We start from the raw sequence: 218,060 nt of genomic DNA, 5'->3' as shown, positions 1-218,060 counted from the left end.
GCGGGCGGCCCCTCCCACACCCCCCGCCCCCCGGCCCCGCCCCCCCCCGACCCCACACCCGCGGGCCCCCCCCCCCCCGGCCCGCCCCCCCCCGACGCGGCGTGTTGCGACCCCCTATTGGTTCAGAGCGGTCCGGATGCGACGGATCACCTCGGGAATCGGATGGGTCTTATTGACCCGCACGACCCGCCAGCCCAGCGTTTGGAACGCCCACAGCCGATCGACGTCCGTGAAGTACTGGTCCGGGTCCGTTCGGTGGTGATCGCCGTCGTACTCCACGAGCACGTGGAAGCGGGGGAAGGCCAGATCGGCGAAACCGCGGAACGTGCCGGCGGAGTCGAGGATCGCCCAGTTGATGTCGGGCTCCGGGAGTCCGGCTCTGACTATCGCCAGCCGCAGGGCGGTCTCCATGGGCGAGTCCGTCCGAGCGCGGATGAATTTCAGGGCGCGACGCAGACGATCGACGCCGGGACGATTGACCGCTCCCGCGACGGCGGCGTCGAGTCGCGTCGATTCGGCGAGCGGCGACTTTCGCCGCAGTAGCGCGTCGCCTGCCACGATCAGGTCGTCGAGCGAGAACGTCGCCGCCAGTTCGCACCACACCTCGACCGGATCCGGCACAGGTAGCCCGTTCCGCTCCCGAAGGGTGCTCTGTTCCACCATCAGCTTGTGGCCCGCCACTCCGGCTCCGCGTGGTGCGCGTCGCGGTGTGGTGACTGAGACATGAAGAGTTTCCGTGATGGCGTGCGACGGGACGGGCAGGCCGTAGATGATCGCCGCCGTGACATGACTGAAGAACTGGCCGTCGTCCATCCCGGTTCGAAAGGCCTCGCAGCGTTCAATCGTCGTCAGCTCGGAGTTTCGCGCCGACGCGAGACGCACCCCATGGAAAGGCACCGTGAGGTCGCTGCGACGCAGCCGCGACCGTGAGACCCCGAGTTCTTGCGCCCTCTTCGTCGTGAAGGCGCTCTCTCGGATTTCTGACGGGAGTGGTGCAGCTCGCATCGCCACAGATTGCCAGGATCCGCGAGACCGCGCAGAAACTGTCCACAGGCACCGGAGACGAGGGGTCGCAACGCGCCGCCTGACACCCTCGCGAGACGGCGTGTTGCGACCCCTCGTCGTGGAACGGGAGAGCCAGACGGCGGGTTGCGACCCCCTACCGACGGTGGGCGGCGGGCGGGCGCCTACTCGGGGTCGGAGATGTCTGCGACCGTGGCGGAGAAGGCCGCGATGACGGCATCGGCTTCGGCGAAGAGGGAGTAGCCGTGCGCGCCGGCGCCCATCGCGATGGTGCGGCCCACGATGGTGACGTCGGCCACGACAGGCCACGCCGTCGTGCTGCCGAACGGGGTGATGGTGCCGCGTTCGTATCCGGTCGCTTCGAGAGCGACCTGCGCATCCGGGAGCTGGAGTTTGTTCACCGCGAGGACAGCGCGCAGTTTCGGCCACGAGATCTTGCGCCCGCCGGGAACGAGGGCGAAGACGAATGTGCCGTCGCTGCGTTTCACGACGAGCGTCTTGACGATGTCGGAGGGCTCGATGCCGAGGAGGGCGGCGGCCTCCTCGAGACTGCGCGCGGCCGGTCGTTCGGCGATCCGGATGCTCACCCCACGGGCCGCCGCGTCGGCTTCCGCACGCGCTCGGCCCTCCTCCACAGGTTCGCCGTTGCTCGGAGTCTCCACAGCATCCGGGGTCTCGGTCATGGTCTACCGCGCTTTCTGGGAGAATCGAGGGAGATGTCTACTACAGCAACGATAAGCCACGCACCCCAGCTGACCATCGGTCCGCTGGCACTCGACGTGCCCGTCGTGCTGGCTCCGATGGCCGGGATCACGAACACCGCGTTCCGGCGACTCTGCCGCGAGTTCGGGGCCGGCCTCTACGTCAGCGAGATGATCACCTCGCGGGCACTTGTCGAACGCACGCCGGAGTCGCTCCGGCTCATCACCCACCACGAGTCCGAGACGCCTCGATCGATCCAGCTCTACGGGGTGGATCCGAAGACCGTCGCCGAAGCGGTGACGATGCTCGTCGCAGAAGACCGTGCCGATCACATCGACCTCAACTTCGGCTGCCCCGTGCCCAAGGTCACGCGCAAGGGTGGGGGAGCGGCGCTGCCCTGGAAGCTCGGCCTGTTCCGCGAGATCGTCGAGGGCGCGGTGAAGGCTGCAGGGCCGATTCCGCTCACCGTCAAGATGCGCAAAGGCATCGACAGCGATCACCTCACCTACCTGGAAGCGGCGAAGGCGGCTGAAGGCGCCGGTGTCGCATCGATCGCACTGCACGCCCGAACGGCAGCCGAGTTCTACTCGGGGCAGGCCGACTGGTCCGCCATAGCGAAGCTCAAAGAGACCATCACCGGCACACCGGTGCTCGGCAACGGTGATATCTGGTCGGCCGCCGACGCGATCCGCATGGTCGATGAGACCGGATGCGACGGCGTCGTGGTCGGCCGGGGGTGCCTCGGTCGTCCCTGGTTGTTCGGAGACCTTGCCGCCGCTTTCCGGGCGAAGTCGGGCGAGATCAGCGCCGAAGATGCAGCGCTCGCGCAGGCACATCCGTCGCTGGGGCAGGTCGCAGCGACCTTCCGGCGTCACGCTGAACTGCTGGTCGAATTCTTCGACAGCGAGGAACGCGGCTGCCGCGACATCCGCAAACACGTCGCCTGGTACTTCAAGGGCTATCCGGTAGGCGGCGACCTTCGCGCCAGCCTCGCCACCGTGGACACGCTCGCCCACCTGGACGACCTGCTCGCGACGTTGGATTGGACTCAGGAATACCCCGGCGAGGCCGCCGAGGGCCAGCGGGGCCGCGCCGGATCGCCCAAACGCCCGGCACTGCCGGAGGGCTGGCTGGGCAGCCGCGACCTCGACGGCTACCAGCGCGCAGAGATCGCCGAGGCGGAGGTTCACAACAGTGGCGGATAGTGGGGCCGACGGCGGGTACAGCGAATACGACAGAGAGCGATGGCTACCCGAGCAGCACTCGAACCGCCGAAGCGATTTCGCGCGCGACCGTGCCCGACTGCTGCACTCGAGCGCGCTGCGACGGCTCGCCGCGAAGACCCAGGTGCTGAGCCCGACGGCAGGCCTCGACTTCGCCCGCAACAGGCTGACGCATTCCCTCGAGGTCGCGCAGGTCGGTCGTGAGCTCGCAACCAGCTTGGGCCTCGACCCCGACATCGTCGACACAGCGTGCCTGGCGCACGACATCGGGCACCCGCCGTTCGGGCACAACGGTGAACGGGCGCTCAACGCCTGGGCTCACGACATCGGCGGATTCGAGGGCAACGCACAGACGCTGCGTCTGCTGGCTCGACTCGAACCCAAGGTCTTCGGTCCGGATGGGCGTGCCTACGGGCTCAACCTGACCCGCGCGAGTCTCGACGCGAGCTGCAAGTACCCGTGGCCGTCCACATCGTCGGTCGCCGATCCGAGCGGTCGAGCGAAGTTCGGCTTCTACTCCGACGACACGCCCGTCTTCCAATGGATGCGAGCCGGGGCGCCCGAGCGCGTTCGCTGCATCGAGGCGCAAGTGATGGACCTCTCCGACGACATCGCCTACTCGGTCCACGACTTCGAAGACGCCGTCGTCAACGGCTACATCGACGTCGCTGCGCTCGGCAGCCGCGTCGACCACGACGACCTCGTGAGTTCGATGTACGAGTGGATCGGTGGCGAATTCAGCCACGACGAGCTCATCGCCGCCTTCGACAGGCTCGATAATCTCGACATCTGGCTCGACGGCTGGGATGGGAGCCGGCGCTCGCAAGCCAGACTCAAGAACCTCACAAGCCAGCTCATCGGGCGCTTCGCAGGTGCAGCCATCCGGGCGACGCGAGAAGCGGCGCCGGGGGAGCACCTCGCGCGGTTCGGAGCGGACGTCGTCGTTCCGGCGGCGATCCAGGCCGAGATCGCCGTGTTGAAGGGCATCGTCGCCACGTTCGTCATGTCGAAGAACACGCGGCAGCCGATCTACGTTCAGCAACGGCAGATCCTCACGACGCTCGCCGACGTCTTGCACGCCAATGGCCCGCACGAGCTCGATGCAGGCTTCGCCGAGGACTGGCAGACCGCCGAGTCCGAAACCGAACGCAAGCGGGTGATCGTCGACCAGGTTGCGAGCCTCACCGATCAGTCAGCTCTGAGCTGGTACGAACGACTGGTGCAGCACTGAGTTGACCCGGTGGGCTTGAATCCCCGGGCAGGAACCTGAATGCTGGAATCGCGGCGCTGGGAGTCGCAGCCATCGAGAGGAAACAATGAGCACCCCACAACCACCGGTGAACGGCGACGATCAGGCGCCGACCGAGGGCACGGCCCCCGCACCGGCGAAGCGCACGCCCAGCAGGTCCACTCCGAAGGCCGCGGGAGAGGCGGCACCCAAGGCGACCACTCCTCGCACCACCACCGGTGCCACGAAGGCCGGCGCCACCCGCACGGGCGGCGCATCTGCGGCCCGCAAGCCGGTCACCGGCGCGCGCAAACCGGCGGGGGCAACGGCGACCGAGGCGTCGCCGACGGAGAAGTCCACCAAGCCGACGACACGTCGCACCGCCGCGAGCAAAGCAGCGGCCACTCCCAAACCGGACGAGGAAGGGGACGTGCCCAGCATTCTCGAGACAGCCCTTGCCGGACACAATGCGTCCGTCCGGGCGAGCGTCGACGCGGTCGAGTCGGCCACCCCCAGCGAGCCGACAGTGACTGCAGCCCCGGATGCGTCTGAGGCAGAGGCCTCTGCCTCGGCGTCCGAAGAGACCGCATCTACGGAGCCGTACACCGAAGCCACCACACCCACCGAGCCCTTCACGGAAGCAGCACCGGAAGCAGCACCAGAAGCCACCCCAGAAGCGACCCCTGACACCGCCGTACCGCCAGCCGAAGCACACGACGCCACATCGGCACCCGACGGCACTGTGCCGCCCGGGGGATATCGAAGCGTCACCGACTTCGCCGAACGTCTTGACGACACGCGCTTCTTCTCCTCGCTCTTCGACTTCACATTCACCAACTACGTGACGCGAAAGCTCGCCGGTCCGGTCTACGTCGTCGGCCTCGTGCTCATCGCGCTCAGCATGCTGCTGTCGATCATCTACAGCCTGACGGTGGCCATCGGAACGCACTCGTTCCTCGGTGCGTTCGTATTCCTGTTCGGGGTGATCATCACGCTGGTCGGGGCGATCCTGTCCGTGCTGCTGCTGCGCGTCGGGATCGAAGTGTTCGTCGCGATCATCGAGATCGCGCAGAACACCCGAGGACGCAAACGGGAACGACGCTAGCAGTCGCACTCGACGCCCTCGCGTCGAACGTCCGTCAGGCTCACTAGAATCGAACCATGGCCGGCCGGATTCGACAGAACGACATCGAAGAGGTCAAGGCTCGCACCAACATCGCCGACATCGTCGGCGACTACGTCAGCTTGAAGTCGGCCGGCGTCGGAGCGCTCAAGGGCCTCTGCCCGTTCCACGACGAGAAGAGCCCGAGCTTCCAGGTGCGTCCGGGTGTCGGCCGCTACCACTGCTTCGGGTGCGGCGAAGGCGGAGACGTCTACGAGTTCCTCCAGAAGCTCGACCACGTCTCGTTCACCGAGGCCGTCGAACGACTGGCCGCGCGCCTGGGCTTCACCCTCCACTACGAGGACGGTGGCGGCGGTCCCTCCGAGCATGGCAACCGCGCCCGCCTCCTTGCCGCCAACGGTGCAGCCGAGGAGTTCTTCCGCTCGAAGCTCAGCGCGCCAGAAGCCGACATCGGCCGCCGCTTTCTCGGTGAGCGAGGGTTCGACGCGCACGCCGCGGCCCAATTCGGTGTCGGTTTCGCGCCGAAGAGCTGGGACGAACTCACCAACCACCTCCGCAGCAAAGGCTTCACCGTCGAGGAGCTCACGACCGCGGGTCTGGTCTCACAGGGGGATCGAGGCGTCTACGACCGCTTCCGCGGCCGCCTGATCTGGCCGATCCGCGACCTCACCGGTCAGACCATCGGCTTCGGCGCTCGCCGGCTGCTCGACGACGACAAGGGCCCCAAATACCTCAACACCCCCGAGACGCCGGTCTACAAGAAGGCGCAGGTGCTCTACGGGCTCGACCTCGCCAAGCGTGACGTCTCGCGGCTCGACCAGGTGGTGGTCGTCGAGGGGTACACCGATGTGATGGCCTGTCACCTCGCGGGCATCACCACCGCCGTCGCCACCTGCGGAACCGCGTTCGGAATCGATCACATCAAGGTGATCCGCCGCGTGATGGGGGACGACAACAGCACCGGCTCCGTCATCTTCACGTTCGATCCGGATGCGGCAGGCCAGAAAGCCGCAGCGCGCGCGTTCGGCGAGGAGCAGCGCTTTTCGGCCCAGACCTATGTCGCGGTCGGCCCGGAGGGCCTTGACCCCTGCGACCTGCGCCTGCAGAAGGGCGACGACGCGGTGAGGCGGATGATCGACGCCAAGAAGCCGATGTTCGAGTTCATGATCCGGCAGGTGATCGACCGCTACGACCTCGACACGGTCGAAGGACGCACGGCCGCGATGCGCGGGGGAGCTCCGATCGTCGCGACCATCCGCGATCCAGCTTCACAGAACGGCTACGCGAGGGAACTCGCACGGCTCTCGGGCGCCGACTTGCAAGACACGCTCCGAGCCGTGCACGCCTCACGGCGTGGGGAGCGCGCCGCAAACCAGAGTGGCCAGCCGTCCGGGCAGGGCCAGTCGCGGTCTCGGGCCGAGGAGCCCGAGATCCGCGCGGCGGCCGGCCTTGCAGAGATCCCGAACGATCCGGTGTCCCGAACCGAGCGCGAGACTCTGATGGTGCTGCTCCAGTTGCCCGCCGAGGTCGGCGCAGAACGGGCGGCCCGTGTCGTACAGGTCGCGTTCGCGAACCCGTCCCTCGGCGTCGTGAAGGATGCGATCGCCAGCCAGCTCACGACGCTCACCGAGCCGGGGTGGGTGGACAGGATCACGGCCGAGGTGCCGGCGCCGTTCGCGCCGCTCGTCAACGAACTGAGTGTCGCATCCGTGCCTCAGGCGGAATCGGGCAACCTGACCGGATACGCGCGGGCGGTGGCGGGAGCCCTGATCGAGCGCGACCTGCTACGGGAGAAGGCGGAGCTGCAACTGCGCTTGCGTCGCGCCGACGACCCCGAGACGGTCCGGACCCTCGGCCGGGCCATGATGCAGATCGAGACAGAACGACGCCTGCTGCGCGAAGGATAGTCGTTTTGCGCCGTCTGGACGACGGCAGACGGGCCTTCTGCGCCGATATATTGCGTCATTCGTTAAGATCTCGCTACGAAATCGATTCGGATTCATGCATCGCGTTCGTTTCGTGTTAGGACTATGGCTACACGATTCGGCAATGAGGCACCCGTGTGCTTGCCGCCTACGTGACCCCACACCAGGAAGAGGTATTCGGATATGAGATCCGCACACATCAGCGGCAAACGCCTGCTGGCCGTGTCGGCCGCGTTCGCGGCGACGGCCTTGGTGCTCGCCGGCTGCTCCGGCAGCGGAAGCGGCTCCGGCAGCAGCGGTGGAGCCCTGACCGTCGGCACGACCGACAAGATCACGTCGATCGACCCGGCAGGCTCGTACGACAACGGCTCGTTCGCCGTCATGAACCAGGTCTACCCGTTCTTGATGAACTCGCCGTACGGCACGGCCGACGTCAAGCCCGACATCGCGACCTCCGCCGAGTTCACCTCGCCGACGGAGTACACCGTCAAGCTCAAGCCAGACCTCAAGTTCGCCAACGGACACGACCTCACCTCGTCCGATGTGAAGTTCACCTTCGACCGTCAGGTGAAGATCAACGACCCCAAGGGCCCGGCCTACCTGCTGGCAAACCTGGACAGCATCTCGACTCCGGACAAGACCACCGTCGTCTTCAAGCTCAAGACCCCGAACGACCAGACGTTCGCGCAGGTCCTCTCGAGCCCGGCCGGTCCCATCGTCGACGAGCAGGTGTTCTCGCCCACCAAGGTCACCTCGGACGCCGACATCGTCAAGGGCAAGCCGTGGGCAGGCCAGTACTCGATCACGAGCTACGACTTCAACAACCTCGTCGCCTACCAGGCGAACCCCGACTACGAGGGCGTTCTGGGAAAGCCGGCCACCGACAAGGTGAACGTCAAGTACTACGCCGAGGCGTCGAACATGAAGCTCGACATCCAGAAGGGCTCGATCGACGTCGCGTTCCGGTCGCTGTCGCCGACGGATATCGCGAGCCTGCGCGGTGACAAGAACGTGAAGGTCGTCGACGGTCCCGGTGGAGAGATCCGCTACATCGTCTTCAACTTCAACACGATGCCGTACGGTGCCACCACGCCGGACGCCGACCCCGCCAAGTCGCTCGCCGTGCGCCAGGCCGCTGCCGACCTCGTCGACCGTTCCGCCATCGCCAAAGAGGTCTACAAGGACACCTACACGCCGCTCTACTCGTTCGTTCCGGACGGCCTGACCGGTGCGGTGACGCCATTCAAGACGCTGTACGGCGACGGCAACGGCGGCCCCAGCCTCGACAAGGCCAAGGCTGTTCTCGAGGCTGCCGGCGTGACCACCCCGGTCTCGCTCAACCTCCAGTACAACACCGACCACTACGGCCCCTCGTCCTCCGACGAGTACGCCCAGGTCAAGGAGCAGCTGGAGCAGGGCGGTCTCTTCAAGGTGACCCTGCAGTCCACGGAGTACGTGCAGTACAACAAGGACCGCGTCGCCGACGTGTATCCCGCTTACCAGCTCGGCTGGTTCCCGGACTACTCGGACGCCGACAACTACCTCACGCCGTTCTTCCAGAAGGACAACTTCCTGGTGAACCACTACGAGAACGCCAATGTTCAGGACCTGATCACGAAGCAGGTCGGCGAGACCGATCCGGCCGCGCGCACCAAGCTGATCGAGCAGATCCAGACCGATGTCGCTGCCGACGTGCCCACCCTGCCGCTGCTGCAGGGCGCGCAGGTCGCAGTCACCGGAAAGACGGTGACCGGCGCCGACAAGACGCTCGACGGCTCCTTCAAGTTCCGCTACGGAGCGCTCGCGAAGGGCTGAACACCACCGGCTAGTCCGCTAGCCACTGGGGGCGGTCCGCTTCGGCGGGCCGCCCCCGCACACGGTCCACACCACGATTGGCTCTCATGACAGCAACCGTCACCGGCCCGGAGACCCTTGCGGCTCCCGGCTCACGACGTCCGGAGACGAAGCGACGATCGGGTGGCGGCCTCGGCCGCTACATCCTGATCCGGACTCTCCTGATCATCCCGACCATCTTCATCCTCGTCACCCTCGTCTTCTTCCTGATGCGCTCCACGGGTGATCCGATCACCGCGGCACTCGGCGGCAAGCTCACCCCGGGTCAACTCGCCGAGCGCATCCATGAGGCCGGCTACGACCGCCCGCTTATCGTGCAGTACCTCGAATACCTGGGACAGGTCTTCACCGGTAACTTCGGGACGACGCTGAGCGACAACCAGCCGGTCGTCGAAGTGCTCCTGAAGTACGGCGCCGCCACTCTCGAGCTCGCGTTCTACGCTCTCATCGTCGCGTTCATCGTCGGCATCCCGCTCGGTATGGTCGCCGCCTATTTCCGCGACAAGGGGAGGGATGCATCGCTCCGCGTGTTCGCGATCCTCTGCTACGCGACACCCGTGTTCTTCGCCGGAATCCTGCTGAAGCTGGTGTTCTCGATCTGGCTGGACTGGCTGCCGGTCGCGGGACGCGCATCCACCAGCTCCGAGTTGCAGATGCAGTTGCTGCCCAACAAGACGGGCATCTATCTCATCGATGCATTCCAGACCGGGGACCCGGCGATCGTCGGGGATGTGCTGATCCACGCCGTCCTCCCGGCGATCGCTCTCGGCCTCCTCACCGCCGGCGTCTTCCTGCGACTGGTTCGCACCAACGTGATCGGGACGCTGTCGACCGACTACGTTGACGCCGCGCGCTCACGAGGTGTGAGCGAGTACCGTCTGGTGCGCAAGCACGCCTACCGCCCGGCGCTCATCCCGATCATCACGGTCATCGGCCTGCAGATCGCGCTCCTTCTCGGCGGAGCGGTGCTGACCGAGACGACCTTCGAGTGGAAGGGCCTCGGCTTCCAGTTGGTCCACTACCTCCAGGCGCGAGACTTCGTCGCCGTGCAGGGCATGGTCGCGCTGCTCGCCGTCATCGTCGCGCTCACCAACTTCATCGTCGACATCATCGCGGCGCTCATCGACCCGAGAGTGAGGTACTGAGATGGCGGCGAAACGCAGCCTCTGGGATCGCCTCCCCGTCATCCACCAGCTGCGGCAGAGCGTCGGGCTGCAACGGGGGATGCTCGTCGCCGGCCTCAGCATCACCGGCGTCTTCATCGTCCTGGCTCTCTTCGCTCCGCTGATCGCGCCGTACGGGTTCGCTCAGCTGAGGGATGCGAGCGGGCAGTTCGGCGCGCAGCAACCCCCGAGCCCTGCCCACATCTGGGGCACCACGGTCGGTGGCTATGACGTGTTCTCGCGCACGATCTGGGGAACGCAGACCGCGATCGCCGTGATCATCGTCGCGGTCGTCCTGTCGATCTTCGCCGGGATCTTCCTGGGGTTGGTCTCCGGATACCTCGGCGGCTGGCTCGATCGGGTCCTCGTGGTGATCTGCGACGCGATCTACGCGTTCCCGTCGCTCCTCCTCGCGATCCTCGCAGCCATCGTCATCAGCGGCGGTCAGTCGAGTCTGTGGGGCGGCATCCTGGCCGCCGCGATCTCGATCACGGTGGTGTTCATCCCGCAGTACTTCCGGGTGATCCGCGCCGAAGCCGTCCGGATCAAGTCGGAGGCGTACGTGGAGTCGGCCAAGGTCGTCGGCGCGAGCACCTCGCGGATCATGTTCCGTCATGTGCTGCGCAACTCGACCCGCACCCTGCCGCTGATCTTCACTCTCAACTCGTCCGAGGCCATCCTGACCCTCGCGGCGCTCGGCTTCCTCGGCTTCGGAATCCAGCCGACCGCCGCTGCGGAGTGGGGGTACGACCTCAACAAGTCGCTGGCGGATGTGACGAGCGGCATCTGGTGGACCGCGCTCTATCCCGGCCTCGCCATCGTGCTCATCGTTCTGGGCATCACATTGGTCGGCGAGAGCCTGAACGACCTGGCGGATCCGCGTCTGCGCGGCCGGCGGGCCGTGGCGCAGGCGTCCGGTACGGTCGCTGAGACCTCGGTCGTTCCCGGTGGAACCCTGACGGCCGGTCCCGGGGGCCTGGACGGCCTCGAGGGCGGGGAATCCTTCGACGAGCACGGAATCGAGGTCAGACCATGAGCGATGTCGTTCAGATCGACCGCTTGGCGGTCTCCTTCTCCACCGATGCCGGCGCCGTGAAAGCGGTCGACGACGTCAGCCTGCGGGTCGCACCCGGCGAGGTCCTGGCCATCGTCGGCGAGTCCGGCAGTGGCAAGACCGTCACCGCCAAGACGATCCTCGGTCTTCTTCCAGAGACCGCCACGACGTCGGGAGCGGTCATCCTGCGCAGCAAGGACGGCGAGAGCGAGGCGGATGTGGTCAGCCTGACGAAGCGGCAGCTTCGGGAGGTCCGTGGCCCCGATGTCGCGATGGTCTTCCAGGAGCCGTCGTCAGCGCTGAACCCCGTGTATCCCGTCGGCTGGCAGATCGCCGAAGGCCTGAGGGCGCACGAGAAGATGTCGAAGGCCGAGGCCCGCAGACGGGCGATCGAGATCCTCGAGCGGGTCGGCATCCCGGAGCCCGAGAGGCGCGTCAAGTACTACCCGCACCAGTTCTCCGGCGGCCAGAAGCAGCGCATCGTGATCGCCATGGCGCTGGTGCTGAACCCGGGGCTGATCGTGGCCGACGAGCCGACGACGGCGCTCGACGTGACCGTGCAGGCCGAGATCCTCGATCTGCTCCGCCGTTGTCGTGACGAGTTCGGCGCCGCGATCGTGCTGATCACCCACAACATGGGCGTCGTCGCCGATCTGGCCGACCGCGTCGCGGTGATGTACCAGGGCAAGGTCGTCGAAGAGGCGGATGTGAAGACCCTGTTCGCGTCGCCGCAGCACGAGTACACGAAACGGTTGCTCGCCGCAGTGCCGAAGATCGGTCAGGGCCTGTCGTCGACCCAAGACCGCGCGGAGGGCCGCGCGGCCGATTGGGCCGACGTGGTCCCGGTCGTCAAGGCCGAGGGCTTGCGCATCCAGTACCCGGGCCGTCTCGGTCAGCCGGGGTTCGTGGCGGTCGACGGTGTCGATTTCGAGATCCGGCCCGGTGAGGTGCTCGGCCTGGTCGGTGAGAGCGGTTCGGGCAAGACGACGATCGGACGGGCGATCGGAGGCCTCGGCAAGGTCACCGGAGGCTCGCTCAGGGTTCTCGGCGTCGAGATGAACGGCGTACGGGAACGCGAGTTCAAACGAGTGCGGCGCGACATCGGGTTCGTCTTCCAGGACCCGGGCTCGAGCTTCAACCCGCTGCTGACGATCGCCGATTGCGTCGCCGAGCCCCTGGTCGTCCACGGGCGGGCGTCGAGCCCCGCGGATGCGCGTCCCCGCGTCGACGACCTGCTCGAAGCCGTGCAGCTCCCGCGTAGTTACGGCGACCGCTTTCCGCACGAGCTCAGCGGCGGTCAGCGGCAGCGCGCGAGCCTGGCGCGCGCCCTCGCTCTCGAGCCGAGCCTGCTGATCGCCGACGAGCCGACCTCGGCTCTCGACGTGTCGGTGCAGGCGCGCGTGCTCGAGCTCTTCGCCGAGCTGCAGCGGGAGTTCGGCTTCGCTTCGCTGTTCATCAGTCACGACCTGGCGGTCGTCGACATCCTGGCCGACCGCATCGCGGTCCTCCATCGCGGGAAGCTGGTCGAGGAGGGCACCGGCGCCGAGGTTCTCGGCAACCCCCGTGAGCCCTACACGCAGCGCCTGCTCGCGTCTCTGCCGGTGCCGGATCCGATCGAACAAGCCGACCGGCGGGAGGCTTTGCGCGCATTGCGAGCGCAGAGCGCCTAGTGTCGAAGTGTGAGTTCCAAAGCCGCCATCGCTGTCAGTGACCTGTCTGTCGAGTACCCCGCTCGGGGTGCGAGCGCCTCGTGCGTCGCACTCCGCGGGGTCAGTTTCCAGGTCGAGGAGGGTGATGTCCTCGGCATCCTGGGCGAGACGGGATCGGGTAAATCGACGCTGGCGGCGATCCTCGCGGGCCGGGGCCTGCCGATCCGGGCGTCCGAGCCGGGGCCGCGGATTAGCGGCGGCGACGCCTCGGTTCTCGGCCACTCGATGCGCAAGGCGCGCAGACGCGACATCGCCGAGGTGACCTTCCATGTCGGCTACCTGGCGCAGGATGCGGGCAACACGCTGGAGCCGTCGCTGACGGTCTCCCAGAATGTCGCCCTGCCGATCTTCGAACGCGACGAGCACTACAGCCGTCGGGCGGCGGGGGAGAGGGCGGCCACCATGCTCGACACGGTTCACCTTCCGCTGAGCGTGCTCTCCAAGTACCCGTACGAACTGAGTGCCGGCCAGCGGCAGCGGGTCGCTCTCGCCCGCGCGCTCGTGCTCGGGCCGTCGGTGCTGATCGCCGACGAGCCGACGGCTGGCATCGACGCGACGGTCCGCGACGCCGTCATCGACCTGCTCGGCCAGCTGAAGGATCACGCGGGATTCTCCGCCGTCATCGTCAGCCACGACCTGTCCGTGCTGCGCCGGGCGACGACGAAATCGCTCGTCCTGCACGGTGGGCGGGTGGTGGGCTACGGGCCGATCGAGGATGTGCTCGCGCGGCCCGAGCATCCGTTCGTCGCCGGACTCGCCAAGGCACTCAACCCACCCGGTCGACGCACCGAGCGTCGACCGCAGCGCGCCAGCGCCGAGTAGCGAGCGCGGCAGCGTTCCCCTCCGTTCTGTTCCCATCCGTTCGCGTTCGACCTGGAGACGACTATGACCGAATCCCAGCCCACGACCCTCCGCACGACCAGCCAGCACCGAGCTGTGCTGTCGGCCGACGTCACACCCGTTCCTGCCGACCGTCGACCGGAGGCCGGCGCGATCGCCGTACTCCCTCGCCCGAGCGCCGTCTTCGTCGACGCGGTCGAGTCCGGCGGTGGCACGGTCAGCGACCTGTCTGAGGACACGCGCGGGCTCATCTGGCTGTCACCCCGCGGAGCGGACGACCTGGCGGCGGCGCTTGAAGCGCATCCGTCGATCGGCTGGGTCCAATTGCCGTTCGCCGGCGTCGACGCGTTCACTCGGGTCATCGCAGACGAGAAGCACTCCGGCATCCTCTGGACGAGTGCCAAGGGCGCATACGCTGAGCCCGTCGCGGAGCACGCGCTCGCCCTGACGCTGGCACTCCTGCGGGTACTCCCGAAACGCGTGGTGGCTCGCAGCTGGGCAACGGAGCCGGAGGGGCGCTCGCTCTATGGACTCAACGTCGTGATCATCGGCGCCGGAGGTATCGCGCTCGAGCTCATCCGCCTCCTGGCCCCCTTCGACGCGACCATCACCATCGTGCGCCGGTCCGAAACTCCGGTGCCCGGCGCCGACCGAACGGTGGCGACGGATGCGCTGGGCGAGGTGCTCCCCGATGCCGATGTCGTCATCGTGGCCGCGGCCCTGACCGGCGGAACCAGGCACCTCTTCGGCAGCGACGAGTTCACGGCGATGAAGAATACGGCCTACCTCGTCAACATCGCCCGTGGCGGACTGGTCGACACGGATGCGCTGGTCACGGCGCTGGCGTCTGGCACCATCGCCGGAGCAGGCATCGACGTCACCGACCCGGAACCCCTGCCCGACGGACACCCGCTCTGGGACGAGCCGCGGGCCCTGATCACGCCGCACCAGGCCGACACCCCGGAGATGACGGCGCCCCTGCTGGCCGAGCGGATCCGCCTGAATGTCGAGGCTTTCCACGGCGACGGGCGTTTCGTCGGTGTGGTTGATGCGGAAGCCGGCTACTGATCCCGGCACGACGCGCGCGAGAGATGCGCTCGATTTGGCCGTACGCGAATCCTTGATAAAGTAGCTACGCTGTTTCAAGCATTCCTCGATAGCTCAATTGGCAGAGCAGCCGGCTGTTAACCGGCAGGTTCTTGGTTCGAGTCCAAGTCGGGGAGCGATACGGGCCCGGAGGCGATTGTCTCCGGGCCTGTTCACTACCTCCAACCCCTCGGCGACTGGGAGCAGGATTGCTCTGCGCCGCCATCGAAGCCAGGAAGAGGATCGTGCGTAAGACCGAACTCGACTCACTTCGCGGCATAGCGGCATTCGCTGTGCTCCTGTACCACGCCACTGCAGCGTCACTCCACACGTTCTTCGTCGGCGCCAAACTGCAGAGTGTCGACGGTATCTGGCAGAACGCTCTGATGTATTCCCCGCTGCGGATCTTCAGTGCGGGCCCAGAAGCCGTCTGGCTCTTCTTCGCGCTGTCCGGGTTCGTCCTCGTTCGCTCTGCGTCTCGACCGGACTACCGATGGGATGCCTATTACCCGAGCCGGATCATCCGACTGTACGTTCCCGTCATCGGCGCGGTTCTGCTGACCGCGGTGATCTTCCTCGTGATTCCGCACCAGGTCACGCCGGCCAACAGTGTCTTCGTCGGCGGTCTGCCGAACACCTACACGGTCGGGAACATGATCCTCGACTCGACCCTCCTCACAGGCACCAGCGCCGCCAACGTGCCGTTGTGGTCACTCCAATGGGAGGTGCTGTTCTCGCTGTTGCTTCCGGTGGCCGTGCTGCTGGCGAGGAAGTATCCGATCGTCTCTGCGGCGATCGCCGTCGCAGCTTCCATTGCGAGCGTATGGACGGGGTCGCTGTTCCTTCTGTACATGCCGATGTTCGTGATCGGAGCAGTACTCGGATACAACTGGGAAGCGATTGACAAGCGCCTGGGCGTTCTCCGCCTGGGAGGGCTTCGTGGCGCGCTCATCGGAGGGGCCGGCCTGGTGCTTGCGATCTGCCTCATCACTTCGGCCTATTCGTTCCACTTCCTCGTTCGCCCGGATGATTTCTGGAACGTCAACGTGGCAAGTACGATTTTCACGGTCGCAAAGCTTGCAGGCATAGCCATGGTGTTCGCGCTCGCGATCGCATGGGCACCCCTGCGAACACTGCTGCGAGTGAAGCCACTTGTGGCCCTTGGCACGATCTCGTTCAGCCTCTATCTGACGCACGGTCCTATCGTCATCGGTTTGGCCTTCCTTCTCGGCCCCGGCATCGTGACGACGATTCTTCAGATCGTCACGAGCATGGTCGTTGCGATCATCTTCTACCTCCTGGTCGAAAGGCATGCGCACCGTCTCTCCCGGTTGGTCGCTCGACGGATCCGCGAAGAGAAGCCGGAGAAGTCCACTGCAGAGACCGTGTCCAGCCTGTCGTCTTAGAGGAACGCCGGAGTATGTCCCCCGGGGCATATACGGCTGCACCGAATGTTCACCCGTCGGCGCTGGGCACGGAGACCCGGAGCGCGTACGCTCGCGCCATGACGATGGACAACGGTGAAGGCCGCTGGAGCGACGACGAGTCCCGGCCGGGGATCGATCCGGATCAGATCGTGCACGACTTCGAGATCGACGACGCGGAGAATCTCGAGGCGCGGGAGGACGAGGCGACCGACATTGCCTTGGCCGCACCGGGCGGGATCGTGTTCGGCGAACGCTACGACGACGAAGGCTTCGACGCCGAGCACAATCCGTGATTCTGCTGCTACTCCTCCGGGAGTAGGCGGGGAGCACCTCCCGGCGGATGGGATGTTCAGCCGCGCTCGTTAGCATTGGCAGATGCCGTGGAACGCGAACGAGGAGGCCTGGTTCGCGCGCGCCGCGAACGGCTGGGGCCGGCGGCGTCCGCCTTCGGCTCGCTGGATCCCTGTCGTCGTCGCACTCCTGGTTCAGCTTCCCGGTCTCGTCATCGCAGCTTTTCACGCGCGCGAGGATGTGCTCACCCTCGTCTTCGTGGCGCTCGCGTTCGCCTCGTCCTTCGTTCTCGTCGCCGCACGCCAGCATCCGGGGCCCGTCGTCGCGATCGTCGGCGCCCTGTGCGTCCCGGCCATCGCTGCGACGACCGGTCCGCCCGTCTCGGCGATCCCGCTTGCTCTTGCCGTTGTCAGCGCGGTCGCGCGCGGCGCCCGGGTCTGGGCATGGGGGACGCTCGCGGGCTTCGCCGTGATCGGCCCGCTCGGCGCCTATCTGCTGGCGGGACACCCGACCGCGATCATCCGGCCGCTCATCGTCGCGCTCATCCTCTGCCTCCTGGTCGGGGTCGGCGAGGCGCTGCGCAACCGTCGTGAGCGTTATCACGAGGTCGCCCAGCGCATCGCCGCCCGCCGGGAGTCCGCTGCCGAAGCGGAGCGCCTGCGCATCGCCCGCGAACTGCACGACGTGCTCGCGCACTCGCTCTCGCAGATCAGCGTGCAGGCCGGTGTGGGACTGCACCTGTTCGACACCCGCCCCGACAAGGCCAAGGAGAGCCTCGCGGCGATCAAAGCGACCAGCAGCCAGGCACTCGAAGAGGTGCGCGGTGTGCTCGGCTTCCTCCGTTCCGAGGGCTACCCGACCTCGTACGCGCCCGAGCCCGATCTCGATCGCATCCCGGTGCTCGTCGAGACGTACACCCGCGCCGGGCTCGACGTGAGCTACGACGAAGATCTGCACAGCATCCCGGCGCCCGCGATACAGCTCGCCATCTACCGCATCGTGCAGGAGTCGCTGACCAACGTGGGCCGGCACGCTCAGGCCAAGACGGTGCATATCGCTCTGGGTGAGTCCGCCGGAGAGTACGTCGTCACGATCGCAGATGACGGACGCGGACTTCCCGACGGCGTGAGCGAGAGCGGCAGGGGCATGCTCGGGATGCGCGAACGGGCCGAACTCCTCGGCGGCCGTTTCGAGGTGGGTGCGGGAGACGAGGGCGGCGTCATTGTCACCGCGCACATCCCGGCGCGTGCGGCCGCCACCAACACAGGGTGGACCCGCGCGGAGACGACCACGTGATCCGTGTTCTGCTGGCCGATGACCAGCATCTCGTGCGTGCAGGCTTCCGTGCGCTCCTGGAGGCCGAAGACGGCATCGACGTGATCGGGGAGGCGTCCACGGGCCGCCAGGCTGTGGCGATCGCTCTCGAGACGCATCCCGACGTCGTGCTGATGGACATCCGGATGCCCGACGGCGACGGCTTGTGGGCCACCGAGCAGATCGTGGGCGAGCCCGCACTCGCGGGTACGCACATCGTCATCGTGACCACGTTCGAGCTCGACGAGTACGTCGCTCACGCCATCACCGCGGGTGCGAGCGGCTTCCTGGTGAAGGACACGGAGCCTGTCGACCTGATCCGTGCGGTCCGAGTGGCTGCGGCCGGAGACGCGCTGCTCTCTCCCGGCGTCACCAGGCGGCTGCTCGAACGTGTCGCCGGCGGATTGAAGCCGGCGCCCCCGACGAGCGAGCTCGACGCCCTCACGGAGCGCGAGCGCGAAGTCCTCGCCCTGGTGGGACTCGGCCTCACCAATGGCGAGATCGGCGAGCGCCTCTTCCTGAGCCCCCTGACCGCGAAGACGCACGTCTCACGCATCATGACGAAGCTGGATGCGCGCGACCGGGTGCACCTCGTCGTGGTCGCGTACGAGAGCGGTCTCGTCCAGCCCGGCTGGCAGTAGTCTCGCATCCCCGTCCGCATACCTGCTCCTGGGGGAGTACTGCAGGTCACTCCGTCCGGCGGATTCGGTCGGCGGCGCATCCGGCGAGGCTGAGGTGACGGTTCGCAGAGCGCGGGCCGCAACGCACCGATTGGATCCCACCATGCTCAGCACTCTCGCTGCAACGACCGCCGCCACCCACTGGGTCGGCCCGTGGGGAGGCGGCTTCGGCTGGTTCTTCCTTCTGATCCCGCTGTTCTGGATCGCCGTCTTCGTTCTGATCTTCACCTTCGCGGGGCGTCGCTGGCGCCGTGCCGCGGCGGCCGGTGGTGGCTACGGCTACGGTCGCGGCCCCAGCAGTCCCAGCCGATCGGCCGAGGCCACCCTCGCCGAGCGTTTCGCCAAGGGTGACATCGACGAGGTCGAGTATCGCGCCCGACTCGAAGTGCTGCGGGCCAATCGCGAGAACCAGGGCTGACACTCCGCAGAGCCCACCGCCGACCGCGCCGGGTAAACTCGTTCGGGCCGTTCGCGTGAACGGCCCGAAGGGACACCTATGAACGGCTTGTCGTCGACCGATGCCGGCAACCTGGCGCTCGTGTTCGCCATCGTCGGCGGTGTGCTCCTGCTGGTCGCAGTTGTGTTGCTCGTGCTCTGGCTGCGGTCGCGCGCCGCGCTTCGACGGCTCCGCAACGCCCGCGAGGAGTCGGAGTGGGACCGCATCGACCGCGAGCTGGAACTCGCGGAGCACGCCGGCCGGTTCCGCATCATCCGGGAGCTCCAGGATGTGGCGGTGCAGGCCGTCTCCAAGCTCGTGGCCGAGTCGCAGGGCATCCGTTACTCTGCGGCGACCGACCCCGAAGCGGCGGCCCGGTCGGCCGTCGTGCTGGAGTCGACCGCCCGGGATGCCCTGGCCGACCTCCGCCGCGTGCAGTCGATCGTGCGCGAGGGGGAGTCCGCGGCCCTTCCCCAGCCCAGCCTGCACTCCGTCCGCGATCTCTTCCGCGTGATGCGCGATGCCGGGCTGGACGTCACCTTCACCGAAAGCGGTGACCGCTTCGACCTCCGGCCCGGCGCAGAACTCGCCGTCTTCCGCATCGTGCAGGGGATGCTCGAGAACGCTCTCAAACACGGCGGTGCGGGTACCGCGGTCGCGGTCGCCTTCGCGTGGACCGGGGAAGGCCTGCAGGTGAGCGTCGACGACGACGGCATCCGCTCGGCCGCGCGTCGTGCAGGGCTCGCGCCCGACGAGGTCGACCGCGCCACCCGGTACACGATCGACGACGACCTGGCCGCTCTGACCGCGCAGTTCGAGGGTGCGGGGCTCACGGAGATGCGCGAACGGGCGGCGCTGTTCGGCGGCATGCTGAACGCCACCACGGTTCCGGGTGTCGGGTTCTCGATCTCAGCTGTCTTCCCGGCTCTCCGTTTCCACAACGGGGTGCACGGAGTGAACCTGGGGCGTTAGTCCTCCAGGTGGTCGCGGCCCGGCAGCCAGCTCAGACCGGGAACGCCCCAGCTGTTCTTGCGCGACGCCTTCGCGGCCGCCTTGCTGAACGGATGCGTCAGCCGATCGACGTAGATCACCCCGTCGAGGTGGTCGTATTCATGCTGGAAGATGCGCGCGAGCCAGCCGTCGGTGCGAACCTCGAACGGCTCCCCATCGAGGTCGACGGCACGCAGGAGCGCGCTCTCCGCACGGCGCAATGGAAAGCGTTCGCCGGGGAACGAGAGGCAGCCCTCCGACTCGAGGTCCTCGTCGAGTTCCTCGGTGGAGGTCGGTGAGATCCAGAGCTCGGGGTTGATCGCGACGCCGCGGTGGAGCACATCGTCGTCGTCCGTCCAGCCGTAGACGAAGAGGCGCAGCGGGACACCGACCTGCGGGCCGGCCAGCCCGACCCCCGGGGCGGCATCCATCGTCTCGAACATGTCGGCGACGAGCGTGCGCAGATCGTCGTCGAACTCCGTGACGGCGGCAGCGGGGGAGTGGAGGACGGGATCTCCGGAGATCCGGATGGGGAGGACGGCCATTCAGCAAGAATATCGGCTGGAAACTGGGTAGGGTCGTGGGGTGGGTACGGCGCTGATGGATCTGACGCAGGAGATCGCTCTCGAACCGAGCGCCTTCATCGGCATCCCCATCGCCCTGGTCGGAGCCTGCTTCCTTTCGATCGGCGCCCAGCTCCAGCACCACGGGGTCGCCAAGGTCGAGGCGAACACCCAGCAGGCCGACTCCGGTCTGAGTCTCAATCAGCTCCGGCTCCTGCTTGCGCGACCGTCGTGGGTGATCGGCACGGTGATGCTCGGTCTCGCGATCATCTTCCAGCTCGTGAGCCTCTCGCTCGCCCCCATCATCGTGGTGCAGCCGCTGGGTGCCATCGCCCTGGTGGTCACGGCCATCCTGAACGCCCGGGTCAGTCATGTGAAGCTGAACCGCACGTCGATCATCGCGATCTGTCTCTGCGTTGGCGGCGTGGGGGCTTTCGCGATCCTCGCGGCGTTCACCGCCCGGGATGTGCCCGTGTCGAGCCAAGCGCTCGTGCAGATCCTCGTCATCCTCGCAATCGTGCTCGTCGCCTTCGGGGTGGCCTTCTACTTTCTGCGGTCGCGCTTCAAGGCGGTCATCTACGTCGTCGGCGCCGGAGTGCTGTACGGCTTCGTCGCCACCCTCGCCAAGGTCGTGATCGACCGCATCAGCAACGCCGAGTGGGACTGGCTGCTCGTGCTGTGCATCATCGCCCTGCTCGCGGCGGCCGGTCTCGGCGCGTACTTCGTGCAGAACGCGTACTCCTCCGGGCCGCCCGACCTCGTCATCGCCGGGCTGACAGTGATCGATCCGCTCGTGGCTGTCACCATCGGCATCGTCATCCTCGACGAGGCCGCGCAGGCGCCGTTGTGGGCGATGATCGGCTACGTCGTGACCGGTGCAGTCGCGGTCTACGGCGTGTTCCTGCTCGCCCGGCACCACCCCCAGACCTTGGAGCTCGTGCCCCCCGCCGCGCCGACAGCGGTCCCGGTTTCCGACACTTCGACCGATTCCGGCTTAGACTAAGCGACTGAATCAGCCGGTCGGGCTCCGTCCGGCCGAGCGAAGACCATCGCCGGATTCACTTTCCCGGCCCACCAACGTAGGGATCCACCACGTGCCCGATTCGAGCGGACCGCATAGTTCCACGCCCGCCCAACCGGCGAGCGCCGCGAAGAAGCCCTTGACCGTCCTGATCGGCGCCGACACCTTCGCGCCCGACGTGAACGGCGCGGCGCGCTTCGCCGAGCGCCTCGCGGCGGGTCTCGTCGCCCGCGGCCACGACGTCCACATCATGGCGCCGGCTGCGAGCAGCAAGCACGGCACCTGGGTCGAGGAGCACGAGGGCCAGCAGATGACGGCCCACCGCCTCTACAGCTGGCGCTGGTACCCGCACGACTGGCTGAGGTTCGCCATCCCGTGGCGCATCAAGCAGAACAGCGCCCGCGTGATCGACGAGGTGCGGCCCGACGTCGTGCACTTCCAGTCGCACATCGTGGTCGGCCGTGGCCTGTCGATCGAAGCCCAGAAGCGCGGCATCCGGATCATCGGCACCAACCACTTCATGCCCGAGAACATGCTCGAGTTCACGATGATCCCCAAGGGCATCCAGGAGTGGGCGATCGGGCTCGCCTGGAAGGCGGCCAAGCGCACCTTCGGTCGCGCAGAGGCTGTGACGACCCCCACCCAGAAGGCGGCACAGTTCCTCGAGAAGTTCACCGGTCTCCGCGGTGTGCACGCCATCTCGTGCGGCATCGATGCGAGCAACTACACGCCGGACTTCTCCGCGCGAACCGAGAACCGCATCCTGTTCGTCGGCCGGGTCACCGGTGAGAAGCAGATCGACGTGCTCCTGAACGCCGTCAAGAAGCTCCCCGCGGCGCTGGATGCGAAGCTCGAGATCGTCGGCGGCGGCGACCAGCTGAAGAACCTCCAGCACCTGTCCGAGTCCCTCGGCATCTCCGATCGGGTCACATTCACCGGCTATGTGACGGATGAGGAGCTGCGGCAGGCGTACACGCGCGCCTCGGTCTTCGCCATGCCGTCCATCGCCGAGCTGCAGTCGATCGCGACCATGGAGGCGATGGCGTCGGCTCTCCCCGTCGTCGCCGCGGACGCGATGGCCCTTCCGCATCTGGTCCACGACGGCGAGAACGGCTACCTCTTCACGCCGGGCGACGCCGACGACCTCGCCGAGCGCCTCGAGCACGTGCTCACGCTGCCGAAGGACCAGCTCGACACGCTCAAGAACGCGTCCCTGCGCATCGTCGCGGCACACGACATCCAGCGCACCATCAGCACGTTCGAAAGCCTGTATCGTGGTGAGCCGGTGGCCGACCCGGTGACGGATGCGGCCAATCCAGTGGCCTCGTCCGAATAGACGAGCGCCACACGGGGCGGTAGCTCAGCTGGTTAGAGCATCGGACTCATAATCCGCCGGTCACGGGTTCAAGTCCCGTCCGCCCTACAATTCTGTCGGTCGCGCAACTCACGCCGTGCGGTGTATTCGGCGCCACTCCCGAGGAGAAGTGCCGTACCAACGGCGGAACGACCGCGAGAAGTGGGCTTGATCGGCATAGCCGGTCCGGTGAGCGATGTCGGCGATCGAGAGGTCGTGGGCCGAATCAGTGAGCAGTCCGGCCGCAGTGTGCGCGCGCTGTTCGCGGATCCAGTCGCCGAGTGACAGGCTCTCGCGGGCCAGGACCGTGTAGAGGTATCGGACCGAGATGCTGTGCGCGTGAGCGATGCGGGCGGCGGAGAGTCCGTGGTCGAACAGGTGCAGTCGCACGTACTCCATGATTCGGGGGAACAGGGTGTCGGCGAGCGGTTCTCTCGCTCGCGCCGCGTCACCCCCGGCTGACGAGATCACGCCGCGCACCATGTCGATGATCGGCGTGGAGAGCACGTCCATCGCTTGGTCGCCGCCTCTGATCGACTGGTGCACCACCCGCATCAGAAAGCCCGAGACCGTGGAAGCCAACGCCTCGTCGATCTGCAGACGAGAGGCCAGGAGCGGGTCGACAAGCCTGTCGGGCAGACCCAAGGTCCGGTACGGGATGACGATCGAATATCGATGGCTGGATCCCCATTGGCGAGCGTCGAGCTCGTACCGGGTGGAGGTGAGCACCATGTGTGTCGGCGGAAGCGAGACGTGGTGACCGTTCTGCTGCACAGCACTCGTACCCGTGTTTGTCATGCTGAAGACCAGCAGATCCGGGTCGCTTGCACCAGGCCTTGTTCGTCGATGAACTGAACTGTCGACACCGTCGACAAGGATCTCGGCGACACCGAGTTCCCCGATTCGCCCGGCACCGAAATGGCCGCTGAGCCCGCGGTCGTGGCCGACCCGAAACTCGGCGGGAGCATCTCCGTCTCGAAACCAGGACGTCACTGTCTCGGCGCGCTCATACTGCGGGACATCGACGAGGGAGTGCACAACCATGACTTCGACTACTGCTTTCCGTTGCTGCTACAGCCATCCGCGATGCTTGAGCCGGATGTACGCACAGATCTCGATGAGGAGGATGACGAGAGCGATGGCGACCCATCCGTAGACCAAGTTCGTGCCGGGAAGGTTCTTGAAGTTCATCCCGTAGAGGCCCGAGATGACCGCCGGAATCGCGAGCATCGCCACGATCGCGGAGATCTTTCGGGAGTCGCCGCCCTGGGCGCTTGCGATCGCGTTCTCGTGAGTGGCGATCACGCCATGGAGCGCGGCCTCCTGGTCGGCGCAGAGCTGACTCACTCCCGCCAGGTCGTCGATGAGATCCTGAATGAACGATTCACGGTCACGAGTCCCCGCGGTCAGTTCATCAAGCCGATCCTTGTTGCTGGAGAATGCGATCGCGAGAGTCGAGACGGCCCGTGTCACTTTGCCGATCCGTTTGCGCAGCCGATAGATCCGCTTCGGGTCATTGCGGACTGTCTCGTCGAACACCTGATCCTCGAGCTCTTCCAACTCGGATTCGTTCAGGCTCGCCCGAACGACGTAGCCGTCGATGATGCTCGAGACGATCGCGTGAACTCCGCTCATCACGCCGCCCGCAAGGCCCTTGGGCGCAGCGTCGAGAACGGCGGAGAGGTCGACGTGTTGCGTGTCAGATCCGCGCTGAATCGTGACGAGGAGACCCGGGCGAGCAAAGATGAACGTCTCGCTGATGACCAGCTCGTCCGAGCTCGACGCGCATCCGACTTCCCACATCGCGATGAAGAGGTGTTGCTCGAACCACCGCACCTTGGGATGCAGCCGGGTGGCCGTCGCATCCCCGACCGCGAGCGGATGCAGACCGAGCTCCTTCCCAAGCTCGGTCATCCCTGCGGGGTCGGGACTCGACACCTCCACCCAGACGAAGCCCCCGCCTGTGCTCGCGACGGCGATCCCCTCACCGGGCGGACCCTCAGCGCCGGTCGGCACACCGTTCGCGTCGAAGGCACGGATCACCCGTTGCATCCATCATCCCTTCGTTCGGTCGCACGAGGATCATCGGGCGAACGTCTGCCGTGGGGGAGCGAGACGACGGCCAGGTACAGCTCGGCGGTATCCCGCGGATCGGACAGGCTTCTCAGAGTGAGGGTTTCAAGCCGGTGCAGACGGTTGCGCACCGTGTTGGAGTGGACGAACATCGCCCGGGCCGTCGCAGCGACAGAACCGCCCGTGCCGAACCACGTGCGAACGGTGTCGAGGATCACCGCTTGTTCGGATTCGGGAAGTCGGAGAACCTGGGAGAGCACGATGGCTGACAGTTCCGACGCGACGTCGGGTGCGCCGGCGGCCATGGTATTGATCGCGAAGTCGGAGAAGAAGGTCACCTGACCTTCTTCGGAGGCTGCGAGGGATGTGCGGGCCAGCCGGACCGCCTGCGCGGCGTGCCCGAAGTCCTCGGTGACCGAGCTGATCCCTGCCCGCACCTGGTAGTGCTGCAGAGCCTTCCGCACGAGTCGGATCTGTTCGTAGAAGCAGGAGACGATTCCGAGCTCGACATCGGAACGTAGCAGCCACGCCGACTCCAGACCCCCGTCAAGCAGGCGCCGATCGATGTGGGGAGCAGGAACGTGGCCGTCCCCTTGCGCCTCGATCGCGACGACGACGTAGGGCCGGTTGCGAGGGAGGCCCAGCCTGTCGACAGCTTGCCAGAGCGTGGAGTTCGGCTGATCGCGTCCGCTCAGCACGGTGTCGATGAGTGCAAATCGTTCGCGCTCGCCGTTGATGAGTCGGAGCTCTTCTTCGTCGCGGTACCCGGCGCTCATCAGTCGGACGAACTCGTCGTTCATCGTCCACACCTGCCCGGTGACCGAAATGAGGTCAGCATCGGAGGCCGACCCGGATGCCCGGCCGTGGTCGACGATCTCACCCCAGATGAACTCCGAGCCGACCCGGATGGCGTCGAGCACGTCGGGGAGCGGGAAGTTCGCCCGTGCACGGGACGCCCCGATCATCCGAATGGTCTTATCGCGTTCGGGATCGGGCGTACCCAGCGTGGAGATGAAGCCGACATGCGCCGTGCACGAATCCAGCAGTTCCTGGTCGGTTACGGGCGACGGTTCGCGATAGCTCGGCACTCGCCGCCTGATGGATCCCGCCAGTCGAGAGGGAAGGTCGGTCGCGGTCGCCAACAGCGACGATGTCAGTGCCGGGAGGAGGTCGGGAGTATGCGGCTCGGTCATGGCTGTGTCCGGTCGATTCCACAGGGACACGCCGTGGAGTCGCCCGTTCGGGATGACTCGAGCGCGCTGTCAACCAGGTATGTCACGTCGATCCAATAGGTCACCGGGGCATCAACACCGGGCATGGATACAGAGATGGCCGGCTGGGGGTCATTCATCGGCTCTCCGATCACGGGTTGGAAAAGTGACAGAACCGATATTCGCGTGGCCCCCGCTCGGGGGCAATGGAATCGATGACACGGTTGGGCGCTCTGAAATGTGCGCCGGAACAATGTGCACGAATTGGAGTTTCATCGTTCACGCTCGTACAAGATTCCGGCCGCGTCCCTTCCTAGCTTGGTGAGGGCGTCGAGCAATCGATGCGTCTCGACACCGAACTGAGGAGAAAGAGAAATGGCTACGTACAACCCCAACGAACTGGTCCGACTGAGCGATACCGACGAGGTGACTCTCGACCCTGACGCGGACATCCGCGGCCGCAAGGTCGTAGACAGTGCCGGAGAGGATCTCGGGAAAGTCGACGATCTGCTGGTCGACCAGACCACCAACAGAGTTCGTGCCCTGGTCGTCAACCACGGCCACCTCTTCTCCAAGACGACGTCGGCGATCCCCGTCGATGCCGTTGCGCGGATCACGGCCGACGAAGTCGTGATCGACCGGAACAAGGACAAGATCGGTGGAGCGCCGGCGTACGACCCGACTCTCGTCTACGACGAGGCCTACTACGTCGACGTGTACGGCTACTACGGCTACGCGCCCTACTGGTACGACGAGTACGTCTACCCCACGTATCCCTACTACGTGTGACCCGATCGGCACGGCCAGGGATCCGCTGAGTTTCCTGGCCGCGCTGGCCTTCTGCTGCCGTCCCGGCCACGTGGTGTCTCGGCGACGCCACGCTCATACGAAGAACACCTCACGAAAGGACAACACATGGCACTATCAGACCTCATTCTCCAGCTCGGGACTCAGGCCAAGGATCTCGAAGAATCCGCATCAGCCCTGCACGCCGACAATGACGCGAAACTGAAGGCCCGCGCGAGCGAACTGCACGAGTCGCTGTCGAAGATCAAGGGCACGCTCGGCCAGAGGCTCGAGGCCGACTCGGACGCCACCGCCGACCGGTTGGCGGGGCTGCAGCGCACCGTTTCCGACGGCTTCGAAGCACTCCGCGCCGAAGCCGCCGCTCGTACCACCGATCCGGCCGAGCAGGCAGGGGCCACAGCGGGGCAGGCAGAGCTCGACGCGGCGAATGCGATCGATTTCGCCGTTCACGCCCTGCAAGAAGCGGAGTACTACCTGCTCGCCTCTGCGGCTGCTCGGGGAAACGACGGTCTCACGGACGCCGAGGTCACTGTCGACGGGGTCGTGGTCACGGATGGCGAGAACGCGACCGCCGACGAAGAACCGACGAAGTAGGCAGGAGGGCCGCGAGAATGAGCGACGTCGCAGGAGTGATGGTACGTCAACGACACCGGATATCGGAGATCGCGAGAGTGCTGCGCCGGTACGGCTTCGCGCGTCTCGCGGCCAACGCCGCTGCGGCGACGGGCGAGAGCGGAAGTGCCCGCGCATCCTTCGCCGAGCGGAACGCCGACCCCGCGCTCGTGCAGATGAGCGCGGGCGCCCGCCTCCGGTCTGCGCTCTCGGAGCTCGGCACGACCTGGATCAAATTCGGCCAGATGCTGAGCCTGCGTCCCGACATCGTCGGTGTCGACGTCGCCGATGAGCTTTCGAAGCTGCAGGCGGCCGTACCGGCGGATGCGCCGGGGCTGGCAGAGAAGCGTGTTGCCGGTGCTCTGGGTATGCCGGTCGCCGATGCCTTTGCGACCTTCGAGAGCGACCCGATGGCGTCAGGCTCCGTCGCGCAGGTGCATCGCGCAATCCTCGACGACGGCACCCCTGTCGCTGTCAAGGTGCTCCACGACGGAGCCGAGGAACGTGTCGTCAGCGACCTCGAACTGATGAGCGCCCTCGCCACGTTCGCCGAGGCCAACGACCCGGAGCTCGCACGGTTCTCACCGACGACGCTCGTGGCCGAGTTCGACACCATGATGCGAGCGGCCATCGACCTGACGCAGGAGTTGGACAGCCTGAAGACGTTCCGGGCGAACTTCGCCGAAGAACCGGACGTTCTCATCCCGAAGCCGTACCCGGAGCGGTCCGCCAAGCAGGTGCTCACGATGGAGCTGATGACCGGGCGGCCTTTCGCCGATCGCGCGGCGCTCGAGCGGGACGGCTGGGATGTCGACGCCTTGAGCCGTCGCGCCTCGGACATCTACCTCGAGATGGTGTTCCGCGACGGCATCTACCACGCCGATCCGCACCCCGGGAACTTCCTACTTCCAGACCCCGAGCACATCGCGATCCTTGATTTCGGCGACGTGGGGCGGCTCACCGGCGCCAGAAAGGAGCAGCTCGAGGACCTCCTGCTGGCCGTGTCGAAGAGGAGCGTCGATGGCGTCACGGATGCGGTCATCGAGATCACCGACGCCCCGGCCGACGTCGACGTCAATGCGCTTCGGGGCGACATCGACCTGTGGCTGAGCCGGTATCTCAAGGGAAGCGTCGCCGACCTGGACACTTCCGGGATGCTGCGATCCGGTTCCGCCCTGCTTCGCAAGCACAGACTCACTTTTCCGTCCGACCTCGCGCTTCTCTTCCGGGTGCTGCTGCGGCTCCAAGGCCTCGGCCAGCGGCTGGGCACATCTCAGTCGATCACCGATCTGCTCGAGCCCTACCTTCGCAGGATGACGCTGGAACGGCTCGATCCCCGGCGTCTTGCCCACCGTCTCGTGCGGGCGACGAAGTCCTGGGAGCGGTTGCTCACCTCCCTGCCCGACGACGTGCGCAAAGTGTTCGGGCAGCTGCGTGCAGGTACGGTCGCGGTCGACTTCAAGGTGCACGACACCGACGGTTCCGTGCCGCAGCTCGTCGACGGCATCCTCGCCAGCGCATCGATCCTCGCGGCATCTCAGCTGCTTTCGCGCAAGACGGGCCCGCTGATCGCGGGCGTATCCGTCCCGGGTGCCGTGAGCGTCGCCGTCGGGGTCGTCACGTGGCACCGGCTGCAGATGAAGCGGCCGGGATACCGCAAAACCGTGACCCGCATCCTGAACGCGGTGAAGCCTCGCTCATAGGGCCCGACGGAAGTCCTCCCCTCGCCACGCCCACAGGACCGGTGTCTAGTGGGGACATGACCCAGCACAACACCTTCGTGTACGTCGACATCGGATTGAGGGTGACCGAGCTTTCGCCCACTCAGTGGCGTGTGAGCGATACGCGACGCCCGGATGAGGGCGAGGGTTCGTCCCCCATCGGTTTCATCGAGCAGACGGAGGCCGGGTTCGAAGTCACCGACCCCGGTGAGCCGGGTCGCCGTATCCGGTTCCGCACCTTCACCGAAGCGATGACGATGCTGAGCCGACGCCGAGGGTCGGATACCAGCGACCCGGCTTGAAGCCGACTAGTTGATGTCAGCCGGGTTACCGCCGACGCGACGATTCTCGTCGAGCGCGTCGATGGAAGCCATCTCCGCTTCGTCGAGCTCGAACCCGAACACGTCGAAGTTCTGGGCCATGCGCTCACGCCGGTTGGACTTCGGGATGACGATGTTCCCGGACTGCAGATGCCAGCGCAGAACCACCTGGGCGGGCTGGACGCCGTGCGCCGCGGCAGCACTCTGGATGGCGGGCAGGCCGAACAGGTCGTACTTGCCCTGGCCGAGCGGACCCCATGCTTCGGTGTGGATATCGTGTTTCGCCTGGAATTCCTTCAACTCGCGCTGCTGGAAGATCGGATGCAGTTCCACCTGGTTGACGGCGGGAACGACATCGGTCTCGGCGAGCAACCGCTCGAGGTGCGGCACGAGAAAATTGCTGACCCCGATCGAACTCGCACGACCATCCGCCGCGAAGGTCTCGAACGTGCGCCACGTGTCGACGAAGAAGTCGTTGGCCGGCATCGGCCAGTGGATCAGGTACAGGTCGAGGTAGTCGAGTCCGAGCGCGCTGAGGCTGCGAGCGAAAGCGCCCTCCACGTCGCGCGCCTTGTGGTGGTCGTTGCGCAGCTTGGTGGTCACGAAGATCTCTTCACGCGGAATCCCCGAAGCCCGGAGGGCAGCACCGACCTCGGCCTCGTTGTTGTAACCGGTCGCCGTGTCGATGTGGCGGTAGCCGACCTCGAGGGCGTCTTCGACCACACGCTGGGTGTCGGCCGGGTCGACGAGGAAGACCCCGAATCCGAGCTGCGGAATCTTCTTACCTGAGTTGAGCGCGATTGTGGGCACCGAGTTCGTCATGCTTCAGAGCGTACGAGTCGCGCGTCGAACCGTCCAATAGGTGAAAGCGCAGGGATTCAGAAGCCAGTCTTCTCGGACTTCCGGTCACGGTCACGGTTTGGCGCCGTTGCCGAACGATCCATGGAGGGTGGTGCCCTTGAACACCGCACATGCGGTGTCTTCGCGAGCAGCGAGAGCCCCTGAGCCACGTCGATCGACGTCTGGATCGGGATCGTCTGGTCGAAGGTGCCGTCGTAGTGCACGGTGGTCGCGATGTGCCCGGACGCGGCCGGGACGGCCAGTATCAGGCGCACACCCGTCCAGGCGATGTGCTTGGCCATCGTCGTCGGGACGGCTGCGGCCTCGGCCGGGGTCGCATTCGGGGACATCATGACGGTCACCGCGGTCGAGAAGTGATTCGAGACGACCAGGCATTCCGGGCGGTCCGGGTCGGGTGAGGTCGTCTGTGCGTTCGACGTCTTCTCGAACACCATATCGACGGCGGCAAGGTCATCCACGGCGCGGACGGCGGTTCGGACTTCTTCGGCCACTCGCGAATCGAGGGTCGCCGTCGGCAACGGAGCGGGCGCGGCGTTTCGCGGGATGCACGGCTTGTCGGAAACAGCGTTCGTGTCGCGACCCACCGCGCCGGGGTGCGAGCCCTTCGATCGTCGAGCATCCCGCGAGAAGCACTCCAGCACACACGACGGCAAGGACGGTGACGACTCGGCAAAGCATGCTGCCGACGCTAACCCGAAGACTTCCGCGTCATCTGAGCGAGACGACGGCGAGGTACAGCTCGGCGGCATGGCGAGGGTCGGACAGACTTCGCTGGGTCAGAGTCTCGAGTCGGCGCAGGCGGTTCCGAACGGTATTGGGATGGACGAACATCGCCCGCGCGGTGTCGGCGACCGAGCCGCCGGTACCGAACCAGGCCCGAACGGTTTCCAGGATCAGCTCCTTTTCGGGATCGGCAAGTTCGAGGACCCGGGAGAGCACGATGGAGGAGAGTTCGGAAGCCACATCCGGTGCGCCGGCGGCCATGGTCGTGACCGGCGAGTCGGAGAAGAACGTCACCTCACCTTCATCGGAGGCTGCGAGGGATGTGCGGGCCAGCCGGACCGCCTGCGGGGCGTGCCCGAAGTCCTCGGTGACCGGGCTGATCCCTGCCCGCACGTGATAGCGCTGCAGCGACTTCCGCACCGAGTGGGTCTGCTCGTGGAGACAGGAGACGATGCCGAGCTCGACATCGGAGCGCAGCAACCAGGCCGACTCCATCTGGTCTTCCAGGAGGCGCCGATCGATACGAGGCGTGGGAACGTGGCCGTCTCCCTGCGCCTCGACGGCGACGACGACGTAGGGCCGGTTGCGAGGGAGGCCCAGCCTGTCGACGGCTTGCCAGAGAGTCGAGTTCGGCTGGTCGTGTCCGCTCAGCACGGTGTCGATGAGTGCGTAGCGTTCGCGCTCGCCGTTGATGAGTCGGAGCTCTTCTTCGTCGCGGTATCCCGCGCTCATGAGGCCGACGAACTCATCGCTCATCGACCACACCTGACCGGCGACGGTCACCAGCTCGGCATCGGATGCGGACCCGGAGGCTTGGGCGTGGTCGACGATCTCACCCCAGATGAACTCCGAGCCGACCCGGATGGCGTCGAGCACGTCGGGGAGCGGGAAGTTCGACCGGGCACGGGACGCTCCGATCGTCCGAACCGTCTTATCGCGTTCAGGATCAGGCGCGCCCAGGGATGAGATGAAGCCGACATGCGCCGTGCACGAATCCAGCAGTTCTTGGTCGGTTACGGGCGACGGCTGGCGGTAGCTGGGCACTCGCCGCCTGATGGATTCGGCCAGTCGAGCCGGGAGGTCGGCGGCGGTGGACAGCAAGGTCTCCGTCAGTTTCGGCAGGAGACTGGAGGGCTGGGTATCGGTCATTGCTTCGTCCGTCCGGAGCGGGGTAGGGGAATGGTGGGCGCACTTCGAAGCCTGCGCGCCCACCCTCTCTGTCGTCTACCCCTTCTGAAGCTGGTTGGCTTCGTCCCTCGCGTATGCGGCGTCCAGGATCGCGTACTCCGCCTCCTGGAGTGCGTAGATCGCGAAGTCGACGGCGTCCTCTGCGTCGAGCTCGGCGTCCGCAGCCGAACGTTCCGCCTTCTTCGCGGCACGCGCAGCGCGCTTCTTGGCGATGTCGTCCTGCAGGGAGTCGAAACTGTCGGAGACGGACTTCTGCACAGCCGCCCACGAGGCGGCGAAGTCGTCGGCGTCGGCGTTCATCTGATCGCCGATCCTGACCTTGGTCTCATCGAGTGACTTCTTGGCTTCGGCCCGCTTGGCGGTGACGTTCTCCGCCGTGTCCTCGTTGAACGAGTTCACGGAGTCTTCGACCGACTTGGCTTGCTTCGAGAGTTTCTCGAGGTGGTCTGAGAGTGCCATTTGTTCTTCCTTTCATTTGTTGCGGATAAGAGTCTGTCGACGTTCGGATCAGCTGTCGGTCTTCGCCACCTGGCGCACGCTGAAGGCGGCCCCGATCTCGGCGACGCCGCGGAAGATTGCGAGCACGCTGACGTACGTGACCAGGACGACGACGCCGGAGGAGAACGAGGAGGAGGCGAGAAAACCGAGGACGAGCTCAGCGATGCCGGAGAGCAACTGCAGCCACCAGATGGGACTCAGCGAGATGCTGAAGAGGCTCGCGATGATGTCGTAGGTGCCGACGAAGACGAAGTAGACGCCGACGACGATCGCGAGCGACTCGAACGTCGCGCCCGGGTTCACGAACGCGATGACCGCCCCGATGACGAGCAGGACGGTGAAGAGGATGTGCCAGACGCGCCAGCCTCCCAGAGTGATCGTCGCGCGGAAGATCTCATTGGCGGCCGAGAGGAGCAGGAGGATGCCGAACACCACCGAGATGACGTACACGGTGGAGGTGTCGAATCGGAGGACGACGAACCCGATCACGATCCAGGCGATCCCTACGATCAGCAGGATCCACCAGGCGCTGCCGAACTTCTTGGCAGCGGTCACGAGGGGACTCGGGGCGGTGAGAATAGTCATGACGAAGGGCTCCGATCACGGGTTTGAAAGAGTGACAGAACCGATATTCGCGTGGCCCCCGCCCGGGGGCAATGGAATCGGTGACACGATCGGGCACCTCAAAATGTACGCCGGAACAATCGGCCCAGCCAGGCCCACCGAGAACCTCAATCGGTAGCCTTGCGGACCAGTTGATCTGCCCGGGACTATGAGTCGATGTGTCGGGCTTGCCGTTCGGCGTGTTCGGTTCGGTGCAGTTCGGCGTTCTCATTCGGATCGGCGGGTTGCCGGATGTCGAACACCACCTTCTCGATGGTGCCGCTGAAGGCGAAGGGCGCTAGGTCCTCGTATTCCTTGTCGACGACTTCTCCGTTGTCGGCGCCGATGTCCAGGCCCTGGTAGGGCGCCATGATGATCGGCACGGTGCGGTCCATCCGCCCAGACCCGACGGCTTGGCCGTCGATCGACAACGTGACAGTCCCCCCGGTGCCGAGCGCCGGAGTATCCGCCGCGAACTCAAGCGCCACCTGCACTTTCCGGCCGGCGGGCAAGTCGACCGACGATTGCTGCCGGTAAATATCGATGCCGAGGAAACTGTACGTGTGCTTGAGCTTGCCGTCTTTGACGTAGAGGCTGTAGCCGCCCATCTGGTCATACGCGCCGACAATGACTCCTTCGGCGCCCTCCGCCGGCACGTCGAGATCAGCGGTGATCGTGTACGACCGGTTCTTGATCGGCGGCGCCACTCCCTCGGGTACGTTCTGCACGTCGGAACCCCAGTACGTGTGACTCTGGTTCGCCGGGATTGGCGGCACAATGCCGAAGAACGCTGACAGACCGGCCAGGAGCGGGAGAACGTCATACTTTCGCGCCTCTGACCACCAGAGCTCGTCGAGTTCCTTCACCTTGTCCGGGAACTGTTCCGCGACGTCGTGCGCCTGACTGAAGTCCTCATCGAGGTTGTACAGCTCCCATTTCAGCGTGTGCGGGTCGAAGACGCCGGGGGCGAACTGGGCGATCGTCGCGGGGCTCGCATCCCACGGAATTCGCGGCAGGATGCTCGCCGCCCACCAACCGTCCTTGTAGATTCCGCGGTTTCCGTAGATCTCGAAGTACTGCTGAGTGTTGTGTTCGGGCGCGTCCGCGGCGAACAGGGAGTCCTTGAAGCTGGACCCGTGCACCGGCATCTGTTCGATGCCGTTCACGGACGTCGGTTGGGGGATTCCGGCGATGTCGAGGATGGTGGGGCCGATGTCGATTACGTGGGTGAACTGGCTGCGCACTTCGCCTGAGGCGTGGATGCGGGCGGGCCAGTGGATCACCATCGGGTCGCGCGTGCCGCCGAGATGTGAGGCGACCTGCTTGCCCCACTGGAAGGGCGTGTTCCCTGCCCAGGCCCACGCCGCCGAGTAGTGCGGCAGAAGGTCCGGACCACCCCACGCCTCGACCCCGCCGTACTCGTTGAGGAGGGCGATCTGCTGGTCGTTGGTGAGGGGGATGCCGTTCTGCATCGTGAACTCGTTGAACGATCCGGTGGTGGTGCCTTCGAGGCTGGCGCCGTTGTCGCCCCAGATCCAGATGACGAGCGTGTCTTCGAGCTGCCCCATCCGCTCGAGCTCGTCGATCAGCCGGCCGACGTTGTAGTCGGCGTTCTCGGAGTAGCCGGCGTAGACCTCCATCTGACGTGCGTAGTACTTCTTCTCGGCATCCGAGAGGGAGTCCCAGGCGGGCATCGCATCTGGTCGCGGTGTCAGCTCAGCATCCGCGGGGATGACGCCGAGTTCCTTCTGCTTGGCGAATGTCTGGTTGCGGTACTCGTCCCAGCCCATGTCGAACTTGCCCTTGTACTTCGCACTCCAATCGGGTGGCACCTGGTGCGGCGCATGACTGCACCCGGTCGAGTAGTACATGAACCACGGCTTTTCCTGGCCGTGGGCCGTGATCCCGTGCAGCCAGCCGATCGCGTGGTCGGTCAGCGCATCGGGCAGGTAGAAATCGCGATCCGTCGGGCCGCCGAGGGGGGTGTGCGTGGTCTGGTTCTCGGTGATCATCGGGTCGTACTGACCAGACTCGCCGCCCAGAAAGCCCCAGAAGTGATCGAAGCCCCACGCGTTCGGCCAGCGGTCGAACGGGCCGTCCGGGCCGAGCGCGTTGTTCGGCGTCATGTGCCACTTGCCGAACGCAGCCGTCGAGTACCCGTTCAGCTGCAGCACCTGAGGGAACGGTGCAGCGGTATTGGGGCGCGCAGCCGTGTACCCAGGGAATGGGCCGGGGAGTTCACCGATAGATCCGAAGCCAACCGCGTGGTGGTTGCGACCGGTCAGCAAAGCGGCCCGGGTCGGCGAACAGAGCGCGGTCACATGCAGACGGTTGTAGAGCAGCCCTGCGTCGGCCATCCGTGTGTAGTTCGGGGTGTCGATCGGACCGCCGAACGTGCTCGGATTGCCGAAACCCGCATCATCGATCAGCACCAACAGGATATTCGGAGCACCCTCCGGCGGAATCAGCGGCGCCTGAATCGCCCAGTCAGGCGTCGAGGTGCCGAGAGTTTCGCCCATCACCCCGCCGAAGCCGGGATCTGCCATAGGCAGCTTCATGCGATCCCGACCCGACTCACCGGATGCAGCAGGGCTCATTGTTCAGCTCCTTCATTTCCAGGGGATCGACGTCGCCAACACACCGCGGCGCAGAGTCACCGTTCGGGCCTCGCTGCAAACTATCGCGACCGAAAAGCGTGGCACATCATCCGATCGGGGTGAGGTAAAGGCCGAGGAAGAGGCGGCGCGCTCAAAGGCCGAGGGATCACCCTACGTGGATGACGCCGACCGCGATGCCCTCGCAGAGACTGTTCAGATCGGGTTCGGTGAGGGAGTCGGTCCGAAGGAGGTCGGCCCAGGCAACGACCTGATGGCGCACACCCAGCAGCCCGCGACTCTGCATACGCAGGGACTTCTCACCGACGACGAATTCGCCACCGAAAAGGCCAAACTGCTCGCCTAGTCAGGAAAACAGATGAACCCGCAAGAAGTCCTGCCTTTCCCTCCCACACCATCTGCGAGCACCGCGGGTCGGACGATGCAGGAGTCGGAGTACCACCAGCGGGTGGAGCCGAAGCGGTTGCCGGATGATGCGCCCAACATCCTGATCATCCTGATCGACGACGCGGGGCCGGGTCTGCCCGACACATACGGCGGCGAAGTGCGCACAGACACGCTGTCGCGCATCCACGATCAAGGGATCGGCTACAACCGATTCCACACCACAGCGATGTGCTCGCCCACCCGGGCGTCTTTGCTGACCGGCCGCAACCACCACCGGATCGGCAACGGCCAGATCGCCGAGCTCGCCAACGACTGGGACGGGTATGCCGGCGAGATCCCGAAGAGCAGCGCTCTCGGCGCCGAGGTGCTGCGGGACTACGGATACGCGACAGCGGCGTTCGGGAAGTGGCACAACACGCCGGCGATCGAGACCAGCGCGGCCGGGCCGTTCGACAACTGGCCGAGCAGCATCGGGTTCGAGTACTTCTATGGGTTCCTGGCGGGTGAGGCGTCGCAGTACGAGCCGAACCTCGTGCGCAACACGACTTCCGTGCTTCCGCCGAAGACGCCGGAGGAGGGCTATCACCTCAGCGAGGACCTGGCCGATGACGCCATCCACTGGCTGCACAACCACAAGGCGCTCGAGCCGGACAAGCCGTTCTTCATGTACTGGGCGACCGGATGCCTGCACGGCCCGCATCACGTGATGAAGGAGTGGGCGGACAAGTACGCGGGCAAGTTCGACGACGGGTGGGACGCTTACCGGGAGCGCGTCTACAAGCGCGCGATCGAGAAGGGCTGGATCCCGAAGAACGCGAAACTGACGCCGCGGGATGCGCGGCTCTCAGCCTGGGACGACATCCCCGAAGAGGAGCGTCCCTTCCAGGCGCGCCTGATGGAGGTGGCGGCAGGGTTCGCCGAGCACGCAGATGTGCAGGCCGGCCGACTCGTCGACGAAGTGGAGGCGCTCGGCTACGGCGACAACACCCTCATCGTCTACATCTGGGGCGACAACGGATCGTCCGGCGAAGGCCAGAACGGCACCATCAGCGAGCTGCTCTCGCAAAACGGCATCCCCTCGACCGTCGCCCAACACATCGCGGCGATGAACGAGATCGGCGGCCTCGACGTACTCGGCACCCCGAAAGTCGACAACCAGTACAACGCCGCGTGGGCGTGGGCCGGAAGCACACCCTATAAGGGGATGAAGCTGCTCGCCTCGCACCTGGGGGGCACACGCAACCCGATGGCCGTGCGCTGGCCCGCGAGAATCGAAGCCGACCCCACACCACGCAGCCAGTTCGTGCACTGCACCGACATCGTCCCGACCATCTACGACGTGCTCGGCATCACGCCGCCGCTCGTCGTCAACGGGGTCACGCAGATCCCGATCGACGGGGTGAGCTTCGCGAACACGTTCGACGACGCTGCTGCCGAGGCGCGGCACAAGACCCAGTACTTCGAGATCATGGGCAGCCGCTCGATCTACCACGACGGCTGGATGGCATCCGCGTTCGGACCCCGCGCGCCCTGGGTGCAGGGGATGCCTCCAGGCATCCAGGACTGGACACCCGACTCCGACGTGTGGGAGCTGTACAACCTCGACGAGGACTGGACTCAGGCCGACGACCTTGCAGCTGCGATGCCGGAGAAGCTCGCGCAGCTGAAAGAGACGTTCTCGATCGAAGCCGCGAAGAACAGCGTCTACCCGATCGGCGGCGGACTCTGGGTACTCGTGTTCCATCCGGAGATGAGGATCTCCAGCCCGTACCGCGAATGGAACTTCACCGGCGACATTATCCGGATGCCCGAGTTCTGCGCTCCAGCGCTCGGCAACCGGGCGAACACGGTGACGATTGATCTCGACATCCCCGCCAACGCGAACGGTGTGCTCTACGCGCTGGGCGGTGCCGGCGGCGGCCTCACTTGCTACATCGACGACGGGGTGCTCTGCTACGAGTACAACCTGTTCATCATCCAACGCACCAAGATACGCGGAAGCGCACCACTGCCAGCCGGGGCCGCGACGATCACCGTCGAGACCAGCTACGTCGAGGCGAGACCCGGCGGCCCACTGAAGGTGGTCATAAGCGTGAATGGCGAGGAATATGCGAGCGGCGTTGTCCCAATCAGCGCCCCGCTGGCATTCAGCGCGAACGACTGCTTCGATGTCGGTCGCTGCCTCGGCGGCTCCGTATCGCTCGACTACTACGACAAGATGCCATTCCGCTTCAATGGGACCATCAGCAACGTCAACGTCCGCTACGCGACGTAGGCCTCCAGCTCAGAGGCGGGCCAATGTGTGCGATTACTGCCCTCCCGGCTGCAGAGCCATCGCCCACTGCACGGCGACGACGAGCCCGATCACGACCCCTGCGGCGACGATGGATGCGGCGAACACGAGCAAGCCGCGGAGAGTCCGGCGGCCGGCCGGCGTTCTGGGATCGAAGGCGTCCGCAGAGATCTTGTCGATGTTCGGCGCGATGATGGCCACGTACGGCTCCTGAGAGTCATCGGGCAGTCCGTACGGAAGCGGACAACGAAGCCGTCAGCTCTTCGTGAGCTCCTGGGCGAGCATCACGATGATGCCGCTGGGGCCGCGGAGATACGTGAGCTTGTAGACGTCTTCATAGGTCGCCACACCGCGAAGGGGGTGGCATCCGTGCCGGGCGGCTATCTTCAGGGCTTCGTCGATGTCGTCGACAGAGAACGCGACCCGATGCATCCCGATCTCGTTGGGGCGGGTGGGCTCCGTCTCGATCGCTTCCGGGTGGATGTACTCGAAGAGCTCGAGGCGCCCGTGACCGTCCGGGGTCTGAAGCATGGCGATCTTGGCGTGGTTGCCGTCGAGGTCGACCGCGGTATCTGCCCACTCGCCACTGATCGTGTCCCGGCCGACGACGGTGAGACCGAGGTCGGTGAAGAAGGAGATCGTTGCTTCGATGTCGCGGACGGCGATGCCGACGTTCTCGAGTTTGATGGTCATGCGTTGCATGCTACCCATCGCCCCGAACACCGAGTACGGGCGTCCGTGCGCTAGTCCCTCGCGTCCTGGACTTCGTTGTCGAGTTGCTCGTCGTCGACGGCGATCTCTTTTCTGGTCACCCGCGTGGCGTGCGTCAGCAGCTTCTCCACGTCGTCAGCGTCGGCCGGGTCGACGACGATGACGATCCCGGCACTCCCGGCGTCCAGCGCTTCGCTGATCGTCTTGAGGTCCTCCGCCGACGACTTGTTGGCGATGTGCCCGGCAAGGGCACCGATACCGCCTCCAGCGCCACCGGCGACCAGGAGGGCGCCACCCAGGGCGACCGCCGGGAAGAGCGCGACGACCAGTCCGCTCGCCAGCCCGATGGCCAGCCCCTTCCTGCCGCCGTGGTGCTTGGCCCCGTCATCCCGTTTCGGAATGGCGACGTTGCCCTCCTTGTCGCGCACGACGACGGCGGCATCGAACGCCGCGTGCTTTCCGGTGTCCTTGAAATGCGCATGCAGCTGGTCGAAATCGGCCACCGCCTCGTCTTCGCTTCCGTACTGCGCAGCAATCGCCACATACGGCTGATCGGCCATCTCAGTGCTCCCGTCGTCATCGGTCCGTCTCGGCGCCCGGCCGAGGTGCTCCGGCGGACGCGGAGCGAACCTATACGAAGCCTGGGACCGCGCATCGGGTCAGACATCACCCTGACCGGGTGATCCAGCGCCCGCGATCGGCAACTAGCTTGGGCCTCGGCACGAACCTCCATCCCCGCATCCTGATGAGAGACGACGTCGGTGACAGAGCGGCGATCGCGACCCGCCCCCGAAGGAGAAGCGCTATGACCGGCAGTTCGATGTCAGCGCCCGTCACTCCACGGAGCGCGACGACCGGGTGGTGGGCTCTGCTGCCGCTCGCGCTCGCGCAGTTCATCTGCTCGTTCGCGGGGTCGAACATGAACGTGATGCTCAATGACATGAGCCGCGATCTGGATACGAGCGTTCACGCCATCCAGATCTCGATCACCCTCTTCCTTCTCGTCATGGCCGCACTGATGATTCCGTTCGGCAAGCTGACAGACCAGCTCGGGCGAAAACTCTGCTTCGTTCTCGGGCTCTCCATCTACGGGGTCGGTGCTGTCGTGAGTGCCCTGTCGCCGGGTCTCGGGTTCCTCATCCTGGGCAACTCCATCCTGGAAGGCGCGGGCACAGCGCTGCTGATCCCGCCGGTCTACATCCTGGTGACGATGTACTGGACCGGAATCGCCGATCGGGCGCGCGCGTTCGGCCTCGTCAGTGCTGCCGGCGGTGTCGGCGCGGCGACCGGACCCCTGATCGGCGGGTGGATCTGCGCGACGATCAGCTGGCGGGCCGCGTTCGTATTCCAGGCGTTGATCATCGTGGTGATCCTGGTTCTGGCCCTTCGTCTGAAGGATCCGCGACCGGCGGAACCCGACCGGCCCTATGACCTGGTCGGGGCGATCCTCTCCGGATCCGGACTGATCGTCTTCGTGCTCGGGATCCTTGCGGTCGACAACAGTTTCGTGTTCGCGCTCGTGCTCCTGCTGGCCGGTGCCGGCATCATCGCACTGTTCTTCGTCTGGGTGCGACGGCGGGAGTCCGCGGGCCGCGAGCCGTTGCTGTCGACGACGCTGTTCCGAAGTCGGATCTCCAATCTGGGACTGGTCACGCAGAACCTCCAGTGGCTGTTGCTGATGGGCACGTCGATGCTCGTCGCGAGCCACCTGCAGGTGGTCCGGGGTTATGACGCGATCGAGACAGGGGTCATCTTCAGCGCCGCCACGGTCGGGATCCTGGGCTCCTCCCTGGCCGCGGGGGCCCTTGTGAAGCGATTCGCGCAGCGGACGCTGATCGTGACCGGGTTCCTGATAACCGGCGTCGGCCTGCTCCTGCTGCTCATCGTCGGCGCCGTCCCGGGCGCGTGGGCGTTCGCATGGGGCCTGCTTGCGATCGGCATCGGGCTCGGAGTCATGCTCACACCGAGTGTCAATCTGGTGCAGTCGGCCTTTCCGGAGGAGAAGCAAGGGGAGATCTCCGGCCTGTCGCGGAGCATCTCGAATCTCGGGTCGAGCTTCGGGACAGCGATAGTCGGAACTTTGCTCGTGCTCGACGTTCGTGGACCGAACGACAACTACGTGCTCGCGCTGTCCCCGCTGGTCGTGGTCGCGATCGCAGGCATGGTCGTGGCGAGTCTGCTGCCAGGTCGCTCTGTCACGACTGCGCGAACTTCTGGATGAACTCGGTCTGGGCGACGATCATGCGCTCGATCTCTCGAGGGTCGACCGATTCGTCCGACGCGTGGATGCGGGACTTCTCGGTGTCCTCGACGCCCCACAACACGATCGCTGCACTGGGCGCCACCTTCTGCAGCGACGCCACGAGGGGGATCGAGGCACCACTGCCGATGGATTCGACCGGCGCACCGTACGCATCCGTCAACGCATCCTTCGCCGCGACGATCGCCGGGTGCGACTCGTCCACTGCGAACGGGTGACCCGTCTTGATCTTCTCGACGACGACTTCGCAGTTCCAGGGCCGCTGTGCCCGCAGGTGGGCCATCAGAGCTTCGAGTTGTGCGTCCGCATCCGAGCCGGGGATGATCCGCATCGAGAGCTTCGCCGTCACCTCAGGCAGCAGCACGTTCGACGCCTCGGCTGTGTTGGGCAGGTCCATGCCCAGCACCGTGACCGAGGGCTTCATCCAGATGCGGTCCGACAGCGAGCCCGTGCCGAGGAACTCCACACCGGGCAAAATGGCCGAGCCGTCGCGGTACACACTCTCGTCCATCGCGGCGCCGTCCCAGTGGCCGCTGTCCACTCCGGGGATCGTCGTGTCGCCGTTGGCGTCGTGGAGCGTGTCGAGGATCCGGATCATGGCGGTCATCGCATCCGGGGCAGCGCCGCCGAACATGCCCGAGTGCACCGGGTTCGCGAGCGTGCGCACTGTGAGGGTGCACGCGACGTCACCGCGGAGGGCTGTGGTGAGGCCTGGTCTGCCGACCGCCTGTGGGCCGATGTCTGCGATCACGGCGACGTCGCATCCGAACAGGTCCGGGTTCGCTTCGACGAAGTCCTCCAGGTGAGAGATCGTCTCCTCTTCGCCTTCGACCAGGATCTTGACGTGGCAGGGACGATCCGGGCCGAGAAGCTTGAGCGTGCCGTAGTGGATGACCAGCCCGGATTTGTCGTCGGCGGCGCCGCGTCCGTAGATGCGGCCGTCGTCCTTCGTCACCGGCTCGAACGGTTCGCTCTGCCAGCCCTGGCTCGCCGGCGCCGGCTGGACGTCGTAGTGCGCGTACAGCATCACCGTCGGTGATCCCTCGGGGCCGGGCAGATCCGCGTAGACGCAGGGATAGCCGCCCGGGACGTCGAGGAGGCGCACACCGGCGGCGCCGGCCGCCTCGAAGAGCTCGACGACTGCTTCGCCCATGCGTCGGACGGGTTCGGGATCGAACCCAGGGAAGGCGACAGAGGGGATGCGCACGAGTGTCTCCAGCCGCTCGATGATCTCAGGCATGAGTGCCGAGGCTCCGGATTTCGTTGACTCTGACATTGCTCTTCCTCCCGCGCTTCGACGGCGATCAGTGAACGAACAGCTGGATGACCAGACCCGACACCACGACCGCGACCCACGAGACGAGCATCGGAACGGTGAACGAGTGCCAGATCGGCACCTGGGTGAGTTTCGTCGATCCTGTCCGGTCGGTTTCGACGGAGGCGATCTGACCGCCGTTGGCCGGGAACAGCCAGACACCGATCAGCGACGGCCACATCGCTGTGATGACTCCGGGCGCGAGACCGGCCGCGATGGCGATCGGGATGAGGGTGTTCGTCGTCGCGGACTGGCTCGTGGTGAGGCCGCAGACCAGGAAGAGCGCGACCGCGAGGAGCAACGGCTGCGCCTGGATGAGCTCCCCGAGTGGCTTGATGATCGTCTCCTCGTTCGCCGAGATGAAGGTGTCCGCCATCCACGCGATACCGAAAAGGGCTACCGCAGCGACGTACCCGGCCTTGAGCAGTGGCTGTTCGACCACCAGTGACGGCTTCACCCGCCGCACGAGGATGATGACCAGGGCGGCTGTGAACATCACCATCTCGATCACGATCGACATCGAAAGGGGGACGAGCTCGCCCTCGGCGTCGGGGAACGCCGGGCGGAGGTCCGGGAACAGTCCGAGGATGACGACCAGGAGCGTGCCCGCCATGAAGATCCAGGCGGCCGTCTTGCCGCCGGGTGGAACCGTGTGCTCGATCGGTGCGGGCGCGGCTGCCTTCCGGCCTCTCCGCCCGGGTTCCGTGACGGCGATCGCCGGACCGGATCCGGCAGAGCCGACGGCGGCGAACTGAGCAGTGAGAGCGGCCGGCACCTCGACAGCGCCTTCCTCGACGCGCTTCTGGAACGTCGGGTCGTCGACCAGCTCCTTGCCGATGCGCTGCTGAACGAACGACGTGGCGATGCACGCGATGATCGCGGACGGGATGGTGATGAGCAGCACCTGAGGCAGCGTGAAGCCCTTCGCCTCGATCAGCACGAGGTAGGCGGCCATCGCGGCAGAGACCGGGCTGGCGGTGATTCCGAGGCCAGATGTGACCGTCGCCGAGGCCAGCGCACGCTCCGGCCGCTGGCCATTGCGGTACGCCGTCTCGTAGATGACCGGGATGAGCGCGATGAAGATGTTGGACGTCCCGGAGAGCACGGTGAAGACGAACGCCACCAGCGGTGCCACATAGGTGAGTCTCTTCGGATTGCGCTGGATGATCTTCGACGCGATCGAGACCAGGTAGTCGATGCCGCCCGCCGCCTGCATCGCCGACGACGCAGTGATGACGGCGATGATGATGAAGAACGCGTCGATGGGCGGCGAACCCGGTGGGAGGCGGAACCCGAAGACGAGGATTCCCGTGCCGAGCACGCCCCAGAGGCCGAGCCCGATGCCACCGGTCCTGACCCCCAGCACGATGGCTCCGATGACGACGCACGCTTGGAGAATGATCACGACGGTATCCATGGCGACCCCCCTTTTCGCCATAAGAATGCACGAGCGCAACCCATTCCGGGATCGCCCGATCAGGGTGATTTCGCGCCCGGCGACGCCCGCCCTACCGTGTCGCCAACGGGCGGATGGCTCCGTTCACGACGTCACCGGGAGCACCCGCGCCGTAGCGGTAGAGGCGGAAAGTCACGTAGAGGCCTGTGGTGACGATGAGCCAGATGCCGAGAACGATGAATGGTTCGGCGTGCACGTGTCCGGGGAAATAGGCCAGGTCGCGGATGGCGCTGACGGCCGCGCCGGTCGGCATCCAGCGGCCGATGAACTCGTAGAACGGGGGAAGGAGAGCGGGCGCGACCGCCCCGCCCGAGGCCGGGTTGCTGATCAGCACGAAGACGACCCAGGTCGGCAGCAGTGCCCAGCGTGCTCCGATCAGCATGCGGAACACGTTGTACGTCATACCGGCGACGAGCATCGTGAGGGCGATCACTCCCCAGGAGGGGAAAAAGGGCAGGGGCATGAGCCGGAGGATCACCCCGATGGTCAGAACGATGGCGAACGCGGCGACGACGGAGCGGACCGCATCCCAGCCGAGTTCACCTCGTAACGTCAGCTTCGTCGCATGGGTGCGGGTCTGGACGGCCCCGAGGAACCCGATGATCACGGCGGCGAGCGGCACGTAGAAGAGCACCAGCCCGGAGGGATCATTCGGGCTCAGCGGATGCGTGTCCATAACGGTGACCGGATGCCCGAGTCTCGTCTCGATGACGGGCGCGTCCGCCTCGAGCAACCGCGCGACCGAGTCGCCGGACGCGCTGGAGATGTAGAGCGTCCCGGCCGTGCCGTCATCCACGAGCGCGCCGTAGATCCGCTGGTCCTCGATGGCGGCGAGTGCGTCCGGCGTGGACGGGAACGTCGAGACGAGAAACGTCGTCGTCGGAGGCTCGGCGAGTGCCGCCTTGAGCTCGGCCGGCGTCACCACGGTCGACACGAGGCCGATCGGCACATTGTGGGGCTTCGGGTTCGCCATGGCGAGGCTGTACGAGGCGGTGAACAGCGCGGCGAAGATCGCGATGATGAGGGTGACGACCAGAGCAGGCCGATGCGGCCCCGGCACCAGGCGGGCGATGCGCGACTGCACGCTCACCGCCCGCTCCGTTCGGCGCCCGTCCCTGCTTCGAGCGCATCCAGGATCGAGCGCTGCCCCTTCACGACCTTCGAGCGCGCTTCGCCGATCGGGAACCAGCGCGCATCGTCGACCTCGGGGAACTCCTGGATCCTCCCCGACCGTGGCGGCCATTCGAGGGGGAACGTGTTGCTCACGATCGTCTGCGGCGAGAAGTCCGCTTCGCCGGCGAAGGCGACGATCGTCTTGCCCGACGGCTGCGCGAACTCGCCGAGCAATTCGTACGGGACTGCCGGCGCCGCCGTCCCGATCTCCTCCTCGAACTCGCGCAGTGCGGCCGCCAGCTCCCCGTCGACATCAGAGAGCTCCACGATGCCCTTCGGAATCGACCAGGCGCCCTCGTCCTTGCGCGCCCAGAACGGGCCGCCCATGTGCGCGATCCACACCTGGAGGTCGGGAGCGCGGCGGTAGAGCAGGATGCCGGCGCTTCGCACGGCGGCCATCACCCCGTTCCCCACGACATGTACGTAACCCTATGCCGCATTCGGCCGGCACAGAGAAGACTCCCGGCCGACCGGCGCTAACGTGGGAGGGTGAACTCCGGCGATGCGTGGGTCGAGGGCCCGAACGGCGAACGATTCTGGGGCAGGTTCGGTGCGGCCGGCCTGCTCGTGCACGACGCCAGGCGCGGCATCTTGTTGCAGCACCGGGCCGACTGGAGTCACTTCGGCGGCACCTGGGGGTTGCCGGGCGGCGCCAGGCACGAGGGCGAGTCGGCGGTCGACGGCGCGTTGCGCGAGGCGAACGAAGAGGCTGCCGTGCCGCCGGATGCGGTCGACGTACTGTTCACGAGCACGCTCGATCTCGGTTTCTGGTCCTACACGACCGTCGCCGCCGAGGTGGTGAAGCCGTTCCAGGAACGGATGGCCGATGTGGAGAGCATCGAGCTGCGCTGGGTGCCGATCGCCGACGTCGCCGAGCTGCCCCTGCATCCGGGCTTCGCCAGTTCCTGGCCGGAGCTGCGGGCGCGCCTGTCTGCCCTCGCCGAGTAGGACGCTACGACGCCACGCTTCGTCCCCAGCCGGCGGGCCACAGCGCCGAGGCGGGCACGTCGAGAAAGCCGGTGGGCACGCTCAGGTACGATCCGGCGCCCGGATACGCGGGCTGGCCGGGGTGCGAGGGCGCACCCGGGTAGTCGGGCGTTCCACGGAACGCGGGTGATTCGCGGGCGAGCAGCCGGTTGCCGATGACCGTGCCGAGGTAGCGGCCGTCGCGGGTGCAGGCATCGTCGTCCCCCCAGGGGAACCAGCCGATCCATTCGCCGTCGGGGTTGAAGAGGTGCTTGCCGTTCTCGTCCGCGCGGAACGCAATCCAGGTGCCTTGGCTGTCGTACAAGAATGCGGTCATCGTCGATCGCCTTTCGGGTCGGCCCTTCGGGTGTAGTGAATTATCCTCACCTTTGCGGATGCTGACAATGGGTTGCGCGAGAATGTCTCCGGTGCCCAGGAGAATGGGGGCGTGCACATCGTTCTCGACCGGTCAGGGTCCGCCGTCGTCACGGCGATCCGGGTCGAAGACGACGGGGCGGTTCTCGGCGAAGAGACCATCGAAGCCGACGCCCTGCCGCGGTACGTCGCGCAGGCAGAGAGCCGAAGCCCGCGGTGGGTCTGGAGCGACACCCGCAGCTGGTATCCGCAGCTTTTGAGAGCGGGTGTGCGGGTCGAGCGCTGCGTCGATCTCCAGCTCAGTCACACGATCCTCCGCATGTCCGCGCTCTCGTCCGGATCAGCGCTGGCCAGGTCACCGCTGGGGGTGTGGGATGCGGCCCCCGTGCTCGAGGACGCGCCGCCGGCCGCCGCGGCGACGCTCTTCGACTTCGATGCGGCCGACGCGCATCCCGTGGCCGAGCGACCCAGCCCGCTCCAGGAGTTCGCGTCGCAGCAGGATGCGGTGGCGGGCAGCACGAGCCCGGGCCGCCTGCGCCTCCTCCTCGCCGCCGAGTCCGCGGGCGCGCTGATCGCGGCAGAGATGCGGTTCGCGGGTCTGCCATACAGCGCCGAACGGCACGACGCTCTGCTCACCGAGCTGCTGGGACAGCGTCCGCGCTCCGGGAGCCGTCCGCCTGTGCTCGAGGGTCTCGTGGGGGAGATCCGGGTATCGCTCGAGGCTCCGGGCCTCAATCCGGACAGCCCGCCCGATCTGATCCGTGCCTTGACCCGCGCCGGACTGATCGTGACTTCGACGCGGTCGTGGGAGCTCCGCAAGCTGGAGCACCCTGTGATCGACCCGCTCCTGCGGTTCAAGAAGCTCTCGCGGCTCCTGACGGCCAACGGATGGACGTGGCTCGACGCCTGGATCAGCGACGGCCGCTTCCGGCCCGACTACGTTCCCGGGGGAGTCGTCACCGGACGATGGGCGACGCGTGGTGGCGGCGCACTGCAGCTGCCGAAGCAGGTGCGCGGCGCCGTCGTCGCCGATGACGGGTGGAAGCTGGTGGTCGCGGATGCGGCCCAGCTGGAGCCGCGCATCCTGACCGGACTCTCCGCAGACACGGCGATGGCCGAGGCCGGCCGTGGCAAGGACCTGTACGAGGGCATCGTCGCGTCGGGCGCCGTCGATGAGCGTGCGCACGCGAAGGTCGCAATGCTCGGTGCGATGTACGGGGCCACGACGGGGGAGAGCGGGCGGTTGATGCCGCGGCTCACCCGTGCGTTCCCGCGAGCCGTGCGCCTCGTCGAAGAGGCTGCGAGGGCGGGCGAGCGGGGGGAGATCGTCACGTCGCGCCTCGGTCGCAGCTCGCCCAAGCCGGGCGCGTCGTGGATGGCCGCGCAATCGGCGGCCTCCGAGGCGGAGTCGACCGCTGCGGATGAGCGCCGCGCCCGCAGTCAGGCCCGCGACTGGGGCCGCTTCACCCGCAACTTCGTGGTGCAGGCGAGCGCCGCGGAATGGGCGCTCTGCTGGATGGCCGATCTGCGCAAGAGACTGAGTGCCTTGTCTCCCGGTCGCCTGCAGGACGGGCCGCACCTGGTGTACTTCCTGCACGACGAGGTGATCGTCCACACCCCCGCAGAGCTGGCCGAACAGACGGCCGAGGCGGTCGTCGAGGCGGCGAAGCAGTCGGGGAGGCTGCTCTTCGGTGCTTTCCCGGTCGACTTTCCGGTCGTGGCCGCGATCGTCGACAGCTATGCGGAGGCGAAATGATCAACCGGCGGCATAAAGCTGTGTCGAAGTTGGTTGATCATCCCGAGCTGAATGAGGATGGACACCATGACTGACACCGCCACCGCCCCCGTCGACCCCCGCGAGATCCTGGCGCGCTACCACGAGCGTCGGGAGATGGCCGTGACGTCGCCCAAGGGCAGCCTGGCACTGGTCAACACGCAGTGGATCAGCGGCGATCCGGCGGCACCTGCCCAGCCGATCTGGGGAGTCCCCGGGCTGTGGTCGCCGCTGCCGAAGGGGCAGTCCGGCCTGAAGGTCACGGCAACCGCCGCCGACAACATCGTCGTGGACGGACAGCTGGTCGACGGTGAGGCGATCGTGCGTGGCAAGGACGACCCCAACCCCGGCGAGATCGCCTTCAGCGACACGGTGACGGGCTTCGTCATCGCCAGCGATGAGGGCGAGTACGCCCTGCGGGTGTGGGATGCGAACTCCGAGGCGATCCAGGAGTTCGGCTCCATCGACGCGTTCGACTTCGACCCATCGTGGATCATCCGGGCGACGTTCACGGAGATCGAGGGCGGCAAGGCGGTGGGCTTCGAGCACCTGAAAGACGAGGGCAAGACCCGCGATCTGGTCGTGCCCGGCGAGATCACCTTCAGCAAAGACGGCGTCGACTACAACCTCGCGGCATTCAAAGCCGGACGCGCCCTCCAGCTGGTGTTCTCCGACACCACCAATGGCGATTCCACCTACTCGGTCGGTCGTTTCCTCTTCGTCGCTCCCAACCCTGACGGCACGGTGACGCTGGACTTCAACCTGGCCGTTCTGCCGCCCTGCGCCTTCAGCTACAACTTCAACTGCCCGCTGCCCCCGGCGCAGAACCGTTTCGCCGTGCCGATCGAGGCCGGCGAGAAGAATGTGCTCAACAAGGCCGGTGAACTGCTGCACTGAGGTGCGGCGTTAGCTCCCCGGCCGTCGGCCGCGACGCGGGCGGTCGGACGATCGTTCCTGGAGCAAGGCTTCCGGATGCGCGGCGAGCGTCGCCGCGACCTCGTCGATCCACTCGATCGCAGCCTTCGCGCCGAGCTCTGCAGCACGATTCGCGGCCAGGAGTGCGCGCGAATCGGCATCATGCGCGAGCTCGCGGATCTTCTCGGTGTACGAGAGGCGGTAGTCGGCCAGCACGTGTGGCGCGTCAGCATCGGGGAGGGATGCGGCGACGAGGGTCTGATCCTGCATCTCGTCCCAGTCGGGGCGGCTGTCGTGAGGACCGTGGGTGAGCCACTGCCGTGCCTGCTCGCTGCCCGCATCCGTCAGTTCGTAGAGCGGAAGACCGTCGTCGGTCGTGCCGGCCGGCGCGATCAGGCCCTGGTCGGTCATCCGCTCGAGAGTGGAGTAGACCTGCCCCGCGTTCAACTGCCGGCGATGCGCTGCGCGGGCGAGGAACTCGCTCTGCAGTTGCGACCCGTATGCCGGGCCGAGCGTGAGAAGAGCCAGGAAACCGTTCTGAACGGACATACTCAGTATGCTATTACCAGCTTCTCGGAAGCGACGGATGAACCGCCGAATCACAATCTTGTAACTTCGGTGGGTTGTACGGCATAATTCGAAGCGTCGGCCGTGAGGTCGATTCCAATTTCATAGCGTGCTGCATGGTTGCCGCGTCGATCGGTCGTTGGGGAAGACGTACCGAATCGAGACGGAGGAAACTCATGGCAGCACACGCAGCTCGGGGAGTGCTCTACGTGCACTCCTCACCTGGCGCGCTCTGCCCCCACATCGAGTGGGCGGCTGGTCGCGCTCTTGGTCGCGCCGTCAACTTCACGTGGGAGACGCAACCGGTGCTCAAGGGCGCCCAGCGCGCCGAGTTCTACTGGGAGGGGCCCCAGGGCACGGGCGCCGCCATCGCCTCGGCTCTGCGCGGTTGGGAGCATCTTCGCTTCGAGGTCACCGAGGACGCCGGATTCGGCACCGATGGGGGCCGCTGGATGCACACGCCCGATCTCGGTATCTTCTTCGCCCAGACGGACACAGCCGGCAACACGGTCATCCCCGAAGACCGGGTGCGCTACGCGATGGAGATCGCGGGTGCCAACCCGATGGAGCTGCACCGCGAACTGCGACTGGCGCTCGGTCAGGCGTGGGACGACGAGCTCGAGCCGTTCCGGCACGCCAGCGACGACACACGCGTGGTCTGGCTGCACAAGGTCGGCTGAGTTCTGCGGGACTCCCGCGGCGGGCCGGAACAGGCATTGCGCGCTGCCGCCCACCCGCGGTGAACGACGAGACCCCGACCGGATGATCCGGTCGGGGTCTCGTACTGTCGACAGCCCGCGGCTAGACCGAGCGGAATGCGACGACCGCGTTGTGGCCGCCGAAGCCGAACGAGTTGCTGATCGCCAGCAGGTCGCCGTTTCCGAGGGATCGCGGCTCCGTGACCACATCGAGCGGGATCTCCGGGTCCATCTCGGTGATGTTGATCGTCGGGGGAGCGGTGCGCTCGTGCAGTGCCATGACGGTGAAGACCGCCTCGATGGCACCGGCCCCGCCGAGGAGGTGACCAGTGGACGCCTTGGTCGCCGAGACCGGGATGCCCTCGAGCAGGTCGCCGAAGACGCGACGAAGCGCGTTGTACTCGGCGATGTCACCGACGGGCGTGCTGGTGGCGTGTGCGTTGATGTGGCTGACGTCGGAGAGCGAGGCACCCGAGTTCGAGATCGCCGCGATCATGGCGCGAGCCGCAGCCGAACCCTCGGGGTCGGGAGCAGTGATGTGGTACGCGTCACTGGTGACGGACCCGCCGACGAGCTCGGCGTAGATCTTGGCGCCACGGGCCTTCGCGTGCTCCTCGGTCTCCAGCACGAGCGCGGCCGCGCCTTCACCGAGAACGAATCCATCGCGCGAGATGTCGTACGGGCGGGATGCCGTGGCCGGGTCGTCGTTGCGCTTCGACAGCGCCTGCATGGCCGCGAACGACGCGATCGGCAGCGGGTGGATGGCCGCCTCCGAACCGCCGGCGATCACGACATCGGCGAGACCACGCTGAAGGTGGTCGTACGCGTTGGCGATCGACTCCGTGCTGGAGGCGCAGGCCGAAACCACGGTGCGGATGCCCGCACGCGCGTGCAGGTCCATCCCGATCGCGGCGCCGGGCCCGTTCGGCATGAGCATCGGAACGGTCATCGGCATGACACGACGCGGTCCACGCTCGCGCAGGGTATCCCACGCGTCGATGAGGGTCCAGACGCCGCCGATGCCGGTCGCCCAGTCGACGGCGAGGCGCTCGGGCTCGACCTCGGGGGATCCTGCATCGGCGTAGGCCTCACGGCCCGCGATGAGAGCGAACTGGCTCGACGGGTCGAGACGCTTCACCTCGTGGCGCTCGAGCACCGTGGTGGCGTCGACCTTGGCCTGCGCGGCGAAAGTGACCGGAAGGGAGAGCTCGGAGACCCAGTCCTTCTCGATGGTGGATGCGCCGGACTCCCTGGCGAGCAGGGCCTTCCAGCTGTCTGCGGCGGTGCCACCGAGCGGCGAGGCGGCGCCCACGCCGGTGACGACGATTTTCTTGGTCATAACGGCAACTCTCCGTTGGATGAGGAACGTGACAGCGCTGACGAGCGCTATCGATCGCGGGGCGGGCCGACCCGGGCAGGCAGGCCCGCCGCCGCGAAGGAAGATTCTTGCGAGGCTTAGGCCTGAGCCTTGACGATGAACTCGACGGCGTCGCCGACGGTCTTGAGGTTCTTGACCTCTTCGTCCGGGATCTTGACGTCGAACTTGTCCTCGGCGTTGACCACGATGGTCATCATCGAGATCGAGTCGATGTCGAGGTCGTCGGTGAACGACTTGTCCAGCTCAACCGTGTCGGTCGCGATGCCGGTCTCGTCGTTGATGAGCTCGGCCAGGCCGGCAAGAACTTCTTCGGTGGACAATGCCATTTGTTTTCTCCTTGGGGGGTGTCGTTTGACCGTTGATCAGTTTAGGGCAGCACGACGACCTGTGCGCCGAACACCAGTCCGGCGCCGAAGCCGATCTGGAGCGCGAGGCCGCCGCTGAGCTCGGGGTTCTCTTGCAGGAGACGATGTGTCGCCAGCGGGATCGAGGCTGCGGAGGTGTTCCCGGTCGTCTCGATGTCTCGGGCGATCGCGACGGTGTCGGGCAGTTTCAACTGCTTGGCGAACTCGTCCACGATGCGCATATTGGCCTGGTGGGGGATGAACGCGGAGAGCTGATCGCTCGTCACGCCGGCCGCATCCAGTGCCTGCTTCGCGACCTTGGCCATCTCCCAGACCGCCCAGCGGAAGACCGTCTGGCCTTCCTGGCGGAGGGTCGGCCACTCGGCAGAACCGTCGCGGAAGTCCACGAGGGTGCCGTTCATGCTCACGGCGTCGGCCTTCGAGCCGTCGGAGCCCCAGATGGTCTTCGAGATGCCCGGGTACTCGCTCGGGCCGATCACTACGGCCCCGGCCCCGTCACCGAGGAGGAAGGAGATGGAGCGGTCGGTCGGGTCGACGACATCCGAGAGCTTCTCGGCGCCGACCACGAGAGCGTAGTGTGCCATGCCGGTGCGGATGAGCGCATCCGCTTGGGCGATCGCGTACGTATAGCCTGCGCAGGCAGCGTTCATGTCGTACGCTGCGGCCGGGTTGGAGCCGACACGGTCCGCGAGAACTGCGGCGAGGGACGGGGTCTGCCGCGAGTTGCTGATCGTCGCGACGATCACCGCGTCGATGAGCTGCGGGTCGACACCGGACTTCGCGATCGCCTCACGCGATGCGTCGGTGGCCAGGTCGACGGCGAGGACGTCGTGGCTCGCCCGGGTGCGGGTGATGATCCCGGTGCGCTGGCGGATCCACTCGTCCGACGAGTTGATCGGGCCGACGAGGTCGTCGTTCGGCACGATGAGGTCGCCGCGGGCGGCACCGATCGAGAGGATGCGGGTGTACTGCGGGCCGTGGGCCTGCTGCAGTGTCGGGTGATTCATCCGGGTCCTCCTAGGCGGCCTGGTCGATGAGGTCGAATGCGGCGGGCAGGTCGTCCGGCGTCTTGATGGCGACGGCGGGAACACCCTTGAGGCCGCGTTTGGCGAGACCGACGAGGGCGCCGGCGGGAGCGACCTCGATGATGCCGGTCACGCCGGCATCGGCGAAGGACTCCATCGTGAGATCCCAGCGCACCGGGGACGAGACCTGGCCTACCAGGAGATCCAGGTACTCTGCGCCAGAGGTGACCCGCGAGCCGTCCTTGTTGGTCCAGATGGGAAGCGTCGGATCTGCGGCCGCGAGCGTGCTCGCGAACTCCTGCAGGTGCGCTACGGCCGGCTGCATGTACCGGGTATGGAAGGCGCCTGCGACCTGAAGTGGGATGACCCGGGCGCGAGCAGGCGGGTTCTCGGCGAGCTTCGCGAGAGCATCCAAAGCGCCGGCGACGACGATCTGGCCGCCGCCGTTGTAGTTGGCGGGGGAGAGGCCGAGTTCGGCCAGCACGGCGAGCAGCTCCGTCTCGTCGGCGCCGATGACGGCGCTCATGCCGGTCGGCGCCTCTGCGGCCGCCCGGGCCATCGCGGCGCCACGCTCACGTACGAAGGCCACCGCATCCGTCTCGCTCAGGATGCCCGCGCCGGCAGCGGCGGTCAGCTCGCCGACGGAGTGACCCGCGATCCCGCCGATCCTGTCGCGACGGCCGTCGGCCAGCAGTGCGGAGAGCGTCAGCAGCCCGGCGGAGACGATGAGCGGCTGGGCGACGGCGGTGTCACGGATGGTGTCCGCATCGCTGACGGTGCCGTGCGCCACGAGGTCGATGCCCACTGCGTCGGAGATGCCCGAGAGCTGGTCGCGGAACGACGGCTCCGTGAGCCAGGGTTCCAGGAAGCCGGGGGTCTGGGAGCCCTGCCCAGGGCACACGATCACAATCACGAGTTCTAGTCTGCCAATCCTCCGCCAAGCGGATGTGTCGATCGGATACGAAGTATTCCGAGATCCTTTGTGAATGTCTACTAAGGCGTGCGGCTAGCCGCGCCGCGGAGCATCCGGTTCGTTGATCGAGCCGACGATGAGGGCCGCCTGGAGGATGAGCGCCTCGCGCGCACCCGTCGCGTCCCAGCCGATGACCTCGGAGACGCGCTTCAGGCGGTATCGAACGGTATTGGGATGCACGAAGAGCTCGCGCGCCGTCGCCTCCAGGGAACGCCCGTTGTCCAGGTAGCACCACAGGGTCGTCAGCAGCTCGGTCGAGTGCGCCTGCAGCGGACGGTAGATGCGGTTGATGAGGGTGGCGCGCGCCAGGCCGTCGCCGGCGAGGGCGCGCTCCGGGAGCAGGTCGTCTGCGTGCACCGGTCGCGGGCAGTTGCGCCACGCCTTGGCGACCGCGAAGCCGGCGAGAGCGGCCTTGGCGCTCTTCGACGCATCCACGAGGCTTGCGACCTCGTGCCCGAGCACGAGATGGCCGGCACCGAACCCCGGTTCGAGCTGCGAAGCGATCTCGAGAAAGCTGACCATCGGCGCCGCGCCGATCGTCTCGTCGGGAGTCGCCGCGCTCGGGAAGGCGCGACCGATCACGAGGACGAGGCGGCTTCCCTGCACGCCGATCAGCACATCCGCCGACATGTGCCTGGCCGTACGTCGCAACTGATCGACGTCGAGCATCTTGGGGGCGGTGCCGACCAGCACGCTGACCTCGCCGTGCCCGTGCCAGCCGAGGGCGGCGATCCGGCTCGGCAGCTCGTCGTCGTACTCGCCCGTGAGGATGCTGTCGACGACGAGAGCCTCGAGGCGCGCATCCCACAGACCACGGGCCTCTGCGGCGCGCGCGTAGACGTCGGCCGCCCCGAACGCGATCTCGCGCGAGTACAGCAGGATCGCCTCGCGGAGCGGTTCGCCGCCGTTCTTCACGCGGTCCTCGACGACCTCCACCGTCACCTTGATGAGCTGGAGCGTCTGCTGCAGGCTCACGGAACGGAGCAGCTCGCGCGGCGCCGCCCCGAACACGTCGGCGGCGATCCACGGCGTCGACCGTGGGTCGTCGAACCAGGAGATGAACGAGGAGATGCCCGCCTGAGCGACCAACCCCACCGCGGACCGCCGCCCGGGGGGCATGTCGCGGTACCACGGCAGGGTGTCTTCGAGTCGCTTGAGCGTAGCGGTAGCCAGCTCACCCGAGATCTTGCGAAGCCAGGTGAGCGTCTCTTCCTTCGTCTTGGGCACCGGAGTGCGGCCCGTGGTCAGCTCTCGCCGCCGGCCGAGCCGGTGGTGCCAGCGTTCACGTCGTGCAGCAGGTACTTCTCGATCGCTCGGGCCGGCGCGTTCGGGTCGACCTGACCGCGGGCCGCGAGCAGCTCGAGGGTGCGGACGACGAGCGACGGTCCGTCGATCTTGAAGAACCGGCGGGCGGCAGCGCGGGTGTCGGAGAAACCGAAGCCGTCGGCGCCCAGCGTTGCGAACTCACCGGGAACGAACTGACGGATCTGGTCGGGAACAGCGTGCATGTAGTCGGTGACGGCGACGAACGGCCCCTGAGCATCCTGAAGCTTGCGGGTGACGTACGGCACCTGCGCCTCTTGCTGCGGGTAGAGGAAGTTGTGCTCCTCGGCGCGCAGGCCGTCGCGGCGCAGCTCAGACCAGGAGGTGACCGACCAGACTTCGGCGGACACACCCCAGTCCTGCGCCAGCAGGTGCTGCGCTTCGAGCGCCCACGGCACCGAGACGCCGGATGCGAGCAGCTGAGCCTTGGGACCGGCCACGTCGTTGGCGCGCAGCTTGTAGATTCCGCGCACGATGCCGTCGACGTCGACACCCTCCGGCTCGGCCGGCTGCACGATGGGCTCGTTGTAGACCGTCAGGTAGTACATGACGTTCGGGTCCGGATGGCTGTCGCCGTACATCCGCTCGAGACCGCTGCGCACGATGTGCCCGATCTCGTAGCCGTACGCGGGGTCGTACGAGACGACCGCCGGGTTGGTGGACGACAGCACGAGCGAGTGCCCGTCGGCGTGCTGGAGGCCCTCACCCGTGAGGGTGGTGCGTCCGGCGGTGGCGCCGATCATGAATCCACGGGCCATCTGGTCGCCCGCGGCCCAGATCGCGTCGCCGGTGCGCTGGAAGCCGAACATCGAGTAGAAGACGTAGACCGGGATGAGCGGCTCGCCCTGGGTGGCGTACGACGTTCCGATGTTGGTGAACGCCGCGAGCGCTCCCGCCTCGTTGATCCCGACGTGGATGATCTGGCCCTGCGGGCTCTCCTTGTACGCCAGGAGCAGCTCGCGGTCGACCGACGTGTAGTGCTGGCCGTTGGGGTTGTAGATCTTCGCGTTCGGGAAGAACGCATCCATGCCGAACGTGCGTGCCTCATCCGGGATGATCGGGACGATGCGGTGACCGAACTCCTTCGACCGAAGCAGGTCTTTCAGCAGTCGCACGAACGCCATCGTGGTGGCGATCTCCTGCGTGCCGGAGCCCTTCTTCGAGATCGCGTACGCGGAGTCGTCTGGCAGGTTGAGCTGCGTGTACTTGACGCGCCGCTCGGGCACATAGCCGCCGAGCGCGCGACGGCGGTCGTGCAGGTACTGGATCGCCTCGTCGTCGGGCCCGGGGTTGTAGTACGGGGGCAGGTACGGGTTCTCCTCGAGCACCGCATCCGTCACCGGGATGCGCATGGCGTCGCGGAACGTCTTCAGGTTGTCGAGCGTCATCTTCTTCATCTGGTGGGTCGCGTTGCGGCCCTCGAAGCTCGGACCGAGGCCGTAGCCCTTGATGGTCTTCGCGATGATGACGGTGGGCTGGCCCTTGTGCTCGACCGCCGCCTTGAAGGCTGCGTAGACCTTGCGGTAGTCGTGGCCACCGCGCTTGAGGCCCCAGACCTGCTCGTCCGTGTAGTCCTCGACGAGCTTGAGCGTGCGCGGGTCGCGGCCGAAGAAGTTCTCGCGAACGTAAGCGCCGCTCTCGGTCTTGTACGTCTGGTAGTCGCCATCCGGAGTCTGATTCATCAGGTTGACGAGAGCACCGTCGTCGTCACGGGAGAGCAATTCATCCCACTCGCGGCCCCAGATGACCTTGATGACGTTCCAGCCCGCGCCGCGGAAGTAGCTCTCGAGCTCCTGGATGATCTTGCCGTTGCCACGCACCGGGCCGTCGAGGCGCTGGAGGTTGGCGTTGATGACGAAGGTCAGGTTGTCGAGCTTCTCGTTGGCTGCGACCTGCAGCTGTCCGCGGCTCTCGACCTCGTCCATCTCGCCGTCGCCGAGGAACGCCCAGACGTGCTGGTCGCTCGCGTCCTTGATGCCGCGGTTGGTGAGGTACTTGTTGGCCTGCGCCTGGTAGATCGCGTTGATCGGGCCGAGACCCATCGAGACGGTCGGGAACTGCCAGAACTCTGGCATGAGGCGCGGGTGCGGGTACGACGAGAGGCCGCCTCCCGCGTGCGACTTCTCCTGACGGAAGCCGTCGAGCTGGTCGGCGCTCAGGCGGCCCTCGAGAAAGGCGCGGGCGTAGGTGCCGGGGGAGGCGTGGCCCTGGATGAAGATCTGGTCGCCGCCGCCCGGGTGGTCCTGACCGCGGAAGAAGTGGTTGAAGCCGACCTCGTAGAGCGCGGCGCTCGACGCGTAGGTCGAGATGTGGCCGCCGACGGCGATTCCTGGGCGCTGCGCACGGTGCACCAGGATGGCTGCATTCCAGCGGATCCACGCGCGGTAGCGGCGCTCGATCTCCTCGTCGCCCGGGAACTCAGGTTCGTTCTCGGGGGAGATGGTGTTGATGTAGTCGGTGGTCGGAACCATCGGTACACCGAGGTGCAGTTCTTTGGAGCGCTTGAGCAGGCTCAACATGATGTCACGAGCACGCTCGTGACCATGAGCCGCAACCAGTGCGTCGAGGGATTCCTGCCATTCGGCGGTCTCCTCCGGGTCCGAATCGATGTTATTCATCGAGTACGGGTCCTGGTCGTTTACAGTCACCCTCGACCTCTTTCTTGTGTCGGATAGATCGTGAGAGGCGCGTTTCGCTGTCGGGTTGCGACAGTGCGAAGGCACCATCTGCCAGCCTAGCCTCACTGCGCGCCCCATGTTGACCGTGCCCTTGGAAGTCCCTGCGAGCGGGTCTATGCTGTGTGCTCGTGCGTCGCGTGCGGATCCATCGCGCGGGCGCTGAAAGGAAACAGAACATGGCTCTGGAGAACGACACCCAGGCACCCGACTTCGAATTGCTGAACCAGTTCGGCGAGACCGTCCGGCTCAGCGACTTCCACGGCAAGCGCGCGGTCGCCCTCGTCTTCTTTCCTCTGGCGTTCTCCGGCACGTGCACCGGAGAGCTCTGCGCGCTTCGCGACAACCTCTCCCTGTTCAAGGACAACTCGGTCGAGCTCATCGGCATCTCCGTCGACTCCAAGTACACGCTTCGAGCGTGGGCCGAACAGGAGAACTACGACTTCACCCTCCTTGCAGACTTCTGGCCGCACGGCGACATCGCCAAGGAGTACGGGGTGTTCCTGCCCGGCAAGGGCTACGCGAACCGCGCGACCTTTGTGATCGACGAGTCCGGCGTGATCCGCGCATCGTTCATCACCGCCCCCGGCGAAGCGCGCTCGATCGAGGCCTACCGCGCCGCGCTCGAGTCGCTGCCCGCGCACGTCGCGTCCCGCTAAGCTTGAGGGAGCCGCACAGCGGCGAAGGGCCTTTAGCTCAGCTGGTAGAGCGCCACGTTTACACCGTGGATGTCATCGGTTCGATCCCGGTAGGGCCCACCATCACTCCTTCGCGAACCAGCCCGGCGCCCCGACGGGTGACGGTGGTCGCGTCTAACCTGGCGCGTGCGGCCGCACACTCGGCTGCGCGAAAGGAGCAGGGTGCCCGAGAGCGTCGAGCTGTGGTGGGCGCGACGCCAGTGGTCGAAAGGCGTCGACGTTCCGTATGCGGTCGGCACCTATCGCACCGACTGGTCGCGCTACCCGGTGCTCGTTCGGCAGTACCATCCCGATCTGAACCACGGAATCGTCCTGAGCCAGGTTCCGCCGGCCGCTGAGGTCTACCTCGTGTGGGAGTGCGATGCCGGGCACCGTTTCGTGGCCACACCCGAGGAGCAGCGGTCGAGGCCGGGAGGTTCACGGCGGCGGTCGACCTGGTGCCCCGAATGCTCGACACTGGCGACGGGGAGGCGCATCCCTCGTGCCGTGCCCGATCTCGGGATGCACGTCTGCGGGCACCTGCGCGACCCGCGCCGGATCGAGAGCGACCCCGACGACGACCGCTGCTTCCTCTGTCGCCGTCTCGACAGGTCGCACATCACTCGGGAGCAGCTCGTCAGCATGGCGGCGCCCCGGTCGCGTGTCGCTGTCTCGGCGGCCAACGGAATCGGTGGGCGATTCGCGTGGCAGTGCGAATACGGGCATCCGTCGTACGAGGCGACGATCGAGCGCATCCTGAGCGGCCGGCGATGCCCGGTGTGCCGCCATGCACGGGCCGGGGCGGATGCTGTGCCGGTCGGCGAGGCGTTCATCAGTCAGTGGGCGCCCAAGCCCGCATCGGCGGCGGAGCCCGAATTGCGGCGGCGACTGGCTGAGGAGCTCGACGTGGACCTCGGGCAGAACGCGGTGCGTGTGGCGCGCCCGTTCTTCTCGCACCTGGAGGTCTGGCCCGACATCATCATCCCCGAGCTGCGGATCGCCATCGAATACGACACCACCGGGCGCGACGGTCTCGAGCACGTCGGGCGCCGGGAGGAGACGGACCGCAAGAAGGACAGACTCCTCCGTGCAGCCGGGTGGGAGGTGGTGCGGGTGCGGTGCGGCAAGCTGCAGCCGATCGGACCGTACGACGTGACCGCATCCGGAGTCACCGCTGCGCTCGTCGAGCGCCTCGTCGAGCGGCTCGGCGAGGTGCGCGGACCACTGATCGTCGACGCGTACCGGCGCTGAACATTGCACTCGTGCATCGTCGGAGGCCGTCGCTACGCTGAGACCACATGGTCACTAGGAGGACATTCATGGCTTCGACACTCAACCCGTACCTGAACTTCCGCGACAAGACGAGGGAGGTCATGAACTTCTACCAGAGCGTCTTCGGAGGCGAGCTCACCGTCAGCACCTTCGCCGAATTCAACATGGCCGACGATCCCGCCGAGGCCGACAAGATCATGCATTCGCAGCTCACGACGCCCGCCGGCTTCACGCTGATGGCCGCTGACGTGCCGCAGCACATGCCGTTCACCGAGGGATCGTCGATCTCGGTGTCGCTGAGCGGCGATGATGAGTCCGAACTGACCGGCTACTGGGAGAAGCTCATCGAGGGCGGCAAGGTCGTCGAGCCGCTGTCGAAGGCGCCGTGGGGCGACAGCTTCGGAATGGCTGTCGACAAGTACGGTGTCAGCTGGCTGGTCAACATCTCGGGGACGCCCGCGCAGTAAGTGTCAGAGTCCCGAGAGGCGTCTTAGAAGACGTGGTTCCGTAGCCAGGGGAGTGGGTCGATCGCGGTGACGCCACCCGGCCGCACTTCGAAGTGGAGGTGGGCGCCGGTGGAGACACCGGTGTTGCCGACCGTTGCAATGGGCTGACCTGCCGCGACGGTCTGTCCGACGCCGACCGCGAGCGAACCAACGGCGAGGTGGCAGTAGCGCGTTGACACCAGTTCACCGGCCAGATTGTGGTCGAGGGTGATGGACACACCACAGCCGCCGTCGTCGAACCCGACCGCTTCGCGCACGGTTCCGGCGGCGGCAGCGTGCACCGGGGTGCCCAGTCCGGGTGTGAAGTCGACGCCCTGGTGGTCGCTCGATGCCCCGCGGGTCGGAGCCGAGCGTCCGCCGAACCCGCTGGAGACGTGAGCCTCGGCGCCCACCGGCCACACGACGACCGGGTGATAGGCGACCGCCACGCCCTCTCGAGCGACGGATGGGAGGGCGACCTTCGAGGGCACGTGCATCGACTGAGCCGGGACGGGAGCGCTCAGTCTGATCAGATCGTCTTGACCGATTCCGGCCTGGGCGGGCGCCGCAGCGAGGCCGAAAGCGAGTCCGCTGGCGACAAGGGCGGCCGCCGTGCGGGTGAAAAAGGGCATGAATGTGGGCACAGGTGTTCCAGGAAAGTGGGGAGGGGAATTTGCCGAACACGTCGGAGGTCGACCGATCGATAGTAAAATACTGAGTGCAAAGAAGCCTGAGTGGCGGGCGTACGTCGCCTGTGCGGCTGTGCAATGCGCGGTCGATGGCACATTCATTGCATGCGCGGGCCGGCGAGGTCGACAATGAGTCATGGTGGTGTCCCGAGCATCCGGACCGGTGGTCGTCGGGGTCTATCCCGGCCAGGCGACGGCCGTCGTCGTCGAGGCCGCACAGCTCGCGGCGGAGTTCGGCCGAGCACTGCTGTGCGGCTATGTCACCCTCGACAGCTACCTGACCGAGTGGGAGAAGGGCGATCGGCGGCAGGCCTCGCTGCACCCCGTGGAGGTGGGCCGCGCAGACGAGGCGGTGGCGCTGGAACTGGCCGGGGCGATCACACTCGCGCTCGAGGGGAAACCGACGCTCGAGCAGGGCTGGTCGTTGCGCATCCTGAACGGAGATCCAAGTCAGGCGCTGAGTCGGCTGTCCGATGAGGTGGATGCCCGGCTCGTCGTCGTGGGAACGCACGGCGCCGGTTTCAGCCACGCTCTCGAGTCCTGGCTGGCGGGCTCGGTCGCGACGCACCTGAGCCGTTCGGTTCGCTGTCCGGTCGTCGTCGTCCCCGTCGAGCACCGGCGGGGGAGTGGCGCGCCTACGCTCGGCTGAGGTCGCGGGCGGTGAAGAAGTCGACCAGTGCCGGCGCGACGGCTTCGGCTGCGACGTCGTGCGTCTGCCCTTCCAGCACGACGACCTCTGCACTTGGAAGGGCCGCCGCGACCTCTTCGGCGCCATAGCGCAGGAAGTCGGGGCTGGCGCCTCCGACGAGGGCGAGGGCCGGTACCCGGATGCGCTTGGCCCGCTCGACGGGCACCGCGCTGTCACCCATGGCCGCGTCGTCGTAGGCGAGTGTCGGCGCGATCGATTCCATGCCCGGCCAGGCCGGTGAGTGGCGCATCCCCTCGATCGCCTGTGGCGGAAGGCCGACGCGGGCGAGGAAGAGCTCGACCGCGGCCGCCCGGTCGCCGGCGGCCAGAGCGGCTTGCAGCTCCCGGGTGTAGACGGCGGCAGCGGGAAGGGCCGGGGGTGGCATGAACGGGGGCTCGAAGAGCGCGATCCCGGTGACCTTCTGGGCGCCCAAAGCCTCCGCCGCAGCCAGGACGAGTGCCGCACCCGACGAGATTCCGAACAGCCGCGCCGCGCCGCCGACCTGATCGATGAGCGCGCCAAGATCCTCGATCTCCCGTTGCACGGCGAACGGGAGCGTGTCTCCGCTAGCACCGCGGCCGCGGCGGTCGTAGAGCACGACCTCGAACGTGACCGACAGGGCATCGGCGATCGATCGCATCGGCCCCGCGTCGCGGTAGCACGAAGCGCCGTCGACCAGGATCAGTGCTGGACCGTCGCCGACCGTCTCGAAAGCGATCGTCGTGCCGTCGGGGGAGACGAGAGTGGACATGAGCGGATCCCTTCGGTGAGCATTCATCGGTTTACCTGCGCCGCACCTCGGCGCGCGTCGTCCAGCTCGTTGAGCAGGGTGTCGAGCAGATCGAGGGCGGCCGAGAATCCGTGCTCCACGCCGTAGCCGACAGCACGGGCGCCGTCCAGTGGGCTCTGGTAGCGCATCACGGCGGTGAGTTCTGTTCCCGTCGCACGTGACTCCAGGGTGATCGTCACGAATGAACCCGGTCGGACATTCGTGATGTTGCCCTGCGCATCCGACGGGCGCTCGAAATAGGAGACGCGTTCGGGCGGCACGATCTCGCGGTAGACGGATCGGGCCCAGATCTCGGTGCCATCGCGGCCGCGTAGGCAGTAGTGCCACACGCCACCCGGCCGGAAATCGATGGAGCACTCGACGACGGGGAAGTTCGGGGGACCCCACCACCGGCGCAGGTGTTCGGCGTCCGAAAGGGCCAGGAAGACCAGCTCTCGTTCCGCGGAGAACGTGCGGGTGAAGGTCAGAAGGCCGGGCTTGCGTACGACGGCGGTGGGGGAGTTCACGGTTGGTCCTTGTTCGCCTGCAACTCCTCGAGGTAGCCGTCGAGGCGGTCGAGACTTCCGGTCCAGAGGGTCGTGAAGTGCGACATCCACTCGTTGAGCTCTTCGAACGCCTGCGTTTCGAGCCTGCAGTGCCGCCACTGTGCATCCGGGTGCCGGGAGATGAGGCCGGCCTTTTCGAGCACGGTCAGATGCTTGGAGATCGCAGGAACGCCGACGGTGAATCCCGTGGCGAGTTCGCCAACGGTGGCGTCGCCGGCGCGGAGCTTTTCGACGAGCGTGCGGCGGGTGGGGTCGGCCAGCGCGGCGAAGACGGCACCGAGACGATCCTCGTACTTTCCGACCGCGGCAATTTCCATATATGGAAAATACGGCGACCGGTGAGGAATGTCAATGGTTGTCATGGAATGGGCCGTTCGTAGACGTCGCAGCCAACCTCGCTCGACGGCTTGAGTATCGATGGCAATGGCGAGCGACTCTGCGGACGCCGCAATTCTTCGGTGAACAGCTGTCGTGGGTCAGTCGTCTGCGACAGCAGCGACACCATTCAACCTCGTCAATTCGTAGCGCTGATAATGCACATTATGTCAGGTAGAACGAGCATTATTACAATAGATGCACGAACTACAGTTTCTGGGCCGCTCCTCCAACGAACGGCGGCCACAGGGAGCTCGGCTCGTGGAACTCCCGATCATCCTCGGTCGCCGTGACGACGCCAGCGACCACATATCCCGCGTACGCGGCACTCCGGCAGGCGCAACCCCTGGACATTCTGAAATCCACTCGATCCGAGTTGCAAAGTTCCTATTGCTGAGTTGAACACCCTTGTTGCTCCGCAGATCCTCACTCAGCTCGGAACCGGCGCCCTCTCCCCCACCCACAAAAGCATTCGACACCCTCCCTCCCGGACGCCACGTCGCGCGCTAAGACGTCGGTAAAACAAGGCCGCAGTAATTCGGTTCATCTTCTCGGCCTCAGCGTCGTTGTCCATGTGATCTCCCGCGATGCCGGCGATATCGGGCCGCCGCGGTTGTTGAAAGCGGCGTCAAGAGGATCACCAACAATCTGAGGTAAAACCGACAACCGGTGGATGTGTTGCCGTCTGCAATATCTCGCGCTTGCCCTTGGGATACGCCCGGCCCGAGACCGGACCGACGTCCGATTCTCCGTCGCCGAAGCAACCGCGCACCGTCCCCCTAATGTGCCGAACCTCAGGGACAACTAGCTGGTGAAGTACTGCCGAATATTTTCTAGAGCTCGGTGTCCGTGTCTCCGTGAGGTTTAGGGACAGTCGTACTGAGGATCGATGTCATGAGGCGGCACTCATCAAAAGCACCGTTATCGAGCTCTCAACCGAACCCCTCGTTCGTAGCCCTTCTCCCAGCGGCCCCGCGATTCATAATCCACCATCGGATTCACGGGACCCTCCGCGCCAGGCGTGGCAGCGAACCCTGCGTGCAGCCCTTGTGTGAACGCATATGACCAACGGTAGCCAGCCAACCCACCGATAGTCCTCACTTTCCTTGCGAAAATCGCCAGACCCCAAATTGCTAAGACGATCAGGATCAGGAGGATTAGGCCACCGATGCTGAACGGGAAAGGTCCCCAGTCAGCCATCGTCAATGGAAGGCTATGTACCATCAGGAGTCCGATCACCGGTGCGTTCATCACCTTGGAAAGAAGCGGCTGCGTTTCGTGGCCCGAAGTCTCTACTCAACCAACTCAGAGCCACACTGACCGCAAGTAGACCTGTCGCGACCATGCTCCATACGTCGGGATTAATGAACAGCATTAGGACCACGACTAGGGCGTATACCGAAAGCCAGATTCGCACCCACGATCGCTTTCGCGCGAGAGCGCTCAGGAAAACGACCGGAAGGGCAATCCACCACGCGATGTTGATCAGCTCGATCGCGATTGTGATTCCCAACGAGATGGGTGCTTCCGCTCGGCCTGTCCAATCAATCTGAGCGAGGCCAGCCAGAACCAGCGCCGAATCCACTATGACGGCGCCCACCAGCGAGACTGTCGCCAGTCTTAGCGGGACAGTAACACGCATGAATTTTAGCCAGATATCGATAGCCATTCACGCCCCTCGTGACAACACTTAATACACATACAGAGCCCCCGAGATGTCTCGGCCTGGTGCCAGAATCCTCGATGGCGCATCCTTCTTGCCGAACGCGCGCGCCGTGTCGTCTATTAGGGTCACGACATCGTACGCCAATCCGGCTAGAGACTCAGCATCGGCACCCTCCAGATCCTGCCCCTTGCTTGCGATTCCTCTAGCAATGCACCGCCGCGCCATCAGCGCCTCTTGAAGACGCGACGAGGAGAGGTACCAATCGGTCTAGCTCACCGCTTCGACAACGCTCTCGCAGGTGTCGCTGAGTCGCCGTGACCGATCTATGGACGCAATGAGCGTTGACGAGATCTGCGCGAGCTGTTCGACCTGCTCGGGCGAAAGTCTGACGAGAAGACGCTCCCGGACCTCCCCCAAATGCCCCTGTGGAGTTTGCGCTTGTCGCGTCGGCCCGGCCACACACGATCTGCCATGAGTTCCCGACCTGGTCTTTCACTGCAACGGTCCTCGACGACGGCCTCGCCGGAACCCTCAGCACCCTGCCTTCCCTGAGCTAAGCGGGAAAGGAATGCAACGCCCGGTCGGCAACACGTTCGAGCTCGGCGCGCGACGACCCACCCGTCGCCTGGACCGCCATACCGCTGGTCACCGTCGACAGATATTTCGCCAGCTCTTCCGGGCTCTCATCAGCGGAGAGATCTCCTGCGGCGATCGCCGAACGGAAACGGTCGGCGAACTTCGCCTCTCCGGCGGCGCGGCTGTTCGCAAGAAAGGCGACCACATCCTGATGCGCGGGATTTCCCGACAGGCCGCCCTGGATGGAAAGGCAGCCCGGGGGCCGCTCCGGATCGGTGATCGCGCGCACGTTGCTGCGCAGATAGTGCTCGGCGACCAGACGTGCGGTCGGTTCAGCGATGGCGTCATCGACGTAGGCCATGTCGACTGTCGCGTACCGCTCCACCGCTCGCTTGAACGTCTCCTCCTTGTTGCCGAAGGCGGCGTACAGACTCGGACGGTTGATGCCCATCGCCTCCGTGAGGTCGTCGAGGCTCGTGCCCTCATACCCTTGGCGCCAGAACACCGTGATCGCGTTGTCCAGGGCATCCTCCAGCTCGAACGTGCGGGGTCTCCCTCGTTCCGCCATCTCACCCTCCATCACATGCCGAAGCATTTCCGTACTCAGTTGAACATATTTGCCCGATCCGGGAATTCCCTGGTCGCCGCTCGGCTTTTATGTACCGATCGATACACAAATAGGAGATCATCATGAGTACATCAATCGAAACCAGCCTTGCCGGCAAGACGGCGATCGTCACCGGTGCCTCGCGGGGCATCGGCGCGGGAATCGCCACCGAGCTGGCACGTCAGGGCGCGAGAGTCGCTATCACTTACTGGTCGTCCGCCGACCGCGCGAACGACGTCGTGAAGCAGATCATCGAGGCGGGCGGCGACGCCGTTGCGATCCGTGCCAACAACGCCGACCCCGAGGGCGCCCGGCAGGGCGTGCGTGACGCGGTGGCAGCGCTCGGCTCAGTCGACATCCTCGTCAACAGCGCAGGCGGCGGCTGGTTCGAGCCCTTCACCGAGGCGTCCGACGAGCACATCGAGCAGACCATCGACCTCAACATCCGCGGAACGGTCTACAGCACCCACGAGGCGCTGAAGCACCTGCCGGATGGTGGTCGCATCATCACCATCGGCAGTGTCACCGCGGAAAGCATCCCGTTCCCAGGCGGCTCGGTCTACGGCATGAGCAAGGCAGCCCTGGTCGCGTTCACGAAGGGACTCGCACGCGACCTCGGTGCCCGCAAGATCACTGCGAACATCGTCCAGCCCGGCCCGATCGACACCGAAGGCAATCCCGCCACTGCCCCGTCGGGCGACTTCCTCGCCGGACTAACAGCGCTCGGCCACTTCGCGGCGCCCAAGGATGTCGGCGGTCTCGTCGCCTGGATCGCCTCCGATCGGGCGCACTTCATGACCGGCTCCACCGTCACCCTCGATGGCGGCTGGACCGCCTGAGACGAAGCCACTGACGCAGTGTCCCCGGGGCCTCGACCGGCGCAACCTATCGAGGTTTCGGGGAAGGCAAACCGCAGCTCTGTGCATCGAATGGCAGAGTTCGTCGGGACGTTTCCCTGCGTTGTGCATCCTCGACGGCGGGGTTCACACTGGATTGATGGAACAGAGTAACGAGAATATCGAGACGGCGAAGGCTCTTTACAACGCGTGGTCGAACTCGGACCGGGATGCCATCGAATCACTCTTAGCGCCGGACTTTCACTTCACCAGCCCGCTCGACAATCGACTCGACCGTAGTGGCTATTTCGAGTATTGCTGGCCGAACAGCGGCGGTGGCGGTGAGTTCGAGTTCGTCGGTTTCGGCACCGCCGACGATCGCGTCTGGGTCACGTACGAGGGTCACCAGGGAGCAGTTGGCGGGCGCAACACCGAGTTGATCACAGTGCGCGACGGCAAGGTCGTCGACGTAGAGGTCTACTTCGGATGGACGGTGCCCCACGATGTGCCGAAGGGCAGCCACCGCGACCCGGCCTGATTCAGCCAGGCTCAGTCGCCTTTGTCGTGCTTGACGGCGAGCAGGTCGATGGTGCTCAGCTCAGGGTCCTTCGCCAGCAGGTTCGGACCCACCTCGCCGAGAGCCTTGGGAATGGCGCCGTTCAGATGCGCTTGCCGCGCATCCTCGTCGGCGAAAGTGTCGAAGATGCCGAAATGCGTGTCGTCGATCTGGAAGGCATACCAGGTGCGGGTTCCCGGCTCGAGGTCGACTAGAGCTTTGCCGCCGATCAGGAACTCCTTCAGCTCCCCCGCTTGGTCGGGCTTCGCTTCGAGCAGCGCAAGTACACCGAGTTTCAGTTCCATGTGATTCTCCCTAGCGGGTTGCGACGCCCCGTCATCCGGATTCCGGATGCGTCAGGCTAGACGGTACCCCTCGACCGCCCGTAGAGCTGCGGTCCAATGTTCACAAACGGATAATCTGCATCACGGGACCGGGCCGCGCCGCTCATCGGCGGACCGTTGCGGCGCCGCCGGTGGCGACGGGCTCCTGCAGGCGCCGGTAGTGGCGGAGCACCAGCCACAGGGTCAACACGCCGATCGCGGATGCGAGCACCAGTCCGGTGACGTAGAACGTGGTCGTCAGCGCTTCGAGCGTACGGGCGGTGCTGGTGGTCAGAAAGCCGCTCTTCAGCTCCTCCAGGGCGCCGCCAGTGACCAAGACCGCGAGCACGGAGGCGATGCCGCTCATCGAGTCCCAGAGCGCGTGCAAGAGGGAGACGCCGACGAACGCGAGAGGAATCCACCACGACCAGCGGTAGCGCTCGCGTCCCTTGGCTGCACCGAAGATCACGGCGCCGAGGATGGCGGTCCAGAGCACGTGGCCGACCGGGGTCGCGATCGCGCGGATCACCTCGGTCTGCAGCAGCGAGATCAGGTCGATCCCCTGCGCGGTGAGCGCGGCATTGAAGGCGTAGCCGGCGGATTCGAAGGCAGCGAATCCGGCTCCGATCGTCGCGCCCAGCAGCGCCCCCTGTGTGGCCGTCTTCGGAACGACCCGCCAGCCAACGACGACGAGGATCACGCCCTTGACGAACTCCTCGATCAGTCCGACCGCAACGTAGAGCCAGGGGGCCGGCTCCAGGTTCGCCTCGAGCAGGGATGCGCCAAGCACGCCGAAGATGCCGCCGATGATGAACGCCACCAGCAGTTGCAGGACGCTGACGTTACCGGTCACACGCTCCACCACGAAGAGGACCACGCAGAACGGGACGAGGAAGCTGCCGAGGAGGATCAGCGTCGGAACGAGGTTCGTGTTGAGCGTCACGAAGGTGGTGACGATGGTGATTATCCAGAGGGCCAGCCCGATGAGAAGAGACTTCCACCACCAGCCGTGGTGGTGATGTCGGCCACCGAGCCGTTCGTTCACCAACTGAGCGTGGTCGGCAAGAGGATCGGACGATGCATTCATGGGTTGACCTCCCGAGGAAGAGCACCTTCCCACGGCCCGAACGTACGCTCGGGGCGCGATAGCGGCAAGGGCGCCGTTCGCCCCCGCTCGGCTCCCCCAGCGTTATCAAACTGGGGCGGACTTCCCCCGCACGCACGCGGATCGTCCTAAAGTTGGTGCGATCGGGCCTCCGACAAGAAATGACGCCAGCGGTCGTCTCAGTGCCGGTCAGGTGAACTCGGGTGCATCAAAGGAGAGCAGTGAGATGAGACCACTTCGGTACTCGATCAACGTGACACTCGACGGCTGCTGCCATCACGAGGCGGGGCTCCCCCCGGACGAGGAGTCGATGCGGTATTGGACGGCCGAGATGGAGCGAGCCGATGCCCTGCTCTTCGGCCGGGTGACCTTCGAGATGATGGAGTCGGCGTGGCGCAAGCCGGCCACGGGCGCGTGGCCGGAGTGGATGGATGAGTGGCAGCTCCCGTTCGCCGAGGCCATCGACCGGGCGAAGAAGTACGTCGTGTCGAGCACGCTGAGCCGGGTCGACTGGAATGCCGAGCCGGTGCGAGACGACGTGGGAGCAGCGGTTCAGCGGCTCAAGCAGGAGTCGGGCGAGGGCCTGTGGGTGGGTGGCGTGACACTCCCCCTGGCGTTGGCAGATCTGGGACTGATCGACGAGTACGAGTTCGTTGTGCAGCCGGTGCTTGCGGGACACGGGCCGACGTTGCTCGCCGGTCTGCGCGATCGCATCCAACTCGAGCTCGTGGACCGCCATGAGTTCCGGTCGGGGGCGGTCGCCGTGCGATACCGGCCCACGCGAGGTGCGACCTGATATGACGTCGGAGCCAGACAACCCCGCGGTCGAGCTGAGTCGCATCATCGCTGAGGGCCGCATCTCCGAAGAAGCGCTGCAGGCCATCACGGGCATCCCGCCGGAGAAGCTGCAGTCCCTCAACGGAGCAGGAGCAAAGGCAGGGATGATGGCATTCATCTCGGAGCCACCTTCCCTCTCGAACGACGAGATCAGGAGGCTGTCCATTCTCGCGGCGCAACTGACGGAGGGAATGCGGATCGGCGACGACGAACGGCTCACGGCGATCTTCGAGTCGCTGACGATCGAGTGTCGCCTCACCCTCGCGAACATCGCCCTGCTGACGGGACTCGACGTCGTCGACGTCGAGAGCGCCCTGCGCGACCCGCGGACCGTCCCGATCGATAAGAAGTACGAACTCGCGATCAAGGGCTCGTACCTCATCGGTGCCGTCAATCGAGCACGCGGTCAGTGAGCACCGCCGACAGCCTCAGTTCTTCTTGCCACCGACACCCGGTACGGATGTCACTTGCCTCATCCACGACGCGAGTTGGTCTTCGTCGATGTCGTCCACGGACTCGAGCTCGACACCGCGTGTCGACTTTCCCATCCCCACCGGAGTCACCGGCGGCACCGGCTCGAGCGCCACGCCATTGATGAACATGAGCTTGACATGCCCCGCAAAACCCCCGCAGGAGAAGCACCAGCCGTCGCCGACGCCGTAGTAGGACATGCCCCACTTCACCGAGCGCGTGAGGTCGGGCAGAGTCTTGGCGGCCAGTGCATCGACCGCTTCGGCGATGCCGCGCTGCGGCTGCGGCAGGCTGGCGATGTATGCGAAGACCGGCTTGTCGCCGACCGCAGCTTTCGCCGGACTCGCCCGGCCGGTCATCGCTTCCGGCAATGTCGTTGCGGACTGAACTTCTTCCGCCGGGCGCGCGGCGCGTTTCTGGACCTCGCGCTGGTCGTTTTCCCCGCTGGTCATGGCGCGATCATATTCCTCGCCCCCTGCTCCCCCGAAGCTCAGCGCGCGAACGTGACGTGGATGACGCCGCTCTCGGCGACCTCGGACGTGACCGTGTAATCGCGATCGAGCTCCCGCAGGTCATCCCAGAGCCGCTGACCGCGCCCGAGCACGATCGGGGCGATGGCGACGTGGAGGCGATCCACGAGACCGGCGGCCAGGAAGTCACGGGCGACACCCGCTCCCCCGCCGATTCGGATGTCTGCCCCGGCCGCCAGCTCCCGCGCCCGCTCGAGAGCCTCCCGGGCGCTCGTTGCGAGGAACTCGAAGCGGGTGCCATTGGCGAAGTCGATCGGCGGGCGCTCCCGGTGGGTCAGCACGAGCACCGGTCCGCCGAACGGGGGCTCCTCGCCCCACCACCCGCGCCAGTCCGGATCGTCCGGGAACGCGTGGAGTCCGAACATCCCGGCACCCATGATCTCCGCGCCGATGTTGTCGAAGTACGCCGCGGCGTAGCGATCGTCGACACCGGAGGTCCCCTCCCCCGTCGTCTCGTGCAGAACACGCTCGCGGAAGGTCCGCGTGGCGATGTAGTCCGCAACCAGCCTCCCCCAGTCCTCGCCCATCGGATTCTCGGCCGTCTGGCCGGCCGGCATCGCGATGCCGTCGAGTGAGAGATTGAGGTCGATGCGAACCGTCATGGGATCCTTCCGGGCGTGAAGCGTACGCCGTACAAGCTGGCAGACCCACGACGCCGCGTCAACCGCTCACCCCTGACGATGACACACGGCGGTTTCTCTTCTCGCTGCGACATGACTATGGTGAACAGCGTTCTAGTGAACACCGTTCAGGTGTCATACCGCGAAGGAAGCACCGATGATCAACTCCCCCACTTCGTGGAGCGATAGACCATGATCGCCCTCGTCGACGGCAGCGGCGCCGGGTTGCTGGACAGACTTCGCACGGCACGCGAGAGAGGCGACGTCCCGCTCGTCGACGATCATCGCTGGCCTCGCGCTCAGCGGGATGCGCTGCTCGCTGCCGCGACAGCAGCGCAACTGCCCGACGACGCAGGCTGGGCCACGCTCACGTCCGGCAGCAGCGGTTCGCCCCGGGTTGTTCTGCGCACGGCAGCCTCGTGGTCGGCGTCGTTCGATGCCGTCGCGCGCCTTCTCGACGCCGGCCCAGGCGAGTCGGTGCTGCTCCCGGCTCCTCCCTCCGCATCGATGACGCTGTTCTCGCTCGCGCACGCGCTCGAGGGCGGTCCGCATCCGCTGCTCGGCTCCTCGGCGCGCGGTGCCGACGCCTCCACTACCTGCCTGCACGGCACTCCGCAGGCGTTGCGTGCGCTCATCGACGCCGGTCCTCCCCCGACCATCCGCACGGCCCTCGTCGGCGGCTCGCACCTGGACCCTGGGTTGCGTGCGCGCGCCGAAGCTGCCGGAATCCGGGTCATTGCCTACTACGGAGCGGCCGAGCTCTCATTCGTCGCCGTCGACGAGGGGGCCGGTCTGCGGCCGTTCCCGGGAGTGGAGTGGAGCATCCGCGACAGCGAGCTTTGGGTGCGCTCTCCTTTCGTGGCGCTGGGATACGTCGGTTCCCCCGGACCGCTCCGGCGCGACGGCGAGTGGGCGACGGTCGGTGACCGCGCGGAGGTCGTCGATGGAGCCCTGCATCTGCTCGGACGCGCCGACGACGCCATCCTGAGCGCCTCCGCCACCATCGTGCCGGAGGAGGTGGAGGCCGCTCTGCGATCCGTTCCCGGCGTCCGCGATGCGATCGTGTTCGGGCTGCCACGTGCCCGGGTGGGTGCGCTGGTGGCAGCGTTCGTGGAGCTGGATGACGAGGGACCGGCAGACCTCCGAGGTGAGAGCGAGCTGCGCCTGGCTGTGGCACACCGTCCGCGGCGATGGTTCGTGGGCGAGCTGCCGCGCACCGTGTCGGGCAAGCCGGCGCGGGCCGAGGCCGTTCGCCGCGTCTTGGCCGGAGAGGTCGCGCGCCTTGTCGTCTGACCGCCATCCTGTGATCATCGCCGCCCGCCGGACCCCCATCGGCACACGAGGCCGCGCGCTCGCCCGACTCCGCGTCGAGGAGCTGAGCGCACCGGTCATCCGGGCAGCTCTGGCAGACGCCGAAGCCGCGACCGGCACTCCCGTGACGGTTGCCGACGTCCTGCTCGGCAACTGCATGGGCCCGGGCGGCAACCCTGCGCGTATCGCTGCCCTGGCCGCCGGCCTCGGTCCCGGGATTCCCGGGGGAACCGTCGACCGGCAGTGTGGCAGCGGACTCGCCGCCATCCTGGATGCGGTGGCGGCGATCCGCGCCGGAGACGAACGAGTGCGCGTGGCCGGCGGCGTGGAGAGCGCCTCGACCGCTCCGCAGCGCTCCCTGGAGGGAGTCCCCTACGACCGCGCTCCGTTCACCCCCGACGGCTTCGCCGACCCCGACATGACACGGGCAGCAGAGGACCTCGCGGCGCACGACGGCATCCCCCGCGCTCGCCAGGACGCGCATGCCGCTCGCAGTCACGCCCGTGCCCGGGCGGCCCTCGCTGCCGGGCGCTTCCGTTCCGAATTGGTGCCGATCGGCCGCCTCGACGTCGACGATGCGATCGGTGGCGCCGAACCGCTGCTTCCCCGACTGTCGCCGCTCTTTCCCGGAGGCACGCTGACAGCGGGTACTGCCACGCGCGTCAGCGACGGTGCGGCGGCGCTCGTCGTCGCCCCTGCTGGCACAGCGCCTGGACTCGCAGTGCGCGCCTCCGCCATCGTTGGCTGCGACCCGGCATTGCCCGGCATCGGGGCGGCGCCTGCCGTGCAGTCAGCCCTCCGAGCAGCAGGCGCCGACGTGCCGGATGTCGCCGCCTTCGAGATCGTGGAAGCCTTCGCGGCACAGAGCCTGGCCGTCCTCGACCGGCTGGGGATCGCCGGCGATGATCCACGGGTCTGTGCCGATGGCGGCGCACTCGCGCTCGGACACCCCTGGGGTGCGAGCGGAGCGGTGGCCGTCGTCCGGCTGTTCAGTCGGCTGATGCGGGAGGGCGCGCCGGCAGGGACGCTCGGAGTCGCGGCGGCATCGGTGGGAGGCGGCCTGGGCATCGCAGCGGTCGTGGAGGTCGTGCGCTGAGCATCCGATGAGCCTCACCGCATCATGGCCTCGGAGACCTTCCACAGCCGGTCGGCTGCGATCGGGTCGAGCGCGTACGCAGCCACGCCGGCCGCGTCGATGCCGCACGCATCCGGATGGTCGACCACGGCCTGCTGCGAATTCTCGAAGTACCGCCCGCCGATGCCCTCGAGCAGTGGCGAGGTGCCGACGAAGACGCTCGTCGCCGCCCCCTGCTGCAGGGTCTTGTAGGTGTAGCGTCCGGACGACCGCAGGTCATCGAGCACCGCAGGATCGTAGTAACGCGAGAGATTGGAGTCGGCGATCGCTCCCGGATGCACGGCGTTGACCAGGATGCCGTCGTCGGCCCAGCGGCTGGTCGCGCCGACCGCGAAGAGCACGTTCGCCGTCTTCGACTGGGCGTAGGCGAGGGCGGGGTCGTAGTCGCGCCGCTCGAAGTCGATGTCGTCGAACACCACCGGTGAGTTGAGGTGTGCGCGCGAGCTCAGCGCGACGACCCGCGCACCCTCTGCGGCGCGCAGCGCCGGAAGAAGCCCGACGGTCAGTCGGAAGTGGCCGAGGTGGTTGGTGGCGAACTGCATCTCGTGCCCTTCCGGACTCAGCCGACGTTCCGGCACGGCCATCACACCGGCGTTGTTGATGAGCAGATGCAATGGACCTTCGAACCCTTCTGTGAGACGGTCCACCGACGAGCGGTCCATCAGGTCGAGCTGCGTCACACTCACAGTGCTATTGCCGGTGGACGCCGCGATGTCATCCGCGACGCGCTGGGCGGCAGCGGTGTTCCGAGCAGCGATCACCACCTCGGCGCCTGCTGATGCCAGGGCGCGTGCCGTCTCCACCCCGATTCCGCCTGCGGCGCCGGTGACGAGCGCCCGCTTGCCGGTCAGGTCGATGCCTGCCACCACCTCCGCGGCAGTCGAGTTCCAGTCGAACGGAGAGACGATTCGTTCGGTCTGCGTGTTCATGCGTGTTCCTTTTCTGATCTGTTCGGGTTGATGCGCCGGATGACCTGCGCCAGTTCGTCGGCGATCGCGCTCGCGGCCTCGCTGTCGCCGCTCTCACGGGCCGTCCAGTACGCGACCTTCAGGTCGAGGTAGGCGAGGCGCGTGTTCATGGCGTCGATCTCGGCGCGGATGCGGTCGGAGTGCGCCTGGAAGAGGGCCCGCTGCTGACCCGCCGACGCGTCCCCGAGGCTGCTGCCGTCGAAGTAGGCGCGCATGTCCTCGATGGAGAGGCCGACCGCGCGGAGGTTCGCGAGGGTCTCCAGCCGAGCGACGTCCGCATCCGAGTACCGGCGGTGATGGCTGGAGGGCTCCCGCCGCACCGGCGACAGCAGGCCGATGCGCTCCCAATAGCGCAGCGTGCTCTCCGGGAGGCCGCATCGGGCGGCCGCTTCGGCGATGGTCAGGTGCTCGGACATGTCTCCAGTATCGGTAACCTGAAGCACTTCAAGTCAAGTGGGCTGCCGACGCGGCCCTGAGTAGCGTGGTGATCATGGCGATGCACGACGACCAACTGCACATCGATGAACGGATGGCCAGTCAGCTGATCCACGAACAATTCCCGCACTGGCGTCTCCAGGGCGTCCGCGAGCTTGCGACCGACGGAACTGTCAACGCCATCTTCCGGATCGGCGACGACCTCACCGCACGCTTCCCGCTCCGCGCCGCCGATCCCGAGGAGGTCGGGGCTGAACTCATCCGGGAAGGTGCGGCGATGCGCGAGCTGGCCGCGTGCTGCCCGTTCCCCACACCGGCACGTGTCGCCGTCGGCGCGCCGGGACACGGGTATCCGTTGCCGTGGGCGGTCCAGACCTGGCTGCCGGGCTCCGTCGCAACTCCGGCCGGCCTCGCTCGGTCCCGGGTGTTCGCCCGCGACCTGACAGCCCTCGTGCAATCGCTCCGTGCAGCCGACACCGCGGGACGGACGTTCGACGGGACCGGACGCGGAGGCGTGCTTCGCGACGCCGACCGTTGGATGGAGGTCTGTTTCCGTGAAAGCGCGACACTGCTGCCGGTCGAACGCCTCCGAGAACTCTGGCGCGGCTTCCGGGAGCTGCCGAATCCTTACGCCGACGTTATGACGCACGGCGACCTGATTCCCGGCAATCTCCTCGTCGATGGGGAACGTCTGGTCGGTGTTCTCGACGGAGGAGGGTTCGCTGCCGCGGACCGTGCTGTCGATCTCGTCGCGGTCTGGAACATGCTCGACTCCGACAACCGCGTGTTCGTCCGCTCCGAGTTGGGATGCAGTGAGCTGGAATGGCAGCGAGGGGCGGCCTGGGCGTTCGTCCAGGCGATGGGCTTGGTGTGGTACTACCGGGAATCGAATCCGGGGATGAGCGCGCTCGGGAGGAGCGCGCTCACGCGCATCCTCGACGACTCGTCGCTCTCCTGAGTGAAGCGAAACCGTTCGGCCCCCTACTGTCGCGCCATGGCGATCCGGAGGCGCTCATCCGGGTCGATGAAGTGATCGTTGTCATCGACCCCGGCATCGAGCTGCACCCAGTTGATCCTGCCGGTGAATCGGCTGGATTGAGGGCTGTAGTCAGACGCGACTGCCGTTCCGGACTCGTAGCCGACGTCGGTCGTCTCGTCGGCCGAGAAGACCATCGGCTGAGTGGCGCCGACGCGACCGGTACCGACCTTCTCGCCGTCGTAGTAGAGGGTGACATCGCCTCCCTTGGCGAGCCCACCTCCGTCGTACGCGAACTCGACGCGAACCTGGTGCGTACCCGTTGGAATGGGCCTCTCAGCCTCGGTCGGGAACTCCTGGATGCCGAGTACGTTGTACACGAACTTGGCGTTCCCGTCTTTGGCGTAGAGGCTCCAGCCTCCGAATCGGCCGCCCTGGGCGATGATCACGCCGTCGACGCCTCTCTCGGGGACCTCGACTTCGGCGGTCACCGAGAACGACTTGTTCTTGATGCTGATCACGCTGTTCTCGGAGAGCCGTCCCATGCCGGGGAACAGCAGCTGGCTGTTGCCGTGGATGAGCGTCGGTCTTCCAGCGAGGTCGGCGTTCAACCGCTCGCCCGTTCGATCGTCGATGGGCAGAACGTTGTACTTGGTCGCCTCGATCAGCCAAAGCCGTTGGAGTCGGTGCAGCGTGTCGGGTTGCTCGGCGGCCAGGTTGCGCGCCTGGCTGTAGTCGCTGCTGCCGTCGTACAGTTCCCAGACATCGTCGTCGAACGCCGGCACGACGCCACCCACCATCACCCACGGGGTGCGGTGTTTCGTGACCGCGCTCCAGCCCTTGTGGTAGACGCCCCTGTTGCCGAACATTTCGAAGTACTGCAGGTCGTGACGCTCGGGCTCGTCCGGCTTGTCGAAGGTGTAGAGCATGCTTGTGCCCTCGATCGGTGCCTGTTGCACCCCGTTCACCATCGTCGGTTCCGGAAGGCCCGCCGCCTCGAGGATGGTCGGAGCGACGTCGATCACGTGCGTGAACTGGGTCCTGTGACCGCCCTTCTCGGTGATTCCATCCGGCCAGTGCACGATGGTCCCGTTGCGGGTGCCGCCCCAGTGCGAGGCGACCTGCTTCGTCCACTGGAACGGAGTGTCCATCGCCCACGCCCACCCGACCGCATAGTGGTTGTACGACGTCGGGCTGCCGAACTCATCCATTTTCGAACGCATGAACTCCGGGGTCTCGAGGGCGGCCATCCCGTTGAAGTTCGCCATCTCGTTGAACGCGCCGTTCAGTGTGCCCTCTGCGGATGCGCCGTTGTCGCCGATGATGTAGTAGATGATCGTGTTGTCGATGATCCCGAGGTCCTCGATCGCATCGATCACGCGGCCGATGTAATGGTCCGTGTGCTCCATGAAGCCCGCATAGACCTCCATCTCCCGCTCCAGTACGGGTTTGAGGTCGGCGGGCATGTCGTTCCAGGCGGGAATCTCATCGTGGCGTGGGGTGAGCTCTGCGTCGGCGGGGATGATGCCGAGCTCCTTCTGGCGAGCGAACGTCTTCTCGCGCTGTGCGTCCCAGCCGTCGGAGAATGCTCCCGCGTACTTGTCGGCCCATTCCTTCGGAACGTGGTGCGGCGCGTGGGTCGCCCCTGGCGCGAAGTAGACGAAGAACGGCTTGTCGGGCATCAGTGCCTTCTGGGTGCGGATCCAGTTGACGGCGTGATCCGCGAGATCCTCGGTCAGGTGATAGCCCTCCTCCGGGGTCGCCGGCGGTTCGACGGGGGTCGTCCCGTCGTAGAGCGCGGGATCCCACTGGTTGTTCTCACCGCCGATGAAGCCGTAGAACGCCTCGAACCCGCCGCCGGCCGACGGCCACGCGTCGAATGGGCCCATCGGCGACGACTGCCACACCGGAACCTCGTGGCACTTGCCGAATTGCGCTGTCGAGTACCCGTTCAGTTTCAAGGTCATCGCCAGCGGTGCCTTCGTGTTCGGGCGAAGAGAGCTGTTGCCGGGCGCCGAGGTCGCCGTCTCGGTGATGCTCCCCATCCCGACCGAGTGATGGTTCCGCCCGCTGAGCAGGGCGGCGCGGGTCGGGGCGCAGAGCGCGGTGGTGTGAAAACGGTTGTATCGCAGGCCTCCGGCGGCGAGCCGTTCGGCGTTCGGCGTGGCACAGGGTCCTCCGAACGCGCTGGCCGACCCGAAGCCGGCGTCGTCGACCAGGATGATCAGCACATTCGGGGCGCCGGCCGGCGGCCGCAACGGCTCGATCGGCGGATACGACGTGTCCGGGTCCTTCGCGTCGTAGGTTGTCAGCCCCGGCCGGGGACGGTCCGGGATGGGCAGCGTTGTGCGCGCGTGGCGATCGGGATTCATGACGTTTCCAGACCGCTTAGAAGCGGCGCCGTCTCGGAGTGACGGCAGCGCCGACGACAGCGGCCTTCGCGATCGGCGCCGGCCCGGGCGTCGCGACGGCCCTCGTCACCACGGCCGCTTTGGCGACCGGAGCGCGAACGACCCCGACTCGTCCTACTCGTCCTGCTCTCAACATCTCAGACGTCCTCTCTCTGTGCAGCTTCTTGTTCGAATGCGGCTTCGGCTTCGAGTGCATCCGCGATGTCCTGGCTGTGGATGCGCCCGTCGGCGATGAGCCGGCCACCGGCCCGACGCGCTGCGGCCGCGAATGGAGCGGCCCACAGGTTCTCGTAGACGATGACGCCCGCCACGCTCCCGGGATCCATCGCCGCTGCGAGGTCGGCGACGTCGTCGGCCGCCAGGAACTCGGCCAGCTCCGCCGCGATCGCCTCGAGCGGGCCGAGGCCTTCCAGATCCGACAGTTCCGTCGCATCCACTCCCCCGTCGATGTCCTTGACCAGGACGATCGCGTCGACCAGCCGGATCGTGCCCGCATCCACCAGCCGCACGAGCTCGTCGATCACCTCGCCCGAGAAGTTCTGCTGTCCCTCGGGGAATTCGATGATGACGAAGTCGACCGGTGCGGCGTTCTCGGTTGTGTCATCTGTCATGTTGTCTCTCTTTCGCCGGCGGTGCCCTCTGGCAGTCGCTCTTCCCGTATCTGACCCCTTTTTCGAAAGTACGCTCGGGAGTTCGTCGGGTCATCACCCCGATCGGATGACACGCGATAACGGGTCAGGCGTCGGCGTCGGCTCCAGCCGCTCTCCGCTGCGATGACGATGTGCCGTCCGATGCGATCCGGTTGACCGAGACGAGTTCGATGGTCATATCACCGATCAATTCGAGCAGACCGTTGAGACGGGCTTGGTCGTCCACCCATCCGACGAGGCAGGTCTGACCGTTCCCGGTTCTCGTGACGGTGAAGCCTTCGAAGGCGGACACGAGCGCAGGGCTGAGCGTGGCTCCGACGACGATCTCGAAGGTCCCGGGACGCACGGTTCACCTCCCCCAGCGCATTCCTGAGCTGCGCTGACCCCCATCCTTGCTTCCCCCTTCGTGTCCGTCGTCACCCCGTCCGGGTGATGCGATCGACGGCTCCGCGGGAATAGCTTTCGGTCGACAAGGCACCGAGAGGCTTGAATATGAACCAGATGGACCCAGCAGCTCCCGAGCTGCCACCGACGCAACCGATCGACATCACCCTGCTGGTCGAGCAGCTGTCCCATGAAGGAACACCGACGCCGTCCGCGGCAGATCGGACGACGAAACCATGAGCACACCCGAATGGGCCCGGTGGGGCGGCTGGATGCGGTTCGCCGCGTTCATCGTTCTCATCAACGGAATCTTCGGGCTCCTCCAAGGCATCGTCGCGATCTTCGCACCGGACGGCTACTTCGTCCTCTCGAAGGGCGGGCTCTTCATCTTCGACCTGACCGGGTGGGGCTGGTGGAACCTCGTCTTCGGACTCCTGCTCGTGCTCACCGGCGGCGCACTCTTCTCCGGTGCCACCTGGGCGCGTGTGGTCGCCGTCATCCTCGCGATCCTGAACGCCATCGGTCAGCTGCTTCTGCTTCCTGCGCAACCGTGGTGGTCGACGATCATCATCGTGCTGGACATGCTCGTGATCTTCGCCGTGACGGTTCACGGGCGCGAGGCGCGATCTGCCGGCTGAGACCGCGACGCATCCGGATCGCCGGGCCGGCCGGTCAGCTGCTCCCGCTCACAGTCGCGCCATTCCGTGCCCGATGATCACCACTCCGATGATGATCAGAATCAGCACTCCGACGACGCGGCTGTTCCCGGTGAGCCAGGACCGCGCTCTGACCAGGTCCGCCCTCGTCTTCTCGGGTGACACGAGGCTGGAAACGATCGGAAACGCCACAGTGGATGCCGCGAGCAGCGTGTACACGACGATCACGATCGCACCTTCAGCCGTCGACAGCCCGCCCGCGCGGATCGACAGGCCCGCGGCCGCGCTCAGCAGAATCGCTTTGGGCCGGACGTTGAGCAGCAGCGCGAGTCCGAACGCTTCCCACGGGCGCAGCTTTCCCACATTCGAGAGCCACTTCGGGAGATCCGCGCTCGGTTTGCCTGCGCTGCGGCGCCAGACGACGATCGCAAGAACGACGAGGGCGAGACCGATGACGATCATCACCGTTCCGATCGCGACCTGCGAACGGCGTGGCGGTGCGCTGGGGATGAGGAAAGCGAGCAGCGTGAAAGCCAGGACCACCACCGCGAGACCGATCACGAAGCCGACCATGAACGCGATCGACGAACGCCGCCCGTTCGGAGACAGCAGAATCAGGATGGTGGCCATGATCGGCACGGAGCTGAAGGCGACACCGACAGCGATGGGCAGGATCTCGCCCAGCGTCGCCCACATGCGTACTCCCTCCGCTCGCTCCCGATCGTTCCCGCACTGACACGACCATATTCCGGTCGCCGCGGCAGGTCGTCATCCCGTCGGGGTGATGCGCCGTTGGTGAACGCCATCGCCCTTCCGCTCACCCGGTCTGCGCAGCGTCCCACCAGGCGACCACGCGTGTGCCGTAGAGAGTGAGCCACTTCGACGGCTCCCCCTGCGGCACGTCCACCTCGAACCAGACCCGGCCAGGGAGCCGACGTTCCTGCAGCCAGGTTCCGTCGGGGCGGCGCGCAGTGCGGATCGCCTCAATTGCTTCAGCGATCCGCGGGTCGGGTGCCGAGCCGTCGTGCAGGGATGCAGCCCGAAAGTAGTCCGCGGCGTTGAGAATGCTGTACGACCAGCGGAACGGATACGTCAACCGTGTCGCCCACGGGCCGACGACCTCGCCCGTGGACAGCGTGTAGAGCAATCGGCGCCGCAGCAGGTACTCCTCCCCCGCCCGACGGGCTGCTCGGAGCGCAGCGGTGCCGCCGGTCGCACGTTCGTAGTACAACAGCCCCTTGAGCGTATTGAGTGTGGAATGGAACGACGACCGCGTCGAGCCCTCGATCCATTCGCAGTTCCAGCCCCCGTCGGCCAGGCGATGGTCGACGAACCACTGGGCGATCCCGGACACGTCAGCACCCAGCCAGGCACCAGTGGCGAGCGTGTACGCATTGATGCAGCAGTCCACCTCTCCGCCCCAGTACGGCGAGTCGTCGTAGTCCCAGCGGCTGTTCTCGGCGAGCAGTTCGGCCGTGCCATCGAGAGCGGCAGGATCCAATCCCCAGTCGCGAAGGGTGTTGAGGGTCCACGTCGTCGCTGTATACGGCTGACCTGCACCCTGGGCGGCTTCGGGACCGTCGAAGTCGAACCCGCCCGGGAAGAACGACCCGCCCGCCCATTGACCGTCGGGATCTTGAAGCGCGATCAGCCGCGCCCCGAATCCCTCCGTCGCCACTCGCGCCCGGGTTGTGCTCCACACCTCGCGTGGCTCGCCCGCGAGATCGCGCTCGACCTGCCAGCGCAGCGCCGGGTCGGCGTCGAGCATCCAGTCGAGCAGGGCTGGTTCGATGGCCATCGTCGGCAGGCTACATCCATGGGCGCCGATGGTGGGAGTCTGCGAAGGTGGCGGCGACCCGCGTAGCATCGCCTGCGGACGCATCCACAATCAGCAGAGCGGGCCGTCGCCCCGTCGAAGAGCCACGAAGGGTGGTCGCAATGTCTGACCCCGAACTGTCCGAGTTGCGCAAGCTGGCTGCACAGGGCGACCCCGACGCTGTCGCCGAGCTCGTCGAACTCGCCGCCGAGCGGGAGGATGTGGATGAGCTTCGGCAGCTCGCGGACGCCGGCAACACCGACGCCGTCGACGAACTCATCGAGCTCGCCGCCGCGAACGGCGACCTCGACGAACTCCGTCGCCTCGCAGCGAACGGCAGCCGCGACGCCGCAGACGTCCTCCTGGAGCTGGAGGAAGAACGGGCCACCGACGACGACGAGTGACGCCGCTAGTCGTCGTCGGCCGGTCCGAGCGCGGCGCGGGCGGCGAGAACCTCGGGGACGTGTGCTTCGGCCCATTCCCTCACAGCTCGTAGCGGCACCAGGAGCGAGCGGCCGAGGTCCGTGAGTTCGTACTCGACGTGAGGGGGGTTCTCGTCGAAGACTGTTCGCGATATCAGGCCGTCCTCCTCCAGAGATCGGAGGGTCTCCGCGAGCACCTTCGGTGTGACCCCTTGGATTCGAGTCGCCAGGGCGGTGAATCGCATCGGCCCATGTTCGAGCGCGTTGACGATGAACACTGTCCATCGTGCCCCGATGCGCCGCAGCACGATACGAGACGGACAGGTCGCGGACATGATGTTGTACGCCATCTGAGGCCTTTCCGGTTACGTTGAAGTCACCAGTTACCTTTCCATAGCGTCGGGTGTATCGGCATCCGATCGGAGAAGAATATGACTGGAAGACTCGCCAACCACACCGTGCTCATCGTCGGCGGAACCCACCGCCTGGGCGCAGCCATCGCGGCGGCCGCAAGCGCGGAAGACGCACACGTGACCGTTTCGACGCATGCGCCGCACGACGAGGACACACTGCGAATCGACCTGCGTGACGAGGCCTCCGTGGCGGCGGCCGCGCGGCACATCGGTCCCATCGATCACCTGGTCTCGACCGCGGGCAGGAGCTACAGCGCGCCGATCCGCGAGATGGAACTCTCCCGGGTGCAGGAGGCGATCGCTGCCAAGATCACCGGTCCCCTCCTGCTGGCCAAGCACTTCCAGATCCGGAAGTCGCTGACCCTCTTCTCCGGTCAGGTCGCCTGGCGTCCCGGTAACGGGAGCTACGCCACCGGGGTCACCAACGGCGCCATCGCGTTCGCAGCCCAGCACTTGGCCGCCGAGCTCGCTCCCGTACGCGTGAACGCGATCTCCCCGGGGATCGTCGACTCAGGTCTGTGGGACGCCCGCGGCGCACTGAAGGCGGCATTCCTCACCGGCGCCGCCTCTCGGACGCTCCTCGGCACGACAGGAACCGTCCACGACATCGTCGACGCGGTGCTGTGGATCATGTCGGCCCCGTTCTTCACGGGCGAGACGCTGCGCGTGGACGGCGGGCGACGGTGACGGCTAGCTCCCACTCGCGGATCGGGCACGTTCCTCGAGCGCCTGGCGCACGGGTGCGAACGCCACCCGGTCGAGAAGCAGCTCGATCTCTTCGATCCGGCCGTCGACGACGGTCAGAAGCTCAACGCATCTCACCGCTCCGCCGGAGGTGTCGGTGACGAAGTCGTAAACCACGCACGCCCGTGGTCCCCGGGTGTAGATCTCGCTGATGTCGTTCCGCACCAGAACGGGAAGCAACCGACGGAGGGCCTCGATCCACTCCCCCTTGTCGGAGGTGCCCGCGGCGAAGGTCGCGACGAGCGTGTCGGAAAGGAGCGATTCCAGCGGTGAAAGTTCCCGGGCGCCGACGGTTTCGATGTAGGCGCGAGCGGTGGCTTCCACGCTGCGGTCGGTCTCGGTATCGATTCGAGTGTTCATGACGCACACACTAATCACAAGCGACCATTTGTACAAGCGTGCATTTGTGGTACAACAGAGTAGGCAACGAGCGAAAGCGAAGGAGTGTCCATGGCAGAGAGCGCGCAGGATGCCGAGGTCGACCGCGCCCTGCGGGCGCTGGCCGATGCCAACCGCCGGTCGATCCTGTCGACGATCCGCGAGACAGCCCTCCCCGTCGGTGAGCTCGCCGCGAGTGTCGGCCTCTCGCAGCAGACCACGTCGCACCACCTCGGCGTGCTGCGCGATGCGGGCCTCGTCTCCGAGAGTCGCCAGGGCCGTCGCCATCTGTACGCCGTGAACAGCGACGGCTTCGCTGCAACCCGCGACTATCTCGAGGGCTTCTGGCCCGGCAAGCTCGCAGCGCTGCGCGACGCGGTCGAGTCCGGACGGAAGCGTGACCATGCCTGACTACGCAACGGCCATCGACATCCGGGCAACAGCTGAAGAGGTCTTCGACTATCTCGTGACGTCGGAAGGACTCACGACCTGGATGGGCGAGCACGCGGTGCTCGAGCCGATCGAGGGCGGGCTCTTCCAGGTCGACATCGCCGGTACTCCCATCCGGGGCCGGTTCCTCGAAGTCACGCGACCGGAGCGGGTCGTCGTCTCCTGGGGTGTCGCAGGCAGTACCGACCTCCCGCCGGGATCGACGACGGTGAGCTTCACCCTGACCCCGGTCGAGAACGGCACGCGCGTCGAGCTGCTGCATCGAGACCTGCCGAACACCTATGCGGACGGCCACGCCGAGGGCTGGGGCCACTTCCTCCCCCGCCTCGCGACGGCAGCCGAGGGCCTGGCTCCCGCCGATGACAGCGAGTGGGTCCCGCTCCCGCGACGTCGCTGACCCGTCTACTGCAGCGCTATCTTCTCGCCTCTGACGGCCGCGCTGTGGAGCATGAACTCCTTCGACTGCGGCTCGACGGTCGCAGGTAGCGTCACGCCGACACGGAGCCGATCATCTTCGGTGCAGCGGATCGTCGCCTCGTACGGCTCGATGCCGGCGGCCGTGAGACGAACGTCGAGGGCGACACCCGCGGCCTCCCCCACGGTGGCCGGAGTCACGCCGACGATCTCGGCCGCAGCCTCCACCCCGAGCTCGTCGAGGCGACGGATGCGCGCCGCCTGCCGTCGCATCCCCCGCCACACCCACAGACTGAACGGTATGGCCAGAACACTCAGCACGATGCCGCCGACGACCCCGAGCAGTCCACCCGCGCGCACGCTCGCGAAGAGGATCAGGAGCGGGCCACTCAACGCGAGTATCGCGCAGCCCACGGCTGTGCTGGTCGTGGTGCCACGCCCCACGTTCTTGACGTAGAGCGGACTCGTCCCGTTGATCGATCGCACGGCGCGAGTCTAGATCACGTGGTGAGCGCCCGCCTGCTGACGAGGTCGAGCGCGCGAACGCCGCGACGCGAGGCGACACCGGCGAGCAGGAGCGCCCATCCGATGACGCAGAACACCAGCGCGCCTCCGAGACCCGACCACGCCCCGCCTGCCTCGCCGGTCGCGCCCGCGCGCAGCATCGCGAGAGCAGGCGCCGTCGGGAACAGGCCGGCAAGGCTCTCGAACACGGGAGGCACGGTCGACGTCAGGCCGGCCCCGAGTGCGATGATGCCGATGAGAACGGCGATCAGCCGTCCAACGGATCCGAACGCCGCGGCCAGTCCCTGGTTGAACACCGCGAAGACTGCACCCGTGACCATCGCCAGCGCGGCGAAGCCCAGCCACTGATCGGGGCGCATCCCGAGCCCGATCTGCACGACGGATGCGACCAGCAGCCCCTGCGCGAGACCGATCAGCACACCGATCAAGGCCGATCGGAGCGCGATCGTCACCGACGACTCGGTCGTGAGCAGCGGCCGCGTCGGCACAGCCTTGCGCGCCAGCGCTGTCGCCAGCGCCCCGAACCAGAGGGCGATCGTCGCGAAGAGTGGAACGGACTGCAGGCCGGGGGCGGGAGTCTTCTGAGTCGCGAGCACCGGTTGCGACGCCACAGCGGACAGCGTCGTGATGTCCGATTCGGTGTAGGTGGGGATCTGGTCCACCGCTTGAGCAAGTCCGGCCGCGAGCTGAGCCGCCCCGGAGTCGACCTGCGCGGCGCCTCCCGCCAGGTCGGTGGCGCCGCTGCTCACCGATGCGGCTCCGCTGTCCGCCTGCGCGGCTCCCGCTGCGAGCTCGGCCGCGCCGGCAGCGGAGTCTCCGATCGCCGCCACGAGCGGGGCCATCGCAGCGGCCAGCTGCCTGTTGCCCGCGGCCACCGCATCCGCGCCGCCCGCCAGCCGAGCTGCCGCCTGGTCCGCGTTCTGCAGCCGGGCGAGCGCATTCGTCGCCGCGGTGCAGATCGGCCCGGGCGTCAGGCACACCTGGGCGACGACCTGGCTGAGGGATGCTGTCGCACCGTCGATCGCGGACGCGACTTCGTCCGTCGCGGCGGCAACACCGGCGGCGCCCTGCGCAAGTTGCGCGGTCTGGCCGGGCAGACTTTGCGAGCGGCTGTCCAGCGTTCCCAGGCCGCTCGAGAGCGCTCCGGCACCCGCATCCAGCGACTGCAGGCCTGAGGCGAGCGACGATGCGCCGCTCGCGAGCGACTGCGCCCCGCTCGACACCGCCGCTGCACCCGATGAGACGCTGGCGGCACCGGACGCCGCCTGACCGATCTGCTGGTTGATCGAATTGAACCCTGCGTAGACATTGCTCAGGTATTGACTCGTGAGTTGACGGTTCAGGGCAGCGGTCGCCGCGGTGGTGACGGCCGCGCTCAGGGCCGGGTCGGCGAACGCTGCCGCCGGGCTGGTCTCCACCGTGAACTTCGCCTGGTGCGCGTTCGCCGCTGGACCCGACAACGACGTCGCATCGGCCGAGAAGGACTTCGGGATCGTCACGACGGCTTCGTACCGGCCACTGGCGAGGCCCTCCGTCGCTTCTTTGTCGTTGGTCAGTGTCCAATCGAAGTTGGACGCGCTGGGCTCCGAGGTGCTCGGTGGCGTGTCGCCTGCGGCGGATGACGTCGGCGGGCTTCCTGCGATCAGGCCCGCGGCGAACTGACGACCGAGCGGGACGCTCGTGCCGTTGACCGTGACGGGGACGTCGTCGTTCACGATCGCCGCCGAGACCCGGTCGAGGTTCGTCGTCGGCGCCCAGAGCGCCCAGGTGAGGAGGCCCGCGATCGCCAGCGGAAGCAGAAGCAGCCCGAGGATGCCTACTGTCCCGACACGCTCCGATCCGGAACGGGCCGAGAAGGGTGAGGGTCTCATGTCAGTTCATCACCAATTCCGGGAGTAGCGCATCGGCGTTCGAGAGGCGCACCACGGTTCGCGGTGCGTCGGGCGGGAGGACGTCGTCGAGAGCCGTGTCGTCGACACAGGAGACGACGATCGTCAGTGATCGGCCCGTGCTGATCGCCTCCGCACGGGCGTCGAAGAGTGCCCTTCCGATCCGTGCTCGGAGCGGAGGGGCGCTGACCGAGTCGACATCGTCGATCACGACGATTGTCGCCTGCGACGTGAGGATGTCCTCGACGGCGGTGGCCGGATCCGAGGCTCGTGCCAGCCGGGCGATCCCGACGCGCGATCGCACCGCGGCAGCACGGACGGGCAGGAGCAACCCCGCCACTTTGAGCCTCCCGCCCGAGATCGGAAGCCGCCCTGCCAGTGCGAGCACGGCAGCCGTCTTCCCGCTCTCCGGAGGGCCGCAGACGATGAGCGCGCCGCCCTCGGGAACCATCGCGTCGAGTCGCTCGACGAGCATCCGCCTGCGGTTGGCGATGGTGACTCCTTCGGCGGCGATGGCGAGGGGTTCCGCCGAATCGGGCCAGCCTGCGGCATCGAGCTCCTTCTGCAGCCCCTCGCCTTCCACGTCGAACGACGGCAGCACCCGGTCGAGCCAGACGGGAATCCACCAGGCTCCGTTTCCGAACAGGACGAGAACGGCCGGGATCAGCGTCATCCTCACGATGAAGGCGTCCACAGCGACACCGACGGCCAGGCCCAGCGCGATCGGCTGAATGGAGGCGTCGCCTTCGGGGATGAAGGCCGCGAACACCGCGAACATGATGATCGCGGCCGCCGTGACGACGCGAGCGGAGCCGACGAACCCTCGCTCGACGGCCGCACGGGCCTCGCGGAAGTGCACGTAGTCCTCGCGCATCCGGCTGACGAGGAAGACCTCGTAGTCCATCGCCAAGCCGAAGAGCACTCCCATCAGGATGATCGGCATGAAACTGATGACGGAGCCGAGGGCAGCGATGTTCAACGGTCCGGCGAGGAAGCCGCTCTGGAAGACGAGGCTGCACACGCCGAACGCCGCCCCGACCGAGAGCAGGTATCCGAGCGCGGCCGTGATCGGCACGACGATCGAGCGGAACACCATCGCCAGCAGCACGAGCGACAGCCCGACGACGAGCAGGCCGAACGGGAGGAGGGCCTGAGCGAGTCGCGCGGAGATGTCGATGCCGGCGGCTGTGTAGCCCGTCACCGACAGGTCTGCCCCGAATTCATCGAAGAAGTGGTCGTGCATCGAGCGCAGCGTCGCGACGAGGTCTTTCGTCTGCTCCGAGTCGGGCGCGCCGTCTGGGATGACCTGCACGATCCCGGTGTCCCCGGTCTCGTTGGGGGTCGCCAGTGGCACCGCGGCCACACCGGGAACGGTGCGGATCTCCGCGGCGATGTCGTTCATCAGCCCGACCGGATCGGTGCTCTGGATGACCGACCCGGTCACGATCAACGGCCCGTTGTATCCGGGGCCGAAGTGTTCGGCCACCAGGTCGTACGTGATGCGCGCCGGGGCGTCCTCGTCGAGCGAGCCGGCGTCGGGCAGCGCGAGCCTCAGCTGTGCGGCGGGAACGGTCGCGAGGCCGAGCACGGCGACCACGGCGACGACCGTGACGATCGGCCACTTCGTGACACCGCGCACCCAGCCGAGGAAGAAGCCGCGTTGCCGGGCGGCGGCCGGTTCCGGATGTGCGGCCTCCTCCCCCGCAGCGGCGTCGGTCTCGGCGACCACCGCAGCGGCGTCGGCGGCGTCGGCGGCGTCGGCATCGGCGGCGTCCGCTTGAGGCGAGCCTCCATCGCCATCTCCGTCGGGCGCGTCGTCCTCCCCAGCGTCGCCCGGCACTGCGACCGTCCGATACCGCTTCGGTACGATCCGCATCCCCGCGAACGCGAGCAGCGCCGGTGTCAGGGTGGTCGAGATCAGCACGGCGATCGCCACCGCAAGCGCTGCCGCAACGCCCATCGTGGTGAGGAAGGGGATGCCCGCCACGCTCAGCCCGAGGAGCGCGATGATCACGGTGATCGCCGCGAACACGACGGCGGATCCGGCGGTCGCCACCGCCCGCGCGGCAGACTCTTCCGGCGGGATGCCGTGCTTCACCTGGTCCTGGTGCCTCGAGATGATGAAGAGTGCGTAATCGATCCCCACGGCGAGCCCGAGCATCAACGCCAGCAAGGGCGTCGTCGAGGTGATGGTCGTGAAACTCGTCGCGATGAAGATCAGCGAGAGGGACAGCCCGACGCCGAGGAGTGCCGTGAGCAGCGGGAGCCCGGCAGCGACGAACGAACCGAAGGTGACGAGCAGAACCACCAGCGCCACCAGGATGCCGACCAGCTCGGTGGCGCTGATGCCCGCTGCGGTCTGAGCGAACACCTGGCCCCCGACGGCGACCTGCGAACCAGCGGGAAGCGCTGCGGCGAGCCTTTTCCCTGCTGCCTGCAACGCATCAGCCGTCGACGGCTCCACCGCGCTCTGGGAGACCGACAGCTGAATGGGAACGAGCGCGGCCGATGCATCCGGGCTGATGTTGCTCGATGTCGTCGATTCATACGGCGACGTGACAGACGACACCTGAGGAACCTTCGCGATCTCGGCGACCGATGCTTCGACGGCAGACTGGAACGATGGCTCGCGCACATTGCCGCCCGGCGGAGCGACGGCGATCAGCTGTGCAGAGGTGCCGCTGACCTGCGGGAACGTCCTCGCCAGGGAGTCGAGCGCCTCCTGGGACTCGGTGCCGGGAATCGTGAAGGTGTTGTCCGTGCCCTTGCTCGCGAGACCCGCCCCGGCGACGAGCGCCACCAGTGCGACGAGCCAGATCGCGAGCATCCGCCAGCGCGCGCGGAACGCCCACCGGCCGAGCGAGTAGAGAACGGATGACACCGCGCACCTCTTCAATGCCGGCTGCGGGCCTGCATCGTTCCTCGCAGGAGCCGACTCCCCAATTTAGAGCTATCCTCACGTTCGCGGCAAGAACTGGACGGAGCGAAACGCAGGCGGAAACGGTTCGCCACGGCTGATCTCGCCGCTAATGTCGGCGATACAGCCGCATGTGCAGCGGCCCTAAGGAAAGGTCGTTTCCATGACGTCTTCTGATCCGATCGACGCCGTCCTCAACGATTTCTCGCTCGACGCGAAGAACCTCACGAGGTCCGCCATCAATGGCGTCCGCGCCGCTCTGGGCATCAGTGGAGCGGTCGCCGTGATCCTCGGCATCGTCCTGATCGTCTGGCCCGTCAAGACGCTCGCCGTGCTCGCCATCTTCCTCGGCATCTACTTCGTGGTCGCGGGCGTGATGCGGCTCGCGCTCGGCATCTTCAGCAAGGGGATCAGCGGCGGGATGCGCACGCTCAACATCGTCCTCGGCGTGCTGCTGGTGATCGCCGGCATCGTCGCGCTGAAGAATGTGACGGCTGCGGCCACGACTCTGATCATCTTCGCGATCGCCTTCATCGGTATCGGCTGGATCATCGAAGGCGTGATGTCGATCGCCGAATCGAGCCGTGCCTCATCGTCCGGCTGGGCGATCGCCTCCGGGATCATCAGCATTCTGGCCGGCATCGTCGTGCTGTTCCTGCCGGCGTCCTCGGCGGTCTTCCTGGTCTTCTTCGCCGCGGCGGCCCTGATCGTGCTCGGCGCGATCGGCATCTGGCGCGCGTTCACGTTCGGCCGCGACGTGCTGAAAGCGACGAGCGGCGCGCCCGTCACGGCCTGACCCACTCCGAGAGAGGAGAACGGCCCCCGCGGGTGCGGGGGCCGTTCGTCGTTCAGGCCGAGTTCCTGGCGCTGGGCAGGTGGTGCGCCCACCAGTCCAGGATGACGTCGAAGCGCTCCTGGCGGTGGCGCGGACGGCCGGCGCGGCTCAACTCGTGATCCTCCCCGGGGAACACGACGAGCTCGGTCTCCACCCCCTGGCGCTTCAGGGACGCGTAGTACCGCTCGGCCTGGCCGAGCGGGCAGCGCAGATCGTTGGACGAGTGCAGCACGAGCGTCGGCGTCGCCACCTGTGCGACGACGGCCTGCGGACTCTGCGACCGGATCAGTTCGGGATCGGTACCGGTGTACTCGTCGCCGAAGAAGCTGCCGATGTCGCTCGTGCCCACGAAGGCCTCGGGATCGAGGAATCCACGCTCGACGATCGCCGCCGCGAACCGGTGGTCGTGTGCGATGGTCCAGGCGGTCAGGTAGCCCCCGTACGACCCGCCCATGATCCCGACGCGCTCAGCGTCGAACGAGGGGTTCTCCGCGATCGCACCGTCGAGGAAGTCGAGCACGTCGTTCAGGTCGACGGTCCCCATCGCTTGACGGATGACGCGGCCGTGCTCCTGACCGTACCCGGCCGAGCCGCGCGGGTTGCACATGACGACCGCGTAGCCCGCCTGGGCGTAGACCTGCGCTTCGTCGAACACGCTCACCGTGTAGGCGGCGAACGGGCCCCCATGGATGTTGAGGAGCACCGGATGCGGGCCATCGCCATCCGGGGAGAAGACCCAGCCGTGCACCGGGTAGCCGTCGCGCCCCGTCACGGTGAGCTCTCGTGGAGCGATCACTCCCGCTACACGTAGCGACTGCGAGAAGTCCGTAAGTCGGCGCAGGTCGCCCCGTTCGATCAGGGCGACGTCGCCGTGCGTGGTGGCATCGGCGAACGCGGCGACGAGCGTGGCACCGGCCGCGGCGACGCCGCCGATCACGACCTCCGAACCCGTCAACCGCTCCGACTCCCCCGCGGCCGTCACCCGCGTGAGCACGAGAGCGCCGCGGCTCCGGTCCTGCACGAGCACGGAATCGTCTTCGAACGCGACGATCGCGGATTCGGTCAGGTCGACGGTCTCGGGATCGGTGAGCAGGCGCGGCTCGGCGCTCTCCGCATCCACCGCATACAGTGCGGCGTTGCGGGCGACGAAGTCACGGCCGGAGTCCCCGACATCCTGAGCCGTGAAGTAGAGCACGCCGTTCAGACCGTAGCCGAGCTCGATCATCGACCAGCTCCCGTGCTCTGCCGTGACGTCGCGCGGTTCGGCGTTCGGATCGCGCGGATCGATCAGGAACACGCTCGACCGCAGATCGTCGTCCCGGCTCTCGTGCCGCGCCGAGATGAAGGCGAGCGCCGAGCCGTCGGGAGCGAACGCGATGCTGTGGTCGTCCCACTCCCCCGTCGTGAGCTGACGCGGTTCCGCCACCAGGGCAACACTGGGCAGCGCACCATCGGGATTCGGCGCCGGCTGCACGACCGGCTCGCCCCAGACATCCGGAACCTGAGCAAGGTAGATGTGCGAGCGCCGATCGGTGATGTAGCCGAGGCCGTTGGCCTGATATTTCAGCGTACGGATGCGCCGGGCGGGCTCCGCGTTCGGCTCCAGCCCCTCGACAGTGCCGTAGCGTCCCTGCTCGGGCTCCCGGCTCACGAAGGCGAGCGCACGGCCGTCCGGCGCCCAGGCGAACTCGGAGACGCCGAGCTTGCGGTCGGTGACGGGCACGGGTTCGCCGCCCCCTGCATCCACCACGAAGAGCTGCGGCGGCGACTTGGGGACCGCACGCAGAAAGGCGATCAATCGTCCGTCCGGCGAGAACTGGGGGGCCGTGTCGCGGAAGCCCCGGGTGAGCCGCTTCGGCGCCGCGTGACCGGTGAGCGGAACGGTCCAGAGCTGGCCGACCGTGGCATCCGCAGCCAGGTCGGGGTGCGTCACCGAGACCACCGCACGCCCGCCGCCCGGATGGACGGTCGGAGCGGAGACGCTGGTCAGCAGGTCGAGATCGGCGGCCTTCACTCGGCGACCGGAACGAAGCTCGTGACGTCCCCGACGAGGCGGGTGTGGTCGGCGGGGATGGGGTCGACGGCGGCCTGTGCGATCTCGGCTGCGAACTCGCTCACGTTGTACAGCTTGCCTGCAGCCTCCTTTCGGGCGTCGATCGCGCCCGGGTTGAGGCGGTTCAGCAGGGTCGCGGTGATGGTGCCCTCGATCATGTCGCCGGACACGACCACGAAGTCGATGCCCTTCTCGGTGAGCGACGGGATGAGCGCACGCAGGGCATCCTCGCCCGCTCGCTTGCTGAGCGCGACCGCTTCGTACTCGGGCATCGTCTCGGTGGTCGTGATGAAATGCGCCTGGTGGCTGGTCACGAAGACGACACGGGAGCCCGGACCGAGCAGCGGCAGCGCAGCGTTCAGCGTGTTCACCTGGGCGTCGCGGTTGAGCTGCATCGCGTAATCCTCGGCCATTCCGGACTCCATACCGCCGGAAGCGTTGAGAACCAGGATGTCGAGGCCGCCCCACTCCTTCGCGACCGTGTCGAACAGAGCAGCGACCGAGTCGCGGTCGGTGAGGTCGGCGCCGACCGTCAGAGCGCTACCACCGGCCTCCCGGATCGCGTCGGCGAGCTTGACCGCGCGCGCCTCCTTGTTGCGGAAATTGATGACGACGCTTGCGCCGGCGGCGGCGAGGTACTGAGCGGTGTCAGCGCCGATTCCGCGCGACGACCCCGTGATGAGGGCACGCTTTCCGTCGAGGGAACGTGGGGCGAGAGGGTTGGACACGAAGACTCCTAGCACGATGGGTTTCTCGTCCCTGAGACTACCAAGTGGGTTCCGCTCGCCCTGGCCGCAAACTGATACCTTCGATACAACCGGTGAAGGGAGGTCTCGGATGGACATCATGTCCTTCGCCTGGATCGTCTGGCTCGTCCTGATCCTGGTGTTCATCATCATCGAGATGCTGAGCCTCGATTTCGTGTTCCTCATGCTGGCGATCGGCAGTGTCGGCGGGCTCGTCTCCGGGCTTTTCGGCGCACCCTGGTGGCTCCAGCTCATCATCGCCGCGGTGTTGTCGGTGGCACTGATCTTCTTCCTCCGGCCGCCGCTCCTGCACCGCTTGAAGCGCGGTGGCGACCCGGCCAAGAGCAACGTGGACGCGCTGATCGGCATGTCCGGCACGGTCGTCTCCACGGTCAACAGAACCTCCGGGTTGGTCAAGCTCGCCGTCGGCGAGACCTGGACCTCCCGGCTCGCGCCCGGACTCGGCTCGGCCCCGGCCGAGCTGGTGCCGGGTGAGCATGTCGTCGTTGTCGCGATCGAAGGGGCAACCGCCGTCGTCACGCCGGCTCCCGTCGCTCTCGGTGCCGACGACTTCACTGAAAGGAGTGCTTCGTGAGCGATGCCAGCCAGTTGGTCTTGCAGATCGTGATCTTCGTCATCGTCGCGATCATCGCGATCTTCGTGCTCGTCACCCTGTTCCGGGCCATCCGGATCGTGCCGCAAGCCACCGCGGGTGTCGTCGAACGCCTCGGCAAGTACCACAAGACGCTGCTCCCCGGGCTCAACATCGTCGTGCCGTTCATCGACCGTGTGCGGCCGCTGCTCGACATGCGCGAGCAGGTGGTCTCGTTCCCGCCGCAACCCGTGATCACCGAGGACAACCTCGTCGTCTCCATCGACACCGTCGTCTACTTCCAGGTGACGGATGCGCGAGCGGCGACCTACGAGATCGCCAACTATCTCGGAGCGGTCGAGCAGCTCACCACCACCACCCTCCGCAACGTCGTCGGCGGCCTCAACCTCGAAGAGGCGCTGACCAGTCGTGACGAGATCAACGGGCAACTGCGCATCGTGCTCGACGAAGCCACCGGCAAGTGGGGCATCCGAGTGTCCCGTGTCGAGCTGAAGGCGATCGACCCGCCCCTCTCCATCCAAGACTCGATGGAGAAGCAGATGAGGGCCGAGCGTGACCGTCGCGCCGTCATCCTCACCGCCGAGGGCACCAAGCAGTCCGAGATCCTGAACGCCGAGGGGATGCGGCAGGCCGCCATCCTGAAGGCCGAAGGTGACGCCAAGGCCGCTGTGCTGCGCGCCGAAGGTGAGGCCAAGGCCATCACCACCGTGTTCGGGGCGATCCACGAGGGCAACCCGGACAACCTGCTGCTCGCATACCAGTACCTCCAGACGCTGCCGAAGCTGGCCGAGGGCCCCGCGAACAAGATGTGGATCATCCCCAGCGAGCTCACGCAGGCGTTGCAGGGTATCGGTCAGGCGTTCAGCCAGAAGGGCGCCGTCCCCGCGCCGGATGCGCCGGACGCCCCGAAAGCCGCAGCAGTTCCGAGTGCGGCGGCGGGTGGCGTCGCCACCCCGCCGGCGTGACCTTCCTCTCGGGACCGCTCCCTCGCATCATCGCTCACCGGGGCCTCGCCACCGAGGCCCCGGAGAACACGCTCCTCGCGTTCCTGCACGCCCTCAGCGCAGGAGCGACCCATCTGGAGACGGATGTGCACGCAAGCGCCGACGGCGTCGCGGTCGTCAGTCACGATCCCGACCTGTCGCGCGTCGCCGGGCGTTCGGTGCGCGTCGAGCAGCTCACCATGGCGGAGTTGAGGCGCATCGATCTCGGCCACGGCCAGACCTTCTGTTCGCTGGCGGAGGCGCTCGACGCCTTTCCCGAGGCCCGCTTCAACATCGATATCAAAGATGAGCGTTCCGCCCTCCCGGCCGCCCGTGCGATTCTCGACGCGCATGCCGTCGATCGCGTGCTGATCACCTCCTTCGACGAGAAGCGCCGTAAAGCCACGACCGACGCATTGCCCGGCGTCGCGAGCTCGGCATCCGTCACCCGCTTCCTGCCTGCCATTCTCGCCGCGAAGCTCGGAATCACCGCTCTTGCGCGCCGCTCGCTGCGCGGACTCGTCGCCGTGCAGATCCCCGAACGCCGCGGCCCCCTGCGGCTCGTCACGCGCCACACCGTGCGCGTTCTCCACGAGGCAGGCGTGGAGGTGCACGTTTGGACGGTCAACGATCCGACGCAGATGATCCGCCTTCTCGACCTCGGCGTCGACGGCCTCGTCACCGACCGCTGCGACATACTGAAAACACTGGTCACCGCAGGAAACTGACTGAGAAGGGCCTGAGAGTAACGCCCCGACGGAAAGAGAACGCCCAGCTTGTGGGTTTATAACTGTGAAGCATCGCGCGAAGAGGAGACCACAAAATGGCAGATCGTAGTTTGCGCGGAATGAGACTTGGCGCCCAGAGCTTACAGAGCGAAGAAGGCGTCGTGTATTCCCCGCGTTCCCGTTATACCTACCTGTGTCCGGAGTGCGGCCAGGAGACCGAGATGGTGTTCTCGGCCGAGGCTGAGGCACCCGAGACCTGGGAGTGCCGCCACTGCGGCCACGAGGCCACGCTGCTGGTCGGCGACCAGCCCGTCGAGGTCGATCGGTCCGACGTGAAGACCCCCCGTTCCCACTGGGACATGCTGCTCGAGCGCCGCACCCGCGCAGAGCTGGAGGAGCTCCTCGAAGAGCGCCTCACCTATCTGCGAGCCCGCCGCGGCGGAGAGCACAAGATCGGCGCCTAGCCGTTCAGTACGAACCTGTCGAGAGAACCTCCGGTCGAGAGACCGGAGGTTCTTTCGTCGACGGGGTGCGATCAGCCCTCAGGCCGACGGTCCGAAGTCGACGTCCGCCGTGCGCACCGTGCCCGCCGTGCGCCCGGGCGCGGTGTGGTTGTCCCAGTACAGGTTCGTGTGCGCGATCACCAGGTCGGGGGTCGGCGCACCCCACTCCGAAAGATCTTCGGTGGTGTGCGCATCCCCGACCAGGGTGGCGTCGTAGCCGCGCACGATGGCTCCGTGCAGGGTCGAACGGATGCACTCGTCGGTCTGCGCACCGGCGATCACGAGCCGGCCGATGGCCAGCTCGGACAGCACCGTCTCGAGCTCGGTCTCCTCGAACGAATCAGCGTAGGTCTTGTGCACGAGAGGCTCTGACGCATCCGGATTCAACTCGGGGACGATCGCCCACGCGTCGCTTCCCCTGACGATGTCGTCGCTCGAGTGCTGCACCCAGACGACGGGGACGGCCTCTGCGCGCGCCTTTCCGACCAGCGTGTCGATGTTCGCGACGACGGCGTCGCGTTCGTGCGCTCCCCCGACGATGCCGTTCTGAACATCGATGACGAGGAGTGCCGTGTTTGGGCGGTCTTGCAGCGTGGTCATACTCTCTCCCGCAGCTCGGATGGATTCAGCTGCGGCAAACGCTACACCCGGCGACCGACGCCGGGGAGCGGGCTCTTGCGGGCGCCGAACGCGATGATGAGCCCGAACAGGCCCAGCCCGGAGACCAGCAGCTCGACCCCACGACTGTCGATGCTCGCGGGCGTCGTCGTGGTGCCGAGGGGAACATCCGTCACCATGTGACCGGGCTTGAACGGCGGAATGCTCGCGATCGTCCGACCCGACGGGTCGATGATCTGGCTGCTGCCGACCGTCGAGATGTTCACGAGCGATCTCCCCGCCTCGATCGCACGCAGGCGGGCGATCGCCAGCTGCTGCTGGTTCTCATCCGTCTCCCCGAAGTCCGCGTTGTTCGTCTGTGCGAAGATCACCTGCGCTCCGCCGCGCATCATGTTCGTGAGCAGCTGGTCGTCGACGATGTCGAAGCAGATCGAGATGCCGGCTTTCACGCCGTCGACGTCGAACACATTGTCTCGGGTGCCGGGCGTGTAGTCGCGTCCGATGAGGTCGATCAGGGACGGCGCGAACTGGCGCCAGAAGCTGCGGTCGGGGACGTACTCGCCGAAGGGCACCGGATGCGCCTTGTCGTAGTAGTCGACCGCCCCCTGGCCCTCCTTCCACAGCAGCGAGGTGTTGAAGTACTCGCCGTTCCGGTACGTGATCGTGCCGACGACGAACGGAGCGCCCATCGTGCGGCTGAGAGCGTTCAGGATGGCGGCGCTGTCGGAATCGCGGGTCGGGTCGGGCTGAGCGGCGCCCTCCGGCCAGACCACCACATCCACGTTCTCGTCCTGGATCTTGAGCGTCTCGGCGATCTGGCTGTTGAGCACCGCATCCGGGGCCGCATTGTCGAAGTAGCCGGCGGGACCGTTTCCCTGGACGGCCGCCACGCGGATCGTCCCGTGTGTCGGCGCAGGCCAGGCCGGCACCACCAGCACGACAGCGACGGCGGCCACAGCGATCCCCGCCCGCCAGAAGCGGGCCAGGTCGATCGCGAAGCAGAGCTCGACGATCAGGGCGACCAGCCAGACCATGATGAAGCTGAGGCCGGAGATCCCGACCCAGGCGACGAGTGCGGCGAACGGGCTCTGCGACTGGGATTCGGCGACCCGGCCCCACGAGAATCCCCCGTACGGCCAGTTGCCCGCGACCCACTCGCGCAGGGTCCACAGGCCTGCGACGATGACCGGCATGAGACCGAGTCGGCCGAGCTGCGTCGGCCACGCGCGGGGAACCCAGCGGTACGCGAGCGCGATGAGCATCCCGCCGAGACCGTAGAAGAGCGCCTCGAGCGTGGACAGGGCTACCCAGGGCTCCGGACCGAGGTAGAGCGACGTCCAGGCGACGTGGAAGAGGTAGAAGGACTCCCCCGCGACGAAAGCCACGAGGAAGGCACTCCCCGCACGGCGCCCGCGCACGGCGAGCAGCACCATGCCGATCCCGACGAACGTCAGTGGCCACCAGTCGCGGTCGGGGAACCCGGCGTCCAGTACCGGCCCGGCCGCAGCCGCAACCAGCAGCGCGAGCCACAACGGCAAGGCTGCGCGGGGGGAAGCGGTCACGGGGACAGAGCCTAGAACACGAGGTTGGGCCCGAACCGCGAGAAGACTAGGCAACGGATGAGTACGCGACGATGCCGCGCCGGATCGACTCCAGGGCCTGCCGTGCCGTGCGCCCGACCGGGCCCTGGGCCACGAGCGAGAGCTGGTCGAGCAGGTCGATGGTCTGCTTGGTCCAGCGCACGAAGTCGCCGGCCGCCATGTCGGCTTCGGAGAGCACGGTGTTCAGGCTCGTGCCCTTGGCCCACATGTGCATCGCGAGCGCCAGGGTGGTCGACGGCGGCTCTGTTCCGGGCAGGCGGTTCTCCCGCTCCAGGTCGTCCAGTCTGCTCCAGATCTCGATCGTCTTCTCCAACGCCGGCCGGAATGCCCCCTTGGGCAGGGTGCGCTCGTTCGCCAGTCCCTCGTCGCGGCGGGGCTCGAAGACGAGCGCGCACGCCATCGCCGCAACGCTCGGGGCGTCGAGCTGGTTCCAGATGTTGCGGCGCAGGCATTCCGCCACCAGCAGATCCCGCTCGCCGTAGATGCGTTTCAGAGTGCGACCGTGCACCGTCAACGCCGTCGTGTCCTCCTCGGTCGCCAGATAGCCCAGTTCGAGCAAGACATCGGAGACGCGGTCGAAGACCTTGGCGACGGCACCCGTGCGCGAACGGATCTGCGCGCTGAGCGCATCCGTCTCCCGCTTCAGCTTCCACCAGCGTTCCGCCCAGCGGGCGTGCTGCTCCCGGTCGGGGCACCGGTGGCAGGGATGCTCCTTCATGCGCTTGCGCAGGGCCGTCAGCTGCCGCTGGCGCTTGTCGCGATCGGCGCGCGAGGCGTTCTCCATCCGAGCGCCCTTGCGTTCCAGGTCGCTGAGCTCCCGACGGATGCCCGAGTACTCCTTGAAGTCGCCCAGGTGGCAGGTCATCGCCTTCTCGTAGCCGGCGAGCGACTCCTCCTGCTGCCGCACCTTGCGCGCCAGATCGACCACCGCACGGTCCGCCTGGAACTGGGCGAACGACGACTCGAGGATCTCGCGAGTGCGTTCCCGCCCGAACTGGTCGATCAGGTTCACCGCCATGTTGTACGTGGGCCGGAAGCTCGAGTTGAGCGGGTAGCTGCGGCGCGAAGCGAGGGATGCGACCGACTGCGGGTCGAGCCCGTCCTGCCACTGGATCACCGAGTGTCCCTCGACGTCGATGCCACGGCGTCCGGCACGGCCGGTGAGCTGGGTGTACTCCCCCGGCGTGATCGGCACACGGGCCTCGCCGTTGAACTTCTCCAGCTTCTCGAGCACGACGGTGCGGGCAGGCATGTTGATTCCGAGTGCGAGAGTCTCCGTGGCGAAGACGACCTTCACGAGCTTGCGGCGGAAGAGCTCTTCGACGACCTCCTTGAAGGCCGGCAGCAACCCGGCGTGGTGTGCCGCGACGCCGCGTTCGAGGCCTTCCAGCCACTCCCAGTAGCCGAGGACGGCGAGATCCTCGTCGAGCAGGGTGCGGCAGCGGTCCTCCACGATCTCCCGGATCTCGTCACGCTCGTGAGCCTGCGTGAGGCGCACGCCGGAGCGCAGGGTCTGCCGAACGGCCTGATCGCATCCGTTGCGACTGAAGATGAAGAAGATGGCCGGGAGGAGATTGCGGTCGTCGAGCATCTTGACGACCTCGGCGCGATCCAGGCGGAACGACTCGGTGCGACCTCCGCGCGAGTGGTAGCGGCCCACATCCTTCATCTGGCGCGAATTGAGGGTGCGGCCGCCGTAACGTGCCATCTGCACCAGCTCGGGGTTCACCCTGTTCGTTGCAGCCAGACCGGACGAATCGAAGAGGTCGATGAGCTTCGAGCGCATCAGGATGTGCTGCTCCAGGGGGACCGGCCGCTCCTCCGACACGATGACATCCGTCTCGCCGCGCACCGCCTGCAGCCAGTCGCCGAACTCCTCAGCGTTCGAGACCGTCGCGCTGAGCGACACCATCCGCACCGACTGCGGCAGGTGGATGATGACCTCTTCCCAGACCGCGCCTCTGAACCGGTCGGCGAGGTAGTGCACCTCGTCCATGACCACGTAGGCCAGATCGGTGAGCAGGTCCGAGTCCGCGTACAGCATGTTGCGCAGCACCTCGGTCGTCATGACGACGATACGGGCGTGCGAGTTGACGTTCGTGTCACCGGTGAGGAGCCCGACGGACTCCGCGCCCCACTCCTCGACGAGCTCCTGGTACTTCTGGTTGCTGAGGGCCTTCATCGGTGCGGTGTAGAACACCTTCGCGTTCGCCTCGCGCATGGCGAGAAAGACGGCGAACTCCGCGACGATGGTCTTGCCCGCGCCGGTCGGAGCCGCGACGAGCACGCTGCGCCCGTTCTCGAGGCTCGCGCACGCTTCCACCTGGAAGGGGTCGAGCTCGAAGCGCAGTCCGCTCCGGAAGGCTTCGAGCAACGGCTGCCGGGTTCGGGAGCGTGAGGCCGCGTAGCGCTCGGCCGGGGACGGATCGGTCACCCCACCAGCCTATGTCGCCAGCTCGGCCTCGATGCGCATCGCGGCCTTCGCCGCGCGGCGGTCATGCAGCCACGCCACACCGAAAGCGGCCAGGTAGAGCAGCACCATCGGAATGGCCAGCAGGAACATCGAGATGACGTCGGCCGCAGGGGTGGCGATCGCGGTGAAGAGCGCGATGAGGAGGAATGCCCAGCGCCACGACTTGATGATCGACTTCGCACTCAGCACGCCGACGAAGTTCAACAGCACGAGGAACACCGGAAGCACGAACGCCACACCGACGGCGACGACCAGCTTGAGGACGAAGTCGAAGTAGGTCTTCGCGGAGATGATCGCCGAGTCCTCCCCCGGCGCGAAGCTGGTGAGCAGCGTCACGATGTGCGGCACGAGCAGCCAGCCGGCGTATGCACCCGCGAGGAACAGCGGGATCGCCGTGAAGAAGAAGCCGAACCCGTACTTGAGCTCCTTGCGGCTCAGCGCGGGCACGAAGAATGCCCAGATCTGGTAAAGCCAGATGGGACTCGAGATGATGATGCCGATGGTGATCGCGACCTGCATCTTCAGGTCGAAGGCGCCCGTGACACTGTCGTAGTTGAGTTGCGCGATGCGACCCTGCTGCTCCGCGATGTCGGTGATCGGACCGCGCAGGGCGTCGAGCAGGTACCCGGAGAGGAACCAGCCGGCGATCGCACCGGCCAGGAGGCCGAGGGCGGAGCGGAAGAGGCGCTTGCGAAGCTCGACGAAATGCTCGCCGAGCGTCATCCGTCCTTCGCGGTTCCTGCCTCGCTGACGGGAGGCCACGGCCTAAGACTTCGGCGACGACTCAGACGACGGGGTCTGCGTTGCGGAAGGAGTCGGGGCTGCCGAGGGGGTCTGCGCATCGGTGGAGGAGACGGTCGTGTCGCCCTTCGACTCACCGTCGGCCGGCTTCTCGCCGTCTTTCTTCATCTCGCTGACCTCGCCCTTGAAGATGCGCATCGACTGACCGATGCTCTTCGCCAGTCCGGGAAGCTTCGGCGCACCGAAAAGGAGCAGGATCACCGCGAGGATGATGAGCAAGTGCCATCCGTTGAGGTTTCCGAGCATGGTCAATTCCTTTGATTCAGGTGCGAGAACTGTGACGGGTCTGCGCTGATGAGAAGCTTACCGCGTCTGACCCGGGCATCCCTGCGAGCTTGCCTCGCGTTGGCCCGGTCCGCTTTGGCCTGTTCCCGCTCGTCACGCAGCTCGGAGACGTCGGCGAACACGGCGGCGTGGAACGGCGGCTCACGCAGCGCCTCGGCGCGCTGCGACAGGATCTCCGCCTTCTGGGCCAGATCGCTCACCTCGGCTGCCGCTGCCATGAGCTTGCGGAAGAGCCAGACGGCGAAGAGCGCGAGCATCCCGAGCGTGCCCAGTACGAGCACTCCCCAGATCACCAGCCACGACCACCACGGCATGAACGGAAGCCTAGCTGTACCGCTCGGCGCCGGCGCGCGCCCAGTCGGCGACGACCCGGCGCGCCTCCGGCGGATCGAGCACCGTGAGCACATCCGACAGCCCGGCGACGAGCCGTTTGAGTCCGTGATAGTGGGCGACGCGCACGCTCGTGCGCACATAACCGTCGACTTCCCGTCGGGGCGCGCCCTCTGGGATGTAGTCGACGATGAGCGGCACGGCCGACGCCGAGACCTCGATCTGCACGAGCAGGTCGTCCGGCGTGCCCTGGAACAGGGTCTCGGGAAGTGTGAGATCGCCCGGCTTGTACGAGATCGGCTCGTCGGTCGCGCTCAGGTCGTCGATGCGGTCGAGCCGGAAGGTACGGACCGCCTTGCGCAGATGGCACCACCCGCGCAGGTACCAGTCCTGGTCGATCGACTCGATCCGAAGCGGATCCACTCGCCGCCGCTCCCGCTCTCCGCGGGAGCTGAGGTAGTCGAACTCGAGCTGGGTGCCCGCTGCGACGGCGTCGCGGATGATCGCGAGCGTCTCGTCCGTCTCCGAACCGGCGACCGCGACCTCGCTCGGCGCGCCGGAGGCTCCACGGGCGAGCTTGGCCATCAGGGAGCCGATCACATCGCGGTCCGCGTTCTCGGGGAGCGCCGAAAGATACTGCAGACCGGCGATGAGCGCGGCCGCCTCACGAGCCGAGAACCGGGGCGAGTCGTCAATGGCCACCTGGTGGGTGAGGACGATCTGGTCGTTCTCCTCGAAGTCGTCCCAGGCGATGTCGAACAGGTCTCCGGGCTGGTACTGATTCGTCTCGCCTGGCACGCCGGATACCGCGATCAGCCTGACCGCATCGCGCAGCTGAGCCTTCTCGACGCCGAAATGGCTCGCGGCCTCGGCGACGCTCACCCGGTCGCGGTCCATCAGGTAGGGCACGAGCGCGAGCAGGAAGGCGAGCTTGTCCTGGGCCTGCATCGGCTTGCGGCGCTCAGCCATGGGAACCGCCCCTCGCCTCGGTGCTGCCTTCGCCTGCACTGTCGTCGTGGGCCCGGAAGGTCGCGATCAAGCGGTCCCGAACGGCGGTGCGCAGCGAATCCGGCGAGATGACCAGAACCTCGGGACCGAAACTGGCGAGCTGGTCCGCCAGGATGTTGAAGTCCGAGTAGTTCACGGTGAGCCGGAAGGACTCCCCGTCGCGTGCGGCAGGAATCGCGTCGCCGTAGCGCTTGCCGAGCCGGGCTGCCGCATCCGTTCCCGCCGAGACCTCGATCTCGGCGACGTTGTTCGCCCAGATCCGCTCGAGCTCATCGAGTGCTCTGGCTGCGAAGTCGCTGCCCTCGGGCACGAAGGTGCGACCCGTGACCTTGACCGGTCCGACCATGCGCGAGAGCAGAAAGGTGCGCGACCCATTCGCATCCTGGTCGATGCCCTGCAGATGCCAGCGCCCTTGGTGCTGCACCAGTGCGAGGGGTGCGACCGTGCGGGTTCGGGATGCGGTCTCCCCTGGCTTGAGGTAGGGGAACTGAACGATGGTGTGACGCTCCAGTGCCACGTTCAACGGCTCGAAGGCGCTCTCTCGGGCGCGCAGCCGCGGAGCGTAGCCGACGATCGGCTCGTCCGCCTCAACGCCGAGCGAACGGAGCTTCATCAGCGCTCGCCGGGACTCGGCCGAGAGTGAACCCTCCCGCCAGACGGTGGCCGCGAGGCCGAGCAGGGTGATCTCCTCCGGGGAGAACACGACATCGGCCGGAAGGTCGTATGCCCCTTTCGGAATGCGATAGCGCAGCAGCTGATTGTTGCCGGCATCGCCGGGCGCGTCCACTGTCTCGAGTGGTACCCCGAGCTCGCGGATATCGTCTTTGTCGCGCTCGAACTGGCGCTCGAGACTGCTGTTGTCGCCGCGGGACGTGTACCGCTGGCGGTAGCCCTGCACGGTCGAGAGGATCTCGTTCTTGGTCAGGCCCGTCTCCGTTGCGAGCAGCGCCAGCACCAGGCTGAAGAGACGCTCCTCGACGGGCACGCGAGAAGGCGGAGACGAGGACGGGGACACCCGTCCAGTCTAATCGGCTAGCGCACCCCGAGGATGTCGACGACCCACGCCGAAGCGGGGACGCTGCCGTCCTTCGAGGCCGGAGTCAGGACGACCACCTGAGACCCGACCTTGTGCCCGACGAGCTCCTTGGTCATGTCCTGCGGGAGTGCGCCCTGCTGCGAGGAGCTCTGGCCGTCTGCGATCTGCACCAGGTCGGGAGCGCCGCTCTGCCAGCTGCTGACCACGACGTTCTTGTTCTCCCAGCCGACGGCGGTGTACTGCACGATGACCGTGCTGTCGTCTTTGACCGTCGCGCCGGAGCCGGCCTTGAGCGTCTCGGATCTCGGGGCGGTCGGAGCGGATCCCGATGGAATCGTGATGCCCGGCTGACCGGTCGGTGCGAGCACGACCGTCGGGAACCCGGGAACCGAAGGCTGCGGCGCTCCGTCGGCGCGCGAGAGCGAAGCGTTCAGCACGTCGACCACGGCGATCGCGGTGCCCGTCGCACTGCTCTGGCCCGAATCCTTGGGCGCGACGGCGATCGCCACGCGGGACCCGATGTTGACGCACTCGAGCCCGTTGTTCAGACCGGGGATGAGCGTGCCGAGCGGCACGAGCGACTCCTGGCCCTTGGCGTACGAGCTCTCCTGGATCGACGCACCCGTGCTCGCGTCGAAGATCGAGTATTCGATCTCCAGCATCTGCCCGTTGTGGACCTCGGGACCGGTGCCCTGGATCAGGGTGCTGCGCTGCGATGTCTTCGTGTCCACCGGGGTCGGGAACGACACCTTCGGCTTCTCGCCGAGCTTTCCGCTGGCGCTCACCAGATCGGACGCCTTGCCGGGCTGGAGCGCCTTGTCGCAGTTCGCGTTCGGGTCGGACGAACATCCCGTGAGCGTGATGGCCAGCAGCCCAGCGGCTACGACGAGTGCGGTTGCTCTGCGCACGAGTCCTCTTTCGGTGCAATCGATGGAGAAGGAGGGACGCGCCCTCCGGCCTCCCATGCTAGTTGATGGCGGGCGGCTGATCCGACGCGTCGTCGTGGCCGCGTGCCTTGGACAGCTCGGCGCTCGCTGCGGCGGCGCGGACGCGCTTGCGCAGGCTCTTCGGGCTGGACTGTCTCTCGCCGAGCGCCCCGGGCGTCCACGCTTCGACGTCGTCGTCGCTGTAGTCGCTCTTCGAGGGACGGCGCTTCAGTTCCGGCAGGACAGTGTCGGGGGCGAGTCGCCGCGCCGTGATGAGGAAGCCGGTGTGGGCGATCATCCGGTGATCCGGTCGAACCGCCAGCCCCTCGACGTGCCAGCCGCGCACCATCGTCTCGCTGGACTGAGGATGCGTGTAGTCGCCCGAACCACGGATCGCTTCGGCGACTCGGGAGAGCTGGGTGACGGTAGCGACGTAGCAGAGCAGGACCCCGCCGGGCTTGAGAGCCGCCGTGACGGCATCGAGGCACTCCCACGGAGCGAGCATGTCGAGCACGACGCGATCGACGCTCTGCTCCTCGACCGCGGCGGGGAGCTCCTCCTGCAGGTCTCCGACGGTCACCGTCCAGTTCTCGGGGTCGTGGCCGAGGAAGGTCGCTGCGTTCGACCGCGCCACCTCAGCGAATTCCTCGCGGCGTTCGAACGAGCGGAGGGTGCCAGCCGGTCCGATCGCGCGGAGCAGCCAGAGCGAGAGCGCGCCCGATCCGACGCCGGCCTCCACGACCGTGGCGCCGGGGAAGATGTCGGCCAGCGCCAGGATCTGCGCGGCGTCCTTGGGGTAGATGATCGCGGCGCCGCGAGGCATCGACATCACGAAGTCATTGAGCAGCGGCCTCAGCGCGAGGTGCTCGACCCCGACGTTGTTCGCGACGACCGAGCCGTCGGGCAGGCCGATGATGGCGTCGTGCTCCAAGATGCCCCGGTGCGTGTGGAAGACCTTGCCCGGCTCCAGCGTGATGGTGTTGAGCTTGCCCTTGGGTCCGGTGAGCTGAACCCTGTCTCCGGCGACGAAGGGTCCGCTGTTCCGCGGGTGGACATCCGTCATCGCACGGCCGCCCTCGACTGTGCGAGCGCGATGACGTCGTCGACCGTCTTGCCCTCGAGCGAGTTCCAGAGAGTGTGGTCCTCGCTCTGCGGCAGCGGCACGATGTGCGGAACCCCGATCGTGGTCGCACCCGAAGCGACCGCGGAGGCCAGCCCGACCAGCGAATCCTCGATGGCGACGGCGTTGCGCGGCTCGACCCCCAGGAGACGGGCGGCGCGAAGGTACGGCTCGGGATGCGGTTTCGCCTCGGCGACCTCGTCGCCGCTGACGATCGTGTCGAACGCGTCGAAGGGGATGTGCGACACGATCTGCTCCGCCATCCGGCGGACCGACATGGTTACCAGGGCCGTCGGGATGCCCTTCTCCTTGATCGCCGCGAGGAGCTCGCGCGCCCCCGGACGCCACGGAACGCCCTGGGCGTCGAGCTTCTCCTGAACGCGCGTGGTCAGCCACTGCACGATCTCGTCCGCCGGCAGGTCGACCCCGCGGGACCGCAGGATCTCCGCCGAGTTCCACAGGCCGAGCCCGACGAGCATCAGTCCGTCGTCGTGGCTCCACTGGCCCCCGAACGACTGCACCAGCTCGACCTCCGACTCCATCCAATACGGTTCGGTGTCGACGAGGGTGCCGTCCATGTCCCAGAAAACGGCGGCGGGAAGCGATGGAGGATTCAGTGAGGTCACGGGCCACAAGCCTACCGGGCGCACACGGGCCTATCCTGGATGGATGGCGTCCGACCGGAACGCCGGGAGAGGACACGGTACACGCACTGTGACGAAGGGCACGAACTTCCTGGGCGGTCGCATCCTGGTGGTGGCGTTCGAAGGCTGGAACGACGCAGGTGAGGCCGCGAGCGGCGCCGTCAGGACCCTGCAGGATGTTCTGGACGTCGTTCCCGTCGCCGAGGTCGACCCCGAGCTGTACTTCGACTTCCAGTTCAATCGGCCCACCGTGACGGACGACGACGGAGTGCGCCGTCTGATCTGGCCCTCCGCTGTCATGTACGGCCCCGTGCATCCGGGCGACCCCGCCCATCCTCTCGCCGACGACGCGAACCTGCGCGTGAGCGGGGACAACGTCGGCAACATCTATCTGCTTCTCGGCACCGAGCCGTCGCGAAGCTGGAAGAGCTTCACCTCGGAGATCCTGGATGCGGCGCTCGCGGCAGACGTCGGAGGCATCGTCTTCCTCGGCGCCATGCTGGCGGACGTGCCGCACACGCGGCCGATCTCGATCTTCGCATCGAGCGAGAACGCGGCGGTGCGGTCGGAGCTGGCCATCGAGCGCTCGACCTACGAGGGCCCGGTCGGCATCCTGAGCGCGATCTCCGAAGGTGCCGAGGCCGTCGGCATCCCCACCGTCTCGATCTGGGCGTCCGTGCCGCACTACGTGCACAATGCGCCGAGCCCGAAGGCGATGCTGGCGCTCATCGACAAGCTCGAGGAGCTGGTCGACGTCACGATCCCCCGCGGAACACTGGTCGACGAAGCCGCAGCCTGGGAGGCCGGCATCGACGCGCTCGCCGCAGACGACGAAGAGATGGCTGCGTACATCCAGCAGCTCGAGCAGGCCCGCGACACGGTCGACTCCCCCGAAGCGAGCGGCGAGGCCATCGCGCAAGAGTTCGAGCGCTACCTGCGCCGCCGCGGCGACGGTCGGGACGGCCAGGCCGGCGGACGGCAGCCGGGACCGGACGAGCCCTGGCGGTCCTGAGCCTCAGATCCTGATGCCCAGGAGCGCCTCGCACGCGCTCGGCACGAGGTCCGAGACGGCCGACGGATGCGTGGCGACCCACGTGTCGACGACCCGGAGTGCTTCGGGGGTGTCCAGGTCATTGCGAAGCGCCGCGCGCATCCGGTCGACGACAGCGCGCTCTTCACGGGCCGGTTCCGCGCCCAGCGACGCGGTCCGCTCCCCCGCGAGCACGGCGCTCCACGCTTCGAGGCGAGTCGAGGCCTCGTCGATCGCGTCGTCGTACCACTCCCAATCGGCCCGGTAATGGTGCGAGAGGAGCGCGAGCCTGATGACCCGGGCCTCCACTCCCGCTTCGCGGAGGCGGGAGACCAGCACGAGATTGCCGAGCGACTTACTCATCTTCTCGCCGCGGTAGGCGACCATGCCCGCGTGGCTGTAGACCCGGGCGAGCGGATGCCCGCTGAGCGCCGCCGCGTGGCCGGCGCTCATCTCGTGGTGCGGGAACACCAGATCCGAACCGCCACCCTGAACCGTGAAGTCGCGGCCGAGGTGCATGAGCGCGATCACCGAGCACTCGATGTGCCAGCCGGGTCGGCCCTCTCCGGCTTCTGAGGGCCAGCTCGGCTCCCCCTCGCGGCGACCACGCCAGAGCAGGGGGTCCAGTGCGTCGCGCTTGCCGGGCCGTTCCGGGTCTCCCCCACGTTCGGCGAACAGCGCGAGCATCGTCGCCCGGTCGAGGCTGCTCTCCTCGCCGAGAACCCAGGGAGCGGCTTCCTGGGCGGCCGCGTTGTCGAAGTAGATGTCGTCGTCGACGCGATAGGCGAGCCCGCGGTCCACCAGGAGGCGCGTGGCACGGCCGATCTGGTCGATCACCTCGGTCACAGCCACGTAGTCGTCGGGCGGCAGGATGGACAGGCTCTCCATGTCGCGCCGGAACAACTCGATCTGCTCGTCGGCGAGCCGGCGCCAGTCGACTCCGGTCGCGGCGGCCCGCTCCAGCAGGGGGTCGTCGATGTCGGTGATGTTCTGGGCGTAGTGCACCCGGTAGCCCGCATCCAGCCACACCCGCTGCAACGTGTCGAATGCGAGATAGGTGGCGGCGTGGCCGAGGTGGGTCGCGTCGTACGGGGTGATTCCGCAGACGTACAGCCGGGCGACATCCTCCGGTCTCGCCTCGACGAGCTGACGTGTGGCCGTGTCGTAGAGCACAGGCGGACGACCGTCGCCGTCGAGCTGCGGCACGTCCGGCCGCTTCCACGCACGCATGCGCCGGCCTACGCCGCGAGCACGCCGGTGGAGAGCAGCACGATGAGCACCACGCCCAGGACGATGCGGTAGATCACGAACGGCAGGAAGCTGCGGCGGGAGATGTAGCTCATGAAGAACGCGATCACGACGAGGCCGACGAGGAACGCGACCAGGGTCGCGACGGCCGTCTCCGCCGGACCGAAGACCTCGACGGTGCACGTTCCGGCCGCCTCGAGCGCTTTCGTGCACGGCTCCTGGATGGCCTTGTAGAGCTGGAAGAATCCGCTGCCGAACACCGCGGGCAGGGCCAGCAGGAACGAGTAGCGAGCGGCCGCGCGACGCTGATAGCCCATGAACAGACCGGCGGTGATCGTGCCACCGGAGCGCGAGACGCCCGGGATCAGCGCCAGCGCCTGCGCGAATCCGAAGATGATGCCATGACCCCAGGTGAGCTCACGGAGCCGGCGCGTCTTGCTGCCGACGTAGTCGGCGACCCCGAGCAGGATGCCGAACACGATCAGCGTCACCGCGACGATCCAGAGCGAACGGAACGTCGTCTCGATCTTGTCCTGGAACAGCACGCCGAGCACCACGATCGGAATGCTGCCGATGATGACGAGCCAGCCCATCCGGGCATCGGGGTCGTTGCGCGGGACCCTCCCGAAGAGCGACTTGAACCACGCGCCGATGATGCGGACGATGTCCTTCCAGAAGTAGAGCAGCACCGCGGCCTCGGTGCCGAGCTGGATGATCGCGGTGAACTGGGCCCCCGGATCGGCGCCCGTACCGATCAGCTCGCCGACGATACGGATGTGCGCGCTCGAGGAGATCGGGAGGAACTCTGTCAGGCCCTGGACGAGGCCCAGGATGATGGCGTTGATGAAGTCCATACTTCGCTTTCGCTGGCGGGGGTGGCGTTCGGCGTTCGGGGGCTCGTCAGTAGGAGAGCAGGAGGTCGCGCAGCACGGTGCGACCAAACACTAGCGCCTCGAGCGGCACGCGCTCGTCGACCCCGTGGAACATCCCCGGAAAATCGAGGTCCGACGGGAGTCGCAGGGGTGCGAAGCCATAGCCGGTGATCCCGAGCTTGCTGAGCGCCTTGTTGTCGGTTCCCCCGGACAGCAGGTAAGGAAGCACGGGCGCTCCGGGGTCATGCTCGCCGAGCGTGCTGACGATCGCGTCGATCAGCGGCCCGCCGAACGGACCTTCCAGCCCGACGTCGCGGTGCATGACCTCGATCTCGATGTCATCGCCGACCAGCTCGCGCACGATGCCGAGCACACGGTCCTCGTCCCCCGGAAGTGTGCGGATGTCGATCAGCGCCTCGGCGGTGTCGGGGATCACGTTGTGCTTGTAGCCGGCGTTCAGAACGGTCGGGTTGGACGTCGCCCGGAGCGTGGCCAGGATGAACCCTGCGGCCGTGCCCGTGCGCAACACGATCTCGTCGGGGCCGACCTGCTCCTGGTCGACATCGAGGATGCGCGACACCTCCGCCAGCAGCTGACTGGTCGTGTCGGTGAGCTGGATCGGCCACTCGTGGCGCCCGACGGCGACCACCGCTTCTGCGAGCCGGGTGATCGCGTTGTCGCGGATCAGACGCGAACCGTGGGCGGCGCGGCCGCGTGCGATCAGCTTGATCCAGACCAGGGACTTCTCCCCCGTCTGCATCAGGTAGGCGCGCTGCCCGTCGAGGTCGATCGAGTATCCGCCGACCTCGCTGATCGCTTCCGTCGCCCCCGCGAACAACTCGGCGTGGTTGTCGACGAGATAGTGGGAGCCACGTCGGCCGCCATCCTCCTCGTCGGCGAAGAACGCGACGACGAGGTCGCGTTCGGGCTGCCTGCCCGCGCCAAGGATGTCGCCGACCGCGGTCAGGATCATCGCATCCATGTTTTTCATGTCGACGGCTCCGCGGCCCCAGAGCAGTCCGTCTTTGATCTCGCCGCCGAACGGGTCCACCGACCAGTTGCGCGGATCCGCAGGGACCACGTCGAGGTGTCCGTGCACGACGAGCGCCGGCTTCGAGCTGTCACGACCGGGCACGCGAGCGACGACGCTGGTGCGCCCGGGGTCGGAGTCGAACATCCGCGGCTCGAGTCCCATGGCCGTCAGCCGGGCCTCGACGTACTCCGCAGCATCCGTCTCGCCGTTCGACCGGCCCTCACCGTAGTTGGTGGTGTCGAAGCGGATCAGATCGCGCGCGATCACCGCCGTCTCGTCGAGTCCGCTGTCGTCTAGGGCATCCGTCATGCCTCCAACGGTACCGGCGCTCCGCGTGCGCGCCAACGCGACCCGGCGGGCCCCCGCCTGAGAGTCGCGTGTGTGAAAGCGGGATGCCGATTCGTGCTAATGTCTTTCTTCGGCGGCCGGTTCGATCGGTGGCCGAAACACCCGTCCGGGTGGCGGAAATGGCAGACGCGCTAGCTTGAGGTGCTAGTGCCCGTATAGGGCGTGGGGGTTCAAGTCCCCCCTCGGACACCACGACACAGAAGAGGGCCGGTTCTTTGGAACCGGCCCTCTTCTGCGTGTTCAGAAGCCCGCTTTCGCATTTTCGCAACTTTCTCATGAACCGGTAATCCGGACAGGTCTTGTCCGCTTCGGGCGCCAGACTGAGCGCATGGCAACCACCGGGTCGAGAACGCTGCAGCTCCTTTCCCTGCTTCAGACGCACCGCTACTGGCCCGGAGCCGAGTTGGCCGACCGGCTGGAGGTCTCCGTGCGCACACTGCGCCGGGACGTCGACCGGTTGCGCGAGCTCGGCTACCCCGTCGACGGCAGCAGGGGGGTCGATGGCGGCTACCAGCTCGCGGCGGGAGCGTCGTTGCCCCCACTCGTGGTCGACGACGAAGAGGCAGTCGCCCTCGCAGTGGGACTGCGCACGGCCGCCCAGAGCGGAATCGCCGGTCTCGAGGATGCGTCGGTCCGCGCGCTCGCCAAGGTCGAACAGGTCATGCCCCGCCGCCTCCGCGCGCGGGTCGCAGCGCTGCGATCGGCCACCGTCGCCGGCGCGTTGCGTCCGGGACCGACCGTGGATGCGGACGTGCTGACCGCGGTCGCTCAGGCCTGTCGAGACGAGGAGCGCCTCGACTTCGCATACGTCGACCGCAACGGCGAACGCACGGAGCGCCGCGTCGAACCTCACCGTCTGGTCTCGGTCGGCCGACGCTGGTACCTGGTCGCGTATGACCTCAGCCGGTTCGACTGGCGCAGTTTCCGTCTCGACCGGCTGTCGGAGCCGCGCCCCACCGGCGCGCGGTTCCGGCCCCGTCTCCTCCCCGTCGAGGATGCCGCCGAGTTCGTCCGCTCCTCTCTCGATGGCTCCGCCCCCTCGTCGATCGACGTCGAAGCGGTCGTGAGCGCTCCCCTGGCGCACGTGCAGGCGACCATCGGCCGCTGGGTGACCACCGAGGCGGTCGACGCGGACAGGACGCGCATCCGGGTGACCGTCGACAGCTTCGACTGGGTGCTCTTCGGGCTCGGAGCCGTGGACGCGCCCATCGAGTCGGTGTCGCCGCCCGAGCTCGCGGAGCGGATGCGCGTCTGGGGCGAGCGCTTCAGCCGCGGGGCGGCGAACAGCATCCTTTAGACTCTTTCGGTGCCCTCCACCCTCGATGCGTCCGCCCGCAGACCGAGCCCGGCCGATATCCGCCGCTGGCGGCGCTATCTCGCCGACGAACGCTCGGAAGCGGCCGTGTATCGCGACCTGGCGAGCCGGCGCAGCGGCGAAGAGCGCGAGATCCTGCTCGCGCTCGCCGATGCCGAAGGCCGTCACGAACAGCACTGGCTCGACCTGCTGGGCGACCATGTCGGACACCCGATGCGGGGCGACGTGCGCACGCGCGTGCTCGGTTTTCTGGCCCGGCGCTTCGGCTCCGTCTTCGTGCTCGCCCTCGCGCAGCGCGCCGAGGCCCGTTCGCCGTACGGCGCCGATGCGGATGCGACACCGCAGATGGCCGCAGACGAGCAGATCCACGAAGAAGTCGTGCGCGCACTGGCCGCCCGCGGACGTCAGCGGCTGTCCGGCACGTTCCGCGCTGCCGTGTTCGGCGCGAACGACGGCCTCGTCAGCAACCTCGCGCTCGTTCTCGGCATCAGCGCGAGTGGAGTCGCGAACCATGTCGTCCTGCTGACCGGTATCTCCGGGCTGCTCGCGGGCGCCCTCTCAATGGGGGCTGGGGAGTACGTGTCGGTGCGGTCGCAACGGGAGCTGCTCGAGGCATCCACCCCCAATCCCGCGACCAAGACGGTACTGCCCAACCTCGACGTGGACGCCAACGAGCTGACCCTCGTCTACCGTGCGCGCGGGATGTCGCCGGACGAGGCGCAGAACCACGCCCACGAGGTGCTGAGCGGGCTCGCCGTCGACAGCGCCGAGCCCGTCGACGGCGTCGAGGTCATCGACGAGCACGAGGCCGTCGGCAACGGGTGGAGCGCCGCCATCTCGAGCTTCTGCTTCTTCGCATCCGGCGCGCTCATTCCGGTTCTGCCCTACCTGTTCGGCTTGCAGGGCACGACGGCGGTCATCGTCGCGTCCGTTCTCGTCGGCATCGTGCTGCTCGGAACGGGCGCGATCGTCGGGCTGCTGTCGGGCGCATCCCCGCTCAAACGGGCACTCCGTCAATTGGGGATCGGGTTCGGTGCCGCCGCGGCGACCTACCTGCTCGGACTGCTCTTCGGCACGACGCTCGGCTGATCCTCTCGCCGTCAGCCGGCACCCGCTGCCTGACGACTGGAGTCAGCGCCGACCGTCGCGACCGCGGTCGCGGTCGTTTCCGTAGCCGGCGCCATAGACGATCACGCCGACGATCGGGACGAGCAGGAACCAGAGCCAGCTGTACGCCCACCCCCAGAGCATGCTCGACAGGAAGAACAGGATGAGGGCGATGAACGGCGTGATCGACACGATGATGTAACCGTTGCGGCTGACAGTCCTGCCCGGCTGAGAACTCTGCGGTCGGGAGTCGGGCTGCGATCCGTATGCGGGCGGTGCGTACGACTGAGGCGCGTACGGTTCGGTCGGTGGCGCGTATGCCGCGCCGGCCGTCGGCGTGGTGCCCGTCACGGGAGTATCGAAGTCGACGAAGCCGGGCAGGTCGGCGAACAGGGGCGCGAGATCGCCGCGCGTCACCGCGACCCGTGCCGACTGCATCCGGGTCTGCAGCTCCGAGTCGGTCAGCCGGCCGTCACCGGCGTGGGACTGCAGTGCCGCGACGGCACGGTCGCGTTCCGCGTTGCTGAGGCGCAGCGTCGCGCCGGAGGGGTCGGAGAAGTCCGTCATGCGCACAGTATGGCAGCCGGTCGAAGTGGGCGGAACAGGCTCGTCGGGTCGCACGCCGGGGGTGCGCCGACGACGCAATGGTCTTACACTCATTAATCGAACGTATGTTCGAACGATGAGGTGGTGAAGATGGCGGAGATCGATGAGACCGTCACGGTGTGGACGACCGACGAGGGCATCCCGACCCGGCTGGTGTGGCGCGCACGGCGCTACCGGGTGACGGACACTCCGACCGTCTGGGCCGACGTGTGCGCCTGGTGGCGGCCGTTCGGAGAGAAGCACTACGGGATCGGCAGCCTGCCGCGCGAGATCGGCGGCTGGCGGTTCCAGGGAACGGACGACGCCGGCGAAGCCCACGTTTTCGATGTGCGCCACGACGACACCCATCGCCGTTGGCAGCTGGTGAGGGTCTTCGACTGAGTTCCAGGGCGGCGTGCCTCCGCAGCGTGGCGTGCCTCCGCGGCGGGCCGCACTGCGCGAACTACTCTCTCCGGGTGAGCTATGACCGCTATGGACCCGATGTGCTGTCGCCCGGCTGGAAGGACGCCGGACGCAAACCCGTCCCCGAGGTCCCCGCCGTGCGCGATCTCGTCGTCGAGGAGGCCGCGACCGGATTCTGTGGGGCGATTACCAGGATCGAGGTCCGCTCCGTCGAACTGGAGGACTATTTCGGCAAGAAGCGCGTGTTCCCGCTCGGCGGCGGCTTTCTGATCGACGGTGAGCCCGTGACACTCGTGGTGCCGCAGAAGGCGGCCGAGGGCGGGAGGGCGCGCACCGCATCCGGATCGTTCGCCGTCGCCGATCAGAAGGCGCGTGTCGCCCGCGCCAGCCGCATCTTCGTCGAGGGACGGCACGACGCCGAGCTCGTCGAGCGCGTCTGGGGCGACGACCTGCGCGTGGAAGGCGTGGTCGTCGAGTACCTCGAGGGCGTCGACGATCTGGACGCGATCGTGCGCGACTTCGCGCCGGACCGGCGCAGGCGCGTGGGCGTTCTCGTCGACCACCTCGTGCCCGGTTCCAAGGAGAGCCGGATCGCGGAGAAGGTCGCGTCGGGACCCTACGGCGACCATGTGCTCGTCGTCGGGCATCCGTTCATCGACATCTGGCAGGCTGTCAGACCGGAGCGTGTCGGCCTGGCCGCATGGCCGAGTGTTCCGCGCTCCATCGAGTGGAAGCACGGCATCTGCGAGGCGCTCGGGATGCCCCACGACACGCAGGCGGACGTGGCCAGAGCCTGGAAGCGGATCCTGGGCACCGTGCGCAGTTTCGCCGACCTGGAGCCCGCGCTCCTCGGCCGTGTCGAGCAGCTGATCGACTTCGTCACAGAGCCGTGAACCGCCTTCGGGTGTGTTTTTGGGCCTCTTGCCGGTAGGCTGGACGCACGCCGCGTGTTTTGCATGTGTTGGAGCGGTACGTCCCGGACCCGGAGCGTTGCCACCTGTTCAGGAGCAGGCTTACAACACGCGGCGAGGCTCCGACGTTCGGGGTCGACAATTCGCTCCTGGAGGAGACATGGCAACAGGTACGGTCAAATGGTTCAACGCTGAAAAAGGCTTCGGCTTCATCGCCCCCGACGACGGCGGCGCTGACGTTTTCGCCCACTACTCGGCGATCACCACGGGCGGCTACCGCTCGCTGGAAGAGAACCAGAAGGTCGAGTTCGAGGTAACCCAGGGCCCCAAGGGCCTGCAGGCGGAGAACATCCGCCCGCTCTGATCTGAGCTCTGAGAGGGGCCGGACCGCGTTTCGCGGCCCGGCCCCTTTTTTGCGCCCGCTTCCAGAGCGGCCGTAGAGTGTTCGTGCCCGAAAATACATTTGCACTCTTCGAACATATGTTCGAAACTTGAAGAGTGTTCTCGACAGCTGCCGCTCTGGCCTCCCCGGAGGCTCCGACCTCCCCGGAGCCGGCCTCACCCGTGCCCGACCGGGCGCAGGTGCACGAGCTGCAGTCGCGCATCCGGCAGATGCAGGCGACCAAGCTGGAGAGCAGGCGACTGGAGACGCACCCTGCACTCGCCTCGCTGCTGCCGGGCGGTTCCCTGAAGGCTGGAGCCGCATACTCGGTGCGCGGATCGACGACGTTGGTCATGGCGCTGCTGGCCGGGCCGTCAGCCGCAGGCGCCTGGTGCGGCGTGCTCGGGATGCCCGACTTCGGCGCAGAGGCGGCCGGCCGGTTCGGCATCGACCTGGACCGGCTGGTGCTCGTTCCCCATCCGGGCGAGCAGTGGCTCACGGTGACGGCAGCGATCGTCGATGTGCTGAGCGTGGTGGTGGTCGCACCCGGCTCGAGGGCGCGCGATGGGGATGTCGCCCGGCTCACCGCCCGGCTGCGGCAGCGCGAGGCGACCTTGATCGTGATCGGTGACTGGCCGCAGGTGGAGGCGACGCTCACCGTTTCGCGCAGCGGCTGGGACGGCCTCGGCGACGGCACCGGCTACCTGGCATCCCGGCGGGTCACCGTCGAGTCCTCAGCCCGCGGCGGCTCCGGCGCGCCCCGGCGTGCCGACCTCTGGCTGCCCGATCCGGGCGAGACCTTCCGCGCTGCCCCTGCGGCGCACGGTGCCGACAGCGACGAACGGCCGATACGCCTGGAGGCGGTGGTCTGAGTGCCCGCCGTCACCCGAGCGATCGTGCTGTGGTGTCCGGACTGGCCGGTGACGGCCACGGTCCAGGCATTCGAGCTTTCCGCCGACGCACCCGTCGCCCTCGTCGACCGCAACCTGGTGTTCGCCTGCTCGGCGCCGGCGCGGGCCGAAGGGGTCAAGCGCGGGTTGCGCATCCGGGAGGCCCAGGCCCGGTGCACCGCATTGCAGGTGTTCCCCTACGACCCGGGGCTGGATGCGCGCGCGTTCGAGCCCGTGCTCGCCGCCGTCGAGGAGATCACCCCCGGCGTGCAGCTGGTGCGTCCTGGCACCTGCGTGCTGCGGGCACGAGGACCGGCCCGGTACTACGGCAGCGAGGAGCGGGCCGCAGCCGAGCTGCTGCGCTGCCTGGAGGGGCTCGGCATCCCGGATGCGCGCATCGGCATCGCCGACGGACCGTTCGCCGCCGAGCAGGCAGCGCGCAGCACGGGCGGCGACCGGATGCGCGTGATCCCGCCCGGCGACTCCCCCGCCTTCCTGGCGCCGCTGCCGGTGGCGATGCTCGGCCGCCAGGAGCTGACTCCGCTGTTCCGTCGGCTCGGCATCCACCGGCTCGGCGACCTGGCTGCGCTCGACCGCACGGATGTGCGCGAACGGTTCGGCGAGCTCGGCGCGCACTGCCACACGCTGGCGAGCGGTCTCGACGGCGCCGCGGTCGTTCCGCGCACCCCGCCCAAGCAGCTCGACCGGGTGATCGAGTTCGAGCCGCCGCTCGACCGCGTCGACCAGGTGACGTTCGCCTTCCGCGCCACAGCAGAGACGTTCATCGCCGGCCTCACCAAGGCCGGGCTGGTCTGCACCTCGCTGCGCATCGAGGTGACCGATGAGCGGGGGCGGACGAGCGAGCGCACCTGGCTGCATCCCCGCCTGTTCTCGGCCGCCGACGTGGTGGACAGGGTGCGCTGGCAGTTGCAGGGCGGTGGCGCGATCGACAGCGGGCTCGGCTCCCCGATCATGCGTGTGCTGGTCGCCCCCGAGGCCGTCGACGACATCGGCCACCACGAAGACGGGCTGTGGGGCGGCGGCGCAGACGAGCGCATCCACCACGGGTTGTCCCGGGTGCAGAGCATGCTCGGGCACGACGCCGTGGTCACGGCGACCATTGGCGGCGGGCGTGCGCTGGCCGAGCGGCAGGTGCTCGTTCCGTGGGGCGATCGAGCGGTGGGGGTCGCCCGCGCCGAGCAGCCGTGGCCGGGCAGCCTGCCGGCCCCGGCGCCGGCGACGGTGTTCGAGGCGCCACGGGCGGTGGCCGTGCTCGCCGAGGGCGGGGATCCGGTGGCGGTGGATGAGCGGGGCTCGGTCACCGCGCCCATCGCCCGGTTCTCCCCCACCGGCACGACCCGCGATGCCCGCGACGTGACCGCCTGGGCGGGGCCGTGGCCGGTGCGCGAGCGCTGGTGGGACACATCCCTCGCCCGCACCGTGCAGCGTTTTCAAGTGGTCGACGCCGACGGCACCGCCTGGCTGCTCGTGCTCGACGACACCGAGTGGCGTGCGGAGGCCCGCTATGACTGACTCCCGCCCTGCGGTGGGCGCAGGGGGTGACAGCGATGGGCTTCAATAATCCGCCCATCCCGTGGGCCGAGTTCGAACGACGGCTCTCCGGCACCCGGCGCACGAGCGAGCCGGTGGATGAGCGGCCGTCGTCGCGCAAGCGTGCCGCGTACATCCCTCCCCCGCTGCCGCCCGCGGAGCCCGAGGACGACCCCGGCCACGTTCCGTACGCCGAACTGCACGCGCACTCGAACTTCAGCTTCCTCGACGGCGCCAGCTCCCCGGAGGAGCTTCTCGAGGAGGCGACGAGGCTGCGGCTGCACGCCCTCGCCGTCACCGATCACGACGGCTTCTACGGTGTCGTGCACCTCGCCGAGGCGGCTGAGGCGTTCGACCGGGTGAAGACGGTGTTCGGAGCCGAGCTGTCGCTGCAGCTCAGCAAGCCCCAGAACGGCGAGGCCGACCCCGAGGGCAGCCACCTCGTCGTCCTCGCCCGGCAGCAGGAGGGGTACCACCGGCTGGCTGCGGCCATCACGGCCGGCCAGCTCGCCGGCGACGAGAAGGGCCGCCCGGTCTACGACCTCGAGAGTCTCGCCGAGCGCGCTGACGGCGCCTGGACCATCCTCACCGGCTGCCGCAAAGGCGACGTGCGCCTGGCGCTGGCGAACGACGGCGAGACAGCGGCCGAGCGCGAGGTGAAGCGCCTGGCCGACCTGTTCGGGCGGGAGAGCGTCCTCGTCGAGCTCATCGACCATGGCAACCCGCGCGACACCACCGACAACGACGCTCTCGCCCGTATCGCCGGCCGCCTCGGGATGCCGGTGGTCGCCACGAACAACGTGCACTACGCATCCCCCGCCCAATACCCTCTGGCCTCCGCCCTCTCCGCCGTGCGCGCCCGCCGAAGTCTCGACGAGATGGACGGCTGGCTCCCCGCCTCCGATGCCGCCCACCTGCGCAGCGGCCGCGAGATGGCCGCCCGGTTCGCCCGCTACCCCGGCGCCGTCGAGCGCACGGTCGACGTCGCCGACGACCTCTCCTTCCGGCTGCGCAGCGCGCGACCCAACCTGCCGAAGCAGGAGGTTCCCGACGGTCACACCCCGATGAGCTGGCTGCGGGAGCTGACGTGGCGGGGCGCAGCGGAACGCTACCCCGACCTCGACCGCAACAAGGCGAAGCGGGAACGGATCGAGCGCGAACTCGAGGTGATCGAGGCGAAGGACTTTCCGGGGTACTTCCTGATCGTGTACGACATCGTGAGCTACGCCAAGAGCGTCGGCATCCTCTGCCAGGGCCGCGGTTCGGCGGCGAACTCGGCGGTCTGCTACCTGCTCGGGATCACCGCGGTCGACTCGATCAAGTACAACCTGCCCTTCGAACGGTTCCTCTCGAGCATGCGCGAGGAGGAGCCGGACATCGACGTCGACTTCGACTCCGACCGGCGCGAGGAGGTCATCCAGTACGTCTACCGCAAGTACGGCCGCCTCAACGCCGCCCAGGTGGCGAACGTCATCAGCTACCGGCCGAAGAACGCGGTGCGCGACATGGCGAAGGCACTCGGCTACAGCCCGGGCCAGCAAGACGGCTGGTCGAAGCAGATCGACTCGTGGGGGTCGATCCAGACCACAGCCGACCACGACATCCCGGATGCGGTGGTCGGCCTCGCGCAGCAGGTGCTGAAGTTCCCGAGGCACCTCGGTATCCACTCCGGCGGAATGGTGCTCACCGACCGGCCCGTCGGCGAAGTGTGCCCGATCGAGCACGCCCGCATGGAGAACCGCACCGTGCTCCAGTGGGACAAGGACGACTGCGCGTGGATGGGCCTGGTCAAGTTCGACCTGCTCGGCCTCGGGATGCTCAGCGCCCTCGACTACTCGATGAAGTCCATCGCGTCCGCGCTCGGCGAGGAGTGGACGCTCGACAGCATCCCGAAGGAGGAGCAGGGCGTGTACGACATGCTCTGCCGTGCCGACTCGATCGGGGTGTTCCAGGTGGAGAGCCGCGCGCAGATCGGCACACTGCCGCGCCTGCAACCGCGCGCGTTCTACGACCTCGTGATCGAGATCGCGCTCATCCGGCCCGGACCGATCCAGGGCGGGGCCGTGCACCCGTACATCCGTCGCAAGCTCGGGCACGAGAAGGTGACCTACCTGCATCCGGCACTGGAACCCGTGCTGGAGCGCACGATGGGTGTTCCGCTGTTCCAGGAGCAGCTCATGCAGATGGCGGTGGCGGTCGGCGACTGCACCGCAGAAGACGCCGACCTGCTGCGCCGGGCGATGGGATCCAAGCGCGGACAGGAGAAGATCAGCACGCTGAAGGCCAAACTCTACGAGGGCATGGCGCACAACGGCATCACCGGAGACGACGCCGACGCGATCTACGCCAAGATCGAGGCTTTCGCCAACTTCGGTTTCGCCGAGAGCCACGCGATCAGCTTCGCCCTGCTCGTCTACGTGAGCTCGTGGATGAAACTGCACTACCCCGGCGCCTTTCTCGCCGCCCTGCTCCGCGCCCAGCCGATGGGCTTCTACTCGCCGCGCACCCTGACCGCGGATGCGCGGCGGCACGGCGTGATCGTGCACCGTCCGGACATCCTGCGCTCCGACGTGTTCCCGGTGCTCGAACCGCTCGACGAGGCGCACGCGGGGCCGACCGGGATGGATCCGTGCCTCGTGACCGAGCAGCCGCCGATCGGGCCATGGCGTCGCGAGCTGCCGGTCGACGACGAGAGCCACCGCCGCGACGCCGGCCACGCTGTGCGCCTCGGGCTCGCGGGGGTCACCTCGATCGGCGAGAAGTTGGCCGAGAAGATCGTGGCCGAACGGACGCGCGGCGGCGCGTACACGAGTCTCGGCGACCTCGCCCGCCGCGTCGGCCTGAACGTCACCCAGCTGGAGGCGCTCGCCGCGGCCGGCGCCTTCGAGACCTTCGATCTGAGCCGCCGGCAGGCGATCTGGGAGGCCGGCAACGCGGCCCAGGAGAAGCCCGAGTACCTGATCGGCACCAGCATCTCTGTGCAACCGCCGCTGCTGCCCATCCTGACCCCCGCCGAGCAGTTGGCGAGCGATCTGTGGGCCACCGGCATCTCCACCGACGACCACCCCATCAGCTTTCTGCGCCCGCAACTCCACGCGCGCGGCGTCTACCGGGCCGACCAGCTCGCCGCCGCGGAATCGGGGCGGCGGATCGAGGTGGGCGGCGTGGTGACTCACCGGCAGCGTCCGGCCACCGCCGCGGGGGTGACCTTCCTCAATCTGGAGGACGAGACCGGCCTGGTGAACGTGGTGTGCCCGGTCGGGGTCTGGAACCGCTACCGGAGGGTCGCGCGGGAGGCACCGGCCATGGTCATCCGGGGCATGCTCGAACGCAGTGAGGAAGGCGTCGTCAACGTCATCGCCGATCGGCTGGAGACCCTGACGGTCGGCGTGCGCACGACCTCGCGTGACTTCCACTAGCCGCGCTGTTCACGGCGCAAACTACACAGCGACCCTCACGCATCCTCGAACCGCAGGTGCCGCACGCTTCGGCCGTTGCGTCGCACCAGCTTCAGCGCCTCCACCCCGATCTGGATGTGCCTGTCGACGAACTGGGCCGTCACGCCGAGATCGCTCTCGGCCGTCTTCACCCCCTCCGGGATCATCGGCTGATCAGAGACCAGCAGCAGCGCACCGCTCGGGATGCGGTTGGCGAAGCCGGCGGCGAAGATGGTCGCGGTCTCCATATCCACGGCCATGCAGCGCGTGCGCTTCAGATAAGCCTTGAACGTGTCGTCATGCTCCCAGACCCGGCGATTGGTCGTGTAGACCGTGCCGGTCCAGTAGTCATGGCCGAGATCCCGGATGGTCGTGGAGACACCGCGCTGCAGCTGGAACGCCGGCAGCGCGGGAACCTCGGGCGGCAGGTAGTCGTTCGACGTCCCCTCCCCCCGGATGGCCGCGATCGGCAGCAGCAGATCGCCGAGCTTGTTCTTCTTCTTCACCCCGCCGCACTTGCCGAGGAAGAGCGCAGCCTTCGGTGACACCGCGCTCAGCAGGTCCATGATCGTCGCGGCGTTGGCGCTGCCCATTCCGAAGTTGATCATCGTGATGCCGTCGGCCGTCGCGTTCGGCATCGCCCGATCGGCGCCCCGGATCTCGACGCCGTTCTCGGCGGCGAACCGGGCGACGTAGTCGCTGAAATTGGTCAGCAGCACGTGTTCGCCGAAGCCGTCGAGTGGCGTTCCGGTGTAGCGCGGCAGCCAGTTGGCCACGATCTCCTGCTTGTCCTTCATGTCATCCCGTCTTTCACTCTGCGCCCGCTCACACCACGCCGGTCGTACCGAGCATGGCACCGATGGCGAAGGTCGCCACGAGCGCGAGAGCGCCGCCGACCACGACCCGGATCGTCGCACGCCACCGTGAGCTTCCGCCGATGAAGGCGGCGACGTATCCGGTCACCGCCAAAGCCACCAGCACGACCACGAACGTCACAGGCACTCTGACCCCGTCGGGCAGCAGGAGCATCGGGATGAGCGGCAGGATGCCGCCGATCGTGAACGCCACCGCAGACGCGAGCGCAGCGTGCCACGGGCTGACCACATCGTTCTGGTCGATCCCGAGCTCGGCCGAGAGGTGGGCGCGGAGCACATCGTGCTCCGTGAGCTCGATCGCGACCTGGCGTGCCGTTTCGGGCTTCAGCCCTTGCGCCTCATAGAGTCCGGCGAGCTCTCGGAGCTCCTCCTCCGGCGTCTCCTCGAGCTCGCGGCGTTCCTTCGCGATCAGGGCGTGCTCGCTGTCGCGCTGGCTGCTCACCGACACATACTCACCGAGCGCCATCGAGATCGCGCCACCGACCAGGGCGGCCAGCCCCGCGGTCAGGATCGGGGCGATGGCGACGGTGGCCCCCGCGACGCCGACGGCGACGGCGGCGACGGAGACGATCCCGTCGTTCGCGCCGAGCACGCCCGCTCGCAACCAGTTCAGCCGCTGGGCGAGTCCCTCGCGATGCGGCTCATCCGGATGCTGGGACGGCTCCGGCACTCCGTTGCGTGAAGACTCGGACATGGATCAAGCAGAACACGTCCGGGCTCCCCACGCCAGTAACGCCGCACGTCGGTAACGCCGCACGCCAGCACGCGGCCCGCACCCGTCCGCTTCGTCCCCTGCCGTCGCGGCCGATACGCTTCTGAAGGTCCTCAGGCCCGGCCGAGCCGCTTGCGGAGGAAGTCGATACGCGACTGCAGCTGGGTGACGGAGGCTTGCGCGACCGCGGGACCCCCGCACACCCGACGTAGCTCGGCATGCACGAGCCCGTGCGCCTCTCCGGTGTTCTTGGCGTACAGGCCGACCAGGCTGTTCAGGAGCGACCGCTGCTCCTTGAGGTTGCGGTAGAGCGGCGCCGGCGGATGTCCGTCGGCCGAAGCCGGACGCGATGAGGTGCGCCGCGCTTGCCGCTGCTGGCGCTGCGTCAGCAGTTCGTGCACCTGATCCGGCTCCAGGATGCCCGGGAGACCGATGAAGTCGTGCTCCTCGTCGCTGCCGGGTACGGCGTAGCTTCCGAACTCCTTGCCGTCGTAGAGCACTCGGTCGAAGTTCGCCTCCGACCCGATCGCCTCGAACGAGAACTCGTCGGTGAGTGCATCCGACCCCCGCTCCTGCCGGTTCGCTTCGGCCATCATCGCGTCTTCGGGGTTGAAGAAGTCGCCTTCCGCGTTCTCGTCCGTCGTCTTGTCGAGCGCGTGATCCCGCTCGAGTTCGAGCGCGTTGGCGAGCGCCATCAGCGCGGGCACGTTGGGGAGGAAGACGGATGCGGTCTCGCCCCGGCGGCGCGCCCGCACGAAACGACCGATCGCCTGGGCGAAGAACAGGGGCGTGGATGCGCTGGTCGCGTACACGCCGACGGCCAGGCGCGGAACATCCACACCCTCCGACACCATGCGCACGGCGACCATCCAGCGCGAGGTCCCCTTCGAGAACTCGTCGATGCGGTCGCTGGCCTCCTTCTCATCGGAGAGCACGACGGTCACGGGCTCCCCCGTGATCTGCTGCAGCAGGTCGGCGTATGCGCGCGCGGCGTAGTGGTCGGTGGCGATGACGAGGCCTCCGGCGTCCGGGATGGAATTGCGCACCTCGGTCAGGCGCCTGTTAGCCGCGCTCAGCACCGCGGGGATCCACTCGCCCCTCGGATCGAGCGCCGTGCGCCACGCCTGCGCCGTGATGTCTTTCGTATTGCCCTCGCCGAGACGGGCTTCCATCTCGTCGCCCGTTTTCGTGCGCCACCGCATGTGCCCCGCGTAGACGAGGAAGATCACCGGGCGCACCACGCCGTCTTCGAGTGCCCGGCCGTAGCCGTAGTTGTAGTCCGTGAGCGAGGTGCGGATGCCGCTCTTGTCTGGCAGGTACGTCACGAACGGGATGGGCGAGGTGTCGGAGCGGAACGGCGTTCCCGTCAGGGAGAGCCGCCGGGTGGCGCGTTCGAAGGCCTCGCGGATGCCGTCGCCCCAGCTGAGCGCATCGCCGCCGTGGTGCACCTCGTCGAGGATGACCAGCGTTCGGTAGTCCTCCGTGATGTCCTTGTGCAGGCTCGGACGCATCGCGACCTGCGCATACGTGACCGCCACGCCCTTGTAGTGCCGCGCGTAGCGGTGATCCGAGTTCTTGAACTCCGGATCGAGGTGCAGTCCCACGCGTTCCGCCGCCTCGGCCCACTGACGTTTGAGGTGCTCCGTCGGAGCGACCACCGTCACCCGTTCGACCGTGCGAGAACGAAGGAGCTCGGTGGCGAGGCGGAGTGCGAACGTCGTCTTTCCGGCGCCCGGCGTCGCGGCCGCGAGGAAGTCGCGTGGCTCGTTCTGGAAGTAGACGTCGAGTGCCTCGGCCTGCCACGCCCGCAGCTTGTTCGCCGTTCCCCACGCGGCCCGCTCCGGGAACGACGGGGAGAGGTGCTCCGCTGCGAAGGTTCCCGCGTGCGCTCCCGGTCTCTCCGCGCTGCCGCCCAGCGCATCCAGAGTCTCCTGGCCGGAATTCGGGGGCGAGGTCGGGGTTTCCACTTGAATCGAATTTACCCGCTGCGACCGACACTCGCCGACCCCACGACGACGCCCGGGCGTGCCGCGCCGCCGCACGCCGTGCAGAATGGAGGAATGGCCGAAGCACAGCATCCCTGGTCCCGCTACGTCGCCCTGGGCGACTCGTTCACCGAGGGGATCGGCGATCCCGAGCCGCGCAGCCCCGGCGGACACCGCGGATGGGCCGACCGTGTCGCCGACGTGCTCAGTCAGCAGACCGAGGACTTCGCGTACGCCAACCTCGCAGTGCGGGGAAAGCTGATCAAGCAGATCGTCGACGAGCAGGTCGAGCCGGCCATCGCACTCCACCCCGATCTCATCACGATCTCCGCCGGCGGCAATGATGTCATCCGTCCCGGCACCGATCCCGACCAGATCGCCGCTCTCTTCGACCAGGCTGTCGGGAGACTCAGCGTCGAGGGCGCCACCGTCGTCGTCTTCACCGGCGTCGACGTCGGCTTCTCACCGGTCTTCCGCGGCATCCGGGGCAAGGTGGCGATCTACAACGAGAACGTGCGCGCCGTGGCCGCCAAGTACGACTGCATCGTCGCGGACCAGTGGTCGTTGTCCCAGATCCAGGACACCCGGATGTGGGCGCCCGATCGCCTGCACCTCGCCCCGCTCGGGCACCACACCGTCGCCCGGATGGTGCTGGCCGCCCTCAACGTCGAGAACGACCTCCAGCCCCTCGAGCCGGAGCCTCTGCCGCCGCGCACCTGGCGTCAGGCGCGCTCGGAAGACCTCAACTGGGCGCGCGAGTACCTCGTGCCGTGGGTGGTGCGCCGCATTCGCCACCAGTCGTCCGGTGACCACGTGCTGCCGAAGCGGCCGGAAGCGATCCCCTTCTCGCTCCCCATCGACGAGTAGGCAGGCGCACGGGTCCGACCTCGATCGCCGTCAGGCTCCGGATCGCCGTCAGGCTCCCATGCCGCCCGGGTGCGCAAGCCGCCACCAGAGTCCGGGGTCCGGAAGCGCCTTGTCGAGTACGAGCTGGGCTGTCTGGGTCTTTCCGTTGAGCGTGAAAGTCACCTGCCCGACGATTTCGCCCTTCGTGCCCGACTGCAGCGGACGCGTCTCGACCGCGACCTGGATGGGCGAATCCGACCACGCGAGGAACATCTTCGTCGACGTCGCGATGAGCGCCGACTTCGCACCCCACGGCGTCGAGTACGTGCCGAACGACTGACCGGCCTTGGATGCGTCCACCTCGTGGAACCCGCTCCGCATGCTGGTCAGCAGGCTCTTCACCGCAGCCCACAGATCGGCGTGGGTAGGCGCGCCGAGCACGACCCCGATCACGCGCACTTTGCTCTGCCCGACCGTCACCTGAGCCGAGAACAGCAGGCAGTTGCCTGCCTCGTCCGTGTTGCCGGTCTTGATGCCGTCGATGCCGTCGACACCGATGAGCGTGTTCGTGTTGTCCTGCGTGCCCGCTCCGGGGAGGGTGACGCTCTTCTGCGACACGATCGTGGAGAGCACCGGGTCGGCGAGGGCGCGCTTGCCGATGCCGATGAGGTCCTTCGCCGTGCTGACGCTGCCCGCCGTGAGACCGTCGGGGCTGTCCAGGTGCGTTCCCGTGAAATCGTTCGAAGTGAGCCACGCGTTCGCGGCCTGCACGAAGGCGCCCGTCGACCCGTATGCCCAGGTGGCGAGCGAGATGGCGTAATTGTTGGCGGACGGCAGCAGCATCGCCTCGAGCGCCTGCTTCTCCGTCATCGATGTTCCCGCGACGACCGGGGCCCACGATCCGCCGGCAGCGATGACCTGCTTCCAGATGCTTACGTCCTTCTGCGTGAAGGAGATGCTCGGCCCGTCGTCCCCCGCCTTCAGAGGCTTCTTGTCGAGGACGACCAGCGCTGTGATGGTCTTCGTCACGCTGGCGATCGGCATCTTCGCGTCCGAGCCGTGGTACTGCGTGGCCCCCGGATAGTCGGGTGCCGTGATACCGCTGGCGCCGAACCCGGGCCAGGTCAGTGCAGCCGTCGGCTGAGCGATGGTCGACTCATGCTGCGCCACAGCCGCGGTCGCCGGCATCGGCGCGAAGAGTGCGCCGGAGATGTACATCGCAGCGACGAGGAAGATGGCGAGAAAGCCGAAGACGACGAAGCGGCGACGGCGGTACACCTGTTGTCGTGAGGCGCGGCGGGGCTGGTCTAGCACCTGGGAATTCTACTGGGATCCACTATTCGGAACGCTGAGAACGCGCCCGCAACGCCCAGAGCGCCACCGCGCTCGCCGAGGCGACATTGAGCGAGTCGACTCCGTGCAGCATCGGGATCGTGACCACCCTGTCCGCGGCCCCCAGCGCGTGGCGGCTGAGTCCGTCCCCCTCCGACCCGAGCACCAGTGCGACTCGGGGCGGTGGGTCGGCCACGTAGTCGTCGAGTGCGACCGCGTCATCGGCCAATGCGAGGGCCGCGATCTCGAACCCCGCCTCGTGCAGGATCGGTGCCGCCTCGTCCCATTCCGGGATGCGCGTCCACGGCACCTGAAGCACGGTCCCCATGCTCACCCGCACGCTCCGCCGGTAGAGCGGGTCCGCGCAGCGCGGACTGATCAGTACCGCATCCGCACCCAGACCCGCCACCGATCGGAAGATAGCGCCGACGTTCGTGTGATCGACGATGTCCTCCAGCACCACGACGAGTCGCGCATCCCGGAGCAGGTCGGCTGGATCGGGCAACGTCGGGCGGTGCATGGCCGCGAGGGCGCCACGATGCAGATGGTAGCCCGTGAGCTCTTCGAGCACCGCGCTCTCCCCCACGTAGACCGGGACATCGGGGAAGTCGGTCAGCAGCGGCTCCACGTCGGGCAGCCATTGTTCCTGCAGGAGCACCGACCGCGGCTGGTGGCCGGCCGCCAATGCGCGTGTGATCACCTTCGTCGACTCCGCGATGTACAGGCCGCCCGCCGGCTCGCTCACCCGGCGCAGCGCCACATCCGTGAGTCGCGAATAGTCGGCGAGGCCGTCGGCGCTCAGATCGGTGATGCGGGTGATGCGCACGAGGCTTTCCGTCTCTCTGTGGTGGGGCTGGGGGTGGAACAGTTGGTGATGCTGGTGTGATGCTGGTGGTGAACTCCCAGATTGCCAGTAGCCGGAAACAATTCGGAAAACTGCGGTGTTTACACTCAGAGTTGTCTGTTGATCTGGAGGTGCCGATGGTTGCGATCACGACGGAGCTCTCGCCTGAGCTCGCGCGCGGCATCGACGAGGTGACGGACCTCCTGGCCGGCCGCAGGTTCGCCGTGCTGACCGGCGCCGGTGTGAGCACCGATTCCGGCATCCCCGACTACCGCGGGGAGGGCGCACCCACGCGCACCCCGATGACCTTCCAGCAGTTCCTTTCCGCCGAGTCGTTCAGCAAACGGTATTGGGCAGGCAGCCACCTCGGCTACCGTCGTTTCGCCGCCGCCGCACCGAACGCCGGGCATTTCGCCCTCGCAGAGCTGGAGCGGGCCGGTGCCGCCAACGGTGTCATCACCCAGAACGTCGACGGCCTCCACAAGCAGGCCGGGTCGCGCAAGGTCGTCGATCTGCACGGCGCCATGGATCGTGTGCTGTGCCTCACCTGCGGCCAGGTCTTCGCCCGCGAGAGCGTGTCCGCGCGGATCGAGGAGGCCAACCCGTGGCTGAGCACCGAGGGCGCCGTCGAGATCGCACCCGACGGTGACGCCATCGTCACCGACATCGAGTCCTTCGTCGTTCCGAGCTGCACCGTCTGCGGTGGGCGGCTCAAGCCCGACGTCGTCTTCTTCGGCGAGTTCATCCCGGCAGAGAAGTACCGCGAGGCGAGCGCTCTCGTACGGTCGTCGGATGCGTTGCTCATCGCCGGCTCGTCCCTGGTCGTCAACTCGGGCATCCGTCTGCTCGAGGAGGCACGGCGTCGTCGTCTGCCGATCGTCATCGTGAACCGAGGGGTCACCAAGGGCGACTCGCGTGCGACCGTTAAGCTGGATGCCGGGACCACGGAAACCCTCGTCGAACTCGCCAGGCGGCTCGGCTGAGCACCGCGCGTCCCTGACGAAAGGACGCGCGTGACCAGAATCTCCCTCGTTCGCCACGGTCAGACCGACTGGAACCTCACCAAGCGCATCCAAGGCTCCAGCGACATACCACTCAACCAGACCGGACGCGAGCAGGCTGAAGCGACCGGTCTCGCCATGTCGGGCGGCAGCTACGACGCCATCTACGCCAGCCCGCTCAGCCGTGCGACCGAGACCGCCGCGATCATCGCCGGACACGTCGGTCTGGATGCGCCCCTCCCCGTTCCCGCCGTCGCCGAACGCCGCTACGGCGAGGCAGAGGGGATGACCGGCGCGGAGATCCTCGCCCGCTGGCCGGAGGGCACGCCCGTACCCGGGCGCGAGACCCGCGAGTCCGTGGTGGAACGTGCCCTGCCTGCTCTTGTCGGCCTGGCCGAGAAGCACCCCGACGAGTCGATCATCGTCGTGAGCCACGGCGGCGTCATCAGTTCGCTCGTGCGGCACGTCACCGCGCACGCCCTGCCCGGACCCGGTGAGGTCATCCCGAACGGTTCCGTACACGAGTTCGTCTACGACAACGGCGAACTCACCCTCGACCGCTTCAACGTCAACACTGAAGATCGGGACCTGTTCACCGCCTCCGTGCTCTGAACCCGGACCATCGCCGTGCCTAAGATCGTGCGGCTGATGTAGAGCGTTGCGTTCCACGGTCCTGTGCCGCGTGTCCCGGAGCCGTGTCACTGCTCCGCGAACCCCGAGACGCGCAGCCGTGCCACCGATCGAGCGTAGACGTCGGTCACAACTTCCTCCTCGGGTTCACGCGGCTTTGGCCAGGCTTATGCGTCCGCCGGGTCGTGGTTGTTGGTGGGGGTCGATGTGGGGTGGTGGGGTGAAGTAGGGGATGTTGTTGTGGACGTGGATATCCCAGTTGTCGTGGTGGATGCGGTGGTGGTGGCGGCTGCAGAGCAGGATCCCGTTGGCCAGGTCTGTCGGCCCTGCATCTGCGTCCCACCAGCGGATGTGGTGCGCTTCGGTATATGACGGTGGGTGCGGGCAGCCGGTCCACGCGCAACCCCCGTCGCGTTCAGCTAATGCGAGTTTTTGGGTGCGGGTGAAGAGGCGGCGGGCGCGGCCGAGGTCGAGGACTTCACTCTCAGTGCCGAGGATGATGGGGATGAGGTGGGCGTCGGCGGCCATCCGCCGGATCGTGCCGGCGCTGACCGGGCTACGGATGCCGTCGATCTCACCGGCACCGACCCCGGACTGCAGGGAGCTGAGGGGGATGCGGACGATCACCGTGACCGGCGGCTTGCTGTTCACTCCGGTTGCGGTGCAGGTGGCGAGGTGTCGGAACATGTCGACGGCGGTGTCGGAGCGGATCTGCGCCATACTCCGAGACTCCGGCATCTCATCACCATCCGTGTCGGTGGCGGTGTTGATGTCGTGGAATCGGACGTTCCGGAGTTCGTGTCCGACCAACGTGTCGATGGCGGTGAGCACATACCCGGCGGATTCCGGGTCCAGATACCAGTCGAGGTGGGTCATCCCATCACTCGTGGTGCTGATCGTCAACGATCGGCGTTGTCGTTGTCGGTGCTCCCGGGGCAGGATCCCGTCTTGGTCCAGCCGGTCCCTCACCTGCCCAGCCAACGCACGGAGGTCGGTGACGGTCAGACTCGGCGCGTGCTCCACGAGAACTCGTTCACCACAGGCAAGGTCACTAACTGTGCATCCGGGTGCGGCTTTCTGGAGTTCGCGGACGATCACGGCCGCCTGCTCCACACTCACCCACCCGACAGGGGGAGTGTCGACGGGTGCGGACACCGCGGCCGCCAACACTGGGAACGTCGCCGGCAGCACCTCGCCCGCCAGACTCATCCGGGGTGCGGTGGCGTCCCCGACGAGGCAGTACTGTCGGGCGGCGGGGACCGGGATCTGCCACCGTTCCGCCAGTAACGCTGACGGCGAAGAGTGCCCGCACCGGGCCACCGGGTTCTCCTCCCCGACCAACACCGACCGGCCCACCAGTTCCCCGGCGGCCCGCAGCTTCACCGCATCCAACACCGCCTGCACATCACCGAGCACGGTCAGCAGGTCGAGGAGTTCATCCCGGTCCAGCTGGCCCGGTGTGGTGAACGGGGCCAACGCATCCCGCAACACCGCAGCTGGGTCAGCGGGGGTGTCAGGAGTGGTGGTCATGCATCAAGTCCACCACGACCTGCCGACATTCACCGTCTGATCAGCATTTTCTGTGGACAACATCCAAACCACCCCAGCTGTGGAGGAACCTCACCCACCACGCGCAGGACGCGCCGCCCAGCGCCCGGCCGAAACCCTAGTCCAGCCGCCGCCGAGACCGCGCGACTGCCGCCGTCAGCACGGTCAGCAGATGCTCCGCCGACGCGTCCCACGTGAACCGTCCCGCTTCGCTCCGTGACACCGACGACCGCGCCGCCCACTCCCCCGGCGACTCCAGCTGCCGGATGCGCGCAGCCAGCTCCTCCGCCTTCTCCGGCGCGAAGTAGAGCGCCGCCTCTCCCCCGATCTCACGAAAGATGGGGATGTCACTCACGACCACGGGCGTCCCGAGGGTCATGGACTCGACGAGCGGGATCCCGAAGCCCTCGTCCAGCGAGGCGGTGACCAGCGCGGTCGCCGAAGCCAGCGCGTCCGCGTATTCTTCATCGCTCGCACCGTTGTGGAACACCACACGAGCGGTCGGATCGACCGCTGTCAACCGCGCACGCTCGGCATCCGTCACCCGGCTCATCAGGTGGAGCTCGTACTCCGGAAGAAGCGCGGCCGCACGGACGAGCGTCTCGACGTTCTTGTACGGCATGAACGAGCCCATGTACACCAGGGTCTTCCGCAACGGCGCACTTCGGGGGGCGGACGCCGCCGGGATCACGGGGAGGTCGGCAGCGTTGGGCACGACATGCACAGGCCGTTTCGTCAACTTGTGCTCGGCGATCAGCTGCTTGGTCGTCTGGGAGACCGTGACCACGGCGTCGGAGCGGTTCAACAGCATCCGCTGCGGCCACCAGGCGAGATGGTAGAGCCGCCACAGCAACCGGATCGGCGCGGGCAGGTCACGAGGTGGCGTGCGATTGCGGTAGTAGATCAAGTCGTGAACGGTGAGCACGAGCCGATAGCGGCGACCCCAGCCGCCCATGGTCTGCATGGGCGTGAACACGACGTCGGGCCTCAGCTTGTTCACCTGCGCGGCCACCCACGGCTCGCGCGCGCTGGTCGGCGAGCTGACGAGCTCCCACGGCAGCGGCGGGAGCATATCGAGCTGCCGGTGGTCGCTGATCAGCATGGTCACCGCGTGCTGTTTCGCCAGAGCGCTGACGAGACCGGCCGTGTACCGGCTGATGCCGTCGTGCCGCCCGACTCGGGTGTAGCGGCAGTCGAACACGATCTTCACGTCGCGCTCACCGCCAGGAACTCCTCGATCGCACGAGCCGCCTCGGCCGGTGTCTCGTAGTGGATGAGGTGGCCGACGCCCGGGATCACGACGAGCCGCGCATCCGGGAACAGGGTCTGCAGACGGCGCTGTGCCGACACCGGCGTGATGTCGTCCTTCTCGGCCGCGACGAGGAGGGTCGGCTCCGGGATGAGCGGGGCGTACTCGGCCACATTGTGCGAGACGGATGCGCGGAATGCTTCGAGCACCACGCGCCGGTCGCTGAACGCGCTGAAGTAGCGGTCGTGCTGGTCGTGGATCCAGCGGCGCAGCGCCTTCCTCTTGGTCTTCGCCATGGTCATGCTCATCACGCGCACGATGAGACCGTTGCGCAGCAGCCAGTAGCCGAGCCGCTCGGGCAGCACCGAGGCGGCCCAGTAGTAGAAGATCGCGAGCCGGGTGAACACGCCGCGCGGTCCTTCCAGCGCCGGCGCCCCGATCGGGTTCACGAGGATCACGGCGGACGGTTCGAGCGGAGCCGGCGCATCCGCGGCATCCCGCGCCGCGAGTGCCGCCGACACGACGATCGAGCCGAACGAGTGACCGAGGATCACGAACCGACCCTCGATCCCGAGGCCGCGAACGAACGCCCGCAGCCACGACGCGTATCCATCGATGTCGTGGGCCACCTCGCCCAGCGGATCCGACGCGCCGAAGCCCGGAAGGTCTGGTGAGATCACGCGCACACCGTGCAGATTCGCCACTACCGGCTCGAGTCCGTGGTGGTCGCCGCGGAAGCCGTGCACGACCACGATCGTCGTGTCGGCGTGCAGGTCGCCGTAGTCCCAATAGCGGGTCACGCCGCCCAGTACGGCGAACTCGGACGTACGCACCGGGATGCGCCCGAGGGCGTCGGCGTAAGGTGAGGAAACGGTCATCGCAGACCAGTTTAGGCAGCGCGGGTGTACAGTCCCGGCAATGTGCCTCCCAAGACTGGACAGGGCACCCTCGGCAAGACCTAGACTCGTGTGGTTGTAACCGCTTGCATCCGGCCGTCGTGCCAGAAGGAGAACCGTGAGTTTCACTGCGCCGATCACGCTCCCCGGGCTCACCCTCGACCCTCAGTGGTACCGCCGGTCGGTCTTCTACGAGGTGATGGTGCGCTCGTTCGTCGACAGCAACGGCGATGGATCCGGTGACATCCAGGGCCTCACGTCGAAACTCGACTACCTGCAGTGGCTCGGGATCGACGCGCTCTGGCTTCCGCCGTTCTTCCAGTCCCCGCTGCGCGACGGCGGCTACGACGTCTCCGACTTCCGTGCGATCCTGCCCGAGTTCGGCACGATCGACGAGTTCAAAGACCTGGTCACCAAGGCTCACGAGCGCAACATGCGCGTGATCATCGACCTGCCCATGAACCACACGTCCGACCAGCACGAGTGGTTCCACCAGTCGCGCACCGACCCTGAGGGTCCGTACGGCGATTTCTACGTGTGGAACGACGACGACACGAAGTGGCCGGACATCCGGATCATCTTCATCGACACCGAGGACTCGAACTGGGCGTTCGACGAGGCGCGCCGCCAGTTCTACTTCCACCGCTTCTTCTCGCACCAGCCCGACCTGAACTTCGAGAACCCGGCCGTGCACGAGGCGATGTTCGACGTCGTGCGCTACTGGCTCGATCTCGGCGTCGACGGTTTCCGACTCGACGCCATCCCCTACCTGTACGAGTCGGATGAGGGCAACGGCGAGGGCGAGCCGAAGACGCACGACTTCATCAAGAAGCTGCGCGAGATGGTCGACCGCGACTACCCCGGGCGCGTCATGATCGCCGAGGCCAATCAGTGGCCGCGTGAGGTCGCAGCGTTCTTCGGCACCGAGGACGAGCCCGAGTGCCACATGGCTTTCGACTTCCCCGTCATGCCGCGCATCTTCTACTCGCTCCGCTCCCAGCAGGCCGGCGAGCTCGTCCGCGTGCTCTCCGAGACCACGGACATCCCGGAAGGCTCCGGGTGGGGAGTATTCCTGCGCAACCATGACGAACTCACCCTCGAGATGGTGAGCGAGGAGTACCGGCAGGCGATGTACGGCTGGTACGCGTACGACCCACGGATGCGCGCCAACATCGGCATCCGCCGCCGCCTGGCACCCCTCCTCGACAACTCCCGCGCAGAACTCGAGCTCGCGCACGCCCTGCTCTTCTCGCTTCCCGGCAGCCCGTTCCTCTACTACGGCGACGAGATCGGGATGGGCGACAACATCTGGCTCCCCGACCGCGACAGCTCCCGCACCCCGATGCAGTGGACGCCCGACCGCAACGCGGGCTTCTCGACGGCCGACCCCGGCAAGCTCTTCCTCCCGGTCGTCCAGTCCCTTGTTTTCCACTACAACCAGGTGAACGTGGAGGCGCAGCTCGCACAGTCCCGTTCGCTCCTGCACTGGATCCGCAACGTGATCCACGTTCGCAAGGCGCATCCGGTGTTCGGCCTCGGCTCGATCCGGGTGCTCCAGACCAACCACGAGTCGGTGCTTGCTTTCGTGCGCTCGTACGAGGGAAGCGGCACGCACTTCGGCGACCAGCCCGAGGATGTGCTCTGCGTGTTCTCGTTCGCGCACAACCCCGTATCGGTCACCCTGGAGGCCCAGGAGTTCGCTGGAAGCACGCTGTACGACATGTTCGGCGGCGGGGAGTTCCCGACGGTCGCCGAAGACGGCCGGTTCACTCTGACCCTCGGCACCCAGAACTTCTACTGGCTCCACGTGGAGCCGCGCCGAGCCTGACGCACGCAGTGACGGTGGTGCCGAATACGCTTGGCGCATGAGCAATTGGCACGATGAACTGGGCGTCTTCGACCTGGAAACCACGGGGATCGATGTCGAGACGGCGAGAATCGTGTCAGCGCACGTCGGGCGGCTCGACGACAGCGGGCGCGTCGTCGAGAGACATGACTGGCTCGTGGATCCCGGAGTCGAGATCCCGGTCGAGGCCACGGCCGTCCACGGCATCACCACGGAGCACGCTCGCACCGTCGGCATGCCCGCGGCGGAGGCGGTCGGCGAGATCGTCGCGACCCTGCGCATCCTGTTCGGCCGCGGCACACCGGTCGTCGCATACAACGCTCCGTACGATTTCACGCTGCTCGACCGCGAGGCGCAGCGCTACGGCGTCGCGCCACTGGTCGCACCCGGCCCGATCATCGACCCGCTCGTGATCGACAAGGCGGTCGACAAGTACCGCAGCGGCAAGCGCACGCTCGCCCTCACCGCTCTCTTCTACGGTGTCGATCTCACCGACGCTCACGATGCGGGAGCCGACGCCATCGCGGCGGGCCGAGTCGCACAGGCGCTGGCACGGGTGCACGCCGAGGCCCTCGCCTTCCCGGCGATCGAGCTGCACCACCTGCAGATCTCGTGGTGCCGGGAGCAGGCGGAGGACTTTCAGGCGTACATGAGGCGCGAACACAATCCGGCGTTCACGACTTCGGGTCTCTGGCCGGTGCGCTGACCGACGAAGGCTCGACTGGTCAGGCGGCTACATTGCTGCTGCCTGTACCACATCTGGGGGTTCCCTCTGAGTCTGCTGAGGAGCTAATATCGGCGATATGAGTACTCCCGATCAGCCGCAGCAGCCCGACGTCCCTCAGCAGCCGCAGTACACCCAGCCGCCGGCGGCGCCCCAGTACGGCGAATCAGCCCAGTACGCGCCCGCCCAGCGGGGCTACAACACGCTGGCGATCGTCGGCTTCATCCTGTCCTTCTTCGTCAACGTCGTCGGCGTCATCCTCAGCTTCGTCGCCCTCTCCCAGATCAAGAGGACGGGCGAGCAGGGCCGGGGTCTGGCCATCGCGGGCATCATCATCGGTTTCGCCGAGATCGCCTTCGGTATCATCTTCACGATCATCTTCGTGGCGCTCCTCGGAGCAGCGTCGACTTACCAGATCAGCAACTAGTACCCAACGATCGAACACCGTAAACGCGAAGAAGGCCCCGCTCGATCGAGCGGGGCCTTCTTCGTGGCTGGGACTACTTGCCGAAGTTCTTGTAGCGCGAGTTGAACTTCTCGACGCGGCCGGCCGAGTCGAGGATGCGCTGCTTACCGGTGTAGAACGGGTGCGATTCGGACGAGATCTCGACGTCGATCACCGGGTAGGTGTTGCCGTCTTCCCACTCGATCGTCTTCTCGCTCGTCACCGTGGAGCGGGTAAGGAACGTCGCACCCGAGGCCAGGTCGCGGAAAACCACCGGGGCGTAGTCGGGGTGGATGTCAGTCTTCATCAGGACTTCCTTGTTGCGTAGTGTTGGTTGGTCATGCCCTTGGCGTTTGAGCCGGGGCGGGAAGCATGTCGGCACGGGGCATCACAGCTCACCGGGCCAGCTACCGAGTTTAGCAGATTGTTCAGTCTGAGGCGGCCTCGACGGTGGCCTGTCGCGCGCGGGCCGTGTACCGGCCTCGCTCCTCGCTCAGGTCGACGTCGATGCCGAACGTCTCGCTCAGGCGGTCGGACGTCACGACCTCGCCGATCTTGCCTTGCGCCGACACTGCGCCGTCTTTGAGCAGCAGCGCGTTGCCGAAGCCGAGCGGGATCTCCTCGACGTGGTGCGTGACCATCACGATGGCGGGCGAACGCGGGTCGCTGGCGTAGCCGCCGAGCAGCTGCAGGAGTTCTTCGCGCCCACCGAGGTCGAGGCTTGCGGCGGGCTCGTCGAGCAGAAGGATCTCGGGGTCGGTCATCACGGAACGGGCGATCTGCACCCGCTTCTGCTCCCCGTCGCTCAGGTTGCCGAACGTACGCTCCGAGAGGTGGTCGAGGTTCCATTCGTTGAGCACGCGGTGCGCCCGGCGTTCGTCGATCGCCTCGTACTCCTCGTTCCAGCGCCCGGTCACCGCGTATGCAGCCGTCATCACGACGTCGAGGACCGATTCGGTTCGCGGGATGCGGCGTGCCAGCGCGCTCGACGCGAAGCCGAGGCGCGGCTTGAGCTCCGCCAGATCGCTGTGCCCGAGCGACTCCCCCAGCACTGTGGCGTGACCCGAGGTCGGGTGCATGGCCGCGGCCGCGATCTGGAGCAGAGTGGTCTTTCCCGCGCCGTTCGGACCGAGGACGACCCATCGTTCATCCGGTTCGATCGTCCAGTTCACCGAGTCGAGAATCGTATTCCCATCACGGACCACGGACACATCTTCAAGGCTGAGAACGCTGGGCATGACCTCTAGCCTACCGGCGTCGTCAGCCCACCAGCGACCGGTAGATCTCCCGTGTCTGGTCCGCGATCGAGGTCCAGCTGAAGGCCGTCTCAGCGCGGAGCCGGCCCGCGCTGCCCATCAATGCGGCGCGCTCCGGATCGCTCACGACGCCGATCAGCGCGGCCGCGAGTTCTGCGACGAACGCATCCGGATGCGTCGGCGTACCCGTGCCGTCCGTCGCCTGCTCGATGGGCACGAGTCGTCCCGTGACGCCGTCCACGATGACCTCCGGGATTCCACCCGTCGCAGTTCCGACGACGGGCAGACCGCACGCCATGGCCTCGAGGTTGACGATCCCGAGCGGTTCGTAGATGGACGGGCAGACGAAGACGGTCGATGCGGTGAGGACGATCCGGAGGTCTTCCTGGGACAGCAGTCGATCGATCCACACCACTCCATCGCGCTCGGCCTGCAGCGCCTCGACGCCTCGAGTGACCTCGGCCAGGATCTCCGGCGTGTCCGGAGCGCCGGCGCACAGGACGACCTGCACCTCTTTCGGCAGGAGTCGAGCGGCCCGCAGGAGATACGGGAGGCCCTTCTGGCGCGTGATCCGCCCGACGAAGACGACAGCGGGACGGTCGGGATCGACGCCGAGCTCCCGTGCGCGCTCATCGTCCTCGAGCGGCTTCCAGCGGTCGAGGTCGATCCCGTTGTAGACGACGGTGACCTTGTCGGGGTCGAGCGTCGGGTACGCGGCGAGGATGTCGCGGCGCATCCCGTCGCTCACGGCGATCACCCGATCGGCGCCCTCGAACGCTGTCTGCTCGATCCAGCCCGACACGCGGTAGCCGCCGCCGAGCTGCTCGGCCTTCCACGGGCGCAACGGCTCGAGGCTGTGGGCGGTGACGACATGCGGGATGCCGTGGAGCAGCTTGGCGAGGTGCCCCGCGCCGTTCGCGTACCAGGTGTGCGAGTGCACGAGGTCGGCGCCGCCCGCATCCTGAGCCATCTGGAGGTCGACGCCGAGCGTCGTGATCGCTGCGTTGGCGCCCGCGAGCTCCGCGGGGATCCGGTATCCGAACGTGTCCGGTTCGTCGACGGGCTCCCCGAATGCCCGCACGACCACCTCGGTGTCGGTACGCAGAGCACGCACCAGCTCGGCCACGTGCACCCCGGCGCCGCCGTAGATGTTCGGCGGATACTCACGGGTCAAAAGATCAACGCGCATGTCGTGAACGCTAGTACACCACCCCTGTTGCCTCTACTGTGGTGGCATGGCAGGCAAGAAGATCTTCGGCATAGTACTCGCAGGTGGCGAAGGCAAACGCCTGATGCCCCTCACGGCCGACCGCGCGAAGCCCGCAGTCCCGTTCGGTGGACAGTACCGACTCATCGACTTCGCACTCTCCAACCTGATCAATTCGCAGCTGCGCCAGATCGTCGTGCTGACCCAGTACAAATCGCACAGCCTCGACCGCCACGTGTCGCAGACCTGGCGCCTCGACGGACTGCTCAACTCCTACATCGCCTCCGTTCCGGCCCAGCAGCGGCTCGGCAAGCGCTGGTTCAGCGGATCGGCCGATGCCATCCTGCAGAGCCTCAACCTGCTGCGCGATGAGAAGCCGGACATCGTCGTCGTGGTCGGCGCCGACCACGTCTATCGCATGGACTTCACGCAGATGATCGACGCCCACATCGCCTCCGGAGCTCCGGCGACCGTCGCGGCCATCCGTCAGCCCATCGGACTCGCCGACCAGTTCGGCGTCATCGAGGTGGATGCAGCACACCCCGACCGCATCGGCGCCTTCCGTGAGAAGCCGTCCGACCCGATCGGGCTGCCCGACTCCCCCGACGAGGTTCTCGCGTCGATGGGCAACTACGTGTTCGACGCCGACGCACTGATCGACGCGGTCATCCGCGACGGAGACCGTCCCGATTCGAACCACGACATGGGCGGAGACATCATCCCCGACTTCGTCACACGGGGCGAAGCCGGTGTCTACGACTTCAATCGCAACGACGTTCCCGGATCGACGGATCGCGACCGCTACTACTGGCGTGACGTCGGAACCATCGACTCGTTCTTCGAGGCCCACCAGGACCTGATCGCGCCGCTGCCGGTGTTCAACCTGTACAACCGCGAGTGGTCGATCTTCAGCCAGCAGCTCAACTCGCCGCCGGCCAAGATCGTGCGGGACGACCGCGGCAGCCTCGGCACGACCATCGACTCGATCGTCTCGCTCGGCTCCGTGATCTCCGGTGCCCACCTCGAGCGCAGCGTGCTCGGTCCGTGGGCCAAGGTCGACTCCGGCGCTAAGGTCGTCGACTCGGTCGTCTTCGAGCGTGCCGTCATCGAGCCGAACGCGTTCGTCGGACGAGCCATCCTCGACAAGGATGTGGTGGTCGCCGAGGGGGCGAGCATCGGTCTCGACCACGACCGCGACCGCGCACGAGGGTTCACCGTCACCGAGTCGGGACTCACGGTGGTCGGCAAGGGAGTGCACGTCGTTCCATGACCGGCCCTTCTCCGACTCAGGGTCCCACCCGGGCCCGCGCCGTTGACCACAGTTCCCCCGACTTTCCTCCCACGGGCAGGACGCCCCGCTTCCTCGTCGTGCTCGACGCCGACTCCACGCTCATCCAGGACGAGGTCATCGAGCTCCTCGCCGAGGAGGCCGGCGCACGCGCCGAAGTCACCGAGATCACCGAACGCGCGATGCGCGGAGAGCTCGACTTCGAGCAGAGCCTGCGTGAGCGCGTCAGGACGCTCGCCGGGCTGAGCGTCGATGTGTTCGCACGCGTCCGGGAGCGCATCCGGGTCACCGACGGCGTTCCCGAGCTCATCGCCGGCGTCCACGCCGCCGGAGGACGGGTCGGCGTCGTCTCCGGGGGCTTCCACGAGACGCTCGATCCCCTCGCGCGCACCCTCGGTCTCGACCATTGGCGCGCGAACCGCCTCGAGGTCGTCGACGGGGCACTCACCGGTGATCTGACCGGCGAGGTGGTCGACGCGGGCGCCAAGGCGGCGTCCCTCATCGGATGGGCGCAGGATGCGCACATCCCGCTCCCCCGCACGGTGGCGATCGGCGACGGCGCCAACGACCTGATGATGATGGCCGTTGCGGGCCTTGCGATCGCCTTCAACGCCAAGCCGCGCGTGCGCGCGGAGGCCGACGTCGTGGTCGACCGGCGCAACCTCGGCGACGTGCTCCCGCTGCTCGGCCTCCGCGGCTGAGCGGCGGACGGCCGCCTAGTGGCCCATGCCGAGGCCGCCGTCGACCGGGATGACCGCGCCCGAGATGTACCCGGCGTCGTCGCCGGCGACCCAGGCGACCACCTTGGCGACTTCCGAGGCCGTCGCGAAGCGTCCGGCGGGGATGTTCTTCTTGTACTCGGCCTGCTGCGTGTCGGGCAGGGCCGCGGTCATGTCGGTCTCGATGAATCCAGGGGCGACCACGTTGGCCGTGATCCCTCGCGCACCGAGTTCGCGCGTGATCGACCGCGCCATCCCGACGAGTCCGGCCTTCGACGCGGCATAGTTGACCTGCCCGGCCGAGCCGTAGAGGCCGACGACGCTCGAGATCAGCACGATGCGGCCGTAGCGGGCTTTGAGCATCCCCTTCGAGGCACGTTTCACGACCCGGAACGACCCGCCCAGGTTGGTGTCGACGACAGCGTCGAAGTCCTCGTCCGACATGCGCATGAGGAGCGTGTCGCGGGTGATCCCGGCATTGGCGACGACGACCTCCACGGCACCGAGCTTCTCCTCGATCTCCGCGAAGGCGGCGTCGATGGACGCCGTATCGGTCACGTCCGCACGTACCGTGAGAGAACCCTCAGGTCCTTCACCCGAGCGCGCAGTCACGGCGACCCGATGCCCCTGGGCGACGAACTCCTCCGCGATCGCAAAGCCGATTCCGCGGTTTCCGCCCGTGACCAGCACGGTTCGTGGGGTAGTCATCCGGTGTCCTCTCACACGTTCGGGCAGGGTGCCCGAAAACGATCGCATCCCAGTTTATGGGCACGGTCTCCGCCTGCCCGGGATGGACGTAGGCTGGGGGAAACCCATGAAGCATCCACAATCACAGTCGATCACGAATCTTCCGCTCTCGCCCGACGAAGAGCGCCGGCACCGGATGATCAAGTATTCGGTCGCCATGGGCATCCGCGTGCTCTGCATCATCTCGATTCTGTTCGTTCCGGGATGGTGGGTGATCATCCCGGCAATCGGTGCGGTGTTCCTTCCCTACTTCGCTGTCGTCATCGCGAACGTCTCCACCGACCCGCGCAAAGGCAATGTTCAGCGTCCAGGCAATATCCTGCCCTTGGCGCCTCCTCCCCCTCCGCCCTCGGAGCCGCGCGAACAGACGAAAGGCGACGACGAGTGATCGGGTTCGGTGAGCCGGAAGCTCTGACGTGTTCGCGAGCGGGCTGCAACGAGACCGCCGGCTGGCGGATCGAGTGGCGCAACCCGAAGATCCACACCGAGGACCGTGTCAAGGTGTGGTTGGCCTGCGACGACCACGTCGACTTTCTGCGGGAGTTCCTCGCTGCCCGCGACTTCCCGGTCGCCGTGCTTCCGATCGACGGCGCTGAGCCGGCCGGCGACTCCGATGCCATCGCTACGGCGACGGATGCGGGGAGCGCCAAATGAGCACCGGCTGGCGCTTCGCCTTCTCCCGCCGCTGGCTCGGCTATTTGGCCTTCGCGATCGTGTTCGCGATCGCCTGTGGCTGCCTCTCGGCCTGGCAGCTCGCGCGCAGCAAGGAGGCCGCTGCCGCGAACGCCGTGATCTCTGCGAACTTCTACTCGACCCCGGTCCCGCTCACCGCCGAGCTCCCGTCGCTCGGGTCGTTCGAGTCCGCTCAGGAGTGGACCCGCGTCACCGTCACCGGCACATACGAGCGCGACAAGGAGCTCCTCGTACGCAACCGCCCCTTCAACGGCGGGCCGGGCTTCGAGGTTCTGACTCCGCTGCGCACCGCATCCGGCGCCCTCTTCATCGTCGATCGCGGCTGGGTGCCGACCGGCAACTCGGATGACGCCCCCGACAGCGTGCCGGCCGCTCCAGCAGGCACCGTCACGGTGGTGGCCCGCCTGAAGCCGAGCGAGCCGGGCATTCCGGGACGCACGGCAACCGGGCGCCAGGTGGGCACCATCCAACTCTCCGTCGTCAAACAGCGTCTCGGCGGCAGCGATGTGTACACCGGCGCCTACGGCCTGCTCGACTCGCAGAAGCCTTCGCCGGCGACCGCGCCGACGCCGACCGTCACCGACCCGCCCACTCAGGACGAGGGACTGCACTGGTCGTACATGATCCAGTGGATCATCTTCGCCCTCATCGGCTTCTTCGGACTGGGCTACGCGCTCCTCACCGAGTACCGCAAGCGCAACGAAGACGACCCGGAGGAGAAGGCGCGGGCGGCTGAACGCCAGCGGAAGCGCGCTCTCCGCCGCACCGATGCGGACGTCGAAGACGACCTGCTCGACGCAGCGCGGTAGCCGGACCTCACGCCTGGGCGTTGGTCAGCGACGCTCGACCGGCTGCCCGCCTCAGGCCAGCGAGATGAGGTCCAGGTAGTCCTTGTTCCAGTGGTCCTCGACGCCGTCGGGCAGGATCAGCACCCGCTCCGGGTTGAGCGCCTCGACAGCGCCCTCGTCGTGGCTGACCAGGACGACGGCGCCTTCGTAGTGCGCCAGCGCGTCCAGGATCTCCTCGCGGCTGGCCGGGTCGAGGTTGTTCGTCGGCTCGTCGAGCAGGAGGACGTTCGCGCCCGAGACGACGATCATCGCGAGAGCGAGGCGCGTCTTCTCGCCACCGGAGAGCACACCGGCCGGCTTGTGTGAGTCGTCGCCGGTGAAGAGGAAGGATCCGAGTACGCGGCGCGCCTCGGTCTCGGTGAGGTTGGGCGAGGCCGACACCATGTTCTGCAGCACCGAGGCCTCGACGTCGATGGTCTCGTGCTCCTGCGCGTAATAGCCGATGCGGAGTCCGTGGCCGGGTTCGATCTGGCCCGTGTCGGGTTTGTCGACGCCGGCGAGCATCCTGAGCAACGTCGTCTTGCCTGCACCGTTGAGGCCGAGCACCACGACTTTCGAACCACGATCAATCGCCAGGTCGACCGCGGTGAAGATCTCGAGCGAGCCGTAGCTCTTCGACAGATCGCTCGCCTGGAGGGGCGTACGACCACAGGGCGCGGGCGTCGGGAAGCGCAGCTTGGCGACCCGGTCGACCGCGCGCACATCTTCGAGGCCGGAGAGCAAGCGCTCGGCCCGCGCGACCATCTGGTGGGCGGCGGCAGCCTTCGATGCCTTCGCACCGAACTTGGCCGCCTGCAATTGAAGCGCCCCCGCCTTCTTCTCGGCGTTGGCGCGTTCCTTCTTGCGGCGCTCCTCGTCGGCGGCGCGCTGACGCTGGTAGTTCTTCCAGCCCATGTTGTAGATGTCGATCTGCTGGCGGTTCGCATCCAGGTAGAAGACCCGGTTGACGGTCTCGCCGACCAGCTCGACATCGTGCGAGATCACAATGAATCCGCCGGCGTAGTTCTTGAGGAACTCGCGGAGCCAGACGACCGAGTCGGCGTCGAGGTGGTTCGTGGGCTCGTCGAGGATCATCGTCTGCGCATCAGAGAACAGGATGCGCGCCAGCTCGATGCGACGCCGCTGACCGCCCGAGAGCGTCTTGAGCGGCTGGTCGAGGATGCGGTCGGGCAGGTTGAGGTTGCTCGCGATCGACGCGGCCTCCGCCTCGGCCGAGTACCCGCCGAGCATATGGAAGCGCTCCTCCAGCCGGCCGTACTTCTTCATCGCGGCAGCCGAGACCGCCTCGTCGGTGCTCGCCATGTCGACGGTCGACTGCTGCATGCCGAGCACGATCGAACCGAGGCCACGAGCATCGAGGATGCGCGTCCGCGCGAGGTCTTCGAGGTTGCCGGAGCGGGGATCCTGCGGCAGGTAGCCGATCTCGTCACTGCGCTCGACCTTGCCGCCCGAGGCCTGGAGGTCACCGGCGAGCACTTTCGTCAGGGTCGTCTTGCCGGCGCCGTTGCGCCCGACCAGCCCGATCTTGTCCCCCGCGGCGACGCGGAAGCTCACATTCTCCATCAGGAGCCGAGCGCCGACTCTGAGCTCAAGGTCTTGCACGTTGAGCACAGTCGTCATCCAATTCGTTCGTGTGGGGGAAGGTCTCAGTATATTTGTTCGGCGCCGACCTCAGCACCAGCGACGAGGGGCCGCAACACGCGTGCGGCCTGGAGGCCAGGCGGCGTGTTGCGACCCCTCGTCGGGTTGCTTGTCAGATCGCGAAGCCGAGGGCGCGCATCATGTCGCGGCCGTCGTCGGTGATCCGTTCGGGGCCCCACGGCGGCATCCACACCCAGTTGATGCGGAACGCCTCCACGATGCCGTCGAGTGATTCGGCGGTCTGCTCCTCGAGCACGTCGGTGAGGGGGCAGCCGGCCGAGGTGAGCGTCATCGAGATGATGAGCGCATTGTTCTCCTCGTCCCAGGCCAGATCGTAGATCAGTCCGAGGTCGACGACGTTGATCCCGAGCTCGGGATCCATCACGTTCTTGAGCGCCTCTTCGACCTGGTCGAAGAGCGCCGGCGCTAGTGTCGCTGGCATGGTCTCAGCCTACGCCTCGGTGAGCTCGGCGGCGTCGGCCTTGGCCGGCTCCGGAGCATCCACGAAGCGGTCGTAGCCTTCTTCTTCCAGCCGCTCGGCGAGCTCCGGTCCACCCTGCTCGGCCACGCGTCCGGCGACGAACACATGCACGAAGTCGGGCTTGATGTAGCGCAGGATGCGCGTGTAGTGCGTGATCAGCAGGATGCCGAGACCGGTGTTCGCCTCAGCCCGGTTCACGCCCTCCGAGACGACCTTGAGAGCATCGACGTCGAGGCCGGAGTCGGTCTCGTCGAGCACGGCGAACTTCGGCTTGAGAAGCTCCAGCTGCAGGATCTCGTTGCGCTTCTTCTCTCCACCGGAGAAGCCCTCGTTGACGTTGCGCTCGGCGAAGGACTTGTCCATGCGGAGCTTGTCCATCGACTCGCGCACATCCTTCACCCAGCTGCGGATCGAGGGCGCCTCGCCGTCGATCGCGGTCTTCGCGGTGCGGAGGAAATTGGTGTTGGTGACGCCGGGGATCTCGACCGGGTACTGCATGGCGAGGAACAGCCCGGCGCGGGCGCGCTCATCGACGGTCATCGCGAGCACGTCCGCACCGTCGAGCGTGATGCTGCCCTGGGTGACCTTGTACTTCGGGTGCCCGGCGATCGTGTACGCCAGGGTCGATTTGCCCGAGCCGTTCGGCCCCATGATCGCGTGGATCTCGCCCTCGCGGATGGTCAGGTCGACGCCGTTGAGGATGGGCTTGACGCCCTGTTCCGTCTCGACGGTGACGTGCAGGTCGCGGATCTCAAGAACTGACATGGATCTAAATCTCTTTCGTTGCGTTCGGGTCGATGTAGACGTCTCCGTCGATCACATCGACCTGGAAGACGGGAACCGGCTCGTACGCCGGAAGGTTGAGTGGCTTGCCGGTGACCAGGGAGAACTGGGAACCGTGCGCCCAGCACTCGAGCGTCTCGCCCTCGACGAACCCCTCGGACAGCGAGATCTCGCCATGCGTGCAGGTGTCGCCGATCGCGTGGACGGCTCCGGACGAGTCCTTGACGACGGCGATGGGGGTGCCGTCGACGACGACGCGAATCGCCTGGTCGGTCACGAGTTCGTCCATCGACGCGACTTTCGTCGCCGCCATCAGCTCGTCACCGCGACGGCTTCGAGCTCCGCCTCGATGGCGGCCTGCAGCCGCTCCTGCAGTTCGGGCGAGCCGATCTGCTGGACGATCTCGGAGAGGAAGCCGCGCACGACCAGTCGCCGGGCCTCGTCCTCGGTGATCCCGCGGGACTGGAGGTAGAAGAGCTGCTCGTCGTCGAACCGCCCGGTGGCGCTCGCGTGACCGGCGCCGACGATGTCCCCGGTCTCGATCTCGAGGTTGGGCACGGAGTCGGCGCGTGCACCGTCGGTGAGCACGAGGTTGCGGTTCTGCTCGTACGTGTCGGTGCCGACGGCCTTCGGGCCGATCAGGACGTCGCCGATCCAGACGGTGCGTGCCCCCGCACCTTGCAGTGCACCCTTGTATGTCACTCGGCTGCGGGTGCTGGCCGCGTCGTGGAACACGTAGACCTGCTGTTCGAGATGCTGGCCCGCATCCGCGAAGTACGCGCCGAACAGCTCGGCCTCGCCGCCCGTGCCGGCCAGGTGCGCGGCCGGATTGAGGCGTACCACTCCGCCGCCGAGGGTCACGACGATGTGCTTGAGGCGGGCATCGCGGCCGATCTCGGCGAAGTGGGTGGCGACGTGCAGAGCGTCGTCGTCCCATTCCTGCACGGAGACGATCGTGAGCTGCGAGCCCTCGCCGAGCACCAGCTCGACGTTCTCGGTCAAGCGCGCCTGGCCCGAGTTCTGCAGAATGAGCGTCGCCCGGCTGAACGGCGCGGTCTCGACCACGGTGTGCGCAGCGCGCGGGCCGTCGCCGAGCGAGGTCCGCGTGAGCGTCACCTCTTTGGCTTCTTCGCCCGTGACCGAGACGACGAGAGCCTGCTCGAAGGACGTCCAGGCGTTGGCGGAGGCACGCTCTTCCGGCTTTCCGGCCGAGCCGATGCGGGTGTCGTCGCGACCGACCCACTCCGCGGTCACACCGGATGCGGTGGTCAGGTCGTACGCGTAGGGCGAGCCGTCGAGCTCCCCCGAGATCAACTCGGCGAGGCGTGCGACCGGGGTGTACTTCCAACCGGGCTCACGGCCGGTGACGGCGGGGAAGTCGGCCACCTCTGTCGAGTGGAACCGGTCGGAGCGCGTCTGAACGGGCACCGCGCTGCGCATGTGCTTCGGCGCGGCGTCGGGTTCGGGGCTGATGGTCTTCGTCGGAGTGCTGGCGGAGGTCATTTAGCCGACGGATCCTTCCATGCCCATCTCGATGAGCTTGTTGAGTTCGAGTGCGTACTCCATGGGGAGCTCGCGGGCGATCGGCTCGATGAAGCCGCGCACGATCATGGCCATGGCCTCGTCTTCGGGAAGTCCGCGGGACATGAGGTAGAAGAGCTGCTCCTCGCTCACGCGCGACACGGTCGCCTCGTGGCCGAGTTGCACGTCGTCGACACGGATGTCGATGGCCGGGTAGGTGTCGGAACGTGAGATCGAGTCGACGAGGAGTGCGTCGCAGCGCACGGTGTTCGCAGCGTGGTGCGCATTCGCATCCACTCGCACTTCACCGCGGTAGCCGGCTCGGCCGCCGCCGCGGGCGATCGACTTCGACACGATCGACGACTGCGTGTACGGCGCCATGTGGATCATCTTGGCGCCGGCGTCCTGGTGCTGGCCCGGGCCTGCAAAGGCCACGGAGAGGGTCTCGCCCTTGGCGCGCTCCCCCATCAGATAGATCGACGGGTACTTCATCGTCACCTTGGAGCCGATGTTGCCGTCGATCCACTCCATCGTCGCGCCCTCGGCGGCGGTGGCCCGCTTGGTCACGAGGTTGTAGACGTTGTTCGACCAGTTCTGGATCGTCGTGTAGCGAACGCGCGCGTTCTTCTTCACGATGATCTCGACGACGGCCGAGTGCAGGGAGTCGGACTTGTAGATCGGAGCCGTGCAGCCCTCGATGTAGTGCACGTAGCTGCCCTCGTCGGCGATGATCAGCGTGCGCTCGAACTGGCCCATGTTCTCGGTGTTGATGCGGAAGTAGGCCTGCAGCGGGATGTCGACGTGCACGCCGGGCGGCACGTAGACGAACGATCCGCCCGACCAGACGGCCGTGTTGAGCGCGGCGAACTTGTTGTCGCCGCTCGGGATGACCGTGCCGAAATACTCCTCGAAGAATTCGGGGTGCTCGCGCAGCGCCGTGTCGGTGTCCATGAAGATCACGCCCTGAGCCTCGAGCTCTTCGTTGATCTGGTGGTACACGACCTCGGACTCGTACTGAGCGGCGACGCCGGCGACGAGTCGCTGGCGCTCGGCCTCGGGGATGCCGAGCTTCTCGTAGGTGTTCTTGATGTCCTCGGGCAGGTCTTCCCAGCTCTGGGCCTGCTTCTCCGTGGACCGGACGAAGTACTTGATGTTGTCGAAGTCGATCTCCGAGAGGTCGGCTCCCCAGGTCGGCATCGGCTTGCGTTCGAACAGCTGCAGAGCCTTGAGCCGGCGCTCGTGCATCCAGGCGGGTTCGCTCTTCAGGTTGGAGATGTCTGTCACCACCTGGGGGGAGATTCCGCGGCGGGCCGAAGCGCCGGCAGCGTCGGAATCCGCCCAACCGAACTCATACTGCCCCAGGCTGTTGAGTTCGGGGCGGTCGATCAGGATGTCTGACATATTCAACCTCGTTTCCTCCCACGTATAACCGGCTATCATTCCGGCTCATTCCCCGCTCCGTTCGACAGGCGTCGGCGGATACGGTTCACGATTGTGCGGGTGGCTGGTGTGCGTACCTAAACTGTTCGAGGACACGGGCGACGCTGCCCCGGCTGCAAGGCGAGAAGGCTTTGCTGGCACGCGCAGGCGCGCGTTTCTCGAACCCACCAATTCTACAGGTGATGAGCGGTAATAGTAGAGGCGCGCCTGCACGTTGGCCGAGTATCCGATCCACAAGCGAGGAAGAGCATCCCAGAATGAAGCGCATTGCCGAGTGGCTGCCCGACCGCGTCGACACCAGACTGAAGGTCATCGCGTGGGTCTATCTGGTCGCGCAGGTCGTCCTCGTCGGCACCGGCGGCCTCGTTCGGCTGACCAGCAGCGGACTCGGCTGTCCCACCTGGCCCAAGTGCACGGCCGATTCGTTCGTCAACACGCCCGAGATGGGCATCCACGGGTTCATCGAATTCGGCAATCGAGTGCTCGGCGTGCTCATCGGCATCATCGCCATCGTCGCGTTCGTCGCCATCCTGCGCCTGCGCAAAGAGCGTCCCGACTTCTTCTGGCTGACCCTCCTGGCCGGTCTGGGCATCCCGATGCAGGCCGTGATCGGCGGCCTCAGCGTGCTCACGAACCTCAACCCGTACGTCGTGGGCCTGCACTTCGTCGTCTCGATCGTGCTGGTGTCGCTCTGCACGGCCTTCGTGGTCCGCGTCTACGCGGTTCCCGGCCCCCGGATGCGCGCCGTTCCGAAGTGGTTCGCCATCGTCACGCACATCACCAGCTTCGTGGTCGCCATCACCATCCTGGTCGGCATCGCCACCACGGGCTCCGGACCGCACGCCGGCGACGCGAACGCCCCGCGCAACGGACTCGACCCCGAGATCCTCCAGCACGTGCACGCGATCCCCGCATACGTGACCTTCGCGCTCACGCTGGTCCTGGTGGTGGGGTCGTTCCGCATCCGTACGACACCTGTCCACCGCTACACGATGTACCTGCTCGCGGTCGAGGTGCTGCAGATCGCCGTCGGGCTCATCCAGGCGAACACCGGTCTGCCCAGCGTGCTCGTCGGCATCCACCTGGTGCTCGCCGCCGTTCTCGCGGCAGCGATGACCGCGGTGGTCCTCTCGCTCAAGGCCCCGGTCGCCGTGGCTCCGGATGCGGCAGCCGCGTCACAGGCGGCCGGCGCGGTCCGCTGACTTCAGCACGCCGACGATGGCCGACCGGGTTTCGCCGCGGAAGTCGACGACGTGAACGGAGGCCGGCTCGAACACGAACCCGACGGACTCGGCCAGCCGCCTGCTCGTCGCGTTGCCCTCCAGCGTCTCCCAGCACAGGCGCGTGAAGCCGAGCCCGGCGGGATCGACGGCGTGCTCGACGACCCGGTCCAGGGCCTCGCGCATGTAGCCGTGACCACGGCCCACCGCGGCCAGCCAGCATCCCACCGACGCTGACCCGGCGCTTTCGTCTCTGCGCACCTCGACGACGCCGATGAGCGGTTCGTCGTCGATCCGGATCGCCCAGACCGTGTAGCTGCCGCTCGCCGCGCCGTGGCTCACGTAACTGCGCACAAAGAACTCGGCGCTCTCACGGGTATACGGATCGGGCAGGGGAACCCAGCGCAGGATCTCCGGATCCTGACAGGCATGGAACACCGCATCGATGTCCGACTCGCGCGGCGCGTCCAGAACGAGCCGGACGGTGCGGAGGGTCGTCATCGTCAGAACGGTAGCAGCGGATCGATCGCGACGGCCACGAAGATCAGGGTCAGGTACGCGATCGAGCCATGGAACACGCGCATCGGGGAGACATTCTCGTGACGGATCGCGAGGTTGTACAGGCGGTGGGACTCGAAGAGGAACCAACCCCCTGCGACGAGCGAGATCGCCGTGTAGAAGAGGCCCATGTGCGCGACCGGGATGAGCAGCAGCGAGCAGGCGACCATCGCCCACGCGTAGAGGATCACCTGCAGCCCGACGGCCGCACGACCGCGGACCACGGCGAGCATCGGCACGCCGGCCTCCTTGTAGTCGTCGCGGTACTTCATCGAGAGCGGCCAGTAGTGCGGCGGAGTCCAGAGGAAGATGACGCCGAAGAGGATGAACGGGGCCCAGTCGAGCGAGCCTGTCACGGCTGCCCAGCCGATCAGCACAGGCATGCATCCGGCGACGCCGCCCCAGACGATGTTCTGCGGGGTGCGTCGCTTGAGGATCAGCGTGTAGAAGACCACATAGAGCAGGATGGCCACGAGCGAGAGCCCCGCTGCGACCCAATTGGCGAAGAAGCCGAGCACGAGGATGGAAGCGATGCCGAGTGCCCAGGCGAAGACCAGTGCCTCGCGGTCGCTGAGCTCCCCGGTGACCAGCGGACGCTTGCTCGTGCGCTTCATGACCCGATCGATGTCGCGATCGATGTAGCAGTTGAACGCCCCTGCCGACCCGGCACTCATGTAGCCGCCGACCACCGTGGCGAGAACGAGCCAGAGATTCGGGATGCCGTCGGCGGCCAGGATCATCGTCGGAACGGTCGTGACGAGGAGCAGTTCGACGACACGGGGTTTGGTCAGCGAGAAGTACGCCTTCAGCTTGCGACGAAAGCCGATGCGGCTCGATTCGACACGGCTTTCTACAGCGACGTCCATTGCTCCTCTAACGACTCGACGATCCCCCGACGAGTCTACGATACCGCCCCCGAGTACCCGCCTCCGCGGTTATCCGCAAGCGGTACAGGGGAACACCCCACGTTTCGCGCGTGTTACCTATACTTGGAGATGCTCGCCAGCCAAAGCCGCCCCTAATCGCCGTCCGTTTGTAGGACGTGCACGGACGCGGCCGCGGTGCCGATGACGTCCACGGCGCGCACTACCTCAACCGGTGCGGGACACAAACGGCCCTCACCATCTCTACGAAGGGTCAGTTTTCACGTGGCAGCTCTGCAATGGGATCCCATTGACAACAAGGCAGTAGACACCGCTCGCGTTCTCGCGGCGGACGCGGTCGAGAAGGTGGGCAACGGGCATCCCGGCACCGCCATGAGCCTCGCCCCGCTCGCCTACCTGCTGTTCCAGAAGGTGATGCGCCGCGATCCCCGTGATCAGCACTGGCTCGGACGCGACCGCTTCATCCTCTCGGCGGGCCACAGCTCGCTGACCCAGTACATCCAGCTCTACTTCGGCGGCTACGGGCTCGAGCTCGATGACCTCGAGGCGCTGCGCACGTGGGGCTCCCTGACTCCCGGCCACCCCGAGTACGGCCACACCGACGGCGTGGAGATCACCACCGGCCCGCTCGGCCAGGGCATCTCGTCGTCGGTCGGTTTCGCCTATGCGAGCCGCTTCGAGCGCGGGCTGTTCGACCCGGATGCTGAACCCGGCACCAGCCCGTTCGACCACTTCGTCTACGTGATCGCCGGCGACGGCGACCTTCAGGAGGGCGTCAGCTCGGAGGCGTCGTCGCTCGCCGGTCACCAGCAGCTCGGCAACTTGATCGCGTTCTACGACAGCAACCAGATCTCGATCGAAGACGACACCAACATCGCCTTCACCGAAGACGTCAAGCAGCGCTACGAGGCGTACCACTGGCACGTGCAGGTCGTCGACTGGAAGAAGACCGGCGTCTATCAGGAGGACGTGCAGCAGTTGCACGACGCCATCCTCGCCGCGCAGGAGGTCACCGACAAGCCGTCGCTGATCATCCTCAAGACCATCATCGGCTGGCCGTCGCCCAAGAAGCAGAACACCGGCAAGATCCACGGATCTGCCCTCGGCGCCGACGAACTCCGCGCCGTCAAGGAGGTGCTCGGCTTCGACCCCGAGAAGACGTTCGACGTCGACCCGGCTGTCATCGAGCACACCCGCAAGGCCGTCGAGCGCGGTGCCGAGCAGCACGCCGAGTGGCAGAAGGGCTTCGACCAGTGGGCCGCCGCCAACCCCGAGCGCAAGCAACTCCTCGATCGACTGCTCACGGGCAAGCTCCCCGAGGGTGTCGAAGCGGCGCTTCCTGTCTTCGAGGCCGGTAAGGACGTCTCCACCCGCGCCGCCAGCGGCAAGGTGCTGAACGCGCTCGGCCCGGTCATCCCCGAGCTGTGGGGCGGTTCGGCCGACCTCGCTGAGTCGAACAACACGACGATCGAGGGCGCCGCATCATTCGTGCCCGTCGAGCACTCGACCCACGAGTGGACGGGCAACCCGTACGGACGCGTGCTGCACTTCGGCATCCGCGAGCACGCGATGGCCGCCATCCTCAACGGCATCGTGCTGCACGGCCCGACCCGTCCGTTCGGCGGTACGTTCCTCATCTTCAGCGACTACATGCGCCCCGCCGTTCGCCTGGCCGCACTGATGAAGGTGCCGTCGATCTTCGTCTGGACACACGACTCCGTCGCGCTCGGCGAAGACGGCCCGACGCACCAGCCGATCGAGCAGCTGTCGACCCTGCGCGCCGTGCCGAACCTCGAGGTCGTTCGCCCCGGCGACGCCAACGAGGTCGCCTACGCCTGGAAGACGATTCTCGAGCGCCGCGAAGGCCCCGCCGGCATCGCGCTCACGCGTCAGAACATCCCGGTCTTCGAGCGAGGCGACGGTGACGCCACCGGCGACACGTTCGCCTCGGCGAAGAACGTCGCGAAGGGCGCGTACGTGCTGGCGGAGGCGCCGAACGGCACCCCCGATGTCCTGCTGATCGCGACCGGATCCGAGGTGCAGATCGCCGTCGACGCCCGCGAGGTCCTGAGGGGCGAAGGCATCAACGCCCGCGTCATCTCGGCACCGAGCCTCGAGTGGTTCGAGGAGCAGAGCGACGAGTACAAGGAGTCGGTGCTCCCCGCATCCGTCAGGGCCCGCGTCTCCATCGAGGCCGGTCTCGACCTCACCTGGCGCAAGTACGTGGGCGACCACGGCCGCAGCGTGTCGATCGAGCACTTCGGTGCATCGGCGGACTACAAGACGCTGTTCCGCGAGTTCGGCATGACCACCGAGCACGCCGTCGCCGCCGTCAAGGAATCGCTCGCATCGCTCTGAGCGCAGCGAGCCACCGCGAACACAGACTTTCAGCAAGGAGAAAAGAATAAAATGACCGACTCCACCCCCACCGCACAGCTTTCCGCCGCCGGCGTCAGCATCTGGCTCGACGACCTGTCGCGCGAACGCATCACCACCGGCGGTCTGCAGAAGCTCATCGCCGAGAAGAACGTGGTCGGTGTCACCACCAACCCCACGATCTTCGCCACCGCGCTCTCCAAGGGCGAGGCCTATGACGAGCAGGTCAAGCAGCTCGCCGCCGCGGGAACGAACGTCACCGACGCGGTCTTCGAGATCACGACGGACGACGTGGCCAACGCCAGCGACATCTTCCACGACGTCTTCGAGCAGACGAACGGCCTCGACGGCCGCGTGTCCATCGAGGTCGAGCCGGGCCTCGCCCATGACGCCGCCGGAACCATCGCGGAGGCCAAGAAGCTCGCCGCCAAGGTGAACAAGCCCAACGTGCTCATCAAGATCCCCGCGACGGTCGAGGGGCTCGAAGCCATCACCGAGGTGACCGCGGCCGGTATCAGCGTCAACGTGACGCTCATCTTCAGCCTCGAGCGCTACCGCGGCGTCATCAACGCTTACCTCGCGGGTCTCGAGAAGGCCAAGGCTGCGGGCATCGACCTGTCGGGCATCCAGTCGGTCGCCTCGTTCTTCGTGTCGCGCGTCGACACCGAGATCGACAAGCGACTGACCGCCATCGGCACCGATGAGGCCCTCGCGCTGAAGAGCAAGGCCGGAGTCGCCAACGCCCGCCTCGCCTATCAGGTCTACGAGGAGCTCTTCGCCACCGAACGCGCCAAGGGCCTCGTGGCCGCCGGCGCGAACGAGCAGCGTCCGCTCTGGGCCTCGACCGGTGTCAAGGACCCGAGCCTTCCCGACACGCTCTACGTGACCGAGCTGGTCGCCCCCAACACGGTCAACACCATGCCGGAGAAGACGCTCGACGCGACCTACGACCACGGCGTCATCACCGGTGACAGTGTCACCGGAAACTACGCCGAGGCGAACGAGGTCCTGAACGCGCTCGACGCTCTCGGCATCTCCTACGACGAGGTCACCGCACTGCTCGAGAAGGAGGGCGTCGAGAAGTTCATCGTCTCCTGGAACGAGCTGCTCGACACCGTCACCAAGGCGCTGGAGGCAGCGAAGTGAGTTTCAAGATCCACGTGACAGGAGCGGCCGAGGAGGCCGTCAATCGCCACGTCCCGCAGCTCGTCTCCGACCTCGTCGCCTCGGGCATCACCGCGCAGGACCCTGCACTGTGGGGCCCGGATGCCGAGGACGAGGCCAGCAAGCGCCTCGGCTGGACCGAGGCGGTCGCCATCTCGCGGCCACTGGTCCCCGAGATCGTCGCCTTGCGCGACGAATTGCGCGCCAAGGGCGTCGACCACATCGTGCTCGGCGGGATGGGCGGCTCGTCGCTGGCCCCTGAGGTCATCACACGCACGGCCGGCGTCGAGCTCACAGTGCTCGACTCGACCGAGCCCGGCCAGGTTCTCGCCGCTCTGCGCGATCGCCTGCAGACCACGGCCCTCGTGATCTCCAGCAAGTCCGGCTCGACCCTGGAGACCGACAGCCAGCGCCGCATCTACGAGAAGTCGTTCCAGGAGATCGGCGTCGACCCGCGCGAGCGCATCGTCATCGTCACCGACCCCGGATCGCCGCTCGACGCATCCGCTCGCGAGACCGGGTACCGCGTCTTCAACGCGGACCCGAACGTGGGCGGCCGCTATTCGGCGCTCACCGCCTTCGGACTCGTCCCCTCCGGTCTCGCGGGAGTCGACATCGCCGAACTCCTCGACGAGGCCGAGACGATCTCGCTCGAACTCGCGATCGACGACCCGACCAACCCCGGGCTGATCCTCGGCGCCGCCATCGCCGGCACCGAGCCGCTCAAGGACAAGGTCGGAATCGTCTCGGACGGCACGCACATCGTCGGCTTCGCCGATTGGGCCGAGCAGCTGATCGCCGAGTCCACCGGCAAGCAGGGCACCGGTCTGCTCCCCGTCGTTCTCGACCCGCTCTCCCCCGAGTTCTCGGAGAATCTGCCCGACCTGCAGGTCGCGCGACTGGTCGACAACGCCGAGGCGCACCACCTGTTCCCGAGCAATCGCCACGAGGGCGAGATCCTGGTCTCCGGCAGCCTCGGCGCACAACTGCTGGTCTGGGAGTTCGCTGTCGCCGTCGCAGGACGACTTCTCGGCATCAACCCCTTCGATCAGCCGGACGTGGAGGCCGCCAAGGTGGCCGCGCGTTCGCTGCTCGACAACCGCCCCGAGCCCACCACCCCTGCGTTCGTCGCCGACGGTATCGAGGTGCGCTCCACGGGCGACTTCCTCGGCGACGCCGCCTCCCTCGAGGCCGCGGTGGATGCGCTCGTCGCCCAGCTCGGACCGGACGGCTACGTCTCGGTCCAGGCCTACGTCGACCGCATCGCGCTTCCGCAGCTCGCGGGACTCCGCGATCTGCTCGCCGCCAAGGCCAAGCGTCCGGTCACGTTCGGCTGGGGACCCCGTTTCCTGCACTCGACCGGACAGTTCCACAAGGGTGGACCTGCCGTCGGCGTATTCCTGCAGATCACCGAGAACCCGGCGGAGGATCTCGAGATCCCCGGCCGTCCGTTCACCTTCGGTCAGCTCATCCAGGCCCAGGCGGCCGGTGACGCGAGCGTGCTCGGCGAGCACGGGCGCCCGGTCCTGACTCTGAACCTCACGGACCCCGGAGCCAACCTGGTCCCGCTGTTCGAGGCCGTCAACTAGCAGCGCCCCGCACGCATCCAAGGAGTTCAATGTCACCGGTGGAAATCACCCCGGAGTTCAACCCACTGCGGTTGCCCTCCGATCGCCGCCTCAATCGCATCGCCGGTCCCAGCAGTCTCATCATCTTCGGCGTGACAGGTGACCTGTCCCGCAAGAAGCTGATGCCGGCTGTGTACGACCTCGCAAATCGCGGTCTTCTTCCGCCCGGATTCTCGCTGGTGGGTTTCGCCCGCCGCGACTGGGAGGACCAGGACTTCGAGAAGGTCGTCTACGACGCGGTCAAGCAGTACGCGCGCACCCCGTTCCAGGAGGAGGTGTGGCAGCAGCTCGCCCAGGGCATCCGGTTCGTTCCCGGCGAGTTCGACGACCCCGACGCGTTCAAGCGGCTCAAGGAGACCGTCGACGAGCTCGACAAGGAGCGCGGGACCATGGGAAACCATGCGTTCTACCTGTCGATCCCGCCGAAGGCCTTCCCGCTCGTCACGGAACAGCTGCGCCAGTCCGGGTTGGCCGACCAGAACGGTGACGGATGGCGACGTGTCGTGATCGAGAAGCCCTTCGGCCACGACCTCACCAGTGCGCGCGAGCTGAACGCCGTCGTCGAGTCGGTCTTCCCGCCCGACTCGGTCTTCCGCATCGACCACTACCTCGGCAAGGAGACGGTCCAGAACATCCTGGCGCTGCGCTTCGCGAACGAGCTGTACGAACCGATCTGGAATTCGAACTACGTCGACCACGTGCAGATCACGATGGCCGAGGACATCGGCGTCGGCGGCCGTGCAGGCTACTACGACGGCATCGGCGCTGCGCGCGACGTCATCCAGAACCACCTGCTTCAGCTGCTCGCCCTCACGGCGATGGAGGAGCCCATCTCCTTCGACGCCGCCGACCTTCGCGCCGAGAAGGAGAAGGCACTCGCTGCCGTCCGCCTTCCGAAGGATCTCAGCACCTCGACGGCCCGCGGCCAGTACTCCAGCGGATGGCAGGGCGGTGAGAAGGTCGTCGGCTTCCTCGAAGAGGACGGGATGAACCCGCAGTCGACGACCGAGACCTACGCGGCGATCAAGCTCGAGCTCGGCACCCGCCGATGGGCCGGCGTGCCGTTCTACCTCCGTGCAGGCAAGCGCCTCGGACGTCGCGTGACCGAGATCGCAGTGGTCTTCAAACGCGCTCCGCAGCAGTTGTTCGCGGAGAGCCAGACGTCGGCGCTCGGACAGAACGCACTCGTCATCCGCGTGCAGCCCGACGAGGGTGTGACCATTCGGTTCGGCTCCAAGGTGCCGGGCGCCGGGATGCAGGTGCGCGACGTGAGCATGGACTTCGGCTATGGGCACGCCTTCACCGAGGCGAGCCCGGAGGCATACGAGCGACTCATCCTGGATGTGCTGCTCGGAGAACCGCCGCTGTTCCCCCGCCACGAAGAAGTCGAACTGTCGTGGAAGATCCTCGATCCGATCGAGGACTTCTGGGCGACGCAAGGTCAGCCCGAGCAGTACCGCCCCGGAACCTGGGGGCCGAAGTCGGCTGATGAACTGATGGCCCGAGACGGCCGCAAATGGAGGCGTCCATGATTGTCGACCTGCCCGACACCACGACGAGCAAGGTGTCGAAAGCTCTCGTCAAGATTCGCGAGGAGGGCGGCGCGGTCGCTCTCGGGCGTGTCCTGACGCTGGTCATCGCCACTCACCTCGGCCAGGAGGAGGAGGCCATCGAGGCCGCCAACGACGCCTCGCGCGAGCATCCGATGCGCGTGATCGTCGTCTCCACCGAGGAAGATGCCCCGAACGCGGTCGACTCCCGGGTCGACGCACAGATCCGCGTCGGCGGCGACGCCGGCGCGAGCGAGGTCATCGTCCTGCGCGCCTACGGCGAAGCGGCGAGTGACGAGGAGGGCCTGGTCACTGGCCTGCTGCTCCCCGACGCTCCTGTCGTCGTCTGGTGGCCGGGTCTCGCTCCCGAGGTCGTCTCCCAGTCTCCGCTCGGCCGCATCGCCACGCGGCGCATCACGGATGCGTCCGCGCAGCCGGATCCGCACGAGGCACTGCGTCATCTGTCGAAGACGTATGCGCCCGGCGACACGGACTTCTCCTGGACTCGCCTGACCCTCTGGCGCGCCCAGCTCGCCGCGGTGCTCGATCAGCCCCCGTTCGAGCAGATCGAGTCCGTCGAGGTCGCCGGCGCTGCCGACTCCCCCTCTACGGTGCTGCTCGCAGCGTGGCTCTCGCTGCAGCTGCAGGTTCCGGTGCAGCACGACCTCACGTCGCGCGCGAACGGTTCGAGCGGCATCCACGGCGTGCGGATGGGCCGCGCATCCGGTGTGATCGAGCTGGAGCGCGAGATCCCGAACGTCGCACGTCTGTCGCAGCCGAACCAGCCGACGCACGACCTCTCGCTCCCCCGTCGGAGCCTGCGTGACTGCCTTGCCGAGGAATTGCGTAGGCTGGACCCCGACGATCTGTACGGTGAGGTGATCACGAAAGGTCTCGACCAGCTCGAGGCCGCCGACAAGGGAGTGGGCACGAAGGCATGACGAACGAACGGCGGGTGCTCGTCCACCCCGATCAACAGGCGCTCACCGGCTCGGTCGCCGCTCGCTTTCTGACCAAGACCGTCGACATCCTCGACGATCTCGGTGAGGCGAACGTGGTGCTGACCGGCGGGACCGTCGGAATCGCCGTTCTCGCGGCCGTGAACGAGTCTCCGGCGCGCGACAGCGTCGACTGGACCAAGGTGCACTTCTGGTGGGGTGACGAGCGATTCGTGCCGAAGAACAGCGAGGATCGCAACGAGCGCCAAGCCCGGGAGGCACTGCTCGACCACATCGCCGTTCCGCCCGAGAACGTGCATCCGATGCCCGCCTCCGACGAGATCGCCGACATCGACGAAGCCGCGTCGGTGTACGCCGCCGAGCTCGCAGCGTTCGCTTCCGAGGGTGCCCGCCAACCGCGGTTCGACATCACCTTCCTGGGTGTCGGACCCGACGGTCACATCGCTTCGCTGTTCCCCGACCGCTCGGGTATCCGCGAGACCGAGGCGACCACGGTGGCCGTGCGTCAAGCGCCGAAGCCACCGCCCGAGCGCATCAGCCTCACGCGCCCGGTGCTGAACTCGTCGGATCGCATCTGGCTTGTGCTCGCTGGCGCCGACAAGGCCTCCGCCCTCGGCTTGGCCCTGGCGGGTGCGAGCTACACCGAGGTACCCGTCGCGGGCGCCAAGGGGCGTAAACGCACGGTCTTCTTCGTCGACCAGGATGCTGCTGCCGAGGTTCCCGAGAACCTCATCGCACCGAGTTACTGATCCTCGCGCACCACGTGCGAACAAAGGAGCGGCCCGGACTCTCGTCCGGGCCGCTCCTTTGTTCAGTCTGTCAGCTGGTGGCGCTCAGCTTGCCGCGGCGTGCGCGGAGCTGATTGAGCGCATCTTCGAGGAGCTGCTCGGCTTCCTCTTCGGTGCGACGCTCCTTCACGTACGCCAGATGGGTCTTGTAGGGCTCGAGCTTCGCCACCGACGGCGGGTTCTCCTTGTCACGGCCGGCAGGCAGTCCTGACGACGGTGAGTCGATGACCTCGGGGATCTCCTCATCGGGGAGATTCGCCGCGAAGTGACGGACGGTCTCATTGCCGAGAGCGTCCCAGTACGAGACGGAGATCCGCTCCGCGTGGAAACCGCGGTCCTGCTCCCCCATCGGGCCCGCGCCCACGCGCGAACCTCGAATTGCACTTCCTCCGGATGCCATTTTGCTCCTCGCTGTGTGTGTACGCTGCGTTGGCCGCGGTGCGCGCGCTTACGCGCCGGAATCGAACTTGGTGATGAGGCCCAGCACGACGATGCAGACGATCCAGACAAGTCCGAGGATCACCGTGATGCGGTTCAGGTTGCGCTCAGCGACTCCCGAGGCACCGAGGTTGGAGGTGACGCCGCCGCCGAACATATCGGAGAGACCGCCGCCGCGCCCCTTGTGCAGGAGGATGAGCAGTGTCAGCAGCAGGCTGGTGATGCCCAGCAGGACCTGCAGGACGACCTGGAGAATTTGCACGAGAAACCTTTCGGAACACAACCAGGCTCGGCGCCTGGGAAGACCAACAGCCAGTATAACCGCAGGCGGCTCCCGGGAGCCGCCCGCGGTGATGCAGGATCGATGAACGCGGTCTTACAGTCCGACGTGCTTCTGGTAGCGAACGATGCTGGCGAACTCGGTCACATCGATGCTGGCGCCGCCGACGAGGGCTCCGTCGACGTTCGGTTCGCGCATGAAGCTCGCGATGTTGCCCGACTTGACCGAGCCGCCGTACAGGATGCGCGTCTTGGCTGCGACATCCTCCCCCAGCAGCTCGACGAGAACGGCCCGCAGCGCCGCTGCCACCTGTTCTGCCTGCTCCGGAGTCGCGGCCTGACCGGATCCGATGGCCCAGACGGGCTCGTACGCGACGACGATGTCCGCTGCGGATCGCACCTCGGCCAGCGCAGCGCGAAGCTGCGCGACGGGTACCGCGCTCGCGCCGTGCGTCTCGAGGTCGTCGGCGGTCTCGCCCACGCAGATGATCGGCGTCAGGTTGTTTTCCAGCGCCGCGACCACCTTGAGAGATACTTGCTCGTCGGTCTCGTGGTGCAGGATGCGCCGCTCCGAGTGACCGATGATCACGTAGCGGCACTCCAGCGCAGCCAGGAAGAGAGCGGAGATCTCGCCGGTGAATGCTCCGGAGGCGTGCTCGGAGACGTCCTGTGCGCCGTAGGCGATCGGGAGCTTGTCGGCCGAGACGAGCGTCTGCACGCTGCGCAGGTCGGTGTACGGCGGGAAGACCGAGACCTCGACGGCTGAGAAGTCGTGGCCCGCGTCCTTCAGGCTCCACGCCAGCTTCTGGACGAACGCGATCGCCTGCAGATGATCGAGGTTCATCTTCCAGTTGCCGGCGATCAGCGGGGTACGCCGCACCGACGAGCTCACTGCTGCCATCCGAGGACCTCCAGTCCCGGCAGGTGCTTGCCTTCGAGGAACTCGAGGCTCGCACCGCCACCCGTAGAAATGTGACCGAACTGGTCGTCGGCGAAGCCGAGCGCACGCACAGCGGCGGCGGAGTCGCCGCCGCCGACGACGCTCAGCCCGTCGACCTCGGTGAGAGCCTGAGCAATGGCCTTGGTTCCCGCGGCGAACGGCGGGAGCTCGAACACACCCATCGGACCGTTCCAGAACACCGTTCGTGCCGAGCGGATGTACTCGGAGAACACCTGTGCCGATTCGGGACCGATGTCGAGGCCGAGACCACTCGACCCCCAGTCCGTGTCCTCGATGCCGTCGATGGGACGCACGACGTGCTCGGCGTCGGCTCCGAACTTGGAGGCGACGACCACGTCGCGCGGAAGAACGATCTCGACCCCGAGCTCTTCGGCCTGGGCCAGATAACCCTTGACCGTCTCGATCTGGTCGGCCTCGAGCAGGCTCGAGCCCACTTTGTGGCCGAGTGCCGCGACGAAAGTGAAGAGCATCCCGCCGCCGATGAGCAAGGAGCTCACCCGCGGGAGCAGATGACCGATCACCCCGAGCTTGTCGGAGACCTTCGAACCGCCGAGAACCACCACATAGGGCTTCTCGGGATTCTCGGTGAGCCGCTCGAGCACGTCGAGCTCCGTGGCGATGAGGAGGCCTGCCGCGCTCGGAAGGGTCTTCGCGAGCTCGTAGACGCTGGCCTGCTTGCGGTGCACGACGCCGAATCCGTCGGACACGAATGCATCGCCGAAGGCCGCGAGCTTGGAGGCGAAGGCTTCGCGCTCGGACTCGTCCTTGCTGGTCTCCCCCGGGTTGAACCGCAGGTTCTCCAGAACCGCGACGTCACCGTCTTGGAGGCTGCCCACAGCATCCTGAGCCCCCGAGCCGACCGTGTCACGAGCGAACGTGACCGGCTTGCCGAGGAGCTCGGAGAGCCGCTGGGCGACCGGAGCGAGGCTGTACTTGGCGTCGGGCGCGCCCTCCGGGCGGCCCAGGTGGGAGATGACGACCACCTGAGCGCCCTGATTGATCAGGGCGTTCAGGGTGGGAATCGACGCTCGCACACGGCCATCGTCCGTGATCTGACCGTCCTGAAGAGGAACGTTCAGATCACAGCGGACGATGACACGCTTGCCGGCGAGCGAACCGAGTGAATCAAGGGTGCGGAGCGTCACGTCGGTTCCCCGGTGTTAGAGGCGGTCGGCCACGTACTCGGTCAGGTCGACGAGCCGGTTGGAGTAACCCCACTCGTTGTCGTACCACGACGCGACCTTGACCTGCGAGCCGATGACCTTGGTCAGGCCCGAGTCGAAGATCGACGAGTGCGGGTCGCTGACGATGTCTGTCGAGACGATCGGGTCTTCGGTGTACTTGAGGATGCCCTTGAGCGGGCCCTCGGCGGCGGCTTTGTACGCGGCGTTGATCTCGGCGACCGTCGCAGGCCTCGACAGCTCGACCGTGAGGTCGGTGATCGAGCCGGTGATGACCGGGACGCGGAGCGCGTAGCCGTCGAGCTTGCCGACCAGCTCCGGGATGACCAGGCCGAGTGCCTTCGCGGCACCGGTCGAGGTCGGGATGATGTTGGCGGCGGCGGCGCGGGCGCGGCGGAGGTCGCTGTGGGGGCCGTCCTGCAGGTTCTGGTCGGCGGTGTACGCGTGAACCGTGGTCATCAGACCGCGCTCGATGCCGAAGTTGTCGAGCAGCACCTTCGCGAGCGGTGCGAGGCAGTTCGTGGTGCAGGACGCGTTCGACAGGATGTCGTTCACGGCACTGTCGTAGGTCTCCTCGTTGACGCCGAGGACGATGGTGGCGACGTCGTCGCCGGAAGCGGGAGCCGAGACGATGACCTTCTTGGCACCGCCGGCGATGTGCTTGCGCGCATCTTCGGACTTGGTGAACCGACCGGTGGACTCGATGACGATGTCGACGCCGAGCTCGGCCCACGGAAGGTTGGCCGGGTCGCGCTCTTCGAGAACGATGATCGGCTTGCCGTTGACGACGATCTTGTCGCCGTCGAGCTCCACCGTGGCGTCGAGACGGCCCGTGATCGAGTCGTACTTCAGCAGGTGCGCGAGCGCCTTGTTGTCGGTGAGGTCGTTGACCGCGACGATCTCGAGGTCGCTTCCCTTGGCCAGAGCGGCGCGGAAGAAGTTACGACCAATGCGACCGAACCCGTTGATTCCGATCTTTACGGACACAGATGTCTCCTGTTACTTCAGGGGCGCCGACGGGCGCTCATTACTTGGAATGCGTTTCAGATGAAACCGGACGGCGGTGTCCCGGGAGGCAACCCTTCCGGGACACCTTTCCCGCTACGACAGTAGCAGCAGGCCCGAGGTCTTTTCGCGCGCGGTGGTGAAGCGCTTGTCGACGTCTGCCCAGTTGGTGATGTTCCAGAAGGCCTTGACGTAATCAGCCTTCACATTCACGTAGTCGAGGTAGAACGCATGCTCCCACATGTCGAGGAGCAGCAGCGGGACCGTCGCCGCCGCGAGGTTGCCCTGGTGGTCGTAGAGCTGCTCGATGATCAGCTTCTGACCGAGCGAGTCCCACGCGAGGATCGACCATCCGGAACCCTGGATGCCCAGCGCGGACGCGGTGAAGTGCGCGCGGAACTTGTCGAACGAGCCGAAGAACTCATCGATCGCGGCGCCGAGCTCACCGTTCGGCTTGTCGCCGCCGTCGGGCGACAGGTTGGTCCAGAACACGGTGTGATTGACGTGCCCTGCGAGGTTGAAAGCGAGGTCTTTCTGCAGCTTGTTGACATACGTCAGGTCGTCGGCGTCGCGAGCCTCGGCGAGCTTGGCGAGGGCGGTGTTCGCGCCGTCGACGTACGCCTTGTGATGCTTGTCGTGGTGCAGCTCCATGATCCGACCGCTGATGTTCGGCTCAAGTGCCGAGTAGTCGTACGGAAGGTCTGCGAGCGTGTAGTCAGCCATTACTCATCTCCTCATATGGTTCCCGGCGCGAGCGTTTCACACCGGGCTTCGAGCGACTTTTCCAGTCTACTGAGCGCAACCGCTGCCACCACAGGTTGCTTCCCGGACGTTACACCTCGTCGAGGTCGGCCGGGAGGTTCGCGTCTGTTCCGGGGATGCCCAGATCGACGGCCTTCTTGTCAGCCATCGCAAGGAGGCGGCGGATGCGGCCCGCGACCGCGTCCTTCGTCATCGGCGGATCCGCGTGGTGACCGAGCTCGTCGAGGCTGGAGTCGCGGAAGTTCAGCCGCAGCTCGCCTGCGTAACGGAGGTGCTCGGGAACGTCGTCGGCGAGGATCTCGAGGGCGCGCTCGACACGCGCGCACGCAGCGACGGCCGCCTGTGCGGAACGGCGCAGGTTCGCATCGTCGAAGTTCACGAGGCGGTTGGCCGTTGCACGCACCTCGCGGCGCTGTCGGAGGGCCTCCCAGTTCTCGACGGTCTGCGAAGCGCCCATGTGCACGAGCATCGCGCTGATCGCGTCTCCGTCGCGGATGACCACGCGGTGCACGCCCCGGACCTCGCGGGCCTTGGCGGCGATCCCGAGCCGACCGGCAGCGCCGACGAGCGCCATGGCCGACTCGTTGCCGGGGCAGGTGACCTCGAGGGCCGCGGAGCGACCGGGGTCGGTCAGCGAGCCGTGCGCGAGGAAGGCTCCGCGCCAGACGGCGGCGAGCTCCTCGCGGGAACCGGTGGTGAGACGGTTGGGGAGTCCGCGGATGGGTCGGCGTCGCGCATCCAGCAGGCCGGTCTGACGTGCCAGGGTCTCCCCGCCGTCGAGCACGCGCACCAGATACTGGCTGGTGCGGCGAAGGCCTGAAGCCGAGATGACGGAGACCTCGCTGCGGACGCCGTACAGCTCCGCCAGGTCTTTGCGCACCCGCCGGGCGAGCTCAGGGGTGTCGAGTTCGCTCTCCACTGCGATCCGACCGCTGATCAGGTGAAGACCGCCGGAGAACCGGAGGATCGTCGCGAGTTCGGCGGCGCGCACGGTGGTCTTGCTGACCTCGACCTTCGTGAGTTCGTCTTTGACGTCGGCGGTGAGAGCCAATCGGATTCCTTTTCTGTCATCGGCCGTGCGGGGGCCGGGGTCGGCTGGCCGGCTTCATTCACGGCCGAGATCGCGGTGTTTGGTGTTCACCGCGATCCCTGGGAGATTCTGCAGACGGGCGGCGAGCTCTTCCGCAATCGCCACCGAGCGGTGTTTTCCGCCTGTGCAGCCTACCGCGATCATGGCGTGCCTTTTGTTCTCGCGCTGATACCCGGCGAGCACGGGCCGCAGAGCGGCGTAGTACGCCTCGATGAAATCGCCGGCTCCCTCCTGCTCGAGCACGTAGTCGCGCACGACGTCGTCGAGGCCGGTGAACGGTCGGAGCTCCGGATTCCAGAACGGGTTCGGCAGGAAGCGCGCGTCGGCGACGAGGTCGGCATCCGGTGGCAGACCGTACTTGAAGCCGAAGCTCATGACCGTGACCTGAACGCCGGCCGTGTTCTCGGCGGCGAACGTCTCGGTGATGTTCGTGGCGAGCTGGTGGATGTTGAGATCGGAGGTGTCGACGATGATGTCGCTCGCCTCGCGGATCTCGCGCAGCCGGGAGCGCTCGGCGACGATGCCGTCGAGGATGGTGCCGTCGCCCTGAAGCGGATGCGGACGGCGCACGGCCTCGAAGCGCCGCACGAGGGCCGCATCCGTCGCCTCGAGGAAGAGCACGCGCACCTTGGTGCCCTCGCGCAGGGTCTGGATCAGGTCGCGGAGGTCGGTGAAGAAGTTGCGGCCGCGCACATCCACCACTGCGGCGATGCGCGGCAGGGTCGATCCCGCCCGGTTGGCGAGCTCGATCAGCGGGCGCAGCATCTGCGGCGGCAGATTGTCCACCACATACCAGTCGAGGTCTTCGAGGGCGTTCGCGACGGTCGAGCGGCCCGCGCCCGACATTCCGGTGACGATCAGCACTTCCTGCTGCTCGTTGTCGGTGGTCATGGGGTGCTCCTCCGCCTCGGTGTTCCCCCAGCCTATCGACTGGCGAGTCGGTCGTGGATGGCCCCAGCAAGGGTGGGCCCGACGCCGCGGACCTCTGCGATCTGCTCGGGCGTGGCCTTCCTGAGCTGCGCGACCGAGCCGAAGTGCTTCAGCAACTCCTTCACCCTGGACGGGCCGAGACCGGGGATCTCCCCGAGAACCGAACCGATGTCGCGCTTGCGACGGCTGCGCTGATAGGTGATCGCGAAGCGGTGTGCCTCATCGCGGATGCGCTGGATGAGGAACAGCGCATCGCTGTTGCGCGGGAGGATCACCGGGAAATCGGAGTCGGGCAGCCAGATCTCCTCGAGCCGTTTCGCGATGCCGGCGAGCTGGATGCCCTGCACGCCCGACTCCTCCAGCGCACGCTTCGCAGCCGCCACCTGCGGCTGGCCGCCGTCGACGATGAGGAGGTTCGGCGGATAGGAGAACTTCTTGCGGCGCTTCTCGGCGGCCGCGTCGATCTCGGCCTCGACGTCGATCTCGGGATCGTCGCCGCGCTCATCCGAGCGCTCGTCGTCGCCGGTGAACTCACCCGGCGCGATGGCGGCCTCCGCTTCCTCGGCCGGCTCCAGCTGGGGGTCGCCGAGGTAGGCGAGCCGGCGGGAGATCACCTGATAGATCGACTCGGTGTCGTCGGTCGACTCGGGGATGCTGAACCGCCGGTACTGGTCTTTGCGCGGCAGGCCGTCTTCGAAGACGACCATGGACGCGACGATGTTCGTTCCGCTGAGGTGCGAGACGTCGTAGCACTCCATGCGAAGCGGTGCGTCGGCCATTCCGAGGGCGTCCTGGATGTCGTTGAGCGCCTTGGACCGCGCCACGAAGTCGGAACTGCGTCGCGTCTTGTAGAGGATGAGAGCATTCTTGGCGTTCATCTCCACGGTCTGCACCAGGGCGGCCTTGTCTCCGCGCTGAGCGACCCGCAATGCGACGCGGCCGGTCAGGACTCCCCGCGCGGCCGCCGGGTCGCCGATCTCCTGCCGTCGGGCGGTGAGCCATTGCTCCAGCTCGGCTGCATCTTCGGGGAGCTCGGGGACGAGGACCTCACGCGGGGGCGCATCCGTACCCTCGTAGGCGTTCTGCACGACCGTCTCGACCAGCTCGCCGAGCGACACGTCGAGCTCCTTGTCGACGACCCAGCTACGCACACCCCGGATGCGCCCCCCGCGCACGATGAACTGCTGCACAGCGGCCGCCAGCTCGTCGTGCGCGATGCCGAACACATCGGCGTCGACGCTCTCGGGAAGCACGACCGCGCTCTTGCCCATCGCGGCCTCGAGTGCCTGGATGGCATCGCGATGACGGGCCGCGGCTTCGTAGTCTTGCGCGCTCGCGGCCTGCTTCATCCGGTCGGTCATGACACGGATGTACTGGGTGTCGTTGCCGGCCATGAACGACACGAAGTCCTCCGCGAGTTCGCGGTGGTCTTCGGGACTGATCCTGCCGACGCACGGCGCGGCGCACTTGCCGATGTCTCCGAGGAGGCATGGCCGTCCGGTCAGCTCTGCGCGGCGGTAGACGCCGTCGGAGCAGCTTCGCATCGGGAACGCCTTGAGCATGAGGTCCACCGTGTCGCGGATCGCCCAGACCTTCGTGTACGGACCGAAGTAGCGCGCATCCTTCTGACCGCGGTGACGGGTGACCATGACCCGTGGAATGCGGTCGCCGAGGGTGACCGCGAGGTACGGATACGACTTGTCGTCGCGGAACTGCACGTTGAACGGCGGATTGAACTCTTTGATCCAGGTGTATTCGAGCTGCAGGGCTTCGAACTCGCTGGCCACCACCGTCCACTCGACCGAGGCGGCCGTGGTGACCATGCGCCGCGTTCGCTCGTGCAGGCTCCGCAACGGCTGGAAGTAGTTGCTCAGACGGGCGCGGAGGTTCTTCGCCTTGCCGACGTAGAGCACGCGGCTCTTCGGATCGCGGAAACGGTAGACGCCCGGCTGGGTCGGGATCTCACCGGCCTTGGGCCGGTAGCTGACGGTGTCTGCCACTCGGTTATCCTACGCGGCGCCCCGGGCGCTCTCGGCGCCCTGCAGGACCTCCTTGAGGAAGTAGCCCGTGTGGCTTCCCGGGGCCTCGGCCACCTGCTCGGGAGTGCCTGTCGCAATGACCTCTCCGCCGCCCGCGCCGCCCTCAGGACCCATGTCGATGATCCAGTCCGCCGACTTGATCACGTCGAGGTTGTGCTCGATCACGATCACCGTGTTGCCCTTGTCGAGCAGTCCGTTGAGCACCAGCAGCAGCTTGCGCACATCCTCGAAGTGCAGGCCGGTGGTCGGCTCGTCGAGAACGTAGACACTGCGGCCGTTCGAGCGGCGCTGCAGCTCGGTGGCGAGCTTGACGCGCTGAGCCTCGCCGCCCGAGAGCGTCGTGGCGCTCTGCCCCAGGCGCACGTACCCGAGACCGACGTCGACGAGGGTCTGCAGGAAGCGGTGGATGGACGAGATCGGCTGGAAGAACTCGGCCGCCTCGCTGATCGGCATGTCGAGCACCTCGGCGATGTTCTTGCCCTTGTAGTGCACGGAGAGCGTGTCGCGGTTGTACCGGGCTCCCCCACAGACCTCGCACGCCACGTACACGTCGGGCAGGAAGTTCATCTCGATCTTGATCGTGCCGTCGCCGGAGCAGGCCTCACACCGGCCGCCCTTGACGTTGAAGCTGAACCGACCGGGCAGGTACCCGCGGGTCTTGGCTTCGACGGTCTCGGAGAACAGTGTGCGGATGCGGTCGAACACTCCGGTGTACGTCGCGGGGTTCGACCGCGGGGTGCGCCCGATCGGCGCCTGGTCGACGTGCACCACCTTGTCGAGGTGGTCGAGCCCCGTGACCGCCTTGTGCTTGCCCGGGAGCTTGCGTGCCCCGTTGAGCTTGTTGGCCAGAACCCGGTACAGGATGTCGTTGACGAGCGACGACTTTCCGGAACCGCTGACGCCCGTGACGGCGACGAAGGCGCCGAGCGGGAAGTCGACGGTCACGTTCTTGAGGTTGTTCGCCTGAGCGCCGACCACGGAGATCTTGCGCTTCTTGTCGATCTTGCGGCGCTTGGCCGGGATCTCGATCTCCCTGCGCCCGGCGAGATAGTCGCCGGTCAGTGACCGCGTGTTGTCCAGCAGGTCGTCGTATGAACCCGAGTGCACGACGTGACCGCCGTTGACGCCCGCACCCGGACCGATGTCGACGATCCAGTCGGCGGTGCGGATGGTGTCTTCGTCGTGCTCGACGACGATCAGCGTGTTGCCGAGGTCGCGGAGTGCGATGAGCGTGTCGATCAGACGGCGGTTGTCGCGCTGATGCAGGCCGATGCTCGGTTCGTCGAGCACGTACAGCACTCCGGTGAGCCCCGAGCCGATCTGGGTGGCGAGACGGATGCGCTGAGCCTCGCCGCCCGAGAGCGTCGCCGCCGCACGCGACAGGTTGAGGTAGTTGAGACCGACCTGGATGAGGAAGTCGAGCCGCACCTTGATCTCGCGCAGAACCTGCGCCGCGATCTTCTCCTCACGCTCGGTGAGATGCAGCTTCTCCATGAACGAGCGGGCGTCGCTCAGGCTGAGCTCCGCCGCATCCGCGATGCTCGCCCCGTGCACGAGCACCGCGAGAACCTCGGGCTTGAGACGCTTGCCGCCGCAGACCGGGCACGGCACCTCGCGGAGGTACTCCGCCCAGCGCGCACGCTGGGTGTCGGTCTCGGCCTGCAGGTACTGGCGCTCGATGTAAGGAACGACACCCTCGAACCCCGAGGTGTAGCTCATCTCGCGGCCGTAGCGGTTCTTCCACTTGACCTTGACCTCGAAGTTGTCTCCACGCATGACTGCGTTCTTGACCTCGTCGCTCAGCTTGCGCCACGGCGTGGTGAGGGAGAACTTGAGGTCGCGTGCGAGACCGTCGAGAAGCTTCTCGTAGTACTGGAAGAGTCCCTTGCCCTGCGTGGTCCACGGCACGATGACGCCCTCGGCGATGCTGAGCGACTCGTCGCCCAGCAGGAGGTCTTCGTCTACGGCCATGCGCGTGCCGAGGCCGGAGCACTCCGGGCACGCACCGAACGGCGCGTTGAAGGAGAAGGTGCGCGGCTCGATCTCGGTGAGCTGGATGGGGTGGTTGTTCGGGCACGACAGCTTCTCGCTGTAGGTCTGCCACGCATCCGTGCCCTCGAGGTCGACGAAGTTGATCTGGACGATGCCGTCGGCCAGACGCAGAGCCGTCTCGAGCGAGTCGGTGAGACGTGTGAGGATGTCGGGCCCGGCGACCAGACGATCGACGATGACCGCGATGTCGTGCTTGTACTGCTTCTTGAGCGTCGGCGGGTCGCTCAGCTGCACCGGCTTTCCGTCGACCAGGGCACGCGAGTACCCGCCGGCGGCGAGCTCCTTGAAGAGGTCGACGAACTCGCCCTTCTTCTGCGAGACGACCGGGGCGAGGATCTGGTACCGCGTCGCGGTCTCGAGCTCCATGAGCTGGTCGGCGATCTGCTGCACGGTCTGCCGCTGGATGCGCTCACCGCAGATCGGGCAGTGCGGCACACCGATGCGCGCCCACAGCAGACGCATGTAGTCGTAGATCTCGGTGATCGTTCCGACCGTGGACCGCGGGTTGCGGTTGGTCGACTTCTGGTCGATCGACACCGCCGGGCTGAGGCCCTCGATGAAGTCGACGTCTGGCCGGTCGACCTGACCCAGGAACTGGCGGGCGTACGCCGAGAGGGACTCGACGTAGCGCCGCTGCCCCTCCGCGAAGATGGTGTCGAAGGCGAGCGAGGACTTGCCCGAGCCGGAGAGACCGGTGAAGACCACCATGGAGTCGCGTGGGATCTCGAGGTCGACGTTGTGCAGATTGTGCACGCGCGCCCCTCGCACGCTGAGGTGGGATCCGGTCACCTTACTGATAGTCACTCGATCAATTCTCCGCTATTCGTTGACGATGCCGACCCGTGTTCGCCTCCGGCGCATCGAAGATATGTTCGATTGTAGCGGTTCGTCCCGACCGCCGCGCCCCGGCTCGATCCGAGGGGTCACCCAGCACGCGCGAGTCTATGCCGGACCACCGACATTGCAACCTCAGTCCCGTGGTGGTCGCACGAGGAGAGCTGCGAGGGCGACGACGAGGGCGAGGACGGCGACGCCCGAGATCACGGCGAGGCCGAGCACGTCACCGCCCGAGACCGCTGTCGTCACCGCCAGTGCGCCGACGGCCAGCGCCTGGACCGGCAGCTGGATGATCAGGAACCGTCGGGCGCTCGGCCACAGCACTGCAGGCTGGACTTTGGCGGTCGGCGCGACCACGAGCATCCAGGAAGCCAGGATGTGCAGCGCATGCGCACCGGCGATCAGCACGTATGGACGCCAATCGGAGAAGGACTGCTCGTGCGTGGTCAGACTCAACGCGAGCCCGCCGATGAGGAACCACGCCGTCAGCCACTGCGGCGCTGCGACCGCGACGCCGGCCAGCAGCACCGCGACGGTCAGCCAGAAGCCGGGCACGGCCAGAGCGATGGAGAGCGCGACGGCGACGACCGCGAAAAGCGCGCGCAACGCCCATCCCGGAACGACCATGCCGAGGTCGGGTGCCGCGGGCTCGAGCGCGCTCACCGCATCCTCCTCGGCCGGCTGAGCTCGCGCAGTCGCGCCTCGCGTGACTGACCGCCCGGATCCTGCCAGCGCATCGTATCGACCCCGGCCGCGGCCAGTCGCCGGAAGCGCAGGTCGCGTTCCAGCTCGACCACGTGCAACGCTACGGACTCCCGGGCGACGAGTTCGCGGGTGTCGAGTTCCGGGAGCACGTCGACCGCGATCACGCGGTGACCTGCGGCACGCCAGATGAGGGCCAATCGCATCGGCTGGTCGTCGAGGAAGGTCGAGAGCACGTAGACCAGCGCGCCCGGGGCGAGCACCGGTGCGCGCACCCGGTCGGTCGCGGCGCCGCTCGGTCCGGTGAGCGACACCGCGCGCAAGACACGCTGCAGATGGCGTCCGCCCGAGCGAGGCGGGATGCCGCGGGCCACGTTCGCGAGGTCGTCGAAGCCGACCCTGTCCCCCGCGGCCGAGTACGCGGTGGAGAGCGACGCCGCGGCTTCGCGCGCGAGATCCTGCGAGCCGACGCCCGGCTCCGGATACGCGGCCGCCCAGTCCGCGACGCGCCCGGTCAGGTCGTCGCGGCTGTCGATCACGAACTGGATCGCCGCATCCGACGTCGCCATCGTCCTCCGCACATACAGGTCGCCGGGCACCTGGGCCCGCCGCGCGGTGGCTTTCCAGTCGATGCGTCGGAGGCGGTCGCCCGGCGCGAACTTGTCGACATCTCGGAACTCGCCGCCGTCACCGGGGCGCGCCGACGCGTGCTGCCCGGTGAGCCCGATCAGCCGCGCCGGAAGCGGAAGGCTCCGAACCGGGATCACGGTCGGCGGAATCACGCGGTCCGCCGCGACCGGCGCTGTCGGCGCACTGACGACCGACGCGTCCACACCGAGGATGCGCGACTCTGCACTCACCAGCCGTTGCGGCCCCGAGTGGGCCAGCCGCAATGGGCTGACGATCCGCCCGGCAGCCCGGACCGTGACGAGGGTCTCGATGGGCGCCTGACCCCGGAGGGCCAACCTCAGCTGCACCGCATCCGCCCGGATCTCGGCGGCGACCTCGACGATCGCCTCGGCTGCGCCATCGCCGGTCTGGGCTCCCGCCCGGACGTCGACCCGCACGGTTTCGGGCGGCCGCCTGTCCCAGGCGTAGGCGACCGCGATCACCAGGGGTATGCCCACCAGCACGAGATCCACCCGCGCAGTCACGAAGCCCGCGATCAGGCAGCCGACGGCGACCAGGACGCCGGCGACAATGCCCGGGCTCAGATCCCAGCGCCGGCCCGACGGCGTCGGCACGCCGCTCACGCCTTCGGGCCCTCTTCCGCACCCACAGCAGCCCGCTCACGCGACCCGACCACTGGCGGGCCGGGAACGGAGTTGACGACCTCGTCGACGACCTGGACCGCCTGCACGCCACTGGTCCAGGCCTGAACCGTCAGCGAGAGCCTGTGTGCCAGCACCGGAGCCGCCACGGCCTTGATGTCGTCGGGAATGACGAAGTCGCGACCGGCCATCACCGCGCGGGCCCGGGCGACAAGCAACAGTCCCTGCGAGCCACGCGGTGACGCACCGACCTCCACGGATCGGTGCCGCCTCGTCGCCGCGGCCAGCGCGACGCAGTATGCAGCGATATCCGGATCCACGTCTACGAGCTCCACACCCGCCTGCATAGCTCGCAGTATCGCGGCGTCGATCACGGGGGCGACGTCGGCCCGCTCCTGCCGACGGCCGACGCGCGCGAGCAGCACTCGGCTCTCGCCCTGCGCATCCGGATACCCCACGGCCAACCGCACCATGAACCGGTCGAGCTGGGCCTCAGGGAGGGCGTAGGTGCCCTCGTACTCGATGGGGTTCGAGGTCGCCACGACGTGGAACGGTTTCGGCAGCGGGAAACTCTGGCCCTCGACGGTCACCTGCCCCTCGGCCATCGCCTCGAGCAGCGCCGACTGCGTCTTCGGCGACGTGCGGTTGATCTCGTCGGCCAGGAAGAGACCGGTGAAGACCGGACCGGGGCGGAAGGTGAACTCGCCCGACGACGGCACGTACACGAACGATCCGGTGATGTCGGCCGGAAGGAGGTCGGGTGTGCATTGCAGGCGCCGGAAGTCCAAGCCGATCGCGGATGCGATGCTGCGGGCGGCGAGGGTCTTTCCGAGGCCGGGGACATCCTCGAACAGCACATGACCGCCCGCGAGGATGGTCGCCAGCGCGAGCTCCAGGGACGAGCGCATCCCGACGACGACCGTCGACACGCGCTCGAGGATGTCGGCACTCAACCGAGCGATCTCGCTCACGGTGAGGGGGCCCACACTGTCGGGGGTGGTGTCAGCGGGCATCGGTGATCTCCTCGGTGGTGCGGTTGCGGGTGTTGGCGTCGGGGGTGGTACTCGTATCGATGGCGGCGTCGACGGCTGTGAACGGACCCGGCGGGGACTCCGCCAGCCGCCCGAGGGTCGCCAGCGCAGCCTGATAGCTGCCGAGCTTGGGCGACGCCGCCGTTCCCCGGCGGATCGTCGCGACGAAGTCCGCGCCGAGCACCCGTTCGACGGCCGGGCGGTGGGAGGGGTCGTCGAGATCGAGCCCGTGAAGCTCGAGGACCTGGGCGGCTACCGTGCGGAGCCGACGGACGGCCTCCGGGGACACTCCCCCGCCGCGGGTGTGGAGTGCCCACCCCAATTGCACGACGTCACGCCGTGCGCCGTCTCTCGGCATCGCGGGTCCCGGCAGCCAGTCGACCCGTGCCTGATCGCCGACCAGGCTGAGGCACGCGGAAGCCGCGACCGCTACGGCACCGAAACCGACCGCGTGCCCGATGTCGACCCCGAAGAACCACGTGACCGCGCCGGCTGCGAGCCCGAGCACCACGCACCAGAGAAGCCGTCGGCGATACGCACGACCGAGCAGAGCCCTTCGCACGGTCGCGGCATTCGCCTCGTCGTCGGTCGCGTTGTTCATCGCGTCGCACCGCCCGGGGCTTCTGCGGACCAGGATGCGCGCAACGATTCGAGCGACGCACGCGCCGTCTCGACATCCGCCGCACCGACCGGCGCGTCGCCGAAGCGCACGCGGAGATACAGGTCCAGCAGCCGGCGCGCGGCGCTCCGGTCGGCGCCGACCCGCGAGAGGATGCGGGCGGTGAATTCGCTCGGTGTCTCGGCCGGGAGCCGGCGGACACCCGATTCCTCGGCCGCCTCCTGCAGGCCGAGCCAGGCCTGCTCGATGGCGTCTCGCGGCTGACGCGGTTCGCCGAGGATATCGATGGCACGGTCGAGCCCACGTCGCACCTGGGGTGCGTCCGGCTCGGGCTGAGGTTCGAGCTCAGCCACATCGAGCGGGCCGAGCACAACTGACTCGTCGTCCCGCGCCAGCCGCCGCAGGCGTCTGCGCACCGCGCGCCAAGCGAGGAAGGCGACAACGATCAGCACGACGACCGCGATCAGGACGACGATCCAGGATGCGTCGATCCGCGTGACGTGGCCGGGGACGGGAGCAGGCGACGCGCTCCCCGGGCCGTCGGTGAGCTGCGCCGGCGGCGGCGGTTGCTGCGACCAGTCCGGAACCCACACCATCCCGCCGAGGACCGGCGAGCCTTGGAGGGCGACCGCACCGACCACGAGAAGCAGGAGTCCGGAGCACACCAGCAGAGTGCGGTGACGCCTCATCGGCCCATCACCGCTCTGTCACCGTCGTCCAGCTCACTCTCACACCGTATCGCTCACAGGCGCGCACGATGACAGCGGAGCCCGACCCGGGCGACCGGATGCCGAGCCCGTTCAGCCGAGGTGGCCGGCCTTCTCCATCTGCCGCAGATCGCGCTTGAGATCGCCGAGCTCGTCGCGCAACCGGGCAGCGAGTTCGAACTTGAGCTCACCGGCCGCCTGGAGCATCTGCTCGTTCAAGTCGGCGATCAGGGCCTCGAGCTCGTTCGCGCCGTTCGCGGCGATTCCACCCTTGCGCAGATTAGGCGTCGGGCTCTTCTTGCGGGCGTCGCGCCCGGCGAGCATCTTCGCCGTGTCTGCGCCCTCCCGGGCGAGCACATCGGTGATGTCGGCGATCCTCTTGCGCAGCGGTGTCGGGTCGATGCCGTTGACGCGGTTGTACTCGACCTGCTTCTCGCGGCGGCGATCGGTCTCTTCGATGGCGTTCTTCATCGAGTCGGTGAGCACATCCGCATACATGTGCACCTGACCCGACACGTTGCGCGCGGCACGTCCGATGGTCTGGATGAGCGACGTCGACGAGCGCAGGAAGCCCTCCTTGTCGGCGTCGAGGATCGCCACCAGGGACACCTCGGGCAGGTCGAGGCCCTCGCGCAGGAGGTTGATGCCCACGAGCACGTCGTAGACGCCGGCCCGCAACTCGGTGAGCAGCTCGACGCGACGAAGCGTATCGACGTCGGAGTGGAGGTAGCGCACTCTGACCCCGGCCTCTGCGAGGAAGTCGGTGAGCTCTTCTGCCATCTTCTTGGTGAGTGTCGTGACGAGAACGCGCTCGTCGCGCTCCACCCGCTGGCGGATCTCCTCGAGAAGGTCGTCGATCTGTCCCTTGGTGGGCTTCACCACGATCTGGGGATCGATGAGGCCCGTCGGGCGGATGATCTGTTCGACCACGCCATCGGCGATGCCCATCTCGTAGCGCCCTGGAGTCGCGGAGAGATAGACCGTCTGACCGACGCGATCCTTGAACTCGTTCCACTTGAGCGGACGGTTGTCGAGGGCGCTCGGCAGACGGAACCCGTGCTCCACCAGGGTGCGCTTGCGCGACGAGTCGCCCTCGTACATCGCGCCGATCTGCGGCACCGTCACGTGCGACTCGTCGATCACGACGAGGAAGTCGTCGGGGAAGTAGTCGAGCAGGCAGTTGGGCGCCTCGCCGGCCTGCCGGCCGTCGATGTGACGCGAATAGTTCTCGATGCCCGAGCAGAATCCGATCTGCTCCATCATCTCGATGTCGAACTGGGTGCGCATCCGCAGCCGCTGGGCTTCGAGCAGCTTGCCCTCGCGCTCCAGCTCCACGAGACGATCGTGCAGCTCGGTCTGGATCGTGCCGATGGCGCGCTGCATGGTCGCCGGACTCGCGGCGTAGTGCGTCGCCGGGAAGATCGACACCGCATCCACCTTCTCGATGATGTCGCCGGTGAGCGGATGCAGCGTGTAGATCGCTTCGATCTCGTCGCCGAAGAGCTCGATACGCACGGCGTGCTCTTCATACACCGGGATGATCTCGATCGTATCGCCGCGCACGCGGAACTTTCCGCGCGAGAAGTCGACGTCGTTGCGCTCGTACTGCATGCCGACGAACCGGCGGATGAGCCGGTCGCGGCCCACGTTCTCGCCCACCTGGAGGGCGACCATCGCCTCGAGGTACTCTTCTGCCGCGCCGAGCCCGTAGATGCACGAGACCGTCGAGACCACCACGACATCGCGGCGGCTGAGCAGCGAGTTGGTGGTGGAGTGCCGGAGTCGCTCGACCTCGGAGTTGATCGACGAGTCTTTCTCGATGAAGGTGTCGGTCTGCGGGACGTACGCCTCGGGCTGGTAGTAGTCGTAATAGGACACGAAGTACTCGACGGCGTTGTTCGGCAGCAGCTCGCGGAACTCGTTGGCCAGCTGAGCGGCGAGGGTCTTGTTGTGCGCCAGAACCAGGGTCGGGCGCTGAACCTGCTCGATCAGCCAGGCCGTGGTCGCGGACTTGCCGGTACCGGTGGCGCCGAGGAGCACCACATCCGTCTCTCCGGCGTTGATGCGGCCCGCGAGTTCGGCGATGGCCTGCGGTTGGTCGCCGCTGGGCTTGTACTCGCTCACGACCTCGAATGGACGGACGGCGCGCGTGGGTTGCATACCTCGAGTTTAGAGAGCACCACCGACATCGGATGCGGTGCTCGCTCTGGGCGGAACCGGTCAGGCGGTGAGACGCTCCCAGAGCGCATCCGTCTGCTCGATCGTGCGCTCGAGGGAACCGTCTGTGTCGATCACCACGTCGGCCACGGCCAGGCGCTCGTCGTCCGAGGCCTGAGACCGGATGCGGCGCTCGGCTTCCGCCGGATCCATCCCGCGCAAGCGCACCAGCCTGTCGATGCGGGTGTCCGACCCGGCATGGGCGACGACGATCTGGTCGAAGGGGTACTCGTTGGCCGATTCGACCAGGAGTGGCACGTCGTAGACGACGATCACATCGGGGTCTACCGCAGCGGCCTCCTCGAAGCGCGCCGTCGAGGCCTTGAGCACAGCCGGGTGGGTGATCCCGTTGAGGCGCAGACGCGCGTCCTCATCCGCGAACACGATCGCGCCGAGCGCGGGCCGGTCGAGACTGCCGTCGGGCCGGATGACCGCATCTCCGAAGGCCTCGGCGATCTCGGCGAGAGCCGGAGTGCCCGGTTCGACGACCTCGCGGGCGATCTTGTCGGCGTCGACGACGACGGCACCGTGATCGGCGAGGCGGCGGGCGATGGTCGATTTGCCGGAGGCTATCCCGCCGGTGAGTCCGATCAGCTGCACCTCTCCATGCTAGGCGACCGTCCGTCGCCCGGAACGCAGGAACGGCCGGCCCCGAAGGACCGGCCGTTCCCGACTGACTATCCGATCAGGAGTTCGAGCTCAGCTTCTCGCGCAGAGCCGCGAGCGACTCGTCGTCGGCGAGGGTGCCGCCTCCGGCGACCTCGCTCGAGAAGGAGGAGCCACCGGCGGACGCCGGAGCGCCCTCCGTCGCAGCCTCTTCGAGACCCTTGGCGACCTGCTTCTTGTGAGCCTCCCAGCGAGCCTGGGCTGCAGCGTAGTCCTGCTCCCACTTCTCGCGCTGGGCCTCGAAGCCTTCCTTCCACTCGTTGGTCTCCGAGTCGAAGCCTTCGGGGTACTTGTAGTTGCCCTGGTCGTCGTACTCGGTGAGCATGCCGTAGAGCGCCGGGTCGAACTCGGTGCCCTCGGGGTCGACGCCCTCGTTCGCCTGCTTCAGCGAGAGGGAGATGCGGCGACGCTCGAGGTCGATGTCGATGACCTTGACGAAGACCTCGTCGCCGACCGACACGACCTGCTCGGCGAGCTCGACGTGCTTGCCCGACAGCTCCGAGATGTGCACGAGGCCCTCGATGCCGTCTGCGACGCGAACGAACGCACCGAAAGGAACCAGCTTCGTGACCTTGCCCGGTGCGACCTGACCGATCGCGTGGGTGCGGGCGAAGACCTGCCACGGGTCCTCCTGGGTCGCCTTGAGCGACAGCGAGACGCGCTCGCGGTCGAGGTCGACCTCGAGGATCTCGACGGTGACTTCCTGGCCCACCTCGACGACCTCGGAGGCGTGCTCGATGTGCTTCCAGGAGAGCTCGGAGACGTGGACGAGACCGTCGACGCCGCCGAGGTCGACGAACGCACCGAAGTTGACGATCGACGACACGACACCCTTGCGGACCTGACCCTTGTGCAGGTTGTTCAGGAACGTGGTGCGGCTCTCGGACTGGGTCTGCTCGAGCAGGGCGCGACGCGAGAGCACGACGTTGTTGCGGTTCTTGTCGAGCTCGAGGATCTTCGCCTCGATCTCCTGGCCGAGGTACGGCGTGAGGTCGCGCACGCGGCGGAGCTCGATGAGCGACGCCGGGAGGAACCCGCGGAGGCCGATGTCGACGATGAGACCACCCTTGACGACCTCGATGACCGTACCGGTGACGACACCGTCGGCATCCTTGATCTTCTCGACGTCGCCCCATGCGCGCTCGTACTGCGCACGCTTCTTGGACAGGATGAGGCGACCCTCTTTGTCCTCCTTCTGGAGAACGAGCGCCTCGACGGTGTCGCCGACCTCGACGACCTCGGTGGGGTCGACGTCGTGCTTGATGGAGAGTTCGCGGGAGGGGATGACACCCTCGGTCTTGTACCCGACGTCGAGGAGGACCTCGTCGCGGTCGATCTTGACGACGGTACCTTCGATGAGGTCTCCGTCGTTGAAGAACTTCAGCGTCTTTTCGACCGCGGCAAGAAAGTCCTCAGCAGATCCGATGTCGTTGACGGCGACCTGCTTGGGTGCCTTGTCGGTCGTTGCGGTTGTCATGTAGTGAGTGCTCCGTTATGGACATAATTCGGGCCGGTCGCGAATAGTGCGTGTGTGAAGTCCGCGAACGGCAGGCGGATGTGGATGCCACAAATGTGACAGTCCAGTCTAGCTGTGGAACGGGACGGGCGGCAACCCGGCGTGGTCCACGATGTCACGGACCGCCGGCTCGAGCTCGGGGAAGGCGAATTCGTACCCTGCTTCCAGGAGTCGCTCCGGCAGAACCCAGCGACTCTTCAGCACGAGTTCGGTCTCCGTGCGGATCGTCAGGGACCCGAGTTCGAGCATCCAGCGGTACGCCGGCAGGCCGAACGGGACGCCGAGAACACGTCGGATCGTGGCCATCATCGCGCCGCTGTCGACGGGATGCGGCGCCGAGACGTTGATCGCGCCGTCGAGTTCCGGATGTGTGCGGACGAACTCGATCGCGCCGAGAACATCCCGGATGTGCACCCAGCTGAAGCGCTGCCGTCCCCCGCGTGCGCGGAACTCGTGAAAGGTGCCGGCGTTGCGGCGGGCCGTCGTGGCGAACCAGCGCCCGTCGACCTGCGGGCCGCCCAGACCGAACCGCGCGAGACGGAGCAGTGGCACGAGAGCGCTTCCGTCTCCGAGCACGATCGCCATCCGGAGGGCGACCCGGCGCGTGTTCGGCAGGTCGCTCTCGAAGAACGCGCGCTCCCACGACGTCGCGACCGAGACGGAGAAGCCGGTTCCGAGCTCGCCTGACGACTCGGTCATGGCACGATCCTCGGCGTGGCGGTAGATCGTGGCGGTCGACGAGTTGATCCACAGCGGTGGCGGATTCTCGCTCGCCCCGATGGCCGCTGCGAGCTCACGGGTGGTGTCGAGGCGGGAGCGGAAGATCTCGGCGCGGTTCGCGTCGGTGTAGCGGCAGTTGACGCTCTTGCCCGCCATGTTGATGACGAGAGCGGCGCCGTCGACGACCCTCGCGATCGCTGCGGTGTCGCCCCAGGCCGCGTCCGGTCCGTAGCGCCCGATGATGGCGACCGCGGCCCCCTGCGACCGGAAGGCGTCAGCCAGATACCGGCCGATGAAACCGGATGCCCCGGCGATGACGATGCGCTCGCTCACGCGGTCCGCTCCCCCGTTCGGATCTCGTAGCGGAAACTCCCCGCGTATTCGTAGAGCCTACCGATCAGTGGCAGGTCGACCGTGATGGAGACGCGCTGCGCATCCGGGACCGCGTCGTACCGCTCCGAGAGCGTCACGCGCGGCGCGGCGAACCGCGGCACGGGGATGCGCAGCCTGCCGAGCAGCAACGCGGTCGCGATCGATTCCATCCGGAGTCCGCCGTCGACCACGGATGCGCTGAGCCGGGCCTCCAGACGCGCGGGCGAACCGAGGCGGTCGACGACCATCCCGGCGTCGGCTGAGATGAGATCGATCATGGTGCGCCGCCCGGACCGGAGCTCGAAGACGCGCTCCGCCCGCACACTGCCGGACTCGGGCCGATTCACGACCGTGAACGGAACTCCCCGCTCCCACGTGGGGAATGCGACATGTGCCGACGCGACGATCGAGAGCACCGGCCACAACCAGCGGCGGGGCGTGCCGACCGTGTCGAACACGCCCTCGCCGAAGCCGTGACACCCCGCTGGGATCTCCTCGAAATAGCCGCGGAGCCGGGGGTGCAGCTCGGCGAGCCGCTCCCCCAGCACCGTCTCGTACGGCGACGCCACTCAGTCGAGCAGGGCCGACTTCAGGGTGTCGAGGCCGACGCCCCCGATGTCGAGCGCCTTCTTGTGGAACGCCTTGATATCGAAGGAAGCGCCTTCGCGCCGCGCGTACTCGTCGCGCAGCTGCTCCCAGATGCGCTGACCGATCTTGTACGACGGTGCCTGGCCCGGCCACCCGAGGTAGCGGTTCACCTCGAAGCGGACGAACCCCTCGTTCATGTTCACGTTGTCGCCGAGGAAGCCGAACGCGTATTCGCCGGTCCACGGTCCCGAGCCGTCAGGGAGCGGCTTCTCCAGGTGCACCCCGATGTCGAGCACCACGCGTGCGGCGCGCATCCGCTGACCGTCGAGCATTCCGAGGCGGTCTGCGGGGTCGTCCAGGTACCCGAGCTGCTCCATCAGTCGCTCGGCGTAGAGCGCCCAGCCCTCGGCGTGTCCCGAGGTTCCGGCGATGCGGCGCCACGAGTTGAGCTGCGCTTTGTTGTAGGTGGCCTGGGCGATCTGCAGGTGGTGGCCGGGCACTCCCTCGTGGTAAACGGTCGTCAGCTCACGCCAGGTGTCGAACTCGGTGACGCCCTCGGGGACGCTCCACCACATCCGGCCGGCGCGCGTGAAGTCGTCGCTGGGGCCCGTGTAGTAGATGCCGCCTTCCTGGGTGGGGGCGATCATGCACTCGAGGCGTCGGATCTGCTGCGGGATGTCGAAGTGCGACTTTCCGAGTTCCTCGATCGCGCGGTCGCTGGTCTCCTGCATCCAGCGCTGGAGCGCATCCGTTCCGTGCAGCTTGCGACTCGGATCGCCGTCGAGGAACTCGATGGCCTCGTGCACCGTCGCGCCCGGCTTGATCTCGCGGGCGATCGACTCCTGCTCCGCGACCATGCGCGAGAGCTCCTCGATCCCCCACTCGTACGTCTCGTCGAGGTCGACCGTCGCACCGAGGAAGTCACGGGAGGCGAGGGCGTAGAGCTCACGGCCGACGGCGTCCTTCTCGGGTGCGTGCTTGGCCAGCTCGTTCTCGAGGAACGAGGCCAGCTCGGCATACGCGGCCGCGGACTCCTTGGCGCCGGACGCGAGGTCGGAAGCGAGCGAAGCGGGAAGGTCCGCGCCGCCGGCCGAAGCCTCGCCCGTGAACTCGAAGAAGAACCCGTTCTCGGCGACCTGCTTCTTCGCCTGGGCGAGCACCTCGCGAACCTGGCGGATGGCCGGGACGTTGCCGTCCGCGATCCCGCTGCGAAGGGATTCGATGTAGCCGTTCATCGCGGCCGGCAGGTTGTGCAGGCGCTTGGCTACGTTCGACCAGTCCTCCTCGGTGTCGGTGGGCACCAGGTCGAAGATGTCGCGAAGGCTCTGCGCCGGCGACGCGATCACGTTCAGATCGCGCTGACCGAACCCGGCCTCGTGCTTCTCGACCTGGAGCTGCAGGTCGCGGGTGAGATCCATCTTGGTGACCCGGTCGATGTCGTCGACCGGCTCCGCCGCCTGGATCTTCGCCAAGGCCTTCTTGACCTCCGCGATGGCGGTCTCCGCTCCGGCGGGCGAGTAGTCGGCGTAATCGCCTTCCCGGCCGGGGCGGCCGAGCCAGACATGGAACTCCGGGTACAACTCCAACTGGGTGTCGACCCACTCATCAGCGATCGTGTCGATGGGAGTGGCGTCGCGTTGTTCTGCGTTCGTCATACCCCGACCCTATTGGCGGCTCCCCCGAGTGCGCATCAACTAACTGTCGAGTCCGCGCAAAGTCGCCCGAAAACGCCCGAGTACGCGGACAGTTCGTGGACTCGGGCGTGAACCGAGGGCTAGTGAGCTGCGGCGTCCCAGTTGGGGCCGCGGCCGATCTGGACGTCGAGCGGAACAGCCAGGTCGACGGCGTGGGCCATGCGATCGCGCACGATGGACTCCAGGGCGTCCCACTCACCGTGCGCAACCTCGAAGATCAGCTCGTCGTGCACCTGCAGGAGCATTCGAGAGTCGAGCTTCTGGTCGATGATGTCGCCGGCGATACCGAGCATCGCGATCTTCATGATGTCCGCCGCCGAGCCTTGGATCGGAGCGTTGAGAGCCGCACGCTCGGCGTTGTCGCGCAGCACCCGGTTGGTGCTCGTGAGGTCGGCGAAAGGGCGCCTGCGGCCGAAGATCGTCTCGGTGTAGCCGTCGACACGGGCCTGCTCCACCGTGCCGCGCAGGTAGTCCCGCACCGCACCGAACCGCTCGAAGTAGTCGCTCATCAGCTGTCTGGCCTCGGCCGTCTCGATGCGCAGCTGCTTGGACAGTCCGAACGGGCTGAGTCCGTAGGCCAGGCCGTACGACATCGCCTTGACCTTGGTGCGCATGGCAGGGCTGACCTCTGCCGGCGTGACGCCGAAGATGCGGGCGCCGACGAACCGGTGCAGGTCTTCGCCGGCGTTGAACGCCTCGATCAGCCCGGGATCCTCCGACAGATGCGCCATGATGCGCATCTCGATCTGCGAGTAGTCGGCGGTGAGGAGTGTCTCGAATCCCTCGCCGCTGCGGATCGCGGAACGGATCTCGCGACCCTCCTCGGTGCGCACCGGGATGTTCTGCAGGTTGGGGTCGTTCGACGAGATGCGACCGGTGCTGGTGCCGGTCTGGTCGTACGTGGTGTGGATGCGCCCATCCGATTCGACCGAGCGCTCGAGCGTCTCCACGATCTGCTTGAGCTTGGTGGCGTCGCGGTGCTGCAGCAGCAGGCCCAGGAACGGATGCGGGTTCTTCTCCTGCAGATCGGCGAGCGAGCCTGCGTCGGTCGAGTACCCGGTCTTCGTGGCGCGGGTCTTGGGCATCTGCAGCTCTTCGAACAGAACCTGCTGCAGCTGCTTGGGTGACCCCAGGTTGACCTCGTGACCGATCTCCGCATACGCACGCGCCGCGTAGTCGTTGGCCTTGTCGGTGAGTTCGCCACGGAGGCGTGCGAGCACCTCGCTGTCGAGACTCACCCCGTTGAGCTCCATCTCGGACAGCACGGCGACGAGCGGGAGCTCGATGTCGTCGAGCACCTTGCGAGTGCCCTCGTCGAGAGCCAGCATCTGCCCTTCGGCGACACGTCGCATGTACCAGGCCTCGGTCGCGGGGCTCACCGCATCCGTCAGGGGCACGAGTTGATTGGGATCGGAGACAGGAAGGGTCTCCCCCAGCACCTCGTAGACCTGCTCCGCGAGCGACTGCGGCGCTCCGCCCGGGCGAACGAGCCACGACGCGATGCGTGTGTCGAAGGCGAGTCCGTCGACGATCAGACCGACGCGGCTGAGAGCTTTGAACTGCGGCTTGGCGTGGAAGAAGTACTTGGGTGCGCTGCTCGCGAGCCACTCCTCGAGCGGGAGGTAGTCCATGCGGCCGGCCGCCCAGGGCACGTACACCGTGTCGTCTGCGGCGGCGAGCCCGAAGCCGGTGATGCCGGCCGGGCCGAACTCGACCTGAACGCCGATCCCCTCGCCGCCGGCCGATGCTTTGGCCAGCCAGTTTCCGAGTTCTTCGTCGACCATCGTGCGCACGGGCGGGATGCTCAGCGCGCCCGTCTCGATGCGCTCGCTGAGTGGGACGGACCCGTCGAGATACCCCTCATCGGCCGAGGTCTTGAGCAGGCGGTCGAGCAGGGTCTTGAACTGGAGCCGCGCGAAGATGTCGCGCACGGCGTCTTCGTTGATCGATCGCCGTTCGAGATCGGACGGGCCGACGGGCAGCTCGATGTCGGTGAGGAGCCTGTTGAGGCGGCGGTTGCGGAGGGCGTTCTCTTTCTGGTCGCGCAGATTCTGACCGACGACGCCCTTGATCTCATCGGCGTGGGCGATGATCTCGTCGACGGTTCCATACTGCTGCACCCACTTGACCGCGGTCTTCTCGCCCACCTTGTCGATGCCGATGAGGTTGTCGCTGGTCTCGCCGACGAGCGCTGCGATCTCCGGATACTGGTACGGCTCGATCCCGTATCGCTCGCGGACCGCGGCCGTGTCGTAGACCTTGAGCTCCGATACTCCGCGGACGTTCGGGTAGAGCAGCGTGACGTCGTCGTTGACGAGCTGGATCGTGTCTCGGTCGCCGGAGACGATGAGCACGCGGTACCCGTCTGCGGCGCCCTGGGTGGCGAGCGTCGCCAGGATGTCGTCGGCCTCGAAGTCCTCTTTCGTGACCGTCGTGATGTTCATCGCGTGCAGCGCCTCTTCGAGCAGGGGGATCTGCCCGACGAACTCCGACGGCGTCTCGCCCCGGGTGCCTTTGTACTCGGGATACTCCCGCGTGCGGAACGAATACCGCGAGATGTCGAACGCCACCGCGATGTGGGTCGGGTTCTGCTGGGTGAGCAGATTGATCAGCATCGCGATGAAGCCGTGGATGGCGTTGGTGTGCTGGCCCTCGCGGTTCACGAAGCTGTCGACGGGGAGTGCGTAGAAGGCCCGGAAAGCGAGCGAATGGCCGTCGATGATCAGGAGGGTAGGCTTTTCGGAGTCTGACACCAGGACAGCCTACAAGGCACCTGCGACAGCGAACCGCCCCGACCGACGATGGTGAGAAAGGCCGAGATGACCGTGGATGCGCTCGCGTTTGTGAACGAGAGAGGGCTCGGCAAACTGGCCGAGAAGATGGGGATCGAGATGCTCGAATTCACCATCGAGCGGGCCGTCGCCCGCATGCCGGTGGAGGGGAACACCCAGCCGGCCGACCTCCTCCACGGCGGTGCGTACGTGGTGCTCGGCGAGTCGCTCGGCTCGATGTCCGCCAACCTCCACGCCGGACCGAACCGTCTGGCCGTCGGCATCGAGATCAACGCCACCCATACCCGCTCGGCGACGAGCGGCTATGTGACCGGGGTCTGCACGCCGATCCACCTCGGCCGCACCCTGACGACCCACGAGATCGCGATCAGCGACGAGCAGGGCCGCCGATGCTCGACCATCCGGATCACGAACCTCATCAAGGATCTCTGACCCCTGGGGCCCCGCTACTTCTTGGCGGCGAGTTGCTCGATGATCGCCTGGGCGACGTCGTGCATCGTGAGGCGGCGGTCCATCGACGCCTTCTGGATCCAGCGGAACGCCTCGGGTTCGCTGAGGCCCATCTTCTCGTTCAGGAGGCCCTTCGCCCGATCGACGAGCTTGCGCGTCTCGAAACGCTCGACCATGTCGGACACCTCGGCCTCGAGCGCGATGATCTGCGCGTAGCGCGCGAGAGCGATCTCGATGGCGGGAAGGAGGTCGTTCGGGGTGAACGGCTTGACGACGTAGGCGAGGGCGCCCGCCTCGGTGGCTCGTTCGACGAGCTCCTTCTGGCTGAACGCGGTGAGCAGCACGACCGGGGCGATGTGGCCCTTGGACAGGCGCTCGGCCGCGGAGATGCCGTCGAGCTGGGGCATCTTGACGTCCATGATCACCAGGTCGGGGCGCAGCTCGGTGGCGAGCGCCACGGCCGTCTCGCCGTCGCCGGCTTCGCCGACCACCTCGAAACCGTTGTCACGGAGGATCTCGACGATGTCGAGCCGGATCAGCGATTCGTCTTCCGCGACGACGACGCGACGCGGGGCGGTTGGGGTTGCTTCCTGGTCAGTCACGGGTAAAAGCCTACGGTATTCTTCAATGGTTGTTGTGCGCCGGTGTGGCGGAATGGCAGACGCGGAGCACTCAAAATGCTTTGTCCGAGAGGGCGTGTGGGTTCGAGTCCCACCACCGGCACAACGAAGTCGTTCAGCCGTCGGCAAGGCGCTTCAGCACCACGGATGCCCGCGACAGCAGCTCGCGCTCCTCATCGGTCAGCGCGGCGATCTGCGCGTTGAGCCAGCTCTCGGCTCGGGCCCGGCTCTCCTTCGCGACCGCGCTCCCCGCATCCGTCGCACTGAAGAGCACCCGCCGCCTGTCCACCGGATCGGGGTTGCGCACGGCATAGCCGGCCGAGGTGAGCCGGTTCACCGTCTGGCTCATCGTGCCGGGTGTCACCCGGTCGCGCTCGCTGAGCGCGGTGAGCGACTGCGGGCCCTGCCTCTCCAGATAGACGAGCACGCTCATCGCCGCGTCGCCGAGTTCACCGGCCGGACGCTCGGAGCGGAACCGTCGATACACCCGCGCGACCGCGGCGCGGACCTCGGCGCCGAGCTCTTCGAGGGGCCTCGTGCCCGAGCTGCTTGGCTTCTGCGTCATAAGTGATTAGTATAGCAAAGTAGTTTTATTAGTAATACTAAGCACCAGAAACGACCCATGACCTCGAAAGACACGAACACCCCGACCGGGCAGGCCGCCGAGAAGCCGTTCGGCTGGCGGTTCACCCTCCCCCTCCTCCTCGGGTCCACGCTGAACCCGATCAACAGCTCGATGATCGCCACGGGCCTCGTGAGCATCGCGGCGGACTTCCACACCGGTCCGGGCGCGACCGCGACCCTCGTCTCGGTGCTCTATCTCTGCAGCGCGGTCATGCAGCCGACGATGGGCAAGCTCTCCACCCTCTTCGGTCCGCGGAGGATCTTCCTCGTCGGCGTGTTCCTGTTGCTCGTCGGCGGCGCGATCGGCGCGATCGCCCCGTCCTTCGGCGTGCTGCTGATCTCGCGCGCGCTCATCGGGATCGGCACGTCCGCCGGCTACCCCACCGCGATGGCCCTCGTTCGGCGCCGGGCCGACAGGTTCGACATCGGAGTCCCGAGCCGGGTGCTCGGCAACTTCTCGATCGCCGCCCAGATCACCGTCGTCGTCGGGCTCCCGATCGGCGGTGTCCTCGCCGGGGCTTTCGGCTGGCGCGCTCTGTTCCTCGTCAATGTGCCCCTCGCGCTGATCACCCTCGGGTTCGCGTTCTTCGGTGTGACGAGGGACGACCCGATCCCCCGTCGAGGCCTGCGCGGCGTGATCGCGGCGATCGACTTCCCCGGCATCGCGCTCTTCGCGGCATCGATCGTGAGCCTGCTCGTCTTCCTGTCCAGCCTGACCGCTCCGATCTGGTGGCTGCTGCCCGTGGTGGTCGTGCTGCTCGCGGGCCTGATCCTCTGGGAGCGGCGCGCGGCACAACCCCTCATCGACGTCCGGATGCTCGCCAAGAACGCACCACTGCAGCGCACCTACGTGCGCCAGATGCTCGTCGGCCTGGGCACGTACACCTGCCTGTACGGAGCCAGCCAGTGGCTGGAGGAGAGCGCGCACTACTCACCGTTCACGGTCGGATTGATCCTGCTGCCGCTGTCGGGCCTCAGCATCGTGATCGCACGGATCGCATCGTCGCGCGGCTGGATCCGCTGGCCGCTCGTGATCGGCGCCGTCGCGCTCATCCTCTCGGGTGTCGTCATGCTGTTCGTCGACAGCTCGTCGAGCGTCCTCATCCTGATCGGCATGACGCTGCTCTTCGGGCTCACCAATGGCCTCAGCGGGTTCGCGAACCAGGCTGCGCTCTACATCCAGGCTCCCGGCGCGACCATCGCGGTCGCCTCCGGGCTCTACCGCACGTTCAGCTACATCGGCGCTATCTTCTCGTCGACCCTCATCGGCATCGCATTCGGCGCCGCCGTCACGGACGCCGGATTCCACCGGCTCGCCTGGGTCGTGCTGGGGATCGGCGCCGCCTCCCTCGTGCTCACCGCCATCGACCGGCGCCTTCCGGTCACGGCCGCCCGCGCCGCCTGAGCGACGCCGCCGTCAGTCGCGCGCGCGCACCCTGTTGTTGCGCGCGTCGTGGGTGAGCTCCACCAGGCCGAGCTCCTCGAGCAGCGGCGGGAGGTACATCCCGAAGCGTCCGCGGTAGCCCTTGCGCAGCCCGTACCAGCCCCCGACGGGGTTCGCTTCGTCGCGTCCCCACGCCTCGACCGACCCGTCCGGTGCGGGCTTCTGCTCGTCGGCCGCCCCGAGCGGGACCCAATCACCCTGTTCCCGCAGCCACGCGGCCAGGTCCTCGATCGCGCTCAGGCGGTACTTCAGCGTCGTCGACCCGACCTGGCACACCAGTGCCGGCGGATCCGCGGCCTCGTCGCGGTACATCGTGTACTCCGACGAGCCCGGTGCCGTCGTCAGCACCCACGGGTCGTCCTTCGTTCCCTCGGCCATCTCGGACTCCTTCGACTCAGTGAGTCGAGTATGGCCCTAGATCCGTGCGCCGACCACGGTCGCGGCGAAACGGCGGGCGCGCTCGGCCAGACCCGCGATGCGATCGGCGACCACCGCCTCGGCGTCGAAACCAACGATCGACGGGGAGGGCGGTCGCCGCACGTTCTCACAGCACTCGAAGCCGCCGCAGAGCATCGTGCCGACGGTGTCGCCATTGCGGCCGGCCTGACCCGCGCGTTTGGCGACGTAGAGGTACACGTCGTGGGTGAGCTGCACGTCCTGGCACCAGCCGCACATCGAGGGCGCGTTAGAGCGCATCGAGGCATCGGAGGCGCGCAGCACGATCCCCACCGGCCCGTTCTCGGTCGGGATCACGATGAAGCCGCGTTGCGCCGTGCGCGGGTCTCGCCAGCCCAGATACTCCCGTCGCGACCAGTCCACCTCGTGCAACCCGGGAGGCATCGGAAGCTCGGCCGCCTCACTCCGCGAGCAGTTGACGAAGGCGTCGCGGATCTCCTCCTGCGAAAGAATGTCCATGAATCTCCTCCACTCCCATGCTGACACAGCTTGACCCTGCCCCTGGGGTCACGGTCTAGCCTCGGCGCATGTCAACTCTTCCAGCCGTCACAGACGCCACTTTCCACGACCGCGTCATCGCCGCATCCGGAACCACGGTCGTCGAGTTCTGGGCACCGTGGTGCGGTCCGTGCCGCGCTCTCGGCCCGATCCTCGAGCAGCTCGCCGCCGAGCATCCGGATGCGCTCGACATCGTCAAGATCAACGCCGACGACAACCCGGTCGCCTCGGCAACGTATCGCGCGATGGCCCTGCCCGTGATGAAGGTGTTCCGCGACGGGGAGGTCGTCAAGACGATCGTCGGAGCCAAACCGAAGCCGGCCCTCGAAATGGAGCTCGCACCATTCCTCGGCCTCAGGTGAGGTCGTCGTATGCGCCGGTGACCCAGCCGATGTAGCGGTCGGCGGAACGCAGCACCGCACCGCGGGCGTCCTGCAGCACCGTGTTTCCGAGGTTGCCGTAGAGCCGGTCGAACTCCCGCTCGCAGATGCGGTCGGCGGTGCGCCGCACTACGGCTCCGGAGAGCGGGATGTCGTTCGGATAGCTGCGCATGAAGGTCACCCACCTGCCCGACGGTCCGGGGAACACCGTGTCACCCGCGAGCACCACGCCCCTGTCCCAGTGGACGATGGAGCTTCCGGGGAAGTGGCCGCCGATCGTGCGAAGGGTGACGCCCGGAAGCACTTCGCGCTCGCCCGACCAGGTCTGGATGCACGGGTCCTCACGCTGAACCCAGTGACGATCGGCCTCGTTGACGAGCACGGGCGGGTCGTCGAGCATCCGGGACCACGAGGTCTGCGCGCCGAACATGTGCGGATGGCTGGTCGCGATCACCGCGACGCCGCCGAGCGAGCGCACCGCGGTCGTGGCGGCCTCGTCCACGTAGCCGGTCGGATCCCACAGCAGGTTGCCCGCGCTCGTGCGCAGGAGCATGCTCTGCTGCCCGATCCCGACCCTCGGCTCGGAGCGCAGCGCGAACAGGTCGGGCTCCAGCTCGGTGATGCGGATCCGTTCGCCTGCTTCGGTCAAGTCCTCGAGCGATGTCCAGCGCTGTCCCTCCAGAGGGACGTACTGGCGCTCGTCCTCGCAGATCGGGCAGACCCCGGGAGGTTGCTCTCCCGCCGGATACTCGACAGCGCACGTCGCGCACAACCAATCGGCCATCTCGAAACCATACCCCCAGGCCATTGATCGCGTTCCCGTCGCGGGCATAGCCTGAGCCCGAAGCGCACTGTGATCTCTTCTTCCGGGTAACCCAATGAAAGGTACGTGCAATGGCGAACCAACCTGTCCTCTTCATCCATGGTCTCTGGCTCCACGCCACGAGCTGGGACCCGTGGTTCGACTTCTTCAGAAACGAGGGCTTCGACCCGGTCGCTCCCCCCTGGCCGGGCGAGCGCGACACGGTCGAAGAGACACGCGCACATCCGGAAGACGTCGCCGACAAGAGCATCGACGACGTCACCGGGCACTTCGCCAAGATCATCGAAGGCTTCGACGTGCCGCCGGTCATCATCGGCCACTCGTTCGGCGGGCTCATCGCCGAGAAGCTGCTCGGGCAGGGCTTCGGGAATGCCGGTGTCGCCATCGACCCCGCTCAGATCAAAGGCGTCCTGCCTCTGCCGCTCGCTCAACTGCGCGCTGCGCTGCCGGCGCTCCTCAACCCGACCAACATCAGCAAGCCGATCGCGCTCACGGAGAAGGAGTTCAAATTCGGTTTCGCGAACGAGCTGAGCGACGACGAAGCCCACGAGCTGTACGAGAAGTACTCGATCCCGTCCACGGTCCGCCCGCTGTTCCAGGCGGCCGCAGCGAACTTCAACATGCACTCGCAGGCCGCCGTCAACACGAAGAACGAGACCCGCGGACCGCTCCTTCTCGTCTCGGGCACGGCCGACCACACGGTTCCGGATGTGACGACCGACGCCACCTTGAAGCAGTACCGGGATTCGACGGCGGTGACAGAGCTGATCAAGTTCCACGGCCGCGGCCACTCGCTGACCATCGATCACGGGTGGCGCGACGTCGCGACCGAGGTCCTGGTCTGGCTCCGCCAGCAGAGCGTCGAGCCAGATTGAGCCGGAGCGGGCCGCTCAGACGAGGGCGGCGACCACCGGGGTGAACCACTCGCGGAAGGCCTCGGGGTCGTCGCGCAGGGTCGTGCTCACGACGACCGTGTGCGGTCCGACGATCCACGCGCCCGTGTCCGCGAGCGGCAGCACGTACAGGTCCAGCCGGAAGTAGCCGGCCTGCCGGCGCAGTTCGTGTTCGCGCTCGCGCACCACGTCCACGATGTCCGCGGCGCGGCGCGCGTGCTGCTCGACACTCGTGCGCGCGTACTCCGCGTGCCGTTCGCGCGTCCAGCTCAATGCCTCGTCGTAGTGGGCCATGATCAGGTCCTGCAGCTCGATCGCACGGTCGAACGCTTCGAAATGCGGCGGCCTCAGGAGGCTGACGATCGGCCGGCGTTCCCGGTCGACCGTCAGTTCGAACCAGGCCTGCCACTGCTGTTCGAGCATGCTCGGCTGATTCGCGGACGCAGCCTCCGGAGAGACGCGGGGAAAAACAGTGGGCTGTTGCACGGGAAGGGTACCGGTGGCCCCGTGCAGCACCGGTGCCACCGCCGGCGAGAGCCGTGGGATGACCGGGGCGCCGATTCCGCCGAGCCGGCCGAGGTCGCGCAGGGCAAGCGCCATCAGCAGGTCCCAAGGACAGTCCTCGGTGACCTGCCATCGAAGGGTCCCTTCGACGAACATGCCTCATTGTAGGAGCCTCGATCGGGAGCCACCAGGGTTCGCCGCGAACACGCGACGACCCGCCCTCCGGAAGCCGTCGGAGGGCGGGTCGTCGATCGAGCGCGGCCGGGTCTCACAGCCGAGGAGTCACGAGCTCCTCTTCGCGCTCGTCGTCCCCGGCGGAGCGGAGCGACGTGTCGGACGCGGCCCGGTCGAGGTCGTCTGCGGAGGCGAGCACCGTGGAGGTCGATCCGTCGATCTCCAGTGAGGTGGAAACCGCGTCGCGCTCGATGGTGGTGGCCAGCGGCTTCTCCTTCACGAAGCAGAGCAGCACGACGGCGACGAGGATGAGCGGGACCATGTAGAGGAACACGGGCGTCAGCGCGTCGTTGTACGAGCCGACGATCACGTCACGCACCGGAGCGGGCAGCGCCTTGACGATGGCCGGGGTGAACGAGTTGCTGGATCCGCTGGCTGCGGAGGCGCCCGCGGGCATCCGGTCGGCGAGCAGCTCGGTCAGGCGGGCGACGAACAGGCTGCCGACGATCGCGGAGCCGAGTGACGCACCGATCTGACGGAAGTAGTTGTTCGACGCGGTCGCCGTTCCGACCTGGGAGACGGGGAAGGAGTTCTGAACGATGAGGATCAGGATCTGCATGCTCATCCCGAGCCCGATGCCCATCACCGCGAGGTAGGAGCAGAGCACCCACACCGGCAGACTCGGCGTCATGGTGGACAGCAGCACCAGCGAGACGGCCACGATCGCCGTGCCCACGATCGGGAGCCACTTGTAGCGGCCCGTGCGGCTCACCAGCTGCCCCGAGAAGATCGAGGTCAGCAGCAGCGCGGCCATCATCGGGATCATCAGCAGTCCGGCCTCGGTCGCGTTCGCGCCGGTGACCATCTGCAGGTACGTGGGCAGGTAGGCCAGAGCACCGAACATCGCGATGCCGATGATCAGACCGGCGATCGTGGACAGGTTGAAGTTGCGGTCCTTGAACAGCTTGAGCGGCATGATCGGCTCGACGGCCCTGCGCTCGACGAGCACGAAGGCGACGGCGGCGACGACGGTTCCGACGATCAGCGAGATGATGACGGCCGAATCCCAGTCGTACGTGGTTCCGCCCCAGGTGGTGACGAGTACGAGGCAGGTGGACGCGATCGCGAGCAGCCCCATGCCTGCGAAGTCGAGGCGCGGCCTGCGCTGGGCGCCCTTGGGCAGGCGGAGGAAGACGATGGCCGACGCGATGGCGAGGATTCCGAGAGGGATGTTCATCCAGAAGGCCCAGCGCCAGCCGATGCTCTCGGTGAACCAGCCGCCGAGCAGCGGGCCGGCTACGGACGAGAGGGCGAAGACGCCGCCCATGACACCCATGTACTTGCCGCGCTCACGAGCGGGGACGACGTCGGCGATGATCGCCTGGGAGAGGATCATCAGGCCCCCGCCGCCGAGACCCTGGATGGCACGCCCGGCGATCAGCCAGGTCATGTCGGTCGCCATACCGCCCACGATGGATCCGGCGATGAAGAGCCCGATCGCGGCGATGAAGAGGCCCTTGCGCCCGATCAGGTCGCCGAGCTTGCCGTAGACCGGCAGCATGATCGTCGAGGCGAGGATGTACGCGGTCGTCACCCACAGCATGTGGTCGACGCCGTTCAGCTCGCCGACGATGGTGGGCAGTGCGGTGCTGAAGATGGTCTGGTCGAGGGATGCGAGGAGCATCGTGACCATGAGTCCTGCGAACAGCAGGACGATTGTTCGCTTCTGCGGAGAAGCGGCCGAGGTGCCGGCCTCCGCTGGTGCTGTGCTAGTCATCGGAGTAGTCGTAGTGCCTTTCCAGCGAGCTCGACGGCTCGCCTGTGAAGTTCGTCGGGAGTGCGGTCGGTTCCGGATGCGACCCAGTCCTTGACGGCGACGCGCACGGCGCCTCCGCAGAGGGAGAGGACGATCTCGGCAACCGCTTGGCGGTCGGCGGCCTCGCGGCCGGCGAACGCGGAGTCTTCGAGGAGGATGGTGACGACGGCAGCGGTCAGCTGCTCGCCCATCCGCGCCATCTGCGCGATCTGGCGACCGAGCAGGGTGGGGTGCTCCTTGATGAGCTGTTTGCGGGCGGCGTGCAGATCGGTGTCCGCGATCGCCGGCCCCAGGGCGTGCAGCAGAAGCGCTGTGACGGACGAGACGAGGGTCTCCCCCGCATGCTGCGCGAGATGCTCCGCCACCGCCTCGTCGTCGAGCGGGACATCCCGCACTCCGAGGATGGCGTCTTCTTTGGTTTCGAAGTAGTTGAAGAACGTGCGCGGCGACACCGGCACGACCGCGCAGATCGCATCGACCGTCGCGTTCTCCAGCCCGACCTCGAGGGCGAGCTGCACCGCGGCGTGTTCGAGCTGGGCGCGCGTCTCACGACGCTTGCGCTCGCGCAGTCCGAGGGTTTCCGTGGTCATACAACAATTATTGCGTTCGCGGTAATTTTGCGCAACTGCAACAATTCATTTCTGCACGATTTGCAGAACCCTCTCAGCTTCGGGCGTCGAGCTCCTCCAGCAGTTTGAGGACGGTGCGCCAATTGCGCCCTGTCACCACCTCGCCCGCCTGCTTCCAGAAGGCGGGCTTCAGCGCGGAGGCGGAGACTCCGCGCGGACACCACTGGTAGATCGCCCGCGTGCCGAACCGGACGAGCTCGGGCGCGATGGCGGCCGCATCCGGTTGTTCGAGATCTCGCGGCACCTCCCCATCGAGGAAGGTGACCATCAGCTTGGAGAAGTCGTCACCGTCGTCGAGCAGAGGATTCGCGGCAGCGATGCGGCGGAACTCCTCCTCGGCGATCAGCAGCACCCGGGCGGCCACGCCGGTGCGTTCCGCGATGCCCTTCTCGACGGCCGTGGTCTCGGCGCGGCCAGGAGTCGCCTCAGCATCGAACACGACGTTCCCGCTTGCAAGGAAGGTCCTGACCGCTGCGAAACCGGTGTCTTCGAACGCGGCGATCAGATCGTCCTTCGGCACCTTGGTCGTCGGACCGACGTTGATGCCGCGCACTAAACCGACGGCGTGCACCCTCAGTCCTCGGAGATCGGCTCGGCGGCGACGAGCAGCGCCTGCTCGATGTTCGCCCGCTCGAACGGTCCACGGCCGTCGCGCCGCAACTGCGGCTCGTCGAACGCCACCAGCCAGCTCGTCGTCGCCCCCGCCGGGAGGTTCACGCTTCGGAGGCTGGCAGCGCCCGTTCCGATGATGACACCGGTGGGCTCGCCGACCCAGTCGTCACCGCCCGGAGTCGCCGGCTCGACAACATGCACCTGCACGCCGACCCCGAATCGCGGGTCGGATGCCGGCGTCTCCTTACCGTTTCTCATGCGACAAGCATCCCATCACGATCGCGTCCACCCACTCGCCGTCCCAGAGCAGCGCGTCCCGCCGCCGGCCCTCGACGACGAAGCCGCACTTCTCGTACGAGCGCTGCGCCCGCGGATTGAAGGCGAAGACCTCGAGCTCGACGCGATGCAGACCGGCCGTCTCGAACGCGTGCGCGAGCACCGCGCGGGTCGCCTCGGTGCCGTATCCCTGTCCGAACCACTCGGCCGAGCCGAGCGCGATCCGGAACCCGGCCGAGCGGTTGTCCTCGTCGACGTCGTTGAGCACGACCTCGCCGAGGTACACACCGTCGGCTTCCCGGATGATCGCCCAGTCCGAACGGTCGTCTCGGCCTCCGAGGCTCGCAAGCCAGGTCACGATCGTGTCGCGCGTGAAGGTCGCGTGGGTCCCGGTCAATCGCATGACCTCTCCGTCGTGGAGCGCAGCCCAGGCCCCCTCCAGGTGCTCGGGGCCGAGCGGATCGAGTCGAAGGCGTCCGGTGCGGAGGACGGGGGTCGGTGTCAGTGCGATGGCCACGGCTCGATCCTGCCAGATGGCACCTTGCGTTCCGGGTCGAGCCGTCTGCGCAGGATCGAGCGCTCGGCAACCGTCCAGGCGGCCGAGGTGAGGATGTACACGGCCGCCGCGAGCGGAACGAACGCCGCGAACACCACCGTCACGTACGGCAGGAACGAGACCGCGCGCACGATACCGGTGGGCTGCGGCTGCCCGGCCGGCACCGGCAGTGCAAGCACTCTGCGCGACACGGTCATGACGACCGCGATGAGGAGCAGCACGACGAGATAGACCAGCATCGCCGGCCAGACGGCGGCACCGGCCCCCGTCAGCCCGACGAAGCTCATGCCGAGGGGCGCTCCGAACGCGTGCTCGGTGAGCAGCGTGTTCGCGTGACCGGCGATCATCGGATGCGTGAAGACCGCGTACACGAGAGAGATGACCGGGAGCTGCAGCAACAGCGGCAGCATCCCGGCGAACGGTGAGGCCTTCTCGGTGCGGTAGAGCTCCATCGTCGCGCGCGCGAGCGTCTCACGGTCCTTGCTGTGCTTGCGCTGGAGCTCGGCCAGCTTCGGCGCGAGCCGGCGGCGGGTGTACTCGGCGCGCACCTGGCTCATCCCGACGGGAACGAGCACGGCGCGCACGAGCATGGTGAGGATGACGACGGCGACCAGGCCGCTCGCCGTGCCGACGACGGGGGCGAGCGCCGCCGCGAGCGAAGTGACGAGCTGATAGGTCCCGTCGAGAATGGCCGAGATCGGCCCGAAAGAGAAGATGTCCATGAGGATCCCTGCTGTCGAACGAATGAGGATGTTCGTCTGACCGTGAGAGCAGGGAGATGTGACGGAGAGCCCTGCTACGCGATCGGCAGGGGTACGCCCGGCGCCCGGGGCCGCGGGTGTCCGTCGGCGTCGGGATCGGACTGGCTCAGCAGAAGCCCGCGATCCGCGGGTTCGACCGCGCGCTCGAGTCTCGCGACGACGCCGAGCGACGCCGCCAGAGCGACGATGCCGCCGAGCCGCGCGGCCGCCACGATCGTGACGAGACCGATGGCGCCGACCATTCCCGCGAGGGCGATCACCGCGGCCGGGCTCGACGAGCTCCAGACGGTCTCGAACGAGGACGCGAAGAGGCGACCCAGCAGTTCGAGAAACGCGATCATGGTGATGACGCTAACAAAGACCGGCCGATTCTTCCGGAATTGTTCGCCGTGAGCGCATCGCTGCCATGCGGGGCCATGATGGAAGCATGACTCGTGTAGCTATCGTCGGTGCCCACGGAAAAGTCGCGCAGCAGCTGATGCGCGTGCTGTACGACCGGGGCGACGACTTCGTCGGAATCGTCCGCAATGAAGACCACGCGGAAGACGTCTACCGGCTGGGCGGAGAGGGCCACGTGGTCGACATCGAGCGGGCATCCGCCGAGGAGCTCGCCGCAGCGTTCGAGGGGTGCGACGCCGTCGTCTTCACGGCCGGGGCCGGAGCGGGCTCGACCATCGAGCGCAAGCGGACCGTCGACTATGCGGGTTCGGTGAAGTCGATGCAGGCAGCTGTGATCGCCGGCATCCGACGCTTCGTGCAGGTGTCGGCGTGGGGCGTCGACAACCCGCTCCCCGAAGACACCGAACCCGTCTGGCGCGCCTACGTCGAAGCGAAGCGCGACGCGGATGCGGTGCTCCGCCAATCCGGACTGGAGTGGACGATCCTGCGCCCGGGCGGCCTCACGTTCGACGAGGGATCGGGTCGCATCACGCTCGGCGACAGCGTGCCGGCCGGCCGGATCCCGCGCGAGGACGTCGCCGCACTCATCTCGGCCTGCATCGCCGAACCCGGCACGATCGGCCGGCAGTGGGAGGCCATCTCGGGCGACACCCCGATCGAGGATGCCGTGCGGTCGCCGGTCGGCTCCGCGTAGGCTTTCGCGAGTGAGCATCTACTCTGAACGCCCCTGGCTGTCGAGCTACGCCGAAGGGGTGCCCGCCGAGATCGAGCTGCCGGCCGGATCCCTCTCGCACCTGATCGACGAGTCGGTCGCCACCTACGGAAAGCATGTCGCGCTGGAGTTCTTCGGGGCGACGACGACCTACGCCGAACTCGGAGACCAGATCGCCCGCGCGGCCGAGGGGTTGCGCAGACGCGGCGTGCGCAAGGGAGACCGCGTTGCGCTCGTGCTGCCGAACTGCCCGCAGCACGTGGTCGCCTTCTATGCCGCCCTCCGTCTCGGCGCCGTCGTGATCGAGCACAACCCGCTCTACACGCCGCGCGAGCTCCGCCATCAGTTCGAGGATCACGGGGCGCAGGTAGCGATCGTCTGGGACAAGTGCGCCAAGACCGTTCAGGACCTCCCGGAGGATCTCGGCGTGACGACGGTGATCTCGGTCGACCTCACGCGCGCGATGCCCGCCTCGAAACGGGCCGCCCTCCGCCTGCCGGTGCCGGCGGCGCGTGCCGCGCGCAACCAGCTCACGACGAAGGTCTCGGGCACCATCACCTGGGAGTCCCTGCTCGCATCGAAGCGGCTGAAGACCTCGTACCCGCGACCCGAGCGCGACGATCTCGCGCTCATCCAGTACACGAGCGGTACGACAGGCGTGCCCAAGGGCGCGATGCTGAGTCACCTCAACCTCACCGTGAACGCCGCGCAGGCCCGCGCCTGGGTTCCGGCGATCGAACGCGGCACCTCGGTGGTCTACGCCGTGCTCCCGCTCTTCCACGCGTACGGCCTGACGCTGTGCCTGACCTTCGCGATGAGCATGGGCGCCCGTCTGGTCCTGTTCCCGAAATTCGACCCGGACCTGGTACTGGATGTGGTCAAGAAGCGACCTCCGACCTTCCTGCCCGCCGTTCCCCCGATCTACGAGCGACTGGTGACCGCTGCGCAGAAGCGGAAGATCTCGCTGTCGGGCATCCAGATCGCGATCTCCGGCGCGATGAGCCTGCCCGAGAGCATCGTGAAGCTGTGGGAGAGCAAGACGGGCGGCTACCTGGTCGAGGGATACGGGCTCTCCGAGACCTCGCCCGTGCTGATGGCCAACCCGGTCGGGAACACGCGCAAGGACGGCACGGTCGGCCTGCCGATCCCGAGCACCGAGTTGCGCGTCGTCGATCCCGAGAGCCCCGACGACGATCGCGCGTTCGGCGAGGAGGGGGAGCTGCTCGCCCGCGGCCCGCAGGTGTTCTCCGGATACTGGCGCAAAGCCGACGAGACCGAGAAGGTGTTCACGGGCGACGGCTGGTTCCGCACCGGCGACATCGTCACGATGGACGACGACGGCTTCGTGCGCGTCGTCGACCGCATCAAGGAGCTCATCATCACGGGCGGCTTCAACGTGTCGCCGACCGAGGTCGAGGATGCGATCCGTGCTTTCGAGGGCGTCGCCGACGTCGCCGTGGTCGGTCTGCCTCAGGGCCGCGGCGGCGAGGATGTGGTGGCCGCCGTGGTCATGGCGCCCGGCGCATCCTTCGACGAAGCCGCCATCCGCGCCTTCGCCCGCGACACCCTGACCGCGTACAAGGTGCCCAAGCGTGTCTACCCCGTCGAGGAGCTCCCGCGCTCGATCGTCGGCAAGGTCATCCGCCGCAAGGTGCGCGACCAGCTCCTCGCCGCGCAGTCCTGAGCGCCTGGGCGCCTCCGCGCACAGGCCCCCGGTCGACCATCAGGCGATCGAGAAGACCAGGAGCGATCCGGTAGCTGTCGCGACGGCCTTTCCCGACGCATCCGTGACGACTCCGTCGGCGAACGCGACCCGGTTGCCGGGTTTCGTCACGGTCGCCACGCAGGTCAGCGGCCCGGCGCCGGCGAACACCGGGCGGAGGTAGTTCACCGTGATCTGGATGGACGTGTAGCCCTGGCCCTTCGCGAGCGTGGTCTGCACCGCGCATCCGAGGGCCGAATCGAGCAGCGTGCAGACGAGTCCTCCGTGCACGGTGCCGATCGGGTTGTAGTGCGATTCGTCGGGTTCGCAGACGAACGTCGCTGTGCCGGGGCCCACCTCGGTCAGGGTCATCTTCATGTGGCTCGCGATCGGCGGAGGCGGAAGAGCGCCGTCGATCATCGCCTGCAGGTAGTCGAGACCGTTCATCGTGGGCATGATCTGCACTCCCGGTGCGGGATCCTGCCACTCGATGAGGCTCTGGCGTTCGGTCACTGATCGTCCTTCCTGGGCAGGTTCAGGTCTTCGGGCGGGAGGTCGGAGGGTTCCTCGACCGGTTCCAGTGTCTCAGCATTGATCGCGGTGTGACCCGGCGGGAGGTTCGACAGGTCCGGCGAGATCACGATGGGCATGTCGCCGGAGTCGGGCAGGCCGAACCTCGCAGCGACCCTGGCGGGAGTGAGCACCAGGTCGTCCGATCGCCGCGGCAGCGTCTTGCCCTGGAAGTAGTCCGGCTTGCGCCACCACCAGATCGCCATGAGCACGCCCCCGATCACCAGGCCGCCCACCCCGACCACGGCCTCGGCGCCGATTCCGAGGATCGTCACGTTGTCGCCGTTCTCGTCGACCAGCCAGTCCGGCGCAGCGAAGCTGATCAGCCCGTAGACGAAGATCGCGGCGAGGATGAGGCCACCCGCCAGCGGGAACAGTCCGCGCATGATGACGTTGCGGAACGACCGGAAGAGCGTCTTGCGGTAGAACCAGACACAGGCGAACCCGGTGAGACCGTAGTAGAACGCGATCATCAGGCCGATCGACCCGACCAGGGCCTCCAGCAGGACCGGGCTGATGAAACTGAAGATCAGGAAGAAGGCCACCGAGACGATCCCCATGCCCATGGTGGCCCACGTCGGAGTCAGGAAGCGCGGGTGGATGCGGGCGAAGCGCGCCGGAAGCGCCCGGTAGGCCGCCATCGACAGCGCTGTGCGCGCGGTCGGGAGGATCGTCGTCTGCGTGGAGGCGGATGCCGAGGTCAGGATGGAGAAGCCGAGCAACGCCATCAGGATGCTTCCCACCACCCCGCCGCCGAACAACGTCGGCCCGATCGCAGAGAACACGTCTCCCGAGTTGTCGGGATTCGCCAACCCGATCCCCTCCTCGCCGACACCGGCGAACGCGACCGTGGCCACGGTGACGATCGCATAGGTTCCGAGCAGCAGCAGGGTGCTGATGATCGCGGCCCGGCCGGGGGTCCTCCCCGGATCCTTGGTCTCCTCGTTGATGGAGACGGCCGTATCCCACCCCCAATAGATGAAGATGGCGGTCAGCATGGCCGGGGCGATCGTCTGGGCGAAGTCCAGGGTGAACGGGTTGAACCAATCCCACTGCGGGATGAGCGAGTACGGCTCGGCCGTGCCCGAGTAGACCTTCACGAGGGCGAACACCGCGAAGAAGATCAGGATGATGACCTCGAACGACAGGAGGACGTACTGCAGGCGGGCCGAGATCTCGATACCGCGATAACAGATCCAGGTCATGATCGCGATCCACAGGACGCCGACGATGGTCGTCGCCGTGGTGTTGTTCGCGAGGTCGGCGACCTCCGGCAGCCCGAAACTCCCGACGAAGGTGAACGAGTAGACGCCGGCGATCTGGGCGAGGTTCGCCATCACGATCACATCCGCGACGATGATGCCCCAGCCGCCCATCCAGCCCGTGATCGGTCCGAACGCGCGGGTCGCCCAGGTGAAGGTCGTGCCGCAATCGGGCTCGGCCTTGTTGAGCTCCTGGTATGCGACGGCGATGAGGTACATCGGGATGAACGCGAGCAGCACGATTCCCGGTGCCTTCACCCCGGCCGCGAGCGTTCCGCCGACGACGATGAAGCCAAGACTCGCCGCCAGGCTGTACGCCGGCGCGGTGGATGCGACGCCGACGACGACGCTGGAGACGAGCCCGAGGGCGCCGTCCTTCAATCCTTTGGATTCGACGCCTTCCGGCTTCGAGGGAACGGTCTCCGTCATGAGAACCCCAAACCTGAGGTCCGCTCACCGATGAGCGGGCGCACGTTCAGGGTAACGCCGATCGTCGCGAAACGGGTCAGCCGGTCGGGCGCTCCTCGTGCAGCCGTGCGATGCGACGGCGCGCGGACAGCTCGGCCTGCGTGGTGGGACCGAGGAGCACTCCGGCGCCGTTCAGGACGACCGCGGTCGCCCGGGCGACCGGCAGCGCGCGCTCGAGGCGTGTGCTCTCGAATCCGAGCATCGCGCGATGGCGCGGTTCGAGGGTCGAGACGGCGGCACGGAACAGCACCTTGTAGGAGGGCCGGAGCATCCGCCGCAACGGAGGTCGCCGGATGAAGCTCACGATCTCGTCCACGTCGTCACCGCCCCTCAGCTCCCCCGCCTCCGTGAACGCCGAGATCTGTGCGCGCAACTCGGTCGCCGTGCGCGGCGGGTCGGGGATGCCCATCAATTCGCCCGCGGTCGCCCACTCTGCGACGTAGCCGTCTGCGCCGCCGGGAATGGGACTCCCCCAGCGCTCGTGCGCGGTGAGAAACGCGTCGGTGAACGCGAGGTGCACCCAGAGCGCGAGATCCGGATCGTTCGCGGCGTACGGCCGTGTCGTGCCCCGGGCGTCGGTGTACGTGCCGGTGACCCGCTCGTGCATGGACTGCACCATCCGCGAGCCGGCGATCGCCTGTGCAGTGTCGCCGTAGGTCACCGTGTGGATCCAGCGGATCGTTCCCGCGAGCCTGCCGAGCGGATCCTCCCGGTAGCGGGAGAACTCCTTGACACCGGCGAGGGCACCCGGATGCAACGCCTGGAGGAGAAGAGCCCGCACGCCCGCCACCAGCGTGGGCATCCCCCCGTGCACGACCCAGGATGCGCTCTCCGGCCCGAAGAACCCCGCATCCGTTCCGTCACCGAGCCCCAGAACCCACGCCGGGACCTCGTCGGATCGCCCCGCGAGTGTCTCGATGAGTCTCGACCGCATCGGGCCGAGCACGCCGGTCATCCGGAGGTCACCTCGAGGCCGAGACCGTCGACGACCTGTGCGTTGGGCAGTTCGCCGAGAAGTCTGCCCGGCAACAGGATCTTCGATCGGCGCACCCCCGAGCCGACGATCACCACAGCGGTCTCGGCGACGCGGCCGTCGACGTAGATCGGCCAGTCGGCCGGAAGCCCGATCGGCGTGATGCCGCCGTACTCCATCCCCGTCAGTTCGACGGCGCGATCCATCGAGAGGAAGGACGCCTTGCGCACGTCGAGCAGGCGTTTCACCGCGTTGTTGACGTCGGCACGGGTCGTCGACAGCACCACGCAGGCAGCGATCCTCTCGACGCCCTCCCGCTTGCCGGCGACCACGACGCAATTGGCCAGCGTGGCCGCATCGAGCCCGAACTGTTCGCGCGTCGCAGCCGTGTCGGAGACGGCCGGATCGATCTCGACGACTCCCACCTCGTCGAGAAGACCGGCGCTCGTGAGCAGTCCGGTCGTCGTCGGTGCGAGCAGCGCGGTGTCTGTGGATGCGGGAACGGTGGTCAGCCCGCCGAGAGTGAAAACGCCCATGTCCCTAATCTGTCGCATGCTCCTGCGAAACTCCAGCGAGCTGCTTGTACATCACCGTCGTGCTTCCGAGCGTGCCGTCCGTGTTCACGGCGAAGCCGGGGATCTCCCCCGCGGTCTGCCAACCCCACCGCCGGTAGAGGCTCTCGGCAAGACTTCCGGTGTGGGTGTCGAGCACGAGCAGCGTCACACCGACGGAGGCGGCGAACCGCTCGAGCGCACCCATGAGGGCAGGGGCAATGCCGCGGCCGCGGCCAGCCCGGTGCACCATCAGTTTGATGACGTCGGCGCGATGACGTCCATTGCTGTACGCAGCACGGACGAGGGTGATCGTCCCGAGAATGCGCTCGCCGTCGCGGGCGATCCAGGTGACGGCCGCCGGGTCGTTCAGCAGGCGGATCCACCACGCGACGGCCTCGTCCGTCGAGGGCGGCTCGACCCAGCCGACGCCCGCGCCGCCCTCGATCGTGTCGATGAGCACCGGCGCCAGCTGCGCGGCGATCGCGGGGACCGCATCCGGCCCGACGATCTCGATCACGAAGGAAGGCGAGGACGCCCCGGCGTCCCGGTCGGACACGTCGACGCGCCCGCTCGTGCGCTGCTCCACCGGATGCGCGCCCTACTCGGCGCTGCCGGCGCGCTCGAGCACCAGTTCGCGCACACGGGCGGCGTCCGCCTGTCCCTTCATCGCTTTCATGACGGCTCCGATGACCGCGCCCGCGGCCTGGACCTTGCCGTCTCGGATCTTCGCGAGCACGTCGGGCTGAGCCGCCAGTGCCTCGTCGATCGCCGCGATGAGGGCACCGTCGTCCGAGACCACCGCGAGACCGCGGGCATCGACGACCTGCTGCGGGGCGCCCTCGCCGGCGACGACGCCCTCGAGCACCTGACGGGCGAGGCGGTCGGTCAACGTTCCCGCCTCCACCAGCCCAGCGAGCTCGGCGACGTGGGCAGGCGAGACGAGGGTGCTCGCGGCCACGCCCTGGGCGTTCGCCAGGCGTGCGATCTCACCGGTCCACCACTTGCGTGCGGCCGCCGGAGTCGCGCCGGCGGCGACGGTGGCCTCCAGCTCGTCGAGCAGATCTGCGTTCGCCACGTCCTGGAACTCGAGGGCGGTGAAGCCCCACTCCGCCGTCAACCGCTTGCGCCGGGCAGCGGGCTGCTCGGGCAGGGTGCCGCGCAGCTCCTCGACCCACTCGCGCGAGGGCGCGACGGGAAGGAGGTCGGGTTCGGGGAAGTAGCGGTAGTCGTCGGCGTCGCTCTTCGGACGCCCGGCGCTGGTCGTGCCGGTGTCCTCGTGCCAGTGCCGCGTCTCCTGGATGATCACGCCGCCGGCAGCGAGGATCGCCGCCTGGCGCTGGATCTCGTAGCGCACGGCACGTTCGACCGATCGCAGGGAGTTGACGTTCTTGGTCTCCGTGCGCGTGCCGAGCGTGCCGGAGCCGCGCGGGCGGAGCGATACGTTCGCGTCGCAGCGCACGTTTCCCTCCTCCATGCGGGCGTTCGAGACGCCGAGACCTTTGACGATGTCGCGGATGGTCCGCACGTACATGCTGCCGATCTGGGGAGCATCCGCCTCGGCGCCGTCGATCAGCTTGGTGACGATCTCGACCAGCGGGACGCCGCCGCGGTTGTAGTCGACGAGCGAGTAGTCGGCTCCCTGGATGCGCCCGGTCGCGCCACCGACGTGCGTCAGCTTGCCCGCATCCTCCTCCATGTGCGCGCGCTCGATCTCGATGGTGACCTGTCGGCCGTTCTCGAGCTCGATGGTGACCGTGCCGTCGAACGCGATCGGCTCGTCGTACTGGGAGGTCTGGAAGTTCTTCGACGTGTCGGGGTAGAAGTAGTTCTTGCGCGCGAACCGGCTGGTCTCGGCGATCTCGCAGTCGAGCGCGAGACCGAGACGGATGCTCGACTCGATCGCCTTCTTGTTGACCTGCGGCATCCCACCCGGCAGCCCCAGGCAGGTCGGGCAGGTGTTCGTGTTGGCGCCGGAGCCGAACTCGTTGGCGCACCCGCAGAACATCTTCGTCTTGGTGTTCAGCTCGACGTGCACCTCGAAGCCGAGCACCGGCTCGAAGAGCTCGAGCGCTTTGTCGAAGTCCATCAGTTCCGCTTCAGCCATCAGACGGCTCCCTCTTCGCTCGCGAACATCTCTGTGGCGCTCAGATCGGGCGCCTGGCTGAGCAGGGTGTGGCCCCACTTCTGCTCCAGGAGCTGCTCGAGCGCTGCGCCGATCGTGTACAGGCGGGCATCGGCGCGTGCCGGTGCCATCAACTGCAGGCCGACCGGCAGGCCGTCCTCCGGAGCGAGCCCGATCGGCAGGCCCATTCCCGGAACGCCCGCGAGGTTGGCCGGGATCGTGGTGACGTCGTTCAGGTACATCGCCATCGGGTCGGCGAGCTTCTCGCCGAACTTGAAAGCGGTGGTGGGCGCGCTCGGGCTGACCAGCACATCCACCTTCTCGAAGGCGGCGGCGAAGTCGCGCTGGATGAGCGTGCGCACCTTCTGCGCACTGCCGTAGTACGCGTCGTAGTATCCGGCACTCAGCGCGTACGTGCCGAGGATGATGCGGCGCTTCACCTCGGGTCCGAAACCGGCGTCCCGGGTGGCCGCCAGGACGCGCTCAGCGGTGACCGGCCCATCCTTCGGGTCGACCCGGAGTCCGTAGCGAACCGAGTCGAAGCGCGCCAGGTTGCTCGACGCCTCGGCCGGAAGGATCAGGTAGTACGCCGCAACCGCGTACTCGAAGCTGGGCGCGCTGACCTCGATGATGTCCGCACCCGCCTGCTCGAGCAGGGCGAGCGACTCGTCGAAGCGCTGCTGCACCCCGGCCTGGAAGCCTTCGCCCGAGAGCTCCTTGATCACGCCGACCCGGACGCCCTTGAGCGATCCGTCGACGAGTCCGGCCCGCGCTGCGTCGGTCATCGACGGCCAGGTGTCGGGCAGCGAGGTCGAGTCGAACGGGTCGTGCCCACCGATCACGTCGTGCAGCATGGCGGCGTCGAGAACGGTGCGCGACACCGGTCCGACCTGGTCGAGGGAGCTGGCGAGCGCGATCGCGCCGTACCGGCTCACGCCGCCGTAGGTCGGCTTCACACCGACCGAGCCGGTGACGGCCGCGGGCTGGCGGATCGAGCCGCCGGTGTCGCTGCCGAGCGCGAGCGGCGCTTCGAAGGCGGAGACGGCCGCGGCCGATCCACCGCCCGAACCACCGGGGATGCGCTCGAGATCCCACGGGTTGCGCGTCGGACCGTACGCCGAGTGCTCGGTCGACGATCCCATCGCGAACTCGTCCATGTTGGTCTTGCCGAGCGGTACGAGATCCGCTTCGCGCAGGCGCCGCACGACGGTCGCGTCGTACGGCGGAATGTAGCCCTCGAGGATCTTCGATCCGGAGGTCGAAGGCATGTCGCTCGTGGCGAGCACGTCTTTGATGGCCACGGGCACACCAGCGAGCGGACCGAGCTTCTCCCCCGCGGCGCGGCGGGCGTCGATGGCGGCTGCGGTGGCGAGCGCCTTCTCGGCGGCGACGTGCAGGAAGGCGTGGACGTCGGCATCAACCGCCTCGATGCGGTCGAGGTGGGCACGGGTGGCGTCGACCGAGGAGACCTCGCCCGAAGCGAGGAGGTCAGCCAGGGTGGCGGCCGGAAGTCTGGTCAGGTCAGTCACGACGAGGTCTCTCTACTCTTGGTCAACCTGGCTACTCTTCATCCAGGATCGGGGGCACCTTGAACTTGTCGCCGAGGCGGTCGGGAGCGGCGGCGAGCGCCTGCTCCACCGTGAGCGACGGCCTCACGACGTCGTCGCGGAAGATGTTGGTGAGCGGCAGCGGGTGGCTGGTGGCCGGCACATCCGGCCCGGCGACCTCGGTGACCTTGGCCACCGCCTCGACGATCTGGCCGAGATCGCTCGTCAGGCTCTCGATCTCTTCCTGGCTCAGGTCGATTCTGGCCAGGTTCGCCAGGTGCGCGACCTGCTCTGCGCTGATTTCGGACATGCGTCTCCGTCGTGGCTCGGATGGTGGATGATCCAATTCTATTCAGTCGAACCGAAGAGCCCGACCCCGGTGCGCTGCACCAGGTCGTACGCCTCCTTGTAGGTGCGGGGAACCGGCTCACCCGGTGCGCCGTAACGCGCGGCGAGCATCCCCATGAGCCCGATCCCCGGCGGGCTGAGGGGCCGGTCCTCCTCCCCGGGTTGAGGCGCCTGCCCCTCCGGATTCGCGGGCAGATACTGCGGATGGGTGTCGGGCCAGGTGCCCGGCTGGCGGGGCGTGGAACGGTTGACGGCGTTGTCGATCGTGCGCACATCCCGGTCCCGCTCGGTCAGGTGCTTCAGTCCGTACTTCGTGGTCAGGGTGCTGATGACGGCCGCGTGATGCATCTCCTCGTTGATGATCGTTCCACGCGCGGTGTACGCGGAGATCGCGATGGTGGGCACCCTCAGCCCGAGCCGGTCGAAGGCGAAGCCCATCTCCCCCGGACCACGGTCGTCGGGCGGGACGGCGGCCCCCGGCTTCACGTGGTCGTACGTTCCGCCGTGCTCGTCGAACGTCACCAGGAGCATCGTGTTCATCGCGTTCGAGCCGCCTGCGGTGCGGGATCCGCGGATCGCCGAATAGATCTGGTGCAACAGCAGGTCGCCTGCACGGACGTCGGAGATGGCTCCTCCGACGATGATCTGACCGGAGACGTCCTCCTCTGTCATCCGGCCTCCCGGCGGATGCATGTCATTGTGGTCGTACAGGAGTCTGGGCTCGACGAAGGCGTAGTCGGGGAGCCTCCCCTCCTCGACGTCTTCGTAGAACTGCGCCATCGTGCGGAAGTTCGTGTGCCAGTACTTCTCGAGCACGGGCGCGTGGATGAACCCCGTGAGCGAGATCAGCTGTCGGTCGTCGAAGTAGACCCGCCAGCTCAATCCGGCCTCCTCCAGGCGGTTGAAGATGGTCGGGGAGGCGTTCTTCGGGTCGAACCATTTGCGCAGTCCCTCCACACCGGCGTTCGCGACGTAGCCGTGCGACGTGGAGGCGTTGAAGAAGGACCGGTTGCAGAGCGTCTGCGACGGCACAGCGCAATGCCAATCGTCGTAGACCGCGAACTGCCTCGCGAGCGTCGAGAAGACGGGGAGCATGTCGGGAGTGAACGAGCCCATGATCCTGCGATACTCGTCCCGCCCGGGCGCGCTGCCGAGACCGTCCTTGGTCAGCTCGCCGATGTAGTCGCGCACGAAGCCCTTCATCGTCGGCGTGGTCCCCTCCGGCGGGGCGTTGAAGGGCGGCTGCATGTCGCGCACCCGAGCGAGCGCATTTCCGGCCGGGTCGATCACGCCGAAGAGCTGGGTGTTCACGTGCGGGTAGACCTCGCCGGGATCGGGCGACGGCTGGCGCATGACGAAGTCGGTGGTGCCCTGATAGGGATGCACTCGGATCTCCCCGCCGGCAGGATCCGGATTGCTGTAGTCGCCGAATGCCAGACCGTCGAATCGCGTGCCTGCCGGCAGGCTGTTCTCGTCGTAGAGGTAACCGAGGAGATTGTCGAACGAGCGGTTCTCGAACATCAGGACGACCAGGTGATCGAACCCGGGCGCCGATCGCGGGGGCAGCGGTGGATACTCCTCGCCGGTCTCGTGCTCGACGGGCTGCCCGGCGATGCTCGCTCCGACCACGCCCCCGGCGACACCACCGACCGCCGCACCAGCAGCCACGAGGCCCGCGCTCTTCAGGAACGCCCGACGCGAGGCGGCACGCTTCTGCTCCCCGTCAGGGGCCGGCGTGTCGTCGTCCGCGGTCATCGACACCCATTATCCGCCGCTACCGCCCGGAGGCGGTCTGCATGGGCGGGTCGTCGGAATCGGCGGATCCGGACATCACCAGGCCGCCGAGATCGATGCCGATCATCGCCAGGTTGCGCATGCACTCCGTGCCGGCCGTGAAGTACTCGTTGTGACCGGATGACCCTTCAAGCTTCGCCCCGGTCAGCGGATCCGTTCCACCCGTCACACCCATCCGCTGCGCACCGTACGACGGCGATCCGGGGTCGCTGCCGAAGAACGCACTGTGGGCGACCGGATCGAGGGTCGCCTGGGCGACGAACACGTTGCCGTCGCGCACGCTCAGGGCGGCCACCGATTGGGCATCGCTGCCCGGGGATCCCATGAGGGCGAGGGCGTCGACGGTGACCGTGTGGCGTTCGAGTGCGAGCAGAGCGGCCGTCGACCCGTACGAATGCGCGAACACGCTCAGGTACGGCGGATCGGCCTGTCGCAGCGACTGGATCCCCTCGAGCGTGCGCTCCAGGCTGTCGGCTCCCTCGTTCGCTAGCTTCATGCCGCCGATGTTCATCAGCACCGGCGTCTGGTAGCCGATCCACGCGACCGTCGCCACCCCGGGGGTCCCCTGGCCACCACGCGGGCCGAGCACCCGACGCAGCATCGAGGTCTGCTGGTCGTAGAGGTTCTGAGCCGTCTTCGCCCAATCGACGATCTGCTCGCCCACGGACATGTACATACCCGGCACCAGCACGCTGACGTACTCCGCGGTCGAGAGATCGCCGATGACGATCGAAGCCTTGGCATCGATGGAGGTGTCGAGCGAGACGAGTGTGCGCTTCACACCGTCCTTCTTCTTCAGCGCCGTCTGCACATTCTCGAGCGCGGTGAGCTTCTGCCTCAGCTCGATGCGCGCCGCCCGTCCGGTGCCGGTCTCCAGTCGGCGATCGGTGTCAGCGATCGTGCGCGACAGGTCGATCAGGTTCGCCCGACCTCGCACCGAGTAGGGCACGCCCTCGAGATTGCCGATCACGTGCGGCGCCGCTTGGAGCAGGGCCGCCTGCTTCACCGGGTCGAGAAGCCGCCAGACGCCGCTCACGTCGCCGGCCTTCGGCGGGTTGGCCAGCATCCGGTCGAGGTCGGAGCGATGGGCGTCGACGAAGGCGGGAAGGTCGGCCGCGCTCAAGCGACTGAGAGAGCCGAGAATCGAACCCGAGGCTGCGAGGGATTCCGCGCTGCCGGCGGAGACGTCTCTGACGGTCGAGACCTGACTGACCGCGGAATAGAGGGGGGCTGGTGGAATGTCGGCGGGCACCACTGAAACCCCGGTCAGCCCAGCGGCGACCGAGGTCATGGTTACGATAGCTGCAAAGCCGACCAGCACTCCGTCCGGGTCCCTCCGAGAGCGACGAGCTAAGCCCTTGCAGTGCGCCCCGGGCGAGCGCACCCTCCGATGCTATCGGTACCAATGCGTGCAATATCCGCTCGTTCTACCCCCTGTTGTGGAGTAGACAGTCTGTTCTGAGCACCGCAGAGTCCGGCGTGTGGCAAGCGTCAGAGCGCGCCGGGACCCCCTTCGAGCAGACGGCGGAACCCGTCGGCATCGACGATCGGGATCCCCAGCTCCTCCGCCTTGCCGAGCTTCGACCCGGCGCCTGGTCCAGCCGCCACGAAGTCGGTGTTCTTCGACACGCTCGACGCGGCCTTTCCACCGGCGGCGATGATCGCCTCCTGAGCACCCTCCCGGCTGAATCCCTCCAGAGACCCGGTGGCGACGATCGTGAGTCCGGCGAGCACTCCCCCGACCTCGTCGGCCGCGCCCGGCCCCGGATGTCCCGGCGTCGCGAACAGCACACCGTCGCGCGCCCAGCGCTCCACGATCTCGCGGTGCCAGTCGACGTCGAACCACGCCAGCACGGCGTCCGCGATGATGCCGCCGACCCCGTCCACGGCCGCGAGTTCTTCGCGCGACGCGGAGCGGATGGCGTCGAGCGACCCGAAATGGTTCGCCAATGCCCGGGCCGCGACCGGACCGACGTGCCGGATACTCAGGGAGACCAGGATGCGCCACAGCGGCTTCGTGCGCGCTGCGGCGAGGTTGGCGAGCAGCTCGACGGCGTTCTTGGAGGGGACGAAGTCCGCATCGCCCGAGAACTCGTCGGCCGCAGGATCGTACGGACCGTCCTTCTTCTGCCGACGGCGACGGAACGGCGTGTCGGTCTTCTCGGCGCCCGTGTCGGTGAGCTTCGGCAGGCCCGTCTCGTTGTCGCGCACGACGACCTGGACCGGGAAGATGTCCGCCATCGTCAGACCGAACAGTCCCGCCTCGGTGGGCAGCGGCGGGGTCGACGGATGCAGTGGCTGCGTCAGCGCCGCGGCCGCCACCTCCCCGAGCGCCTCGATGTCGAGGGCACCGCGCGAGCCGATGTGCTCCACTCGCCCGCCGACCTGGGCTGCACAGAATTCGCTGTTCGGGCAGCGCAGATCGACATCGCCCTCCTTCGCGGGCGCGAGTCGGGTGCCGCACACCGGGCAGTTCTCCGGCATCACGAACTCGCGCTCGGTGCCGTCGCGCAGCTCGACGACCGGCCCGAGAACCTCGGGGATCACGTCGCCCGCCTTGCGCAACACGACGGTGTCGCCGATGAGGACGCCCTTCGCCTTGACCACATCCTGGTTGTGCAGCGTCGCCTGTCGCACCTCCGACCCCGCGACCCGCACCTTCTCCATCACGGCGAACGGGGTGGCCCTGCCGGTGCGGCCGATGCTCACCACGATGTCGAGGAGCTTGGTGTTCACCTGCTCGGGCGGGTATTTGTAGGCGATGGCCCAGCGCGGGGCACGGCTGGTCGCGCCGAGCTCGTCGTGCAGCGCCAGCTCATCCACCTTGATGACGATGCCGTCGATCTCGTGCTCGACGCTGTCGCGGTGCGCACCGTAGTACTCGATGAAGTCGGAGGCCTTCTTCGCCGAGTCGACCACCCGGTAATGGGTCGAGGTCGGCAGGCCCCACTCCTGGAGCAGTTCGTAGGTCTTCGACTGGCTGTCGACCGGCGGGTTCGCCCAGGCGCCGATCCCGTGCACCAGCATGTGCAACCGATTCAGGCGTGCGCGCATGAGGGCGAGCTGTGCCGCGTTCTTGCCCTCCGCCTTCTGTCGCAGCGAGCCGCTCGCCGCATTGCGCGCATTGGCGAAGACCTTCTCGCCGAGTTCGAGCTGGGCGGCGTTCAGCGCCTCGAACTCGGCGACCGGGAAGAACACCTCTCCGCGGACCTCGACGAGCGGCGGATGCCCGGTGCCGGAGAGTCGGGGAGGGATCACCGGGATGTAGCGGATGTTCTCCGTCACGTCTTCACCGACGACCCCGTCGCCACGCGTCGCGGCCGACACGAGCATGCCGTTCTCATACCGCAGATTGATGGCGAGGCCGTCGATCTTCAGTTCGTTGAGATAGTCCACTCTGCGACCGGCATCGCGCTCGACTTTGGCCGCCCACGCCTCGAACTCCTCGATCGAGAACACGTTGTCGAGGCTGAGCATCCGCTCGGCGTGCTCGACCGGGGCGAACAGCGTCGTCTGCGCCCGACCGCCGACCGTCTGGGTCGGGCTGTCCTGGCTCTGGAGTTCGGGGAACAACCGCTCGAGCTCTTCGAGCCGCTGGATCATCCGGTCGTACTCGAGGTCGCTCACCAGCACGGTGTCGCGTTCGTAGTACGCATCGCGGAGTTCGAGGATGCGGGTGGTCAGCTCCTGCGCTTCTGCGCGCGCCGCCTCCGGCTTGTCTTCAGTGTCGTTCGCCACCCGTCAAGCATAGGGAACGCCCCCGACAGGGCGAAGGCACCTCCTCGACGCAGCAGGCCGACGGGGCTGATCGACAGGGCTAGCCGACGGGGACGGCAGAGACCGTGCGGTCGATCGTGGTCTGTCCGAGCACGCGCGTGCCGACGTAGACGACCGCGGTCTGGCCGGGCGCGACGCCGTTGAGGGGCGCATCCGGAGTCACGACGAGCTCGTCGACCCCGTCGGCATTCGGCTTCACGACCGCGACGGCGGGCTCAGGATCGGAGTGGGCGCGGATCTGCACGTCGCAGGCGAACGGTTCGCCGGCATTCTCGGGAGCACGCCCCGCCCAGGTGAACCGGGAGCCGGCGATCTCGGCGATGTCGAGCGCCTCCTTCGGGCCGACCACGACCGTGTTGTCCTTCGGACGCACTTCGAGCACGAAGCGGGGCTTGCCGTCGTCGGACGGGTAGCCGATGTTCAGACCCTTGCGCTGGCCGACGGTGAACGCGTGCGCGCCCTCGTGGTTGCCGAGTTTGTTCCCCTGGCGGTCGAGGATGTCGCCGGTCTCGGCTCCGACCCGCTCGGCCAGCCAGCCCCGGGTATCCCCGTCGGGAATGAAGCAGATGTCATGCGAGTCCGGCTTGTTCGCGACGCTGAAGCCGCGCTCGGCGGCCTCGGCGCGGACCTCCGCCTTCGAGGGCGTCGCCCCCAGCGGGAACATGGCGTGCGACAGCTGCTCCGTCGTGAGGACGCCGAGCACGTACGACTGGTCCTTGGCCCAGGCGCTCGCCCGGTGGAGCTCGCGATTGCCGTCGGCGTCGGTCAGGATCGTCGCGTAGTGGCCCGTGCACACGGCGTCGAAGCCGAGGTCGATCGCCTTTTCGAGCAGCGCGGCGAACTTGATCTTCTCGTTGCAGCGCATGCACGGGTTCGGTGTGCGCCCCGCGCTGTACTCCGCGATGAAGTCGTCGACGACGTCGAGCTTGAACCGCTCGGAGAAGTCCCACACGTAGTACGGGATCCCGATGATGTTCGCGGCGCGCTGCGCATCCATCGAGTCCTCGATCGTGCAGCAGCCGCGACTGCCGGTACGGAGCGTGCCGGGCATCCGGCTGAGCGCCAGATGCACACCGACCACGTCGTGGCCGGCGTCGACCGCGCGGGCCGCCGCCACCGCGGAGTCGACCCCTCCGCTCATCGCCGCAAGAACTTTCACCCGAATATCCTACGACGGCCCACCAGGGTGCTTGCTGACCACGCGTCCGGCGCCCGCTGACGGGCGGGCGCCGAGATCGCCGTCCACCGCCTCGCCGCTGCCAACGAGGGGGCGCAACACGCCGTCGCGTGCACGGGCGAGACGGCGTGTTGCGACCCCT

215 protein-coding genes and 5 tRNA genes are annotated in these 218,060 nt (G+C 67.2%); 88 read left to right on the top strand and 132 right to left on the bottom strand.

The window, feature by feature from the left end; genetic code table 11:
• Positions 1-114: 114 nt before the first annotated feature.
• Positions 115-813 carry a hypothetical protein gene (locus tag ACFVV0_RS14090; RefSeq protein ID WP_387064146.1) on the bottom strand — a complete coding sequence of 233 codons (699 nt, stop codon included), beginning with the start codon at positions 811-813 and terminating at the stop codon, positions 115-117.
• Between the two features lie 374 nt (positions 814-1,187).
• Complete coding sequence (locus ACFVV0_RS14085) at positions 1,188-1,706, bottom strand: aminoacyl-tRNA deacylase (protein WP_387064143.1); 519 nt, start codon at positions 1,704-1,706, stop codon at positions 1,188-1,190.
• A gap of 33 nt (positions 1,707-1,739) precedes the next feature.
• On the opposite strand from ACFVV0_RS14085, the gene dusB reads away from it, so the two are divergent.
• The 17 genes from dusB to ACFVV0_RS14000 all read left to right on the top strand — a co-directional run bounded on the left by dusB (position 1,740) and on the right by ACFVV0_RS14000 (position 20,050).
• Entirely contained in the window at positions 1,740-2,930 is a 1,191-nt protein-coding gene (gene dusB, locus ACFVV0_RS14080; protein ID WP_387064140.1) for a tRNA dihydrouridine synthase DusB, read from the top strand.
• Positions 2,920-4,179, top strand: coding sequence for a deoxyguanosinetriphosphate triphosphohydrolase (locus tag ACFVV0_RS14075; protein WP_387064138.1), 1,260 nt, complete (start codon positions 2,920-2,922; stop codon positions 4,177-4,179). Before dusB ends, ACFVV0_RS14075 begins: the two co-directional genes overlap by 11 nt.
• Positions 4,180-4,264: 85 nt before the next feature.
• Positions 4,265-5,281, top strand: coding sequence for a DUF4282 domain-containing protein (locus tag ACFVV0_RS14070; RefSeq protein WP_387064135.1), 1,017 nt, complete (start codon positions 4,265-4,267; stop codon positions 5,279-5,281).
• Between the two features lie 56 nt (positions 5,282-5,337).
• Positions 5,338-7,206, top strand: a complete 1,869-nt coding sequence (gene dnaG, locus ACFVV0_RS14065; protein WP_387064133.1) for a DNA primase — start codon at positions 5,338-5,340, stop codon at positions 7,204-7,206.
• Positions 7,207-7,407: 201 nt separating this feature from the next.
• On the top strand, positions 7,408-9,039 hold the full coding sequence (locus ACFVV0_RS14060; RefSeq protein ID WP_387064130.1) for an ABC transporter substrate-binding protein: 1,632 nt from the start codon (positions 7,408-7,410) through the stop codon (positions 9,037-9,039).
• Between the two features lie 86 nt (positions 9,040-9,125).
• Positions 9,126-10,223, top strand: coding sequence for an ABC transporter permease (locus tag ACFVV0_RS14055; RefSeq protein ID WP_387064127.1), 1,098 nt, complete (start codon positions 9,126-9,128; stop codon positions 10,221-10,223).
• 1 nt (position 10,224) lies between these two features.
• A complete protein-coding gene (locus ACFVV0_RS14050; protein ID WP_387064124.1) occupies positions 10,225-11,277 on the top strand; it encodes an ABC transporter permease in 1,053 nt (350 codons plus the stop codon).
• Positions 11,274-12,965, top strand: a complete 1,692-nt coding sequence (locus ACFVV0_RS14045) for a dipeptide ABC transporter ATP-binding protein (RefSeq protein ID WP_387064122.1) — start codon at positions 11,274-11,276, stop codon at positions 12,963-12,965. The genes ACFVV0_RS14050 and ACFVV0_RS14045 overlap by 4 nt, the downstream gene beginning before the upstream one ends.
• A gap of 9 nt (positions 12,966-12,974) precedes the next feature.
• Positions 12,975-13,826 carry an ATP-binding cassette domain-containing protein gene (locus tag ACFVV0_RS14040; RefSeq protein ID WP_387064119.1) on the top strand — a complete coding sequence of 284 codons (852 nt, stop codon included), beginning with the start codon at positions 12,975-12,977 and terminating at the stop codon, positions 13,824-13,826.
• Positions 13,827-13,889: 63 nt separating this feature from the next.
• Complete coding sequence (locus ACFVV0_RS14035; RefSeq protein ID WP_387064116.1) at positions 13,890-14,912, top strand: D-isomer specific 2-hydroxyacid dehydrogenase family protein; 1,023 nt, start codon at positions 13,890-13,892, stop codon at positions 14,910-14,912.
• Between the two features lie 82 nt (positions 14,913-14,994).
• Positions 14,995-15,067 (top strand) — tRNA-Asn (locus tag ACFVV0_RS14030).
• Between the two features lie 108 nt (positions 15,068-15,175).
• Complete coding sequence (locus ACFVV0_RS14025; RefSeq protein ID WP_387064114.1) at positions 15,176-16,336, top strand: acyltransferase family protein; 1,161 nt, start codon at positions 15,176-15,178, stop codon at positions 16,334-16,336.
• Positions 16,337-16,434: 98 nt separating this feature from the next.
• Positions 16,435-16,650, top strand: coding sequence for a hypothetical protein (locus ACFVV0_RS14020; protein WP_387064111.1), 216 nt, complete (start codon positions 16,435-16,437; stop codon positions 16,648-16,650).
• Between the two features lie 82 nt (positions 16,651-16,732).
• Positions 16,733-17,944, top strand: coding sequence for a sensor histidine kinase (locus ACFVV0_RS14015; protein ID WP_387064109.1), 1,212 nt, complete (start codon positions 16,733-16,735; stop codon positions 17,942-17,944).
• Positions 17,941-18,603 (top strand): response regulator, encoded by a 663-nt coding sequence (locus ACFVV0_RS14010; protein WP_387064105.1) that lies wholly within the window; start codon positions 17,941-17,943, stop codon positions 18,601-18,603. The genes ACFVV0_RS14015 and ACFVV0_RS14010 overlap by 4 nt, the downstream gene beginning before the upstream one ends.
• A 142-nt stretch (positions 18,604-18,745) precedes the next feature.
• Positions 18,746-19,060: an SHOCT domain-containing protein gene (locus ACFVV0_RS14005; protein WP_387064102.1), complete on the top strand. Its 315-nt coding sequence runs from the start codon at positions 18,746-18,748 to the stop codon at positions 19,058-19,060.
• 78 nt (positions 19,061-19,138) lie between these two features.
• Positions 19,139-20,050, top strand: coding sequence for a sensor histidine kinase (locus tag ACFVV0_RS14000; protein WP_387064099.1), 912 nt, complete (start codon positions 19,139-19,141; stop codon positions 20,048-20,050).
• Here the strand turns inward: ACFVV0_RS14000 and def are convergent.
• Positions 20,047-20,613: a peptide deformylase gene (gene def, locus ACFVV0_RS13995; RefSeq protein ID WP_387064095.1), complete on the bottom strand. Its 567-nt coding sequence runs from the start codon at positions 20,611-20,613 to the stop codon at positions 20,047-20,049. The genes ACFVV0_RS14000 and def overlap by 4 nt on opposite strands.
• A 40-nt stretch (positions 20,614-20,653) precedes the next feature.
• Between def and ACFVV0_RS13990 the strand changes: the two genes are divergently transcribed.
• From ACFVV0_RS13990 to ACFVV0_RS13980, 3 genes are all read left to right on the top strand, one after another.
• Positions 20,654-21,634 carry a DMT family transporter gene (locus tag ACFVV0_RS13990; protein WP_387064093.1) on the top strand — a complete coding sequence of 327 codons (981 nt, stop codon included), beginning with the start codon at positions 20,654-20,656 and terminating at the stop codon, positions 21,632-21,634.
• 91 nt (positions 21,635-21,725) lie between these two features.
• Positions 21,726-22,988, top strand: a complete 1,263-nt coding sequence (locus ACFVV0_RS13985) for a glycosyltransferase (RefSeq protein ID WP_387064090.1) — start codon at positions 21,726-21,728, stop codon at positions 22,986-22,988.
• A gap of 13 nt (positions 22,989-23,001) precedes the next feature.
• Positions 23,002-23,075, top strand: a tRNA-Ile gene (locus tag ACFVV0_RS13980).
• Positions 23,076-23,096: 21 nt separating this feature from the next.
• Here the strand turns inward: ACFVV0_RS13980 and ACFVV0_RS13975 are convergent.
• From ACFVV0_RS13975 to ACFVV0_RS13965, 3 genes are read right to left on the bottom strand one after another with little or no spacing between them, the layout of a single operon-like run.
• Complete coding sequence (locus tag ACFVV0_RS13975; RefSeq protein ID WP_387064087.1) at positions 23,097-24,050, bottom strand: AraC family transcriptional regulator; 954 nt, start codon at positions 24,048-24,050, stop codon at positions 23,097-23,099.
• 27 nt (positions 24,051-24,077) lie between these two features.
• Positions 24,078-25,058, bottom strand: a complete 981-nt coding sequence (locus ACFVV0_RS13970) for a CorA family divalent cation transporter (RefSeq protein ID WP_387064084.1) — start codon at positions 25,056-25,058, stop codon at positions 24,078-24,080.
• Positions 25,046-26,272, bottom strand: coding sequence for a PucR family transcriptional regulator (locus tag ACFVV0_RS13965; RefSeq protein WP_387064082.1), 1,227 nt, complete (start codon positions 26,270-26,272; stop codon positions 25,046-25,048). Before ACFVV0_RS13965 ends, ACFVV0_RS13970 begins: the two co-directional genes overlap by 13 nt.
• Positions 26,273-26,665: 393 nt before the next feature.
• Between ACFVV0_RS13965 and ACFVV0_RS13960 the strand changes: the two genes are divergently transcribed.
• From ACFVV0_RS13960 to ACFVV0_RS13945, 4 genes are all read left to right on the top strand, one after another.
• Complete coding sequence (locus tag ACFVV0_RS13960; RefSeq protein WP_387064079.1) at positions 26,666-27,079, top strand: PRC-barrel domain-containing protein; 414 nt, start codon at positions 26,666-26,668, stop codon at positions 27,077-27,079.
• Between the two features lie 126 nt (positions 27,080-27,205).
• Entirely contained in the window at positions 27,206-27,691 is a 486-nt protein-coding gene (locus ACFVV0_RS13955) for a hypothetical protein (protein WP_387064077.1), read from the top strand.
• 17 nt (positions 27,692-27,708) lie between these two features.
• Entirely contained in the window at positions 27,709-29,412 is a 1,704-nt protein-coding gene (locus ACFVV0_RS13950; protein WP_387064074.1) for an ABC1 kinase family protein, read from the top strand.
• 56 nt (positions 29,413-29,468) lie between these two features.
• Entirely contained in the window at positions 29,469-29,732 is a 264-nt protein-coding gene (locus tag ACFVV0_RS13945; protein WP_387064071.1) for a hypothetical protein, read from the top strand.
• Between the two features lie 6 nt (positions 29,733-29,738).
• Here the strand turns inward: ACFVV0_RS13945 and ACFVV0_RS13940 are convergent, their stop codons facing one another.
• The 6 genes from ACFVV0_RS13940 to ACFVV0_RS13915 form a co-directional block, all read right to left on the bottom strand.
• Positions 29,739-30,572: an aldo/keto reductase gene (locus tag ACFVV0_RS13940; protein WP_387064069.1), complete on the bottom strand. Its 834-nt coding sequence runs from the start codon at positions 30,570-30,572 to the stop codon at positions 29,739-29,741.
• A 56-nt stretch (positions 30,573-30,628) separates the two neighbouring features.
• Entirely contained in the window at positions 30,629-31,102 is a 474-nt protein-coding gene (locus ACFVV0_RS13935; protein ID WP_387064066.1) for a hypothetical protein, read from the bottom strand.
• A gap of 217 nt (positions 31,103-31,319) precedes the next feature.
• Positions 31,320-32,483, bottom strand: a complete 1,164-nt coding sequence (locus ACFVV0_RS13930; RefSeq protein ID WP_387064063.1) for a PucR family transcriptional regulator — start codon at positions 32,481-32,483, stop codon at positions 31,320-31,322.
• 75 nt (positions 32,484-32,558) lie between these two features.
• Complete coding sequence (locus tag ACFVV0_RS13925; RefSeq protein ID WP_387064060.1) at positions 32,559-32,981, bottom strand: hypothetical protein; 423 nt, start codon at positions 32,979-32,981, stop codon at positions 32,559-32,561.
• Positions 32,982-33,029: 48 nt separating this feature from the next.
• Entirely contained in the window at positions 33,030-33,605 is a 576-nt protein-coding gene (locus ACFVV0_RS13920) for an HdeD family acid-resistance protein (protein ID WP_387064057.1), read from the bottom strand.
• 185 nt (positions 33,606-33,790) lie between these two features.
• Entirely contained in the window at positions 33,791-36,169 is a 2,379-nt protein-coding gene (locus ACFVV0_RS13915) for an arylsulfatase (RefSeq protein ID WP_387064055.1), read from the bottom strand.
• A gap of 226 nt (positions 36,170-36,395) precedes the next feature.
• Here ACFVV0_RS13915 and ACFVV0_RS13910 point away from each other — a divergent pair, with 226 nt between their 5' ends.
• Together ACFVV0_RS13910 and ACFVV0_RS13905 are read left to right on the top strand one after the other, a co-directional pair.
• Positions 36,396-36,584 carry a hypothetical protein gene (locus tag ACFVV0_RS13910; protein ID WP_387064052.1) on the top strand — a complete coding sequence of 63 codons (189 nt, stop codon included), beginning with the start codon at positions 36,396-36,398 and terminating at the stop codon, positions 36,582-36,584.
• Between the two features lie 75 nt (positions 36,585-36,659).
• A complete protein-coding gene (locus tag ACFVV0_RS13905) occupies positions 36,660-38,900 on the top strand; it encodes an arylsulfatase (protein WP_387064049.1) in 2,241 nt (746 codons plus the stop codon).
• A gap of 33 nt (positions 38,901-38,933) precedes the next feature.
• Here the strand turns inward: ACFVV0_RS13905 and ACFVV0_RS13900 are convergent, their stop codons facing one another.
• From ACFVV0_RS13900 to ACFVV0_RS13890, 3 genes are read right to left on the bottom strand one after another with little or no spacing between them, the layout of a single operon-like run.
• Positions 38,934-39,119 carry a hypothetical protein gene (locus tag ACFVV0_RS13900; RefSeq protein ID WP_387064046.1) on the bottom strand — a complete coding sequence of 62 codons (186 nt, stop codon included), beginning with the start codon at positions 39,117-39,119 and terminating at the stop codon, positions 38,934-38,936.
• Positions 39,120-39,173: 54 nt separating this feature from the next.
• Complete coding sequence (locus tag ACFVV0_RS13895) at positions 39,174-39,611, bottom strand: VOC family protein (protein WP_387064043.1); 438 nt, start codon at positions 39,609-39,611, stop codon at positions 39,174-39,176.
• Positions 39,612-39,661: 50 nt separating this feature from the next.
• Complete coding sequence (locus tag ACFVV0_RS13890) at positions 39,662-40,189, bottom strand: DUF1269 domain-containing protein (RefSeq protein ID WP_387064040.1); 528 nt, start codon at positions 40,187-40,189, stop codon at positions 39,662-39,664.
• A gap of 245 nt (positions 40,190-40,434) precedes the next feature.
• Between ACFVV0_RS13890 and ACFVV0_RS13885 the strand changes: the two genes are divergently transcribed.
• Complete coding sequence (locus ACFVV0_RS13885; protein WP_387064037.1) at positions 40,435-41,850, top strand: MFS transporter; 1,416 nt, start codon at positions 40,435-40,437, stop codon at positions 41,848-41,850.
• Here ACFVV0_RS13885 and ACFVV0_RS13880 read toward each other — a convergent pair.
• From ACFVV0_RS13880 to ACFVV0_RS13865, 4 genes are all read right to left on the bottom strand, one after another.
• A complete protein-coding gene (locus tag ACFVV0_RS13880; protein ID WP_387064034.1) occupies positions 41,825-43,165 on the bottom strand; it encodes a M20/M25/M40 family metallo-hydrolase in 1,341 nt (446 codons plus the stop codon). The genes ACFVV0_RS13885 and ACFVV0_RS13880 overlap by 26 nt on opposite strands.
• Before the next feature lie 28 nt (positions 43,166-43,193).
• Positions 43,194-44,621, bottom strand: a complete 1,428-nt coding sequence (locus tag ACFVV0_RS13875; protein WP_387064032.1) for an anaerobic C4-dicarboxylate transporter — start codon at positions 44,619-44,621, stop codon at positions 43,194-43,196.
• A 91-nt stretch (positions 44,622-44,712) separates the two neighbouring features.
• Entirely contained in the window at positions 44,713-45,750 is a 1,038-nt protein-coding gene (locus ACFVV0_RS13870) for a DUF3533 domain-containing protein (RefSeq protein WP_387064029.1), read from the bottom strand.
• Positions 45,747-46,232 (bottom strand): NUDIX domain-containing protein, encoded by a 486-nt coding sequence (locus ACFVV0_RS13865; protein ID WP_387064026.1) that lies wholly within the window; start codon positions 46,230-46,232, stop codon positions 45,747-45,749. The genes ACFVV0_RS13870 and ACFVV0_RS13865 overlap by 4 nt, the downstream gene beginning before the upstream one ends.
• 90 nt (positions 46,233-46,322) lie before the next feature.
• On the opposite strand from ACFVV0_RS13865, the gene ACFVV0_RS13860 reads away from it, so the two are divergent.
• Positions 46,323-46,781 carry an NUDIX domain-containing protein gene (locus tag ACFVV0_RS13860; protein ID WP_387064023.1) on the top strand — a complete coding sequence of 153 codons (459 nt, stop codon included), beginning with the start codon at positions 46,323-46,325 and terminating at the stop codon, positions 46,779-46,781.
• Positions 46,782-46,785: 4 nt separating this feature from the next.
• On the opposite strand, the gene ACFVV0_RS13855 is transcribed toward ACFVV0_RS13860, so the two are convergent.
• On the bottom strand, positions 46,786-47,136 hold the full coding sequence (locus ACFVV0_RS13855) for a 4-fold beta flower protein (protein ID WP_387064020.1): 351 nt from the start codon (positions 47,134-47,136) through the stop codon (positions 46,786-46,788).
• Between the two features lie 111 nt (positions 47,137-47,247).
• Here ACFVV0_RS13855 and ACFVV0_RS13850 point away from each other — a divergent pair, with 111 nt between their 5' ends.
• Both ACFVV0_RS13850 and ACFVV0_RS13845 read left to right on the top strand, forming a co-directional pair.
• Complete coding sequence (locus ACFVV0_RS13850; protein ID WP_387064017.1) at positions 47,248-48,930, top strand: bifunctional 3'-5' exonuclease/DNA polymerase; 1,683 nt, start codon at positions 47,248-47,250, stop codon at positions 48,928-48,930.
• 66 nt (positions 48,931-48,996) lie between these two features.
• Positions 48,997-49,845 (top strand): DUF1684 domain-containing protein, encoded by an 849-nt coding sequence (locus ACFVV0_RS13845; RefSeq protein WP_387064014.1) that lies wholly within the window; start codon positions 48,997-48,999, stop codon positions 49,843-49,845.
• A 9-nt stretch (positions 49,846-49,854) separates the two neighbouring features.
• Here ACFVV0_RS13845 and ACFVV0_RS13840 read toward each other — a convergent pair whose 3' ends face one another.
• Positions 49,855-50,412 carry a PadR family transcriptional regulator gene (locus ACFVV0_RS13840; RefSeq protein ID WP_387064011.1) on the bottom strand — a complete coding sequence of 186 codons (558 nt, stop codon included), beginning with the start codon at positions 50,410-50,412 and terminating at the stop codon, positions 49,855-49,857.
• Between the two features lie 194 nt (positions 50,413-50,606).
• On the opposite strand from ACFVV0_RS13840, the gene ACFVV0_RS13835 reads away from it, so the two are divergent.
• Positions 50,607-51,110 carry a DUF3145 domain-containing protein gene (locus tag ACFVV0_RS13835; protein ID WP_387064008.1) on the top strand — a complete coding sequence of 168 codons (504 nt, stop codon included), beginning with the start codon at positions 50,607-50,609 and terminating at the stop codon, positions 51,108-51,110.
• Between the two features lie 121 nt (positions 51,111-51,231).
• Here the strand turns inward: ACFVV0_RS13835 and ACFVV0_RS13830 are convergent, their stop codons facing one another.
• The 6 genes from ACFVV0_RS13830 to aceE all read right to left on the bottom strand — a co-directional run bounded on the left by ACFVV0_RS13830 (position 51,232) and on the right by aceE (position 58,840).
• Entirely contained in the window at positions 51,232-52,467 is a 1,236-nt protein-coding gene (locus tag ACFVV0_RS13830) for a beta-ketoacyl-[acyl-carrier-protein] synthase family protein (RefSeq protein ID WP_387064006.1), read from the bottom strand.
• A gap of 116 nt (positions 52,468-52,583) precedes the next feature.
• The gene (locus ACFVV0_RS13825; RefSeq protein WP_271178624.1) at positions 52,584-52,832 is read right to left on the bottom strand and encodes an acyl carrier protein; all 249 of its coding nucleotides are present in this window, start codon (positions 52,830-52,832) and stop codon (positions 52,584-52,586) included.
• A 41-nt stretch (positions 52,833-52,873) separates the two neighbouring features.
• Positions 52,874-53,878: a beta-ketoacyl-ACP synthase III gene (locus tag ACFVV0_RS13820; protein WP_387064004.1), complete on the bottom strand. Its 1,005-nt coding sequence runs from the start codon at positions 53,876-53,878 to the stop codon at positions 52,874-52,876.
• Between the two features lie 10 nt (positions 53,879-53,888).
• The gene (locus tag ACFVV0_RS13815) at positions 53,889-54,809 is read right to left on the bottom strand and encodes an ACP S-malonyltransferase (RefSeq protein WP_387064001.1); all 921 of its coding nucleotides are present in this window, start codon (positions 54,807-54,809) and stop codon (positions 53,889-53,891) included.
• Between the two features lie 93 nt (positions 54,810-54,902).
• Positions 54,903-56,096, bottom strand: coding sequence for a PucR family transcriptional regulator (locus tag ACFVV0_RS13810; protein ID WP_387063999.1), 1,194 nt, complete (start codon positions 56,094-56,096; stop codon positions 54,903-54,905).
• 17 nt (positions 56,097-56,113) lie between these two features.
• Positions 56,114-58,840 carry a pyruvate dehydrogenase (acetyl-transferring), homodimeric type gene (gene aceE, locus ACFVV0_RS13805; RefSeq protein WP_387063997.1) on the bottom strand — a complete coding sequence of 909 codons (2,727 nt, stop codon included), beginning with the start codon at positions 58,838-58,840 and terminating at the stop codon, positions 56,114-56,116.
• Positions 58,841-59,046: 206 nt separating this feature from the next.
• Between aceE and ACFVV0_RS13800 the strand changes: the two genes are divergently transcribed.
• The 4 genes from ACFVV0_RS13800 (at position 59,047) to ACFVV0_RS13785 (ending at position 61,283) form a co-directional block, all read left to right on the top strand.
• A complete protein-coding gene (locus ACFVV0_RS13800; protein WP_387063995.1) occupies positions 59,047-59,526 on the top strand; it encodes a peroxiredoxin in 480 nt (159 codons plus the stop codon).
• A 26-nt stretch (positions 59,527-59,552) separates the two neighbouring features.
• Positions 59,553-59,628, top strand: a tRNA-Val gene (locus ACFVV0_RS13795).
• Positions 59,629-59,727: 99 nt separating this feature from the next.
• Positions 59,728-60,795 carry a zinc-ribbon domain-containing protein gene (locus ACFVV0_RS13790; RefSeq protein WP_387063992.1) on the top strand — a complete coding sequence of 356 codons (1,068 nt, stop codon included), beginning with the start codon at positions 59,728-59,730 and terminating at the stop codon, positions 60,793-60,795.
• 68 nt (positions 60,796-60,863) lie between these two features.
• Positions 60,864-61,283, top strand: a complete 420-nt coding sequence (locus tag ACFVV0_RS13785) for a VOC family protein (RefSeq protein ID WP_387063989.1) — start codon at positions 60,864-60,866, stop codon at positions 61,281-61,283.
• 23 nt (positions 61,284-61,306) lie between these two features.
• On the opposite strand, the gene ACFVV0_RS13780 is transcribed toward ACFVV0_RS13785, so the two are convergent.
• Positions 61,307-61,933, bottom strand: a complete 627-nt coding sequence (locus tag ACFVV0_RS13780; RefSeq protein ID WP_387063986.1) for a M23 family metallopeptidase — start codon at positions 61,931-61,933, stop codon at positions 61,307-61,309.
• A gap of 193 nt (positions 61,934-62,126) precedes the next feature.
• On the opposite strand from ACFVV0_RS13780, the gene ACFVV0_RS13775 reads away from it, so the two are divergent.
• The gene (locus tag ACFVV0_RS13775) at positions 62,127-62,639 is read left to right on the top strand and encodes a universal stress protein (protein WP_387063983.1); all 513 of its coding nucleotides are present in this window, start codon (positions 62,127-62,129) and stop codon (positions 62,637-62,639) included.
• On the opposite strand, the gene ACFVV0_RS13770 is transcribed toward ACFVV0_RS13775, so the two are convergent.
• The 4 genes from ACFVV0_RS13770 to ACFVV0_RS13755 form a co-directional block, all read right to left on the bottom strand.
• Positions 62,626-63,429, bottom strand: a complete 804-nt coding sequence (locus ACFVV0_RS13770; RefSeq protein ID WP_387063980.1) for an alpha/beta fold hydrolase — start codon at positions 63,427-63,429, stop codon at positions 62,626-62,628. The genes ACFVV0_RS13775 and ACFVV0_RS13770 overlap by 14 nt on opposite strands.
• A gap of 23 nt (positions 63,430-63,452) precedes the next feature.
• On the bottom strand, positions 63,453-63,974 hold the full coding sequence (locus ACFVV0_RS13765) for an SRPBCC domain-containing protein (RefSeq protein WP_387063977.1): 522 nt from the start codon (positions 63,972-63,974) through the stop codon (positions 63,453-63,455).
• Complete coding sequence (locus ACFVV0_RS13760) at positions 63,971-64,330, bottom strand: ArsR/SmtB family transcription factor (protein ID WP_387063974.1); 360 nt, start codon at positions 64,328-64,330, stop codon at positions 63,971-63,973. The genes ACFVV0_RS13765 and ACFVV0_RS13760 overlap by 4 nt, the downstream gene beginning before the upstream one ends.
• A 2,277-nt stretch (positions 64,331-66,607) precedes the next feature.
• Complete coding sequence (locus tag ACFVV0_RS13755; protein ID WP_387063971.1) at positions 66,608-67,198, bottom strand: TetR/AcrR family transcriptional regulator; 591 nt, start codon at positions 67,196-67,198, stop codon at positions 66,608-66,610.
• A gap of 122 nt (positions 67,199-67,320) precedes the next feature.
• On the opposite strand from ACFVV0_RS13755, the gene ACFVV0_RS13750 reads away from it, so the two are divergent.
• Together ACFVV0_RS13750 and ACFVV0_RS13745 are read left to right on the top strand one after the other, a co-directional pair.
• The gene (locus tag ACFVV0_RS13750) at positions 67,321-68,076 is read left to right on the top strand and encodes an SDR family NAD(P)-dependent oxidoreductase (RefSeq protein ID WP_387063968.1); all 756 of its coding nucleotides are present in this window, start codon (positions 67,321-67,323) and stop codon (positions 68,074-68,076) included.
• Positions 68,077-68,233: 157 nt separating this feature from the next.
• Positions 68,234-68,611 (top strand): nuclear transport factor 2 family protein, encoded by a 378-nt coding sequence (locus tag ACFVV0_RS13745; RefSeq protein WP_387063965.1) that lies wholly within the window; start codon positions 68,234-68,236, stop codon positions 68,609-68,611.
• A gap of 11 nt (positions 68,612-68,622) precedes the next feature.
• Here the strand turns inward: ACFVV0_RS13745 and ACFVV0_RS13740 are convergent, their stop codons facing one another.
• Entirely contained in the window at positions 68,623-68,934 is a 312-nt protein-coding gene (locus ACFVV0_RS13740) for a putative quinol monooxygenase (RefSeq protein WP_387063963.1), read from the bottom strand.
• 142 nt (positions 68,935-69,076) lie between these two features.
• Entirely contained in the window at positions 69,077-69,997 is a 921-nt protein-coding gene (locus tag ACFVV0_RS13735) for a PrsW family intramembrane metalloprotease (RefSeq protein WP_387063960.1), read from the bottom strand.
• Positions 69,998-70,283: 286 nt separating this feature from the next.
• Here ACFVV0_RS13735 and ACFVV0_RS13730 point away from each other — a divergent pair, with 286 nt between their 5' ends.
• Positions 70,284-70,853, top strand: a complete 570-nt coding sequence (locus tag ACFVV0_RS13730; protein WP_387063958.1) for a dihydrofolate reductase family protein — start codon at positions 70,284-70,286, stop codon at positions 70,851-70,853.
• A gap of 1 nt (position 70,854) precedes the next feature.
• Positions 70,855-71,307, top strand: a complete 453-nt coding sequence (locus tag ACFVV0_RS13725; RefSeq protein ID WP_387063956.1) for an HTH domain-containing protein — start codon at positions 70,855-70,857, stop codon at positions 71,305-71,307.
• A gap of 15 nt (positions 71,308-71,322) precedes the next feature.
• Here ACFVV0_RS13725 and ACFVV0_RS13720 read toward each other — a convergent pair whose 3' ends face one another.
• Both ACFVV0_RS13720 and ACFVV0_RS13715 read right to left on the bottom strand, forming a co-directional pair.
• Positions 71,323-71,817: a DUF1801 domain-containing protein gene (locus ACFVV0_RS13720; protein ID WP_387063953.1), complete on the bottom strand. Its 495-nt coding sequence runs from the start codon at positions 71,815-71,817 to the stop codon at positions 71,323-71,325.
• A gap of 38 nt (positions 71,818-71,855) precedes the next feature.
• A complete protein-coding gene (locus tag ACFVV0_RS13715) occupies positions 71,856-72,497 on the bottom strand; it encodes a dihydrofolate reductase family protein (RefSeq protein ID WP_387063950.1) in 642 nt (213 codons plus the stop codon).
• 210 nt (positions 72,498-72,707) lie between these two features.
• Here ACFVV0_RS13715 and ACFVV0_RS13710 point away from each other — a divergent pair, with 210 nt between their 5' ends.
• Together ACFVV0_RS13710 and ACFVV0_RS13705 are read left to right on the top strand one after the other, a co-directional pair.
• A complete protein-coding gene (locus tag ACFVV0_RS13710; RefSeq protein WP_387063947.1) occupies positions 72,708-73,808 on the top strand; it encodes an AMP-binding protein in 1,101 nt (366 codons plus the stop codon).
• Positions 73,809-73,818: 10 nt separating this feature from the next.
• A complete protein-coding gene (locus ACFVV0_RS13705) occupies positions 73,819-74,922 on the top strand; it encodes a thiolase family protein (RefSeq protein WP_387063944.1) in 1,104 nt (367 codons plus the stop codon).
• A gap of 14 nt (positions 74,923-74,936) precedes the next feature.
• Here ACFVV0_RS13705 and ACFVV0_RS13700 read toward each other — a convergent pair whose 3' ends face one another.
• Positions 74,937-75,890, bottom strand: a complete 954-nt coding sequence (locus ACFVV0_RS13700) for an SDR family NAD(P)-dependent oxidoreductase (RefSeq protein WP_387063942.1) — start codon at positions 75,888-75,890, stop codon at positions 74,937-74,939.
• Entirely contained in the window at positions 75,887-76,345 is a 459-nt protein-coding gene (locus ACFVV0_RS13695; protein WP_387063939.1) for a MerR family transcriptional regulator, read from the bottom strand. Before ACFVV0_RS13695 ends, ACFVV0_RS13700 begins: the two co-directional genes overlap by 4 nt.
• A gap of 74 nt (positions 76,346-76,419) precedes the next feature.
• Between ACFVV0_RS13695 and ACFVV0_RS13690 the strand changes: the two genes are divergently transcribed.
• Entirely contained in the window at positions 76,420-77,322 is a 903-nt protein-coding gene (locus tag ACFVV0_RS13690; protein WP_387063936.1) for an aminoglycoside phosphotransferase family protein, read from the top strand.
• 23 nt (positions 77,323-77,345) lie between these two features.
• On the opposite strand, the gene ACFVV0_RS13685 is transcribed toward ACFVV0_RS13690, so the two are convergent.
• From ACFVV0_RS13685 to ACFVV0_RS13675, 3 genes are all read right to left on the bottom strand, one after another.
• Positions 77,346-79,712 carry an arylsulfatase gene (locus ACFVV0_RS13685; RefSeq protein ID WP_387063934.1) on the bottom strand — a complete coding sequence of 789 codons (2,367 nt, stop codon included), beginning with the start codon at positions 79,710-79,712 and terminating at the stop codon, positions 77,346-77,348.
• A 176-nt stretch (positions 79,713-79,888) separates the two neighbouring features.
• Complete coding sequence (locus tag ACFVV0_RS13680; RefSeq protein ID WP_387063931.1) at positions 79,889-80,362, bottom strand: DUF1269 domain-containing protein; 474 nt, start codon at positions 80,360-80,362, stop codon at positions 79,889-79,891.
• Between the two features lie 124 nt (positions 80,363-80,486).
• Positions 80,487-80,747: a hypothetical protein gene (locus tag ACFVV0_RS13675; RefSeq protein WP_387063929.1), complete on the bottom strand. Its 261-nt coding sequence runs from the start codon at positions 80,745-80,747 to the stop codon at positions 80,487-80,489.
• Positions 80,748-81,021: 274 nt separating this feature from the next.
• Between ACFVV0_RS13675 and ACFVV0_RS13670 the strand changes: the two genes are divergently transcribed.
• The gene (locus ACFVV0_RS13670) at positions 81,022-81,423 is read left to right on the top strand and encodes a hypothetical protein (RefSeq protein WP_387063926.1); all 402 of its coding nucleotides are present in this window, start codon (positions 81,022-81,024) and stop codon (positions 81,421-81,423) included.
• Between the two features lie 48 nt (positions 81,424-81,471).
• Here the strand turns inward: ACFVV0_RS13670 and ACFVV0_RS13665 are convergent, their stop codons facing one another.
• Entirely contained in the window at positions 81,472-82,137 is a 666-nt protein-coding gene (locus tag ACFVV0_RS13665; protein ID WP_387063924.1) for a GAP family protein, read from the bottom strand.
• A gap of 121 nt (positions 82,138-82,258) precedes the next feature.
• Positions 82,259-83,239, bottom strand: coding sequence for a squalene cyclase (locus ACFVV0_RS13660; protein ID WP_387063921.1), 981 nt, complete (start codon positions 83,237-83,239; stop codon positions 82,259-82,261).
• Between the two features lie 140 nt (positions 83,240-83,379).
• Between ACFVV0_RS13660 and ACFVV0_RS13655 the strand changes: the two genes are divergently transcribed.
• The gene (locus ACFVV0_RS13655) at positions 83,380-83,661 is read left to right on the top strand and encodes a hypothetical protein (protein WP_387063918.1); all 282 of its coding nucleotides are present in this window, start codon (positions 83,380-83,382) and stop codon (positions 83,659-83,661) included.
• Positions 83,662-83,666: 5 nt separating this feature from the next.
• Here ACFVV0_RS13655 and ACFVV0_RS13650 read toward each other — a convergent pair whose 3' ends face one another.
• Positions 83,667-84,014 (bottom strand): winged helix-turn-helix transcriptional regulator, encoded by a 348-nt coding sequence (locus tag ACFVV0_RS13650; RefSeq protein WP_387065178.1) that lies wholly within the window; start codon positions 84,012-84,014, stop codon positions 83,667-83,669.
• Positions 84,015-84,110: 96 nt separating this feature from the next.
• Here ACFVV0_RS13650 and ACFVV0_RS13645 point away from each other — a divergent pair, with 96 nt between their 5' ends.
• A complete protein-coding gene (locus ACFVV0_RS13645; protein ID WP_387063915.1) occupies positions 84,111-84,779 on the top strand; it encodes an SDR family oxidoreductase in 669 nt (222 codons plus the stop codon).
• A gap of 3 nt (positions 84,780-84,782) precedes the next feature.
• On the opposite strand, the gene ACFVV0_RS13640 is transcribed toward ACFVV0_RS13645, so the two are convergent.
• The gene (locus ACFVV0_RS13640; protein WP_387063912.1) at positions 84,783-85,196 is read right to left on the bottom strand and encodes a hypothetical protein; all 414 of its coding nucleotides are present in this window, start codon (positions 85,194-85,196) and stop codon (positions 84,783-84,785) included.
• A 90-nt stretch (positions 85,197-85,286) separates the two neighbouring features.
• On the opposite strand from ACFVV0_RS13640, the gene ACFVV0_RS13635 reads away from it, so the two are divergent.
• Both ACFVV0_RS13635 and ACFVV0_RS13630 read left to right on the top strand, forming a co-directional pair.
• Positions 85,287-85,625, top strand: a complete 339-nt coding sequence (locus tag ACFVV0_RS13635; RefSeq protein ID WP_387063909.1) for an ArsR/SmtB family transcription factor — start codon at positions 85,287-85,289, stop codon at positions 85,623-85,625.
• On the top strand, positions 85,618-86,061 hold the full coding sequence (locus ACFVV0_RS13630; protein ID WP_387063908.1) for an SRPBCC domain-containing protein: 444 nt from the start codon (positions 85,618-85,620) through the stop codon (positions 86,059-86,061). Before ACFVV0_RS13635 ends, ACFVV0_RS13630 begins: the two co-directional genes overlap by 8 nt.
• A 5-nt stretch (positions 86,062-86,066) precedes the next feature.
• On the opposite strand, the gene ACFVV0_RS13625 is transcribed toward ACFVV0_RS13630, so the two are convergent.
• The 3 genes from ACFVV0_RS13625 to ACFVV0_RS13615 are packed head-to-tail and all read right to left on the bottom strand — an operon-like array spanning position 86,067 to position 91,373.
• Positions 86,067-86,564 (bottom strand): hypothetical protein, encoded by a 498-nt coding sequence (locus ACFVV0_RS13625; protein WP_387063906.1) that lies wholly within the window; start codon positions 86,562-86,564, stop codon positions 86,067-86,069.
• Positions 86,565-86,578: 14 nt separating this feature from the next.
• Positions 86,579-88,474: a YhgE/Pip domain-containing protein gene (locus ACFVV0_RS13620; RefSeq protein ID WP_387063904.1), complete on the bottom strand. Its 1,896-nt coding sequence runs from the start codon at positions 88,472-88,474 to the stop codon at positions 86,579-86,581.
• 1 nt (position 88,475) lies between these two features.
• Positions 88,476-91,373, bottom strand: coding sequence for an MMPL family transporter (locus ACFVV0_RS13615; protein ID WP_387063902.1), 2,898 nt, complete (start codon positions 91,371-91,373; stop codon positions 88,476-88,478).
• Positions 91,374-91,572: 199 nt separating this feature from the next.
• Between ACFVV0_RS13615 and ACFVV0_RS13610 the strand changes: the two genes are divergently transcribed.
• A complete protein-coding gene (locus ACFVV0_RS13610; protein ID WP_387063900.1) occupies positions 91,573-92,205 on the top strand; it encodes an HdeD family acid-resistance protein in 633 nt (210 codons plus the stop codon).
• A gap of 52 nt (positions 92,206-92,257) precedes the next feature.
• On the opposite strand, the gene ACFVV0_RS13605 is transcribed toward ACFVV0_RS13610, so the two are convergent.
• Positions 92,258-94,258: a S9 family peptidase gene (locus ACFVV0_RS13605; protein ID WP_387063897.1), complete on the bottom strand. Its 2,001-nt coding sequence runs from the start codon at positions 94,256-94,258 to the stop codon at positions 92,258-92,260.
• Positions 94,255-95,025 (bottom strand): SDR family oxidoreductase, encoded by a 771-nt coding sequence (locus ACFVV0_RS13600; RefSeq protein WP_387063894.1) that lies wholly within the window; start codon positions 95,023-95,025, stop codon positions 94,255-94,257. The genes ACFVV0_RS13605 and ACFVV0_RS13600 overlap by 4 nt, the downstream gene beginning before the upstream one ends.
• A 109-nt stretch (positions 95,026-95,134) precedes the next feature.
• On the opposite strand from ACFVV0_RS13600, the gene ACFVV0_RS13595 reads away from it, so the two are divergent.
• From ACFVV0_RS13595 to ACFVV0_RS13580, 4 genes are all read left to right on the top strand, one after another.
• Positions 95,135-95,638, top strand: coding sequence for an NfeD family protein (locus ACFVV0_RS13595; protein WP_387063891.1), 504 nt, complete (start codon positions 95,135-95,137; stop codon positions 95,636-95,638).
• Positions 95,635-96,621, top strand: a complete 987-nt coding sequence (locus ACFVV0_RS13590) for an SPFH domain-containing protein (protein ID WP_387063888.1) — start codon at positions 95,635-95,637, stop codon at positions 96,619-96,621. Before ACFVV0_RS13595 ends, ACFVV0_RS13590 begins: the two co-directional genes overlap by 4 nt.
• Positions 96,618-97,367, top strand: a complete 750-nt coding sequence (locus tag ACFVV0_RS13585) for a glycerophosphodiester phosphodiesterase (RefSeq protein ID WP_387063886.1) — start codon at positions 96,618-96,620, stop codon at positions 97,365-97,367. Before ACFVV0_RS13590 ends, ACFVV0_RS13585 begins: the two co-directional genes overlap by 4 nt.
• A gap of 95 nt (positions 97,368-97,462) precedes the next feature.
• The gene (locus tag ACFVV0_RS13580; RefSeq protein ID WP_387063884.1) at positions 97,463-97,831 is read left to right on the top strand and encodes an RNA polymerase-binding protein RbpA; all 369 of its coding nucleotides are present in this window, start codon (positions 97,463-97,465) and stop codon (positions 97,829-97,831) included.
• A gap of 78 nt (positions 97,832-97,909) precedes the next feature.
• Here the strand turns inward: ACFVV0_RS13580 and ACFVV0_RS13575 are convergent, their stop codons facing one another.
• The 11 genes from ACFVV0_RS13575 to ACFVV0_RS13525 are packed head-to-tail and all read right to left on the bottom strand — an operon-like array spanning position 97,910 to position 108,694.
• Positions 97,910-98,470, bottom strand: a complete 561-nt coding sequence (locus ACFVV0_RS13575) for an isochorismatase family protein (RefSeq protein ID WP_387063882.1) — start codon at positions 98,468-98,470, stop codon at positions 97,910-97,912.
• Positions 98,471-98,511: 41 nt separating this feature from the next.
• Entirely contained in the window at positions 98,512-100,050 is a 1,539-nt protein-coding gene (gene lnt / locus ACFVV0_RS13570; protein ID WP_387063879.1) for an apolipoprotein N-acyltransferase, read from the bottom strand.
• 46 nt (positions 100,051-100,096) lie between these two features.
• Positions 100,097-102,523, bottom strand: coding sequence for a DEAD/DEAH box helicase (locus ACFVV0_RS13565; RefSeq protein ID WP_387063876.1), 2,427 nt, complete (start codon positions 102,521-102,523; stop codon positions 100,097-100,099).
• A 9-nt stretch (positions 102,524-102,532) separates the two neighbouring features.
• On the bottom strand, positions 102,533-103,285 hold the full coding sequence (gene tatC / locus ACFVV0_RS13560; protein ID WP_387065176.1) for a twin-arginine translocase subunit TatC: 753 nt from the start codon (positions 103,283-103,285) through the stop codon (positions 102,533-102,535).
• 42 nt (positions 103,286-103,327) lie between these two features.
• Positions 103,328-103,609 carry a Sec-independent protein translocase subunit TatA gene (tatA, locus tag ACFVV0_RS13555; RefSeq protein ID WP_387063874.1) on the bottom strand — a complete coding sequence of 94 codons (282 nt, stop codon included), beginning with the start codon at positions 103,607-103,609 and terminating at the stop codon, positions 103,328-103,330.
• A 2-nt stretch (positions 103,610-103,611) separates the two neighbouring features.
• A complete protein-coding gene (locus ACFVV0_RS13550) occupies positions 103,612-103,962 on the bottom strand; it encodes a hypothetical protein (RefSeq protein ID WP_387063872.1) in 351 nt (116 codons plus the stop codon).
• 10 nt (positions 103,963-103,972) lie between these two features.
• Entirely contained in the window at positions 103,973-104,947 is a 975-nt protein-coding gene (locus ACFVV0_RS13545) for a helix-turn-helix transcriptional regulator (RefSeq protein ID WP_387063870.1), read from the bottom strand.
• Positions 104,940-106,001, bottom strand: coding sequence for a helix-turn-helix transcriptional regulator (locus tag ACFVV0_RS13540; protein WP_387063867.1), 1,062 nt, complete (start codon positions 105,999-106,001; stop codon positions 104,940-104,942). Before ACFVV0_RS13540 ends, ACFVV0_RS13545 begins: the two co-directional genes overlap by 8 nt.
• A 17-nt stretch (positions 106,002-106,018) precedes the next feature.
• Positions 106,019-106,930 carry a peptidylprolyl isomerase gene (locus tag ACFVV0_RS13535; RefSeq protein ID WP_387063865.1) on the bottom strand — a complete coding sequence of 304 codons (912 nt, stop codon included), beginning with the start codon at positions 106,928-106,930 and terminating at the stop codon, positions 106,019-106,021.
• A 58-nt stretch (positions 106,931-106,988) separates the two neighbouring features.
• Positions 106,989-108,011, bottom strand: coding sequence for a tRNA (adenine-N1)-methyltransferase (locus ACFVV0_RS13530; RefSeq protein ID WP_387063862.1), 1,023 nt, complete (start codon positions 108,009-108,011; stop codon positions 106,989-106,991).
• A complete protein-coding gene (locus ACFVV0_RS13525) occupies positions 108,008-108,694 on the bottom strand; it encodes an HAD family hydrolase (protein WP_387063859.1) in 687 nt (228 codons plus the stop codon). The genes ACFVV0_RS13530 and ACFVV0_RS13525 overlap by 4 nt, the downstream gene beginning before the upstream one ends.
• A gap of 88 nt (positions 108,695-108,782) precedes the next feature.
• On the opposite strand from ACFVV0_RS13525, the gene ACFVV0_RS13520 reads away from it, so the two are divergent.
• The gene (locus tag ACFVV0_RS13520; protein WP_387063856.1) at positions 108,783-109,724 is read left to right on the top strand and encodes a proteasome assembly chaperone family protein; all 942 of its coding nucleotides are present in this window, start codon (positions 108,783-108,785) and stop codon (positions 109,722-109,724) included.
• A 3-nt stretch (positions 109,725-109,727) separates the two neighbouring features.
• Here the strand turns inward: ACFVV0_RS13520 and mshC are convergent, their stop codons facing one another.
• From mshC to ACFVV0_RS13505, 3 genes are read right to left on the bottom strand one after another with little or no spacing between them, the layout of a single operon-like run.
• Positions 109,728-110,972, bottom strand: coding sequence for a cysteine--1-D-myo-inosityl 2-amino-2-deoxy-alpha-D-glucopyranoside ligase (mshC, locus tag ACFVV0_RS13515; protein ID WP_387063853.1), 1,245 nt, complete (start codon positions 110,970-110,972; stop codon positions 109,728-109,730).
• Between the two features lie 8 nt (positions 110,973-110,980).
• Positions 110,981-111,844, bottom strand: a complete 864-nt coding sequence (locus tag ACFVV0_RS13510; RefSeq protein WP_387063850.1) for an undecaprenyl-diphosphate phosphatase — start codon at positions 111,842-111,844, stop codon at positions 110,981-110,983.
• Positions 111,845-111,890: 46 nt separating this feature from the next.
• The gene (locus ACFVV0_RS13505; RefSeq protein ID WP_387063847.1) at positions 111,891-113,204 is read right to left on the bottom strand and encodes a M20/M25/M40 family metallo-hydrolase; all 1,314 of its coding nucleotides are present in this window, start codon (positions 113,202-113,204) and stop codon (positions 111,891-111,893) included.
• Between the two features lie 143 nt (positions 113,205-113,347).
• On the opposite strand from ACFVV0_RS13505, the gene ACFVV0_RS13500 reads away from it, so the two are divergent.
• The 3 genes from ACFVV0_RS13500 (at position 113,348) to ACFVV0_RS13490 (ending at position 115,647) form a co-directional block, all read left to right on the top strand.
• Positions 113,348-113,435: transfer RNA gene (locus ACFVV0_RS13500), tRNA-Leu, on the top strand.
• A gap of 136 nt (positions 113,436-113,571) precedes the next feature.
• Positions 113,572-114,540, top strand: coding sequence for a helix-turn-helix transcriptional regulator (locus tag ACFVV0_RS13495; protein WP_387063844.1), 969 nt, complete (start codon positions 113,572-113,574; stop codon positions 114,538-114,540).
• A 9-nt stretch (positions 114,541-114,549) separates the two neighbouring features.
• Complete coding sequence (locus tag ACFVV0_RS13490) at positions 114,550-115,647, top strand: VIT1/CCC1 transporter family protein (RefSeq protein WP_387063841.1); 1,098 nt, start codon at positions 114,550-114,552, stop codon at positions 115,645-115,647.
• 42 nt (positions 115,648-115,689) lie between these two features.
• Here ACFVV0_RS13490 and ACFVV0_RS13485 read toward each other — a convergent pair whose 3' ends face one another.
• Positions 115,690-116,232, bottom strand: coding sequence for a DUF1707 domain-containing protein (locus ACFVV0_RS13485; RefSeq protein WP_387063839.1), 543 nt, complete (start codon positions 116,230-116,232; stop codon positions 115,690-115,692).
• Positions 116,233-116,361: 129 nt separating this feature from the next.
• Between ACFVV0_RS13485 and ACFVV0_RS13480 the strand changes: the two genes are divergently transcribed.
• From ACFVV0_RS13480 to ACFVV0_RS13455, 6 genes are all read left to right on the top strand, one after another.
• The gene (locus tag ACFVV0_RS13480; protein WP_387063838.1) at positions 116,362-116,652 is read left to right on the top strand and encodes a DUF6504 family protein; all 291 of its coding nucleotides are present in this window, start codon (positions 116,362-116,364) and stop codon (positions 116,650-116,652) included.
• Between the two features lie 74 nt (positions 116,653-116,726).
• Positions 116,727-117,566, top strand: coding sequence for a DUF3097 domain-containing protein (locus ACFVV0_RS13475; protein WP_387063835.1), 840 nt, complete (start codon positions 116,727-116,729; stop codon positions 117,564-117,566).
• A gap of 178 nt (positions 117,567-117,744) precedes the next feature.
• Positions 117,745-117,948, top strand: coding sequence for a cold-shock protein (locus tag ACFVV0_RS13470; protein ID WP_223690547.1), 204 nt, complete (start codon positions 117,745-117,747; stop codon positions 117,946-117,948).
• Between the two features lie 134 nt (positions 117,949-118,082).
• Entirely contained in the window at positions 118,083-118,838 is a 756-nt protein-coding gene (locus ACFVV0_RS13465; RefSeq protein ID WP_387063832.1) for a hypothetical protein, read from the top strand.
• Positions 118,839-120,389, top strand: a complete 1,551-nt coding sequence (locus tag ACFVV0_RS13460; protein WP_387063829.1) for a DNA polymerase Y family protein — start codon at positions 118,839-118,841, stop codon at positions 120,387-120,389.
• Positions 120,390-120,424: 35 nt separating this feature from the next.
• A complete protein-coding gene (locus ACFVV0_RS13455; RefSeq protein WP_387063826.1) occupies positions 120,425-123,826 on the top strand; it encodes an error-prone DNA polymerase in 3,402 nt (1,133 codons plus the stop codon).
• Between the two features lie 35 nt (positions 123,827-123,861).
• On the opposite strand, the gene ACFVV0_RS13450 is transcribed toward ACFVV0_RS13455, so the two are convergent.
• From ACFVV0_RS13450 to ACFVV0_RS13440, 3 genes are all read right to left on the bottom strand, one after another.
• On the bottom strand, positions 123,862-124,641 hold the full coding sequence (locus ACFVV0_RS13450; protein ID WP_387063823.1) for an AMP nucleosidase: 780 nt from the start codon (positions 124,639-124,641) through the stop codon (positions 123,862-123,864).
• A 28-nt stretch (positions 124,642-124,669) separates the two neighbouring features.
• Positions 124,670-125,413, bottom strand: coding sequence for a VIT1/CCC1 transporter family protein (locus ACFVV0_RS13445; protein ID WP_387063821.1), 744 nt, complete (start codon positions 125,411-125,413; stop codon positions 124,670-124,672).
• A 131-nt stretch (positions 125,414-125,544) separates the two neighbouring features.
• Complete coding sequence (locus ACFVV0_RS13440) at positions 125,545-127,347, bottom strand: DEAD/DEAH box helicase (RefSeq protein WP_387065173.1); 1,803 nt, start codon at positions 127,345-127,347, stop codon at positions 125,545-125,547.
• A 144-nt stretch (positions 127,348-127,491) separates the two neighbouring features.
• Here ACFVV0_RS13440 and ACFVV0_RS13435 point away from each other — a divergent pair, with 144 nt between their 5' ends.
• Positions 127,492-128,283 carry an SGNH/GDSL hydrolase family protein gene (locus ACFVV0_RS13435; protein WP_387063818.1) on the top strand — a complete coding sequence of 264 codons (792 nt, stop codon included), beginning with the start codon at positions 127,492-127,494 and terminating at the stop codon, positions 128,281-128,283.
• A 48-nt stretch (positions 128,284-128,331) separates the two neighbouring features.
• On the opposite strand, the gene ACFVV0_RS13430 is transcribed toward ACFVV0_RS13435, so the two are convergent.
• Entirely contained in the window at positions 128,332-129,576 is a 1,245-nt protein-coding gene (locus tag ACFVV0_RS13430) for a D-alanyl-D-alanine carboxypeptidase family protein (RefSeq protein ID WP_387063816.1), read from the bottom strand.
• Positions 129,577-129,598: 22 nt separating this feature from the next.
• Positions 129,599-130,420 carry a TrmH family RNA methyltransferase gene (locus ACFVV0_RS13425; RefSeq protein ID WP_387063813.1) on the bottom strand — a complete coding sequence of 274 codons (822 nt, stop codon included), beginning with the start codon at positions 130,418-130,420 and terminating at the stop codon, positions 129,599-129,601.
• 155 nt (positions 130,421-130,575) lie between these two features.
• On the opposite strand from ACFVV0_RS13425, the gene ACFVV0_RS13420 reads away from it, so the two are divergent.
• Positions 130,576-131,421 carry a Sir2 family NAD-dependent protein deacetylase gene (locus ACFVV0_RS13420; RefSeq protein WP_387065170.1) on the top strand — a complete coding sequence of 282 codons (846 nt, stop codon included), beginning with the start codon at positions 130,576-130,578 and terminating at the stop codon, positions 131,419-131,421.
• 30 nt (positions 131,422-131,451) lie between these two features.
• Positions 131,452-132,051: a histidine phosphatase family protein gene (locus ACFVV0_RS13415; RefSeq protein WP_387063810.1), complete on the top strand. Its 600-nt coding sequence runs from the start codon at positions 131,452-131,454 to the stop codon at positions 132,049-132,051.
• 165 nt (positions 132,052-132,216) lie between these two features.
• Here ACFVV0_RS13415 and ACFVV0_RS13410 read toward each other — a convergent pair whose 3' ends face one another.
• The 3 genes from ACFVV0_RS13410 to ACFVV0_RS13400 all read right to left on the bottom strand — a co-directional run bounded on the left by ACFVV0_RS13410 (position 132,217) and on the right by ACFVV0_RS13400 (position 135,744).
• A complete protein-coding gene (locus tag ACFVV0_RS13410) occupies positions 132,217-133,599 on the bottom strand; it encodes a DUF222 domain-containing protein (protein ID WP_387063807.1) in 1,383 nt (460 codons plus the stop codon).
• A gap of 136 nt (positions 133,600-133,735) precedes the next feature.
• Positions 133,736-134,827: a glycosyltransferase family 4 protein gene (locus ACFVV0_RS13405; RefSeq protein ID WP_387063805.1), complete on the bottom strand. Its 1,092-nt coding sequence runs from the start codon at positions 134,825-134,827 to the stop codon at positions 133,736-133,738.
• Positions 134,824-135,744, bottom strand: coding sequence for an alpha/beta fold hydrolase (locus ACFVV0_RS13400; RefSeq protein WP_387063803.1), 921 nt, complete (start codon positions 135,742-135,744; stop codon positions 134,824-134,826). The genes ACFVV0_RS13405 and ACFVV0_RS13400 overlap by 4 nt, the downstream gene beginning before the upstream one ends.
• A gap of 136 nt (positions 135,745-135,880) precedes the next feature.
• Between ACFVV0_RS13400 and treS the strand changes: the two genes are divergently transcribed.
• The 3 genes from treS (at position 135,881) to ACFVV0_RS13385 (ending at position 138,759) form a co-directional block, all read left to right on the top strand.
• Positions 135,881-137,590 (top strand): maltose alpha-D-glucosyltransferase, encoded by a 1,710-nt coding sequence (gene treS, locus ACFVV0_RS13395; RefSeq protein ID WP_387063800.1) that lies wholly within the window; start codon positions 135,881-135,883, stop codon positions 137,588-137,590.
• Positions 137,591-137,627: 37 nt separating this feature from the next.
• Positions 137,628-138,314, top strand: a complete 687-nt coding sequence (locus tag ACFVV0_RS13390; protein ID WP_387063798.1) for an exonuclease domain-containing protein — start codon at positions 137,628-137,630, stop codon at positions 138,312-138,314.
• Positions 138,315-138,411: 97 nt separating this feature from the next.
• On the top strand, positions 138,412-138,759 hold the full coding sequence (locus tag ACFVV0_RS13385) for a DUF4190 domain-containing protein (RefSeq protein WP_387063796.1): 348 nt from the start codon (positions 138,412-138,414) through the stop codon (positions 138,757-138,759).
• Between the two features lie 73 nt (positions 138,760-138,832).
• Here ACFVV0_RS13385 and ACFVV0_RS13380 read toward each other — a convergent pair whose 3' ends face one another.
• From ACFVV0_RS13380 to glgA, 3 genes are all read right to left on the bottom strand, one after another.
• Positions 138,833-139,084: a type B 50S ribosomal protein L31 gene (locus ACFVV0_RS13380; protein WP_387063794.1), complete on the bottom strand. Its 252-nt coding sequence runs from the start codon at positions 139,082-139,084 to the stop codon at positions 138,833-138,835.
• A gap of 121 nt (positions 139,085-139,205) precedes the next feature.
• Positions 139,206-140,015: an ABC transporter ATP-binding protein gene (locus ACFVV0_RS13375; protein WP_387063791.1), complete on the bottom strand. Its 810-nt coding sequence runs from the start codon at positions 140,013-140,015 to the stop codon at positions 139,206-139,208.
• 22 nt (positions 140,016-140,037) lie between these two features.
• Positions 140,038-141,222, bottom strand: a complete 1,185-nt coding sequence (gene glgA, locus ACFVV0_RS13370; protein WP_387063789.1) for a glycogen synthase — start codon at positions 141,220-141,222, stop codon at positions 140,038-140,040.
• Between the two features lie 46 nt (positions 141,223-141,268).
• Between glgA and ACFVV0_RS13365 the strand changes: the two genes are divergently transcribed.
• Together ACFVV0_RS13365 and serB are read left to right on the top strand one after the other, a co-directional pair.
• A complete protein-coding gene (locus ACFVV0_RS13365; protein WP_387063786.1) occupies positions 141,269-142,510 on the top strand; it encodes a glucose-1-phosphate adenylyltransferase in 1,242 nt (413 codons plus the stop codon).
• Positions 142,507-143,229: a phosphoserine phosphatase SerB gene (gene serB / locus ACFVV0_RS13360; RefSeq protein ID WP_387063784.1), complete on the top strand. Its 723-nt coding sequence runs from the start codon at positions 142,507-142,509 to the stop codon at positions 143,227-143,229. The genes ACFVV0_RS13365 and serB overlap by 4 nt, the downstream gene beginning before the upstream one ends.
• 15 nt (positions 143,230-143,244) lie before the next feature.
• Here the strand turns inward: serB and fabG are convergent, their stop codons facing one another.
• Positions 143,245-143,955, bottom strand: a complete 711-nt coding sequence (gene fabG / locus ACFVV0_RS13355; protein WP_387063782.1) for a 3-oxoacyl-ACP reductase FabG — start codon at positions 143,953-143,955, stop codon at positions 143,245-143,247.
• Between the two features lie 106 nt (positions 143,956-144,061).
• Here fabG and ACFVV0_RS13350 point away from each other — a divergent pair, with 106 nt between their 5' ends.
• The 3 genes from ACFVV0_RS13350 to ACFVV0_RS13340 are packed head-to-tail and all read left to right on the top strand — an operon-like array spanning position 144,062 to position 145,496.
• A complete protein-coding gene (locus ACFVV0_RS13350) occupies positions 144,062-144,382 on the top strand; it encodes a DUF3099 domain-containing protein (RefSeq protein ID WP_387063781.1) in 321 nt (106 codons plus the stop codon).
• On the top strand, positions 144,379-144,648 hold the full coding sequence (locus ACFVV0_RS13345; RefSeq protein ID WP_387063778.1) for a hypothetical protein: 270 nt from the start codon (positions 144,379-144,381) through the stop codon (positions 144,646-144,648). Before ACFVV0_RS13350 ends, ACFVV0_RS13345 begins: the two co-directional genes overlap by 4 nt.
• Positions 144,645-145,496, top strand: coding sequence for an SURF1 family protein (locus ACFVV0_RS13340; RefSeq protein WP_387063775.1), 852 nt, complete (start codon positions 144,645-144,647; stop codon positions 145,494-145,496). Before ACFVV0_RS13345 ends, ACFVV0_RS13340 begins: the two co-directional genes overlap by 4 nt.
• A gap of 51 nt (positions 145,497-145,547) precedes the next feature.
• On the opposite strand, the gene ACFVV0_RS13335 is transcribed toward ACFVV0_RS13340, so the two are convergent.
• The 6 genes from ACFVV0_RS13335 to sufB form a co-directional block, all read right to left on the bottom strand.
• Positions 145,548-147,146: an ABC-F family ATP-binding cassette domain-containing protein gene (locus tag ACFVV0_RS13335; protein WP_387065167.1), complete on the bottom strand. Its 1,599-nt coding sequence runs from the start codon at positions 147,144-147,146 to the stop codon at positions 145,548-145,550.
• A gap of 142 nt (positions 147,147-147,288) precedes the next feature.
• Positions 147,289-147,618: a metal-sulfur cluster assembly factor gene (locus tag ACFVV0_RS13330; protein ID WP_387063772.1), complete on the bottom strand. Its 330-nt coding sequence runs from the start codon at positions 147,616-147,618 to the stop codon at positions 147,289-147,291.
• A 9-nt stretch (positions 147,619-147,627) separates the two neighbouring features.
• The gene (gene sufC, locus ACFVV0_RS13325; RefSeq protein ID WP_387063769.1) at positions 147,628-148,422 is read right to left on the bottom strand and encodes a Fe-S cluster assembly ATPase SufC; all 795 of its coding nucleotides are present in this window, start codon (positions 148,420-148,422) and stop codon (positions 147,628-147,630) included.
• A gap of 4 nt (positions 148,423-148,426) precedes the next feature.
• Positions 148,427-148,753 carry a non-heme iron oxygenase ferredoxin subunit gene (locus ACFVV0_RS13320; protein WP_387063767.1) on the bottom strand — a complete coding sequence of 109 codons (327 nt, stop codon included), beginning with the start codon at positions 148,751-148,753 and terminating at the stop codon, positions 148,427-148,429.
• Entirely contained in the window at positions 148,753-149,943 is a 1,191-nt protein-coding gene (gene sufD / locus ACFVV0_RS13315) for a Fe-S cluster assembly protein SufD (protein ID WP_387063764.1), read from the bottom strand. Before sufD ends, ACFVV0_RS13320 begins: the two co-directional genes overlap by 1 nt.
• On the bottom strand, positions 149,944-151,362 hold the full coding sequence (gene sufB / locus ACFVV0_RS13310; RefSeq protein WP_387063762.1) for a Fe-S cluster assembly protein SufB: 1,419 nt from the start codon (positions 151,360-151,362) through the stop codon (positions 149,944-149,946).
• Positions 151,363-151,658: 296 nt separating this feature from the next.
• On the opposite strand from sufB, the gene ACFVV0_RS13305 reads away from it, so the two are divergent.
• Positions 151,659-152,603 (top strand): heme A synthase, encoded by a 945-nt coding sequence (locus tag ACFVV0_RS13305; RefSeq protein ID WP_387063759.1) that lies wholly within the window; start codon positions 151,659-151,661, stop codon positions 152,601-152,603.
• Here the strand turns inward: ACFVV0_RS13305 and ACFVV0_RS13300 are convergent.
• On the bottom strand, positions 152,577-153,122 hold the full coding sequence (locus tag ACFVV0_RS13300) for a GNAT family N-acetyltransferase (protein WP_387063756.1): 546 nt from the start codon (positions 153,120-153,122) through the stop codon (positions 152,577-152,579). The two genes, ACFVV0_RS13305 and ACFVV0_RS13300, sit on opposite strands and share 27 nt — an antisense overlap.
• Positions 153,123-153,124: 2 nt before the next feature.
• Positions 153,125-154,045, bottom strand: a complete 921-nt coding sequence (locus ACFVV0_RS13295; RefSeq protein WP_387063753.1) for a heme o synthase — start codon at positions 154,043-154,045, stop codon at positions 153,125-153,127.
• Positions 154,046-154,327: 282 nt separating this feature from the next.
• Between ACFVV0_RS13295 and tkt the strand changes: the two genes are divergently transcribed.
• From tkt to pgl, 6 genes are read left to right on the top strand one after another with little or no spacing between them, the layout of a single operon-like run.
• A complete protein-coding gene (gene tkt / locus ACFVV0_RS13290; protein ID WP_387063750.1) occupies positions 154,328-156,421 on the top strand; it encodes a transketolase in 2,094 nt (697 codons plus the stop codon).
• Between the two features lie 51 nt (positions 156,422-156,472).
• Positions 156,473-157,585, top strand: a complete 1,113-nt coding sequence (tal, locus tag ACFVV0_RS13285; protein WP_387063748.1) for a transaldolase — start codon at positions 156,473-156,475, stop codon at positions 157,583-157,585.
• Complete coding sequence (locus ACFVV0_RS13280; protein ID WP_387063746.1) at positions 157,582-159,192, top strand: glucose-6-phosphate isomerase; 1,611 nt, start codon at positions 157,582-157,584, stop codon at positions 159,190-159,192. Before tal ends, ACFVV0_RS13280 begins: the two co-directional genes overlap by 4 nt.
• 29 nt (positions 159,193-159,221) lie before the next feature.
• Positions 159,222-160,763, top strand: a complete 1,542-nt coding sequence (gene zwf, locus ACFVV0_RS13275; RefSeq protein ID WP_387063743.1) for a glucose-6-phosphate dehydrogenase — start codon at positions 159,222-159,224, stop codon at positions 160,761-160,763.
• Complete coding sequence (locus ACFVV0_RS13270) at positions 160,760-161,722, top strand: glucose-6-phosphate dehydrogenase assembly protein OpcA (protein ID WP_387063741.1); 963 nt, start codon at positions 160,760-160,762, stop codon at positions 161,720-161,722. The genes zwf and ACFVV0_RS13270 overlap by 4 nt, the downstream gene beginning before the upstream one ends.
• Positions 161,719-162,489 carry a 6-phosphogluconolactonase gene (gene pgl, locus ACFVV0_RS13265; RefSeq protein ID WP_387063738.1) on the top strand — a complete coding sequence of 257 codons (771 nt, stop codon included), beginning with the start codon at positions 161,719-161,721 and terminating at the stop codon, positions 162,487-162,489. Before ACFVV0_RS13270 ends, pgl begins: the two co-directional genes overlap by 4 nt.
• Before the next feature lie 70 nt (positions 162,490-162,559).
• On the opposite strand, the gene ACFVV0_RS13260 is transcribed toward pgl, so the two are convergent.
• The 22 genes from ACFVV0_RS13260 to polA form a co-directional block, all read right to left on the bottom strand.
• On the bottom strand, positions 162,560-162,928 hold the full coding sequence (locus ACFVV0_RS13260) for an RNA polymerase-binding protein RbpA (protein ID WP_387063735.1): 369 nt from the start codon (positions 162,926-162,928) through the stop codon (positions 162,560-162,562).
• Positions 162,929-162,976: 48 nt separating this feature from the next.
• Positions 162,977-163,228: a preprotein translocase subunit SecG gene (gene secG, locus ACFVV0_RS13255; protein ID WP_387063733.1), complete on the bottom strand. Its 252-nt coding sequence runs from the start codon at positions 163,226-163,228 to the stop codon at positions 162,977-162,979.
• Positions 163,229-163,342: 114 nt separating this feature from the next.
• On the bottom strand, positions 163,343-164,146 hold the full coding sequence (gene tpiA, locus ACFVV0_RS13250) for a triose-phosphate isomerase (RefSeq protein WP_387063730.1): 804 nt from the start codon (positions 164,144-164,146) through the stop codon (positions 163,343-163,345).
• On the bottom strand, positions 164,134-165,351 hold the full coding sequence (locus ACFVV0_RS13245) for a phosphoglycerate kinase (protein ID WP_387063728.1): 1,218 nt from the start codon (positions 165,349-165,351) through the stop codon (positions 164,134-164,136). Before ACFVV0_RS13245 ends, tpiA begins: the two co-directional genes overlap by 13 nt.
• Positions 165,352-165,366: 15 nt before the next feature.
• Complete coding sequence (gap, locus tag ACFVV0_RS13240; RefSeq protein WP_387063725.1) at positions 165,367-166,374, bottom strand: type I glyceraldehyde-3-phosphate dehydrogenase; 1,008 nt, start codon at positions 166,372-166,374, stop codon at positions 165,367-165,369.
• Positions 166,375-166,488: 114 nt separating this feature from the next.
• Entirely contained in the window at positions 166,489-167,115 is a 627-nt protein-coding gene (locus ACFVV0_RS13235; protein ID WP_387063723.1) for a superoxide dismutase, read from the bottom strand.
• A 109-nt stretch (positions 167,116-167,224) separates the two neighbouring features.
• Positions 167,225-168,205: a DNA-binding protein WhiA gene (whiA, locus tag ACFVV0_RS13230; protein ID WP_387063720.1), complete on the bottom strand. Its 981-nt coding sequence runs from the start codon at positions 168,203-168,205 to the stop codon at positions 167,225-167,227.
• A gap of 54 nt (positions 168,206-168,259) precedes the next feature.
• Entirely contained in the window at positions 168,260-169,135 is an 876-nt protein-coding gene (rapZ, locus tag ACFVV0_RS13225) for an RNase adapter RapZ (protein WP_387063717.1), read from the bottom strand.
• Between the two features lie 32 nt (positions 169,136-169,167).
• Positions 169,168-171,174 carry an excinuclease ABC subunit UvrC gene (uvrC, locus tag ACFVV0_RS13220; protein WP_387063714.1) on the bottom strand — a complete coding sequence of 669 codons (2,007 nt, stop codon included), beginning with the start codon at positions 171,172-171,174 and terminating at the stop codon, positions 169,168-169,170.
• 9 nt (positions 171,175-171,183) lie between these two features.
• On the bottom strand, positions 171,184-174,069 hold the full coding sequence (gene uvrA / locus ACFVV0_RS13215; protein ID WP_387063711.1) for an excinuclease ABC subunit UvrA: 2,886 nt from the start codon (positions 174,067-174,069) through the stop codon (positions 171,184-171,186).
• 165 nt (positions 174,070-174,234) lie between these two features.
• Entirely contained in the window at positions 174,235-174,765 is a 531-nt protein-coding gene (locus ACFVV0_RS13210) for a hypothetical protein (protein WP_387063709.1), read from the bottom strand.
• Positions 174,762-176,048 (bottom strand): DUF58 domain-containing protein, encoded by a 1,287-nt coding sequence (locus ACFVV0_RS13205; protein WP_387063706.1) that lies wholly within the window; start codon positions 176,046-176,048, stop codon positions 174,762-174,764. The genes ACFVV0_RS13210 and ACFVV0_RS13205 overlap by 4 nt, the downstream gene beginning before the upstream one ends.
• Positions 176,049-176,053: 5 nt before the next feature.
• Positions 176,054-177,088, bottom strand: coding sequence for an AAA family ATPase (locus tag ACFVV0_RS13200; protein ID WP_387063704.1), 1,035 nt, complete (start codon positions 177,086-177,088; stop codon positions 176,054-176,056).
• Positions 177,078-177,707 carry a hypothetical protein gene (locus ACFVV0_RS13195; RefSeq protein WP_387063701.1) on the bottom strand — a complete coding sequence of 210 codons (630 nt, stop codon included), beginning with the start codon at positions 177,705-177,707 and terminating at the stop codon, positions 177,078-177,080. The genes ACFVV0_RS13200 and ACFVV0_RS13195 overlap by 11 nt, the downstream gene beginning before the upstream one ends.
• Positions 177,704-178,414, bottom strand: coding sequence for a DUF4129 domain-containing protein (locus ACFVV0_RS13190; protein WP_387063699.1), 711 nt, complete (start codon positions 178,412-178,414; stop codon positions 177,704-177,706). Before ACFVV0_RS13190 ends, ACFVV0_RS13195 begins: the two co-directional genes overlap by 4 nt.
• A 111-nt stretch (positions 178,415-178,525) precedes the next feature.
• On the bottom strand, positions 178,526-180,592 hold the full coding sequence (gene uvrB / locus ACFVV0_RS13185) for an excinuclease ABC subunit UvrB (RefSeq protein WP_387063696.1): 2,067 nt from the start codon (positions 180,590-180,592) through the stop codon (positions 178,526-178,528).
• Positions 180,593-180,652: 60 nt separating this feature from the next.
• Entirely contained in the window at positions 180,653-181,249 is a 597-nt protein-coding gene (gene coaE / locus ACFVV0_RS13180) for a dephospho-CoA kinase (protein WP_387063693.1), read from the bottom strand.
• An 85-nt stretch (positions 181,250-181,334) separates the two neighbouring features.
• Positions 181,335-182,792 (bottom strand): 30S ribosomal protein S1, encoded by a 1,458-nt coding sequence (gene rpsA / locus ACFVV0_RS13175; RefSeq protein WP_387063691.1) that lies wholly within the window; start codon positions 182,790-182,792, stop codon positions 181,335-181,337.
• 108 nt (positions 182,793-182,900) lie between these two features.
• Positions 182,901-183,884, bottom strand: a complete 984-nt coding sequence (locus ACFVV0_RS13170) for an epimerase (protein ID WP_387063688.1) — start codon at positions 183,882-183,884, stop codon at positions 182,901-182,903.
• On the bottom strand, positions 183,881-184,492 hold the full coding sequence (locus tag ACFVV0_RS13165; RefSeq protein WP_387063685.1) for a DUF4166 domain-containing protein: 612 nt from the start codon (positions 184,490-184,492) through the stop codon (positions 183,881-183,883). The genes ACFVV0_RS13170 and ACFVV0_RS13165 overlap by 4 nt, the downstream gene beginning before the upstream one ends.
• Entirely contained in the window at positions 184,493-186,166 is a 1,674-nt protein-coding gene (locus tag ACFVV0_RS13160) for a DUF885 domain-containing protein (RefSeq protein WP_387063682.1), read from the bottom strand.
• A 119-nt stretch (positions 186,167-186,285) separates the two neighbouring features.
• Positions 186,286-188,958 (bottom strand): DNA polymerase I, encoded by a 2,673-nt coding sequence (polA, locus tag ACFVV0_RS13155; protein ID WP_387063679.1) that lies wholly within the window; start codon positions 188,956-188,958, stop codon positions 186,286-186,288.
• Between the two features lie 66 nt (positions 188,959-189,024).
• Here polA and ACFVV0_RS13150 point away from each other — a divergent pair, with 66 nt between their 5' ends.
• The gene (locus tag ACFVV0_RS13150) at positions 189,025-189,429 is read left to right on the top strand and encodes a hotdog fold thioesterase (protein ID WP_387063677.1); all 405 of its coding nucleotides are present in this window, start codon (positions 189,025-189,027) and stop codon (positions 189,427-189,429) included.
• Positions 189,430-189,443: 14 nt separating this feature from the next.
• Here the strand turns inward: ACFVV0_RS13150 and ACFVV0_RS13145 are convergent, their stop codons facing one another.
• A complete protein-coding gene (locus ACFVV0_RS13145; RefSeq protein ID WP_223690610.1) occupies positions 189,444-190,049 on the bottom strand; it encodes an ANTAR domain-containing response regulator in 606 nt (201 codons plus the stop codon).
• Between the two features lie 38 nt (positions 190,050-190,087).
• Between ACFVV0_RS13145 and ACFVV0_RS13140 the strand changes: the two genes are divergently transcribed.
• Positions 190,088-190,170, top strand: a tRNA-Leu gene (locus ACFVV0_RS13140).
• A 12-nt stretch (positions 190,171-190,182) separates the two neighbouring features.
• On the opposite strand, the gene ACFVV0_RS13135 is transcribed toward ACFVV0_RS13140, so the two are convergent.
• Positions 190,183-190,632, bottom strand: a complete 450-nt coding sequence (locus ACFVV0_RS13135; RefSeq protein ID WP_387063674.1) for a MarR family winged helix-turn-helix transcriptional regulator — start codon at positions 190,630-190,632, stop codon at positions 190,183-190,185.
• A 57-nt stretch (positions 190,633-190,689) separates the two neighbouring features.
• On the opposite strand from ACFVV0_RS13135, the gene ACFVV0_RS13130 reads away from it, so the two are divergent.
• Entirely contained in the window at positions 190,690-192,096 is a 1,407-nt protein-coding gene (locus ACFVV0_RS13130; RefSeq protein WP_387063671.1) for an MFS transporter, read from the top strand.
• A gap of 12 nt (positions 192,097-192,108) precedes the next feature.
• Here the strand turns inward: ACFVV0_RS13130 and ACFVV0_RS13125 are convergent, their stop codons facing one another.
• Together ACFVV0_RS13125 and ACFVV0_RS13120 are read right to left on the bottom strand one after the other, a co-directional pair.
• A complete protein-coding gene (locus ACFVV0_RS13125) occupies positions 192,109-192,513 on the bottom strand; it encodes a DUF6855 family protein (RefSeq protein WP_387063669.1) in 405 nt (134 codons plus the stop codon).
• Positions 192,514-192,549: 36 nt separating this feature from the next.
• The gene (locus tag ACFVV0_RS13120; RefSeq protein ID WP_387063666.1) at positions 192,550-193,050 is read right to left on the bottom strand and encodes an FBP domain-containing protein; all 501 of its coding nucleotides are present in this window, start codon (positions 193,048-193,050) and stop codon (positions 192,550-192,552) included.
• A gap of 68 nt (positions 193,051-193,118) precedes the next feature.
• On the opposite strand from ACFVV0_RS13120, the gene ACFVV0_RS13115 reads away from it, so the two are divergent.
• The gene (locus tag ACFVV0_RS13115) at positions 193,119-193,451 is read left to right on the top strand and encodes a thioredoxin family protein (protein ID WP_387063663.1); all 333 of its coding nucleotides are present in this window, start codon (positions 193,119-193,121) and stop codon (positions 193,449-193,451) included.
• Here the strand turns inward: ACFVV0_RS13115 and ACFVV0_RS13110 are convergent.
• Positions 193,444-194,253 carry a hydrolase gene (locus ACFVV0_RS13110; protein ID WP_387063660.1) on the bottom strand — a complete coding sequence of 270 codons (810 nt, stop codon included), beginning with the start codon at positions 194,251-194,253 and terminating at the stop codon, positions 193,444-193,446. The two genes, ACFVV0_RS13115 and ACFVV0_RS13110, sit on opposite strands and share 8 nt — an antisense overlap.
• A 110-nt stretch (positions 194,254-194,363) precedes the next feature.
• Here ACFVV0_RS13110 and ACFVV0_RS13105 point away from each other — a divergent pair, with 110 nt between their 5' ends.
• On the top strand, positions 194,364-195,167 hold the full coding sequence (locus ACFVV0_RS13105; RefSeq protein WP_387063657.1) for an alpha/beta hydrolase: 804 nt from the start codon (positions 194,364-194,366) through the stop codon (positions 195,165-195,167).
• Between the two features lie 15 nt (positions 195,168-195,182).
• Here the strand turns inward: ACFVV0_RS13105 and ACFVV0_RS13100 are convergent, their stop codons facing one another.
• The 8 genes from ACFVV0_RS13100 to ACFVV0_RS13065 form a co-directional block, all read right to left on the bottom strand.
• Positions 195,183-195,845, bottom strand: a complete 663-nt coding sequence (locus tag ACFVV0_RS13100; RefSeq protein ID WP_387063655.1) for a hypothetical protein — start codon at positions 195,843-195,845, stop codon at positions 195,183-195,185.
• Positions 195,846-195,957: 112 nt separating this feature from the next.
• Positions 195,958-197,640 (bottom strand): MDR family MFS transporter, encoded by a 1,683-nt coding sequence (locus ACFVV0_RS13095; protein WP_387063652.1) that lies wholly within the window; start codon positions 197,638-197,640, stop codon positions 195,958-195,960.
• Positions 197,637-198,269, bottom strand: coding sequence for a TetR/AcrR family transcriptional regulator (locus ACFVV0_RS13090; RefSeq protein ID WP_387063649.1), 633 nt, complete (start codon positions 198,267-198,269; stop codon positions 197,637-197,639). The genes ACFVV0_RS13095 and ACFVV0_RS13090 overlap by 4 nt, the downstream gene beginning before the upstream one ends.
• A gap of 73 nt (positions 198,270-198,342) precedes the next feature.
• Positions 198,343-198,879: a DUF1697 domain-containing protein gene (locus ACFVV0_RS13085; protein ID WP_387063646.1), complete on the bottom strand. Its 537-nt coding sequence runs from the start codon at positions 198,877-198,879 to the stop codon at positions 198,343-198,345.
• A gap of 2 nt (positions 198,880-198,881) precedes the next feature.
• Complete coding sequence (locus ACFVV0_RS13080; RefSeq protein ID WP_387063643.1) at positions 198,882-199,178, bottom strand: hypothetical protein; 297 nt, start codon at positions 199,176-199,178, stop codon at positions 198,882-198,884.
• Complete coding sequence (locus tag ACFVV0_RS13075) at positions 199,165-199,713, bottom strand: GNAT family N-acetyltransferase (protein WP_387063640.1); 549 nt, start codon at positions 199,711-199,713, stop codon at positions 199,165-199,167. The genes ACFVV0_RS13080 and ACFVV0_RS13075 overlap by 14 nt, the downstream gene beginning before the upstream one ends.
• Entirely contained in the window at positions 199,698-200,474 is a 777-nt protein-coding gene (locus tag ACFVV0_RS13070) for a YidC/Oxa1 family membrane protein insertase (protein WP_387063637.1), read from the bottom strand. The genes ACFVV0_RS13075 and ACFVV0_RS13070 overlap by 16 nt, the downstream gene beginning before the upstream one ends.
• Positions 200,475-200,548: 74 nt before the next feature.
• The gene (locus ACFVV0_RS13065; protein WP_387063634.1) at positions 200,549-200,854 is read right to left on the bottom strand and encodes a DUF6412 domain-containing protein; all 306 of its coding nucleotides are present in this window, start codon (positions 200,852-200,854) and stop codon (positions 200,549-200,551) included.
• Positions 200,855-200,940: 86 nt separating this feature from the next.
• On the opposite strand from ACFVV0_RS13065, the gene ACFVV0_RS13060 reads away from it, so the two are divergent.
• Positions 200,941-201,606: an SDR family oxidoreductase gene (locus tag ACFVV0_RS13060; RefSeq protein WP_387063631.1), complete on the top strand. Its 666-nt coding sequence runs from the start codon at positions 200,941-200,943 to the stop codon at positions 201,604-201,606.
• A complete protein-coding gene (locus ACFVV0_RS13055; RefSeq protein WP_387063628.1) occupies positions 201,575-203,308 on the top strand; it encodes a long-chain-fatty-acid--CoA ligase in 1,734 nt (577 codons plus the stop codon). The genes ACFVV0_RS13060 and ACFVV0_RS13055 overlap by 32 nt, the downstream gene beginning before the upstream one ends.
• Before the next feature lie 39 nt (positions 203,309-203,347).
• On the opposite strand, the gene ACFVV0_RS13050 is transcribed toward ACFVV0_RS13055, so the two are convergent.
• The 12 genes from ACFVV0_RS13050 to mnmA all read right to left on the bottom strand — a co-directional run bounded on the left by ACFVV0_RS13050 (position 203,348) and on the right by mnmA (position 217,900).
• Positions 203,348-203,839: a PaaI family thioesterase gene (locus ACFVV0_RS13050; protein WP_387063625.1), complete on the bottom strand. Its 492-nt coding sequence runs from the start codon at positions 203,837-203,839 to the stop codon at positions 203,348-203,350.
• The gene (locus ACFVV0_RS13045; RefSeq protein WP_387063623.1) at positions 203,836-205,587 is read right to left on the bottom strand and encodes an APC family permease; all 1,752 of its coding nucleotides are present in this window, start codon (positions 205,585-205,587) and stop codon (positions 203,836-203,838) included. Before ACFVV0_RS13045 ends, ACFVV0_RS13050 begins: the two co-directional genes overlap by 4 nt.
• A gap of 76 nt (positions 205,588-205,663) precedes the next feature.
• Positions 205,664-206,581: an oxygenase MpaB family protein gene (locus ACFVV0_RS13040; RefSeq protein ID WP_387063620.1), complete on the bottom strand. Its 918-nt coding sequence runs from the start codon at positions 206,579-206,581 to the stop codon at positions 205,664-205,666.
• On the bottom strand, positions 206,578-207,135 hold the full coding sequence (locus ACFVV0_RS13035; protein WP_387063618.1) for a YbaK/EbsC family protein: 558 nt from the start codon (positions 207,133-207,135) through the stop codon (positions 206,578-206,580). Before ACFVV0_RS13035 ends, ACFVV0_RS13040 begins: the two co-directional genes overlap by 4 nt.
• Positions 207,136-207,139: 4 nt before the next feature.
• A complete protein-coding gene (locus ACFVV0_RS13030; protein WP_387063615.1) occupies positions 207,140-207,670 on the bottom strand; it encodes a GNAT family N-acetyltransferase in 531 nt (176 codons plus the stop codon).
• Positions 207,671-207,751: 81 nt separating this feature from the next.
• Complete coding sequence (gene gatB / locus ACFVV0_RS13025; RefSeq protein ID WP_387063613.1) at positions 207,752-209,257, bottom strand: Asp-tRNA(Asn)/Glu-tRNA(Gln) amidotransferase subunit GatB; 1,506 nt, start codon at positions 209,255-209,257, stop codon at positions 207,752-207,754.
• Positions 209,257-210,804: an Asp-tRNA(Asn)/Glu-tRNA(Gln) amidotransferase subunit GatA gene (gene gatA, locus ACFVV0_RS13020; RefSeq protein WP_387063610.1), complete on the bottom strand. Its 1,548-nt coding sequence runs from the start codon at positions 210,802-210,804 to the stop codon at positions 209,257-209,259. The genes gatB and gatA overlap by 1 nt, the downstream gene beginning before the upstream one ends.
• Positions 210,805-210,835: 31 nt before the next feature.
• Positions 210,836-211,132: an Asp-tRNA(Asn)/Glu-tRNA(Gln) amidotransferase subunit GatC gene (gene gatC / locus ACFVV0_RS13015; RefSeq protein WP_387063607.1), complete on the bottom strand. Its 297-nt coding sequence runs from the start codon at positions 211,130-211,132 to the stop codon at positions 210,836-210,838.
• A gap of 38 nt (positions 211,133-211,170) precedes the next feature.
• Positions 211,171-212,925 (bottom strand): alkaline phosphatase family protein, encoded by a 1,755-nt coding sequence (locus ACFVV0_RS13010; protein WP_387063605.1) that lies wholly within the window; start codon positions 212,923-212,925, stop codon positions 211,171-211,173.
• Positions 212,926-212,944: 19 nt separating this feature from the next.
• Positions 212,945-214,255 carry an alpha/beta hydrolase gene (locus ACFVV0_RS13005; RefSeq protein WP_387063603.1) on the bottom strand — a complete coding sequence of 437 codons (1,311 nt, stop codon included), beginning with the start codon at positions 214,253-214,255 and terminating at the stop codon, positions 212,945-212,947.
• Between the two features lie 200 nt (positions 214,256-214,455).
• Complete coding sequence (gene ligA / locus ACFVV0_RS13000) at positions 214,456-216,702, bottom strand: NAD-dependent DNA ligase LigA (RefSeq protein ID WP_387063600.1); 2,247 nt, start codon at positions 216,700-216,702, stop codon at positions 214,456-214,458.
• Positions 216,703-216,781: 79 nt separating this feature from the next.
• On the bottom strand, positions 216,782-217,900 hold the full coding sequence (gene mnmA, locus ACFVV0_RS12995) for a tRNA 2-thiouridine(34) synthase MnmA (RefSeq protein ID WP_387063597.1): 1,119 nt from the start codon (positions 217,898-217,900) through the stop codon (positions 216,782-216,784).
• Positions 217,901-218,060: the final 160 nt, after the last annotated feature.

Origin of the sequence: Leifsonia sp. NPDC058230, from assembly GCF_042882245.1 — a bacterium.
GTDB lineage: Bacteria > Actinomycetota > Actinomycetes > Actinomycetales > Microbacteriaceae > Leifsonia.
The sequence above is the reverse complement of the archived record's forward strand: the minus strand, read 5'-3'. Positions and strand labels throughout refer to the sequence as shown.

Excerpts from the sequence above, each read along its gene's own strand:
- ACFVV0_RS14090 (WP_387064146.1), bottom strand. The coding sequence starts at position 813 with ATGGACGACGGCCAGTTCTTCAGTCATGTCACGGCGGCGATCATCTAC.
- ACFVV0_RS14085 (WP_387064143.1), bottom strand. The coding sequence starts at position 1,706 with ATGACCGAGACCCCGGATGCTGTGGAGACTCCGAGCAACGGCGAACCT.
- dusB (WP_387064140.1), top strand. The coding sequence starts at position 1,740 with ATGTCTACTACAGCAACGATAAGCCACGCACCCCAGCTGACCATCGGT.
- ACFVV0_RS14070 (WP_387064135.1), top strand. The coding sequence starts at position 4,265 with ATGAGCACCCCACAACCACCGGTGAACGGCGACGATCAGGCGCCGACC.
- dnaG (WP_387064133.1), top strand. The coding sequence starts at position 5,338 with ATGGCCGGCCGGATTCGACAGAACGACATCGAAGAGGTCAAGGCTCGC.
- ACFVV0_RS14060 (WP_387064130.1), top strand. The coding sequence starts at position 7,408 with ATGAGATCCGCACACATCAGCGGCAAACGCCTGCTGGCCGTGTCGGCC.
- ACFVV0_RS14055 (WP_387064127.1), top strand. The coding sequence starts at position 9,126 with ATGACAGCAACCGTCACCGGCCCGGAGACCCTTGCGGCTCCCGGCTCA.
- ACFVV0_RS14050 (WP_387064124.1), top strand. The coding sequence starts at position 10,225 with ATGGCGGCGAAACGCAGCCTCTGGGATCGCCTCCCCGTCATCCACCAG.
- ACFVV0_RS14045 (WP_387064122.1), top strand. The coding sequence starts at position 11,274 with ATGAGCGATGTCGTTCAGATCGACCGCTTGGCGGTCTCCTTCTCCACC.
- ACFVV0_RS14035 (WP_387064116.1), top strand. The coding sequence starts at position 13,890 with ATGACCGAATCCCAGCCCACGACCCTCCGCACGACCAGCCAGCACCGA.
- ACFVV0_RS14020 (WP_387064111.1), top strand. The coding sequence starts at position 16,435 with ATGACGATGGACAACGGTGAAGGCCGCTGGAGCGACGACGAGTCCCGG.
- ACFVV0_RS14015 (WP_387064109.1), top strand. The coding sequence starts at position 16,733 with ATGCCGTGGAACGCGAACGAGGAGGCCTGGTTCGCGCGCGCCGCGAAC.
- ACFVV0_RS14005 (WP_387064102.1), top strand. The coding sequence starts at position 18,746 with ATGCTCAGCACTCTCGCTGCAACGACCGCCGCCACCCACTGGGTCGGC.
- ACFVV0_RS14000 (WP_387064099.1), top strand. The coding sequence starts at position 19,139 with ATGAACGGCTTGTCGTCGACCGATGCCGGCAACCTGGCGCTCGTGTTC.
- def (WP_387064095.1), bottom strand. The coding sequence starts at position 20,613 with ATGGCCGTCCTCCCCATCCGGATCTCCGGAGATCCCGTCCTCCACTCC.
- ACFVV0_RS13975 (WP_387064087.1), bottom strand. The coding sequence starts at position 24,050 with ATGGTTGTGCACTCCCTCGTCGATGTCCCGCAGTATGAGCGCGCCGAG.
- ACFVV0_RS13970 (WP_387064084.1), bottom strand. The coding sequence starts at position 25,058 with ATGCAACGGGTGATCCGTGCCTTCGACGCGAACGGTGTGCCGACCGGC.
- ACFVV0_RS13965 (WP_387064082.1), bottom strand. The coding sequence starts at position 26,272 with ATGACCGAGCCGCATACTCCCGACCTCCTCCCGGCACTGACATCGTCG.
- ACFVV0_RS13960 (WP_387064079.1), top strand. The coding sequence starts at position 26,666 with ATGGCTACGTACAACCCCAACGAACTGGTCCGACTGAGCGATACCGAC.
- ACFVV0_RS13955 (WP_387064077.1), top strand. The coding sequence starts at position 27,206 with ATGGCACTATCAGACCTCATTCTCCAGCTCGGGACTCAGGCCAAGGAT.
- ACFVV0_RS13950 (WP_387064074.1), top strand. The coding sequence starts at position 27,709 with ATGAGCGACGTCGCAGGAGTGATGGTACGTCAACGACACCGGATATCG.
- ACFVV0_RS13945 (WP_387064071.1), top strand. The coding sequence starts at position 29,469 with ATGACCCAGCACAACACCTTCGTGTACGTCGACATCGGATTGAGGGTG.
- ACFVV0_RS13940 (WP_387064069.1), bottom strand. The coding sequence starts at position 30,572 with ATGACGAACTCGGTGCCCACAATCGCGCTCAACTCAGGTAAGAAGATT.
- ACFVV0_RS13930 (WP_387064063.1), bottom strand. The coding sequence starts at position 32,483 with ATGACCGATACCCAGCCCTCCAGTCTCCTGCCGAAACTGACGGAGACC.
- ACFVV0_RS13925 (WP_387064060.1), bottom strand. The coding sequence starts at position 32,981 with ATGGCACTCTCAGACCACCTCGAGAAACTCTCGAAGCAAGCCAAGTCG.
- ACFVV0_RS13920 (WP_387064057.1), bottom strand. The coding sequence starts at position 33,605 with ATGACTATTCTCACCGCCCCGAGTCCCCTCGTGACCGCTGCCAAGAAG.
- ACFVV0_RS13915 (WP_387064055.1), bottom strand. The coding sequence starts at position 36,169 with ATGGCAGATCCCGGCTTCGGCGGGGTGATGGGCGAAACTCTCGGCACC.
- ACFVV0_RS13905 (WP_387064049.1), top strand. The coding sequence starts at position 36,660 with ATGCAGGAGTCGGAGTACCACCAGCGGGTGGAGCCGAAGCGGTTGCCG.
- ACFVV0_RS13895 (WP_387064043.1), bottom strand. The coding sequence starts at position 39,611 with ATGACCATCAAACTCGAGAACGTCGGCATCGCCGTCCGCGACATCGAA.
- ACFVV0_RS13890 (WP_387064040.1), bottom strand. The coding sequence starts at position 40,189 with ATGGCCGATCAGCCGTATGTGGCGATTGCTGCGCAGTACGGAAGCGAA.
- ACFVV0_RS13885 (WP_387064037.1), top strand. The coding sequence starts at position 40,435 with ATGACCGGCAGTTCGATGTCAGCGCCCGTCACTCCACGGAGCGCGACG.
- ACFVV0_RS13880 (WP_387064034.1), bottom strand. The coding sequence starts at position 43,165 with ATGTCAGAGTCAACGAAATCCGGAGCCTCGGCACTCATGCCTGAGATC.
- ACFVV0_RS13875 (WP_387064032.1), bottom strand. The coding sequence starts at position 44,621 with ATGGATACCGTCGTGATCATTCTCCAAGCGTGCGTCGTCATCGGAGCC.
- ACFVV0_RS13865 (WP_387064026.1), bottom strand. The coding sequence starts at position 46,232 with ATGGCCGCCGTGCGAAGCGCCGGCATCCTGCTCTACCGCCGCGCTCCC.
- ACFVV0_RS13855 (WP_387064020.1), bottom strand. The coding sequence starts at position 47,136 with ATGACCGCATTCTTGTACGACAGCCAAGGCACCTGGATTGCGTTCCGC.
- ACFVV0_RS13845 (WP_387064014.1), top strand. The coding sequence starts at position 48,997 with ATGACTGACACCGCCACCGCCCCCGTCGACCCCCGCGAGATCCTGGCG.
- ACFVV0_RS13840 (WP_387064011.1), bottom strand. The coding sequence starts at position 50,412 with ATGTCCGTTCAGAACGGTTTCCTGGCTCTTCTCACGCTCGGCCCGGCA.
- ACFVV0_RS13835 (WP_387064008.1), top strand. The coding sequence starts at position 50,607 with ATGGCAGCACACGCAGCTCGGGGAGTGCTCTACGTGCACTCCTCACCT.
- ACFVV0_RS13830 (WP_387064006.1), bottom strand. The coding sequence starts at position 52,467 with ATGACCAAGAAAATCGTCGTCACCGGCGTGGGCGCCGCCTCGCCGCTC.
- ACFVV0_RS13825 (WP_271178624.1), bottom strand. The coding sequence starts at position 52,832 with ATGGCATTGTCCACCGAAGAAGTTCTTGCCGGCCTGGCCGAGCTCATC.
- ACFVV0_RS13820 (WP_387064004.1), bottom strand. The coding sequence starts at position 53,878 with ATGAATCACCCGACACTGCAGCAGGCCCACGGCCCGCAGTACACCCGC.
- ACFVV0_RS13800 (WP_387063995.1), top strand. The coding sequence starts at position 59,047 with ATGGCTCTGGAGAACGACACCCAGGCACCCGACTTCGAATTGCTGAAC.
- ACFVV0_RS13785 (WP_387063989.1), top strand. The coding sequence starts at position 60,864 with ATGGCTTCGACACTCAACCCGTACCTGAACTTCCGCGACAAGACGAGG.
- ACFVV0_RS13780 (WP_387063986.1), bottom strand. The coding sequence starts at position 61,933 with ATGCCCTTTTTCACCCGCACGGCGGCCGCCCTTGTCGCCAGCGGACTC.
- ACFVV0_RS13775 (WP_387063983.1), top strand. The coding sequence starts at position 62,127 with ATGGTGGTGTCCCGAGCATCCGGACCGGTGGTCGTCGGGGTCTATCCC.
- ACFVV0_RS13770 (WP_387063980.1), bottom strand. The coding sequence starts at position 63,429 with ATGTCCACTCTCGTCTCCCCCGACGGCACGACGATCGCTTTCGAGACG.
- ACFVV0_RS13760 (WP_387063974.1), bottom strand. The coding sequence starts at position 64,330 with ATGGAAATTGCCGCGGTCGGAAAGTACGAGGATCGTCTCGGTGCCGTC.
- ACFVV0_RS13755 (WP_387063971.1), bottom strand. The coding sequence starts at position 67,198 with ATGGCGGAACGAGGGAGACCCCGCACGTTCGAGCTGGAGGATGCCCTG.
- ACFVV0_RS13750 (WP_387063968.1), top strand. The coding sequence starts at position 67,321 with ATGAGTACATCAATCGAAACCAGCCTTGCCGGCAAGACGGCGATCGTC.
- ACFVV0_RS13745 (WP_387063965.1), top strand. The coding sequence starts at position 68,234 with ATGGAACAGAGTAACGAGAATATCGAGACGGCGAAGGCTCTTTACAAC.
- ACFVV0_RS13740 (WP_387063963.1), bottom strand. The coding sequence starts at position 68,934 with ATGGAACTGAAACTCGGTGTACTTGCGCTGCTCGAAGCGAAGCCCGAC.
- ACFVV0_RS13730 (WP_387063958.1), top strand. The coding sequence starts at position 70,284 with ATGAGACCACTTCGGTACTCGATCAACGTGACACTCGACGGCTGCTGC.
- ACFVV0_RS13725 (WP_387063956.1), top strand. The coding sequence starts at position 70,855 with ATGACGTCGGAGCCAGACAACCCCGCGGTCGAGCTGAGTCGCATCATC.
- ACFVV0_RS13720 (WP_387063953.1), bottom strand. The coding sequence starts at position 71,817 with ATGACCAGCGGGGAAAACGACCAGCGCGAGGTCCAGAAACGCGCCGCG.
- ACFVV0_RS13715 (WP_387063950.1), bottom strand. The coding sequence starts at position 72,497 with ATGACGGTTCGCATCGACCTCAATCTCTCACTCGACGGCATCGCGATG.
- ACFVV0_RS13710 (WP_387063947.1), top strand. The coding sequence starts at position 72,708 with ATGATCGCCCTCGTCGACGGCAGCGGCGCCGGGTTGCTGGACAGACTT.
- ACFVV0_RS13700 (WP_387063942.1), bottom strand. The coding sequence starts at position 75,890 with ATGAACACGCAGACCGAACGAATCGTCTCTCCGTTCGACTGGAACTCG.
- ACFVV0_RS13695 (WP_387063939.1), bottom strand. The coding sequence starts at position 76,345 with ATGTCCGAGCACCTGACCATCGCCGAAGCGGCCGCCCGATGCGGCCTC.
- ACFVV0_RS13690 (WP_387063936.1), top strand. The coding sequence starts at position 76,420 with ATGGCGATGCACGACGACCAACTGCACATCGATGAACGGATGGCCAGT.
- ACFVV0_RS13685 (WP_387063934.1), bottom strand. The coding sequence starts at position 79,712 with ATGAATCCCGATCGCCACGCGCGCACAACGCTGCCCATCCCGGACCGT.
- ACFVV0_RS13680 (WP_387063931.1), bottom strand. The coding sequence starts at position 80,362 with ATGACAGATGACACAACCGAGAACGCCGCACCGGTCGACTTCGTCATC.
- ACFVV0_RS13670 (WP_387063926.1), top strand. The coding sequence starts at position 81,022 with ATGAGCACACCCGAATGGGCCCGGTGGGGCGGCTGGATGCGGTTCGCC.
- ACFVV0_RS13665 (WP_387063924.1), bottom strand. The coding sequence starts at position 82,137 with ATGTGGGCGACGCTGGGCGAGATCCTGCCCATCGCTGTCGGTGTCGCC.
- ACFVV0_RS13660 (WP_387063921.1), bottom strand. The coding sequence starts at position 83,239 with ATGGCCATCGAACCAGCCCTGCTCGACTGGATGCTCGACGCCGACCCG.
- ACFVV0_RS13655 (WP_387063918.1), top strand. The coding sequence starts at position 83,380 with ATGTCTGACCCCGAACTGTCCGAGTTGCGCAAGCTGGCTGCACAGGGC.
- ACFVV0_RS13650 (WP_387065178.1), bottom strand. The coding sequence starts at position 84,014 with ATGTCCGCGACCTGTCCGTCTCGTATCGTGCTGCGGCGCATCGGGGCA.
- ACFVV0_RS13645 (WP_387063915.1), top strand. The coding sequence starts at position 84,111 with ATGACTGGAAGACTCGCCAACCACACCGTGCTCATCGTCGGCGGAACC.
- ACFVV0_RS13640 (WP_387063912.1), bottom strand. The coding sequence starts at position 85,196 with ATGAACACTCGAATCGATACCGAGACCGACCGCAGCGTGGAAGCCACC.
- ACFVV0_RS13635 (WP_387063909.1), top strand. The coding sequence starts at position 85,287 with ATGGCAGAGAGCGCGCAGGATGCCGAGGTCGACCGCGCCCTGCGGGCG.
- ACFVV0_RS13630 (WP_387063908.1), top strand. The coding sequence starts at position 85,618 with ATGCCTGACTACGCAACGGCCATCGACATCCGGGCAACAGCTGAAGAG.
- ACFVV0_RS13620 (WP_387063904.1), bottom strand. The coding sequence starts at position 88,474 with ATGAGACCCTCACCCTTCTCGGCCCGTTCCGGATCGGAGCGTGTCGGG.
- ACFVV0_RS13610 (WP_387063900.1), top strand. The coding sequence starts at position 91,573 with ATGACGTCTTCTGATCCGATCGACGCCGTCCTCAACGATTTCTCGCTC.
- ACFVV0_RS13595 (WP_387063891.1), top strand. The coding sequence starts at position 95,135 with ATGGACATCATGTCCTTCGCCTGGATCGTCTGGCTCGTCCTGATCCTG.
- ACFVV0_RS13580 (WP_387063884.1), top strand. The coding sequence starts at position 97,463 with ATGGCAGATCGTAGTTTGCGCGGAATGAGACTTGGCGCCCAGAGCTTA.
- ACFVV0_RS13575 (WP_387063882.1), bottom strand. The coding sequence starts at position 98,470 with ATGACCACGCTGCAAGACCGCCCAAACACGGCACTCCTCGTCATCGAT.
- tatC (WP_387065176.1), bottom strand. The coding sequence starts at position 103,285 with ATGACGCTCGGCGAGCATTTCGTCGAGCTTCGCAAGCGCCTCTTCCGC.
- tatA (WP_387063874.1), bottom strand. The coding sequence starts at position 103,609 with ATGCTCGGAAACCTCAACGGATGGCACTTGCTCATCATCCTCGCGGTG.
- ACFVV0_RS13550 (WP_387063872.1), bottom strand. The coding sequence starts at position 103,962 with ATGCCGTGGTGGTCGTGGCTGGTGATCTGGGGAGTGCTCGTACTGGGC.
- ACFVV0_RS13545 (WP_387063870.1), bottom strand. The coding sequence starts at position 104,947 with ATGGCTGAGCGCCGCAAGCCGATGCAGGCCCAGGACAAGCTCGCCTTC.
- ACFVV0_RS13530 (WP_387063862.1), bottom strand. The coding sequence starts at position 108,011 with ATGACGGATGTCCACCCGCGGAACAGCGGACCCTTCGTCGCCGGAGAC.
- mshC (WP_387063853.1), bottom strand. The coding sequence starts at position 110,972 with ATGCGTGCGTGGAAGCGGCCGGACGTGCCGCAGCTCGACGGCGACGGT.
- ACFVV0_RS13510 (WP_387063850.1), bottom strand. The coding sequence starts at position 111,844 with ATGGACTTCATCAACGCCATCATCCTGGGCCTCGTCCAGGGCCTGACA.
- ACFVV0_RS13505 (WP_387063847.1), bottom strand. The coding sequence starts at position 113,204 with ATGACGGATGCCCTAGACGACAGCGGACTCGACGAGACGGCGGTGATC.
- ACFVV0_RS13495 (WP_387063844.1), top strand. The coding sequence starts at position 113,572 with ATGGCAACCACCGGGTCGAGAACGCTGCAGCTCCTTTCCCTGCTTCAG.
- ACFVV0_RS13485 (WP_387063839.1), bottom strand. The coding sequence starts at position 116,232 with ATGACGGACTTCTCCGACCCCTCCGGCGCGACGCTGCGCCTCAGCAAC.
- ACFVV0_RS13480 (WP_387063838.1), top strand. The coding sequence starts at position 116,362 with ATGGCGGAGATCGATGAGACCGTCACGGTGTGGACGACCGACGAGGGC.
- ACFVV0_RS13470 (WP_223690547.1), top strand. The coding sequence starts at position 117,745 with ATGGCAACAGGTACGGTCAAATGGTTCAACGCTGAAAAAGGCTTCGGC.
- ACFVV0_RS13455 (WP_387063826.1), top strand. The coding sequence starts at position 120,425 with ATGGGCTTCAATAATCCGCCCATCCCGTGGGCCGAGTTCGAACGACGG.
- ACFVV0_RS13450 (WP_387063823.1), bottom strand. The coding sequence starts at position 124,641 with ATGAAGGACAAGCAGGAGATCGTGGCCAACTGGCTGCCGCGCTACACC.
- ACFVV0_RS13445 (WP_387063821.1), bottom strand. The coding sequence starts at position 125,413 with ATGTCCGAGTCTTCACGCAACGGAGTGCCGGAGCCGTCCCAGCATCCG.
- ACFVV0_RS13435 (WP_387063818.1), top strand. The coding sequence starts at position 127,492 with ATGGCCGAAGCACAGCATCCCTGGTCCCGCTACGTCGCCCTGGGCGAC.
- ACFVV0_RS13420 (WP_387065170.1), top strand. The coding sequence starts at position 130,576 with ATGGTTGCGATCACGACGGAGCTCTCGCCTGAGCTCGCGCGCGGCATC.
- ACFVV0_RS13410 (WP_387063807.1), bottom strand. The coding sequence starts at position 133,599 with ATGACCACCACTCCTGACACCCCCGCTGACCCAGCTGCGGTGTTGCGG.
- ACFVV0_RS13400 (WP_387063803.1), bottom strand. The coding sequence starts at position 135,744 with ATGACCGTTTCCTCACCTTACGCCGACGCCCTCGGGCGCATCCCGGTG.
- ACFVV0_RS13390 (WP_387063798.1), top strand. The coding sequence starts at position 137,628 with ATGAGCAATTGGCACGATGAACTGGGCGTCTTCGACCTGGAAACCACG.
- ACFVV0_RS13385 (WP_387063796.1), top strand. The coding sequence starts at position 138,412 with ATGAGTACTCCCGATCAGCCGCAGCAGCCCGACGTCCCTCAGCAGCCG.
- ACFVV0_RS13380 (WP_387063794.1), bottom strand. The coding sequence starts at position 139,084 with ATGAAGACTGACATCCACCCCGACTACGCCCCGGTGGTTTTCCGCGAC.
- ACFVV0_RS13375 (WP_387063791.1), bottom strand. The coding sequence starts at position 140,015 with ATGCCCAGCGTTCTCAGCCTTGAAGATGTGTCCGTGGTCCGTGATGGG.
- glgA (WP_387063789.1), bottom strand. The coding sequence starts at position 141,222 with ATGCGCGTTGATCTTTTGACCCGTGAGTATCCGCCGAACATCTACGGC.
- ACFVV0_RS13365 (WP_387063786.1), top strand. The coding sequence starts at position 141,269 with ATGGCAGGCAAGAAGATCTTCGGCATAGTACTCGCAGGTGGCGAAGGC.
- serB (WP_387063784.1), top strand. The coding sequence starts at position 142,507 with ATGACCGGCCCTTCTCCGACTCAGGGTCCCACCCGGGCCCGCGCCGTT.
- fabG (WP_387063782.1), bottom strand. The coding sequence starts at position 143,955 with ATGACTACCCCACGAACCGTGCTGGTCACGGGCGGAAACCGCGGAATC.
- ACFVV0_RS13350 (WP_387063781.1), top strand. The coding sequence starts at position 144,062 with ATGAAGCATCCACAATCACAGTCGATCACGAATCTTCCGCTCTCGCCC.
- ACFVV0_RS13340 (WP_387063775.1), top strand. The coding sequence starts at position 144,645 with ATGAGCACCGGCTGGCGCTTCGCCTTCTCCCGCCGCTGGCTCGGCTAT.
- ACFVV0_RS13330 (WP_387063772.1), bottom strand. The coding sequence starts at position 147,618 with ATGCCAGCGACACTAGCGCCGGCGCTCTTCGACCAGGTCGAAGAGGCG.
- sufC (WP_387063769.1), bottom strand. The coding sequence starts at position 148,422 with ATGTCAGTTCTTGAGATCCGCGACCTGCACGTCACCGTCGAGACGGAA.
- ACFVV0_RS13320 (WP_387063767.1), bottom strand. The coding sequence starts at position 148,753 with ATGGCGGCGACGAAAGTCGCGTCGATGGACGAACTCGTGACCGACCAG.
- sufD (WP_387063764.1), bottom strand. The coding sequence starts at position 149,943 with ATGACCTCCGCCAGCACTCCGACGAAGACCATCAGCCCCGAACCCGAC.
- sufB (WP_387063762.1), bottom strand. The coding sequence starts at position 151,362 with ATGTCAGACATCCTGATCGACCGCCCCGAACTCAACAGCCTGGGGCAG.
- ACFVV0_RS13305 (WP_387063759.1), top strand. The coding sequence starts at position 151,659 with ATGAAGCGCATTGCCGAGTGGCTGCCCGACCGCGTCGACACCAGACTG.
- ACFVV0_RS13300 (WP_387063756.1), bottom strand. The coding sequence starts at position 153,122 with ATGACGACCCTCCGCACCGTCCGGCTCGTTCTGGACGCGCCGCGCGAG.
- ACFVV0_RS13295 (WP_387063753.1), bottom strand. The coding sequence starts at position 154,045 with ATGGACGTCGCTGTAGAAAGCCGTGTCGAATCGAGCCGCATCGGCTTT.
- tal (WP_387063748.1), top strand. The coding sequence starts at position 156,473 with ATGACCGACTCCACCCCCACCGCACAGCTTTCCGCCGCCGGCGTCAGC.
- zwf (WP_387063743.1), top strand. The coding sequence starts at position 159,222 with ATGTCACCGGTGGAAATCACCCCGGAGTTCAACCCACTGCGGTTGCCC.
- ACFVV0_RS13270 (WP_387063741.1), top strand. The coding sequence starts at position 160,760 with ATGATTGTCGACCTGCCCGACACCACGACGAGCAAGGTGTCGAAAGCT.
- pgl (WP_387063738.1), top strand. The coding sequence starts at position 161,719 with ATGACGAACGAACGGCGGGTGCTCGTCCACCCCGATCAACAGGCGCTC.
- ACFVV0_RS13260 (WP_387063735.1), bottom strand. The coding sequence starts at position 162,928 with ATGGCATCCGGAGGAAGTGCAATTCGAGGTTCGCGCGTGGGCGCGGGC.
- tpiA (WP_387063730.1), bottom strand. The coding sequence starts at position 164,146 with ATGGCAGCAGTGAGCTCGTCGGTGCGGCGTACCCCGCTGATCGCCGGC.
- ACFVV0_RS13235 (WP_387063723.1), bottom strand. The coding sequence starts at position 167,115 with ATGGCTGACTACACGCTCGCAGACCTTCCGTACGACTACTCGGCACTT.
- rapZ (WP_387063717.1), bottom strand. The coding sequence starts at position 169,135 with ATGACCACCGACAACGAGCAGCAGGAAGTGCTGATCGTCACCGGAATG.
- ACFVV0_RS13200 (WP_387063704.1), bottom strand. The coding sequence starts at position 177,088 with ATGCCCGCTGACACCACCCCCGACAGTGTGGGCCCCCTCACCGTGAGC.
- ACFVV0_RS13195 (WP_387063701.1), bottom strand. The coding sequence starts at position 177,707 with ATGAACAACGCGACCGACGACGAGGCGAATGCCGCGACCGTGCGAAGG.
- ACFVV0_RS13190 (WP_387063699.1), bottom strand. The coding sequence starts at position 178,414 with ATGAGGCGTCACCGCACTCTGCTGGTGTGCTCCGGACTCCTGCTTCTC.
- uvrB (WP_387063696.1), bottom strand. The coding sequence starts at position 180,592 with ATGCAACCCACGCGCGCCGTCCGTCCATTCGAGGTCGTGAGCGAGTAC.
- rpsA (WP_387063691.1), bottom strand. The coding sequence starts at position 182,792 with ATGACAACCGCAACGACCGACAAGGCACCCAAGCAGGTCGCCGTCAAC.
- ACFVV0_RS13160 (WP_387063682.1), bottom strand. The coding sequence starts at position 186,166 with ATGACGAACGCAGAACAACGCGACGCCACTCCCATCGACACGATCGCT.
- ACFVV0_RS13150 (WP_387063677.1), top strand. The coding sequence starts at position 189,025 with ATGACCGTGGATGCGCTCGCGTTTGTGAACGAGAGAGGGCTCGGCAAA.
- ACFVV0_RS13135 (WP_387063674.1), bottom strand. The coding sequence starts at position 190,632 with ATGACGCAGAAGCCAAGCAGCTCGGGCACGAGGCCCCTCGAAGAGCTC.
- ACFVV0_RS13130 (WP_387063671.1), top strand. The coding sequence starts at position 190,690 with ATGACCTCGAAAGACACGAACACCCCGACCGGGCAGGCCGCCGAGAAG.
- ACFVV0_RS13125 (WP_387063669.1), bottom strand. The coding sequence starts at position 192,513 with ATGGCCGAGGGAACGAAGGACGACCCGTGGGTGCTGACGACGGCACCG.
- ACFVV0_RS13120 (WP_387063666.1), bottom strand. The coding sequence starts at position 193,050 with ATGGACATTCTTTCGCAGGAGGAGATCCGCGACGCCTTCGTCAACTGC.
- ACFVV0_RS13115 (WP_387063663.1), top strand. The coding sequence starts at position 193,119 with ATGTCAACTCTTCCAGCCGTCACAGACGCCACTTTCCACGACCGCGTC.
- ACFVV0_RS13110 (WP_387063660.1), bottom strand. The coding sequence starts at position 194,253 with ATGGCCGATTGGTTGTGCGCGACGTGCGCTGTCGAGTATCCGGCGGGA.
- ACFVV0_RS13105 (WP_387063657.1), top strand. The coding sequence starts at position 194,364 with ATGGCGAACCAACCTGTCCTCTTCATCCATGGTCTCTGGCTCCACGCC.
- ACFVV0_RS13100 (WP_387063655.1), bottom strand. The coding sequence starts at position 195,845 with ATGTTCGTCGAAGGGACCCTTCGATGGCAGGTCACCGAGGACTGTCCT.
- ACFVV0_RS13095 (WP_387063652.1), bottom strand. The coding sequence starts at position 197,640 with ATGACTAGCACAGCACCAGCGGAGGCCGGCACCTCGGCCGCTTCTCCG.
- ACFVV0_RS13090 (WP_387063649.1), bottom strand. The coding sequence starts at position 198,269 with ATGACCACGGAAACCCTCGGACTGCGCGAGCGCAAGCGTCGTGAGACG.
- ACFVV0_RS13080 (WP_387063643.1), bottom strand. The coding sequence starts at position 199,178 with ATGAGAAACGGTAAGGAGACGCCGGCATCCGACCCGCGATTCGGGGTC.
- ACFVV0_RS13070 (WP_387063637.1), bottom strand. The coding sequence starts at position 200,474 with ATGGACATCTTCTCTTTCGGGCCGATCTCGGCCATTCTCGACGGGACC.
- ACFVV0_RS13065 (WP_387063634.1), bottom strand. The coding sequence starts at position 200,854 with ATGATCGCGTTTCTCGAACTGCTGGGTCGCCTCTTCGCGTCCTCGTTC.
- ACFVV0_RS13060 (WP_387063631.1), top strand. The coding sequence starts at position 200,941 with ATGACTCGTGTAGCTATCGTCGGTGCCCACGGAAAAGTCGCGCAGCAG.
- ACFVV0_RS13055 (WP_387063628.1), top strand. The coding sequence starts at position 201,575 with ATGCCGTGCGGTCGCCGGTCGGCTCCGCGTAGGCTTTCGCGAGTGAGC.
- ACFVV0_RS13045 (WP_387063623.1), bottom strand. The coding sequence starts at position 205,587 with ATGACGGAGACCGTTCCCTCGAAGCCGGAAGGCGTCGAATCCAAAGGA.
- ACFVV0_RS13040 (WP_387063620.1), bottom strand. The coding sequence starts at position 206,581 with ATGACCGGCGTGCTCGGCCCGATGCGGTCGAGACTCATCGAGACACTC.
- ACFVV0_RS13035 (WP_387063618.1), bottom strand. The coding sequence starts at position 207,135 with ATGGGCGTTTTCACTCTCGGCGGGCTGACCACCGTTCCCGCATCCACA.
- gatB (WP_387063613.1), bottom strand. The coding sequence starts at position 209,257 with ATGGCTGAAGCGGAACTGATGGACTTCGACAAAGCGCTCGAGCTCTTC.
- gatC (WP_387063607.1), bottom strand. The coding sequence starts at position 211,132 with ATGTCCGAAATCAGCGCAGAGCAGGTCGCGCACCTGGCGAACCTGGCC.
- ACFVV0_RS13010 (WP_387063605.1), bottom strand. The coding sequence starts at position 212,925 with ATGACCGCGGACGACGACACGCCGGCCCCTGACGGGGAGCAGAAGCGT.
- ACFVV0_RS13005 (WP_387063603.1), bottom strand. The coding sequence starts at position 214,255 with ATGACCTCGGTCGCCGCTGGGCTGACCGGGGTTTCAGTGGTGCCCGCC.